The organism is Spirosoma lituiforme (assembly GCF_054776635.1).
Window position 1 is genome coordinate 288,358 of sequence record NZ_BAAHBO010000003.1, and the last position, 230,686, is coordinate 519,043.

Below are 230,686 nucleotides of genomic sequence, written 5' to 3' on the forward strand. Positions count from 1 at the left end.
GTCTATCGGACCAACGGTTACGCTGTACGAAATTATTCCGGCCAAGGGAGTCAGAATTTCCAAGATCAAGAGCCTGGAAGATGATATAGCCCTGAGTTTATCGGCCCTCGGCATCCGGATTATTGCTCCCATGCCCGGTATGGGAACGATCGGGATCGAGGTACCGAACAAAAACCGCGAAATGGTTTCCATGCGGTCGGTCATTACGAGCGACGTGTTCGACAACAGCAAGTTCGACCTGCCCATTGTGCTGGGAAAAACGATCTCGAATGAGATATACGTAGCTGACTTGGCCAAAATGCCGCACTTGCTCATGGCTGGTGCTACCGGTCAGGGGAAATCCGTTGGTCTGAACGTGCTGCTTACCTCGCTGATTTACAAGAAGCACCCATCGCAGCTCAAACTTGTGCTGGTTGATCCCAAAAAAGTGGAGCTTACGTTGTTTAATAAGCTGGAAAGGCATTTTCTGGCCAAGTTACCCGACTCCGACGAGCCCATTATTACCGATACCAAGAAGGTGGTCAATACGCTCAACTCACTTTGTATCGAGATGGATAACCGGTACAACTTGCTTAAAGACGCTGGTTGCCGGAATCTGAAAGAGTACAACGCCAAGTTTGTCAAACGGCGGCTCAATCCGGAAAAAGGCCATCGCTTCCTGCCGTACATTGTCCTGATCATTGATGAGCTGGCCGACTTGATGATGACGGCCGGCAAGGAAGTTGAGCAGCCCATTGCCCGACTGGCTCAGTTGGCCCGGGCCATTGGCATTCACCTGGTTGTGGCTACCCAGCGCCCGTCGGTCAATGTCATTACGGGCTTGATCAAAGCTAACTTCCCGGCCCGTTTATCCTTCAAAGTGACATCCAAAATTGACTCACGGACCATTCTGGATGCGGGTGGTGCCGAGCAACTGGTGGGTATGGGCGATATGCTGCTTTCGTCTAACTCCGACATCATTCGTTTGCAGTGCCCCTTTGTCGATACCAACGAAATCGAAGACATCTGCGAATTCGTCGGGAATCAGCGTGGTTACGATGATGCCTACGCTCTCCCTGAATTTGTCGGCGACGATGGCGGTCAGGGCGAGGATAAGGATGTGGACATGGCCAATCGTGACCCCATGTTCGACGAGGCAGCCCGCCTTATTGTTCTTCATCAGCAGGGTAGTACATCCTTGATTCAGCGCAAACTCAAGCTGGGCTATAATCGCGCCGGTCGCCTGGTCGATCAGTTGGAAGCCGCTCGAATTGTGGGTGCCTTTGAAGGAAGCAAAGCCCGGGATGTACTCGTTCAAGATTTGCAAACCCTGGAGGAGATTCTGAAACGCCTGAAAGGTGAGTAATCGGTGACAGGTAAATAGATTAAACTTTTCCCCTTGTTTACCCGTCTAAGAATAAAACGCCCGGTTTATCGAATCAATCGGGCAGACTAAACAAGACGGTACGATCAATGAACATGAAGAAAATAGCTTGGATGCTAAGTTTGGCGTTCGTGATGACGCTCCCTGCTTTTGCTCAGAAAGACAAACGGGCGCAGGGCATTTTGGACGCGATGAGTAACAAATACAAGGCGCTGAAATCATATCAGGCAAATTTCACCGTGGGTGGTTCAGCAAAAGACGCCTACAAAGGAGACCTGACGGTGAAAAACGAGAAATTCCGGCTCTCCCTGGGTGGTCAGGAAGTGTTCACCGATGGCAAAACAATGTCTACGTACATCAAAGAATCGAACGAAGTAAACGTGCAGGATTACGATGCCAGTGGTAACAGTGAGTTCAATCCGGCTCAGATTTACACCATCTATAAGCGCGGCTTCGACTACCGCTTTCTGAAAGAGCAGAAACGGGCTGGGCGCACGCTGGAAGTAATCGAACTGACATCCAATCGACCCAAGAGCGCCATCAAAACCGTGCAGATGTCGGTCGATAAAGCGGACAAGTCGATTCGTAGCTGGATGATTACCAACAAGGACGGCAAACAGACGTCTTATACGATCACCAAGTTTACACCCAATGTAAACGTACCGGACACCTTCTTTGCCTTCGATAAGGCAAAGTATCCAGGCGTGGAGGTAGTCGATCTTCGGTAATTAGTTGGCACAAACAACGGGCTCCTCTGTCAGCAAGGGAGCCCGTTATTTGTGTCTGAGATTTTGGTCACCCCGACTTATACTTTCCCCCCGTACGACAGATCACCGGAATCGCCCAGGCCAGGTATTATGTACGAATGCTCGTTTAGGTGATCGTCTACGGCGCCGAGCCACAAGTGGCATTGCGGCAATTGCTGCTGCACATGACGGACGCCCTCCGGACTGGCAATGACGGCGGCAATGTGGGTTTGCGCCGGAATTCCATATCGCAACAGAGCATGGTAAACTTTTTCGAGCGAACGGCCCGTGGCCAGCATCGGATCGCAGAGGATAAGCGTTTTTCCACTTAAGTCAGGGCTCACGATGTAGTCCATGGCAATTTCAAATTCATCATTTTCCTCAGCGCTGTAGCCCCGATAAGCACCCGCGAAGGCATTCTCCGCCTGATCGAAGTAATTGACAAATCCCTGATGAAAGGGCAAACCGGCCCGCATAATAGTCGCTAATACCGGCTGTTTACGAAGAACCTGCGTGTGGGCAGTACCCAGAGGAGTTTTTACAGCTATGGTTTGATACGACAACGTCTTTGAGATTTCGTAGGCCATCAACTCACCAAGTCGTTCCAGATTTCGCCGAAAGCGCATCCGATCCTGTTGAATGGCCACATCACGAAGTTCGGCTATGTAGTGGTTCGCTAATGAGGGTTGCTGCGTCAGAACAAACATAGTATAAAGGCTTCTTTCGGTGTAATTTAGCCGCAAGGTTGGCGTATATCCAAACCAATTCCCTAATTTAACCGGCCTATAGCCTGCACCGATCCACCAGAATAAGCCTAATAACACCGCCAGTCAGTAAGTTACATGCGCCTAAACGTTTATCTTTTCTGTTCGCTTTTCCTTTCGTTTTCGGTTCGGGCACAAAGCCCATTTGTGCCGCTCAACGCAGATTATTACCATATAATTGACCGGCTCGAGATTCGCCAGAACAAGTGGGCCGAAGGGTTTCACAGCTCCGTGAAACCATACAACCGGCAGAGTATCATTCAACTCACCGACAGCGCAGCCGCTCACCCTACCCGCGACTTTTCGGATACGGATTACTTCAATTTTGATTACCTGCGTAATGACAGTTGGGAATGGGTAGCCCCCCGCGACTCCCTAAAGCCCGATCCATTTACGCGCCACCTGAGGCCTGAAGCCGGCCCCGGCGACAGCAAAAAACCATTTCTAACCCATTTTTATCGGAAGAAGGCTGATTTTTACAACCTGCAAACGCCCGATGTTGACCTTCACGTTAACCCGGTTCTGTATTTTGGTTTTGGCGCCGAAAACATCTCTGGCTCAACCACAACGTTGAATACCGGCAGTCAGGCGCAGTTCGTCAATACAAGAGGACTCGAAATTCGGGGTACTATTGGTCGTAAACTCGGGTTTTATACGTACTTCGCCGACAATCAGGCTATTTACCCGGAGTATATTCAGCAATATGGCCTGACGTATGGTCAAGACAGAAATGTATCCGGTACAGCACAGCCCACAGCGCCGGGCGAAGGATTTGTGAAGCCCTATCGGACAACGGGTGCCGATTTCCTGACGGCTCGGGGCTACATTACGTTCAATACGCTCAAGGTCATCAATGTGCAGTTTGGCCACGACCGGAATTTCCTCGGCAATGGGTTCAGGTCGTTATTCCTGTCAGACAACAGCCCGGCTTATCTATTTCTGAAACTATCCACCAAACTGGGTCGTCGGATTCAGTACACAAACCTCTTTACGTCTCTCCAAAACACGCAGGCTCCCCGACCACAGGACGACAAGTTTATTCCGCCCAAGTTTGCCGCCATGCACCACCTGAGCATCAACCTAAACGACCACATGAATCTGGGCGTATTTGAAGCTGAGGTGTTTAGCCGGGACCGCCTTGATTTAAGCTACCTGAACCCGATTATTCTGTATCGCTACGTTGAGTCCAGCCTGGGCAGCAGCGACAACGCATTCATCGGCATTGACTTCAAGGCTAACTTCCTGTCTCATTTTCTGGTGTACACCCAGTTTATGCTGGACGAATTCCGACTAAAGCCCTTAATGGCGGGTAAAGGCGACTGGACCAATAAGTTTGCATTTCAGTTGGGAGCGAAATACATTGACGCGTTTTCGGTACCCAATCTTGATATTCAGACGGAGCTTAACCTAGCTCGTCCGTACACCTACTCTCACGAAGCCTCCCCTTCCGTAACTTCCGGCCAGACCAATTATGCCCACTACAGCCAGCCATTGGCTCACCCGCTGGGCGGCAATTTTGTGGAAGGGCTCGGGATTGTACGATACCAGCGTAAACGCCTGTCGGCCAATGGCATTTTTGGTCTGATGATGTATGGAACGGATCCAGACGCCAGCATCAACTACGGGGGAAATATTCTAAAAGATTACACCTCCCGCTTTCGCGACGAGGGCAACTTCATTGGTCAGGGTCGCAAAACGGTGGTTACTTACGCCGACCTCCGGGCATCGTACATGATTCGACACAACGTATTTCTGGAAGGGCGTTATCTGTATCGCTATCAGGATAGCCAGTACAAACCCGATAGCTACACCGATCAGGTGGCTAGTTTTGCCATACGCTGGAATCTCGCCTACCGCAACTGGGTCTTTTAATAAATTCTGCGTCATAAAGTCGTAAGCTGGCCGTATGTTTACGTCGTTCTGCCCCCCGGCAAACGACTTCACTACTTACTTCTTTATCCCATGCTCGATATTATTCGCCAGGAACTAACCGAAGCCCAGTCTGTTTTAGACGCGTTTCTGAGCAATCCCGCTCATCTGTCGGCTATTGAACAAGCGGCTGCTCTCATGGCCGACGCGCTCAAAAACGGCCGTAAAATCATATCCTGCGGCAACGGCGGTTCTCATTGCGATGCCATGCATTTTGCCGAGGAGCTATCGGGACGGTATCGTGACAATCGGCGGTCGCTGGCAGCCATCGCCATTTCGGATGTCAGCCACATTTCCTGCGTGAGCAATGACTATGGCTATGAGTTTGTTTTTTCCCGCTTTGTTGAAGGCCTGGGCAACGAGGGCGATGTCTTGCTGGGATTAAGCACAAGCGGCAATTCGGGCAACATCATCCGGGCGGTTGAGGCTGCTCGCCAGAAAGGCATGAAAGTGATACTGCTCACCGGCAAAGACGGCGGTAAGCTCGCCGGTCAGGCCGACGTTGAAGTTCGGGTTCCTCATTTTGGGTACGCTGACCGGATTCAGGAGATTCACATCAAGGTGATCCACCTGTTTATTCTGCTCATCGAAAAACAGGTCATCTAAACCAAACAAGCTACTAGTAGGCTCTAAAACTGCTTCAGGTACGATAGTTTGCCAATAATATGCTGTTCCTGCTGCCGGTCTGTTGTTCGAACAGATCCGGCGTAGGTTCCGCGATTGTAAACGATATACAGGAAAGAAAGTGGCTGAAACTCCCACGCAAGCCGGATATTCCAGGCGTTTCGTTCATTGTAGGTATTCCGTTGAAAGAAGCTGATTAACTGCAAACGCGGATTTACCGCCATTCGGCTCTCGACACTGTAGAGCGATACCGTTCCTGTATAACCACCTACCTGCCGGAAATCGTTGGCTTCGGCATTGAACGTAAACGCTGCGTGGGGAATTGGGGCCAAAATGAGCGACGCCCGGGCGTAATTCAGTTTACCGTCATAATACCCGCCCGTCTCACCATTGAACTGAAACGACACCTTCTTCGATGGATCCGTACCGAACATGACACTGTAGCGAACATACCGGTATTTGTTCGAAACAATAGCCAGATCCAGCGGGCGGTAGTCGCCATCATCCAGACGCTGGTAAGTTGGATTCAGGAAGAAACCCAGGTTCCCGCCATTCTGAAACGTTAGCCAGATGGGGTTAAGCGTGTATTGTGCTTCCTGTAGGTAACCCGTCGATGCTTTATGGTACAGCTCGACAAAAGCGCCCGGCTCGAAATTGCGCACCCACTTAGGCAGCCATTTCCCCCGATTAACCAGGTATAACCCCGGTGTGGTCGCAATAACGTCTCCCCGCGATACAAACCCCATTTCCGGGTTGAATCCTTTAGTTACCAGCGATTGTGTCCACCAGCCCACCAGTTGATTGGTCCGGTAAATAAGCTGACTGTAGGCCGACACACCCTGATCGGTACCACCCGAACTGGCCGAGCCAATAAGCATGGCATTGTAGGTCCACTTTTGGTTCAGGCGAAAGAAACCGTCCACCGCGAATGTTCCATTCTGATGGCTTCCGGTACTATCGGTACCATGAACATTTTTCAGGGTGAACAAAGCACCAATCCGGTTCTGGCTACCAATGTTCTCGACGTACCGACCAACAATAAAGTCGGTTGCAGGGCTACCGGTAATACCCCGCTGCCGAATGACCATGCCGCCATAGTTACGCTTGAGTGAGCGATACACCAGCCGCGCCCCGGCGTCGATGGGTACGGGAGCACTGGTGCCGTCCGGAAGCGTAGCCAGGCCAATTGTCCGGCTGAAGAAGGGTTTAATAATCATGCTTCCTCCCTCACCTGTATTGTTGTTACCTGGCAAGCCAGCGCCAAACAGGCTGGCATTTTCCAGAAAAAACGCCCGGCGCTCAGGAAACAACACCGAGAAGCGTGTCAGGTTATTGACCTGACGATCTACATCGGCCTGGGCAAAATCCGTATTTAACGTAAGGTCAAGTACCGTATTGGGGTTAATGGCCCACTTAAGATCACCACCGAGTTTGAGCTTGGCGCTCTGCCCGTAGCCGATTTCCGTTCCATTGGCCCGGTCATCGCTGATCAATACATAAGGCTGAACACGAATATTGGGCGATGGCGGGGGCGGTTTCAGGCCCGTAATCAACCCGGCGTACTCCATTCGGCTCGACGTAAACGCTCTTGGATACGGCGACCAGGCCGACAGCTCGTTGGAGTACCGACGGTTACGGAAAAAGTTAACTCCCCAAACCTGCGTCGAGTCGGCCGAGCGGGCATACCGAAGGGTTTGCCAGGGTATCTGTATTTCGGCAACCCAGCCCGAGTCAGTCCGGCTGGTGCGTACTTTCCAGAAACCGTCCCAATCCTCGTCGTACAATAAATCGTCGAAGGAAAGTAAATCGCGCTGGGTACCGTGCGGGTTGGAAACGAACGTCATGGCGTTGCGCCGGTCGTTGAACCCATCAATGGACAAACCGAATAAATCGTGCGACCGACTGCTAAAATCACGCTTGAAGTTGGGAACACGAAGGGCTTTTCGACCGAGTGTATCGTGATTAAAAGCCGCGATGTACAAGAACTGGCGATTGAAGAGTACCCGTACATCGGTGCCGAATGTGGCCGGACGACCCTGCTGCGGGTCAACCTGAACAAATCGCCGAACAAGCTTACTCTGCTTCCAGTCAGCTTCGTCCAACCGACCGTCTATTTTTAATTTGTCCTTAATCTCAACGGCCCGAATGGTTCTGCGCTTTGCCGACGGGGTAAAGATAACCGACTGGCCGGTAGCCATTGGCTCAACCACATCCTCTTCAGTAGCACTACTGCGTAGTGAGTCCGGCTGAACAACATCCGACTCAGCCGTATTGGGCGCGACCGGATTTGTTTGCGCTAAGGCAAGCAAGGGGAACAGCAGAAAAGGCAGCGTGTAACGACAAACAACGAAAAGCATACAGGGAGATAGCTGAACCAACAAAAATAGGCACAGCCATTGATCTGTAAGTCAAATTTTCGTTGAACGGCACAGACAATGTACTCACTGGCAAACTGTAACGGCTGATAGACAATAAACTAGTTAGTAATCGCCCCCAGCACCACCCCCACCGAAGCTACCACCGCCAAAGCCACCGAAGCCGCCACCGCTGCTTCCGCCACCGCCCCAACTGCTCCCGCCACCAGAACCACCCCAACCTGAATAGGTCGATGTTGGAAAGAAAATGGGCCCACCGAAGCCACCACCGCGACTGTTGTTATTACCCCCGCCCCGGTTTTTCCGGACAATAATGAAGACAATGACGATACCAATGAGTATAATGAAAATAAACGCGCCCGGCCCCTCATCGCTATTCAATTCCGGATCTGCCTTGTATTCCCCGCTGGCACGCCGGATGATTTCCGTGGTGGCCGCATCAAGGCCCTGGTAGTACTGCTCCTGTTTGAAAGCAGGCACTATTGTGTTGGTAATGATCCGTTTGGCAATAGCATCCGGAATAGCACCTTCCAGGCCGTAGCCTGGTGCAATGAAGATCTTTCGGGTCTGGGTGGCCCAAGCTAATATAAGCCCATTATTTTTACCCGACTGCCCTACGCCCCACTTACGTCCCACCTGAAAAGCGAAGTCGCCAATAGGATAAGGTTCGGTGGTTTTTACGATAACAAGCGTAATCTGGGTGGATGTCGAGTCGTTATAAGCCCGGAGTTTCTGCTCCAGTTGTGCTTTTTCGGTACTATTCAGAATACCCACAAAATCATTGACCAAACGGGGAGGGTTTGGTTTGTCAGGAATAGCCGTGCCAGTGGATGTTCCATTGTCGGTAGCCGTGTCCTGTGCCTGTAACGTGGCGGGCCAGACAACGACGAGTAAGAAAATAAACCCGAGCCGTAGCAGTCGGGTGGTATTAACAAGAAAAGAGAGTACGTTCACGGCAGTGTCAGTCAAACGAAATATCGTCGGCGAGTTCGTTGGTATCATCGCTGGCGTAAGGAAAGTACTGTTTCAGCTGTTGCCCGGCCCGCTCAATGCCCTGCCTCAGGCCTACAGCGTAATTTCCGGCGGAAAAATGATTACGGAGCAGGTCTTTGGTGCTTGCCCAGAAATTGTCCGGCACTTTGGCGTTGATCCCTTTATCGCCTAAGATGGCAAACTTTCGGTCGGTATAGGCAAGGTAAAACAATACCCCGTTCTGTTCTTTAGTCTGGTTCATACCCAGATGTGCGAACACCTCAATGGCCCGTTGCATGGGATCAACACTGGCGCAGTGTGGCTCAACGTGCACCCGGATTTCACCCGAAGTAGCCTTTTCGGCTTGCCGAATGGCTTCCACAATGCGCTTTTGTTCGTCGGGCGAGAAAGGGTTAGTTTGCATAAGGCATGAAGCGCGGAGCACAAAACCTGGTACAGGACATTGGTTCCTTTTCCAAACTCCGTACTCCGCGTTAAGCTAATTAGAATTGAACTGTTGGCGCATTCTGGGCAGCCTGCGACGCTTCGAAGAAGCCTTTCACGGGGAAGCCGAAGATACCGGCAAAGATATTGTTCGGGAACGACCGCACCGATTGGTTATACGTCTTTACCGCTCCATTAAAGTCATTCCGGGAAACAGCGATCCGATTCTCCGTACCCTCCAGTTGAGCCTGCAATTCCGAGAAGTTCTGGTTGGCTTTCAGGTTTGGGTAACTTTCAGCTACCGCCAGCAGGCGTGATAAAGAACCACTCAACTGATCCTGAGCCGCCTGGAATTTCTGAACGTTTTCGGGCGTCAGCTGGTCAGCCGTAAATTTGACCTGGGTTGCACTGGCCCGGGCCTGAATAACCGCCGTCAGGGTACTTTTCTCAAAATTAGCGGCTCCCTGTACTGTGCGTACCAGGTTCGGAATCAGATCAGCCCGGCGCTGGTATTGGGTCTGCACAAGCGCCCACTTTTCCTGAACGTTCGTATCTGTCTGAACCAACCCGTTATAAGAACTACAGCCGTACATACCCAAAGCGAGGGCAATAACCACTACGATAATTAATGTCTTTGACATGGTCTGTTTAAATGCAAATGGTTGATGTTGGGGGCAAAGTTGCCCAAAACTAATACTTTGTAAACGCAAAACTACGCCAGAGGTTTTTTTAGCTATTTTGGCCGTAGTTTGTCCTGATGATCGGTAGGATCGAAAACGCTCTTCTGTTATGAATCTAATATTAACCGGAAAAACGGCTCTCGTTTGCGGCAGCACACAGGGCATTGGTCGGGCTGCGGCCATTGAATTAGCGCTGCTGGGTGCGACTATTGTGTTGATAGCTCGAAATAAAGAAACGCTCAGCGCCACGCTGGCGGAGCTGGATACAACACAGAACCAGATACACCGGTATCTGGTGGCCGATTTTAGCCGTCCAGGTGCTGTCATAACGGCCATCACGCAGCATCTGGCGCAATTCCCCGAGGTACATATTCTGATCAACAATACGGGAGGCCCCGCCGGTGGTCCTCTGATCGAGGCAAAAGCGGATGAATTTGTGCAAACGTTCCATAATCACCTGCTAACGAATCAGGCACTGGTGCAAGCCGTTTTCCCAGCCATGAAGAAGGCTGGTTTTGGCCGGATTGTCAACGTCATTTCCACCTCAGTCAAGCAACCGATTGTCGGATTAGGCGTATCGAATACCATTCGGGGAGCGGTGGCGCAATGGGCCAAAACACTTTCGCTGGAGGTTGCTCAATTTGGTATTACGGTCAATAATGTGCTGCCGGGCTACACGCAAACGGCCCGCCTGGCTTCTGTCCTAGCCATGCGAGCGAAATCATCCGGCAAGACGGAAGAAGAAATAGCAAAGCAACTGGAAGCTGAAATTCCGACCGGGCGCTTCGTCACGGCGGAGGAAGTTGGTGCAGCCATTGCGTTTTTGTGTACGCCCGTAGCTGCGTCCATCAACGGCATTAACCTTCCGGTAGATGGCGGGAGAACAGGGAGTCTTTAATAGCTTAGTGTGATCGTGACGTCGGTTATAAGCAACCGACATCACAGTGCACAACCCCTCAAACAAGGCCGTTTTTAAACGCATAAGCCACCATACCCGCCGTATTTTTAGTTCCGGTTTTTTCGAGGATGCGTAACCGATGGCCTTCAACCGTGCGGGGACTTAGAAATATTTTTTCGCTGATTTCTATCGTTGACAGGCCTTCGCAGATGAGCGTCAACACTTCTTTTTCGCGCTCGGAAAGAAGAATTTTGCTGTTGTAAAACGAATTGACTGGCCTGGCTACCGTTGTTTTGTTGGTCATTTTACGAAGCATCGCCTTCGACACAAATTCGTTCAGATAAACCCCCTCGTCCATTACCTTCCGAACAGCTTTTTCCACTTCACCAGCTTCGGCGTCTTTCAGCAAATAGCCACTAACGCCTTTTTCGAGTAAGTGAAGTACCATCCGATCTTCATCATGCATGGTTAAGACGACGATTTTAATAAGGGGAAAATTGTCCCGCAGATAGTCGGCCGTAGCGGTACCATCCATCACCGGCATCTGTAGATCGAGCAGGACCACATCCGGTAGTTTGCGGGCAATTTTATCGATCAGTTCCTGCCCGTTGGCGGCTTCCATAACCAGTTCGAAATCATGAATCTGCCCAAGTATTGTCGACATACCAATTCTGAACAAGGTATGATCGTCGCAGAGGGCCAGTTTAATTTTCCGCATAGCGGAGGATGTGTTAAGGGTAGTAACCATGTTTTTGAGGAAGGACTGTATAAACAAAAAGTTAAACCAGTAAATCAACGGGTTGCGCATCGTGCAACCGAACCTGTACGTGAATCTGCGATCCGCGACCTGGTGCGACATCAAACGTTACGTGTCCATTAACAACACTCAGCCGGCTCTCGATATTTCGCAGGCCCAGGCCACCCTGCTTATTTTCCGTAACAGCGTCAAAGTCGAAGCCCACCCCATCGTCAATCACCGACAAACGCACTTCATTATCGATACTAAATAATTGAATGATAACATTCCGGGCGCGGGCGTGCCGGATGGCATTGTTGACCAGTTCCTGCGCAATCCGGTAAAGCATTAGATCCAAAGCGGGTGGAAACGGAACTTCGGACTCCGTATAGGCTAGCTGAATGTCGGTGTCAGTATCGGTAGCGCGGTCGGCCAGTTCTTCGAGAGCTGCCAGTAAGCCAAATCGCTCGAGAGTTGTCGGAACCAGATTACGACTGATTCGCCGAACGTTGGTCATGGTTTCATCGATCATGGAGCGGGTTTTCTGAAACTGAAAACTCAGCTGCACATCACACCCAACCTGCCGTTCCAGCTGATTGAGGCTCATTTTGGTCACCGACAGCATGGTGCCAATACCATCGTGCATGTCTTCGGCCAAGCGTTTTCGTTCTTCTTCCTGCCCCCGAAACGTAGCCGCCATCAGGTCACGCCGGTGCTGCGCCTGCAATTCTTTGTAGGCCAGTTGTTGTTTTGCCTGTTTCTGCTGGTAATAGGCCACGAAGATGATAATGAACACGGCCATTATCAGCAACACGGCCGTACCAACGGCAATAACGAACCCGGAATCTATAGACATTATGGTTACCTGCAGGAAAGCTGCATCAGTAAAGATTGACAATATTCAACTGAATATCAATGAGTAGCGTACAGAATTGAGCAAATGGTAGAAAGAAAAGGGTCATTTTACAACGACCCTTTGACCAGTAGCGAATAATTTACTGAATAAAATTTTCTCTATCGTATTTACTAAACCATAAACCTAAAGCTGAGAAACAGCAGAAAATAATAAATAGTATTTGACTCGCATTCCAATATTTATCAAATACTTCAGCCGGAACCTTGTTGATATCCTTGTACCAATATTCACTAAAAAGAACAATAAAAAAAGTACCAGAAGAGAAAATGAGTAAGCCAGCGCTGAACCAAAACAAGGTATGCCTTAGTACATTTCTGATACGCATATCAACCAAAATTTTATTAAAGTATGCCAGTGATAAAAAGATAGATAGCAATCTGAATGACAGTAGCGCTGTAACAGAAACGTTAATTTCTTCGTAAGAGACTATAATAATAACAGCACATAGTAAGGTTATGACTGCTATGACTTGTTTTGTTAAGCGCTTATCAAAACAATAGTAGTAAGTAACACCAGTCAATAACGATTGAAAAAGTGTTTCTATATTCTGAATAAACGTTGTATTAAGGGCATGTAAAACGTACCAAAGCGCGTATGTGTCTTTAACAAAACAGAAGATGAAAAATAATAATATAAAAGCAGCAGGTTTAGTTAATTGCTTGATTCTAATTAAGCCTGCTGCTATAGGGATAAGACTACTTATATAAGAAAGTAAATCAATAGGATATTTAGAACTTAACTGAAGTAATTTATCCCACATAATTTAATTATTACCTCCGCAATGTTGAGGGCAAGTCCATCCTTCGCCAATCGCCATTTCTCCGTTATTTCCATTTGCCATATCTTTCATCCCTGCTTTATCTGCATGAATTGGCATATCCTTTCCTTTATCGTCGACGCCCGTCAACAGCACACGCGGCACTAGCTGGCCTTTCCCGGGTTCAGTAGGTTTACCATCGGCATCTTCCCACCGCTTGGCATGGTGAATGCGTAGACCCATACAACCGGGTTGATCGAGAAGGTGTTGTACTTGGTTTATGCCAAAATATTCCGAACGAATGTATTCGTCTTTAGCCAAACCTGCTTTCAGCTTGCGCTCCTGGTAAGCGCCAGTCATGGCTTTTGTCTCTTGAGGGTCGAGGATGCGCCCTGCATTTTTCGTAAAAACGCTCATAAAAAAGAAGTCCGAAATAGAACTGGTTAGTGGTGTGTGAATAAAACCGGAAAGCGGGTCTAAAATACGATAGCCGCTCTTTTATGCAAGCGTAAAGCCTGATTCGTCAAACACCTTCTTTTTCTGAAAGTCAATTAGTTATACCGTATAAAAATTTACCAATGCGTAGTTCTACGTATTAAAGTGCGGACTTCTGCCTGTTTAATCTCCTAAACCCAAAATCAGTGTTTCTGCGCTCATCCAATCAACAGCTTCAAACTACTTTTGTATCGTAGCATTTGGCGTACATCGCCATAAGCCAAGACATTTCTCATAGGTTAGGTTTACAAAAAAACGCCGAAGCAGTTTGCTACGGCGTTTTTTGTGTTTGCTATTTGTACACTGGTCTACTCCTAAAGCTGCATTCTATTTCAGCAGATTTAACAGATAAGCACCATACCCGCTTTTAACCAGCGGCTTGGCAATGGTGGCGAGTTGCTCGGCGTCAATGAACTTCATTCGGTAGGCGATCTCTTCGATACAACCGATCTTTAGCCCCTGCCGCTCTTCGATGACGTGAACAAACTGACCGGCCTGAATTAACGATTCAAACGTGCCGGTATCGAGCCAGGCCGTTCCGCGGTCCAGAACGCCTACTTTAAGCTTACCCTTCTCCAGATAGACGCGGTTGATGTCCGTGATCTCCAACTCACCCCTGGGCGATGGTTTGATATTTTTGGCAATTTCGACAACGTCGTTATCGTAAAAGTACAGACCCGGCACTGCATAATTCGACTTAGGCTTTTCGGGCTTTTCTTCGATAGACAGGACGTTGAAATGATCATCGAACTCAACAACGCCATACCGCTCAGGATCATGTACCTGATAGGCATAAACGACGCCACCATCCGGATCGTTGTTGGCCTGAAGCAGCTTCGACAGACCTGATCCGTAAAATATGTTATCGCCCAGAACAAGGGCTACTTTATCGTCGCCGATAAACTCTTCGCCGATGATAAACGCCTGCGCCAGACCATCGGGGCTGGGTTGAACGGCATAGGTGAATGTACAGCCGATACGTGTGCCGTCGCCAAGCAGTTTTTCGAAATGCGGCAGATCGTGGGGCGTCGAAATAATGAGAATATCCCGAATGCCCGCCAGCATTAGAATAGACAGCGGGTAATAAATCATGGGCTTGTCGTATACGGGCATCAATTGCTTGGATACGGCCAGCGTAAGCGGATGAAGACGTGTGCCGGAGCCCCCGGCGAGTATGATTCCTTTCATGGTTTCAATGGGTGAATGGTGAAAGAGCGAAAGAATGAATGAGCGAAAGAGTATCTAGCGCGTTATTTTTCGCTCATTCATTCTTTCGCCTTTATTAACGGTTCGCGTACATCCCCTGGTAGTAACTCTGGTACGCGCCGGACGTGACGTTATCCAGCCAGGTTTGGTTGGCCAGAAACCAGTCGACGGTTTTTTCGAGACCTTCCGCAAATTGGAGGGATGGCTGCCAGCCCAGTTCGTTCATGATCTTGTTCGCGTCGATGGCGTAGCGCAGGTCATGGCCGGCGCGGTCGGTAACGTACGTGATGAGTTGAGCCGAGGTGCCTTCCGGACGGCCCAGTTTGCGATCCATGATCTGGCAAAGCAGGTTCACGATATCAATGTTTTTCCACTCATTAAACCCGCCGATGTTGTAGGTTTCACCTGCTGCCCCCTTGTGGAAAACGGCGTCGATAGCCCGGGCATGATCAACGACATACAACCAGTCGCGCACGTTTTCGCCTTTGCCGTATACGGGCAGGGGCTTGTTGCTCTGGATGTTGTGAATCATCAGCGGAATCAGCTTCTCGGGAAAGTGATTCGGGCCGTAGTTGTTCGAACAGTTCGACAGGACAACCGGCAATTTGTAGGTGTTACCGTACGCCCGAACGAAATGGTCGGAAGCTGCTTTTGATGCCGAATAAGGCGACTGTGGATCGTAAGGCGTCTGTTCGGTGAAAAAGTCTTCGGGGTTGTGGAGTGATCCGTACACCTCGTCGGTGGATACGTGGTAAAACCGTTTCCCGTCAAAACCCGATTCACTGGCAGCCCAGCTGTTTTTAGCGGCATTGAGCAGATTGACCGTACCAACCACGTTGGTCAAGACGAACGACATAGGATCGGTAATGGACCGGTCAACGTGCGACTCAGCCGCCAGGTGAATAACGCCATCCAGCGACAGTTCGGCGAACATATCTTCCAGAAACTTAGCGTCGGTGATGTCACCTTTGATGAACGTGTAGTTTGGGGCGTGCTCAATGTCCGACAGGTTGGCCAGGTTACCGGCATAGGTCAGCGCATCGAGATTATAGATCTGGTACTCCGGGTATTTGGTAACGAACAGCCGAACAACGTGCGAGCCAATAAATCCGGCACCACCAGTAATGAGAAGTTTCATTTTTATAATTATCTATTTTACAGTCAGTACCCTTACGGCATTACAAGCGTCAACACATTCCTGCGTTATTGCCTGGCACTCAGTTTTTGCTGCCACTGCCAGGCATCGCGCAGTGACTCAGCCAGCGTGCGCTTAGCCTGCCACTCCAATACCTGATTGGCTTTGCTAACATCGGCATAAACCTGCTCCACATCGCCCGCCCGGCGAGGCCCAACGCTATAGTTCACAGTAACACCAGTTGCTTTTTCAAACGTTTTTATCACGTTCAGAACGGTTTCGCCCCGGCCTGTACCAATATTGATAACATCGTAGGAAGACGTGTCCTGAGCCTCAATGAGTTTTTTCAGCGCCTGTACGTGGGCATCGGCCAGATCCATCACATCAATATAATCCCGCACGCAGGTTCCATCGGGTGTATTGTAATCGTCACCGTACACGGTCAGGCTGGACCGGATACCGGCCGCAGTTTGCGTAATAAAGGGGACCAGGTTAGCCGGTACACCTAGCGGTAATTCGCCAATTTCTGCCGACGGATGGGCTCCGATGGGGTTAAAATACCGAAGCGCCAGCGCCTTGACGGGTATCTTGGCATGTACGGCATCCCGAATAATGTCCTCGCCAATTGCTTTTGTGTTGCCATAAGGCGACTGCGCCGGTAAACGGGGCGTTTCTTCCGTTACGGGTAACTGTTCCGGCTGGCCGTAGACCGTACAGGACGACGAAAAGACAAAGTTCGTCACGTTGTAAGTAGGCATCAACTCCAGCAACAGCAACAGCGAATCCAGATTGTTCCGGTAATATTTCAGCGGTTGAGCCACCGACTCACCCACGGCTTTGTAAGCCGCGAAATGAATCACACCGGTTGGGCTTTCTTTGCGAAAAATATCTTCCAGGGCACCGGCATCGTTGCAATCGACCGGATAGCATGTCACCTCACGACCAAGAATAGTGCGTAATCCGTCCAGTGCGGAGCGTTCGGAATTGGAAAAATCGTCAACAATAACCGGCTCAAAACCGGCGTTGACCAGCGATACAACCGTGTGCGAGCCTATAAATCCGGCGCCACCGGTTACCAGAATTTTGGGAGAATTGCCTGAAAGAGCCAAACCGTTTTTTATAAAATTTTTGTTGCTATTTTAGCATAGCAACTCCTGTTAAAGCACAAAAGTAGTATATTCAGGAGGTTTCGAAAACAGTTTTTATTCTAGGGTACTCTGTTAAAGCGACACAAACGAATGAACGACAACGAATTGAAAGCTCTTATCTCGCTCCTGGACGACGAAGATCGGGAAGTTGTTGAACACGTTGAACAGCGGATTCGACAAATGGGCGGTCAGATGATTCCTTTTCTGGAATCGGAGTGGGAAGGGAGCTTTAACCCTGATCTGCAAAAACGAATCGAAGAGATTATTCATGACCTTCAGTACGAATCCGTTCTCGACCGGATGCGCGACTGGAAAAATGGAGGTGCCATGGATCTTCTGGAAGGCCTCTGGATCGTAGCCACCTATCAATATCCCGACCTCTCACTCGACCGGTTGAAACAGGACGTCGAGCAGTTGTACTACGATGTCTGGGTGGATTTCAAACCAGATATGCATCCCGACGAGCAGGTTAAGGCCATGAACAGCGCTTTTTTCTCGAAACTGAAATTTGCTCCAAACACCAAGCATTTTCACTCCCCTGCCAACTCAATGATCAATCAGGTACTCGAATCGCGTCGGGGTAACCCCATCACGCTTTGCGTACTTTATATGCTCATTGCCAAACGGTTAAACCTACCCGTTTATGGCGTTAACCTGCCGAACCTGTTCGTGCTGACGTATAAAAACAGTACCGGGGTTCAGTTTTACATCAATGTGTTCAACCGGGGCCTTGTTTTTACAACGAAGGATATTGACCAATACATCGACCAATTGAATATCAAGCGTTTAGATACTTTTTATCAGCCCTGTACGAATGCTGACATTATTCGGCGTGTGCTTCGAAACCTGACGCTGGCGTTTGAGAAAAACGGCGATACGGAACGGGTTCGGGAAGTGGAACAAATCTTAAACACGGTTCGGGATGATGGCGACGGGCTTCCGCTTTCCGATTATACCCAGCGGTAAGTTTATTTATTGAACACAGAGGACACAACAACCAAAGAATAGCTATTTACTTCTGTGTCCTCTGTGTTCAATAAATTTGCAGAACTATCTGTATCATTAACCGATCAGTAAGCCACGGCCAGCAGGCCAGGACCGGCCTGAAAACACTGAATAATCAGCTGTTCTTTGTGGTTTGGCAAACGCACATGGCCCACTAAATGGGAGGCTCCGTCGGTGAAGGGTTCAATGTGTAAATGCTCCCGAAACGTAAGCTGTCGCTTTCCGTACAGTTTATACAGGGCTTCTTTGGCGCACCAGTAAACCGCCAGCCTACTGGGATTGCCCCCGGCATGAACAATCTCACTTTCCGACAATACCCGCGGTACGACACGCGTAAACTGCTCCCGAATCGGCTCAATATCAATACCAACCGGCCGTGACCGGTGTAATACCGCAGCCGCCCAGCCACTCGTATGCGACAGGGAAATATGCCAGGGCGAGTCAATCAGGTGCGGCTTTCCAAACTCATCTTTGTGCAAACCCCGGTAAGGCATTCCCTGCGACTCGGTCAGTTGTCTGATGGCTACCCGACACGCCAGCCACTCAACACGCTGAGACGGATGACTGATACCCGCCAACTCTTCCTGCTCTGACATCGTTAACAGCAGACCCGCCCGTAATGTCGGTTCATTTTCGGTGATGGCCTGAAGCCGGGCTACACAGTCGCTGTTGATGTCTATCTGAAAAGTCACCACCAAAAGTCGGAAGTCGTTCGAGAAAAAGAAAGGATTAACGACCTTTGATCATCAACTTGTCTGATCAATTTGTGCTAGTAGAAAAAATAGATACGTTCGGTGGGCACCGCGACCCCGTTTACACGCTCGAGCGCGGCCCCCTGGCCGAACAGTTTTTTTCGGCGGGTGGCGATGGCCAGGTGGTTCAATGGCAGCTGAACCGACCTGATCTGGGTCAACTCATGGCCAAAGTGCCTACCTCCATTTACGCCCTGGCCCTGCATCCCGCAAGCGGACTTTTGTGGGTCGGGCAGAACCACGAAGGCATTCACCTTATTGATCCGATCAGAAAGCAGGAAACCGCTTCGTTGAAGCTGACATCGGCCGCTATCTTTGACATTAAGTTTCACCGGAACGATGCATTTCTGGCTCTGTCGGATGGTGTTGTGGCCGTTGTGACAACAGACCCGCTCGTGGTCAGAAAACATATTAAAGCGTCGGATCAATCGGCTCGCTGTCTGGCCGTTAATCCGGTCGAACGGGAATTGGCCGTTGGCTACAGCGATAACGTTGTGCGTATTTTCGATCTGACAACGTACGAACTCAAACGGGTTATTCAGGCGCACAGCAATTCCATTTTTACGCTTGCTTACTCGCCCGATTTCCAGCATTTGATTACAGCCGGGCGCGATGCGCATATGAAAGTGTGGGATGTAGAACAGGGATACGCGCTGCACCAGGATATTGTCGCCCATATGTTTTCGATCAACCATCTGTCGTTCAATCCTTCCGGCAATTTGCTGGCTACGGCCAGTATGGATAAATCCATTAAAATCTGGGATGCCGATTCGTATAAGCTCCTGAAAGTCGTTGATCGGTCCCGGCACGCGGGTCATGGAACATCGGTCAATAAGGTGCTGTGGACGGACTATAACGAATTACTACTCTCGGCCAGCGACGATCGAACCATTTCGGTGTGGAAACTGCGTTGAATTAAATAGGATTCCCCTCTTTTTCAGCCCGTTTTTTGTAAAATAGGTATTAAGGCCGTTAATTCACCTTTATATGGTTACTAGTAGTACACAAAACCCTTAGCGCACCGATGAAAATTACGCCCATAGAAATCCGGCAACACACGTTTGAAAAAGGGTTGCGCGGTTACAAAACTGATGATGTTGACGCATTTCTGGTTTCGCTCTCTCAGGAATGGGAACGCTTGACCGGCGAATATAAAATGTTGAAGATGCAGCTTGAAATAGCGGAGAAAGAGCTGGGAAAACTGAAAGAGGTAGAGATGACGCTGTTCCGCACGCTCAAAACAGCCGAAGATACAAGCACCCAGATTACCGAACAGGCCAATAAGGCTGGCGAGAAATACGTTGATGATGCCAAGCAGCAAGCCGACGAGATAGTGGCCGATGCCCGCAAGCGTTCGGCGCTGATGGTACAGGATGCCGAGAACCAGTCCCGTTATCTGAAAGATAACATTCTGAATGATATTAAGTCGCTGGAGCACGATTTCAAGGCCCTGGAAAGTTACAAAGAGAATCTGGCCATTCAGATTCGGACATTGGCCAGCAATGCCGTTGACAGTGTCGATCGATTCGAGAAGAAGTTTGCCCGGCAGGATCTAAAAGGCAAGATTGATGAAGTTACCGCTCAGATACAGGTCGATACAAAAGAGCCTGAGCCGCAGGCCGAAACCTCATCCGAATCCTTATCCGAATTGGCTGAACAGACTTCCCCGGTTGCTGAACTCCCCGATTTGATTGAGCGCGAAGCTTCCATTCCAGAGGCAATTCCGGTTAATGAACTGGTAACCGAAAAGCCCGACGATGCGCCCCAGACGGATAAACCTCAAGCATCTGACAAGGAAGAGGACAAATTCGTTGCTGAGGGACAAGCCCCAGACGATGAAACAACGGCTGAGCCAGTGCTGGCAGAAGCCCATACCGACGAATCAGCCCCGACAGTAGAGCAAACGAACGAAGAGACTACGACCCGGAAGAGCGGTTCATTTTTTGATCAGATCTAACCGCGTAGCGGTTCAGTAAAGTCAGTTTTTTAGTCTGGCCTTGCCAGCTATATAGTTAATGTAAAGAAGCAGCCCGACTTGGCCCGGCGAATCCAGCAGGGGCCAAGTCGGGCTGCTTCATCAGCAAACGACCTATGGGAACAATTGCCTTGGAAGGCCTTGAGTTTTTCTCGTACCACGGTTTTTACGACGAGGAACAGAAAATCGGGAATAAATATTCGGTAGATATTATCGTGACAGCCGACTTCTCGGAGGCTGCCCGGCGCGATCGCCTGAGCGCTACAGTCAACTATGAAGATCTTTACCGGATCACGGCCGCTGTTATGAAACAGCCTGCCCGGCTACTGGAGCACATTGCTCATCAGATTATCCAGGAGATTCGAACCACCTACAGTGATCTGGAAGCCGTAGAAGTGAGCGTGTCCAAGTTCAACCCACCCATTGGGGGGGTCTGCCACCGGGCAAGAATAACACTGAAGGAATAAACGTAACGCGGACCAGAAGTCCGCGTTACGTTTGTATTACACCGCCTGCTGAATGCCAGCGAAAGAGATTCCCATGTGCGACGCATCATAGATGCACGCGCCATTTCGAATGACCAACACCTGAGGGGATTCGTGTTCCACGCCAAAATCGTGCTCAATCTTGGCAGAAATGGGCCGATTCGCCAGCAAGTCGAGGTAGTAAGGTTTTACCCCAAGTTGCTCATTCCAATTTCGCTCCATGCGGCTAAGCGCCATGGCGCTGATCGAACAAGTCGTGCTGTGTTTGAATATTAACACAGGCTGTTTTGCCGACTCTTCTTTAATCGCGTCCAATTGAGCGTCACTTGTCAGTTTATTCCAGTTCATTGCATAAACATACTTTCTACTGACAGTAAATCCATTTCGGTCAGTAAAAGTTCGTCAATTTTCGGGCGTGTATTTCAGTTTCTTAGCCATCTCGGTAGAGATTGACTCTGAATAGGCTCCATAGGCATCAACGAGTACGCCCTTGTTACCGTTCTTGGCTTCAATGGCGTACAAAACGGACTCATCGCCGGGGTCGGTCATCCCTTCAAAGCGGTAAACATCAACCACGTCGAAGTCGGCGGGGCGCAGCTCAATGTTGTCGGGCTGGCAGTGCAGATGGTCAGGCTTCAGGTTGTAGTCCTGCGTAAATCCTTGCTGGCGCAGGCCTTCAATGGCTTCGGTGAGTGTTTCGTACGATTGCATAATGAGTTTGGTTTAAAATGAGTGCGTAGCTTTGTCGTATAACCAACCTTTTCTGCGCTTGTTTTCGGGATTCTATAACACAGGTATTGTTGCATACCAAACCCTGCTGCGGCTGGTGGCTCCTTTTATTCCGAAAGCCCGGCTGTGGGTTGACGGCCGGCACGACTGGGCTCAAAAACTTGAGCAGCAACTCGCGGGTAATACCAGACCGATTATCTGGTTCCACGCGGCATCCCTGGGTGAATTTGAGCAGGGCCGCCCCGTTATGGAAGCCTTCCGGACTCAGTATCCTGATTACGCTATCCTGCTGACGTTTTTTTCGCCATCGGGCTACGAAGTCCGCAAAGATTACGACGGTGCAGATTACATTCTGTACCTGCCTGCGGATACGCCCACCAACGCTCGGCTGTTTGTCAAGCTGGTAAAGCCTCGGATTGCTTTATTCATCAAGTATGAGTTCTGGTACAATTACCTCCGCGCCCTGAAGGCGGATCAGATTCCGGTCGTGTCGTTCTCGGCGATTTTCCGTCCCGATCAGCTTTTCTTTAAGCCCTGGGGCCGGTTCTATCGAGATATGCTTCGTTATTTTGATCATATTCTGGTGCAGAACCAAGCGTCCGTTTCTTTGTTGACCAGCGTCGACATCTCAAACGTAACGCTCGCGGGCGATACACGCTTTGATCGGGTAGCGCAGGTTGTTACGGCCAGGAAAGTCATTCCGGTGGCGGAAGCGTTTAAGAGCAATAGTCCACTGCTGGTTGTCGGCAGCGCCTGGCCCGAAGACATGGCCGTTCTGATTCCTTTTCTAAATGCGTTCAGCAAGCCATTGAAGGTTATTATTGCCCCACACGAAATTCATAGCGACGAAATTGACCGTTGGCGCAATCAGTTGACCAAACGCTCCATTCGCTTTTCGGAAGTATCGAAGCTGGACGAGAGTGCAGCTGACATTCTTATCATCGACAACATAGGTATGCTTTCATCGCTCTACCAATATGGCGAGTTCGCCTACATTGGCGGGGCCTTCAGGCAGGGGCTGCATAATATTCTGGAAGCAGCTACATTCGGAATGCCGTTGTTTTTCGGACCGGAATACGCCAAATTTCAGGAAGCCATCGACTTAGTAAATGAGGGTGCCGCTTTTCCGGTCAGTAACGTTGCCGAGCTGACCTCCGCCTTTACCAAACAGTATGAAGATGCCGGAGCCGCCAGCCAGATTAGCCGCCAGTACGTACAGCGGAACATTGGCGCAACGACTAAGGTTATGAAGGTTGTACGGAAATTATTAAGCGAAATCGGACCGCAGCCGCGGACGGTCTCCGATGCGGAGTGAATGAGTGAAAGAGCAGCTAGACTGTCGAGAACCTATTTACTCCGTGAACCTTTCATCGTTTGACGTTCACTCTTTCGCTCATTCACTCTTTCACTCTTTTCAACATTGCAGAACGGCTTAGTTTTACGATCCACCGGCTCCTGGTACGAAATTCGTAACGCAGACGGACATATTTATCGGGGTCGACTAAAAGGAAAATTCAAACTAAAAGGCCTGAAGGTCACGAATCCGATTGCCGTAGGCGACCGGGTGGTTTTTGACGTTGAGGATGAGGCCGAGAACACGGCCATCATCACCGACATTACCCCCCGCGATAATTACATCATTCGGCAGTCGGTTCATAAAACGGCACATGGGCACATGCTGGCGGCCAATATCGATCAGGCCGTGCTGCTGGCTACCCTGGCCATGCCCCGTACGTCTGCGGGCTTCATTGACCGGTTTCTGGTTTCGGCCGAGTCGTTCCGCATTCCTACCACGATTGTCTTCAATAAAATCGACATCCTGAACGAGGAAGGGCTGGCGTTCCAGCAGGAAATTATTGATTTATACGAGCGTATCGGCTATAACTGTCTGTCGACATCGGCGACGGAAAACGAAGGTGTCGACGAATTTCGGGCCTTGCTCGATCAGAAAGTAACGCTGGTAGCGGGTCATTCGGGGGTGGGAAAATCGTCGCTTGTGAACGCGATTGCTCCCGATTTAAACCTGCGCACAAACGAGGTATCGACCTTTGCCAACAAGGGCGTCCACACGACAACCTTCGCCGAAATGTTCGAACTGGCACCAGATACCTACATTATCGATACACCGGGCATTAAAGAACTCGGGCTAATGGACACGTCGAAAACCGAAATCGGCCATTACTTCCCCGAAATGCGCGACCGACTCAACAAGTGCCGGTTCAACAACTGCCTGCACATCAACGAACCCGGCTGCGCCATAAAAGAAGCCGTTGGCGAGGGCGACATTGCCGAAAGCCGTTACATGAGTTACCTGAGCATGATGGAAGGAGGAGATAATCGGCGTTAACCACGTAGAGACGCATCCTTGCGTCTCCTCTTATGCGTCAGCAAAACCATCCGGTTAGGAGGAGACGCAAGGATGCGTCTCTACAGGTTAATTCGTCATGGCAGCCAGCAAATCGGCTTGCGTGATGATGTGTACCTGCTCCCGCTCGTCGCGCACCAGCAGGGCTTTGTTGTCCCGGTCAATTAAGGACGATAGAGCGTCGATGGTGTTATCGAGACCGACAAACTTAAAGGGTTTGTCCATGACTTCACTAACTGGATGGTCCTTTACGGCGGGATCTTCGATGAGCCGGTTCAGTACAGTCGAGTCGGTCAGGCTACCAACGATGTGGCCGTGTTCATCCGTAACTGGAATCTGCGAAATACCATACCGGTTCAGTACCTGAATGGCCTGACTAACCGAAACACCTGCCCCGATCGTTGTCAGTTGCGACTGGCCAGCTTTGTGGTGAATGATGTCGCGGGCGGTTTTGAACGCGCGATCCTCCAGAAAGCCGTGGTCTTTCATCCAGGTGTCGTTATAAATCTTGGCGAGGTAACGGGTCCCGTGATCGGGTAGCAGAATCACCATCACGTCATCATCAGTGAAGTGCTCTTTGGCCCACTCCAGCGCGCCATGCACCGCCGTTCCGCACGACCAGCCCACGAACAAGCCTTCCTCGCGAGAAAGCCGACGGGCCATGATGGCGGCATCTTTGTCGGTTACCTTTTCGAAATGGTCAATAACGCTGAAATCAACGTTTTGCGGCAGGATGTCTTCCCCGATACCTTCCGTCAGGTACGGGTAGATTTCGCCTTCGTCGAACTGGCCGGTTTCCTTATATTTTTTGAACACCGAGCCGTAAGTGTCCAGTCCGAGGGAAACAAGGTTCGGGTTCTGTTCTTTCAGGAATTTCGACGTTCCACAAATGGTGCCCCCCGTACCGACACCGGCGGCAAAATGGGTGATTTTCCCATCCGTATCACGCCATATTTCAGGACCAGTCGTTTCGTAGTGAGCAGCCGTGTTGGCTGGATTGTCGTACTGATTCGGGTAGAGCGAATTGGGTATATCGCGATTAAGTTTTCTAGCTACCGAATAATACGAACGTGGATCATCGGGAGCAACGTTTGTTGGGCACACCACAACCTCTGCGCCCACCGCCCGCAAAATGTCGATCTTCTCCTGCGACTGTTTATCGGCCATCGTGAAAATGCATTTGTAGCCTTTTCCAATGGCTGCCAGGGCCAGCCCCATGCCCGTATTGCCACTGGTACCTTCGATGATGGTACCGCCAGGCTTTAGCACACCCCGTGCTTCGGCATCTTCGATCATTCGGATGGCGATCCGGTCTTTTACTGAGTTGCCAGGATTGAAGTATTCGACCTTCGCCAGAATCGTCCCTCGAATACCTTTGGTGACTTTATTTAGTTTCACCAGGGGCGTATTGCCGATGGTATCGATTATCGAATTATAATAGTTCATGGTCGTTGAGTTTTGTTATACTGGTAATTACATAGTCTTATACTTCGCCAGGAAGTCCATCACCTGTTTGTGGAAATGCCGAAAGCTCTCCGAGCGTGACTCCAACCAGGAAACATCAAAATCGGCTAAAATGTCATTGGCTATAAGAATTTGCTTATCGACGAGATTGGTGTCTCCATAAACTGATCGCTTAGCTTCTGAGCGTGGATATGATTCCAACGGAGTGTTTTTCCCGGTCTCTTCTTTGTGGCGTTTAATGTACCATAGCCAATACTCGATACACTGCACTGGTAGCATCAACACAACGGGATGGCTTACGCACTTAGTTATATATACTTCCTGCCTTGCCTTTATTGTTGGTTTGTGCTCAGTATCAATGTCACGACTAACAAACAATATATCCAATCCTAACAAAGCTCGTTGTCTTAAAGCGTCTGGTAGCAGTTTGTCCACTTGAGTACCATTTGTCGCTTTGAATCGCCAGCGTTCGGCTTCGTCCTCAATGAACGTTTCAGGATATTGCTGATGAAGGTATTTTTCGAGAAAATTACGCTGGGCCTTATCTTCTCCGAAAAAACCATACGTGATAATCCGACTCATTTTGGTACTCCTCCCAAGAAGCCAACTGTCCAGGCATCACCTAGCGAATCCGTATAATGCGGAGGCTCAATTCCTAACTCTTTACTCTTAATTATCTCTGGCTCTATTACATCATGCTGTAAGTTCTTGACATGGGTAGCCCCTTCCTCGTCTTTGTCAAAAATGAAGACGGACTCTGGCATGTCTTTAAACATATCAACCACAATTGGACTGTACGTCGTCATTATGACCTGGACATCCTTTTCCTCCGCCAGTCTAAAAATAAATTGTATGACCTCGAATATTCGACGTGGGTGAATACCCTTTTCTGGCTCTTCTAGGAGCAAAAGTTTAGGTGGATTGGGTTGGTTGATAATGCAGAGAAGTGCTACAAAATAGATAGTACCCTCAGAGAGTTCGTCAGCCCAGTAGATCGTCTTTTGCTTACCATTTGTTAAGCCAATCCGCTTGAAGGTTTTATCGCCAAACTGTTTTACAAGTTCTTCAGTAGAGGGAACATTCTGGAAATTGATCTCCGTAAACTCTGGAACACATTTAGATAAATCCGCTTTTATCTGCGCAAACGATTCTGGATACTCATCTCTAATCCGATCGAAAAAAGCGATCAAGTTAGACGCATCGGCATTTACTGAATCATCTCCTAATCCAACTGGAGCTGGTTTATCTAGTTTGTTTGGATCGGGCTTATATATTTTTATATCGTTGAAAGGATAATAATTATCCTTAATCCACGACTTTTTGAAGCTCAATTGACGAGTAAATGAATGCAATAATTGACCCCTTTCCACAGGCGTAATTGCCTTTAGATCATCTTTATGCTTTGATATATGAAATAGAGCCGAATTAGATATCAATGTTGAATTCTCTTCTGCGTAATCTCCGTAGGCACCAAAAGAGCTAAAGGAATCATCACTGACATTAAGCTCAAAAGAATTAAAGTCAGTGTTTAATTTCTCTATATCCCAAACCTCAGCTTTCTCAATATCCGTATTTGTGAATCCCCAAAATTCAGTATAACCCTCTCCATAATTCCCCGATATTTCTAAGGTATAAAATCCGTATGATTCTTTACCTTCTGAAACTACAAATTTTAGTCCTAATCGAAAAAAAGGTAATCCGTCCTTCGTGGAATATATTGACCTTCCCAAATTTTCAATCGGCCCTTTATATGCTTGAAAATTTAAAAACTCCAGCGCCTTCAAGAAATTCGTCTTGCCTGAGTTGTTTGGCCCGATAAGCAAATTGACTTTCTGAAGGTCGAGCGTGACGTCTTTCAGGCTCTTGAAGTTCTGGATCGAAACGCGCTTGAGCATGGTTTGTCGTAGTTGTACCAAACAGCTTCCGGCTGTTTGTGAATAGCAATAGATCGGATACGCAACCAGCCACAGGCTGTCTGGTACGTAGACGTATAAGCAAGGTAAGCATTTACTTACCCATTTCGACGGAGCGCATCAGGACGGTATTGTCCGGGTCGATGACGACCGCAGCCGGCCTGGTAGCGAGTGGGACAGTAAACGTTTGGTTTTGCTGCGTCATCGTCAGGCGGGCGGTACGGCTGGTTTCGCGGCCATTAGCCCCCCGGATGCTGAACGTGAGCGGTATAACAAATAGCGAGCCACTACGCTGCGCCTGCCGAACGTCGATCACGAGTGCTTTTTTGGCGGCATCATAACTCGATCCCCAAACGATTTCGGGGTAGCCCGGCTGGTGGAGCCATTGCTGGAAAAACTGCCCTAATTTCTTGCCCGAAACGCTTTCCATAACCGCCTGTAAATCGCTGGTCTGGGCATTGGCATTGCGAAACTTCTCGTAGTAGGCCCGAATGCCTTTCCAGAACACCTCATCGCCCAGTTCGTGCCGCAGCATGTGCAACACCCAGCCGCCTTTCTGATACGAATTGGGATTGAGCAGATCCATCAGGTTGGCAGCGGTCGAGTCGACAATGGTGCCCTTGGGCTTGAGCGCCGAATAGCGAAAAATCTGACCTTTGTTCTGGTTAAGCACCGCATTGAGTGTGTCTTTGCCGTAGGCGTGTTCGAGGTAAAGCGCCGAGAAATAGGTAGCAAACCCCTCGCTCAGCCACAGCTGCGACCAGTCCGCTTCGGTAGCCGAGTTGCCAAACCACTGGTGGGCGATTTCGTGCGCCAGTAAGGCTTCAACGTCGGAGTCTTTCTTGCCAACAATTACTTTTTCGCTGTAAAAAATGCAGCTGGCATTCTCCATCCCCCCAAAAATCGTCGTTGATTCAACATTGGCCAGCTTCTCGTACGAGTACGGTCCAACCTTATCGATGAAGTATTGTAGAATCTCCTTGGCCGGACGATAATCCACGAATCCTTTCTGACTGTCTCTGGGGTAAAGCCAGCTTTGCACAGGTACATTTCCAACCGAGCCAACCTCTTCGACGGCAAAATGAGCCGCGCCAATCACCATTACTTTGGTTGGAATGGGCGTGTTTTCCTGCCAGCGGGTCAGTTTGCGTCCGTTGGGCAGCGCGCTTTCATTGACCAGTTTACCGTTCGCAATGACGCGGTACGTTGCGGGTGCGTTAACGGCAAAGGAACAGGTGGCCTTATCGGAGGGGTGGTCGACGACGGGGAGGTAGTTGCGGGCGTTGTTGGGCCAATTGTCGCCGAAAAATGTGCGTTCGCCGAACTTATTCTGACTGATAATCAGGCCCCGTACCGGTATGCCGCCGTACCGGATCACTACTTCGGTAGGCTGGTTAGGGGAAGCCGCCAGGTTTATGAATACCCGGTCGTTGCGCTGACTGAATGGAACCGCTTTTCCGTCGGGCAGGCTAACCGATCGAACACGCATTCCGGTTTCTGATGAATCGCGGGGACTGATCAGGTCGAACCAAACGGTTTGCCGGTCATCCGCACGGGTAAAGCGGATGGTCGTTTCCCCCTGAATCTGGTTGGTGGAATCGCTAATGGTGAGCGAGAATGCATAATGCTGAACATCAACGCCGGGCTGGGTATAGCGGGCGGTGTAGCCCGGTAGTTGCGCATAAGACAGGCTGGTTAACAGCACCAGCAGAGTCACTAAAAATTCTTTTTTCCGTTTATTCATTCGTTATTACGCCTTTATCGCTTGGCACAGTTCGATCAACACCCCATTTGTGCCCTTCGGATGCAGGAAACAGACTAGTTTATTATCAGCGCCCCGTTTAGGCACTTCATTTAATACGGTGAATCCCTCGCTTTTCAACCGGTCAATCTCTGCCAGAATATCGTCTACGTCAAAGGCGATGTGATGGATTCCTTCTCCTTTTTTCTCCAGAAATTTCGCAATCGGACTGTCGGGGTTGGTGGCTTCGAGCAGTTCAATTTTCGTTTGCTTCCCGAGCGATTCGGCATTTACCTGAAAAAACGACGTTGTTACACCTTCCGAGGGCACCGTTTCCGTTTTATAAGGCTGAACATTCAGCAGTTTAGCAAACAGGTCGTTGGAGACCGCCAGATCACGGACAGCAATGCCGATGTGTTCAACGTTGGTTAGCATACGATGGCCCGAACAGGCTCCGGCTGCTCAATTAGTAAACGAAACGAACAGCCGGAGCCTGTTCGGGCCACAGAAAGAACTTTTCCGTTTAGCCGAAAGTTATAGAGAAAGCATTGATATGCCTCAATTTTGACCTAATTACAACTATGGTTACGGTTTCAGATATCGCCAGAAACAAGATTGTTGAACTCCGTCAGAAAGACGGTCTTGCCGAAGATACGGCCATCCGCGTAGCTGTAGAAGGCGGTGGATGCTCAGGGTTGATGTACGATCTTCAGTTTGATGCCACGCAACAACCTACCGACCATCTTGTTGAAGACAAAGGCATTAAGATTCTGGTGGATCGAAAAAGTCTACTCTACCTGGCCGGTACAGAGCTTGATTTTTCGGACGGCTTGAACGGAAAAGGTTTCCAGTTTAGAAACCCCAACGCAACGCGTACGTGTGGCTGCGGTGAGAGTTTTGCCGTCTAAAACCGCATCGGTAGCCCGGCAGAATTTTTGTGATTCAGTTGACTTTTATGATTTTGAAAAGCCGCCATGTAGCGGCTTTTTTAGTTACCCGAAGCATCTGAAGATTGTTAGATTGCGCAATAGAATGCAATTATAGTTTATCTCTTACATCCTAAAAACCCCACCGGGTTGCCGGTGCCATTCAGATGACAGCTAAACCCGTCAATTATTCGCGCACAACGCTTACCGAGTTAATGATTCCATCGTACGCCAATTTTGGTGGCCACGTGCACGGCGGCATATTGACGTCACTGATGGATAAAGTCGCCTACGCCTGCGCAACCAAGCACGCGGGCCAGTACTGCGTAACGGTATCCGTTGACGGGGTTAACTTTCGGCAGCCGGTCGATGTGGGCGAACTGGTTTCCTTACTGGCATCGGTCAATTATGTCGGTCGTACATCGTTGGTCGTTGGGATTAAAGTTATTGCCGAGAACGTGAAAACGGGAACGGTTAAACACACGAACACCTCCTATTTCACGATGGTGGCCAAAAATGATGAAGACCGCCCCACCGAAGTTCCTCCCCTCCTGCTCGAATCACCCGATGATGTCCGCCGTTTTCTGGAGGCCATGAAACGCAAAGAACTCCGGACTTCTTACAGCCAAAATTTCGACAATGCCAGAACCCGGATGCTGGTTAAAGAAAACATTGGCAATCTGGCAACGGAGCGCTGTACGCTCTCCGACAAGTTAAACCAGGATTTGTTCGATTTGATGAATTCATCGAAGTGATGAAGCTATTGATTATTGGATATAGTTTTTTAGCATGTCATGCCGAACCGCTCGGGCGGTTCGGCATGACATGCTAAGTTAAGCCGCTTTGCTAATAAGATTTTTACATATTAATCTCCCACCACAGCATATTTTCAATCTGATCGAACAATCTAAACCCGTTTTTTTCCAGCACTTTCTGGGAAGCCACATTTTCTGCTTCCGTATCCGCCACTACCCGCTGGACGCCGGGCTGCTGCCCCGCCCACTTAACCATTCCCCCAACCATTTCCGTCATGTATCCCTTTCGATGAAGACCCAGATACGTTCCATAGCCAATCTCAATGGTTCCGGTTTCGTCAGGTTCACCTTTGAACTTGGCTTCGGCTACAAACTGTTTTTTCTCCCGATCAATGGCCAGCCACAACGTGTGAAAAAGTGGGTCGAGTGACGGATCCTGCAAACGGGGTATGGTAAAATAAGCGACAATACTCCGCACGGGCTCAACGGCTTGCCGGTATCCTTTCTGCAAACCCAGGGTTTGCTCCAGTTCATACTTGTTGGCAATATGAAGGCGAAGCTGATCCAGCGTGAGCGGAACAATGGTCAAACGGGGCGTTTCAATCATAGTACAGTACCTATTCGTCTGACTTACGCCACACAGCCATTTTTTCAGACGCTAACTGCATCAACGTATCAGTGAATTTTAGTGTGCAAGAAACAAATTTGACGGTTGGCGCGCAACAGTTGGCTCTCGTTATAATCACGCCAGATTAAGCCCTTTTCAGAGTGGCAGTTTCGAGAAACGGACACCACAGCAAGGCTTTAGTCTAACCACTGTAGTAGCCTACCATCCTATGTTGTCCTGACGCTACCGATCAGCCCTTGTTAAACCAGATCCCGCTCAATGATCTTTCCGCTGGCTTTCTCTTTCAAAATTACTTTATTCCGTCCGTCGTGCGTCATTTCCTGTTTGATGAGGTAGTGGTCGGCGTCATATTCAATAAGCGTGGATTCGGGTTTTAGCCCCTCTTGCCCGCGCCAGACCGGTAAGTTTACTTTTTCCCACTGCTTGGTTTCCGCCGATTTATAGGCCGCATCGAGAACGGCATTCACCACATAGCCATCGTAAAACGTTTCAATGGGTTGACGACCTTCTTCTTTTGACTTGAACATATCCGTAAACATGTGATTATAACCCAGGTCGTTTACCTCGTCGCCAACCGGGAACAGCCAGCCCGTGTTGGATTCGGCTTTTTCGGCCACGTAATCAGCGCCTTTTCCCTCGGAGTGTCGACCAGTCGTAAACATTTCGAAACCCGTTCGCAAAAAATTGTTGATCCAGATGGTGCCTTCGGTGCCCATTACTTCGTCGCGGAGATCCATGCCGCCCCGAAAAGTCCAGCTTACTTCGAACTGCCCAATGGCCCCATTTTCGTATTTCACCAAGGCAATGGCGTGGTCTTCGGCATCAATGGGTTTTACCTGCGTAGCGGCCCAGCACATAACCTCTACGGGCTTCACATCTTTCCCGATAAAGCTCCGGGCAATTTCGACACAATGGCAGCCCAGATCGAGCATACAGCCGCCCCCCGCCTGTTCTTTATCCCAAAACCAATCCGAGTGCGGCCCCGGATGTGTCTCGCGGGACTTAGCCCAGAGAATTCGACCCAGGGCGCCGTTTTTAACGCTTTCGAGCGCTTTCAGAAACTTGGGCGTGTAACACAAGTCTTCCAGATAACCGGCGAAAATACCCGCTTCCTCAACCGTCTGCATCATTCGGAACGCTTCATCGGCATTCCGGCCAAGCGGCTTTGTACACACCACCGATTTCTTGTGCTTGGCGCAGAGGTTGACCGCCATTTCGTGAATGTTGTTGGGCAGCGCAATGCAGACCATATCCACATCCGGGTGCGCAATGACGTCTTCCATATTGGTCGAGGCAAAGTCACAGCCGTAATCCGTCGCGAATTTTTGGGCCGTTTCTTCCCGGCGCGCATAAATGGCCACAACTTTATCCCGGCTGCGCTGACCGTGAATGGATTCAGCGTAGAAGCGGCCAATGAAGCCGCCCCCAAGCATAGCAATACGTTGCATAGGTAAGGGGTTAGATAAATGGTTAATCCGTACTTTCGTACCATTAAACTAGAGGGTACCCACCGTATTTTTTACTCATGGTCGAGTTTTTCGATATCCATTCCGTTTTCTTTACGCTGTGGGATTACCCCATGAGTTACCTCGAATTTTTTGGAGTCCTGTCGGGGTCAGTAGCCACCTGGCTTGCCGCACGTGCCAACGTCTGGAGTTGGCCAATCGGAGCTGCCAGTGTGCTTCTGTTCTTCTTTTTGTTCTTTCAGATCCAGCTTTATCCCGACATGTTTCTGCAGGTTTTCTTTTTCATCACGAATCTGCACGGCTGGTGGCGTTGGACTCATCCTGCCTCTCAGGAGGCCGATCAGCATAACGAACTCCGCATCACCCGGCTTATCGGACGACCGCTGGTAATTGTTTTATTTGGTGGGGTGGTGGCTACCAGTGTTCTGGGCGCTTTTGCGAAAAATCTGCATATCTGGTTTCCCGTCCTGTTCAGTCAGCCCAGTGCATTTCCGTATCTCGACTCGTTTACGACCGTAATGAGCATCATCGGCACGTTCATGATGATTCACAAGAAACTGGAATGCTGGTGGATCTGGCTACTCGTTGACCTTATCAGTACCTTCATGTACTTCACCAAGGGCGTCAAACTGGTTGGGGTCGAATACGCCATTTTTTGCCTGATTGCTTTTCAGGGAGCCTGGCACTGGACCCGTGAATATCGGTCATATTCGACTCCATCCTCATTATAGTCCAGTGTACGACTAACAGAAGCCGAAATGCCCGCCCAGGTTACATCCGGATCGCTTACCCCGGTGTAATGACAATCAATTATTCGCGTTTTTTACGTAACAACTACTATAAAATAGTACGTTTCTTAGACACTCAATTATAAGACAAGGCATATTAACTATGACTATGTAAAGAATATTTATTCTTAACCTACTGATAACTATTATATTACCCTATTTGTATTATAACTTTGCATTGAAAACCAAACAGTGAACCCCTATGGCAGTTGCCAAACAATTCCTCAAAAGCAAGCCCCTTGCGAAAGTAACCTTTGAATTGTCGGCCGAAGCCGTCAATGGTGCCAAAACGGTCGCTCTGGCCGGTGAATTCAATGGCTGGGATGCCCAGGCCCTGAAAAAACAGAAAGATGGTTCTTACAAAACTACGGTTGAATTGCCCGTTGGTGGCGAATACCAGTTCCGTTACGTTTTGGATGGCACAACCTGGACAAATGACTCGGCCGCTGACAAGTACGTTCCAAGCGGAGTTTCGTTTGAAGAAAACTCGGTTGTTGTTCTCTAGGAAAGAAAGTAAACCAATAATGGGTGACTGGGCTTGTTGACGAGCCTGATCACCCATTATTGGTTTACTCCGGTACTTTTATACGGTAAAGCTGTCAGACTCGACGTAGGCTTTGATGAGGGCAATTTCTCCTTCTTTCCCCTTCTGCGACTTGCCGTGCTCCATACCGAAGATAAAATCTTTACCCTCGGCCTTTTGCTTCTTGTATAAATACTTGAATATGTTTTTGTAATTGATTTCGCCCGTTGTTGGCTCGTTACGACCGGGATTGTCACCAATCTGAAAGTAGCCAATCTCGCTCCAGCACCAGTCAATGTGCGGGATGATATGGCCCTCGTTTTTCTGCATGTGGTAAATGTCGAACAGAATCTTGCAAGAAGGGCTGTTTACGGCGCGGCAAATTTCATAGGTCTGATCGGATGTTCGCAGAAATAGGTTTGGCGAATCGCTCAGGGGTTCGAGCACCATAGTCAGGCCCGCCGGAGCCAGAATGTCGGCACCCCGGCGCAGGGCATCTATGACGTTACCGGTTTGAATACCAATGGGCAGATTACGCTCAAAATCGCCGGGAACAACCGTTGTAAATTTGGTATTGCAACGCTTGGCAGTTTCCACGGCTTTGCGGCAGCCGTTCAGAAAGATGTCGATAAATTCGGGCTTTCCGGCCGCCAGGGTATTTTGCGAGTTACCGCCCTTTTCGAGAACGAACACCCCCATCGTCATGCCCAGCCGAGCCATTTCTTCCCCGATTTTGGTCTGCATGGCTGGTTCACGGGCCATCATGCCATTGTCTTCCAGCGCCGTAAAACCCATATCGGCCATAAACTTAAGCTGGTCAATGAGGTCTTTACCGGCGCTGTTTTCAAACATGCCGAAGTGCGGAGCGTACTTGAGCTTGAAGGTGTTCTTCGCTACTGAATCCGGCTGCGAATATCGGCTACCCACTACTGATTCACCGGTTACGGCGGCACCTGCCAGGCCAACTGTTGATTTTACGAAATTGCGTCGTTGCATGAGTAAGGATGTGTGAACCCGGATTTGCGTGATTTCTCTGACTGACGATGCTTATCAATGGAAAGCGAACGGCAGAATCAATCAGGAAAATTATACCAATTCCGGTTCTATTTCTTTTTTAAACTTGATAAGTAATCCACTAAATCGACCAGTTCCTGCGTGCTCATGGCCTCCTGTATACCCGATGGCATCATGGAGCTATCCAGTTGCTTCATCGAAACGACGTCCGACATTTTGTAATTCTGCGCTACGCCCCCCGGAAACTTCATCTGTAAATCCGTTTCGGTTTTGCTGGAGACAATACCCGTCATGGCGCTACCATCTTTGAATTTTACCTCCCAGCCTTCGTATCCAAAGCTGATACCGGCATCGGGGTGCAAAATTGCCAGATACTGACCTTCTTTGGGCAGTTTGGATCCAATCTCGGATAGCTTTGGCCCAAAATCCATTCCTTCGCCGTTCACCTGGTGGCAGATGCTACAGTTGTTTTTAAACACCGAAACACCACGGGTAGCATCGCCATTCATTGCGAGTAATTCGTTCAGGGTGGGCAGTTTCTTTCCTTCGGCGCTTTGTCCGCCATCCAAGAAGTTAGCCGCCTGCTGACGAACATTTTTACGCCAGTCGTTGCTGACGCCCTGTACAGCAGCTTTTTTGTAATCGCCCTTTATGTCGCCGGATTTGAGTAAAGCCACGACCATATCGGCCCCTTCCATACTGCCACCCAGCGAGCGAGTCGCTTCTTTACGCAGCGCTACAGACCGTTTGTCGTCCAACGCCACCGTTTTCAGCATATCGATGGACTCTTTATTACCCACCCGACGCAGAGCGACCAGCATATTGGCCGCAGCTTCGGGATCGTTACCGTTCAGCACATCCCAGACCAGCGCGCTGCCCTGCTGCTTGAGCAACTGCCGGGCGGCATCCCGACCCACACCCTCCAGTGGCTTCTGAACCGCCAGTTTGGCCAGACGGGCATTTTCGGATACAGGTTCAAACCGCATGACCAGTTCAACGTATTCGGGGGTTCCGTAAACGTCGTTCATGAGCTTATTCAGTGCAGTTGTCGCCACGGGCGAATTTTTCACAAAAGCCGGATCGAGGTGGCGCAGCGCCAGTTTGGTTACTTCTGTGGAGCCACTGTTTGCCTGCAAAATACCCAGCAACGCATTCGACTTTTCGGTGGCACCCGGATTGAAATCAAACGCCCGGAAATAGCGCAACCGCTGATCGATAGCAACGGCTGGATCGCCCGCCAGTTTGGCCAGCATCGGTACCGACTCCTTCGTACGGGCACGCCAAACAATGTCACGGCCACCCGCATTAGCTAAGGCCGGGGCGTCGTTACGCTCGGTATTCATCTGTTTCACCCAGGCAGTGTAGTATGTATCCCAGTTGGCATCCGCGCCAATACCCAGCGCTTCCAGGTACCAGCGGTCTTTACCATCATACTGACTGGCGAGTTGTGCCCACAGCGCTGGTGCTTCGGGGCTCTGGTTTCGGCGGAGGGCAATGGCACACTCCCGGCGCACCTGCGGATCAGGGTCGTTAACGAGTTGCTTAACGTAAGGAATGATATCGGTTTTGAGCTCGCGGGCGGCACGGAGCGCCGTAATACGAAGATCGGAATTGTTATTTTTCAGCGCCGTTTCCAGGTATTTGGGGCCCTTTTCCAGTTTGCTCAGTAACCAGAGCGCCCGCGCCTGCATTCGGGGATTAGGGGATGTTCGATAGAGGTTGGCCAATGATTTTTCCGCTTTTTTACCCAGACCAGCCAGTTGCTGCCAGCCCGCATAGCGAATCGACATGTTCGGACTCTGTAAAGCCTCAATGGCCCCTTCGGTCGTTGTCAAATCGACTTTGGGCATTTTGTACGGCGAGTTCGGTGGGGCTACCCGGTACACGCGCCCCTTGCTCTGATCGCCCGCCTGGTGGCCACCCACGCCAGGATCGTACCAATCGGCAATAATTAATGATCCATCGGGGGCCACACACACATCGGCCGGCCGGAACCACTGATCGCGAGCCCCTTCCAGCACATTAACAATTTCGGCTTTATAGCCCGCGCCGTCTTTCTGTACGGGATAGGACCGGACCACGTTCGGACCGGCATCACAGTGAATCATTTGATTCCGGAAAACTTCGGGCAATAAATTACCCTCATACACGATCATGCCCGTTGGCGAACCAGCTCCCGTTTGCAGCAGATTAGGAACTACGCCGGGATCATTGAGGTGCCAGTGACGTTTGGGGGTTTCGGACTCAATATTCTCCCGATTGGCCTGCCAGCCTGCCCCCGTCATTTCGTCTGTGTACCCGTAGTTACCGTATTCCATGACGTAGTTAATCCGAACGCTCTTGTTGCCGTCGTCGTCGTTGTCCGACTGCCAGAGTGTGCCATATGAATCGACAGCCACTTCGTAGTTGTTCCGAAAGTTCTGGCCCAGCACCTCCACGTTCTTGCCGTCTGGGTCGCAGCGGAAGACCATGCCCATCTTAAAATTCTGCTTATCGATCGGCTTACCGGTGGCTATATCGATAACGGGCTTACCGTCTTTATCCTTGAGTTGCCCGCCCTCGTTGCCAAAGTTGAAATACCACTTGCCATCTGGTCCGAAGACAAACGTGTGCATGCCATGATCGTGCTGCTCACCGCCAATACCTGTAAAGAGCAGTTCTTTTTTGTCGGCTTTATCGTCGCCGTTTTCGTCGGTAAAGACCCAGACATTCGGGCTATCCGACACGATCACTTTATTGCCCTGTACCCAGATGCCAAGCGGGGATTCGATATCGGCTCCCTGGTAAAATACCTTCGATACATCGGCTTTCCCATCGCCGTTCTGATCTTCCAGAATCACAATGCGGTCGCCTTCTTTACGGGTTGGATTACCGTTAACGGCGGGCCGATAATTATAGGCTTCGCACACCCATACCCGACCACGGGCATCCACGTCAATATCGGTGGGATTCGCCAGCATCGGTTCGGCGGCAAACAGGGTTGCCTCCAGACCAGGGGCTACGTTCAGACTACCAACGGCATATTTGGGATCGTGTTTGTCATCGTCGCTGAGTTGAGTGAACAAGCTTGTCAGATACCGATTGGAAGCCGCGTTAAGGTTCCGGTTCTGATAGGCCCCCATAAAAGCACCGCCTATCACTAAACCGGCGGCTGATAGCGCAATGGCCCGGCGTGCCAAGGCCGAGCGTTTCGGTAATGAAAAATGAGTCATATAGTTGGCCTGATCCGGGAGAACGTTAGCAGTTAACTAACCAGGGAGAAGGCTACCCTTTAAAGTGACGGATCTGGTTATTTATACCCATTTGTACTCAGTTTCTTTCTCGTAAATCCGATAAAATCAGTACCTAAACGATTTTACACTCCTCGACCAATGCAGGCCAATCACGTGATCGGTCCAGATGACTCACAATAACTGCCGTTACTCAAAACGTTACCACGCGTTCGTATGCCTTCTTTGGCTGACCGTTCTGATCAAACAGCAAGGGATAATCCTTCCGGCCAGGAACGGGAAAATTGTCAAGCCAGGAGTATTTGTCAGTCAGGTTCCAGAATGTCACCCCCGTAATCTTGTCGCGGTGTTTGCGAAATACATCGAACACCATTTTGTATTGAGCGGCCTGTTTGTCGTTCATGTCGGAGGTGAACTCGCTTTTGTCAGTGTCCCGGTGAGCGCGTCGTTCATGCTCTTTCGGGTACACTGACATATCGACTTCCGTGAACTGAATCTTGAGGCCCAGACTGGCAAATTTGTTGATAGACTCTTCCAGCTCCTGCGCGCTGGGCTCGTAAATGGACCAGTGCGCCTGTAAACCAACGCCGTTAATGGGTACTCCTTTGTCTTTCAGCTTTTTCAACAACTGATAAATGCGGTCCCGCTTGGATGACGTTTCCGTGTTGTAATCGTTGTAGAACAGTTGAGCCGACGGATCGGCCTCGTGAGCGTACTGGAACGCTTTCTCGATATAATCCTCTCCGATAATTTCGTAAAACTTCGATTTGCGGTAGATGCTTTTACCCGTGTCAGGAACGGCCTCATTGACGACATCCCAGGCGTAAATTCTGCCTTTATACCGACCCACTACGTCGGTAATATGCCGTTTCAGGCGGGCCAGCAATACCTCCCGGCTCACGGTTTTACCCGTTGAATCGGTAAAAAACCAGCGGGGTGTCTGGTTATGCCAGCACAGGGTATGCCCCCGCAGTTTGATGTTGTTTTGTCTGGCAAAGTCGGCGATGGCGTCGGCATCTTTCCAGTAATAGCGGTTCTCTTCGGGATGGATGGGCCCCATTTTCATCGCATTTTCGGGTGTCATACTGCTGAACTGGGCTTTGATCAAGTCAGCATCCGGACCGGGTTGCACCATGCGCGGATTAACGGCCACCCCAATGGGAAAGTAATTTTTGTAGTAATCTTTCAGTCCTTTTTCGGGAGCTACGAACGCAACCGATAAAGCAATAAGGAAGTAAGGAAGTAGTTTTTTCATGAGATTGAGTGTTTTGGGGACAGGATTAACAGGATTTGCAGGATTTTCCAGAATGGTTCTCTGGCAGGATTCCCGTGGTTTTATCCGTAAGAAATCATGGGAATCCTGTTAATCTTGTCGGGAAAAGAACCCTATTTGTACGCGTCAATCGGCTTGATCGTGCCGTCTGGATTATAGATCAGCTCGGTTACTTTTACATTCCGGAGGTGGGTCTTTCCGGAGAGTTGAGTATCGTGGTAGAACAGGTACCATTTTGAGCCCACCTGCACAATGGAATGGTGATTGGTCCAGCCTAGAACGGGTTTCAGCACAATGCCTTTGTAGGTAAACGGACCGTATGGACTGTCGCTGATGGCATAACACAGGTTGTGCGTATCGCCGGTCGAATACGAGAGGTAGTACTTCCCCTTGTAGGTATGCATCCAGGCACCTTCAAAAAACCGTTTATCGTTATCTTTCTCCAGAAATGGTTTACCATTTTCGTCCAGAAGCTGTACCTCCCGAACTGGCTCGGCCAACGATTTCATGTCGGCGCTCAGGCGAGCAACCCGGGGTAGATACGCCACCTCGTCTTTCTGTTTCAACGCCCCTTTCGGGTCGTACTGATTACCGCTCCAGCGCTGCAACTGACCACCCCAGATACCGCCGAAATAGAGGTACGCTTTGCCATCGCTATCCTGAAACACGGTCGGGTCAATGCTGTAGCTTCCCTTCATCGGCTCGGGTTCCGCTTTGAAGGGGCCCGTTGGACTTTTACTGGTTGCGACACCGATGCGGAAAATATCCTGCTTGTCTTTAACCGGAAAATAGAGGTAGTACGTCCCATTTTTGAGGGCTACGTCAGGAGCCCACAACTGCCGACCGGCCCAGGGAATGTCGTTAATGTCGAGCGCTACGCCGTTGTCTTTCACCGGACCACCAATTTTATCCATCGATAGAACGTGATAATCACGCATGGCAAAATGCCCTCCGTCGTCATCCTCTTTCACATCCTTCGCGTCAATATCGTGCGAAGGGTAGATGTAGATTTTCCCGTTGAAGACGTGGGCCGATGGGTCGGCGGTGTAAATATGCGACACCAATGGCTGCGAAATAGGAGTTTTGCCCCCGCTGTTTTGTGCGAAGGCAGGTAGTGCGCAACCCGTTAAGGCGGCCAGGGCAAGAGTTTTGTAGGCGCGTTGCATGTATGGTTGATTCAGTTAAATTAATTAAGCAGGTCGGCTGGTGAGCCATGATGTTGTTACTTGAAAAGCACTTGCGAGAATCCGAACAGATCGTGCCGCCAAACCGGCCAGCTATGCCCGCCCGCGTATTCACTATACTGGTATTTTACGCCCATCTCGTCAAACTTTTTCAGCATAGTCTGGCAATTCTGATAGGCAATATCCTCCTTGCCACCCATCGAAATCCAGAGGTTTTTCAGATTACCGTTGATTACACTGGCGTTCTCTTTCATAAACGCGTATTGGGGGTCCGACAGCTTGGGATTGTTGGCGAACCAGCCCGAACTGAATACGCCCAACGACGAGAAGAGATCGGTGTTTTTGATACCGGCATAGAGCGTCTGTAAACCGCCCATCGACAACCCGGCGAGTGCCCGATTTTTGGCGTCGGTTGCGACCCGGAAATTGCCTTCAACGAAGGGGATCGCACCTTGTTTTAATTCGTTTTCGAAGGCCCGCAGCACAGTTTCGTTAAAGCCCGCCAACCCACCGGAATTACCCATGTTTCCGTCGAGCATGACAATGACCATGGGTTTCGCCTTTTTATCGGCAATCAGGTTATCCAGAATCAGGTTCGTTCGGCCCTGCATGGCCCATCCGCGCTGGTCCTCGCCACCACCATGTAAAATATACAGGACCGGATAGTCTACGCTCGACTGATCGTAACCCGGCGGGGTGTAAACGGACATCTCGCGCCAGGTATTCGACGCTTTGGAGAGGTACCGTTCCGTTCGAATAGCTCCGTGGGGCACATCTTTCAGGGCGTAGTAGCTACCGTCTCTGTCCGGAATTTCAATGCCGCTTGCCGTCCGTCCCATACCGTAAAAGGCTTCGCTGGCCGGGTCAACCACGGGCAGACCGTCAATTAAAAGCGAATAATAATGGAATCCCCGGCTGACGGAATCGGTGGTGACGTTCCAGAACCCGGCCGTATCTTTCGCCATCTCGTATTTTTTACCCAGATCAACCTGCACCTTCTGCGCTTCCGGCGCTTTCACCCGAAATACGACCCGGTTGTCGGGTAAAATCTGAGGGTACTGGGCCGAACGGATATTGGTCGATGCCGGCGAACCCAATACCGTGTATTTACTGAGCGATGCGACGTTGACTGGCTTGAACAGGAACTGCGAAAACATGTACAGGCCGTTTTTCCAGACCTTGAAATCATGCCCGCCCGGCTCAATGTAGTAAACGTGTGGAACGTTGTTCTGGTAGAGATACTCATGCGTTCGCTTGCTGAACGAAATCAGCCCATCCTGATCTCCACACGAAATCCAGAGCAGTTTCAGCTTCTTTTTAGCTTCGTCGGGATTGGGCACCAGCTCTTCGGGGCGTTTAGTGTTGGGCGCTGACGAAAAGCCGCCCACCCAGGCAAACGTATCCAGATTGCCCAACCCAAAATTCAGCGACTGCCCGCCACCCATCGAGAGCCCGGCAATGGCCCGGTGTTCGCGGTCGGTCAGGGCCGGGTACTTCTTCTCGACAAACGGAATCAGGTCGTTGAGCAGATCTTTTTCGAAGGTCGCGAAGGCGTCTACTTTGTCTTTGTCGAAAACGTTACCCACAGCGCGGTCGTCTTTCATGGCCCGGCCGTTGGGCATCACCACGATCATCGGCTCCAGTTTTTTGTCCGCATACAGGTTATCCAGAATGAATTGCGGATTTCCTCCTTTGAGCCACTCCTTCTCATCGCCCCCAATGCCGTGCAGCAGATACAAGACCGGATATTTTTTCTTTTTAGAAAAACCCGGCGGGGTATAGACCAGGGCTTTCCGGGTGGTGCCAACGGTTTTTGACGGATACGATATGCTGTCAATTTTTCCAGCAGCGATCCCCGCGCGCACCTGATCATAGCCTTTCGGCATTTCTTTATCGGCTGGTTGTTGGGCATGGGTCGCTGCCCCCAGCATCACAGCCAGCGCGGCATACAACCATTTTAGAAATAAATTTTTTTTCATATTAAAAGGAAATTTTGACAGGATTGACAGGATGGGTTGGAATTGAAAAATCATATTAATCCCGTCAATCCTGTCGAAAAAATTATTTAAACAGCAATGGAGCTAGTTCATGCAGACTACGACGCCAGGTCTGAAATTCATGACCTGTGTTTTCAGAAACGTACGAAACGGCATTGTATCCGTCCCCTTTCAGATTCATTACCGCCTGTTTTACCCCATCTGGCTTTTCCCGACTGCCGCAGCTAATGAACACAAGTTTTGGTTTTGCCTTGTCTTTCAGATCATCTGGATTGTAGAGACCACCGCTCAGTAATCCGTAGTAGCCAAACACATCCGGCTTATTAAGCGTGATCGTTTTGGTTTCCATGCCGCCCATCGAAAGGCCAGCCATCGCCCGGTTCGACCGGTCGGTGAGGGTGCGAAAATTAGCATCGACGTATGGAATCAGTTCGCCGGTCAGCACCGTCTGGAAGGGCTCAATCTTGAAATCCCTTATTTTACCCCATTTCACTTCGTTGGTCATGCCATAGGTCATCACGATGATAAACGGCTTGCTTTTTCCCTCTGCAATCAGGTTATCCATGATCAGGTTAGCATGCCCCTGGTTGCTCCAGGCCGTTTCGTCTTCGCCCCAGCCATGTTGCAGGTACAATACCGGGTATTTTTTCGACTTGTCTTTCTCGTAGCCCGGTGGTGTATACACGAAAGCCCGGCGCGCTGTGCCGGTACTTTTAGACGGAAAAAGAACCTGCTGCACATGACCGTGGGGTACGTCTTTCAGGGCGTAGAAATCCTGATCATGAGCCGGTATCTCAATGCCACTCTCCCACCGAACGGAGCCGTAAAAATTCAGAGCACCGGGATCGTTGAACTTTCCGCCATCAATCGTCACGTTGTAATAGTGAAAGCCCTCATCCATTGGCCCCTCGGTGGTCCCTGTCCAGAATCCGTCAGCTCCTTTGGTGAGTCGGGTTCCTCCCCGGCCACCCAGACCCAAACTTACCTTCACGCTATCGGCCCTGGGTGCGTTTATCCTGAATCGGGCGTAGCCCTGGGAGTTTACCTGCGGGTATTCCTGGCCCGGCTGGTTCAGAGTGGATGGTTTAAAGTCGTCCACGAGCGCCGACTGGCCAGCCTGTGCAAAACAGTCGGCACTTAATAAAGCGGCTGCAAACAATACAGCGATAGTCTTCCGATTCATTTGTGTATTGGTTTAGGAAATAAGGGGTAACGATAGTCTATCACTGGTCTTACCGGGTAATAACATCAACCTCCGCATAGCCCGGTGCCGAGCCCTCCTGTGTGTTTTTCAGCGCGCGTAATTTAATGTATCGGGCCTTGATGGGTGCGAAGGTTTTGGTTTGCCAGACCGGGCTGTTTTTGATGTTTGAAAACTCGCCTTCACTAACCTGTTTCCAGCTTACGTTATCGGTAGAAACCTCAAATTGGTACTGGGTAATGATGCTGGCATCGGACCACCAGTTCTGGTCGGGCAAGTACCGGAAACCAGCCAGATTTTCTTCTTTCCCCAAGTCAATAACTAAGTCTACCGGCATCTTCAGACTTTTATCCTGATGCCATGAGGTACCGGGGTTACCGTCCAGAACCTGATAGGCCGATTTGGTATCGGTACTCACAATTTTCCAGGCCGCGCGGGCGATATCGAATTTTTCTTCGCTGACGACACTGCTTTGTTTCGTGAATGGATTGTAGGCGATCGCTTTTACGTCAACTTTCCCGTCAGCGGTTTTGGTGGCAGCCGTGTAGCGGGTAGCGGCTGCGGTTGGCGTGCTTCCGTCGAGAGTATAGTACAGTTCTGATTCTGTATCACCAGGCTTGATGTGTATTTCGCCCGCCTGGTCGCGGATAATCTGAGGGGGCGTCAGAATCAGCGGGGCTTTGTAAACGGCAAGATTTGAAATCAACGGGCTGCCTTTGGCATCCAGAATCGTCAGGCGCAGTTGCGTGGCTTCGACGGTCGGGAATCGAAGGATACGTTTATACCCGATGGTCGTTTCTTTGGCTATTTCTTTCCAGCTACCCTTAACGAATGCCTCTACCGTAAACGCTTTGACCCGTTGACCCAGCCGAATCGGCTCCTGCACCAGAAAACGATTGAACGCCGTGGGCTTGCTAAACCGGAGCGTCAGCGATGCCTGACGAACGGCATCGTCTGTGGCCCAGTAGCTCTCCAGATCGGCATCAATGGCTTTGCTGGCCCCGTAGACCGAGCTTTTTCCCCGTACCTGTGAGGAGGTAGCCTGAGCATCGTTTGCCAGATTAAGCGCGAATGCTTCGTTGGTAGCTTTAGCAAAGGCCTGTACGGCTTTTTCGTCTTTCTCGTGAATCAGGCCGTTGGGCATAACCGGGAAATTGAGCAACAGCGTAGCGTTTCGACCAATGGAGTTATAGTAAATATCCATCAACTGGGGCAGCGTTTTTACCAGCCTATCTTCGCGCTCATGGTAGAACCACTCGGGCCGAATAGAGGTATTTACTTCGCCAGGCACCCACGCGTTGCCGTTTTCTACGCCGTGGCGCAGCATTTGCTCCGGTACGTCGCCGGTCGCATTCAGTAGACTCCAGTTGGTTTCCCCTACATACCCGGCTTCGGTGCCCACCCAGCGAAGGTCGGCCCGATCGCCACCGTCGTTCCAGATAACGATTTTGGGTTGGAGTTTACGAACCAGTTTGTACGTATTTGGCCAGTCGTAATACGTTTTCGAATCAATCTTGCGCGTCTCGTTGGCTCCGCCATAATAGCCTGACCCGCCATTGGCTCCGTCAAACCAGACTTCAAAAATGTCACCGTAGTTCGTCAGCAATTCCTGCAACTGGTTACGGAAGTAAGTGATGTATTCGGGCTTGCCATAGTCCGGATGGTTTCTGTCCCAGGGCGATAAATACACGCCGAACTTCAATCCATATTCTTTGCAGGCATTGGCCATTTCGCGTACGATATCGCCTTTCCCGTTTCGCCAGGGCGCGTTCTTTACGGAATATTCGGTGTACTTCGACGGCCAGAGACAGAAGCCACTATGGTGTTTAGCGGTAAAAATGATCCCCTTCATCCCGGCCTCTTTACAGATACGGGCCCATTGCCGACAATCCAGTTTGGTTGGATTGAATAGTTTGGGGTCTTCATTCCCGAGCCCCCAGGCCATGTCGGTGTACGTATTTATCGAGAAATGGATGAACGCGTAGTATTCCATTTTTTGCCAACGCAATTGATTGGCGCTGGGCAAAGGGCCAACCGGTTGAGGGGGCAATGTCTGCGAAAAACCAGCAAGGCCGGTTAGCAGGGAAAACGCGAGCGGAACAAAAAAAGAGTTAAGCATAAGGAGTAGTACGCGGGCCTTATCCGATTAATGAAACAGAAATTGACCCTGCCGGAGCAGGTCAGAGGGAACGGCATTATTCCGTCTTAGCGGGTGTATAGCCCAATATCGACAGCATCTCAGCAGCATAGCGTTTGCCTAATTTCCGGTATCCGGCCGCGTCAAAATGCAGGTTGTCGGCCGAGTCGGTACAGCCCGCCGATGAAATGATGTGCGCGTTTTTGATGGTTTGCGGCAGCGTGGCAATAATGTTGTTCATGCTGGCACAAATGCCACCCTGATCTGCATTCACCGTCTCGCCAGCCAGCAGCGGCACTTTTCTGGGTTTCAGATTCAGGTCGTTCATCAGGTTATCGTAAACTACTTTAACCTTTCTGGTCCACAGCGTATCGTTGGTATTTGATTCGCCCTGGTGCAGCAGAATACCTTTGATGACGCCGTCCTTCTGCGCCAGTTTCGCCATCTCGACCAGCCGGGCGTACGGGTTCCCGTCATAGTCTTTCAGCATACCCTTCATCCAGTCGGGCACATTGGTGGTATAGGACTGGTACTGGTCTTTGTCGAATAGTTCTATTTTACAACCCCCCACGGCCACATTGATAACGCCTATCCTGACCTTTTCAGGAAGAGTGGCGACCATTTCGCGACCAAAATAATCGGCGGGCGTAAGGCCCGTCCGGCAACGGCATAACGGTGGAACGGCGGTGTACCAATGCCCTTTCGTCCGGTTGAGGGTTGGGCAATTGACGGCTTCCATTACCTGAAACCGGCTGTTTACGTTGACCGTATCCTGCGGTTCGAATTTGGCGTTCCCTTCCATGTTCGACTGCCCGAAACAAAGAAAAATGTAAAAATTCTTGTCCTGCGCCGAAGCGCTCAGGCTCCAGAAAAGTAAGAGAAGTGTAGCAACCGAAAAACTCTTTTTCATGAAAGGTAAGGTTATTGTGACCATCGAAGAGATTAGTTTGCTGAAGGCGAAATCGTGTTGGTAATTCGGAAATAATCGAAGTCGGCGAAACCGCCCGCTTGCTGAGTCGCATACGTGAACAGGCCAAACCGGTATCCCATAAAATGCGGGATGGTGTACGGCATAGACAATGGTTCGCCAATAGCTGTCCAGGCTTTCCCATCAAGGCTATAGAAGAAATGAGCGACATCCTTCCGATCCCGGAAATTACATTCCGCTTTCAGGTAGACTGTTTTCTGGCTCACCGGAACCCGCTGCACCTCAACCGGCTTCCCCGACCCGGCGCTGACCATAACAATCGACCGGCTTCCCTTTTCGACCTTCACGCCCACCAGGCCGTAATTCTTTTGCAGGAGACTCAGCCCCGCAAAATCGCCCTCGTTTAGGTTCGACACATCAAGCGCCGTAACACCGGTACACTCGGGGCCAATGGTTCGCTGGGTCAGGGTGTTGCGGGCCAGCACAAACGACGTATCGGTCCGGCCGGTTTTCAGACGCAGATACCCTTTCCGCTCCGTCACCGACCAGCTTTTGTTATCGGGATTGTGGTTCCATTGCCAAACCAGCGGCAGGGCAGCCTCCCCTTTTTTGCGGGTAAATTCGTCGGAGGCCACAAGGCCGGGAATCAATCCTTTGCTGGGAGGCAGATCGAGTGTTTCGGGTGCCTTCCCATTTTCGCCCAACACGGGCCAGCCATCTTCCCACTTAACCGGAATCAGATACGGTATGCGTCCGACACCGCCAGCATCCCGAAAAAGATAAGCATACCATTTTCCATCGGGCGTATCGATCAGGCCGCCCTGCGCCACGCCCAAATCCTGAAAAGCGACTCTTCCTTCCCAGGGACCCGTCAATTTAGCCGCACGGTGTAGTACAACGGTACGCATCCCCCCTTTAGGCCAGGTGATGTTGAAGAGATAATAGTTCCCCTTCACCTTGAACACCTGCGATCCTTCGGCGGGTAAGCCGCCACCGGTACCCGAGGGGGTGCTGGCATTTTCGATGATGACCTGTTCGGTAGTGCCTGGCTTTACGCCCGAGGCATCGGCCAGTAGTTCAACTAACCGAAGTTTGCCTGCTCCGTATAGCAGGTATGTTCGTCCATCATCGTCAAAAAACAACGAGTGGTCGTGGTAGGCAGGAGCAAACGAGGTCGCTTTCCAGGGTCCTCTTTCAATATCTTTTGTCGTGTAAACATACGTTTTCCCCGTGGTCTGGGCAAACGTGGTTACGTAGTAGGTGCCCCGATGAAAGCGAAGACTACTCGCCCACGAACCCCGGCCGTAGGTGCTTTTGCCGTTGGTCAGGGTCAGCGCATCGACACTGGCCAACGTATCGTAGGCATACCCAACCAGTTGCCAGTTCACCAGGTCTTTCGACTTCATGATGGGCAATCCCGGACTCATATGCATAGTCGTACTGCTCATGTAGTAGGTATTGCCCACGCGAATCATGGACAGGTCGGGGACATCGGCAAACACAATGGGGTTATGGGCTTTTTGCGCCACCATCGCGAATGGCAGCAGCAGCCCAACGGCCACCAGGCAGTATCGAAACGCCCTGTTTTTCATAAACGTGAGACTATTTTACTTTTTGTACATCGGATCGTCTCCGGCGTATTTCAGAAACTGGAACGACGCCGAATTGGTCGTGGCCTCCCCCGACGAGGTTGCGTACATACCGTACAGGCATCCGATAAAACCACCCGCTACTTTAGTACTCAGGAACTTACCATCTACCTTGTTCTTTAGTGACATCCAGTTTTTCGAGTCGATGGAGTAGTCGAAGGCATAGCTATCTCCGTTCGAGGAAATACGCAGGCCAACGTTGCCCGTTTTTGTTTCCAGCGGAGCTTCGGTCAGCAACTCCATGTCTTTCGATTTGGGTTTACTTTTATAAAGTTGCAGCACATCTGTACCCTGCGCCTTCGATTTACACAGGAAATAAAAGTGGTCTTCATCCTGTAAGATCATTAACCCGGCTTTTTCGTTGTCTGATGCTGGCGCAAACGTCAGTTCGGTTTCGGCTACGCTGTTGAGGTGTTGCTGGCGCTTTCCGATGAACGACGGATTCCCCATCTCCATTACGGTTTCGGGCTTCAGTTTTAGCGTGAGCCCCTCCTTCTTCGACAGCGAGTACGCGTTTTTATCGTGGGTGCGCATAAACAGAAGCGCCGGATCGAGAGTCTTGTCGAAGGTGAGCGTATACGCAAAATTGCCCGACTGTGGCAGTGCTCCCTTCTGCTTAATCTCTTTGTAGTTGACCGGGTAACTGTACGATATAGCCTTTTCACCATGCTCGATCATGGGCCATTCGTCCTTCCAGCTTACAGGTGCAATGAACGTTTCGCGACCCGTATTGTAGTAGTCGCTTTCGTAGGGTCTGACGGCCAGAAAAATGCAGTACATCTTGCCATCCGGCCCGTCCACGAACTGTGCATGCCCCGCCGATGTGATGGCGTCTTTCCGGTCGGCAGGTAGCCCGCGCTGGGTCAGGATCGGGTTACCGGAGAAAGGTACATAAGGGCCCCAGACATCTTTACTGCGCAATATTACTTCGGAATGATTGACCGATGTACCGCCCTCGGCCGCGTAGAGGTAATACCAGCCATTTCGTCTCATAATGTGCGGGGCCTCGATCCAGACCGGCTTTTTGGAGAGGTCCACACCCCCGTTAACGAGTTGCTTTTCTTCGCCGATTACGGTTAGTTTCACCGGATCGAATTCATACATCCGAATGGTCCGGTGGCCTGGGTATAACGGCTTGCGGTCGGGAGCATCGCTGTTGTAAAGAATGTACGCTTTGCCCGCTTCCTCATCGAAATAGATAGATGGGTCGATGCCATGTACCGCCGGAAGTTTAACGGGCTTGCTCCACGGCCCGGCGGGGTTTTTGGCCGTAACAACGAAGTTTCCGTCATGATCGATGTCAGTGCAGGTCACGTAATAAGTACCCTTGTAATAGCTGATGGCTGGTGCAAAAAGGCCGCGTGTCAGGCGTTCGCCCATGAAATCCATTTGTTCGGGGCGATCAATGACGTTACCGATCTGTTTCCAGTTTTTCAGGTCTTTGCTGTGCATGACCGGAATCCCCGGAAAATAAGAAAAGGTCGAACTGACCAGGTAATAGTCAGGACCTACCTTCACGATGCTGGGATCAGGGTAAAAGCCGGTCAGGATGGGATTGACCAACGAGGTCTGGGCAACGAGTAAATGACTTCCAAACAGGCTAAGCGCTATAAGAAGGGCCTTGTAAAGGCGATTTTTCATAAGGGTTTGCGTTGATTCGTTTTGCTTGTTCTCTTTTTCATAATCCTTCATTTTTGTCAGGCCACCGGTGCGGCAGAAATGATCTCCAGCAAATACTAAAATGCTTGCTATCGAAGATCCCTCCTGTCATCGGGATGACAACAAAAGCAATGACAAGATATACTATTGCGCCACCAGCGTATAGACGTTACCAGCTCGCGTCGGCAGGTCGTACACCAGCGTTTCTTTCAGTGATGGAGCCGCTACATTGGCCTTCGGCGAGACAATGGCCGATGGTGTTTCTTCGACGGAGTAAAACAGGTTGCTGTTCGTACCGGATGCTCTCGTCAACGCTCCTCCATTGATTTTCATCGCATTGGGTACCCGTAGACGAAGGTTACCACCCAGGTTTGATTTGACGGCTACTTTGGTCAGCTTGCCGCCGTTCCATTCCATATTCACAACCTCGAAACCACCCCGCGCCCGCAGTCCGCTAAGGCTGCCGGTCGGCCAGACATCGGGCAGCGCGGGCAGCAAATGAAGGCTACCGTCACTGCTTTGCAGGAGCATTTCGGTGATACCCGACGTGCAGCCGAAATTACCATCAATCTGGAATGGGGGGTGCGCATCGAACAGGTTGTTGTACGTACCACCGCCATCTTTGTTGACCCCCAGGGGCGTCAGTTGGTTCTGAATGAGCGTGTAGGCATGATTACCGTCCTGAAGTTTGGCCCACCAGTTCACCTTCCAGCCCATGCTCCAGCCCGTCGACACGTCGCCCCGCTGAATCAGGCTGGTGCGGGCCGCATTGAACAGGTCAGGGGTGCGGTAAGCTGAAATCTGATTGGACGGAAACAGGCCGTACAAGTGTGAAATATGCCGATGCTTGTCGTCAGGATCGTCTACATCGTCCAGCCATTCCTGCAACTGACCGTACTGGCCAATGTGCATGGGCGGAAGTTTGGCGCGCTTCTGTTTCAGGATAGCCACAAAATCAGCGTCTTTTCCCAGTCTCTCGGCGGCCCGGATCGCCGTACTGAACACGTCGAATACAATCTGGTTGTCCATCGTTGTCCCCGCATCCAGCGATGAGCCGCCATGAGCTTTCGGCGCGTTTTCAGGCGATGTACCGGGGTTCACGACCAGCCAGTGATACGTTGGATGTTCAACCAGAAAATCGACGTAGAACTGAGCGGCCCCTTTCAGAATCGGGTAGACCGACGCCAGGTATGCCTTGTCGCCGTTGTAGAGGTAATGTTCCCAGAGATGCTGACTGGTCCAGCCGCCCCCAGCCGTCCACATACCCCAGAAAGCCCCGTCTACCGGCCCGTTGATCCGCCAGATGTCGGTGTTGTGGTGGGCCATCCAGCCACCGGCTCCGTACATGACTTTTGCCGTTTCCTGGCCCGTTTCCGCCAACTCTTTCACCATTCGTAGAAAGGGTTCGTGCAGTTCGGCCAGATTGGTCCGCTCGGCGGGCCAGTAGTTCATCTGGGCATTGATGTTAATGGTATACTTGCTGTCCCAGGGCGGGCGCATTTTGTTATTCCAGATACCCTGCAAATTAGCCGGTTGACTGCCGGGTTGGGAAGAGGAAATCAGCAGGTAGCGTCCATATTGATAGTACAGCGTAACCAGTTGCGGATCATTTACCGACCGAAACTGGCTCAGGCGTTCGTCGGTAGGCAGTTTAGCCGCATCTGACAGGCCACGCTCAGTTGGACTCAGGTCAAACCTGACCCGGTTGAAATAGCGCTGATAGGCAGCCACGTGCGGATTTAGGATTGCCGCAAACGATTTGGGATATGCGTTAGTCATATACCCAGCCGCCCGGTCACGCTCGTTTCCGCTGAGGTCCTTGTAGCTGATAAAGTTGGTCGCTATAGCTATGTAAATGGTGGCCGCAGTAGCCTCTTTGACGACAAGCGACGTATCATTCGCCGAGAGCGTACCGCCGGTCGTTTTGATGCGGGCAATCCCGTTGAACTTCACCATGCCTTTTACCCCTTCGTGGTCTGATGTAGTACCGGCGATGGTGAGTTCAACGGGGTTTGCTTTGGTAATCGAATTAGGTTGTGGAGTAGAAAAGGAAGCGGAAAACGACAGCTTGCCAGGTTTACTAGCGGTTAATTGCATCACTATAACATTGTCCGGTAATGAGGCCAGTACCTCCCGCGTATACGTCACATCGCCGACGGTATACGACGTCTTGGCAACGGCTCGCTCAATATCCAGTTCGCGGTAATAATTGGTGTAGGCATCATGACCATTGAAAACAAGATTCAGGTTGCCAACGGGTTGAAACATCTGCCCGTGCGACTTTTTGGTAAGAATCGACTTGTTGGCCAGTTGCTCCGCTTCTTTTTGTTTGCCCTCAAAAATCAATTGTCGGACTTCGGGCAGGGCGGCCAGTGCATTCGGGTTGTCATTGCGATTGGGGCCACCCGACCATACGGTATGTTCGTTAAGCTGAACGGTTTCTTTTCCCACATTACCATAGACCATGGCCCCCAGTCTGCCATTCCCGATAGGTAGCGCATTTTCCCAGACGATACCGGACGGCTTGTTGTACCAAAGTCTCAGCGCAGACTTGGTTTGCGAAAAACCGGACAGGGATTGAACCAGGAAAACGAGGCAGATGAGTAGTCTCATAGAGGTACTGGAATAGTATACCGACAGTATACCGTACAGAAGCAGTAAGAGGGCCGATTTCTAACCCTCTTACTACCTATATTATATTAAATTTTCATCATCAATAACCGGGGTTTTGCGAAAATTTAGGCCCATCCACAACCCGGTCGATCTGCGATTGTGGAATCGGCCGTAGCATATGGAAATCCTGGATATAAGGGGCTGCTTCTGGATTCCAGGCTTTCACACGGCGCACCAGCGAACGAGTACGGACCAGATCGTGCCACCGCTGCCATTCACCGAAGAATTCACGGCTGCGTTCATCCAGGATAAAGTCCAGCGTAACGTCCGATGGCTGCATCGTCATAGCCGTTACAGCAGCCGCATTCTGAGCCGCCGTATTCGTTTTGCGGTAGGCCGCCCGCTGCCGTACAACATTGATCAGGGCAGCCGCTTTGGTAGCATCTCCCGCTTTAAAGTAGGCTTCGGCTCCGATCAGGTACACATCCGAGAAGCGGTACAAGACACAGGGGCGGGTCGATGGGTCATTGAAGTTGGCGCCCCGGCTAGGGTCCATGAACTTTTTCAGCGCCGGGAAAATACCATTGTTCCACAGGCTTGGTGGCACGACAATCCCTTTGAAGGGCCGGGTCCCGACAAACTGGGGCGCCCCCGTCACTTCGTAATCAGGCAGCCAAACGGCGGTATCGGCACCGGCAACCGTCGTATACCCAATACCCCGCTGATTGTTGGTGGCATTGGCGGTATTGGTAACCGATGTATTGGCGATATAAACGGTATAGAACGAGTTCATAAACCGGGAATCGACATCGCGCGTAGTAAAGGCCTGGTCCAGAAAATAGCTCTTGCCGACATTATCGCCACTCTTCTGTTTATCGCTATTGGGCCGCATCCGCACGTACGGACGACCGTATTGCGAATCCCGGATCATCAGCGATGTTCCGTTGTTTACATAGGTCCCCGACGCATTTTTGTAGGAATTGATCCCACTATTATTCGGATAATTCCAGTTGGTTAACCAGGGAGTCAGATTCTGAGCAGCCCCACCACCAGCAGCCCCACCTACCGTATAATAGCCATATTTTGGGTCGAGCACGTGATCGCTGACAAACATGGTTTCCTTACCATAATCGTTGGCTGGCAAAAATGCGTCGCCGTAATCCTGCCATAAGTCAAGCCCATAGGTCGATTTATTGGCAATAACGTCGGCGCAGATAGTAGCCGCCTGCGTAAAATCAGAAGCCGTATTATTCAGCCAGCCACGGGTTAGATACGCCTTGGCCAGCAGCAGCTGAGCCACGGGTTTGGTAGCCGCTTTGCCCAGAAACGGCGCGGTTGGCGTGTTCGGCAAGTCAGCAGCGGCTTCGGTCAGGTCTTTGATAATCTGCTCGTATACCTGCGCTACCGGCTGGCGGGAGGCCGCCTGTGAGGGAACTGTAATAAACGTCGTATTGAGTGGTACATCACCCCAGGTCTGTACCAGATAAAAGTACCAGAAACCCCGCAGAAACTTGGCTTGGGCTAGATACTGTTTCCGGGTAGCATCGGGCAAATCAACCGTTTGCCCGTACTGAAGCACCCCGTTTAGCGTATTAATATCCTGAAAAGCAATTCCCCAGGCCGAGCCAAAGTTACTTCCGTTCAGGCCATTGTAATCGTAAGATGTCGAGGACCCTGCGCTGGCCCCCCGGAGAAATTCATCCGTACCAACCTGCATCTCAGCAGTGAATCCCTCCGTCCCCCACTGGGAACGAATGTCATTATACACCCCAGCAATGCCACCCAATACCCCGGACGAACTATTGAAATACGTTGGAACAATCTGGGATTGCGGGTTTTCGTCTAATATTTTTTCGCAGCTGGTATTAAAAAGAGCGAGGCACGCGACAAGCAGCGATATAGTCAATTTTTTCATCGTCACTACGAATTAAAATTTAAGATTGACACCGAACGTAAATTGGCGAACGGGTGGGTTATTGAGGTTTATGGCGATCTGACGCGTTGGTGTTGCGGTATCCGCTCCCTGAGCACTCACGGTCGAACCGGCATAGCCATTGCCTTCCGGATCGACGGCCAGTTTATCATGCACCAGGGGCGAATACAGAATCAGCGGATTGGTGACGTTCAGGTAAAGCCGGGCCGAACTCATACCCACTTTTTTGAGGAACGTTCCGGCCACCGTGTAGCCCAGGTTGATGCTTCGGATTTTAATGAACGAGCCGTCATAATAGCCTAGCGTCGAGGCATAGTACTGAACAGCATTACCGGCGTCGGGCGCCGGGAACGCGTTGGTTGGGTTGGTTTCGGTCCAGTAGTCGACTTTTACCTGATTGGAGCGAGCCTGGTTGAAGAAGGCAAAACCGCCCCCCCCACCCGAGTTACCAGTCAGGTACGGCACCACCACGTTCATACCCATCCGGGCAAACGTAACAATCGACAGGTCAACGTTTTTGTAGTTGAACCGGTTGGTCAGACCCGCTTCGAATTTAGGCTGGAAATTGCCCAGAATCTGCCGGTCGGAGGGATCTATCTTTCCATCGCCGTTGACATCCTCGACCCGGATTTGACCCGGCTGCTGAGCCGGAGAGGTTTGCTTGGCCAGCGTACCGTTTTCCTTGTCGGCGGTTTGCCAGATGCCAATCTTTTTGTAGTCGTAGATTACCGTAAGAGGTTGCCCAACGAACCAGCCAGCCCCAACGTTAGACTGTTCGGTTGGCGTGGTCAGCTGCGTAATTTTTTCGCGGTTGAAATAATAAATGGCATCCACACTCCAGTTGAATCCTTTCGGATTTCTGAAGATATCGACGGTCAGGGATGTTTCCAGACCCTTGCCTTCGGTTGCCCCCAGGTTTTTTAGCGTCGAACCGGCCCCGTTACTGGCTGGCAGTGGAACGGACAGCAGAATGTCTTTGGTTTTTTGATGGTAATAATCCACCGAACCCGTAATGCGGTTGTTCAGGAAGCCAAAATCAATACCAAGATCCACCTGTGCGGTCGACTGCCAGCCCAGGCCCGTGGCGGGTAGACTCGTAACCGTATAGGCTAATTGCTGTCCGGCGGTTCCAGTACCAAAATTGTAATAACCCGCCGACAGCGATCCCAGCGTTGAATAGGCCCCTACATTTCGGTTACCCGCCAAGCCCCAGCTCCCCCGCAGTTTCAGATTTGAAATAGCCGGCACGTTTTTCATGAAAGGCTCCTCGATGATATTCCAGCCCGCACCAATAGCCGGGTAGTTGAAGTACCGGTTGGCAGGCGACAGGGTTGACGAACCATCCCGGCGCAGGGTCAGGGTCAGCAGGTAGCGGTCGTTATAGCTGTAATTGACTCGTCCCATATACGACAGCAAACCCGTTTCGGTGAAGGAGTTACCGTAGTCGGTAGCCGCCACCGGCGTACCGGATGCCAGCGCAAAATTTGACGTTTTAATGTAGTCTGCCGGAACCCCTGTGACCGTAAAGCGGCTGCCCAGCGAGTGGTTCTTGGTGTATTCATACAGCACCGTTGCGCCTAGTTTATGTTTGCCAAACGTTTTATCATAGTATAGCAAATGCTGGAGGTTGACATCCCAATACTCGGTGTTGCTCACTTCAGCGTTAGACGATGACTGAACCGTGGCACTGTTAAAATAAGTCAGCGGGCCATTGTATCCGTTGAAGTTCGACTGGCTGAAATTCAAACCCGCGTTGAAACGATAGCGCAACCCGGGCAGCAGGTTTACTTCGGCATACAGGCTGTTGAACGTCCGTAACGAACGGGTCCGGTTGAAATACGAATCCTTTTTGGTGATAATCGTTAGCGGACTGATCCGGGCCGCATCGATAGAGCCTTCTGCCGGGAACAGATTTACCGACCCGTCGGCATTATAAGGCGATGCCAATGGCGTTAAACTGACCAGACCACCCGGAACGCCATCCCCACCGGGCGTACTGGTGTAGGTTAGCGTATTGAGCGTGTTCAATCCTACCTTAATCCGATTGCCAATGCGTTGGTCGACGGTAGCCCGGATATTGACCCGGGTAAAGCTTTGACCGGGAATGACGCCTGTTTCGTTAAAATAACCCAGACCCAGCGAATACTGCGTGTTCTCGACGCCACCCACCATACCCAGTTGGTGGTTAGTCATAAAGCCGGACTTATAAATCAAATCCTGCCAATCGGTCGAAACACCGGAAGCCAGTGCTGCCTGCTCTTTGATGGTTAGCGGGTAAGCTGACGTACCGGGAGTTGCCCGATTGTACTTGGCAGCATCGGCTTTAAACTGGGCATACTCGGAGCCATTAAAGACATTGTATTTGCCCATGATGCTGGTTACGCCATGATAGCCGTCGTAGCTGAAAACGGGTTTGCCCACTTTCCCCCGTTTGGTGGTTACGAGAATAACCCCACCTGACCCCCGCGATCCGTAGATAGCCGTAGCCGAGGCATCTTTCAGAATCTCCAGGTTAACGATGTCATCGGGGTTAATGTCGTTCAGCCCACCGTAGGGAATACCATCAACAACAACCAGCGGACCGTCCAGCCCGTCGCCCCCCTGCTGGCTGGTCGTCAGGGTCCGGTTGCCACGAATACGAATCTGCCCCTGCGAACCGGGTGTCGAGCCATTGCTGACGATAGAAACCCCAGCCGCCCGACCTTTCAACTGGTTGACCAGGTTAGGAGCGGGTACTTCTTTGAGGGTCGTTTCGTTGACGGAGGCTACAGACCCCGTAATATCGCGTTTACGTTGTACGCCATAGCCCACAACGACTACTTCATTCAGCGTTTTGTCATCGTTCGCCAGGGTGACATTAATTGTCGATTGCGAACCGACGGCTACTTCCTTACTCAGATAGCCGATGAACGAATACACAAGCACTGCATTCCGGTCCGGTACACTGATCCGGTACGTACCGTTTCCGTCGGTGGTTGTACCGCGCTGGGTCGACTTGATCTGGATGTTGACGCCTGGCAACGCTTCGCCATTTTCGGCTGTAACCCGGCCTGTTACCTGGATGTCTTGCGCCTGCTCGGTGTTGATCTCGTCGGATGTCTTGTCCTGCTGACTGGCAGCGGAAATGCCTTCTCTGCGGATAACAATTTGCTGACCCACTACCTCATAACTAAGATTAAGCGGAGCCAGAATGCGCTCCAGCACTTGCGAAAGCTGCTCATTTTTAGCCTGATAGGTTACTTTCCGCTTCGATTGAATGATTTCCCGACTAAACAGAAACTGAACATTCGTCTGTTTTTCGATACGCCGGATCGTCACTTCGACGTCCTCATTTTGAGCGGAGATTGTGATCCGCCGATTCAGAAGTTCCTGGGCTTTACCATCAAGGGCGAAGCCTATGTTTGTTAGCGTAAGGGCAAGTAAGAGTTGCAGGGTAGAAATTCTCATAATCCTGATCCAAACATTGCGATCGGTGAAACGGTAATGCATACATTTATGCGTTTTTGTTGGTTTTAGGAAAGCGACAAAACAAGTCCCCTCTTTAGCCGAGAACTTAATGTGTACATATGACACATTTGGGGACACTTGAGCGATAGTGTTGGTAGCACTATCGCTTTTCTGTTAAAAAGAGATAGTTTTTATTCCATAAAAAGCAGGTTAGTTAAGGCGTTAAGAAACAATTAGTCACAACCATGACCCTGAATAATTACCTGATTGTCAACGATTTTAAAATCGGCTTCGGTCGTCAGGCAGATAAGCCGGATTTTCTCCAGAAAAGGAACGTCGTTGAGTTGGCCGGTGAAGGTGCAATTGGCAAGCTGCTGGCGATCATAGCGAATTGGCATATGATAGCTGGACTCCAATTGCGTGAATATGTCTGCTACAGGTGTGAATTCGAACGTAAACTGCTGATCGACAATAGCTGAGGAATATTCTTTAGAAGGCAAGACCGCTTGCTTGACAACCTTGTCCGTTCTCGTTTCGAGGCTAAGCTGCTCATTTTTCGTCAACAATACCGACTGGTCTGGCGCATCGACTGGAGTAACCGAAACGTTGCCCGTCTTTACCTTTACGTAGGCGGCTGTTTCCTTGTCAAAAGACCGTACCTGAAAACTGGTACCCAGTACTTTAGTAGTCAGGTTGGTCGTATAAACGATGAAGGGTCTGGCGGGATTTTTACTCACTTCAAAGAAACCCTCCCCCTGAAGATACACTTCCCGAAGCTTATGCGTGTTGCGTTTATGGAAGCGCAGCTGACTTCCCGAAGATAGTAGTACGGAGGATTCGTCGGGGAGTAACACGACCAACGGCTGTCCGGTCACGTTTTTTACACTTTTCCAGTCGGTAACCTGCTCTGACGGCTCTGTTTGTTTATCAACTCCCACGATCTGGCGAACGACGGGGCTGTCCAGTTGCCACCAGACGATCAGACTGATTACCGCAGCTGCGGCTGCCCACCGCCCCCAGTGCCAACCCAGCAAAGGCTTTATAACAGTTTCCGTTGGGGTAAGCTGGTCTAATATTTTCTCGGTGTTTTCTCGTACATGCTGGTCTGAAAACTCAGCCTGTTTTCCTTGAACGACCAGCAAGGTGGCAACGGCCTGCTCGTAGAGGGGTCTTTTTTCGGGGTATTGGGCCAGCCATTGTTGCCAGTATGCCCGATCTTCCGGCCGTCTTTCCCGAACCCAGGTCCGAAAAGCGTCATTTTGCAGGAAATCTTCGACGGTATAAAAATTCTCGAAAGGAAAGCTCATTGGTACTTTTCTGCGATTTTCATTGATAGTATGAAGAACCGCCCCAACGATACCCTTCTTAAAGGAAAGTTTTTTGAAAAAAAATGCAACTACTCAGAATGGTGTGCACAAGCCACTGATTACGAAGCTTGTTAAGTGCTTTTTGTAGAAAGTTGGAAACGGATTGCCGATTTACGTTCATCACTTCGGCAATCTCGGGTATGGTCAAGCTTTCGTAATAGCGCAGGTAAAGTGCTTCCCGTTCACGATCTGGCAGAGACGCCAGTTGAGCCTGTATGGTGTTGGTCAGAGAGGTTAGAGATTCCCGCTGAATCAATAATGTTTCTGAGTCGGCTTCCTCCGCAATCGAGCTATCCCAATCGAGTTCCTCCTGATTCAAACGCTTCTGATTTCGTAAATACTGGAGAACATGATGCCTTAGTGCTTTTAACAGATAGTGTTTGACCGAAGTTGTCTCGTTAATACGTAAGCGATTTTGCCAGAGTTGCAGGAATAGTTCCTGAATACAGTCTTCAACTACCTCTTCGTCGACCACAAATTTCAGACCATAGCGTTTAAGCGTGCGATAATAGCGTTCAGCCAATCGACCGAATGCCTGCTTATCGCCCTCACGGTATAATTGCCATAACACGTGGTCTTCGGGAGTCATGAAATTTGAGAATGTATACGTACGGACAAATAAGAAAAGAGATAAATATACTCAAAATTATACAATACTTAAACTGTATGTATCAAATTTATAAATCCGTATTTATTCGCTGCTGCCCCAATAGTTGATAGAGGCAGTACGCTATTTTCAAGAATAGCTCCACCGGATTCCGATGGAGCTTTGCTGACTACTAACCTATGATAACGTATAAATTGCTTGTGTCCAGACGCTGATACCAGCTTTCTAAATTTCGTTCCGCTTAATCGCGTCAGACTACTCTACGCTGGATGGCGATCAGGTCTAGATGTACTGATTGATAATACCTTCCAGCCATTCTTGTTTGCCACTGCGCAATTGCGGTTCGCCATTTTCGAACGTATAGCTCCGCAGATCTTCCAGGGTCAGGGTACCGTTTTCAAAGGCTTTTCCCTGGCCATTATCGAACGAAGCATACCGCTCCTGACGGAATTTGAGGTAGTCAGAATCCTGTAAAATGGCATCGGCTACAATGAACGACCGGGCAAAAGCATCCATCCCGCCAATGTGAGCAACGAACAGATCCTCCAGATCGGTTGAGTTTCGTCGCACTTTCGCATCGAAATTGATCCCGCCGGGTTTGATACCACCCGCCTGGTGAATGACCAGCGCGGCTTCGACCAGTTCGTACAGGTTAATCGGGAATTGATCCGTATCCCAGCCATTCTGGTTATCGCCCCGGTTTGCATCAATGCTACCCAGCATACCCGCATCGGCAGCTACCTGCAATTCATGGTCGAACGTATGACCCGCCAGCGTGGCGTGGTTAACTTCAATGTTCAACTGAAAATCCTTGTCCAGACCGTACTGACGCAGGAAGCCGATCACCGTAGCCGCATCGTAGTCGTACTGGTGCTTGGTGGGTTCCATCGGTTTTGGCTCGATAAAGAACGTTCCTTTGAACCCCTGCTTGCGGGCGTAATCTTTAGCCATGGTCAGAAATTTGGCCAGGTGCTCAACTTCGCGCTTCATGTTGGTGTTCAGCAGCGACATATACCCTTCCCGGCCACCCCAGAACACGTAGTTTTCGCCCCCCAAGGCAATCGTCGCGTCGATGGCATTTTTCACCTGCGTACCGGCGTAAGCGAGCACGGCAAAATCCGGATTGGTCGATGCTCCGTTCATGTAGCGCGGGTTCGAGAATACGTTGGCCGTACCCCAGAGCAGCTTAACTCCACTTTCCTGTTGTTTTTGCCTGGCGTATTCAACAATCTTCTGCAACCGGCCTTCGTACTCACCTGCCGATGATCCTTCATCAACCAGGTCGATGTCGTGAAAGCAATAGTAGGGCGCCCCAATTTTGGTAAAGAATTCGAAAGCCGCATCCATTTTCAGGCGGGCCCGCACGTTGGCATCGTTGTCCTGATCCCAGGCGAACACGCGGGTGCCCGGACCGAAGGGATCGCCACCAGCTCCGCAGAAGGTATGCCAGTAGCTGATCGCAAAACGCAATTGCTCGCGCAGGGTTTTTCCGCCGATAACTAAGTCGGGGTTGTACCATTTGAAGGCTAACGGATTTTTGGATTTAGGGCCTTCGTAGCCAATGGCACCAATGCCTTTGAAGTACTCCTGATCGCCCAATGTGATCGTTGACATGATTTGATAAGTGGTTTGTACGGGATTATACGCTGATTAATTCTGTCCACTGCAAGCAACCTTCCACTGCACGAATACAATCTGGAACGGTTAGCCCGGGCACGTAGACGAGCAGAATTTATGCACACTATTTATTAGTGTAAAAATGACACTTATTTTTTAAATGTCAAATCGACACCTATTATTTTATTGAATAAGTTGGCAACAAGCTGTCCGGGAGACGAAGAGCCGTGTAGATGATAAAACGCAGGTTACAGGCCTGATCAGGAAGGAATGAAATTCAGGAAGGAATCGGAGTTTTGCTGGTACTTGGCCATATCGACCCGGTAGAAATAAGCACCCCGCTTCGAAAACCCTTTTTGTTTCTCATCCAGCTTGATGAGCAGGTTCGTAGACAGGATTTTTCGGCTGAAGTTACGCTTATCGAAATCGGTGTTGTAAATCGCGTCGTACAGCTTCTTTAACTGGGGAATCGTAAATTTCTCGGGCAGTAATTCAAAGCCAATGGGGTGCTGGGCGGCCTTGTAACGAAGTCGTTTGATGGCCAGCTCCACCATATCGCCATGATCGAAAAGTAAGGGGGGCAAGTCGTAAATTGAAAACCAGCGCGCCTGAAACGTCTCTGAAATTTTCGACTCATAATCCGCAACTTTAACCAGGGAAAAGTACGCTACGGAGATGGTGCGAACAATCGGGTCACGGTGTGGCTCACCAAAAGCAGACAACTGTTCGAGGTATACATTGGTCAGGCCAGTGAGTTCGAACAGAATACGGGCTGCGGCTTGTTCGAGGCCCTCATCCGGTTGCAGCCAGCCACCCATCAGCGACCAGGTCTGTTCCTCTACCCCACGTTTCACCAACAAAACTTTTAAACTTTCGCCATCGAAACCAAAAATAATGGAGTCCAAAGCCAGCAGATAGGGCTGCTGTTGTTTGTATTGATCTAACATGGAGGAGATTGACGGGACGGAATCTTATTGATCACAAAAATAGACGACAGCCCGAATTAAAACTAGGTAGCTTCATGAGTGTGTCAGCGCAACAGTAGTCATTCGTTGTCCTGCTTCAATTTTCTGAACACGAAGGGCATAGTAGCCGCATCCAATGACTCCATATCTACCAGCTTCAATGATTTAACCATCTTGAGTGTAGTCGTTTTGTACTTCTGGAAATGGCTGGTTTTCAGATGCTGCTCGTACGCGGCTTTACTGGCATACATTTCCAGAATCCTGACCGATGTAGGGCTATCCTTCCGATACATCGGGAAGATGGCAATCACACCCGGCTCCAGTTTTACGGATGCCGCCGACTCTTCTTTGAGAATGGTTTTGTACTCTTCCAGATAAGCCGGATCGATTTCGATTTCAGTAAGACGTACCATTCTGTCCTGCTGCTGCGCAAAAACCGTATGGCAGCCAAAGATCACTAACACAAGGCTTGAGAGCGTAAAGAGTGCATTTTGTCTGTTCATGAGTGACAATTGAGGTCATTATAACTATTTTATCGTCAGTTTATAAGTACGCTCTATTCGTGCATACTGCCCAACAAAGTTCCTGCTATTTCTTTTTATAGTGTGTACACACATCACGGTATTACCTACCATAATTACGGATTCGGGTTTATTACATTGGGTCATTAGACCTGTTAACTTCCGTTCATTCTCCTTAGATCCGACCTACAAAAAAAGCGGCCCCATGCGGGGCCACCAGTTGCCGAACGGATAGTTCAGCAATAAAAGGACGTGTTTTTACAGCGGCTGCAATTTCAGGTTCTTCCAGCGAACTTTGATGCCACCTCCGTCGTGAATCTGTAACGCGATGCCCCCTTCTCCTTTACCAATTTTTTCGTCGGTCAGATCCACCATTTGCGTACCATTGAGGAAGGTCTGAACATGATCGCCCTCTACCCGGATGCGAAGTTTGTTCCATTCGCCGGGTTTCAGGATCGTTTCTTTCTCGTCGGGAATCTGTACCAGCCAGTTCCGGCCGTACGATTCGTAAATACCGCCCGTATCGTGGTTGGGCGGGGCCACTTCTACCTGCCAGCCACTCACTTTCGTTCCGTCAACGGTAGACCGGAAAAATACTCCACTGTTTCCGTTGGCTTCCTGCTTGAACTCCAGAGATAAGTCGAAGTTCTTATAGAATTTCTCGGTTGCCAGGTAGCCATATTTCTTGTCCGGGCCGCTCTCGCAGATGAGTTCACCGTTTTCGACGTACCATTTTTCGGTACCGTAAATTTTCCAGCCAGTCAGGTCTTTGCCATTGAACAGCTTAATGGTTTTGGTCGGCGCTGTGAAGGCAAACGCGGCCACAATTAGGCAAAGGGCAATACAGTATTTCATGGAGTATTGGGTTTTTCGACTTGTTAATATATTACAGTTTCTACGACAGGCAAATTAGTGAGTTAATTGGTACAGTTACCAGGCTAGTTGCCCGCCATGAGCACGCATACGGGAGCTGGTACCTTCACCGACTGACCCGTATAGGTCAGTTTGCCCGTTTTCTGGTCACGTTTGAAGATCGTAATGTTATCCGTATCCTGATTGGCCACGAAAACAAACTCGCCCTTTGGATCGACCAGGAAGTTGCGGGGTGTCTTGCCCTCCGTTGGCTGATCGCCAACTTTCGTTAGGCGCCCATCCGTACCGATGGCAAAAATAGCCAGCGTATTCGCACCCCGATTGGAGTAGTATAGAAATTTACCGGATGAATCAATATGAATGTCAGCACTCGTATTTTGCCCGGTGAAACCCTCAGGCAAAGTCTTTACGTGGTCGTCAATCAAGGTCAGGGCACCTGTTTTCGCATTTCTCGAGAACACCGCTACGGTTGAGGTCAACTCCTCAACCAGGTAGGCGTACTTGCCATTCGGATGAAAGGTGAAATGGCGTGGTCCTGAACCTGGCTTTACGGCTGCGTAAGGCGTCGAAGCTGGCTTTACGGTGCTTGTTTTAGTATCTATCTCGAAGATATTGACCCTATCAGTTGTCAGGTTAGCGACGTACACGAAGCGATTATCGGGCGCGAGCGTCGCCGAGTGTACATGGGATTTATCCTGACGCTGCGTGTTGGGTCCGGTCCCGACATCCTGAACACTATCGGAGGGTGCCGCCAGATGGCCATTCGCCTGAACGGGCAACACAGTCAGACTCCCTCCACCATAGTTGGAAACAAACACGGTTTTCCCCGTCTGGTCGACACTTATATGACACGGGCCCGCGCCTAGTGAAGACTGTCCATTCATGAACGTTAGTTTCCCTGTTGGTTTATCGACCGCATATGAACTTACCCCACCCCGTTTATCCGCGCCTTCGTTTACGGAATACAGGTAGTTACCGGATGGGTGGATAGCGAGAAAAGAAGGACTTTTTGCGTTTGAAACAGCCTGTACGGGCTGCATAGCACCCGTTTTCCGATCAAACTCAAATACGTAGATGCCCTCGCTACCCCGTAGGGAATACGTGCCGACATACATAATCTCTTTACCCGACTGAGCCTGTGCCGCCAGACTAATCCCCGTTAAAACACCCATTATTAGTTTGTTCATAGTTTACAATTGAGTTCATTTAATAAGCAGGCAGGTGTGCTAAACTACCGATTTTGCCTAAGAGAGTACAGGCTGTAAACGGCAGTTCTTAAAAAAATAATCAATGGATGGAGAAATTATACGGCGAGAATCGTTTAGAGTAAAATGTTGTAAAGACGATTAATCAGAATGCGTTACTTTTGTGTAACGATTAGTGCCGTTCATTCTCAGCATTTATCATTTTAAACCTAACTTTTCGTTAACTCCTCCAGTACCATGAAACGAGTATTGATTCTTTTTGCGGCAATAGCAATGCTAGCCTCTTGTAATAGCAAGAAGCGTATGGCCGAAATTAAAGCGTTACAGGAAGCCCGTGATAAGGCTGTTGCCTCCCTTAACGATTGCGATCAACGTACCGCTACCCTTCGTACGCAGTTATCGGCTAAGGACACCGACTTGCAGGGTAAAGATAAGCAAATGAGCGACTTACAAAGCCAAGTTGATTACCTCAAAAAGACAAACACGAACCTCCTCGATCGGATGTCGGATTTGTCGATTGTGAGCAAGTCGGGGGCTGAGAGCATAAAAAAATCGCTCGAAACGTTGAACGAGCAAACGAAGTACACCAATAATCTGAACTCAACCATCCAGCGGAAAGATTCCCTGAACCTGGCGTTGGTTATGAGCCTGAAACGGTCGCTGGACGATATTAATGACCAGGATGTTCAGGTTGAAGTGAAGAAAGGCGTTGTTTATGTCTCTATCTCGGATAAACTGCTGTTCAAATCGGGTAGCTACGACATTACGCCCAAAGCCGAAACGGTGTTGGGTAAAGTAGCGAAAGTAGTAAACGACCACAAAGATCTGGATATCCTGGTGGAAGGTCACACGGACGCTGTCCCCATCTCGACGGCTGCCATCAAAGACAACTGGGACTTGAGCGCCTTGCGGGCTACCTCCGTTGTTCGGACGCTGCAATCTAAATTTTCCGTTGCGCCTGAGCGCCTGACGGCTGGTGGCCGATCGGAATTTGCGCCCAAAGATGACAACACCACAGCGGTAGGACGTCAGCAGAATCGCCGTACGGAAATCATCATTACGCCAAAACTGGATCAGTTCTTCAACCTATTATCGAGCGGTCAGGCAGGCGGAAGCAAATAACAAACGAGACGTCTCGATACATTCGGGAATGCCTTTTGCAATCAAAAAGCCCGTACCGGATTCTGGTACGGGTTTTTTGTTGTGTACTATATCGGGTAATTAAACGAACGGAGAACGGTTAAATTAATGCCCCTAACAACGATTTCCCGATCATGTAATGAATAGGCTGTTCAGCTACTCGGAACGCTTGGGTTCTTCAGGCCAAATAGATTCAGGTGCTGGCCGATGACTATCGTCGGTTGGCGTTTCATTGTCTTCACTGGCGGGCTTTATCACCGGCTTGTCATCGACCAGTTCCGAAGCGGGTAACACGGACGCTTGAGTTGCATCTGGCCCCGTAACCGGCAGAAGGCTATCCTCAATGGGCGGTTCGCCGAAAAACCGGCGCTGAAAGAATAGAATGATACAGACACCGACAAAAATGCAGGAGTCAGCCACGTTAAAGATAGGGGTCGAATAGTACTGACCGCCCCAAACGGGCACCCATTCGGGAATGAATCCCTCCCAGACATCCACAAAAATCATGTCAATTACCTGACCATGAAACCAGGGGGTGGGCGATCCATAAGGCGCGTTATTCAGAAAAACACCGTAAAACGTACTGTCTATAACATTACCGACAGCCCCGGCCAAAATCATGGACATGGCCCATAGCAATCCATTCGGCGCGCCCCGATGCGCCAGATTGACCAGGTAATACCCGATACCGACCATCGCAAACAATCGGAAGATACTAAGCAGGAGTTTTCCGTATTCATGGCCCAGTTGCATGCCAAAGGCCATTCCGGGGTTGAGAACATAATGAAGTTTGAGCCACTCACCAGCCACTTTAATCTGACCCGCAAAACCGGGTGCCATGTAGTAATGAACCGCCAGCTTTACGCCCTGATCGAGCGCAATCAGCAGGAATGTCAGCAGGAAAAACTTGTAGGGGCTTTTCTGAATCATCTTAAAAAATACAGCAAGGTACCGATCAATCAACCGGGACCTTGCTGCGTATGTATACTCAATTATTTACAGCCCTTACGGCGCTTCAATTCATTACTGACCAAATTAAACTCCCGGCTGCTTTGGCCGGCAATTGACTTGTTCTCATCAGCCCGACGAAACAAATAAGGCATAACGGCTTCAACCGGGCCATAAGGCACGTATTTGGCTACGTTGTAGCCGGCATTGGCAAGATTATACGAGATATTATCGCTCATACCCAGCAACTGCGCGAAGTAGATGTGCATGTCTGCGGGCTCAATACCCATTTGGGTCATGTGCTGAACGCAATACTGGCAGCTTTCTTCATTGTGCGTGCCCAGGCAAATGGAAATGGTTTCCCGGTTCTGAAGGCAGAAATCAATGGCTTCGTTGAACGCATTATCAGTATCCTCTTTAGTCGCCTGAATGGGATCCTGATACTCCTCTTCGTGAGCCCGAAGGCGCTCTTTCTCCAGGTAAGCTCCCCGTACCAGCTTAACGCCCAGATAGTACCCTTTAGCTTTTGCTTCGGCGGTATCCCGACGGAGGTGTGCCATGCTTTCCCAGCGATACATCTGGTACGTATTGTAAACGATGGGCCGCTCATGATTATAGCGATCCATCATCTCATAGGCCAGCGTATCAATCGTGTCCTGTATCCAGCTTTCTTCAGCGTCGATAAAGACCCGCACATTACGTTCGTGAGCCCGCTGACAGATGGTGTCTACGCGCTTAATGACACGGTCAAATTCCGCTTTCTGTTCTTTCTTCAGTGAATCACCAATCTGGATGGCCTCCAGCAGATTGGTAGCGGCAATGCCCGTCACTTTGAACACAGAAAAAGGAATGTCGCTGGATTCACTGGCGCGCTCGATGGTCCGAAGAACTTCGAGCGTTGTCTCGTCGAAACTTTTTTCAGTTTCCTCACCCTCAACAGAATAGTCGAGGATCGTTCCAACATGAACCTTGTGCAGAGTCTGAATGGTTTTTTCAGAATCCTGGATGCTTTCTCCTCCACAAAATTGTTCGAAAATTGTGTTTTTAATGAGGAATTTGATGGGGAGACGTAAACGTAGGGCGATCTTTATAAAAAAAGTCCCTAAATTTACCAGCCATCCCTTATTCATCAACGCAAATAACCAGTAGGTCTTTCGGAGTTTGAAATCCGACTGGGACGAAAAAGCAATCGAAGTGTCCTCAAATGATAAGGGGCGTGTGTTCGGCTTCAAGTCTGTAAGGCCCTGGACAGTCTCCGGCATTAAATTACTTCGGTTTGACATATCAGTGCTCCGTTTGAGCGGTGCTACTAGCATAGCTTAAGTGCGTGTCGGCTAACACGACCGAAATATATAACGAAATTTCGGTCAATCAGTTAAAACGCCAACACGGCTTGGTTCGACAAACTAAAAACGGTTGTAGACAAATGAAGGAACCGACTTGAAAAACAGCCAATTCCTCTACAAATATACCATAAAATTAAATTGAAAGTTCCCCATAGAGTGGCAGTGTTGCTCTTAGATTAAGCGTTTAGTATGAAAGTAGAATTAGCCGTAGAGCCGCTTGGATCCTGGATTGATACCAACGGCAAACCTCTGATCATTGCAGGCCCCTGTAGTGCAGAGACCGAAGATCAATTAGTTGAAACCGCTCGCCAGCTGAAAGAGCTAAATGCGGTTCACGTTATCCGTGCGGGCGTGTGGAAACCCCGTACCCGGCCGGGTAGTTTTGAAGGGATGGGCGAAGCTGCTTTGCCCTGGATTCAGCGCGCCAAAGCCGAAACGGGTCTGCCCTTTGCTGTTGAAGTAGCCACCCCCGAGCACATCGAGCTGGCCTTGAAGTACGGTGTTGATATTTTGTGGGTTGGTGCCCGGACCACGGTTAATCCATTTAATGTACAGGAAATTGCAGACGCTCTGCGCGGTGTCGATGTGCCTGTACTGGTTAAAAACCCGGTTAACCCTGACCTGGCCCTTTGGGTTGGCGCATTCGAGCGTCTGGCTGGCGCTGGCATCAGCAAATTGGGCGCTATTCACCGGGGCTTTGCCACGGGTGAAGCCAGCAAGTACCGCAACGTACCGATGTGGCAGATGGCTATTGAGTTGAAGTCGATCTTCCCCCAGTTACCAATTATCGGTGATCCTAGTCACATGGCAGGAAAACGCGCTTATCTAAACGAATTAGCGCAGATGGCCATGGATCTTAACTACGATGGGCTGATCGTTGAATCGCACATTGATCCGGATAAAGCCTGGAGTGATGCAGCTCAGCAATTGACACCAGCCGCTTTCGGTGACATGCTCGATCACCTGCAAATTCGCCAGGTTGAATCGCAGAACCTGGAGTTCCAGAGTTTTGTGGAGCAGTCGCGTCGGAACATCGATAACGTAGATCGGCAGATCGTCGAGATGCTTGGGGCGCGCATGGCGCTTGTTGAACGGCTGGCCGAATACAAACGGGATAACAACGTAACGCTGTTTCAACCAGACCGCTGGAAGGAGATTCTGAAAACCCGTACTGAACTGGGCAAAAAACTGAACCTGTATCCTGAACTGGTGGAAGAAATCTACAAGATCATCCACATGGAGTCAATTCGGAAACAAACCGAAATTATTCACAGCGCAGCGCAGGACGTATAGCCTATAAACCGGCTTTAAAGCCTTGTTGAACAGCCCCGACTTCTTTTAGAATCGGGGCTGTTTTATTTTAACCGCAACGTGATGGTCGAATTGTTGTAGCCGGCGAAGCAGCCCAGACCACCCTGAATGTTGCTCGGAATCAGAACAGGTTCGGCAAAAGGGTTGTTACGCACGCGTCGTTGCCGGATCGCTGCCGTCTGAAACTGGTAATACGCCTGATCGACACTCATCAGATTGACGGTTACGGAAGCGGCCCTGTACTGATCATAAAAATTAGTCGATTCATTGGCCGCAAACGTAGTTGATGTGACGAAGGAGCGCCCCGAAACCATCGTTGTGCCATCCAGTCCCTCATCGGAAAAAAGACCCCGGTTGTCGTCATCAATGGTCAAGGGAAAGTTGCCCGGTTGATTCAACCGGCTTTGGTAGCGGAAATAACCGGCTATCTGGTAGTAGTTGGCCTGCCCGGCGGGGTCCGGCCAGAAGGCTTTGACAAAATACCGGCGAGACAGCGAACGACCCTGGTTTTGTGTCAATGAATCGAACGTGATAGCCGTTGGTTTAACCGGGACCGGTATGGTGCAGGTGCTACTCGCCCGCTGGCCATTGGCCGTCAGCACGGAAAGGGTATAGGTTCGGCCAGTGACGATGGGTAATAGCCGGGCACTGGCGCTGTAATAGGATTGCTCCGTCGAGTCGGTGGGGTGCACAGTAATGTATGTCAGCTTAACGGACTTGCTGCCATCCGACAACGTAACGGTCGCATCGGTAATGTCGTTGTTGGTCTGTAACAGGCTGATGCTGTCGCCCACGACGGTGTTCGAGCGGGTTAGCTTGATCGCCAGAACCGTATCCTGAGGAGACAGGTACCCACTGACAACCAGCTTAGGCGAAGCCAAACCCAACTGACTGGGGTCAACTTCATTCCGTAGGCTACTGCAGCCACCAAACAACCCGACAACGATGAGACCGTTGATCAGCGTACTGACAGCCGAAGGGATTCGCTTAAATAAGGGCATCAGAATTTAACGTTATAGCTAATGGCCGGGACGATAGGGAAAACCGAGTATCGGAACAGAGCCGTTCTGGCGGGCACTGTTGCGGTAGCGGCCACGGATTCGAGCCGGTAGAAAAACGGATTTCGACGGTTGTAGAGGTTATAAAAACTAACCTCCCAGGTCCGTTCGTGGTGCTTTTTCTGTTTGTGAAACTGGATACCTACATCGAAGCGGTGGTAAGGTTCGGCCCGAAAGCTGTTCTTCTGCATACCATAATCGTCTGACGTACGGACGTTCTGAAAGTACGATTGCGCTATGCCGGCATTCCCGCCGTACACTACTGTATTGCTGGCCCGATACGTACCAAAACGCCCTACCGGCACGGTCAGGGCATTGCCTGTGCCGTACACCCAGGTGGCCGACAACGTAATGCGCTTGTTTAGTTCGTAAATACCGACCAGCGAAATATCATGCCGCCGGTCGTAACGGGGGTAGTAGGGCCGCCCGCCGTTCAACTCGGCAAATTGCCACTGCGTCCAGGAAAGTGTATAGCCTACCCAGCCGGAGAATCGACCAACTTTTTTCTGTAACAAGATTTCGGCACCGTACGACCAGCCCCGACCCGCAGTCACGTTATCTTCCCAGCGAACACTATTGGCCGAGGTAGGATCATTGATAAGCAGAAAGCTGGCTCCTTCTTTGTAATTGATGATGTTGCTCATCGCTTTGTAATAACCTTCTACAGTGAGCGTGACACCCCTGACGAACGCGCCCCCGGTCGAAAAATCTTTGGCAACACCGACGGCTACTTGCTGCGACTGCTGCGGCTTGACAACATCGGTCGTGGGCACCCATAAATCGGTGGGCAGGCCAATACCCGTATTGGACAACAGGTGAACATACTGGTTCATCAGGGCATAGGAGGCCTTGATCGAAAAATCTGGTCTGACGGTCAGAGCCGCCGACAAACGTGGTTCCGGCCGAACGTACTGCGCCTTCTGTTGCAGAAAGTAGCTCAGGCGCAGCCCGCCATTTACGCGCAGCCGACTCGATGGGCGCCAGGTATCTTCGGCGTAGATGCCCGACTCCAGCACATCAATATTATCGACGTTATTGATCGACTGGTTGATACCCGCGTTTTGCAGTACGACGGCGCTGGGCGTGAATCGGTGGTAGGTGCTTTGCGCGCCCATACGAATCGAATGTTGGGGCGTAGGGTAATAATCGACATCGTACTTCAGTGAGAAATCCCGGATACCCGAATTGTAGAAAAGGGAGTAGGTATCCGTGCCCTGCGTACTCTTCTCGACCGATGAGATCTGAAACTTATAATCACTGAAAATCAGGGATAGATTTGAAAATAGCTTCTGATTGAACAGGTGATTCCAGCGGAGTGTACCCGTTGCATTACCCCAGCTCAATCCGGTATCGGTACTTTCTGCGTTGTCGGTCACATAAAATCGGTCACGACCGAAATAGGTACTTAAATACAACTTGTTTTTTGGGCCGAAGTCGTAATTGGCTTTGGCATTAAGGTCATAAAAATAGTACCCTGCCGTCAGCGTTCCGCCCGACTGGGCCCGGATCAGAGGAGCCGCCAGGATATCCAGGTACGTCCGTCGGCCGGATACCAGAAAAGATGCTTTTTTATTTTTGGTTAGCGGCCCTTCGAGCAGCAGCCGGGAGGCAATCAGGCCAATGCCCCCTTCGCCGTGCAGCTTCTCGCGGTTTCCCTCTTTCATGTTTAGGTCGATAACCGACGAAAGTCGCCCGCCATACCGCGCCGGAAAACCGCCTTTGATCAACTCAACGCTCTTGATGGCGTCGCCGTTAAACACGGAGAAGAAACCGAACAGGTGATTGGCGTTGTACACAACAGCATCGTCCAGAATGATCAGGTTCTGGTCGGGGCCACCCCCGCGCACATAAATACCCGTTTGCCCCTCCGATCCTTTTTGTACACCCGGCATGAGTTGAAGCACTTTCAGTACGTCTTTTTCTCCCAGAAAAGCCGGTATCTTTTTGATCTGACTCACCGGTATATCAATTGAACTCATCTGGGCACTTTCACTGACTTTGTTGGTCAGACTGCCGGCTTTCACATCAACCTCCGTCAAGGATCGTCCGGGCGTCAGTGATATGTTAATTGTCTGGTTGGCCCGCAGGCTAACGGTTCGGCTCACGATGTCATAACCCACGAAGGAGTAAGCCAGTTGCAGACTGTCCTGCGCCGGGATCGTTAGCGAATAAAACCCGTACGTATTGGTGGTTGTGCCGGTGGTTGTACCGGGTAAATAGACATTCACCCCGATCAGTGCTTCCTGGCTACCCGTTTCCTGCACGTAGCCACTGATGGTGAAGCGACCGGCGGGCGTTTGGGCTTTTAATAGACTGATTGACAGAATCGTAATCAAAAAACTAGCTAAATAGGTTGGCATAACGGAGGTTAACACGGAGAACCAAATCGCGAATTAAGCGAAAAATAAACCTTGTTAACTGGGCCAGTCGCCCGATTAACAGCGCTAAAGAAGGGAATCCTATAACGAAACGATGGGGATGGTCATCCATTGCTCAATTTATGGGTAGCCATCAAAACAAAACCGCTGATTGTAAGGTACTATAGTCGAAAAAGACCGGTGTGTAAAACACCTTACCCCTATGCTTCAATTCGACAAGCTTTCGCTCAATATACCTGCTACGAACAAACCCCGCGTTGTGATTATTGGTGGTGGATTTGGCGGAATGAATTTAGCCAAAAGTCTGCGCAACACCGATGTACAGGTGGTGCTCTTCGATAAGCAAAATTACAACGGCTTCTGGCCCTTGCTCTATCAGGTTGCTACGGCAGGCCTGGAACCCGACGCCATTGCCGAACCGTTTCGCAAAATGTTCGATGGGTTTGAGGATTTCCATTACCGAATGGTACGAGTCAGCAAGATTGACCCCACAGCCAAAACGGTCACAACCCTGATTGGCGATCTGCCCTACGATTACCTGATTATTGCCAGCGGCACCAAGTCCAATTTTTTTGGCAATGATCAGATCAAAAAGTACTCGTTTCCGCTGAAAACCATCCCTGAAGCACTTAACGTCCGAAGTCAGTTCTTGCAGTGTTTTGAGCAGGCCAGCGTCACGACCGATCCCGCCGAACGGGAAAGCCTGCTCACCTTCGTGATTGCCGGGGCGGGCCCAACGGGCGTGGAAATGGCGGGCTCGCTGGCCGAGATGCGAAAGCACGTACTCCCCAGCGATTATCCGGGTCTGGATTTCAGCCAGATGCGTATCTACGTCGTTGAAGGGCTTGGCAAGGTGTTGCCGCCAATGTCGGATGAGGCCGGACAAAAAGCAAAGCGATACCTCGAAGAACTGGGCGTAATCATCAAGTTGAATACGCTGGTGGAAAATTATGATGGAGAGACCGTTACCTTCAAAGGGGGCGAACAGATCAGAACCCAGACGCTGGTCTGGGGCGCTGGCGTAACCGGCGCGATGATTGATGGCGTGCCAACTGAATCGACGGAGCGTGGTCGGATTTTAGTCGATCCCATCAACCGGGTTCAGGGTTTGACGAATGTATTCGCCATTGGCGATATTGCCTTTATGAAACTGGAGGATTACCCGAAAGGTCATCCGGGCGTTGCCCAGCCAGCCATTCAGCAAGGCGAGCATTTAGCCAAAAACCTGCGTCGGTTGATCAAAAACGAACCGACCGAACCCTTCAAATACTTCGACAAAGGCTCGCTGGCTATTGTGGGCCGTAGCCGGGCCGTAGCTGATCTGCCTGGCAACATTCATCTGGGTGGATTTATTGCCTGGATTGCCTGGCTGTTCGTCCACATCTGGTATCTGGTTGGCTTCCGCAGTAAACTGGTTGTATTCAGTAACTGGGTCTACCGGCTGTTCACGTACGAGCGCGGCACCCGGATTATCATTCGCCCGTTTGTTCGTAAAGACGACAAAGTCGGACAGGAAATTTTGGCCCAGAATGAAATGAGTTGATAGGTAGATTGTCGATTTGTATAAACAAGGAAAGCGCTTACTATCTCGTTTAGTAAGCGCTTTCCCTGTTTATGTCCCCCCTTACCAGCCGGGTCGGCCATAGTAGCCATAGCCTCTATTCCCGTTATAAGGTCGTGGAGGTGGACCGTAATGACGGCGGCCATAATAAGCCCCGTTTCGATTCGTGTAGTATGTAGGGCCGCAACTAGCCACCGATAGGACAAGCAGCAGGGCAGCCAGGAATCCAATCAATTTTGTCGTTTTCATAAGGTTAGAACTGTTTTTTTTTCAATTCATACGTTAGATACATTCCTCGCTCTATCGATTAACGTCCGCTGGTTAAGCTTCCATTAAAGTGTCAATAGGCAGCGCCCTCACTTGGATTCAGATCGAAACAGCCGAAACGTTTACTGCAAATTCATGTTTTAGGACGTAGTACCGATTCAACCAATGACATATATGAAATTTCGTTCTGCTCAGTTGGCCATGCTGGGTTTCGCCCTGCTGGCTGGTTCTGCGTTAGCCCAAAATACGCCCATTATCGGAGCCGATACCAGCAAAGGCGGCCCGTTAGACCTGGGCAAAATGTGGACGTTCGATAATCCACCTGCTGAGTTTTTCAAAAAAACATACAAGTTCACCGCTGATGAGAAGTGGTTTGACGAAGCCCGGCTGGCCTCCCTCCGGTTTGCCGATTACTGTTCCGCTTCATTCGTGTCAGCCAATGGTCTGGTCATGACCAACCACCACTGCGCCCGCGAGTCGGGAACGGGCGTGACCCGCAAAGGCGAAGATTTAAACGCCACTGGTTTTTTCGCCAAAACGCCCGCCGAGGAGCGTAAGGTTGATGGTTTGTTCGTGGATCAACTAGTGAAGATTGATGATATTACCAAACGCATACAGGATGCGATGAGCGGTGTTAACTCGGAACAGGCCCAGTTGCAGGCTCGTGAACAGGCATTTGCCGCGGTAAAACAGGAATACGGTACCAAAGAGGATTGGAAGGGGCTGGAACTACAGACCATCACGTTCTACAACGGTGGCCGCTACGCGCTTTATGGATTCAAGCGGTATACCGATGTTCGCCTGGTGTTCATGCCCGAGTTGCAGCTGGGCTTCTTTGGCGGTGATTACGACAACTTTACCTACCCACGTTACGCGCTGGACTGTTCGTTCTTCCGGGTGTATGATGCCGGTAAACCTCTTAAGACCACGCACTTCTTTAAGTTCAACACAAACGGCGTTCGGGATGGCGAACCGATTTTCGTCATCGGCAATCCAGGGCATACAGAACGCTTGAAAACCGTTGCCGAACTTGAGTTTGATCGCGATCTGCAAACGCCGGCCACCATCCAGCTTCTCCGCAATCGCTCTGCGGCTTTGCAGGCCTACAACGAAACAGCCAAAAGCGACAGCGTTCTGAACGAGATTTTCAGCTACGAAAACAGCCTGAAAGCCTACGGTGGCCAACTCGACGGACTACGTGATGCGGGATTGATGGCCCGCAAGTCGGTCTTTGAAGAGCAGTTTAAAGCAGCCGCCAAAGCAAAGAACTTACCTGCCGATCAGCTCAAAACCTGGGATGATATTGCTGCGAACACGGCTCAACTGCGGGCCATCTTCAAAGACGCCAATTACCTCGCTCCTAGCGAACGAACCATGGGCGAGCTACTAACTTTCGCCAACGTGGTGAGCCAGTACAGTGAACTATTGGCTACCCGCCCGCAGGATGCTGAACGCGCGCGGTCGTTAATGGAACCGCCGGTCGTTAAGAACAGGGCGCTGGAAGAAGCTTATCTAACCGCCCATCTTACTGAAGCACAGGTAGCTCTGGGCAATGATGATCCTTACGTAAAGGCCGCCCTGACAGGGCCTGACGGCAAGCCCCGAACCCCCAAAGAGGCAGCGGCTTACCTGGTAAAAAATACCAAATTGACCGATCCTGCCCTGGTGAGTGAGCTGGCTACACGCCCCAACGCGGCTGCCGGTTCGAAAGACCCGATGCTGGCACTGGCGCGTATTGGCTTCCCCCGGTACATAGCCGCTGGCCGTCAGGCCCGCCAGATCACGCAAAAACAGGAAGTGCTGCGTGGTCAGTTGGGGCGGATGTTATACGATGTATATGGCACAGCCGTTCCGCCCGATGCGACCTTCTCCCTGCGTATCAACGATGGCGTGGTGAAATCTTACAACTACAACGGCACCAAGGCCCCCATTCTGACTACGTTTGCCGGGCTATATGACCGCAATTATTCATTTGCCGATAAAGCTCCCTGGAATTTACCCGCCCGGTGGAAAAATCCGCCGATGGAGTTGCTGAAACAGCCCATGTGCTTTATCTCAACCAACGACATTATCGGTGGTAACTCCGGCAGTCCGATGATCAACAAAAACCTGGAAGCCGTTGGCCTGGCTTTCGATGGCAACATGGAGAGTTTACCCGGCGAGTTCATTTTTGTACCCGATGCCAACCGGACCATTTCGGTGCATACAGGTGGTATCATTGCGGCCATGCGGTACATTTATAAAGCCGACCGGCTGGTTAGTGAACTAACGGGCACAGCTGGCACGACACCGGAAGCCAGGCCCAGGTCGGCAAAAAAATAGGCTATTGTCAGTACCTCAACGGTGTATGGCGCGCAAACTCCCCGAAAGTTCAGTACTTTCGGGGAGTTTGTTTTTCACTCTATACAACCTGACTATGACTAAATCTGACATTCCGGTGCTGCCGAAATTCTTCGACCGGTATATCAATCTGGCCGGCAATGACTGGCTACTGCTTGATGCCCTTACGCAAGGCGCTTCTTTCGGAGACCTCATCCCGGCCGAAACACTCGAACAACTCGGCGACCTCCAGTACGCGCCCGGTAAGTGGACGGTAAAAGATATTCTGCAACACATCATCGATACGGAGCGGATCATGAGCTATCGGGCGTTGCGTTTATCCCGGAATGACCAGACGCCCCTACCCAGTTTTGACCATGATCAATTCAGCGAATTTGCGAATGCCTCCCATCGTACTATTCCTGACCTGTACGACGAGTATGCTGTGGTTAGAAAAGCCAGCATAGCCTTGTTCAGCAGTTTCAGTGAGGAGATGCTTCTGCGAAGCGGGACCTGTTCGGATCAGCGAATTTCAGTATTGGCCCTGGGGTTCGTGCTGGTTGGTCATGTTACCCATCACGTCAACGTGATCAATGAACGCTATCTCCCTCTCCTCGCTTAATCAACACCCCATGAAAGTATCATTTTTAGTCCTTCTTGCCTTTACGGCTCAGGTGGTTTGTGCCCAGCCAAAAACAAAGGTTACCGCTACCGACCTGACCCGCATCAAGCAGGTAGGCGGCATCGAACTGGCACCCGATGGGCAGCGGGCTATATACACGCTCGCCACCATCGAGCCCAATCCCGATCAGAAAGAAGAGTACGAGTACAAAACGCACATCTACCTGACCAGCCTCAAACCCGGCGATGGCAAAGCCCTGACTCGGGGTGTCGAATCGGCCCGGCAGGCAGTCTGGTCGCCGGATGGGCAGCGGATCGCGTTTGTGCGCTCGGTGAAGGGCAAAGGGCAGATTTTCATTATGCCGCTGGATGGTGGTGAAGCCTGGCAATTAACGAATGGCCCGTACGGAGCTTCTTCGCCACTTTGGTCGCCCGATGGCAAGCGAATCGCGTTTACGGCTGGCCTGACGATGACCCAACTGCTGACCGACTCGCTGGTTAATCCCGGCAAGAACGGACCACTCTGGTCCCTCGAAAAGCCGGGCTTTGCCACGAATGATTTCGTTAAAAAAGACAAGAAAGTAAAGCCCAACCCCGACGGATCGCTGGCTGAAATACGGGCTTATCTGGAAAAAGATGTCGAAGACAAAAAAGCAAAAGTCATCAATCGGCTGAATTTCCAGGGTGAATCAACGACAGAACCCGAACTGAATTTCTCCCATGTGTACGTCGTGGACGCGGTGGAAGGCGCAACGCCGAAACCCCTCACCCGCGGCTTCTCTTCCTACCAGGGCGGTAACTGGGTACCCAATGGCCAGGGATTGCTGGTTGTTACGGACCGGGATTCGCTGAAACACCCGGATCGGGAGCAGGACAATGCGATTGTGTATATTCCCGCCGATGGCTCCGGTACGCGGAAAGTTATCCTGTCCGAAGCGGGCAAGAGTTACCGCTCTCCCGAACTATCGCCCGATGGCAAGCAACTGGCGTTTCTGGTCAGCCCATCCGAAGGCGTCAACTTCGCTCAGATTGGGTTGGTAACCTTATCGGGCACCAGTGTCTCGGGTATTGAACTCGTCACCTTCGATCGGGCGGCCAACGGGTTGACCTGGACCACCGCACCTACTTCGGCAAAAGGCAAAAAAGGCACTGCAGGTTACGTCATCTACTTCACCGCTTCGGCCAATGGCGGGTCGCCCCTCTACCGGCTCGATCCTGGTACGCGGCAGGTTACCCAGCTGACGGATTTTACGCAGGGCGTGACCAGTTTCGACGCGAACAGCAACCGGGTTGTGCTGGCTAGAACGGAAGTTGCCAATCCATCCGAACTGTATGTAACGGACGCGTCGGCTAAAAATCAGACGAAGCTGAGCGACCATAATGACTGGGTGGCACAGCGTCAATTGAGTACGCCCGAAAAGCGTACCTATAAAAACTCGCTGGGCCAAACGGTCGATTACTGGATTATGAAACCTGCCTTTTTTGATGCTGCCAAAAATTATCCGCTTCTGCTGAATATGCACGGTGGCCCGACGGCCATGTGGGGACCCGGCGAGCCGTCCATGTGGCACGAGTTTCAGTACATGTGTTCGCAGGGATATGGTGTCGTGTATGCAAACCCCCGTGGGTCGGGCGGATACGGGCTAAATTTCCAGCGGGCAAACATCAAGGACTGGGGAACTGGGCCCGCCGAAGATGTGCTGGCCGCCGTTACGGACGCGGCCAAGGAGAAATGGGTCGATACCAGCCGGCAGGTCATTACGGGTGGTTCCTATGCGGGCTACCTCACCGCCTGGATTGTTGGGCACGACAATCGGTTTAAAGCGGCTTTTGCGCAGCGGGGCGTTTATGATCTGACTACCTTTCTGGGCGAGGGCAATGCCTGGCGGCTTGTCCCCAATTATTTTGCTTATCCCTGGTCGGCCGATGCGAAGGTGCTTGATGCCAATTCGCCATATACCTTTGTTCAGAACATCAAAACGCCGTTGTTGATCAAGCACGGGGAAAATGATCTTCGGACGGGTCCGATTCAAAGCGAGATGATGTACAAAAGCCTTAAGATTCTGGGTCGGCCGGTTGAGTATGTCCGGATGCCCGGTGCCACGCACGAACTGAGCCGGACGGGGAACGTTCGGCAACGGATTGACCGCATTCTGCGCATTTACGAATTTTTTGAGCGATACGTAGGTCCTGATGCTCAAGCCTTAACCCAAAAATAAAATATATAGCGGGCGTATCTGAAAAATTGCCGCAAACTAAAAGAAGCGCTTTGCCGATTCGTGGATTGGGTTACTTTGTTCGTCATTAAATCAGGTAACTCAATCCAATGAATAGACATCACCTCTTACTCACTTTATGCCTGGTCTCAACCGCCACCTTCGGGCAACTTGCCAATAGTAACACACTAAAAGCGCAGATCGACGGCAAGGAATTTACAGCGCAGCCCCGCCGAATCAGAATTGGTAACTTCTGGTGGGTAACTGCCAACACCATTAAGCCTGACAAATCGCTGCGAATATGGCTGAGCGCTTATAACAAAGGGGATATGCTGGAAACCGGTACGTACCTGGTTGTTGATGCCGACAAACCCGATACCAAGGAGAACCGGAAAAAAGTGGAGGATCTGACCAAGTACAAAGGGCTGGCTGCCATAAAATACGTGGAGGAAACGCGGGAACCCCGCATGGAATACCACACGGGGAAGTCGCAGAATGCCGATGAAACCATTGAGGTAAAGATGGGAGCCGATGGGTTTCTCGAAGCCACATTCAGCACTACACTCGTGGGCAACTACTGGAAAGAAAAAGCCTCGGCAACTGTATTTGGCGGTGTGGGTCGACTCGTCAGCAAGCTGGAAGACAAGGCCATCACGAAATCCTCCGGTTACGATTCGGCCATTGATCCGGAAGGAAATGGATACAAAAAGCAGGACAAGCAAGACCAGATCAGCATCACCAACGGTAGCTTTAGGCTGAAAATGAATTAGAAAAGCCCGTAACTATCCCGGCAAGTGCCTCGTTACGTCTTTAACCTGATCTTTTTTGTCGGGCTAAAGACGTATTTTTTTTATACTTGATTTGTATGAGCAACCACAACGAACCCCTCGAAGAAGCACCCAAGTTTCGATACTGGAAAAGTCAGGCGGAGGCCAACGGCCTGAAAATTAATGCCGTAAACGATTTTTACATTCGGCGTCGGCAAAATGGTGAGGTATTGTTTGCCATGCTCGAAATAGACGCCGACACCCCCGAAGGTGATAAAATTCCACCCGCGCTCTTTCTGAAAGGTCACGCGGTTTGTATGCTGGTTTGCCTGATCGAAAAAGAGACACGGCAGAAATTTGTGGTGCTGGTAAAGCAACGGCGTATTGCCGATGGTTCACAAACCTACGAACACCCGGCGGGGATGGTCGATGCCAGTGACGCTGCCGACGAAGTAGCGGCCCGCGAGTTGGAAGAAGAGATCGGCCTGACTGTTGCGGCCGCCGAACTGACCAGGCTAAATTCCCGGGTGTGGCACCCCAGCACCGGCACCAGCGATGAGGGCATGCATTTCTTCTGCATCGAAAAAGAAATGACCCGTGATGAGATTATGGATTTTCACCTCAAAAATATGGGCAATCAATCCGAGCACGAGCGCATTACCAGCGTCGTGGCCACGTTGCCCGAAGCTCATAAGCTGATTACAAACGTCAACGGGCTGCTGCTACATTTCTTGTACCTACAGCACGTGGGCGATTACGAAACAATGAAATTATTATAGGTTACGGTTTTAGCATTCGGTGTACTGATCACAATGATACTTTACTGTCAGCCATTTCGTGCGTAAATTCAACTATTGAATACCCTATTTTATCAACCAAAAACACATGGATGAATTTATGCAGGAGGCCATCAACCAGGCCCAAAAAAGTTTAAGCGAAGGCGGTATTCCCATTGGGTCGGCGCTTATCAAAAACGGCGAACTGGTAGCGTCGGGGCATAACAAGCGCGTGCAGGAGAACAACCCAATTTTGCACGGTGAGATGGATTGCCTGAACAATGCCGGGCGCGTGGGCTCCTTTCGTAACACCGTAATTTATTCCACGCTCATGCCCTGCTATATGTGCGCCGGTACTATTGTGCAGTTCAAAATTCCGAAAGTGATCGTTGGCGAGTCGCGGACGTTTCCGGGTGCCCGCGAATTTATGGAACAGCATGGGGTAGAAGTCATTGATCTTGATCTGCCCGAATGCGTCGATATGATGAATCGGTTCATTGCAGAAAAGCCAGCGCTCTGGCACGAAGATATCGGCGAATTATAACCAAAAACGCTCGTTACCTTCACACAAATAATGCGTCACAGAGCCTGATCGTACCCAATTGATTCGGTGAGGCTTCTGTGGCGTTTTTTCCTTCTGATAGTCTGCTTCGGCTATTTTTCGACTTGCCTGGCTCAGCGCTCGGTATTCTGGCGGGAAAAACCGGGTAACTGGCTCATGAACGTCGGGGTAGGCACGACTTATTACCTGGGCGATTTGACCGAGGCCGGTAATGTAGGGCATTTACGACTTGGGGTAGCCATGAGTGCAGCGGTGGCTTACCGATACTCACCCCATTTGACGTTTCGGGCCGAAGGACAGGTTTACTACATTCGGGGAAGCCAGAAAAACACGCACCTTACCTACAATAACCTGTCGTTTTTCAGTATAAATCCAGACGTTTGGGCTGGTGTGCAATGGGATTTCTGGCCCGAAGACGACCGCAATCATGTTATTATTCCCTACGCATTGGCCGGTTTGGGCTTAACGTACATGACCCCTAAGGCTACCTATGGCGGTCGGGCAGTTAGTTTGGCTCCCTTGCATACCGAAGCAATAGCCTACAACCGTCTGCCAATTATTGTTCGCTACGGGCTGGGTGTACCCGTTGTTATTGGGGAGCGGTTCAAGTGGAACCTGGAGGCTACCTATACACACGTGTTGAGCGATTATCTGGATGACGTAAGTACCGTATATCCCGATCAGAAAAACAGGACTGCCCTTGAGGTTGCCCTGTCGGACCGGCGTCTTGAGCTGGGTCAGTCACTTAATCCGCCGGGTGCGCAGCGGGGCAACAGTACTCGGCGGGATGGTTATTTAATCGTGTCAGCACGGCTTGTTTATATTCTCGCAACACCCTCTCACCAGAATTATCGCCGTACGTTCCATCGTTAGGCTTTTGGGGGCTTTTGCCGTATTTTTGGCGTAAAACCCTCGCTTTGTCGAATGAGTCCAGCTATTTTTATTGATGCCCTTCAAAACGAACTTCAGTCTATTCAATACGGACAGAATCCGCCCGAACTCTACGACCCGATCAAGTACATTATGAGCTTGGGTGGTAAGCGGATGCGCCCCCTGCTGACGTTGATGGGCGCTTACCTGTTTACCGACGACTGGCAAAAGGCCATCCGGCCCGCGCTTGGGGTTGAGGTCTTTCACAATTTCACGCTCATGCACGATGACATCATGGACCAGGCTCCCCTCCGCCGGGGCCAGCTAACGGTGCATGAAAAATGGAACGGCAATGTGGCCATCCTGTCGGGCGATGTTATGCTTGTTAATGCGTACCAGCTTTTGCTCAATGTAGAAGCAACGAAACTGGCGCCCGCCATGGCCCGCTTTAGCCGTACGGCGGCTGAGGTCTGCGAAGGGCAACAACTAGATATGAATTTTGAGACGCGCTGGGACGTTTCGGAAACGGAATACATCGACATGATTCGCCTTAAAACGTCGGTTCTGCTTGGCTATGCGCTTGAGTTGGGTGGACTAATTGGTGGAGCCGATGATGAAACGACCCGGCATTTGTACAATGGTGGTGTAAACATCGGTATTGGGTTTCAGTTAAAAGATGACTTGCTCGATGTATATGGCGATCCGGCTAAATTTGGCAAACAGGTTGGTGGAGACATCATCGCCAACAAAAAAACGTTTCTGCTGATCGAAGCACTGGCGCAGGCCAAAGGAGCCGTTCGGGACGAGTTGACCGACTGGCTAACCCGAACCGAGTTCAGTAAACCCGAAAAGGTACAGGCCGTTACCGCCATTTATGATCAGTTGGGTATCCGGGAGCTGACCGAATCCCGGATCAATGACTACTTCGCCCTTGGATTTGCTAACTTCGACCAGGTTAATGCGGATCCCAATCGCAAAACGATACTAACCCAATTCGCCCGGCAACTGGTTGAACGGGAAAGCTAGGGGAAACAGGTGTATAGTGCATGGTACAGGATGTATCCGCATTCAGAACCATACATCTTATATCATACATAAAATACCATGCCATGAGTGTTACACTTATCATTATAGTTGTTACGGTTATTATCAGTGTAGCCGCCTGGAATAATTACGGCCTGATGGACAGGTGGATTATGAACCCCTATCAGGTAGCCAGCCGCGGGCAGTATTATCGGCTCATAACCTCGGGCTTTTTGCATGCCGACTGGGGGCATCTGTTTTTCAATATGCTCAGTCTGTACTTTTTCGGGGGCTACATTGAACAGGTGTTCGATATGCTTTTCGGTAACAATGCGCCAATTTTCCTGATTGGTTTCTATTTGGTTGCTATTCTGGTGTCCGATATTCCCAGCTTTCTGAAACACCGCAATGATCCGGGCTATAACTCACTGGGAGCCTCGGGGGGGGTATCGGCCATTATTTTTGCCGCTATTCTTTTTCGTCCCCTAACGCCCATCTACTTCTACTTTATTCCGATCGGTATACCCGGGTTCATTTTTGGGGCGTTGTATCTGGCTTATTCATATTACGAATCCAAGAGGGGTGGAAGTCATATCAATCACGATGCCCACTTTTACGGTGCCTTGTTTGGCGTGGTGCTTATGATTTTGATTTACCCAGCCGTTATTCCCAGCTTTATTGAGCAGATAGCCGGATGGCGGTTGTTCTAATGCTGGCGTAAAGAACCATGTTCGAGCTTCTAAACCAACCCTACCCTCTGGATGACTCATCCTTTCGGCAGCTTCGCAAGGCGGCTCTGATCGGCCTGTTCGTGGGTCTGTTTTTACTAATCTTTCAACCGTTCGGCCTGGCTGGTTGGGATACCGACAACAAGGCCGTTAAGATTCTGGGCTTCGGACTGGTTACATTTGTCATAACAGCCATCAACTGCGTTGCTCTGCCGAGATTACTACCTAAGTTATTTAGTGAGAATCGCTGGACTGTTGGCCGAGAAATGGCCCTGATTATGGCCAATATTCTGGCGATTGCGCTGGGAAATCGATTATATATAGCCTGGCTTCTACAGGTAAAAGAAATAAGTTCGGTCAGTTGGGGAGGTATGGTTCTGGCTACCTTTCTTATCGGCTTTTTTCCCGTTGTCGGGTTAGTTTTGGTAAGCTACATCACGCAACTCAAAAAATACCGCGATGCGGCTGCTACCCTGCCCATTCATGAACAGGCGGTGCCCAACGTACCATCGGACGAAGTAACTGCTGCCCCATCCGCGCCATCTACTCAAAAAATGGTAACGCTCGTTGCCGAAAACGAAAAAGATGCGTTGACGATACCGTCGGACGATCTACTCTACATCGAATCCAGCGACAACTACTGTACAATTTTTTACCTCAGAAACGCACAGCCTGTAAAGCCACTTTTGCGCAGTAGCCTCAGCCGGCTGGAAAAACAGATCAACAATCCGCACATCGTTCGTTGCCATCGCTCATTTATTGTCAACCTTGACCGGGTTGAGCGAGTAACGGGCAATGCTCAAGGCTATAAACTTCACTTGTGTGCCGGACAGTTTGTGGTACCCGTAGCCCGTCAGTATAATGAAACCCTTATTGCCGAATTAAAAGCGTTGTAAAACAGCCCACCGTTTGCCCCAATGGCTGATTTTAGCTGCTAAACGTCCCAAACAGTACCATCCGGCCCTTTTGACAGCTATGTTATTGCTTGTTGCCTTAGGTTTGTCTCAACGAAAACAAGCCTGACAACAGCCATGAAAACAATTATTAACGCCCTCCTCATCTTACATATTGCCGTTGGCACGATCGCGCTGTTCATCGGACTGGTGCCTATGTTCTCCAAAAAAGGCAGCGCACTTCATAACCGCACGGGTCTGGTGTACGTGTGGTGTATGATTATCATAGCCATTACGGCTTTATTGCTGTGCGGGCTGCAACCGTTCAAGATGATGCGGGTATTTCTGACGGGCATTGCTGTTTTCAGTTTCTATCTCTGCCTAACGGGCTGGCGGGCCACGAAGCAAAAAATAACGGGTCCTACCCCAGCTGACAAGTTGCTTACTTACCTGACGTTGGTCGTTGGTATGGCCATGATGGGTTTTGGCGCTTACTTGCTGACCAACGGCTTTTCTGCGTTTGCTATCCTGTTCCCTCTCTTTGGCTTTGCCACATTCCGAAACGCCTTGTATGATTTCAGATCATTCGGAAAGAAACCCGAAAAATTACATTGGTTTTATCACCACATCATCCGGATGGGTGGATCATACATTGCTACGTTTACCGCTTTTCTGGTCAACAACGTATACCGGGCCCTTCCAGACAATGCGCCCTCATGGCTTGGCATGCTACCTTGGATTTTACCAGGTCTTATTGGTGGACTAATCATTGGGCGGACGGTGCGGTATTACAAACAGAAGCACAGTGGCTCAAAAGCACTTTCTGTGGCGTAGGTTACTCTTTTAGCAACGCCTGGGCAACGGGCAGTGCCTTCTCAGCCCATTGTTTCATCTGCTTGCCCGAATAATGCAGACCGTCCGATGCGAACTGGCTGTTGTCGCCAGCCGCCGACCGGCTAAGGGGTGTAATATCGACATAGGCGATGCCCGCTTTCTGACACTCCTCCTGAGCAATGGCATTGAATTGATCAATTTCGCGAGACACTCGGGTTTTATCCTCACCAGCCGCGAAGGGTGAAACGCCCCAGTCGGGGATAGAGAGGACAAAAACACGGCTGGCTTTTCCGCCCGCAAACTTGGTCGCGGTTTGGAGTAACTCCCGAAATTCGGTTCGGTACTGATCCTGAGACTGCCCTCTGTACTGGTTATTTACACCAATGAGCAATGAAACCAGACTGTATGTTTTCTGATTTCCACTGGTTTTAATGGCCTGCTGCAATTCGGCGGTTGTCCAACCTGTACGGGCAATAATGTCGGGGTTTCCAACCTCTACGCTGGCCTGCCGCAGCATCCCGGCCAGTTGAACGCTCCAGCGGTCGGTCTCGGAAACCCGTTCCCCAATTGTGTATGAATCGCCGAGCGACAAAAAGCTGTACGCGAACGAAGATGCGTCAGGGTTTACGATCATATCCGGCTCGGTTGAGCGTGACGTGCAGGCTAGTGAAAGTGTCAGAATCGCCACGGCGACCCGGCAGGATTTTATGAGGAGTGCGATTACCATGATTTTTACCAACCCGATGGTCGTTTATTGACAATGAAATAAACGAGAGTAAGGTAAGATCAGATTTTATTGAACCATGGTCAGGCATAAAAAAACACAAAAACCGGTTGGGGCGCCGTGGCAATATAACCTTACTCCTGCTCCAGCAGAAAAGCTTTAATAAAGGGATCAATATCACCATCCAGCACCGCTTCGGTATTGGATGTTTGATAACCCGTTCTGTGGTCTTTTACGCGTCGGTCGTCGAGAACGTAGGATCGAATTTGAGATCCCCACTCGATTTTCTGCTTGCTGGCTTCTACTTCCGCACGGGCTGCGTTCCGTTTCTGAACCTCAATTTCGTAGAGTTTCGATTTCAGAAGCCGAATAGCTACTTCCTTATTTTGTAGCTGGCTACGCTCCTGCTGGCATTCAATGATCAGACCCGATGGCTTGTGTTTCAACCGAACCGCCGTTTCAACCTTGTTCACATTCTGACCACCCGCTCCCCCGGACCGGAATGTATCCCAATCAATATCAGCTGGATTCACTTCAATCTCAATGGTATCGTCGACCAGTGGATAGGCGTACACGGAAGCAAACGATGTATGTCGCCGGGCATTCGAATCGAATGGAGAAATACGCACCAGCCGGTGAACGCCGTTCTCGGATTTCAGAAAGCCATACGCCAACGGACCATCTACTTCAATCGTCGCCGATTTGATACCCGCCGTATCGCCATCCTGGTAATCGACCTGTTTCAGACCGTAGCCATGCTTTTCGGCCCAGCGCATGTACATCCGATAGAGCATATCAGCCCAGTCCTGACTTTCGGTGCCACCCGCGCCGGCATTGATTTCGAGAACCGCACTAAGCTGATCCTCCTCATTACCAAGCATCTTTTTGAGCTCCAGATCTTCGAGCGTCGCAGCCACGTTGCGTCCTTCCTGATCAACTTCTTCCTCGGATACGTCGCCTGCTTCGTAGAATTCAAAAAGCGTTTCGAGATCCCCGAACTGACTATTCAGTTTTTCATAGCTTGTGGTCCAGCCTTTGAGCGTTCGAACCTGCTTCATAACGCCCTCGGCACGGGCCGCGTCGTTCCAGAATTCGGGCTGGAAGGTCTGCTGTTCCAGCTCGGCTAACTGTTCTTTCTTAGTATCGTAGTCAAAGATACCCCCTCAGGGCCTCTACTCTGGCCCTCAAGTCGGTCAACTGGTCGGTTGTCATGAACTTGTCGTACTGGTTAATTTATACAATGACAGAAGGCTTTGTTGTGGACCTTCTATAAACAACAAAGATAGAACAAAACAAGGCGAGGTACAGGTTTACTTCGGGTATCAACTTTTCAGCCTACCTTTGCGTTCTCCTCCTAAGGAGCGTTTATTTTATTCATTCTACAAATTCATTCATTAACTAATGGCTTCACAGTACGATGTAATCGTTGTGGGTAGCGGACCGGGCGGCTATGTAGCTGCTATCCGGGCGTCGCAGTTGGGTATGAAAACAGCCGTTATCGAGCGCGAAAGCCTGGGCGGTATCTGTTTGAACTGGGGCTGTATCCCAACCAAAGCCCTGCTGAAATCGGCGCAGGTTTTTGACTATATAAAGCACTCTGCCGACTACGGTATCACCGTTTCGGGCGAATCGAAGGCCGATTTCGGCGCCGTTATCAAACGGAGTCGGGGTGTTGCCGATAGCATGAGCAAGGGTGTTCAGTTTCTGATGAAAAAGAACAAAATCGACGTTATCAACGGCGTCGGTAAAGTAATACCCGGCAAAAAAGTAGCCGTAACGGCGGCCGATGGCAAGGTTACGGAGTACGAAGCTAAACACATTATCATTGCCACGGGAAGTCGCGCCCGCCAGTTGCCGAGTGTCCCCATTGATGGCAACAAAGTAATTGAATACCGCAAAGCAATGACTCTCGAAAAGCGACCCGATAGCCTGCTGGTGATTGGTTCCGGTGCCATTGGCGTCGAGTTTGCTTACGTATATGCCAGCATGGGCACCAAGGTGACCATCGTTGAATTTTTACCGACTATTGTGCCCATTGAAGATGAAGACATCTCCAAGGAACTGGCAAAACAGTACAAAAAACTGGGCGTCGATATTTTCACCAAGTCGGAAGTAACGAAAGTAGATACCAGCGGTAATGGCTGTAAAGTATTCGTAAAAACACCGGACGGGGAGAAAACCTTCGACGTGGACATTGTTCTGTCGGCAGCCGGTATCGTGGCTAATGTCGAAAACATTGGCCTGGAAGAGCTGGGCATCGCCGTTGATCGAGGTAAAATTGTAACCGACGATTACTATCGTACCAACGTTGAAGGGTACTACGCCATTGGCGACGTAACGAAAGGACAGGCACTGGCACACGTAGCCTCGGCCGAAGCGATCATTTGCATCGAGAAAATTGCCGGTTTACCGCACGTTGAGCCGCTGAACTACAACAACATTCCGGGCTGTACGTATTGCACACCCGAAATTGCGTCGGTGGGCTATACCGAAAAAGCGGCCCGCGAAGCAGGGTACGAACTCAAAGTAGGTAAGTTTCCTTTCTCGGCGTCGGGTAAAGCAAAAGCAGCGGGTGCACCTGAGGGCTTTGTGAAAGTTATCTTTGATGCCAAGTATGGCGAGTTCCTGGGTGCTCACTTTATTGGTGCGAACGTAACCGAGATGATTGCGGAGGTTGTAGCGGCTCGTAAATTAGAAACAACGGGCGAAGAGATCCTGAAAACGGTTCACCCCCACCCAACCATGTCGGAGGCTATTAAAGATGCTACCGAAGCCGCTTACGGCGAAGCGATTCACCTGTAGGTTTCAGCTAGAAAAGAAGACAAAAACGGTCCGCCCCCGATGGAATTTCATCGGGGGCGGACCGTTTTTGTCTAAATCGCAGATGTTTACTTTTTCAGCACGTTCCAGTTAGCCAGCCCAATTTTGGTCAGGAAGTAAAGCAGTGAGGTTCGCAAAACGCCGAGACCGTAAATCGAACTTCGTTTAAAGTTGATGGATGACGCTTCTTCAAAGTATTTGGTGGGGCAGGTGACTTCGCCAATCTCATACCCTTTAAAGAAAATCTGAGCGACCATTTCGTTATCGAAAATGAAGTCATCAGAGTTGTGTGTAAAGTCCAGACTACGCAATACCTCACCCGAAAATGCCCGATAACCCGTATGATATTCAGAGAGTTTCTGGTTCATCAGCAGATTTTGCGTAAATGTCAGGAAGCGGTTGGCAATGTATTTGTACATAGGCATTCCCCCTTTCAATGCGCCTTTGCCGAGAATTCGTGACGCAAAAACGACGGGATACAGGCCATTACCAATGATGGTTATGATAGCAGGCAGCAGCAACGGTGTATACTGGTAATCAGGGTGAAGCATCACAACGATATCAGCACCCAGTTCCATGGCTTTCGCGTAACATGTTTTCTGATTACCGCCATATCCTTTGTTCCTGTCATGCCGGATAACATGACGAATGCCCAATTGCCTGGCTACTTCAACCGTATTATCGGGACTGGCATCATCTACAAGAATAACATCATCTACAAGATCGAAGGGAATTTCCTTATACGTACGCTCCAGTGTTAGAGCTGCCCGATACGCGGGCATTACTACAATAACTTTTTTGCCATTAAACATAGGCCAAAACTAATGGGTTGTTATGAATATGCCAATTATTTACCACAAGAAGCCCACAGCTTCAGTGGATTGGGCGTAGATTTGTAAAATTTTCTCATCTTTCCGAGCGATAGATCATCCATTTTCTATCCGCCGTTTTTGTATGCTTTCCAACGAAACTTTGTTTTTCCTGGCGTTTGCTGCGTTCGTCCTGGTCATCATGGCGTTTGATTTAGGGATATTTTCCAAGCAAAAAAGTCACGTCGTCGAGTTTAAAGAAGCAGCTATCTGGAGTGCCATCTGGGTTGCCTTATCCGTTGCCTTCTACTTTTTTCTGCAACACTTCGGATACCTTGTTCACGGAATAACCAACATGGCCCGGCTCGAAGAAGTACGCAATAAATACGCCGAACATGTTAAGCTCGTTCCGGGCAACTTTGAGGCCAGTCTGGCCAAGTTTCAGGCTAATATGTCTTTGGAGTACATCACCGGGTATTTGGTTGAATACTCGCTATCAGCCGATAATATTTTTGTCTTTATCCTGATATTCAACTCGTTCGGCGTTCGGCAACGGTATTACAAGAAGATTCTTGTCTGGGGAATTCTGGGAGCCATTGTCCTGCGCTTTATTTTCATCTTCCTGGGCTCGGCTCTTATTCAGCGGTTCGAGTGGATCATGTATTTTTTCGGCGCGTTTCTGGTGTATACGGGTATTCAACTTTTTTTCCAGAAAGAAGAGGACGAGCAAATCGATCCATCCACGCATCCGGTGGTGCGGTTTGCCAGCAAATACCTGAACGTATACAACCGCAACGTTTCCGATAATTTCTTCATCCGCCGGAAATCAGACCAAAAGCTGTTCGTAACGCCCCTGTTCCTGATTGTAATCGTTATCTCGTTCACGGATCTTGTCTTCGCGGTTGATTCCATTCCGGCTATTTTCTCGATCACGAAAGATCCGTACATCGTCTTCTTCTCGAACGTTTTTGCCATTATGGGGCTTCGTTCCATGTTCTTTTTCCTGTCCAGTATCATGAGCCAGTTCCGCTTTCTGAAGGTGGGCCTGGCCGTATTGCTCACCTTTATCGGTGCCAAAATGCTGGCGGAGCACTGGCTGGCAGACCACGGATTCAAACCCGTTTATTCGTTGTATATCATCGTCGGTATCCTAACGGTCAGCGTTCTGGCATCCTGGCTGATACCCGAAAAGAAAACAGCGGAGGAATAAGCATTCAAGCGAGCAGCAGCAGCAAAAAGGCCACTGAAGAACCTACTTCGGTGGCCTTTTTGCTGGGTCATGTCTGGTCGTTCGTGCTAGCAGAACATAGTCCGCAGAGACAACGAATACTTTCCGCCCGATAAACGTTACTGTTGCGTAAGACACTTCGCTCATCAGATGACGTTTGCGCACACTGCCATACTCAAAACCTTTCGCCGACGCTTAACGAACCTTAGCAGTCGTAATCGATCTCTGTTATTAACTACCCTGCCCGCCGGTCAATTTCTGGATTTACACGAAACAGACTTTCTACTCAATAAATCGTCTTTCACCATCATTGCGGAGTTGATTGGTCGTAAAGCGTCAGTATCGCTCTGCGAAGTGATCGACCCCCGTCAGGAACGCAGCAATGAAGTCAGTCGTACACTCCGGCGCATTGCCCGAACGGCCCGCTTTATTGAGGAAGAGCGAGGTACAGACGATTTATATGTTGGCTGGCCCTTCGTGAAAGGCAAGTTTCTGGATGAATCAGTTGTTCACGGCCCTCTTCTGTTTTTTCCGGTAAAAATTGAGCAACAGGGAAAATACTGGAAACTGGTCCGGCGGAGTGATGAACTGGCTTTTCTGAATCCGGCCTTCGCTTTGGCGTATCAGCATTTCAATCAGGTAAAACTACCGGATGAACTTATTGAAAAAACAGTCGATGAGTTTGACCGAGATTCCCTTGTTTTTCGGACACAGCTTTATGAATGGCTCAAAGCCAGTCAATTAGATATTAATTTTAATCAGAATTTATTTACCAACGAGCTTCATTTCTTTACTAAACAGTCAGCCAAAGACCTTACTCAACTCGAACGGACAGGAGAATTGAAACTCTATCCGGAGGCTGTACTGGGCATCTTTCCACAGGCCGGTTCGTTTTTAGTGCCGGATTATGACAGGTTGATAGAAAGAAGTGAGCGACCGGCGCTCCGGGAACCAGAAGCGGGGGGCGAAGAGCCATCCGAAAGTGACAATTTCGCTGATTCATTTTCCTCGTTTTCACCGCCAGATAGTTCTTTTCCCCGCACTCTTCACTCCTCGCTTCCCGAAAAGCACATTCATACACCGTTACCCATGGATGCGTCGCAGGAAGCGGCTGTTCGGGCGGTAAGAGCGAGACAATCGCTGGTTGTGCAGGGACCTCCAGGAACAGGTAAGTCCCAGTTAATTGCCAACCTAATGGCCGATGCAGCTGCGTCGGGAAAGCGGGTTCTACTGGTTTGCCAGAAACGGGCCGCTCTTGATGTGGTTCAGGAACGCCTGCAAGGAGTAGGCATGACGCCTTTTTTAGCCCTCATTCACGATTTTCAGCAGGATCGACGGGGGCTATACACCCAGATTGCCGCCCAGATTGACCAGATTGAAGCGTATAAACAGCAAAATAACAGTTTGAACGCCGTATTGCTCGAGCGTAATTTTGACGTCGAAAGCAGCCGGATCGATGAGACCGCTGCGGCCTTACAACTCGTTAAAAATGCCCTGTTCGATACGACTGAGAGCGGTGTATCGGCGAAAGAGTTATATCTGACGGTAGAGCCCATAAGGAGCGATAGACCAACGCTTGTACTGGCAGACGTTTATCAACAGTTTCGTCTGGATCGTGTAGACAACTTCCTCCACCGCCTAACCAGCTTTACGGCTTATCGACAGGCTCTGGGGCAGCAACATATGTGGGCAGACCGGGTCAGTTTTTCGGCTTTTACCAATGCCGATTTACGTAAAGCCAATCAAGCAATTGCCAGCTGGCATCAGCTTCGTCAAATAACTGATGAACAAACCACGGCACTGGTTGACCGCCCTCTTTCACTCGCTGAGCTACAGACCTGGCAGACGCTTGCCTGGGATTTATCCGCGCTGATTGCCCTGCTCGACGTACCCGATGCGTCAATTCTCTGGGAAGTTGTTATTCCGTTGCGCGGTATAAGTACCCATCCAGCCTTAACGACCAATGAATCCCGTCTGGACGAATTGGCTGCCCGTTGGGATGAGGCTCTGGTAGCACCCGGTCCGGAATTATCAGTAGCAACCACCGATCTGCGTGCCTTCCGGGACTTATTAACCGACGCCCTGGCCGCTCGTTCATCCTGGATAAGCTGGAACTGGTGGCAGTTGACAAATGCAGGCAAAACGCAATTACAGGCAGTCGCGGCAGCCAACAAACTGAGCTTGTCCGAGCCAGACTTACAAACACTGGTAACGAGGGTCAATCAGCGAATTCGGTTGGAAGCCATCCGCCATGAAGTAGCTCCTGTCTTTGAGGGTCTACCTCTCTCTACGTCACCGGAAAGCTTGCGGCTCATTCGGAGAGCACGATATTTAGTAGAACGCCTGGCAAAAATCGACTTGATCCATCATTTACCCTTTTCTGCCTGGCAAACGTATATGTCGTTCACGGCTCAGGTGAAAAAAATTACACACTTGGCGAATACCGTCGCTCAGCAACAAACCGAATCCCTTACTTATTTAACAGCGAATCAACTAGCGAAGGTTTGGGCTGATTCCACGTATGCTGCTCAGCTTCGCCAGGTCCTGCAAAACGATTTTGACTTACTTGTCGAGTCCGACCATCTTCAGGAAGAATTTTCTGGTGTAGAAAAGATCGTTGTAGAGCGACTGGCGGATTTTGATACAGCCGTGTGGGTCAATACAGTACGAAACAGTCTTCAAGCTGCCTGGCTGGAACATATTGAGCAAAAGTACCCGGAACTCCGAAGTGTATCATCGCTTAAAATGACTCAGCTGGAACAGGCACTCCAGGAGAGTATTCAGCGTAAACAGGCGCTAAGCCGGGATATTCTGCTCGTAAAACTACGCGAACGCACCTATAGAAATCTAACGTTCAACCGGCTGAACAACGTTGTAAGCTACCGTGATTTACAGCATCAGGTAACCAAAAAGCGGAATGTCTGGCCCGTCAGAAAGCTGATGGAGTCGTTTGCTGATGAAGTATTCAAGCTGGTGCCTTGCTGGCTGGCATCACCCGAGTCGGTTTCCGCGATGTTTCCACTACGGGAAGACTTGTTTGATCTTGTAATTTTTGACGAGGCTTCACAATGTTTTGCCGAGAATGGCGTACCGGCTATGGCCCGGGGTAAACAGGTTGTTATTACAGGCGACAACCAGCAACTGCGCCCCAGTGATTTGTATCGAACCCGTTTAGAGGAAACTGAACCATATGAGGAAGTACCAGCCGCCATTGAGGTCGAATCCCTGCTTGAACTGGCCGCTCAGGAATTACCGCAATTGTCGCTTACGGAACATTACCGTAGCCGATCACTCGATTTGATTACCTTTTCAAACGAGCATTTCTATCAGAACAAACTGTCGCTCCTGCCACATTTTGACGAGATAAATCAGCAGGAACCAGCCATTCGGTACACGAATGTGAAAGGCACCTGGCAACACCAGACGAACCCTGTCGAAGCTGCGGCTGTTATACACCTTCTCGATCAGTTAATGACTGAGTTACCGGGCCGTTCAGTAGGCATTGTGACCTTCAATTTTCCGCAGCAGCAATTGATTCAGGACATGCTGGAAAGTAAGGAGGATGGTTTATTGGCTTTGTCCCCCGAGAGAATGATGGCCTCGCACGTATTCGTCAAAAATATCGAAAACGTACAGGGAGATGAACGCGACATTATCATTTTCTCAATAGGGTACGCGCCTGATGAGTATGGTCGTCTGGCCATGCAATTTGGTAGCTTAAATACAAAAGGGGGTGAAAATCGATTAAACGTAGCCGTTACGCGCGCCAGGGAACGGGTACATGTCATCACGAGTCTATGGCCTGATCAACTCATCATAGCTGACACCGCTAACGAAGGGCCGAAGTTACTGAAGGCTTACTTGACCTATGCCTTGCATGTAGCCCAGAAACGGTTTTGCCCTACACCAGCACCGCAACAGGCGCACCCATCAGGCGTCTTGCTAAGCGACAGACTGGCTACGCAGAATCCCACCTGGCAAGTAGAACTACCCTTCGCCGACTTAACCGTAAAGGCCGTAGATGGTACGTACCAGTCACTCATTTTAACCGATGACGAGGCTTATTATCAACAGACAATCAAGCAGGCTCATGCCTATCTTCCGATGGCGTTACAAGCCCGTGATTGGCCCTTCGGACGTATGTGGAGCCGTGAATTCTGGCGTAAAGAAGGTAACTAAAAAAGCCTGGCTTTCACCAGGCTTTCCTTTATTCTTTCATCATACCGATGAACTGATCGAACAGGTAATGGGAGTCATGCGGGCCAGGCGAGGATTCCGGGTGATACTGCACCGAGAAAGCTGGCTTGTCTTTCCGACGGATCCCTTCAATAGTCTTATCATTCAGGTTGATGTGTGTTAGCTCAACGTTAGCGTGATCCATCACTTCTTCAGCCTGAACCGCGAATCCATGATTTTGCGACGTCACTTCACAATGGCCTGTGATCAGGTTCTTAACTGGATGATTCAAACCACGATGGCCGTTGTGCATTTTGTATGTTGAAATACCACTGGCCAGCGATAAAATCTGGTGGCCAAGGCAAATGCCGAATAGTGGCTTTTCCGTTTCCAGAGCTTCTTTAACAGTCTCAACCGCATAAGGCATAGCTGCTGGGTCACCAGGCCCGTTCGCGATGAAGTAACCGTTCGGTTTCCAGGCAGCTAATTCCGCGTGAGACGTCCGGGCGGGAAATACCTTGCAGAATACACCCCGTTCGTTAAAGTTGCTGAGAATGCTTCGTTTAACACCTAAATCCAGTACAGCTACGCGCAGAGCAGATTCCGGATCGCCCTGTTCGTAAGCTTCCTTAGTAGATACTTCGGAAGAAAGCTCCAGCCCATCCATATCGGGTACTTTGTTCAATTCGGCAAGCAGCACGACCGGATCAAGTATCTCGGAAGAGATAATGCAATTCATGACCCCTTTCGAGCGGATGTAACGAACAAGCTGCCGGGTATCGACACCATGAATGCCAACGATGTTTGCCTTCTCGAAGTAGTCCTGTAACGAACCATCTGCCGTATAGCGGGAATGGATATTCGAGAAAAAATTGCAGACCATGGCCCGAATTTTCACCCCACCCGACTCTTGCTCGGCATTATTCAGGACACCGTAGTTGCCGATATGTGATGTCGTGTTGATGATGACCTGGCCGTAATAAGAGGGATCGGTGTATATCTCCTGGTAACCGGTCATGCCCGTATTGAAGCATATTTCACCTCCAGCGGTACCTATTTTACCGAGAGCCAAACCTCTATAAACGGTCCCGTCTTGTAAAACCAGCAGGGCTTCAGGCTGTTGCGTATGTTTCATGTATGCGTTTTGACTTTTAAGACTAAAAAAAAGGGCTAACCGCCGAACGGTTAACCCATTTCTATATGATGTGTGTGTAAGTCACTTTCTTTTTGATTACCACCAATAAAGCGATTCGGTAACTTTTTCGATCCGACTATCGTCGTCATCCAAAGTTGCTTTCTCGTTTCAGGTAGCCCTTTTTTGAACATTGACTGTAAAATTCCCCCTGTTGAACGTGTTGGCGAAAGGCTTTCCCTTCGTTCAGCTTTACAAAAGTAATCATCTCAGCTTTGCTCTGCAACTTAACACAAACTGACTTATGCCTTAGGCTCAGTCGAGTCATCTTCAGCAGTTGGAGCAGAAGCTGCAGGCGCTTCTTCCGTTGAGGTCGTTTCAGCCACTGGAGTTACTGGCGTTTCGTCTTCAACGACTTCAGCAGAAGGTTCTTCAGTAGCTGCTACTGCGGCTGTTCCAGCAACGGGGGCAGCGTCGTTGGTTGAACGTGCTCCTGTTCCACGACGGCTACGACGGGTTTTTGTCGTCGTTGCGGCTTCTTTCTCCGAAGCCGCGGCTAATAGCAGCTCGTTGAAATCCACCAGTTCGATCAAACAAGTTTCAGCGTTATCACCCAGGCGATTGCCCAACTTGATAATACGCGTGTAACCGCCTGGACGGCTGGCGATCTTATCCGCCACTATTCCAAACAGTTCTTTCATCGTATCCTTATCATTCAGAGCCCGGAATGCTTCACGACGATTCACAAACGTATCGTCTTTAGCCCGTGTCAGGATAGGTTCAACAAACTTGCGGAGTTCTTTCGCCTTAGCAAGCGTGGTTTCAATACGCTTGTGCAGGATGAGCGACGACGCCATATTCTGCAACATCGCTTCGCGGTGCGAATGTGTCCGACTTAGGTGGTTATTTTTTTTACCGTGTCTCATTATAGTAAGTGTGTGGTTTGTAGTTTGTAGTCTGTAGCTACTAACTACAAACTACAAATCACAAACTAGCTTAATCTTCGTCTAATCTGTACTTTGCAACGTCCATTCCGAACGTCAGATTCTTCTCTGCCACAAGTTGCTCAAGTTCCGTCAGCGACTTTTTACCGAAGTTGCGGAACTTCATCATGTCGGAAATTTCTAACCGAACAAGATCACCCAATGTCCGAACGTCAGCTGATTTGAGGCAGTTGTAAGCTCGCACTGACAGATCGAGATCAGCCAGTGATGTCTTCAGAAGTTTCCGCATGTGCAGTACTTCTTCGTCAACTACATTCTCCTCTTCTGGTTTCGCCGTTTCAAACGTCATCGTCTGATCCGAGAATAGCATAAAGTGCTGAATCAGAATATAGGCAGCACCTTTCAACGCTTCTTCAGGGTGAATCGATCCATCCGTCTCAATATCGAGTAGCAACCGTTCATAGTCAGTTTTCTGCTCAACCCGAGTATTCTCGACACTGTATTTCACGTTTTTAATAGGCGTGTAAATAGCGTCGATGGGAATGTGCCCGAAGGATAACTCATTGGCCCGTGGTTCGTCGGCAGGTACATATCCCCGGCCTTTTTCCACGAAAATTTCCATTTCCAGATCCCGTGTATCATCGATGTGGCAGATTTCCAATTCTGGATTCAGCACTTCAAACGATGGCGAGAATTTGGATATATCACCGGCTTTTAAAACCGATTGTTTCTTAATATTGACGGTGATCTTGTTGTCGACCATGTCATTGATCTTCTTAAAACGAACCATTTTCAGGTTCAGAATGATCTCTGTCACGTCTTCAACGACGCCCTCGATTGATGAAAACTCGTGTAGCACACCTGGAAACTTAACGCTCGTGATAGCGTATCCTTCCAAGGATGACAGCAGAATACGCCGTAGCGCATTGCCGATTGTTACACCGTATCCTTTTTCAAGGGGTTTGAATTCAAACACCCCGTGAAAGTCGTCAGCTTTCTCCACTACGACTTTGTCGGGCATTTGGAACGCTAAAATTGACATACGTTTCGTATTTTAAAGCAGTTCTCTGCCTTGGCGTGAAGACTGAAATAGTGTCCACGATCTTCAGAATTCCGATTGTTGCTTTTTCACAGCTTAAGGGCTAAGCCCTCCAAAACAATCTGTTCATGAATCGCAAACTATAGAAAGAAGGCAAAAACTCGAAAGAGCAATTGCCATCCCTGGATTATTTCGAATACAATTCGACGATTGCCTGCTCGTTGAAGTTCTCTGGAATCTGGTCACGCTCTGGGTAGCTGATAAATTTACCAACTAACTCTTGGCCATCCCACTCAACCCAGTTGTACCGCTTGGTATTACGGGCTGATAAGCTAGAGGCAACAGCTTCCAGCGATTTCGACTTCTCACGAACACCGATCAATTGACCTGGCTTAAGCGAATAAGACGGAATGTTGACCACCTCACCATCCACAATAATGTGTTTGTGAGAAACTAACTGACGAGCAGCCCGACGAGATGAAGCGATGCCCATGCGATAAACGGTGTTATCCAGACGGGCTTCACATAGTTTGAGGAGGTTCTCACCCGTAATTCCTTCCCGAACCTGTGCCCGGTGGAATAAGGCGCGGAACTGGCGTTCCAAGATACCGTACGTATATTTTACCTTTTGCTTTTCGAGCAACTGAAGTGCATATTCGGATTGTTTCCGCTTGCGACCCCGACCGTGCATACCCGGTCCGTAGTTCTTTTTCTGAAGCGCTTTGCTCGGACCCATGATGGGCTCACCGAACTTGCGCGAAATCTTGGCCTTAGGGCCTGTGTAACGTGCCATTCTTCAATGAATGAATAAGAGTGAAACATTGGACAGACACAACCAAATGTCGCCTGTCCCTATTCATGCCATCCGTACTATACGCGACGACGTTTTGGGGGCCGACAACCGTTGTGCGGCAGCGGGGTAATATCACGGATTGTCGTTACTTCGATACCCGAGTTTTGAATGGTACGGATCGCCGATTCACGACCTGATCCAGGACCTTTCACAAATACTTCTGCTTTTCGCATACCCAAATCGTGGGCAACGGCAGCACAGTTAGAAGCGGCAGTCTGAGCAGCGTACGGCGTGTTTTTCTTTGAGCCACGGAAGCCCATTTTACCAGCCGATGCCCAGGAAATAACCTGACCGTTCATGTTAGTAATCGAAATGATAATGTTGTTGAACGTAGCCCGGATATGCACCTGACCAACGGGTTCAACAATTACCACCCGCTTTTTCGCTTTGTCTTTGCGTTTTGCTTGAGCCATTGTTTGTAGGTAATCGTCAATGTGTCACCGATTTTCATTACTTGTCAGCTAACGATGTTCATTAACTGACCACAAATGAGCCGTATGACGATGAGCGACCGATTAATTATTTCGTTACTTTCTTTTTGTTAGCAACAGTCTTCCGCTTACCCTTTCGAGTACGAGAGTTATTTTTCGTATGCTGACCACGAACAGGTAATCCTTTACGGTGCCGCAAACCCCGATAGCAACCAATATCCATTAGCCGTTTGATGCTCAACTGCACTTCTGAACGCAATTGACCTTCAACTTTGTACTCGTTCGAGATCGCGTTACGAACGGCGCTCGCTTCATCGTCGGTCCATTCGCTTGCCTTCTTATCTACGCTGATACCAGCATCGGTCAGAATTTTCTTGGCCCGGCTCCGGCCAATGCCGAAAATGTACGTTAGCGCAATTTCGCCACGTTTTTTGTCTGGAATATCAACACCTGCAATACGTGCCATGCTTAGCCTTGTCTTTGTTTATAACGGGGATTCTTTTTGTTGATCACGTACAGTTTCCCTTTCCGACGGATCACGACGCAGTCTTCACTACGTTTCTTGATTGACGCTTTAACTTTCATGATTCTACAGTTTTCGATTTAACATTTACGGCAACGGTGCTAGTCATACACACCGAAAACTGTAAATCATAAACCTTTATTTGTACCGATACACAATCCGCGCCTTGCTCAAATCGTAAGGCGACATTTCCAATTTTACGCGATCCCCTGGCAAAATCTTGATGTAATTCATCCTCATTTTGCCGGAGATGTGAGCAATTACCTCATGCTTGTTGGCCAACTCGACCCGAAACATTGCATTTGATAATGCTTCCAAAATCACACCATCCTGTTCTATAGAATTCTGCTTTGCCATCTGTGCTCTAAGCCGCTGTTAATTCCTGAGTGTCAACCATCAGGCTTGTATTGGCGGTAACTGCTTCTATGTATTCAAAGGTTGTCAGGATTTCAGGCTTTCCCTTCCGTACAGCTACCGTATGCTCGAAGTGAGCGGAAGGCTTCCGATCAACAGTTCGAATTGTCCAGCCATCACGCTCCTGAACAACACCTTTTTTGCCGAAATTGATCATTGGTTCAATAGCCAGAATCATACCTTCACGCAATTTGGGTCCCTGCCCACGTTTACCATAATTAGGAACCTCTGGCGCTTCGTGCAGATCCTGACCAACACCGTGGCCAACTAATTCGCGAACCACGGAATAACCAAATTTCTCCGCATACGTTTGGACGGCATACCCTATATCTCCAACCCGATTTCCTTCTATTGCTTTTTCAAGCCCCAGGTAAAGAGATTCCTTTGTGCGGGTTAGCAGCCGACGAACAGCTGGACTAACTTCTCCGACAGGATAAGTATAGGCGCTGTCACTATGGTACCCGTTCAGTTTGACTCCGCAGTCGATGGAGATAATATCGCCATCCCGAAGTTCATACTTGCTCGGAAATCCATGTACGACGACATCATTGACGGAAATACAGAGTGAAGCTGGAAATTTGTTGTATCCCAAGAATGATGGAACACCGCCATTGTCCTTTATGAACGCTTCTGCAACCTTATCAAGTTCCTTCGTGGCTATTCCAGGACGGATAAGCTTAGCTACTTCAGCATGGGCTTTTCCAAGTACCTGTGCGCTGATTTTTATCAAATTGATTTCATCGTCGCTTCGATAAAAAATCATCTTATCCTTTTTGTCGGAACTGCTCATAATACTTAGGCGGCTACAGTCTCACTATTAGCACGTCCCTGTACTCGACCTGACTTCATCAGACCCTCGTAGCGACGCATTAATAGATAACTCTCAACTTGTTGCAATGTATCGAGCACAACACCAACCATGATCAATAGCGACGTCCCACCGAAAAACTGTGCAAAACCACTTGTCATACCTAGCAAGTTGGCAATAGCAGGCAAGATTGCCACGATGGCTAACATAACAGCGCCTGGCAAGGTGATACGGTCGAGTACAGTCCCGATGTATTCTGATGTCTGGATACCTGGCTTAACACCTGGAATAAATCCACCACTGCGCTTCATATCGTCAGCGATCTGAACGGGATTAACCGAGATTGCTGTATAGAAGAACGTGAAGATGATAATCAGCAGAGAGAACAACAGGTTGTACTGCCAAGTAGTATAGCTTTGAAATGCATTTTGCACGCTAGCGGCAAAATCACTCTTCTCAGCAAATAATCCTGCAACGTACGTTGGGATGAACATTAACGCCTGAGCAAAAATGATCGGCATAACACCAGCTGCATTTAATTTCAGGGGTAGATATTGACGTTGACCACCCACCACTTTATTACCAATTACCTGTTTTGCATATTGAATTGGAATACGACGGACAGCCTGTGTCAGAACGACCGCACCCATAATCACGAAGAACAGGCCAACTAGTTCCAGAACGAAGATCAAACTACCACCTGTACCACGTGAAAGAGCTTCACCATAGATAGCACCTGGTAGCCGTGAGACAATCCCGATCATGATGATCATCGAGATACCATTGCCAATACCTTTATCTGTAATTCGTTCGCCCAGCCACATACAAAAAATGGTGCCGGCCGTCAGAATAAACAAAGAAGAAATCGTAAACAATCCCCGATCAATCAATAACGCTTCCTGAGGAATCGTTGTCCGAATGTAGGTAATTGCCTGTACTGCCGTTACACCAATCGTAAGCACCCGAGTAATTTGATTCAATCGCTTGCGACCTGATTCGCCTTCCTTCTGCATTTTCTGGAAGTAAGGCAAGGCTAGTGTAAGCAACTGGATAGCAATCGACGCCGAAATGTACGGCATGATTCCCAATGCAAAAATTGACGCTTTGCTGAACGCTCCACCCAAAAAGGTGTCCAACAAACCAAGTAATCCCTGTGGATTAAGGTTTAATTTGTTGGGGTCAACGCCAGGCAATACAATAGCCGAACCAAGACGAAACGCCGTTATAAATAACAGCGTGTTCAGGATACGACCCCGCAGCTCGTCAATTGCAAAAATGTTTTTAAACGTGGTGATGAGTCGATTCATAAAAGTATGTCGGCCGTTACGGTGCTCACAACTTAGTTAGCTGCTTCCTCTTTTGCTTGTTTGGTAGGCACAATAGCCTTACCACCTGCTTTTTCAATCGCTTCTTTCGCGCTGCTTGAGAAAGCATGAGCATGAATTTCAACTGCTGTAGTCAATTCACCCCGGCTAAGTACTTTAACCAGATCTTTCTTGCTGGCCAAGCCGTGCTGAAGCAGGAACTCCATGTCAACTAAAGTAACGTTGGTCTCATCGACCAGTGCCTGAATGGAATCCAGGTTGAGAGGCTTATACTCGACGCGGTTGATATTTTTGAAGCCGAATTTAGGAACACGACGTTGAAGCGGCATCTGACCACCTTCAAAGTGTGTTTTACGACTGTAACCTGAACGCGATTGCGCTCCTTTGTGACCACGCGTGGACGTTCCGCCCATGCCTGATCCTTGTCCGCGTCCGACTCGCTTGCGCTCTCTGACGGAACCTTTTGCCGGTCTAAGGTTGCTTAAATTCATTGGTATATTAATAAAAAGATGATTCTTTTGGCTCTTCGATGCCAAGGTAACCAACGGTCACTGTGGCCTAAAAACCAAAAGAATCGCAAAGATAATTAAATTTCTTCAACCTTTACCAGGTGCTGCACCTTATTGATTGCCCCTTTCAACGCGTCGTTGTATTCTAACTCGACACTACGGTTGATTTTACCCAAGCCTAATGACTTGATTGCGTTTTTCTGAGATAGCGGTCGTTTAATGGTGCTGCTGACCTGCGTGATGCGTACTCGTGCCATGTCTATTGCTCCTTTATATTAACCGTTAAATACTTTCGCTAAACTGATCTGGCGCTGGAAAGCCACTTGGTGAGGTAGCCGCATCTTCAACAATGCATCAAGCGTAGCTTTTACCACGTTGTGAGGATTCGACGATCCTTTCGATTTCGCCAGAATGTCATGAATACCAGCCGACTCAAGAACAGCCCGCATAGCACCACCGGCAATCACACCTGTACCCGGAGCAGCTGGCTTCAGCAGGACAAAGCCACCGCTGAATTTACCTTCCATCTCGTGAGGAACCGTACGCTTTAGGAGAGGAATTTGTACCAGATTTTTCTTGGCATCTTCTACTCCTTTCGCAATGGCATCAGTTACTTCATTGGCTTTGCCTAATCCGTAACCAACGACACCGTTACCGTCTCCAACCACGACAATTGCCGAGAAGCTGAACCGGCGACCACCTTTTACCACCTTCGCTACGCGGTTGATGGCTACGACCTTTTCTTTAAGGTCGGCTTCGTTAAATTTTGTCGGTCTTGCTGAATTGATGTTCATCGCTTAGAACTTAAGGCCTCCCTCGCGGGCTGCATCGGCCAATGCTTTTACTTTACCGTGATATAAGTAGCCATTGCGGTCGAACACAGCTGCGCTGATATTCTTGGCAACTGCTTTCTCGGCCAACCGCTGGCCTACTTTCTTCGCCGTGTCGACGGTATTTCCTTCGACTTCGCTTTTCAGTTCAACCGATGATGCAGCCGCCAGTGTATGACCCGTGACATCATCAATCAATTGTGCGTAAATCGCTTTGTTAGAACGGAAAACCGATAGACGGGGACGTTCGGCAGTGCCAGAAACTTTCGCCCGGATACCAAACTTGATCCGCTGTCTTCTTTCTTGTTTATTCGTTGCCATGTTATTTGATTCCGACCAAATAGGCGTTTAAAAGTTTTCTGTTTTCTATTTGCGGCCTGCTGACTTGTAAACAAACCGCAAATAGAAAACCACAAACATTATTTCTTCGAAGAAGATTTACCAGCTTTCCGGCGAACTTGTTCACCGATGAAGCGGATACCTTTGCCTTTGTAAGGCTCAACTTTACGCAGGGAACGGATTTTAGCAGCTACATCACCTAAAAGCTGTTTATCTGAACCTTCCAGATATACTTTTGGATTTTGCCCTTTCTCCGTTACAGCCGTAACTTTGATCTCGGTCGGAACAGCTAAAAACACGTTGTGTGAATAGCCAAGTTGCAGTTCGAGAATATTGTTAGCAACCGACGCCTTATACCCTACCCCGATTACTTCGAGATCCAGTTTAAAACCTTCGCTTACTCCTGTTACCATATTGTTGACAAGCGACCGGTACAGACCATGCAGCGCTTTGTGACGCTTCTGTTCAGTTGGGCGGCTCACCTGAATGTGACCATCTTCAATAGCTACCGAAATATCCGGATCAACTGATTGAGTCAGGGTTCCTTTTGGCCCTTTAACCGTTACCACGTTCTGATCATCGACAGACAGTGTAACGTTGCTAGGGAGGGTGATTGGTTTCTTACCTATGCGTGACATCGTTCAGTTCGGATTAATATACGTAACACAATACTTCTCCACCAACGTTCAGCGTCTTCGCTTCTTTATCTGTCATCACACCTTTGGAGGTAGAAATGATTGCTACACCCAGACCATTCAGGATACGTGGCAGGCTATCGGCTCCCCGATACTGACGCAGACCTGGACGGCTGATGCGTTGTATGTCAACGATAGCAGGCTGCTTCGTCGTTGGATTGTACTTCAGGGCAATTTTGATAGAGCCTTGGGGGGTGCTGTCATCGAACTTGTAGTTCTGGATGTACCCTTTTTCGTACAAAACCTTGGTGATCTCTTTTTTTATGTTCGAAGCAGGGATCTCTACAACCCGGTGCTTAGCCCGGATGGCGTTTCTGACTCGTGTCAGAAAGTCTGCTATTGGATCTGTATTCATTCTTAGCGTTGCGTTACTTGCAAACCCCTCTTTTTGAGAAAGTTCGCAAAATTACGGAAACTGAATTACAAATAGAAATGGAATCTGGAATTACCAGCTTGCTTTAGTTACACCTGGAATTTTACCGGCTGATGCCATTTCCCGGAATGTTACCCGTGAAATACCAAACTTGCGCATGTAGCCCCGAGGACGGCCCGTTAATTTGCACCGATTGTGCAAACGAACAGCGGACGAATTCTTAGGCAGTTTATCCAGACCGATGTAGTCGCCAGCCGCTTTCAAAGCAGCCCGCTTTACAGCGTACTTAGCTACCAGTGCTTCACGTTTCCGTTCCCGTGCTTTTATTGATTCTTTTGCCATTGTCTTAACCTTTTTGTCGGTTGTTATTTATCACTTTTAGCAAACGGCATGCCCATGGCTTTCAGCAACTCGTAACTCTCATTGTCGGTATTGGCGGTCGTCACAAACGTGATGTCCATCCCCGAAATGCGGGCTACTTTATCAATGCTGATTTCGGGGAAGATGATTTGCTCCTGCACACCGAATGTGTAGTTACCACGGCCATCAAACCCTTTATCACTGATGCCTTTGAAGTCACGAACACGGGGTAGCGATACAGCTGTTAACCGGTCCAGAAACTCGTACATCTTCACACCACGTAGCGTAACTTTCGCACCGATGGGCATTTTTTCCCGTAGTTTGAAGTTCGAGACAGCTTTCTTCGACAGAGTCGGAACAGCTTTCTGGCCCGTGATGGTCGTCAATTCTTCGACGCCCACGTCTACCAATTTTTTATCGGCGACAGCGGCTCCTATACCTTTGTTGATAACAATTTTAGTAAGACGGGGCACTTGCATGACCGACTTGTACTGAAATTTGTCCTTCAACTGAGGTACGATTTCGCTTAAATATTTTTCTTTCAGTCTTGGCGTTGCCATTTTCTTAGACCTGCTTAAGGTTATTTGCGACCTGCTTCGGCGGACCGATCAGGAATAAAGTTGCCCGTTTTCTTAGAGAAACGCTGCAGCTTTCCCTTTTCGTTTGCTTTACGACCCGTACGGGTAGGTTCGCCAGTGGCGGGATCAACCAGTTTCAGATTACTGATGTGAACTGATCCTTCCGTTTTTTCCAGGCTCCCCTGCGGATTAGAAGCCGTTGGCTTCAAGTGTTTAGTAATCATAGCAACGCCCTCAACACGAGCACGATCTTTCTCTACGATTATTTCTTTCACCACACCGCGCTGACCTTTTGAGTTACCACCAATCACCAGAACTGTATCGCCTGATTTGATGTGGAATTTGTGCTTCGGTAGCGTTATTTTCTTCTCCATTGCCTTACAATACTTCTGGGGCTAATGATACGATTTTCATAAACTGCTTCTCGCGCAATTCACGAGCCACTGGCCCAAAAATCCGGGTACCCCGTGGTTCATCGTTGTTATTGAGCAATACGGCTGCGTTGTCTTCAAAGCGGATGTATGATCCGTCTTTACGACGTACTTCCTTCTTGGTCCGAACAACGACGGCTTTAGATACCGTACCTTTTTTCATGCTACTGGACGACAGAGCCTGTTTCACCGTCACGACAATCTTGTCACCGACTGATGCATACCGCTTGCCTGTACCGCCCAGGACGCGGATAACCAGCACTTCTTTCGCGCCACTGTTATCGGCTACTCCTAATCTTGATTCTTGCTGTACCATGGCTTACTTCGCTTTTTCGATGATTTCGACTAAACGCCAACGTTTATTCTTGCTCATTGGGCGGGTTTCCATAACACGAACCGTGTCACCGATACCACACTCATTCTTCTCGTCATGAACAGTCAGTTTTTTCGTCTTGTTCATAAACTTACCGTACATCGGGTGTTTCACTTTACGATCAATCGCAACAGTGATGGTCTTCTGCATTTTATTGCTGGTTACCCGTCCGATACGCTCTTTACGAGCGTTGCGCTCCGAAGCCGTTTCTGCGGTGCTCGTTGTTGGAGCGGCTGCTGTCGGCTGTTCTGTTGCTGCTGCCGCTGGAGCTTGTTCTTCTACCTGCGGTGCTGGTGCTTGTTGCTCTTCCATTGTCGTGTCTTGTTAGGCTTGCCGCGATTTAACCGTCAGTTCTGTATTCAGACGAGTAATCCGTTTCCGGCTCTCGCGGATGCGCATTGGGTTCTCAATTGGAGATACCGCATGAGCGAACCTTAGCTTCAACAGTCGGTCTTGTTCAGCACCTAATTCGGTACGTAACTCGTCGGCCGACAATCCTTTTAAATCTTCTTTTTTCATTTTGCTCGTCGCTTAGGGGTACTATTCTTCGCCTTGCTCCTGATAATCACGCCGGACAACGAATTTCGTCCGAACTGGCAATTTCTGAGCGGCCAGGCGCAGGGCTTCCATACCCGTTGCCAAATCAACGCCCGTCGTCTCGAACATAATCGTACCGGGCTTTACTACGGCTACCCAGTATTCTGGGGCACCTTTACCTTTACCCATCCGAACTTCGGCTGGCTTCTTGGTAATTGGTTTATCGGGGAAAATGCGAATCCAAACCTGACCTTCGCGTTTCATGGCCCGCGTTACTGAAATACGAGCGGCTTCAATCTGACGGGCGGTGATCCGACCCGGCTCCAGTGATTTGATGCCGAATGTACCGAAGGCAATTTCATGACCGCGCGAAGCGATACCTGGAATTCTGCCTTTATGCTGCTTACGGAATTTAGTTCTTTTTGGCTGTAACATAGCTCTAAAAGTTAGCGTCGATAGTGGTTAGTTGTTGATCAGGAGTAAGGAACTACTGACTGTGGACTGACGACTGAGGACTGAATTTATCGTCTTGGGCCACCACCGCCACCACGGTTTCCACCCTGACCACCACCGCCACCGCGGTTTCCACCTTGGCCGCCACCGGCATTACCACCACGGTTTCCACCCTGGCCGCCACCAGCAGCATTACCACCACGACCACCGCGATCATTACCGCCACGGTTACGACCACCCCGGTCATTACCATCACGATCACCACGAGGGCCACGACGATCACCCCGATCATTTGCCGCAGCCGTACGCTCACCGGCTTGCGCCTGGCTCATCATAGCCGCTGGGGACAGATCGCGCTTACCGTATACTTCACCCTTGAAAATCCACACCTTGATGCCGATTTTTCCGTAAACGGTTTGAGCTTCAGAGATAGCATAGTCAATATCGGCACGCAACGTATGAAGTGGTACACGACCTTCCTTATACTGTTCTGAGCGGGCAATTTCAGCTCCACCCAAACGACCTGATACTTTTACTTTGATGCCTTGTGCACCTACCCGAATCGCCGATTGGATAGCCTGCTTCATAGCACGACGGAACGAAATACGAGCCTGTAATTGCTGAGCGATTGCTTCACCAACTAGTTTGGCATCAATTTCAGGGCGTTTGATTTCGAAGATATTGATCTGGACATCTTTGCCCGTGATCTTTTTCAGCTCTTCTTTGATCTTATCAACCTCACCACCACCTTTACCGATAACGATACCCGGACGAGCCGTATGGATGGTTAGTGTAACGCGCTTCAGAGTACGTTCGATGACGACCCGTGCAATGGCGCCCTTGGGAATACGAGCAGCGATGTATTTCCGGATTTTTTCGTCTTCTACGAGTTTTTCCGCAAATTCTTTACCGCCGTACCAGCTTGACTCCCAGCCCCGAACAATACCAAGTCGCAGGCCAATTGGATTTATTTTTTGTCCCATTTCTGTCTATTGTTCGTTTTCAGGGGTAGAAACTTCAGCCTGAGTCAATACCGTATCAGCTGCGCTGTCAACCACAAGTGTAATGTGGTTTGACCGCTTACGGATCCGGTGACCGCGACCTTGTGGTGCTGGACGCAGACGCTTTAGCATCGGACCTCCATCAACAAAGACCGTCTTTATATAAAGATCAGCATCTTCGATGCGGGCATCTTCATTTTTTTGCTGCCAGTTGGCAACGGCCGACAAAAGCACTTTTTGCAATACGTCGGCACCAGCTTGTGGCTGGTATTTTAATAGACCCAACGCCCGGCTAACGCGCTGACCACGAATGAGGTCAGCAATTAACCGCATCTTGCGGGGAGACGTGGGCACATCTTTAAGTTTTGCTACTGCTTCCATTTGTTTGGTTTTTGGTTTTCGGTTCACGGTTTACAGCTAATCAAAACCGTAAACTGAATACCGTAAACTGCTTATCGTTTGCCCTTGTCTTTCTTGGCGGTGTGTCCCCGGAAGTTACGTGTCGGTGAAAATTCACCAAGCTTGTGACCTACCATGTTCTCCGTTACATAAACCGGGATGAACTTGTTGCCGTTGTGCACAGCGAAGGTGTGGCCTACGAAATCCGGCGAAATCATCGAACGACGCGACCAGGTTTTGATGACCGATTTCTTGCCCGAATCGTTCTGCGTCTGGACTTTATTGTCTAAACGAAAATCAATATAGGGGCCTTTTTTGAGTGAACGTGCCATTGTTATCTGTTACTTTTTGCGTCGGCTAATAATCATGCTTTCAGATGCCTTGTTCTTGTTACGGGTCTTTTGACCTTTGGCGAACTGGCCATTACGTGAACGTGGGTGACCACCGGATGCCCGGCCTTCACCACCACCCATTGGGTGATCGACTGGGTTCATCACGACAGCACGAACGCGGGGGCGACGACCTAACCAACGGCTACGGCCAGCTTTACCCATGACAACGTTCATATGGTCGGGGTTCGATACCGAACCAACCGTTGCCATACCGGCGCTCAAAACCCGGCGTGTTTCACCCGAAGGCAAACGCAGGATAGCGTATTTATCTTCACGACCTACTAACTGAGCGTACGTGCCAGCCGAACGGGCCATTGCACCACCTTTACCAGGTGTCAGCTCGATGTTATGAACAATCGTACCGATTGGCATCAGCGCCAGCGGCAGTGCATTACCAACGTCTGGTGTTGACCCTTCGCCCGACCGGATGGTCTGGCCAACGGTAATACCTTGTGGTGCGATGATGTAGCGTTTTTCGCCGTCAGGATATTGCACCAGCGAGATGCGGGCCGAACGGTTTGGATCGTATTCTACAGTCAAAACTTCGGCAGGTTGGCCGACTTTGTCGCGCTTGAAGTCAATAATCCGGTATTGCCGTTTGTGACCTCCTCCAATGTAGCGCATAGTGCGGTGACCTTCGTTATTACGGCCACCGGTTCTCTTAATGGGCTCCAGCAGACTCTTCTCTGGCTTGGAGGCTGTTATTTCCGCAAAGTCGGGTGCCACGCGAAAACGTGTACTCGGCGTTATTGGTCTTAGTTTTTTAACTCCCATGACTGATTAATTGGTAGAGCAATGCTCGGTTTATAAGTCAGCGTAGATATCAATTACTTCGCCTTCGGCAACCGTAACAATTGCTTTCTTGGTGGTTGGGGTCTTACCCGATACAACACGTCCGTTGATGTTCTTGCTGCGTTTCTTTCCGAAAACCCGGAATGTATTAACAGCTTCAACGTTTACGCCATACATCTTCTCGATGGCTTTGCCGATTTCGAGTTTGTTGGCTTTTAGTTCAACCTCAAAAGCATACTTCCCTTGCTTGTTAAGGCCCGTCATTTTTTCGGTGACGATTGGTCGTTTTAGTACGCTCATGATTATTTGTCGAACAACGTTTGGATGGTTGACAGGGCTTCTTCGCTGATGAGCAGTTGATCGGCGTTCATTAGATCGTAGGTATTAACCTGCGAAGCTGTCGTAACTTTCGTCTTCTGTACGTTCCGGCTCGATAAAACAACGTTTGTGTTTACGTCGGGCAGGATAAGCAGCGTTTTCTTACCCGTTACATTCAGATCGGTCAGGAACTGGATGTAATCTTTGGTACGGGGAGCTTCCAGCGAGATTCTGTCAATAACTGAAATCCGTTCAGCTTTAGCTTTTACCGCGTAAGCCGACTGGCGAGCCAGTGATTTCACTTTTTTGTTCAGTTTGAAGCTATAGTCGCGGGGACGTGGACCGAAAATGGTACCACCACCAATAAACACAGGTGATTTAGCACTACCTGCACGGGCACCACCTGTCCCTTTTTGCTTCTTTAATTTACGCGTTGAGTGGGCGTTTTCAGCACGCTCTTTCACTTTATGCGTTCCTTGCCGTTGGTTGGCTAAGTATTGTTTCACGTCGAGGTAAATCGCGTGTTGGTTCGGCTCGATACCGAAGACCTCTTCCGGAAGCGTGACCTTTTTGCCTGTGTCCTCGCCCTTGCTGTTATATACGATTACTTCCATGACCTACTTCTCGATAATAACGTATGAATTTTTGGCTCCTGGAATAGAACCGCTAACAACGAGCAGATTTTGCTCAGGCAGAACGCGCAATACGCGAAGGTTTTGAACCTTCACACGGTTACCGCCCGTACGGCCGGCCATCCGAAGACCTTTGAACACACGCGATGGGAACGAACAGGCACCAATCGAACCTGGGTGACGACCCCGGTTATGCTGACCGTGCGTCTGACCGCCAACCCCAGCGAATCCGTGACGTTTCACAACGCCCTGGAAACCACGACCTTTTGCGGTACCAACGACGTCAACGAAGTCAGTTTCTGCAAATACGTCGGCTACCGTAAGTGTTGTACCTAAATCAAGTGTCTGCTCGAATTCTTTGAATTCAACCAGCTTGCGTTTAGGTGTGGTGCCCGCTTTTTTGAAGTGGCCCAACTCCGGCTTGTTGCTGTGCTTTTCTTTCTTGTCGCCATAACCCAGTTGCACAGCCGTGTAGCCATCTTTCTCGACGCTACGGACTTGAGTTACGACACAGGGACCCGTCTCAATCACTGTACATGCCAGAGCCTGCCCGTCCGCATTGTACACGCTGGTCATCCCGATTTTCTTGCCAATTAAACCAGACATTTGTGTTTGTTTAAAGTAAGCAGGTAAAAAATAGGTAATCTTTTTCCGTTCGGACCTTCCGAATCGGGCCGCAAAGGTAGGCAAATATTCGAATGAATCCTATATCTGCTTAACAATCAGGCCCCGAAACAACAAAAAAGAGGTCGGGCGCACCGCACCTGACCTCAAATGGCGGACAAAACAATGCAGTGCAAGGTTTGTTTGCCGAAAAAGTCAGATGTGGTTTCTACTAAATCGTATAGATTTTAGCGGACCTTCACCCTCGTATGTCGTTATCTCGATATTCCGAGTTTGGGAGTGCAAAAGTATGAAATAGTTTGGAGAAATAGAAAATTTATTTTAAAGAAAGTTTTTTAAAGCCCACTCGTCTGGGGTAATCCAACTGCAAAATGGCATCTACCGAGTAGGTTTGCGTATTTTATACGTTTACTGTACGATTCATAAAACGCGCGCTTTCTCTTCATGTCTCAATTCATAACTCGTCGTCAAACGCTGGCTACCCTGACGGCCTCAGCAGGGGCCTCACTCATGTCTTCGCTGGAAGCTAAAGCTATGGCAACACCGAATGCTCAATCTCCATTTACACTTTGCCTCAACATGAGCACCATTCGGGGGCAAAAGCTTGGATTCGTAAAAGAGCTGGAGGCTGCTTCGAAAGGTGGTTTTCGGTCGGTTGAGGTGTGGATTGAAACCTTACAGACGTACCTGAAGTCTGGAGGAACAACGGCCGAGGCTCGTAAGATCCTGGCTGATTTGGGCATAAAAATTGAAAACGCCATCGGGTTCGCCCCCTGGATTATTGACGACGACGTGGCTCGTGCTAAGGGAGTTGCCCAGCTCAAAAGTGAAATGGAAATGCTGGCTGAAGTAGGCTGCAAACGCGTAGCCACACCACCAATCGGCGCACAGTCTCCGGGTAGTCCTAAAGTTGATCTGTATAAGGCCGCCGAACGGTATCGCACCATACTGGAATTAGGCGATAAAACGGGAGTTGTCCCCCAGCTGGAGTTATGGGGGTTCTCGCCCAACCTAAGTCGGCTAAGCGAAGTTATGTTCGTGGCCATTGAGAGTGGACACCCATCAGCCAGAGTGTTGCTGGATATTTATCACCTCTATAAGGGCGGTTCAGGCAATGTGAGCTTGCCGCTGGTTGGCAAACCGGCTATTGAGGTTTTTCATGTGAATGATTACACCGCTAACTTCACTCGGGAAAAGATTGTCGATGCTGATCGGGTATTTCCGGGCGATGGTGTTGCTCCGATTCGAGAGACGTTGAAGCTAATCAAGCGCACCGACCAACCCATTGTTGTATCGCTGGAAGTATTCAACAAAGAGTATTACGCACAGGACGCCCTGACTGTAACGAAAACGGCCATGACGAAGATGAAAGCCATGGTAGCCGGACTCTAGTAGGCCCAGGCCATGAGGCCGCCATCTGCCGAGATTGTCTGTCCCGTTACATAACCAGACGCGGGCATGCACAGGAACGAAACGACAGATGCTACTTCCTCCGGCTCCCCAACACGGTTCATGGGTGTTCGTTTAAGGATACCCGCTAATTTTTCGGGGTTGGTGAGTACGGGGGTTGCCAGTGGCGTTTTGATGTACCAGGGTGCTACGGCGTTTACGCGGATGCCGTCAGATGCCCATTCAACCGCCAGGTTTCGGGTAAGCTGGAGCATGGCTGCTTTGGTCATACCATATAGCGAGCCGCTGCTGGTATGTGCCAGGCCTGATACAGACGAAACCATCACTACTCGGCCCCCGGCTGGATGGCCCCCGACTGGATAGTCCCCGGCTGGACTGTTTCCACGTGCATCTCCCTTTAGGAGTGGATAGGCCGCCTGGGTCAGTTCATACGCCGAACGCAGATTGGTATTCAGCACATGGTTGTAGTCATCAGAGCTGTAGTCGGCTGTAGCCTTACGAATGTTCGTGCCCGCATTGTTAACCAGAATATCGAGGTTATCCCACACTTGCTTCACGGCCTCAATAACCTGAGTAGCTACTCCCGGCTGACTCACATCAACGGCCAAGCCTTCAACGGTATGCCCCTGCTGTCGGTACTCGGTTAGTTGTTGCTGAAGCAGTGTGTTGTCGCGGGCGATGATAAATACGGACGCGCCGAGGTCCAGAAATTGACGGACAATAGCTTCGCCGATGCCTTTGGTTCCGCCCGTTACGAGGGCACGTTGGCCGTCAAGCGACCAGAGCGATTGGTTCATGCGCTAAAGGTCACTAATTTTAGCTTTTCTCCAAACTAAAACCACTCACATGAACAAACGAATGGGGTTTTCGGCCGTCTTGATACTCTCGGCGAGTATCGTGCTGGCACAAAGTAAGCCCAAGCCGGAGGACGTACAAACGTTCACCCTGAAGAACGGCATGAAATTCATGGTTCTTGAAGACCACTCTATTCCCAACGCCAACTTTTATTCGTTCTGGAAAGTCGGCTCCCGCAATGAGGTCCACGGCATCACGGGCCTGTCGCACTTTTTTGAGCACATGATGTTCAACGGGGCCAAGAAATACGGTCCCAAACAATTCGACCGGGTGATGGAAGCCAACGGCGGCTCGAACAATGCCTACACGACCGAAAATACGACCGTATACACCGACTGGTTTCAAAGTGGTGCGCTCGAAACGATTTTCGACCTAGAAGCCGACCGGATCCGGGATCTGGCAATTGATCCGAAAATGGTAGAAAGCGAGCGGGGCGTGGTCTTATCCGAGCGCAGTACGGGTCTGGAGAACAGCAACTACCGGGTCATTAGCGAACTGGTTCAGTCGGTAGCGTTTGTCGAACACCCGTATATGTTTCCCGTAATTGGCTTTGAGTCGGATATTAAAAAGTGGACACAGGCTGATCTGGAGAAATACTTCAAAACTTATTATTCGCCAAATAATGCTATAGCGGTTGTCGTGGGCGATGTTACAACGGCTCAGGTAAAAAAACTGGCGGAGCAGTACATCGGCTCGATTCCGGCCCAGAAACTACCGGATAGTTTACGTACGGTGGAGCCGCCCCAAAACGGCGAACGGCGGGCAACAACGTACAAGGATGTGGCAACGCCAAATATTCTGCTTGCCTACCATGTTCCGGCCACGCGTCACCCCGATTATTATGCGCTGGATTTACTCAGCGGGGTGTTGAGTTCCGGCAATTCGTCGCGGCTGGTTAAATCGCTGGTGCTGGACTCAACGGTAGCGTCTCGGGTATTTACCAACGTAGAAATGTCATTTGACCCCAGCCTGTTCTCCGTCTATGCCATTGCCGGTAGTGGTATCTCGGCAGACCAACTGGAGCGGTCGGTCTTGTATCAAATCGACAAGGTCATTAACGAAGGAATTACTGATGCGGAGTTACAGAAGCTGAAGAACCAGAAACTCATGGAGTTTTACCGAACGATGGAATCGATCAACGGAAAAGCGAACTCACTTGGCACATATGAACTGTTCTTTGGTGATTACAAAAAGCTCTACGAAGCCCCGGCGCTTTATGAAAAGGTGACTAAAGAAGACGTTCAGCGAGTAGCGAAAACGTACCTGACAAGCCGCAACCGCACGGTTGGTTACCTCTTGCCGGAACCGAACGTAAATTCTGCCAAAAACAATTGATTCTACCGCAATGGCCTGGCGGCATGGGCAGTTGCCTATAAACGCTTTATGTCACTGATATCACCAGAAACGTTTACAATGAAACATATAATTACCTTACTCCTTGCCCTTATTGCCACGGGAGCGTCGCTGGCGCAAACGTTCAGGGTGCCCCCCTACCAGAAGTTCAAGCTCCGGAACGGTCTGACGATTTATTTGATGGAGCAACATGAGGTACCGCTCATCAATGTCTCGGCCGTTTTCGATGCGGGCGCTGTGCAGGATGGTAGCCGGTATGGTTTAGCTAACATGACGGCGGAGGCTCTGTTGTTCGGCAGTTCGAAGTATACGAAAGCCCAACTGGAAGAAAAGATTGAATACGTAGGAGCCAGTGTGGATACCTACGCTGGAAAAGAAGTAGCCAAACTGACCTCGTCGTTTGCGGTAAAAGACCAGGATCTACTGTTCAATATCATCCAGGATGTACTGACGAAGCCTACCTTCGACCAGGGTGAGTTTGATAAGTACAAGCAGCGCCAGTTGCTTCAGTTGACCCAGCAAAAAGAAAGTCCAAGGGGCGTAGTCGGCTCCTACTTCAATAAGTTTGTCTTCGAAGGTCATCCGTATGCCAATCCCATTACGGGTACACCAGCGTCGGTTTCAGCGGTTTCGGCTAATGATGCCCGGCAGTTCTATCAGAAGAACTTTACTACCGATCGGGGTGCGATTGCCATTGTGGGTGATTTCAATACGGCGGCTATGAAAAAGCGAATTACTGATTTATTCGGTAGCTGGAAAACAGCGCCAGCGACGTCGCCCGCCCTGACGGACCCGACGGTTGCTTTCGAGAAAAGCCGAGTGTTACTGGTTAACAAAGACGACGCCCGCGAAACTACGTTCCTGATTGGGGGAAAGGGCATTACACAGAATAACCCCGATTTTATTCCCGTCACGGTTGTCAATACAATTCTGGGCGGGCGCTTTACATCCTGGCTGAATGACGCTCTGCGAGTAAACTCGGGTTTGACCTATGGGGCAAGCAGTCGATTCAGTACGTTTCGTAAAAGTGGCACGTTCGCCGTTTCGACCTTCACCAAAGTTAGTACCACCACCCAGGCAATCGATATGGCTATTCAGGTTCTCGATAGCTTACACCGGACGGGTATCGACGAAAAAACACTGTCATCGGCCAAAAACTACGTTAAAGCTGATTTCCCGCCGAGGTATGAGTCGGCCAGCGAGTTGGCCAATTTGCTGACTGATATGTTCAGCCTTGGGTTCGATGAATCCTTCATTAACAACTTCCAGAAAAACGTCGACGGGCTGACAGTCGCCAAAACACGCCAGATCATCGACCAATATTTTCCGAAAGATAAACTCCAGTTTGTACTGATCGGCAAAGCCGAAACGATTCGGGATAATGTGAAAAAGTACGGTACCATTACCGAGAAAGAAATAAAAGCTGAAGGTTTTTAATAAGTGGGGCGGACAGGATATCCTGTCCGCCCCACTTGGTAAATAAAAATACCCTACCTTTGTCCTTGAGTTTTCGGTGCCTCATGCTGCTTCGTGGCAGCTTGCAAGGCTTAAAAGGGAAGTTGGTGCGAAACCAATGCTGTCCCCGCAACTGTAAGTCTTTAAAAAAATCGGTTCAATCTACGTGACCACTGCGCTGATTTTCAGCGTGGGAAGGTAAGACCCGACGAGACGAGCCAGGAGACCTGCCGTAAATCATCCGTTGTTCTGGCGTTCGGAGGAAACGCCCCAATCGCGTGCTGTGGGCCAGCTATTTGTTGGTCCGACGTTTTCGAGCACTCATTCTTAGTATACCGTTGAAACAAAGCACCCTTCGCTGGTGGGTTATTGCTCTATTGGTCGGCTTACTGGCTGGTCATCAAAGCACCGCGCAATCCGATTCGTCGGCGCGGTCGGCTGCTGTTGTGTCCTTATCGGCCGTAACCGTACGGGCTATCGCACCCGAGCGATTTTTGGCGGGCCAGAAACTTCAGCGTATAGACTCGGCAACCCTATTACAATTTCGCTTTGGTTCGTTAACGGACTTGCTGGCATTGACTACGCCGTTGGCGTTTAAGAGTTATGGATCCGGCCAACTGGCGACGGTATCGTTTCGGGGAACGTCGGCCAACCACACGGCTGTCCTGTGGAATGGCATTAACATCAACCAGCCTAATCTTGGCCAGACTGATTTCTCCACGCTGCCCGTAGCGGGTTTCGACCGGTTGGCGGTTCAATATGGTTCGTCGGCCAGCGTTGTGGGTTCGGATGCGGTGGGCGGCAGTATCTTATTGGGAAGCAGCCCTGTCTGGCAGCCGGGCATACGCATAACATTTGGCCATCAATTGGCTAGCTTTCAGAACAACCAGACTCAACTGGGCGCCCGCTATAGCGCAGGACTGGGTAACGCCTGGAACGTATCAGGCAAGACGTTTGCTTATCGAAACCAGTTCAATAACGCGTACCCATCGACCGAACGCCGGAATTACTTTCTGGAACAGTCAACGACCGCGCAACGGGGTCTCGTTCAGGATTTGTACTTTATGCACAAGAGTGGTCGGCAGGTATCCGTCAATGTCTGGCTAACGGACAACGATCTGGTTCTGGCTCCTCAGGATACCATTGCCCGTGAACGCACCCGCACCCAATCGGCACGCTTCCTAACGACCTACGAAACCAACCAGTTAACCCTTCGTCTTGGCTGGATTCATGACGTTCTGGACTACGCCAAGGGAAATTTTGCTTCGCCCAGCCATACCCAGACCGACCGTTTTATCAGCCGTGTCGAGCGGGAGTTTACGCTGATTCCCGCCAAAGCCAGTCGATCGCTGAGCCTTCGCGTCGGTGGTGAGTGGTCCCATTACAATACCCGGACAGATGGCTACGTAAGTACATTAATTAACGAAAATCGGGGCGATCTGTATGCGCTGTTTCGCCTGCAGACTATACGCTGGCTGGTATCGGCTAATGTACGGCAGGCGTTTGTTACCCGATTTAATCCACCCATCACGCCATCACTCGGCGCTGAATTCCGAATTGTGCAGCGCCCGGCCTTTGGTTTAACGGCTAAAGGATCCGTAAGCCGAAGCTACCGGGTACCAACGCTTAACGAACGCTACTGGGCTGACCTGGGCAATCCCAATCTGTTGCCCGAAAGCGGATTTAATCTTGAAGCCGGACTCGCGTCCAGCCTCGTTTTCAACGAACACCTCCAACTGACGACCGAAGCAACGGTGTATCGCAACCGGGTAGACAACTGGACATACTGGAATCCGGCGACCAATTATCACGTCGAGAATTTGCAGCTGGTTGTGGCTCGGGGTGGCGAATTGATTACTTCCCTGGCTTATGCTCATAACGGCTGGCGGGCGAGTTTACGGGTAGGCTATGCGCTGACGCGCTCATCGCAGGAGCGGGTGTATGACACGTATTCAGCGGATGTGATCGGGAAACAGCTGGTCTACGTGCCCATCCATACCGAAACGCTCAATGCTTATGTGCAACGTGGTCAGACACGGCTATCCATCCAAACGCAGGCTACTTCACGCCGGTACATCACCTTCGACAATAGCCAGTTTTTTAAGGGTGTTGCCCTAACGAATGTTATTCTCGAGACCACGACCAAAATCGGTCCGGTACCTGTTCGGTTACAGGGGCAGGTCAACAATGTATTTGATGCCCTTTCCTTCAGTGTCAAGCGCAATGCATTGCCCGGGCGGAACTGGGCGCTTAATTTGATTATCAATTTTCCATCTACTAAATCATGAAGTACCAAGTAACAAAAGGTCTTGCCCTCAGCTTGCTGGCCTTAAGCGTCTGGAACTGTAAAACCTCCGACCCTGAACCAACGCCCTATGAGTCGGGCGTGCTTATCATAAATGAAGGAAATTTCTCTGATAACAACGGGACAATTTCCTTTTTGTCACGCACTGGCAATACGGTCGCTACTAATATTTTGCAGGCAGCTAACCCATCTTTTTTGCCTAGTGGTTTAGTAGAGGGTTATACGGAAGTAAATGGTAAAGGATTAATTTTGATTGATAACACAGCACCCAATCAAGATAAGGTTGAAATCGTTGATACAGGGACGTTTAAATCACGTACTACGCTGAAAACACCAGACATTGAAAATCCACGTCAGGTTATTTCGGCAGGCCCGAATAAGGCTTATGTCAGTTGTTGGGACATTTCCGGCTCCGGTAACGCATTCTACAAAGATCCCGGTTATGTTGCTGTCGTGGATCTGAACACAGGTACACTCGTCAAGAAAATTCCGGCTGTTAAAGGTGTCGAAAAAATGGTCGTTGCCGGTACCGAAGCGTTTGTGGGAAGTAACGCCTACAGTGGTAACCAGACGCTGTTGATCATTGATCTGAATACGGATACAGAAAAGCAACGTATTGCTTTTGGCTCGACACCCGAACCTATTGCACTGGATGCCAACGGAAAGCTATGGATACAGGCCGGTAACGATCTCGTTCAGTTTAACCCCTCGGATCGGACAGTTGCCAAGCGACTGACGTTTGCTGCAGCACCCGGCTCCGTTACAATCAGCCCCGACAAGCGGACGTTTTATTACACCTTGAGCGGCAGAACATACCGGATCGGTATCGATGCCACAACAGCATCAGGCAGTCAGGTTATCGCCCGCTCGTTCAATTCCCTTGGTGTTGATCCGCAAACCAATCGCATTTATGGTAGCGTAATTCCATCTTACAAGCAGGCAGGTTACGTGCTGCGTTACGAGTCGAGCGGGGCCTTGGTTGATTCCGTGAGAGCGGAAATTGCTCCCTCCGGATTTTATTTCCGATAAACCGACGGCAGGCTGTTTCACAATCAGATCGATTGGCGCAACAGGCAACTACGTTCCAGAATCATAACTTGGTTATTACCGAGTTACGGTTGCTTACTTAAATTCCTAAAGTCAACAGGCGCGTTCTGGTTTCAAAACCGGGGGGCGCCTGTTGACTTTGGGTTAAACTCGGATTAATCCTTCACATTGTGGCTTTATTTTCATATTATTAGAGGAAATTTTACCAACCCAGGCCTTATACAGCCAAAACAGTATTCATCCTTTTATGAAACGTAGAGAAGCCATACAACAAGCGGCCTTGCTGATGGGTGGAATTTTATCGGCACCGACGCTGGCAGGCGCTATGGGTCGCGTGACCAACCTGGGGCCAAGTGTAGCCGTCTCGCCCGACCAAGAAGCGCTTTTGGCCGAAGTTGCCGACGTCATCATCCCGACCACGACCACACCCGGTGCTAAAGCGGCTGGTGCCGAAAAGTTCATTGTTCGGGTTATGCGCGATTGCTACCCCAAACCCGATCAGGAGAAATTTTACGCTGGCCTGGCCAAGCTCGATGCAGATAGTAAGACCAAGTTCAGCAAAGGGTTTGCGGCTCTCGACACGGCTCAGAAAAACGAGATGGTCAAGCAAATCATGACCGAAGACAAGCCGTTTTTTCTACGCATGAAGGAGTTAACGACTACCGGCTATTTCACGTCTGAAATCGGGGCTACCAAAGCCCTAGAATACCTGCCCGTTCCCGGTCAGTTCAACGGCTGTATGCTCCTCAAACCCGGTCAGAAAACCTGGGCCATTTAATCTAGTAATCCGGAGCGAGTAGCCGATGTGAGAAAGGCTGGCGTATGCTTCATAACGCCGAATGGCTCCTCACTCCTATTCCTCACTTCTTACTCCTCAAAAATTATGTATCTCAATATTGATTCCATAAAAGATCAGACGTACGACGCCATCGTGATTGGGTCAGGCATATCAGGCGGCTGGGCGTCGAAAGAACTGACCGAGAAAGGGTTGCGGGTGCTGATGCTCGAAAAAGGGCACAAACTCGAACACGTTACGGATTACGAGTATGCCCTGAAAGATCCCTGGCAGACCAAATACAACGGTCGGCTCACGGAAGCGCAGAAAGAATCGCACCCCAAACTGGCCCGCGATTATCCGTATAACGAGATGACCCAGAACTACTGGATGAACGACTCCGATTCGCTTTACAAAGAAGTGAAGCGGTTCGACTGGTACCGACCCAATATTGTGGGCGGAAAATCCATCATGTGGGGTCGGCAAACGTATCGACTGAGTGATATTGATTTCGGCGCGAACGAGAAAGATGGCATTGCGGTCGACTGGCCGATCCGCTACAAAGACGTTGCTCCCTGGTATAGCTATGTGGAGAAATTCGTCGGTATTTCAGGCGAAAAGCTGAACTTGCCTCAGCTACCCGACAGCGAGTTTTTGCCGCCCATGGAGATGTACTGCGTGGAAAAAGAAGTCCGGAAACGGATCGAAAAAAATTTCCCCGGCCGTACCATGACCATTGGCCGGGTAGCTAACCTCTCCAAAGCGGGTCAGGCCCAGCTGGGCGTGGGCCGGGCACCGTGTCAGTACCGAAACAAATGTTCGTTAGGTTGTCCCTACGGCGCGTATTTCAGCACGCAATCCTGTACGCTTCCCCCCGCGGCCAAAACGGGCCGTTTAACGCTCCGGCCGGATTCGGTTGTTACCGAAATTCTGTACGATGAAAACAAGAAACGGGCAACGGGCGTCCGGATTGTCGACGCCGTGACGATGCAAAGCAAAGAGTATTATGCTAACATCGTTTTCGTTTGCGGCAGCACGCTGGGGTCTACGTCGGTCTTGCTGAATTCAACGTCGAACCGTTTTCCGAATGGCCTTGGCAACGATTCGGGTGAACTGGGCCATAACCTGATGGATCACCACTTCCGCACGGGGGCATCGGGCGAATGGGAAGGTGATCTGGATAAATACTACATCGGCCGCCGGGCCAACGGCATTTACGTACCCCGTTACCGGAATATTGGTACCGACAAACGCGATTACATCCGTGGGTTCGGGTACCAGGGGGGGGGCAGTCGGCAGGGCTGGCAGCGCAACATTGCCGAAATGAGCTTTGGGGCTGACTACAAAGAAGAACTAACTAAGCCCGGTCCCTGGACTATGGGCCTGGGCGGCTTTGGTGAAACGTTACCCTACCACGAGAACCGGATGTACCTCGACAAAAACGAAAAAGACAAATGGGGTATGCCACTCGCTGTATTCGACGCTGAGCTGAAAGAGAACGAGAAGAAGATGCGGATTGACATGATGAACGATGCCAAAGAAATGCTGGAATCGGCGGGTGTCAAGAACGTCAAAGGGTACGACCGGGGCTCTTATTTGGGCATGGCCATTCACGAAATGGGAACCGCCCGGATGGGCCGCGATCCGAAAACATCCGTCGTGAACGCCAATAACCAGCTTCATGCGGTCAAAAATGTATTCGTAACCGATGGCGCGTGTATGACGTCGGCCTCCTGCGTAAACCCATCGTTAACGTACATGGCACTGACTGCACGGGCCGCTGATTTTGCCGTGAAAGAGATGAAACGCAAGAGTATTTAGTGAGCAAGGATAAAGCTTCTTCATACTGGGAGGCTGTCTAGAAATCGTAGGTCATCAGATAATAAGGCCCGTCGTCCGATGGGCCTTCATTTTTTATGCACCAGCCTTGTGCCTGATAAAAGGATAATGCGTTCGTGTTTTGCTGTAAACATTTAAGCGTAGCCGGCCGCCCTAGTTCTGCCAGACACTGATTTAAAAGTGCTTTACCAATTCCCTGGTGTAAAAAGCGCGAATCGACATATACATTGTGGATGAAGTTATCGGGTTCCCACCACGATATAAACCCAACTGGCTTCTCACCGGCAACTGCCACCAATACAGTTTCACCCAGCGTTGCTGAGTCAAAATCATCCAGCGAAAACCTGGACGCATTCAGCCATGTGAAGGCATGAAGACGCGACGCTAGGTATAGCCTTTTCAGGTCTTCACGATACTCTATTTGCATACGTTCAATTCGCCAATTCATACAAAATTCTATCGCCGGTAATAAAATAAACGACTTCATCACAAAGCGAACCCCTCTGCTTAGCGAACCCGATTGAAGACAAACAAGTCAGCGAATGCCCATTTACCGTCTTTCTGCTGCCCGCGCTGAATAGCCAACTGGTCTTTTCCCCGTTTCTCATAGATAATGCGAATCGAGCCGTCCTCTTTCTCGAACAGGGCTTTCTCCTTACCAGCCTCGATGAATCTGTAACGATCCGATTTCTCTTTCTCCTCCTGCCCGATCAAACCCGGCTTAAAATGCTTGACCAGAACGACGGGGCCCTCTTCAGTCTGCTCGAAAATCAGCATCTCGTACATACTGACTTTATTGTCTTTCATCATCCGCATAAATCCGGTCAGGTTATCGCCCACGGGTGCTATCCAGGCAGCCTCGATGGGTCCACCATTGAACGTTCCCCGCCAGCGCCCTTCCATGAAACTGACGTCGGCAAGCGACCCTTTACCCGTTTGGGCCCGGCTGTTGATCGCAATCAATGAACAAAAGAAGACAAGAATGAGCAGAAAGTTGTTTTTCATTGGATTCATGAGGTTGATTTCGTACGATAAAAACAACAGCTTCGTTCATATCTACCCACCCAATCAACAGTTCATTTGCGCTATATTCTGACAACCTTCCCCCCTGATTGCTTGTTTATAGAAGCAGTTCATAACGATTATTCATCCGTATACACCCGCCCCTGCACAACATGGACTTTATCGATTATTACAGCGTTCTGGGCGTACCGAAAACAGCCTCGGACGAAGACATAAAAAAGGCCTACCGCAAACTGGCCCGGAAACACCATCCCGACCTGAACCCGAACGATGCGGAGGCCAACAAAAAATTCCAGCAAATCAACGAAGCGAACGAGGTGCTGAGCGATCCCGAGAAGCGCAAAAAATACGATCAGTACGGTAAGGACTGGCAGCATGCCGATCAGTTTGAGCAGGCCCGGCGTGGCGACACCCGCCAGCAACAACAGCGCTCAGGACCGCAATACGCGCAGGGCGATACCGGGGGGTACGATTTCTCCGATGGCTTTGGTGGGGCCGATTTTTCGGACTTTTTTTCGTCGATGTTTGGGCAGGATGCAGGCCCGCGCGGTAATCGTCAACAGGCTAAATTTCGGGGTCAGGATTACCAGGCCGAGTTGCATCTGAACCTGAGAGATGCCTACACGACCCACAAGCAGACAATGACCGTTGATGGGAAGAACATTCGGATTACGGTACCGGCGGGCATTGAAAACGGCCAGAAAATAAAGCTGGCTGGTTATGGCGCACCAGGTACAAACGGCGGCCCGGCGGGTGATCTGTACATCACCTTCGTTATTGCCGACGATAGTCGATACAAGCGCAAAGGGAATGACTTGTACGTTGATGAAGAAATTGACCTGTACACGGCGTTGCTGGGTGGCGAAAAAATAATTGAAACGCTGGACGGTAAAGTAAAGCTAACCGTTCCCGCCGAGACCCAAAGTGGCCGGAAGGTAAGGCTGAAAGGCAAAGGATTTCCGGTCTACAAACAGGATGGTGCATTTGGCGACCTATACGTGCAGTGGCAGGTAACGCTACCAACCAACCTGACCGACGAGCAAAAAGACCTCTTCCGAAAACTGGCCAGTATGTAAACGACCGTCTTCAACACGCGGTACTCTGCCGAAAACCGTACATCGAAACCGAAAAACCCTCTCCCATGCAACCCAACCACCTTATCCCCGTTCGTGAATTTTGTGTTCACCACCATGTCGAAATTACCTTTGTTCAACTTCTGGCGCAGCAGGGCCTTGTTGATACGGTGGCCATCGAACAGGCTATTTATGTCGAACCCGAGCAATTGCCCCGCCTGGAAAAATTTGTTCGGTTACACCAGGATTTAGCGATTCACCCCGATGACCTCGATGTCGTAAACGACCTCCTGGATCGGTTGGAGGGGCTTCAGCACGAAGTAGCGCGCTTGCAAAACCGACTGGTTTTCTACGAGCGCTAACCTGTACCTATCATCATGCTACCTCCATTCCGCCTGTTTTTGTTGGCGACCCTATTTCTGCTTACAGCTCAGTCGGCTATGGCTCAAACTCCCAAACGCCCCCGCGATTATGGCATCCGATTTGGCGTATTGCCGACGGGACCGCTCAATGCGGTTACCGATGTACCGGGGGTTCTCGTAGGACAGGTGACCCTTCAGCAGGGTCAGACCATTCGTACGGGTGTTACGGCCATTCTTCCTCACAGCGGCAATCAGTTTCAGCAGAAAAACCCGGCGGCTATTTACATCGGAAATGGATTTGGCAAATTAATGGGCTACAGCCAGGTTGAGGAGCTGGGTACGCTCGAAACGCCTATCGTTTTGACCAATACGCTGAGTGTGCCAACCGCGGCCGATGCGTTAATTGATTATACGCTGGCCCAGAAGGGCAATGAACAGGTACGGTCAGTAAATGCCGTGGTGGGCGAGACTAACGGTGGTTATTTGAACGACATTCGTGGTCGGCACGTGATAAAACAGCACGTACTGGATGCTCTCGAACAGGCCAAAACAGGCGCTGTTGCCGAAGGAAATGTGGGTGCCGGAACGGGTACGGTTTGCTTTGGCTTCAAAGGTGGCATCGGTACATCGTCGCGCAAGCTACCGGCATCGCTGGGGGGCTACACGGTCGGGGCGTTGGTACAAACAAATTTTGGCGGTGTTTTGCAAATTGCCGGTGTACCGATTGGCGTAGCCCTGGGCCGGTATGATTTCAAAAAAAACCTGGACGGATCGTGCATGATGGTTGTTCTGACCGATGCCCCGTTAGACGCCCGTAACCTTAAACGATTGGCCAAACGGGCCTTTATGGGTCTGGCCAGAACCGGTGGTATTGCCTCGAATGGCAGTGGAGATTATGTCATTGCGGTATCGACTGCCTACCAGATTCCGCACGAGGCAACCCGTTCGTTTGACGAGCAGAAAGTCCTGCGAAATGACAACGTTTCTCCGCTTTTTATGGCTGCGATCGAAGCAACCGAAGAAGCCATCATCAATTCGTTGTTTGCCGCCCAAACACTCACCGGCGATCAGGGTCACCATGTGGAGTCGTTGCCCGTAGATAAAGTAGTGGACTTGATCAGGAAAGCAGGCCAGTTACGGTGAGTCATTCCGACTAGCCATGCCTCAGTTTTTTTTGACTACTCCGTATAGCCCATTTTACCAGCCCGTAAAGTATCAGACCAATAACAATTGTTGTTACTGTCCATTTCAGATTGGTCAGTAGTGAGCAAAACGCAGTGACGACGGGCGAAGTGACGGGGTACGTTTTGAGCAGATAAACGATACAGGCATTTTCAAGTAAGTCGAAAACCAGGATACCAACGGGTAGCACATTGACCAGCCGAAATGAGGTGTATTTCCTGTGCCTGAAGAGCAAGGTTAATGAAATACTTAATGCGAGCGTGTAGATAAATGGGTAAATGATATCGAGCGTCAGTTCATCCCGGATATAGATAGCCCGTCCCTCGGCCCCGTACTCACCGATCATTTCGGCAATTCTCGCCGGGTCATTTCCTACCAATGCATCGATCAATCCGATAGGCTGGCCGGCCTGTTCGTTAATGTTTGCTTCAAAATTCCGTAAGAAATACGTTGAAAAAGGAATATTGATGACGATTGCCAGTAACAGCGTTTTCCAGGAGGAGATGCGGTAAAAAAGAGTAGATAGAGCGGCAAGCATAGAGGAGATGCAGAGGCTGAACGTACAATCCTCCAATAAACTACTAATTCCTCAATGCTTACTACCCTATACGGCTTGGTTTACTGAGCGGTGGGTATTTACCCTTCCTGCCTACCCTCTGCCACGCGCCACAAGATGGTAGCCAGACCCGCAAAAGCCAATGCCCCCAGCAACATATAGCCCCCTTCGCCTAGAAGTACGCTCAGGAATGGCTCCAGTGTAAGCTTACCTAGCCCATTATAAATCGATTCATTGACCGATAACAGCGCTACGGCAACCCCCGCTAAGGCCCCCCCTGCCACAAGCCCGGTTGCAAACAGACTTCCTTTTCCTAGATCAGCATCCTCTTCAACCGTTCCTTTCCGTTTGGCATTCCAGTCGACAATGGCTTTAACAAGACCACCAGCAAAAATGGGCAACGTTGTTGATAAGGGCAAGTACAGCCCTACCGCAAAGGCCAACGCACTGACCCCGCACAGCTCGAACACAAAAGCAATAAATACGCCGACCAGCACAAACTGCCAATCGAGGTTAAACGATAATAAACCTTTGATAAGCGTAGCCATTAGTGTTCCCTGTGGAGCCGGAAATTTGTCGGAGCCGATGGCATGGGTAATGCCCTGGGCCAGCAGGTCAGGCGTGGGCGTATCCAGAATTTTCACGGTAGCGCCAACTACCAGCGAGGAGACAATGACGCCAATAAATAAAGCCATCTGCTGGTACTTCGGCGTAGCGCCAACGATATAACCGGTTTTAAGATCCTGCGAAGTGGCTCCGGCGTTGGCAGCCGCTACGCAAATCATACTCCCAACGACCAGCACCGCCGGTTCGAATGCTTTTCCGGTTAAGCCGAAGCCGATAAAGATGAGCGCGGTACCCATGATGGTGGCAATGGTCATGCCGGATACGGGCGATGAACTTGACCCAATCAGCCCTACAATTCGGCTGGCGACGGTTACGAAAAAGAACCCAAAGACAATGACCAGTACCGCAATCAGCAGCTTGGTTAAAATCGAATCGCCCGGAATCTGGGGCAACACAACCATCAGTATCGCCAGTACGATACTACCCACGATAACAATTCGAACATTTAAATCCTGTTCGGTACGGGCAATAGTGCTCTTGCCGCTCAACGCGTCTTCTGTTTCGATAGCCCCCATGGACGCTTTGCTGAAGCTCTGCCGGAACGAAGACACAATGGTTGGAATGGTTTTGATAAGCGTCATGAACCCACCAGCCGTAACCGCTCCGGCGCCAATCTGCCGGATATAAGCCCGGTAAACGGCAGCGGCTGTATCCGTAAACGTGTGCGTAGCAGGATTCCAGCCGCCGGGTCCGCCCGCTGTTTGGAGATTAGTCAAATAACCAAGTTTTTGCAGTTGCAGAGCAATGGTATCGCCCGGCACGACAGATGCCAGCAAGGGAATGAGGCCCAGCCACGCCAGGATACCGCCCCCAACCAAAACCGCTGATATACGAAAGCCAATGATGTAGCCTACCCCCAAATACTCGGGCGTTATCTCCCCCGACACCTGGGCCGACGGAAAATAGCGGTTGGCCTGCTTCGTGGCCCAAACGGGCACCTCGGCAATAACGTGCAGCACTTTTTGCAATAGCGCGTACAGCAACGCTGTTCCCAGGCCCAGATAAGCCGTTTTGGCAAAGTCGCCCCCTTTTTCACCCGCAATCAAAACCGATGCACAGGCCGTTCCTTCGGGATAGGGAAGGGTGCCGTGCTCCTGCACAATAAGCGATCGCCGAAGCGGAATCATCATTAACGTGCCAATGAGTCCGCCCAGAATGGCCAGCGTCAGGATTGTCCAGTAATTGAAAAAATCAGCGCCGACGCCGTTTGTCAGAAACAGGAACCCCGGCATCGTAAAAACAACGCCCGATGCAATACTCTCCCCCGCCGACCCAGTCGTCTGGATTATGTTATTTTCAAGAATCGTCGTATTGAGAAATCGCCGGCCAAGCGAGATAGCCAATACCGCTATGGGAATGGAAGCCGAGACGGAAAGACCCGCTTTCAGAGAGAGATAGACGGTGGCGGCCCCAAACAAAACGCCAAATACCGAACCGGTTATAATTGCTTTTAGGGTAAACTCAGCGGGCGATTCCGTTGCCGGAACAAAGGGTTTATGGGCAGGCGTCGTGGGTAAAGACATGGCTTACGTTTTGTTGAGCATTCGATCTGAACCCAACAAAGTAAGCCATTCTTCAAACATACCGAACGATACTCACTAACTTTATTGAAGCACCCGCGTCGTATACTGGTCCATTACATCGCTGGGATGAATATCAAGCACGTGAGCCAGAACGAGTAACACCAATGTCCGGGAAGCGATACGACGTGAAATTCCGGCGATGGAAGCAAACAGATCAACCGTAATGCTATTGTGTTCGCCAAGGTGCTGCATCAGCATGCGCTCTTTCTCGCCGTAGTGAAAGCGAATGTCACGCTCCGCCTGTTCGCCTTTCAATATCTCACGCACTTCGCGGCTGGCCTGAACGGACTTGTCGCCCACGCGTACGTACGCTTTTTTGTTATCGGGTTCGGCCGGGTCGGGAATAATGTAATGCGGACGGGTTGGGCTACGTGGCACACGAATGACCAGTACTTCGCGTTCATCGTAAAGCTGCACCCGTTCAATGGTGTAGGAAATGCGCGGAAAACAGAATTTGTTGATAGCCCGGACGAGCAGGTATTCGTCTTCGTCGGCGTATTTCAGTCCCGGAATTTTCTTGTCGTCTCCGACGCCGATAAGCATAACCCCTCCGTTTGTATTGGCGAAGGCAACTACGCCCCGAATGATTTTCTCGGGATGATTTGTTTTCAGCTTGAACTCTAGATTGCTACCCTCCCCCCGCTTGACCAGGTTCTTGAGTGCTTGATAGTCCATAACCGATGGGTTCATCTGGTTGACAACTGACTCCCTATAAAGATACGGCTTTTCCACAAACTTGCAATTATTTGGCTCGTATCTCTACTTTGCAAAAAATCCTGGTTTATTGGTGTCAACTTTTTGATGCCGCAAACCGTTAGCGAAGTAGATAATCTGACAAATAAGACAGGATTGGCGAAACGCCGGAACCGCTGTCATTTTCTTATCTGTACTACTAAAGAAACACAAAAATGCTGGTAAATGTTGCTTTGGTCATTGGGACTTTCCTGTTCATGGAAGGTGTGGCGTGGTTCACGCACAAATACATTATGCACGGCTTTTTATGGAGTTGGCACCGCGATCATCACAATCATCACAATGGTTTTTTTGAAATAAACGATTTGTTCGCGGTCGTTTTTAGTATAACCGCCATTGGCCTGTTTCTTGCAGGTGTTATTAGGCCGGAGTTGGGCTACCTGACATGGATCGGCGCCGGTGTTACCCTCTATGGGTTATTCTACTTTATCTTTCACGATGTCATCGTTCACCGGCGCGTAAAAATGAAAGTTGACACCAGTGGCCGGTATATGCAACGAATTATGCGGGCGCACTACATCCATCACAAAGTTCATACGCGCGAGGGGGCCGAAGCCTTTGGCTTTCTTTACGCACCCAAAAAATACGACCGCCCGGTAAAGAGTGTCAAAACAGAAACAGAGTCGAAATCGACTCCAGCCTGATCGGGACTTGTGTGTGGTAGTACATCTTAATGCCAACTCATTAAAAAAGGCGTATCCGTGGTCTGGAATACGCCTTTTTTATGATGGTGCCCGAACGATTAATACTCGTCTTCGTTGAAAAAGAAGTCATCTTTGGTTGGATAATCCGGCCAGATCTCTTCGATACTCTCGTAAGGTTGCCCATCATCTTCGAGTTCCTGAAGGTTCTCAACGACTTCAAGTGGGGCTCCGGAGCGAATTGAGTAATCAATTAGTTCGTCTTTGGTGGCAGGCCAGGGGGCATCTTCCAGATAGGATGCCAGTTCGAGTGTCCAGTACATAGTGTGTTCGATATTTGAATGACTATTTTTTCAATGGGTGCAAAAGTAAAAAAACCGTTAATATCCAAGCTCTTTTTAGCAAAAATGTTCGCGCTTGGTCTCTTGAAGGGATTTAGGCGATTAACGTGAAAAACAGATGATTGTTTTTCCTACCTATAAGAAAGGTACTAATTAACATTTCGGACAGCGAAGTAAAGCGCACCTGATTTACTTTTTTTCCTGTGTTCGGATTCATTACCCGCCTGTTAACACGTTCTACTATAATCATAACCGGGTAATTTGCCAACTTGCATTTGCCCTCCTAGCTTACTTTATTTCATGCAGATTGAAGTATGTTCCTTTTCGCTTAATTCCTGCCTTGTTGCTCAGCGAGCCGGGGCCAGCCGAATTGAACTGTGCGGTGGCCTGGCCGAGGGCGGCACCACCCCCAGCGCAGGCCTTATTCAATTGGTACGCCAACAGTTAACCATTCCTTTCTATGTAATGATTCGTCCACGGGGAGGAGATTTTCTGTACTTCGAAACGGAGTTTGTCGTCATGAAGGCGGACATCCAGCTGGCGAAAGCACTGGGTGCCGATGGTCTGGTGTTTGGTCTGTTAAATCCTGATGGATCCGTTGATGAAGAACGAACCAAACAACTGGTCGATTTAGCGAATCCGCTTCCTGTTACGTTTCATCGGGCTTTCGACATGGCCCGCGATCCGCTCGAAGCACTCGAAGCGGTTATTCGGACAGGTGCCGTCCGAATTCTGACGTCTGGTCAGCAACAAACGGCAGAAGCGGGCCTGTCTGTGCTTCGTCAGCTAAGCCAGACAGCCGCCGGACGGATTGAGATTATGGCGGGGGCGGGTGTGAATGCCCGGAATGCGCAATTATTTATTGATGCAGGCGTCGATGCCCTACATCTAAGTGGCAGTCAGAAAGAGGACAGCGGCATGATTTTCCGGCAACCCTCGGTTTCCATGGCGTCCTCGTTGCCCGGCGAGTATGAATATGTTGAAGCCAGCGAAGACAAAATCCGGGCCATTGTTTTGTAACGCGGCCGGAACGTTCGCGTTACAAAACAATGGCCCGATTTCCTGATATAAATACGCGATCGTTGAACACCAGTTTCAGCGCCTGCGACAAGACAATTTTCTCGACGTCTTTTCCTTCGGTCGCCATATCGGCTGCGGTATGGCGGTGATTTACTTCTTTCACATTCTGGGCAATAATTGGCCCCTCATCCAGGTCGTTGTTAACAAAGTGGGCCGTTGCCCCAATGATTTTAACCCCCCGTTCGTAGGCTTGCCGGTAGGGATTAGCCCCCACAAACGCGGGTAAAAACGAGTGATGTATATTGATAATGCGGTTTGGATAGTGATTGACAAACCCGGCGGTCAGCACACGCATGTACTTGGCCAGCACGACGTATTCGGGCTCGTAAATGGCCATTGTCCGCAGAATGGCCTCTTCGTGTTCTTCCCGCGTTTTGTCTTCGTGCGAAACGAAATGGAACGGAATCCCAAACTTGCCAACCAGCGACTGCAAGCTGTTGTAATTGCTCACAACGGCCAGAATAGTAGCGTCCAGTTCATCGAACGCGTATCGAATTAACAAATCGCCTAGGCAATGATGTTCCTTCGTTACCATTACAACAATATTCTTTTTACGCTTGGGATTCAGGCGAAATGTAATGCCTGACTGACTGGCAGGGCCATCCGCCTGATTAGCATAGCCGGGGATGGTCGTCTGTAATTCATTCAGCAGGGCGGCACTGTCAAACGAATCATAACTTCCTTCAGACTGGCGCGAGCCAGCTTCAAACTCCGTCCGCATAAAAAAACGGCCCGACGGACTCACGTATTCATCGTTGTGAATGATATTCAGACCATGTCGGAACAACACGCCCGTCACGTGATAAATCAAGCCCTTGCTATCCGGGCCGTCCATGAGCAATATGTGTTTATCGGGAACCGCCATACGTCGTTTTGAATAAATCGCTTAAAAGTAGTAAATGACAGCCGTTTATTCCTTTAATTTGAGCCGTAAGCCCTATATCAATGGTAAATCGACGCCGTTTCTTAACTCTTAGCTCGCTGGCCGGACTTGTCCCCTCGCTGTCATTCAGCAACTCAAAATTAATGCACATAGACTCATCAATTCGTTCGTCTGCGGATGATTCGTCTACTTCCGGCCCGGTTGAAGCCGGGCTAACTCCACTAGTTATATCAACCTGGAAACAACCGAAAGCCAACGCAGCTGCCCAGGCCGTACTTGATCGGGGTGGGCGCGCGCTGGATGCCGTCGAAGCCGGTGTTCGTGTGCCCGAAGCCGATCCTGACGACATGAGCGTTGGGTACGGCGGTCGCCCCGATCGGGATGGTCACGTCACGCTTGATGCCTGCATTATGGACGAAAAAGGAAACGCGGGCTCTGTTACCTTTCTGGAAAACATTATGCACGCCATTTCGGTAGCACGAGCCGTCATGGAAAAAACACCTCACGTCATGCTTTCCGGCGAAGGAGCTTTAAACTTCGCCCTTTCTCAGGGATTCAAGAAAGAAAATCTTCTTACGAAAAAAGCCGAAAAAGAATGGCGTGAATGGCTGAAAACGGCCCATTATAAGCCTATCGCCAACATCGAGCGCCACGACACCATTGGTATGTTAGCCATCGACAGTAAAGGAGATATTTCGGGTGCTTGTACCACTAGTGGACTAGCTTATAAAATGCGCGGCCGGGTGGGCGATTCACCCATTATTGGTGCGGGTCTGTTCGTCGATAATGAAATTGGCGGGGCTTGTGCCACCGGACTTGGTGAGTTAGTGATGCGTACCTGCGGCTCATTTTTAGTTGTGGAACTGATGCGGCAGGGACGTACTCCACAACAGGCTTGCGAAGAAGCCGCTCTACGTATCGTTAATAAGCAGGAGTTCAAAGACATACAAGTCGGTTTTCTAGCCGTCAACAAGAAGGGAGAGCACGGTGCTTTTAGTATTCAGCCAGGGTTCAACTTCACATTATCCCAGAATAATCAGACGCAGGTAACCGACGCCAAGTCCTATTTAAAATAAACAAATTTATCTCGCATTGTTTATATTGTTTATTTGCAAGCAAAACAGCCTGGAAGTCATCGTAACTAGCCATTGCGCCAAAACAACTAACTAACTTGGAAGCGGTATTCTCAACATCAAAGCGTAAGTTACTACTGGAAATCGCCTGGGAGGTGTGTAATCAAGTAGGCGGTATTTATACGGTTATCCGGTCGAAGGTACCGGCAATGGTTGAAAAGTGGGACGATAACTACGTTGCGTTAGGGCCTTATTTTCCGCAGCGGGCAGCGGCCGAATTTGAACCCATCACCGACTCTGACGAAACTGAAATTGGGCAGACGGTTCGCAAGATGCGTCAGTTAGGGTATCGCGTTGAGTACGGTTACTGGCTTGTTACGGGTCGTCCGCGGGTTGTGCTGTTCGATATCAGCAGCATCACCCCCGATCAGCTTAATCAAATCAAGACCAATCTCTGGATCAACTACCAGCTCTCTACCCTCAACGTTGAGGATCTTGTTAACCAGACGATTGCTTTCGGTGAGATGGTGCGTCTGTTCATCACGCTGCTGGCCGAAGACCACGCCCGGCGCGTTGATTTCGTCGCGCATTTCCACGAGTGGATGGCCAGCACCGGCTTGCCCGATCTTCGTCGTGATAATGTGAAAGTGGCTACCGTTTTCACAACACATGCTACCATGCTTGGCCGTTATCTGGCGCAGAACGAACCCGGTTTTTACGGTAAACTGCCGTTCTTCGACTGGAAACGGGAAGCCCAGCACTATGGCATTGACTGTCAGGCTTCCATCGAGCGACTTTCTGCATTGCAGGCGCACGTTTTCACAACGGTAAGCGATGTGACAGCCCGCGAGTGCGAAGTTTTCCTGGGGCGAAATCCTGATCTGGTTCTACCCAATGGCCTTAACGTAACGCGTTTTGCGGCTGTCCACGAGTTTCAGAACCTACACGTTCGCTACAAGCAGAAAATTCACGAATTTGTGATGGGGCACTTCTTCCAGAGTTACTCATTTGATCTGGAAAAAACGTTGTACTTCTTTACATCCGGTCGTTTCGAATTTACGAACAAAGGATACGATCTTACGTTGGAAGCATTGGCCCGTCTGAACTACCGGATGCGCGAGGCTGGTATGGATATGACGGTGGTGATGTTTATGGTTACGAAGCAACCATACACGTCTATTAATCCCGAAGTGCTTCACTCGCGGGCTTTGCTCGACGAAATTCAGGAAACCTGCGAAAGCATCGAGAAGCAGGTAGGCGAACGGTTGTTTCAGGCAGCGGCTTCCGATCCACAGGGTACCGCATTGCCCGACCTGAACAATTTTGTCGATGAATACTGGCGGCTCCGGCTTCGGCGCACGGTACAAAGCTGGAAAACTAAGCATTTGCCGCCTTTCGTGACGCACAATCTGGTGCAGGAGGACGACATGACGCGCTTTATTCAGAAAGCAAACCTGGTCAATAATGAATACGACCGGGTGAAAATCGTCTATCACCCCGACTTTATTGCCTCGACAAATCCGCTTTTCGGTTTGGACTACAGTCAGTTTGTGCGCGGGTGCCACCTAGGTGTCTTCCCGAGCTACTATGAGCCGTGGGGATACACACCTTTGGAGTGCGTCGTTCGGGGAATCCCGACCGTTACCAGTGACCAGTCGGGATTTGGTGACTTCATCATGCAAATTATGCGTGACTACGAAAACCGGGGCATTTACGTGATCAATCGCCGAACGCAGTCGTTCGAAGAAGCGGCTGATCAACTGGCCGACGTTCTCTACCGCTTTGTGAGGATATCTCAGCGCGACCGGATTCAGCAACGGAATCGCGTCGAGAGCATTGCTGATGTATTTGACTGGAGCAGCCTTCGCTCCTATTACGATACTGCCCACGATCTGGCACTAAAACGGCGGAAGCCGTAGAGTAATGTATGATGTTTGATATAGTATTATAGGCTAGTACATACATCATACATTCCATATCATACATCATATATGATTTATATTGGCATTATTAACGTTTCTGATCGGGCTAGTGCAGGTGTGTATGAAGACATTCCGGGGAAAGCCGTTGTCGGCTTGTTGACGGACTGGCTGAGTTGTGACTGGCAACCGGTATACCGCATCATTCCTGATGAACAGGACCAATTGGAAGCCGCACTGATTGAACTGGCCGACACAGAAGGCTGCTGCCTGGTCGTAACAACGGGTGGTACTGGTCCTGCCCTTCGCGATGTTACTCCCGAAGCAACGGAAGCCGTTTGCCAGAAGATGATGCCCGGCTTTGGCGAACTGATGCGCCAGGAAAGCCTCAACTACGTGCCCACGGCTATCTTGTCGCGCCAGACGGCGGGTATTCGCAATCAGACGCTTATTCTTAATTTGCCAGGCAAGCCCAAAGCGATTGGTCAATGTTTATCCGTCGTTTTCCCGGCGATCCCTTACTGTATTGACCTCATTGGTGGGCCCTTTCTGACCACTCACGAAGACAAAATGGCTGTTTTCAGGCCAAAAAGTTAAATTTTTCACTACGAAAGCTATTTAAGTCTCTATTCAGACCTGCTTTAACTAGGTGGTTCGTCATGCTGAAACAAGTTCGGCATGACGAACCAGGAAAATACTTTCGTAAGTTTAAACAGATTCAGCGTAAACCTGCATTGTGTAACCTGGCTACGCTCTAGTTGACAATGTAAACCCTCATTTTGGGAAGCTAATCTTTCCCATCGAAACCGTGGGAACGCCCTGTCTGTCACCAAACGAAGTACTTCCGCCTGCCAAGCTCTCGTTGGCCAGAACCGCAAACAAGACCGCTTCCTTCGCATCCCCATTGATTCCCAGGCTGTCTGTATTGTCGAACTGGCAATCGGGAAAGGCGTCGTAAAGCCGTTTTGTAAGTTGCGGATTATGCGCTCCTCCGCCACTCACGTATATTCGGAACACCTCATTTTCTTTTCCAGGAAAGGCATTGGGCTGGGGAATAATCCGCCTTATGGCATCAGCGATGGTATCGGCGCTGAACTGCACGAGGGTAGCCATCAGATCGGCAACGGGTAAATCAAGTGTCTGACTACGAGATTGAGCTTTCTCAACGTAAGGTACATTGAAGACTTCCGGGCCCGTAGTTTTTGGGAAAGGTGCGTCGAAAAACGGATTCTTTGTCAAGGCTTGCAATAGGCTGGCACTAACTCGTCCCTGAGCCGCTAACTGACCATCCTCATCGTAAGGTTTGTTCAAAAATTGCCGGGCGTAGGCATCCAGAAGGGTATTCCCCGGCCCGGTATCGGTGGTAAAGACCTGACTCGCATCTCCATCGGCGGGCAAATACGTGAAATTGGCAATTCCGCCCATATTGAGCAAAATCCGGTTCTCGCCAGGCTGCGAAAACATAAAATAATCGCCATATACGGCTAGCGGGGCTCCCTCTCCGCCGTGAGCGACGTGTTTTTGCCGAAAATCGCTGACGGTTAGAATCCCTGTTACAGCCGCAATATGATCACCATCGCCAATCTGGAGTGTGGCATTTGGGAACTTATCCCGCCGGTGCTGACTTTTGGGGGCGTGATACACCGTTTGGCCGTGGCTCGCAATGGCGTCAATCTCACCGGGGGCTATTTCCCAGTTGTGCAGACAATCGAGGACGCATTGACCATGAAGCCGGCCAATATATGGATTTAGCAGACAAAGCTGTTCGAAGTCAATAGTCTGTTTGGCAAAAATAGTCCGAATGTCGGCTTTGAATTCTTCAGCGAAAGGAACCGTCGCAAAACGTTCGAGCGTAACGGATGTATTGGGGCCGCTACCGGCAATACGGCACAGGGCTACGTCGAGCCCATCGAGCGAGGTACCCGACATAAGCCCAATAATTCGACGGTCCGTTTTTCGGGCTATATCATAGAGGTGCTGAATTTGTACATTCATAAACAATCAGGTAAATAGAACGGGGCTGCTAAAGAAGGTAATTTGACTAGTAGCCGACACACAAATAACGCATGGATTTTTGGGGCGACGAGCAATTTTCTTTTTTCGAAAGCATTCTGTTTTCAGCCCTGGGCCAATCGGTCGAGGTGATTGAAATGCAGTTCATATCGGGCGGAAATATCAACACATCGGCCCAGGTTTTTTCGTCAGAGGGCGTTTTTTTCGTCAAATGGAATCAATTGGAGCCAGCCGCGGATGGCCAACCTGACTTGTTTGCTGCCGAAGCAAAAGGGCTCGATCTGCTTCGCCAGACCGACACCCTGCACATTCCGAACGTTATTGGGCATGGGCGGCATCTGGAGAAATCCTACCTCATTCTCGATTATGTCGATCCCGGCACACCCGATAAAGCCTACTGGGAAACCCTCGGGCATTCGCTGGCCGTTTTGCACTCGCATACGCAACCTACGTTTGGCTTGACTTTCGAAAACTACATTGGTACACTAGCGCAAACCAATACACCCACCGCCAATGGCTACGACTTCTTTTTCGAACACCGGCTGCTTCCACAGGCTGGCTTAGCCCTGTACAAGGGACTACTGAGTAAATCGACGTACGACGCTCTATTCCGGCTCCGCGGCCGCTTGCCCGATTTGCTGCCCAACGAACGGCCTGCTTTACTTCACGGCGACTTATGGTCGGGCAATGTGCTTGTCAATGAAGCGGGGCAACCGGCATTGATTGACCCGGCCGTTTATTACGGATTTCGCGAAGCCGAACTCGCCTTCACCAAGCTGTTCGCCGGTTTTGATGATCGTTTTTACGAGGCCTACCACGAAACATTCCCCCTTCAGGACGGCTTCAGCGAGCGAATTGCCATCTATAACTTATACCCACTTCTTGTTCACGTGAATCTGTTTGGCTCCGGCTATGTTAGTGGCGTAGAACGGATACTAAAGCAGTTCTAACAACTAGGCTAATCGGGAGATTATCCGCGCATTATTCAAACGGTCTATTCAGGAAATCAGACCAGCTATTTATGGAAATTACTTCGTTCGAACAATTCGAGCTGAACCGGCAGTTATTAAATGCCGTTGCTGAACTTGGTTACACAGAACCGACTCCTATTCAACAGCAAACGATTCCGCTGAGCCTGGGCAACCACGATGTGCTCGGTATTGCGCAAACCGGAACGGGCAAAACGGCGGCCTACCTGCTTCCCATTCTAATGAAAGTAAAGTACGCGCAGGGCCACAATCCGCGTGCGTTGATCCTGGCCCCTACGCGCGAGTTGGTTATGCAGATCAACCAGGCGGTTAGCGAACTGGGCAAATTCACCGATTTGCGCCACGTGGCTCTCTACGGCGGCCTTGGCCCAAAAACCCAGATTGAAGCCCTTCGGAACGGGATTGATATTATTGTGGCCACTCCCGGCCGGTTCATGGATTTGTACCGCACCGGCGAAATCGTGACGAAGGAGATCCGCACAATGGTTCTTGACGAAGCGGATAAAATGATGGACATGGGTTTTATGCCCCAGATCCGGTCAATTCTGGAAATCATCCCCCGGAAACGCCAGAACCTCCTGTTCTCGGCCACATTCGGAGGGAGGGTCGAACGGTTATCAGCTGAATTTCTGGAAGCCCCCATCAAAGTTGAGGTCTCTCCACAGGCGTCGACCGCCGACATGGTGAATCAGGTGATTTACGAAGCACCAAACTTCCGCACCAAGATCAACATGCTGGATCACCTGATAACGAAGGAAGCTTTTCAGCGGGTCATCATATTCGCCCGGACCAAAGGCACCGCCGAAAACATCTACAAATTTCTGTCACGCAAAGTGTTAGATCCGGAGAAGGTGCGGGTAATTCACGCCAACAAGGGGCAAAACACGCGCATCAACGCCATGGAGGCTTTCAAAGAAGGTAACATTCAGGTGCTGGTAGCAACCGACGTAGCCGCCCGCGGCATCGACGTGGCCGAAGTAAGTCACGTAATCAATTTTGACTTGCCCCTGATTTACGAAGATTATGTTCACCGAATCGGGCGAACAGGTCGGGCAAACCGCTCGGGCGAAGCCATAACGTTTCTGACCAAAGCCGAGGATTACCACGTGCAAAAGATCGAACGGATCATCCGCATGACAATTCCCCGCGAACCGCTGCCTGCTGATGTAGAGGTCACGGAAACGCCTTTTGATGAGGAACAGGCCATGCTGCGGGAGATCGATGAACAACGCCGGAAGGAAGATCCGACTTTTCTGGGTGCTTTTCACGAAAAAAAGACGGTGAATACCCCCGCCGATAAGGCCCGCCTGAAAGCAAAGGCCAAACGGATGGGTGTTCCGCAAGCATCGTTATCGAGTGCCAGTTCCCGGTCGGGCGGCTTTAAGGGCAAACCCGGCAGTAAAGGCGGTAGCAAATCAGGAGCTGCGAAGAAATCGGGGCCACGCGGGGGACGCCGGTAATCGATCGAAAATGTACTAACTTGGATTCCCATTTCGTTCTATCGAAACAAAACTCCACCGGTATAGTATTTTCTATGAACGTTCGGATGACTCTGATACAATGGGCTTTTGTTGCGCTACCTATCTTAACGGTGGCACAGCCAAAGCAATTTGTTATATCAGCCCGTTCGGGCGATTCGGCACGGCAACTCCAACCCACCCAGCGCACCGCCGAACCGATAGCCCAGCCGCCTGTTGAATCTGTTTCGACCGATGTCGCTGAATCAACCAGTAATTCGTTGAATAGCCTGCCTCTTTTCGGTGAACGGCCTAAAACAGCGGATCAGATCGACGCCGAAATTCATTTTCTGAACGACTGCGACCGCAACTTCGCCAGCCGCCCCGAAGCCAGTGATTTTTTCGCGGCCCGTGGCTGGGACTACGTTACCGATGGGCAACTGGACACAGCGGCCTATCGATTTAACCTGTCGTGGCTACTTAACGACCAGAACGCCGACGCTTTTTGGGGACTGGGTGTTGTTTATTACCAGAAGAATCAGCTGCCAACGGCGATCCGAATGCTGAAAAAAGGCATCACCATCGCGGATAGCAATGTGGCGTTGATGACCGATCTGGCTACCGTAGAGATAAAGCAATACCAGGTTAAGCCCGAACCCGAACTGCTCACCGAAGCAGAAGGCTATTTACAGCGGGCCGTTGCGTTAAGCCCAACCAGTGCTTCTTCGTACCAGAAGCTATCCATTGTGTACTTTCTAAAGGCCGACTATTCGAAAGCGTGGGATTATTTCCACCAGACACATAGCCTGGATATGTCTGTGCTCGATCTGGGCTACCTGAATGAACTGCTGGCCAAACAGCCTGATCCGAAGAAAATATTCAAATAAAGAAGCCGTCGCCAATGCATTGGCGACGGCTTCTTTATTTGACGCAGATTCGACGCGTAGCAAATAGGCATGACACGCAACCCGCTGAATTCATACGTATACCAGAACACGTAGGCGACTCTCGTTCCTAATTTTCCGTTTCTTCGTCCTGAACGACTTTTTCTTTAGCTCGTTCAAAGGTTAGTTTGCCTTTTTCGTCCCACTCGCTGATGACGTAAGGCTCAAAGTCAGTTTCCCACTGGTTGCTGGCGTATTGTGTGAGTTTCCGGCGCATGCGTCGGCCGTTGGGATTAACCGGATAGTATTCTGTCCATCGGCCCACTTTTACCCCGTTCTCGTATTTACCTTCCTCCAGTAACAACCCGTTCTCGTAAAAAGCCATGTATGTTCCTTTTACTTTACCGTATTCTACCGGAATAATCTCCTTGATCTTGTGATGGGTTGAGTCGTAAAACACCAGACGCGACTCGGCGGGTACCCCCCGGTGCCAGCGGACTTTGTCTGTAAGCATAAACTTACTGTCGTATTTTTCCCACCGACCGTCTTTCATTCCGGCATAATAGTATCCTTCTTCAACGAGGTCACCGTTCTGGTAGCGTTTATACGGGCCATGTAGCAGCAAACCCGTTCCCTCATCGCGCACAATAGAACTGGTTACCCGAGCCGATTTCTGGTAGTAACGATAGACATCGCGGATGTGGGCGTGTGGCTTTGCCGCATCATTGTCGCGGAGTATGTAAAACTCCTCCACCACGGTTCGGTCGCCACTACCAAACTTTGTATAGGCCTTAACCATTGACAGGCCTTCGTATTCCGTCCGGGATAGTTTGCTTTTACTTTTCCGGTCTTCTCTCAGCTTTTTGAGCTGTTTCACCTTCAATCCCAGATCAGGCATAACGCCCGCCAGATAAGCATCTTTCTGATCTTTCAGCGAAGACATCGTTGGCAAACCCAGCGTGGTAAGCGACGAAGGAACGGACGAAAAGCCCGAGAAAGGTGACGGAGCCGCCCCGGATGGAGCGATTACCGGCTTCGACGCTGTTGTGAGCGAAGCCGGGGCCGTTTGTGCCTGAGCGGTAAGCGCCAGGAGACCACTTGATAATAAGATTGGGATCAGTCGTTTCAAGTTTGGGGCAAACATGGCATAGACAAACGATTGGTGCCTTAAGTTTGTTAGTTTTGCAACGCTGTAAAAAGCTTTATTATTTTATCCACTGTGCAGACTACCTTCCAGACAGTCAATTTAATACACTAATCTTGTGGAAAAACACGCTCGCATTTACGTTGCCGGACATCGGGGTATGGTTGGCTCGGCTTTAGTCCGTAAGCTCCAGGCCGAAGGCTTTTCTAATATCATTACCCGCACTTCTTCAGAACTTGATTTACGGAATCAGGCTGCCGTTGCTGATTTTTTTGAGCAGGAACGTCCTGACTACGTCTTTCTGGCTGCGGCTAAAGTAGGTGGTATTCTGGCTAACAACATCTATCGTGCCGAATTTCTTTACGACAATCTGCTGATTGAGGCTAACATCATCCATAGTGCTTACCAGACGGCAGTCAAGAAATTGTTGTTTCTTGGCTCATCGTGTATCTACCCAAAGTTAGCTCCTCAGCCGCTCAAAGAAGAGTACTTGCTGAGTGGTTTTCTGGAAGAAACGAACGAGCCCTATGCCATTGCCAAGATCACGGGTATCAAGCTTTGCGAAGCGTACCGGAGCCAGTATGGCTGTAATTTCATCTCGGCCATGCCAACGAACTTATACGGTCCTAACGATAATTACGACCTACAAGGTTCGCACGTGCTCCCGGCCCTGATCCGTAAGTTTCACGAAGCGAAGATCAACGATCAGCCCACGGTTGAGGTTTGGGGAACCGGATCGCCAAAACGCGAATTCCTACATGCCGATGACCTGGCAGCGGCCTGTTTCTTCCTGATGGAGAATTATGACGACGCCTTGTTCGTCAACATTGGTACGGGCGAGGACGTTACGATTCGTGAGGTAGCCGAGTTGATCAAAGAAACGGTTGGCTTCACGGGCGAGTTGCGCTGGAATACGGATAAACCAGATGGTACACCGCGCAAACTGATGGATGTGTCGAGATTACACGACATGGGCTGGAAACACTCTACCGATCTGAAAGACGGCCTTCAGCGCACCTACCAGGATTTCTTGGCCAACGAAGTCCTTTACGTTGAATAAATAATGTAGGACGCAATCCCTTGCGTCTCCTGTGCATCAGCAATATTCAGTTTGCTAATTGCTGACGCGAGAGAGAGACGCAAGGGATTGCGTCTCTACATTTTTTTGGCTGGGTTACCAAACACGGTTGTCCCGGCTTCTACATTTTCTACCACAACGGAACCTGCCCCAATACGGGCATTTTTGCCGATGGTGATACCTGCCACAATCGTTGCGCCGGTACCAATAAAAGCTCCTTCTTCAAGAACAGCTCCACTGTTGATGATGCACCCCGTGCCAACATGGACGAAATCACCGAGTCTGGCTTTGGGATCAATGAGTACTCCCGTCTGAATGATGCAATGCTGTCCTATTTCGGCAAAGGGGTTCACCACAACACGGGCCGCGATCAGATTACCGTGACCCAGGGTAGCCAGGGTTGATACCGTTGCCGTATCATGAATGGCATTAACCGGTTGCACCTTGCGCCGTTCGTTCAGCATCTTAACGAGTCGTTTGCGAACACGGCTGTCGGCAATAGCCACAAAAGCTTCGCACTTCTGCCCAATGAGCTTCAGGTAGCCATCATCATCCGTCTCCCCAAGTACGGATACGTCACTGAACTCCTTGCCGTGCAACTCTTTATCATCATCCAGCAAGCCATACACAACGACATTGTTCCGCTGAAACAGGTCGAGGGCGGTCAGGCCAAGGCTTCCTGCTCCTAAAATAAGCACTGGATTCTCCATTTATCTGATTTTGTTAAGTCAATATTAATTACTTATCCAGTAACCTTCTAAATGTGTCAATTTGGTAACACTGCGGTAAATCGTAGATAACGTCTGGGAATTAGTTTCGTTCATGAAATCAATCACCCAGTTTCGTACGATCGTTTTGTCAGATATCCACCTTGGCACTACCGGATCGAAGGCTAAAGAAGCTACTGAGTTTCTGCGAAATTATTCGTGTCAGAAACTTATCCTCAATGGCGATATTATTGATGGATGGCAACTGAAGCAGTACGGAGCCTGGAAAAAGAAACATACCGCCTTTTTTAAAACGGTTTTAAAGCAAATCGTTCATTACGATACTAAAGTTATCTATCTACGGGGTAATCACGATGATTTCCTGGATCAGATCATGCCCCTCAAGGTGGGCAAAAACTTCTCGATACAAAAAGACTACACCCTCATTTCGGGCACGAAAAAGTTCTACGTTACCCACGGCGATGTGTTTGATTCCATCACGTCGCACATGAAGTGGCTGGCCTACCTGGGCGATATAGGGTACACCTTTCTGCTATGGATCAACAAGTTCTACAACCAGTATCGTACCTGGCGTGGCCTGCCCTATTATTCCCTCTCTCAACTGGTAAAATCCCGCATCAAGCAGGCCGTCAGTTACATTTCCGATTACGAGCAGAAACTAACCGAACTAGCCCGTGCCCGTAACTGCGACGGCGTCATTTGCGGTCATATTCACCAGCCCGCCATTCACGAATACGAAGGCATCATCTACATGAACTCCGGCGACTGGGTCGAGTCGCTCAGTGCACTGGTCGAAGATCACGATGGCGACTGGAGCTTGCTGTACTACACGTCCGACTCCGACGATGAGGCAGAGAAAAAGCCAGTAGACGATCTGACCAAACAAGCCGTACGTGCTGACTTATCCATTCCAACCCTATAACTCTTCCCTATCATGCGTGTTTTGTTCTTAGTACAGGGCGAAGGCCGGGGTCACTTAACGCAAGCCTTATCGCTGGCGCAGATGCTACAGATGGCCGGTCACGAGGTAACGGGGGCCATCGTGGGTGTAACGGCTGAACGAACCGTTCCGGCCTTTTTTAGCGAAACATTCACCGCCCCCATTACGCCAGTATTTAGTCCCGGCCTGGTATATAATGCCGGCACAAACGCCCTGGAGCCCTTTAAGACTACCGTGCAGGCCATTCGGACTATGCGCCCTTTCTGGCGAAGTTTAAAGCAGGTACGAGACCAGATTGATGCGCAGCGCCCTGACGTAGTTGTCAATTTTTATGAGATGTTGGGCGGTATGACGTACGCTCTGATGCGACCATCTGTCCCGATGATCTGTATTGCGCACCAATACATGGCCTATCATACAAATTTCCAGCGACCAAAAGGCCAGTGGTTCTATCGGCAGGCCTTCAAATTCAATACCCTGCTGACGTGTTTCGGCGCTCACGAGCTGCTTGCCCTGTCGTTCGACAAACAGCCCAATGAACCCGGAAAACGACTCCGCATCGTCCCCCCTTTACTTCGCTGGGAAGTAACTGAACTGAAACCAAAAGCCGTTTCGGCCGACTCCTCCACCGATTTTGTGTTAGCCTACGTTACACAACCGGGTCTGAAAATCGAACTGGAAAAAGCACACCGGCAACGGCCGGATATTCGGATGGATGCCTTTCACGCCGACGCAACTGGCCCCGATCAGCTCATCGACGATACGTTGACCTACCACGCTATCGACGGGAAACGGTTTCTGGACTTTATGGCTCGCTGCAAAGCAATCGTAACGACAGCGGGGTTTGAATCTGTATGCGAAGCGCTGTATCTGGGAAAACCGGCTCTGATGATTCCCCAACCGAACCATTACGAACAGGCGTGCAACGCGATCGATAGCCAGCGGGCCGGAGTTGGCATCGCGTCGGATCGGTTTGACCTGAATCAATTGGTGGCCTACCTGCCCCAACACAAGCCTGAAGTGAGCGAGCGATTTCGGGCCTGGCATGCGCAGGGGTATTTCATGTTTCTGGCTGCCCTGAACCGAGCCGTTACGCCAACCAGTAAGCCATCGTCGGGTGGATTCCTGTCAACGCGCGTCCGGCATTTACTTCGGTCATAGCTGGTACAGGAATTGGAGCGGGTCAGGATAAAGGAACGGGTACGTTGTTGCCTGCGTCAGCTTTTCTACCGAAATGGTCTTATAGGGAACCCGTTCGCTAGGCGTAGTAAACGTAGGCAGTTGATAGCCGAAATCAGCGCAGCTTTTCCGATAGATGGCTTCGCGGGTTGGGTGTTCAGGCGCAACGGCGTTATAGGTTCCGGTTAATTCCAGATCAATTATAGCTGCCAGCAGGCCAACGGCGTCATCCTGATGAAGGTAATTGACTGGTACGGCACCACTATCAACGGTTCGCCCGGCAACGTACTTACCCGGAATGCGGTCGTACCCCATTAAGCCACCACAGCGCAAAATGGTTGTCTGGCACATGGGCGTAAGCTGCTGAACGTAGTGCTCGGCCTGCACCAGGGCGGGTGCGGCTGATTCGTCGGGCGTTTTGACATCCTGTTCAACCATTATCCGGCTGTATTCAGGGTATACAGACGTTGAGCTTACGTAGATGACGTGCTCTACTGACGATTGACGCAACGCATCGGTCAGGTACCGAATCTGCTCCGGATGAAAGTCATCCCCCATTTTCCCCGCTTTGGGCGGAATATTAATAACGACGACATCGGCTTGCAACAGAGCGTCGAGATTACCAATCGGCTCGGGGTTTAGGCTTAGTTCGTGTGCATCAATGCCCTTTTGAAGCAATGTTGGCAACTTGTCGGCCGATGTGGTACTGCCTTTTACGATGTACCCGGCGGCAAGAAGCTTTTCGGCCAGGGGTGTTCCCAACCAGCCACAACCAACGATAGAAACGGTTTTTTGAGTCATAGATTAGAAACCAATACCAAAGGTAAGGGTTCTAACATCGGGGCCTTTACCTGTTTCAAACAACGGGTTCAGATCGTACTTGGCGAAGAAATCAAAACTACGAAGGCCCAGATGCGCAACCAGACCATACCGGGCACTATTCAGGTAAAAGTCTGAGTGCCGTCGGTCTTTATTACCATCGGCTTCTTTAATTTTCCGGTAACTGTCGAGCCGGTAGTTGACGTAACCCCCGAAGCCAAGGTGACAGATTTTCCGACCGTCGCCGTCGTAGAACGTTAGCCGTGGTACTACCGGAATGCCGATGGTGCAAACCGTCAACTTACTTTTCTGTAGATCTCTGCCCGCATCTACGAAGGCAACACCCGTCGGATCCTTCTGGGCAATTCTGTTGCCTTCAAACATAAAATTGTTCCAGGCTACTTCAACGCCGTAATAGAGCTTTAACGAAGCGTGTTTTCCCCGGATGAGCGTTGGCATGGCCCCCGCCGATAAGGCGAAATAGCGTGACCCTACAGGTCTCAACGCATAAATATCCTCCGGATAATTCGGATTAGTACTCTGCTGAATCAATGTATTCAGACCGATACTAACAGTGTAGTCGAAATTACTCCCGTCGTTTCGCTTCCTTCGTCTGGCCCGGTCATAATTCCGGTCAATATCATCGCTCCTTCTTGAAGTGGTTTTCGTCGTATCTCCGTCGCCATTGACGACAATCGTCACCCCGTTTTTTTGTTTGGTTACAACCAGTACCGTGTCTTTCAGGAAGCGGCCTCCATCCTGGGAAATAGCTGTTTGGCCACCCGGTACTGAGTCCAGTTTCATACCCATTTCCCGCACGATTTTATTCAGGTCGTAGTTCGACAGGGCTTGTATTCCTGCTTTATCGGGCGCATAGATAACCAGGCGTGTACGATTGGCAAATCGAATTACCAACGAGTCGGTTGGATGCACTGAGTTAGCCTGAGCCTGTACAGCGACAAACAAGCCAGTTAGTACAGCTAGTGTACGTAGCAGTTGGTTCATTGTTTTGATGGTTTATCCTTCTCCAAACTATGTTTCAAGCCACTGTATGCGCGACCCAGTAGCCCACCTTCGTCGTTGTTCGCATTGTCCTGACGGGCAAATACCTCGCCTTCTTTTATTCGTTTTACTTTTTGCCACAACCCGTCGGTTTTCACTTCCTTTGCTGCCTTTTCCTGTTGGGCTAAAGCCACTTTTTCATTAACAGCCGCTTTGGCTGCTTGCCGGGCAGCAACCAAGGCTTCTGGCTCAGCGATGGTAACGACCAAGACACGCTCAGTTACGGGGTTTGGCTGGGCTGTTGGCTTAACTGCTACCTGTTCAGTTGATACCGGAGCGATGGGAGCCACGAAAACGGGTGACGCTACATCAACTTTCGGTTTACTATTAACTGATTTTTCCTGAGCCAGGGCAGGCGCTATGGGTAACGATGGGTATGACTGATTAGGAACTTGCTGACCAACAACACGGCTGGTTTTACCATTCTTACCACTGCCGACTCTGTCCGCCTTGCCCGCCACTGCCACCTGGTTGATATTAACTGGAGGAATTGACTCTCCTTTACGCTCCGTACCCGTTGGCTGCTCACGTTGCGGCTGACGGCTTCCTACTTTGTCTTGTTTCTCCAGAGCTGGCGTTGCAGGCTGGTTTGTAGCCACCTGAGCACCCTTCTGCTCTGTAGTTCCGCTTGATGGCCAGTAACGCCACCCGATTAGGCAAACCAGCAGCAGACAGGCTGCGGCAGCCATAGCGCGCTGTACGTCGGGATTGCGCCAGAACACCAGCCGGGGCTCGGGCTTGTGCTGTCCCATACGGGCCTGTAGCCGGGCAAAGCTGTCGGGCCCAGGCCTTAAAGAAGCATTGCCAAGCTTCCGAGCAAACAACTCATCAATTGGCAGCTTTTCGGTATGTTTTTTCATAGGATACGGTTCTGAAATCCTGTTCCATTTTTTTTAAACTCGTCTGTAGTATCATCCGGGCGCGGCTCAGTTGCGACTTTGACGTTCCTTCCGAAATACCCAGCATTTCCGCTATTTCAGCGTGTGCGTACCCTTCAATGGCGTACAGGTTGAATATGGTTCGATACCCATCCGGCAACTGGTTAACCAGCCGCATCAAATCACTCTCGTTCACCGCCGTATCAGCCCATTCATAATCTGGCTCAACCGTAACTTCATCAATGGGTACTTCCTGCCGCCACTGTTTTGCTTTACGCAGAAACATCAACGACTCTGTAACCATGATACGCCTGATCCAGCCTTCAAAACTCCCCTCTTCCCGAAACTGCTCAATTTTCTCGAACGCACGCATGAATCCATCGAGCATTACCTCCTCCGCATCATCCTTGTTGGCACAGTAACGCGTACATACCGCCAGCATTTTACCCGCGAACCGCTCATATACGATTTTGTGCGCGCGACTTTCACCCCGCTTCAGCGCAACAATCAGTTGTGCCTCTGTCGTAAAAAACGGTATAAGTCGCAGCATAGTTGTCTAGGTTCACCTACCAGATGCACAATAAAGAGGGCAGGTTGCATGGCAAGAAAATAAATTTCTTTATATTTTCTTTTCTGTTAAGGCATAAAAAAAGAGCCTTTACAGCCCTTTTACATACTTGATTCCGGCTACGTAGTGGAGCCATATAACCCGCGATATTCGAAAATTAACCGGTGCTATAATGATCATGACAGGAGCCACAATACTGGCATACACCCACCCGTCGGGATCGTTGCCCAGGTAGAAGATCAAAAATCCAAGTACTAAAGCAACTCCACCCGATATGGCATAGCTAACGTACATAGCACCAATGAAATACCCCGGTTCAACTTCGTAGCGTAATCCACAATGCGGACAATACTCATACATCTCGTCAAAGCCACGGGGCGAGTAAAAAGGCTTTTTAAATATCTTGCCCTGCCGACATCTAGGACATAGCCCTTTTGACGCGGCCTGCAATTTCGAGACGTCTTCCATACTCACGTTTACTATTCCGATACCACAGATAAGCGATTGATGCTACAATGAGGTAAGGGATCATTAATAAATAGACAATACCGATGTTTAGATCGGACGCGACTACACTGCGGCCGTTGCTTATTGTGCTTTCGACCGTTCCCCGGCACATGGCACACTGCGCCATCAAATCTGACGTACTACCAATCAGGGTTATAACCAGCAACCACACTTTCCAACTTCTCATGATTTCTCCTGCGTTAATGAATATAATACGGCTTAATCAGCAAATACACAACGACGCCTGTAACACTTACATACAACCAAATAGGAAACGCATACTTAACGGTTTGCCTATGCCGCTCAATCTGTCCGCTCAGAGCATAATAAACGGCTCTTAGGACAAACCATACGACCACTACGGAAAGAACAATATGCGATACCAACAGAAAGTAGTAAACAGGACGTATCCAGCCTTGTCCACCAAACGACGTTGACTCATTGGTTAAATGATACAAAACGTAGCTAACCAAAAACAACGAGCCAAAGGCAAAAGCCGCCAGCATAGTACGCTTGTGGGCTGCAATATTTTTTTGACGGATAAAATAGAGACCAGTTACCAATAAGATGGACGTAACCGAATTAATGATTCCGTTCAGATGAGGCAAGTATGTTGTCCACACGCCTAAGTCTACTTTTTGCCGTACGCCTAATAAAATGGCGACAGCGAGAGGAATCACAAGCGAGAGGATGTTGATAACCCGATTCGCTTTTTGCTCTTTAACGGGTTGTAAGGATTCCATAGTAGTGGGTTATTCTTTGCTGTAAATATCCAGCAACACGCGAATTTCGAGGACAAGCCGGTCTACATCTTCTTTGTCGGTGCCGTCGTAAAAACCCCTGACAATACCTTCCTTGTCTACTAATACCAACTTTTCGCTGTGAATAAAAGTTTCGTCGGGCTTGCCCTCTTTCACACCGGCATCAACCGTTGGCAGGTAATAGCCATGCATGGCCAGATCATAGATGTCAGCCTTATTTCCAGTTAGAAAATACCACTTTCCTGGTATAGCCTCGTACTTCTTCGCATAAGCTTTTAGTTGCTTCGGACGATCATGTTCAGGGTCTACCGAGTGGGATAAAAACACGATGGACGGATTGTTACGAAAAATATCCTGTACGCGGGTTAACTGAGAAGAAATTCGGGGACAAACCGTACCGCAACGAGTAAAGAAGAAAGAAGCAACGTAGATCTTATTCTTTACAATTGACTCATCTACTGTCTTCCCATCCTGATCAATGAGCCTGAAGGCGGGAATATGGTTAAAAATGGTATCCGTTGCTTCACTACCGTCAGCAAGGGTAACCTTTCCCATCAATGGCTCACCTTTGGTAGAGTCGATCTTAGGTAGATAGCGGGGCAGCACAAAGTGATTTTGTGTAGCAAACCGCAGAAAAATATACAGCAAAGCCGGGACCAGCAATGTTACGAGCAGGATCCCGGCTTTTCGATTAACCGTCATGGATTATCTTAATTGAAAAATCGAACCGCCTTCCATCAAGAGCGCTGTTAGCAACCAGAATATAAAGACGACTGGAATAACAATAGCCCAGATCAGGCTCTTTACTTCGTGCTTAAGGTGCATAAATTCACCAACGATGTAAAAAGCTTTTACCAAGGTCATGATTACGAATATGGACGTCCTGAATCCGCCAGCTTTCATAAAGTAAGCCAATGTAAATTCGAAGGCTGTAATAACCGAAAGAATAACAAACGTGCGCCAGATTAGCCCGGTATTCGCTGGTGGAATCTCACCAACTTCGTGTGTTCCGTGTGTGTGATCAGACATAGTAGTAGGTACTTAAACCAGGTAGAAGAATGTGAATACAAATACCCAAACGAGATCGACAAAGTGCCAGTACAGACCTACTTTCTCAACCATCTCGTAATGACCGCGTTTTTCGTAAAGACCGGTAGCAGCCCGATAGAAAATCAAAATGTTTAGCACAACACCACTGAATACGTGCGTTCCGTGAAAGCCTGTGATAAAAAAGAACAGGTCAGCAAAGGCAGGCGGTCCGTATTGGTTCTCAACCAGATTAGCACCAAAAATTGTACGCTGTATCGTTTGGCCGTTTATAAGTTCACTGATAGTCGTACCCGTTTCTGTCCCGTGAATAAAGTGACTCCACTCCCACGCCTGGCTTCCCAGGAACGTAAAACCACCCAGAATTGTCCACAGCATATACTTCTCAACATCTTTGCGGTCCATCCGGTGTCCGGCCTCTACAGCCAGTACCATTGTTACGCTGCTAAAAATGAGAATGAATGTCATGATACCGACGAAGATCAGCGGTAAATCGACCCCGTGTAGGAAGGGTACCGAGTTATACACTGCCTCTGGCGTTGGCCAGTACATGTTTGAGAATTTAAATACTTCGCCGTAAATGGCTGGATCCCAAGCGGGATAGCTGTAACGGATCAAACCGTACGTTACCAGCAGTGCTGAGAAGGTGAACGTATCCGAAATCAGGAAGAACCACATCATCAGCTTGCCGTAGCTCACTTTCATCGGTTCGACACCACCCATCCATGTCTTTTTGTCGAACACTTGCTCCGAGTCGGTTGTCAGGGTATCGTGCGTTACAGTAGCCGCCATGCGTCTAAAAGGATTATCAATGAAAATAGACTAAAAAGAAAAACAAATACAACCACAAAATGTCTAAAAAGTGCCAGTAAGTCGCGGCTATCTCAAGCTGATTCAGGTTCTTACCATGGATACGAAATCTGAACGCAGCCACTAACGCAAAGATTAGTACAATTAAACCGGAGATTAGGTGAAACCCATGCAAACCAGTAAAAATGTACATAAATGACCCTGCCGGATTGCCCACAAAAAAGACATTCTCGTTAACGAGCTCGACCCAACCCTGGAATTGCATATACAGAAAAGTCATTCCAAGTGCAAAAGTAATAGTTATCGCTGTTTTAAGACTGCCAAAGTTGTCTTTTTTTGCAGCCACGTAAGCCCAGTGCATTGTAATACTACTAATAGCCAACACAACGGAGCTATACGAGAAGACAGCCGGAATATCGTACTCAAGCCAGTTACCTTCTGCCCGACGCACAAGATAGGCGCTTGTCATGGCCGCGAAGAGCATGATGATGCTAACAATGAATAACCACATGATAAACTTGCGTGGATTCATTGAGAGCGTTTCCTGGGGCTCTTCGGCAATAGAAATATCGTTTACTAATTCACTCATAATTTGTTGTTACACTTTATCTAGTAGGTAAACAATCTGTACAACGGGCAGATAAAGCAATGATCCAAACATCATTTGCAAAGCTGCTTTGTCTGTACAGGTTCTCATTAAGTGAAACGTTTGTGCTAGGAACAAGATTCCGCCGATCATGGCAACTAAAGCCGAGTTTATTCCGGTCATACCCAATAGGTAAGGTAACCAACCAACAGGAATCAGGAATAACGTGTAAAGCATAATACGGAATGCCGTTTCGGTTGTTTTTCCGTCGCCGGGCATCATCTGTATACCAGCCTTCTTATACTCATCGAACGCCAGCCAGCCAATAGCCCAGAAATGAGGGAACTGCCAGAAAAACTGAATAGCAAACAATATACCTGGTGTCCAGCCAAAATGATTGGTCGCTGCGACCCAGCCAATCATGGGGGGAAATGCCCCCGGTAACGCGCCGACAAAGACAGCAATCTGCCCTTTCCGTTTCAGTGGCGTGTAAACAAATCCATACAATAGAAGCGACAGAACTGCCAATGCTGCGGCCCTTATGTTAAAGAACTCAACAAATAGAAAACAGCCTAGTCCAAACAGAATGAATGCAAAAGCGGCAGCCTCATTGACAGATAAACGACCCGTTGGCAGGGGACGTACAGCCGTACGCTTCATTACTTTATCCGACTCTTTCTCAATAATTTGGTTGATGATGTTGGCTGCTCCGGTAATGCTGATTGAGGCAACGCTTAAAATAATTATCTTCCACCAGCTAACCTGGTCAATAGCTAGACAATAACCAAACACGCCAGAGAATACGACAGCCAGGGTAAGTTTGAGTTTTATTAATTCAATGTATGCTTTTACTTTTTCGTTAATGATGGTCCAATCCAGTACTTTTTCCATATTAAGCTTTTACAAGTCGACTTGTTGGGTTTACGCTATTTGTCTCCATTAGATTAGGTGTCAAGAGCAGACTAATCGAAAACTGAAGACCAATCATTAATATAGCCAGAACCAGATGTATAGGTTGAGCAAAGGCAGGTACACCTAAGTAGGCCATGATAACTCCTGTACTAATCTCTGCTACAACAAGACTGACCAATATACCTGTCAGTCTTGTCAAATGACCTTTTTTGTTAAGCTTACGGAGTTGATAGATAACACCGAGGTGAAAAGCAAGAATCACTATCGAGAATGAGCGATGTACATAGAACCGCCAATCCAATTGGCTAATCCAGGTATCTCGTTCCCCGTACCCTACCCGCTTAACTACGCTATCTAACACATCCCTGACCTGTGCACCCAGCACAATCTGACCTAACGTCAGGAACAACGTAATAACCAGCAATAAACGAAGTTTACCGGTTCCCACGCTCTCTATTCTCCAATCGTGATACCTCGATCTTACCCATACAAACAGCAGGGCAAACACGACTAATATAGCTAACAACAGATGTAGAGTGATAACGTATTGAGCTAATTCGCTAGCAACAACACGAGAACCCAACCAACCGTTTAGACCAATCAAGAGAAAGGCAGCAAAGCTACCGAGAACAATGATCCGGTCTTTTCGTAAATAAGAAAGCGAAGCAATTAAAGTAGCAAAAACAAGAAAACCCGATAAAACACCCAGTAAACGGTTGGTGTATTCTATCCAGGTTTTTACGGGGTTAAATAAGACTTCACCCTTCAGTTTGGTTCCATAAATCTCCTGGTAATTAGCTGGTAGCTGCGAGATCTCGGTCGGAGGTACCCAACGGCCAAAGCATTTTGGCCAGTCAGGGCAGCCCATTCCGGAACCTGTACCTCTAACAACACCGCCTGCCAGGATAAGCAGATAAATAACGACTATTGTTAAAGATACAAGGTTTCGGAAGCGCCGTTCTTTTTTATCAATGAGGCTGTTTGAACTGATCATTCAGATTCTGTGCCTCGATTTCTTTTTCTAATCCGATCAACTCGTTCTCATGCGGAAGATTAGATTCCAGTGTTTGAGAATAGGGTACGTTTTGAGGAATGAAATCGTCCTTCGCCCCTGGCTTGCTGTAGTCGTACGGCCAGCGATAAACAGCAGGGATCTCACCGGGCCAGTTACCATGACCAGGTACAATCGGAGTAGTCCACTCCAATGTATTCGACTGCCATGGGTTCATAGTTGCCTTACGACCTTTGAACAGGCTGTACACGAAGTTATATACAAAAATCCACTGGGCGGTGAACGTGAAAATAGCAGCCAAGCTTATAAACGAGTTCATATCGGCGAAGATATTCTTCGTGAAATCATAACTCGTGAACGCATAGTACCGACGTGGGAATCCAGCAATACCGACGTAGTGCATTGGGAAGAAGACCAGATATATTCCGATAAACGTCAGCCAGAAGTGAATATAGCCTAACTTCTCGTTCATCATCCGTCCGAACATCTTGGGGAACCAATGATATACACCAGCCAACAAACCAAAGGCCGATGCAGCACCCATTACCAAGTGGAAGTGAGCAACAACGAAATACGTGTCGTGCAACTGAATATCCAAAGCCGAATTTCCTAAGATCAATCCAGTGATACCACCAGAAATAAAGAAGGATACAAGACCAATAGAGAACAGCATTGCTGGAGTAAATCGAATATTACCACGCCACAATGTCGTTATGTAGTTGAATGCCTTTACAGCCGACGGAACCGCAATGATCAGCGTAAGAAACATGAAGATTGACCCAAGGAAAGGGTTCATACCCGTTACAAACATATGGTGAGCCCATACGATGAAAGCCAAGAAGGCAATGCCCATCATTGACGCGATCATGGCACGATAACCAAAGATTGGCTTACGAGCATTAGTTGCGATAATTTCCGAAGTCATGCCAAGGGCTGGCAGCAGCACGATGTATACCTCCGGGTGACCAAGGAACCAGAACAAGTGCTGGAACAGGATCGGACTACCTCCAACGTTCGGAAGTGCTTCTCCTTTAATGTAGATCTCAGACAGATAGAAACTGGTACCAAAGCTGCGATCAAAAATCAACAGTAAAGCAGCTGATAAAAGAACTGGGAAGGAAATAAGACCTAGAATAGCTGTCAGAAGAAACGCCCAAATTGTCAAGGGAAGTTTGCTGAATGACATACCTCGTGTACGCAGGTTAATTACCGTGGTGATGTAGTTTATACCACCTAATAACTGCGATACAATGAACAATGCCATACTGGTCAACCAAAGGGTCATACCCAACTCAGAACCTTTGTGTGCCTGAGGTAGTGCACTCAACGGCGGGTAAATCACCCATCCACCTGCAGCGGGTCCTGTCTGAATAAACATCGACGAAAACATGATAACGCTGGCCAGAAAGAAGAACCAGTAAGATAACATGTTCAGGAAACCTGAGGCCATATCACGGGCACCGATCTGCAAAGGAATCAGGAAGTTCGAAAATGTACCACTCAAACCTGCAGTTAGTACAAAGAACACCATGATGGTGCCATGCATAGTAACCAAAGCCAGATAAAAATCTGGATCTAGTTTACCCGTTTCATTAATCCAACTACCTAAGATAGGGCGCAGAAACTCAAGCTTCATAGCCGGAAAACCTAGCTGAAGCCGGAACATTACAGATAAACTGATGCCAATGATCGACCAAATAATACCCGAAATCAGATACTGTTTAGCAATGGTTTTGTGGTCTTCAGAAAAAATGTATGTGCGCCAGAAACTTTGCGGTTCATGATGGTCATGCTCTGTTGCATGTGCCACAACCGCCGAATTAGCTGCTACAGTCGCCATAGTATTTGGTTTGTTGTAAGGTTAGATTTAACGAAGTTTTGCAACAGCTGTTGTTACTCCACCTGTTTTCGGTAATGACGCAGTTGAACTATCCGCCGGGGCGGCCGTAGCATCGGCTGGCAAGTATTTTGCCGCTTTCGCTTTCAGGTTAGCAGGAATCCGAGTTGCCAGTTCCGGAGTAGAGGTCAGCAAAGGTTTTTGTTGCTTGCACCAAGCAGCCCATGATGCTTCATCTTCAACGATCAGGCGAATACGCATGGAAAAGTGACCCTGTCCGCAAACTTCAGTACAAGCAATCTCGTAACCGAAATTAGGGTTGCCTGTAATGTTCCGCATTTCATCCGTTGTCTTGTCAGCGATGAACCAAAACCTTGTTGGCATACCTGGAACAGCATCCATCTTAACACGCAAGTGGGGAATGAAAACGCTGTGTAGTACATCACGGGCACGGATCTTTAACAAGACTGGCTTGTTAGCCGGGATGTGCAGTTCCGATGTAGATATGAAATCATCAAAGGATGCTTCGTCTGTATAATCAATACCCGTTTCGTTGTTGTTGTCAATCAACTTGTAGTTATACGATCCAAGCTTGTTATTATCCACACCTGGATAGCGGGCAATCCAGTTGAATTGTTTTCCTACAATTTCAAAGACCTGCGCATTAGCAGGCGCTTCTGCCATAATATCACGCCATGCACGCCATCCCGTAAATACCATGACAGCCATGATCACAGCTGGAACGATCGTCCAGATCAACTCTAATTTATGGTTCTCAGGATAGTAGGCTGCTTTCCGGCCTTCCTTATGCTGGTACTTCCAGGCGAAGAAAAACAACAGCGCATTGGTAATAACAAATGCTACTGTAATCATGGCCATAGAAATCCAGAAAAGGTTATCCGTACGCCGGCCATGAGGAGATGAAGCCTCAGGAAGAAAGAACTGACGAGCGTACATGAACGACCAAACAGCTCCTATCAAACCAACAACGAAGAAGATCATGAACATGGCACCGTTAATACGATTGCTCATGCCTATTTGACCCTCAACTGTAGGGCCGTTTGCGTTTTTCACAACAGCACCCATTTTGGAAACGACCATGGCCGCTAAACCCAAAAAGATTACTGACAATAAAGCGATTATATAAACCATCTCGATACGGATTATTAATTAAATATCATGGTGTATTGCTTCTTCTAACATCGGGTGATTCTTGGGAATCAAGTTTGCCTTCGTCAGCTGCGAAGAGATTGTCCAGATAAAACCACACGCAAAAATCAGAATCATCCCGAATTCAACCGGTCCAAAACCGCCGTGCTCCCCTACCGTCCCAGGCATGATATTGACGTAGAAATCAAAATAGTGACCAATGATAATACACCATGCCGCTAGCTTCAAAATGACGTATGTCCGCTTCGAATCCCTTGTCATTAAAATGAGAAATGGGCAAACAAAGTTCAGAAATAAGTTAATAAAGAAGGGTGCTTTGTAGATACCGCCAAACCCGCTAAAACGCTCTCTATAATAGATCGTTTCTTCAGGTAAATTGGCGTAATAGATCAGCATAAACTGCGCAAACCAAACATAAGTCCAGAAGATACTGAAGGCAAACATAAACTTACCTAGGTCCTGTAAGTGGCTATCGTTAACAATTTTCAGATAACCCCTTTCTTTCAGCGTAACAACAGTTAGCGTAATGATTGCCAGGCCCGTTACGTGCCAACTCGCCAGTGTGTACCAGCCAAACATGGTGCTGAACCAGTGTGTATCAATCGACATCACAAAATCCCAGGCGGAAGTAGATGACGTAACACCAAACACCAGCAGGAAGGCGGTACCCAGTTTGATACTCTTGTCGTAATACGCTGTCCCACCCTCTAAATCTTCCTGTAGAGAGTAATTACGGATCATACGCCACATGAAGTACCATAATCCGAAATAAGCAACGATACGACCCAAGTAGAAGGGAGTATTCAGAAATCCTTTTTTACCGTTTATAATAGGATCGAACTCTGGACTGTTAACATCGTACAAAGCTGGATTGGTCCAGTGGAATAAATCATGCCCAGCAAGAAAGAAAACAGCGATTATAGCAATCCCCGTGAACGGTAAGAAGGCAGGTAACGCTTCAGGAATCCGCTTAAAAGCCGATGACCAGCCAGCCTGCGCCAAGTAATTATAAGAGATGAAAAACATCCCGATAACCGATGCGCCCGTGAAATAAATGGCGTTCAGCCAGACGTTGGCCCATAAACGATTTGTCCACTTGTACGCATGATGGCCAGCGCCATGTGCTTCGTGTCCTCCAGCGCTGTGCGCTACTGCATGAGTCTCGTGCGAACCAGCACCAGATGCTAACAGATAGGCGCCAATTGCTACTAACGCGACTCCGGCTCCGATGCCAATCATCAACCGACGTTTGGAGTCCGCAGTAAATTCAAATTCTTCGTCTAAGGACGGTATTGCGTGAGCCGATGCCATTCTTATTGGTTTGTCAATTAATTGAAACACGATAGGTTTAAGAATCTACAAATTGATCACTGCCAATTCATACCTTACACCTTCGTTAAATTATCCTTGCTGGAGTTTGTGAACGTATTGTACTATTTTCCACCGATCTTCCGGCGTTACCTGAGAACCATGGGGCCACATACGGCCTTTTCCATGTGTGATAACGTGGAAAATGTGACCATCATTCATGGTTTTGTAAGCATCCGTCGAGTAGTTTGGTACACCCTTGTATTGTGCTGCTACCGGGCCGTCTCCTTTTCCTGTCGCACCATGGCAATGACTGCAATAGCGAGTGTATAAAACTTGTCCCTCTGCTTGTGTCTTCTCGGAATCTGCAATTGGATTCGTCAACACTCGCTCAGCTATCCCGATACTGTCAGCAGGAATGTTGTACATCATCAGGTCAGTTGTCTTATTAGCACCTTCACCAAATGTTGTATGATAATTTGGCCGAGCTACTGTTCCCTGCGCTGGCAGACGCATATTCAATCCATGATCTTTTACATTGATCGGATTAGATTGCGTTTGCTTATACGGCTCATAACCAACTGGCTCGTACATCTGGGGGGCATACACGACCCCAGTGTCATTGTGATTATCCTTGCAAGACGTTCCTACGAATAACAGTCCAATAACAGCCAGTGTTGCTACACTTGTATGTTTAGTAATCATTCTTATTCTGAACATTAGAACTGCTTAACATTAACTTCAGCAGCGCCTGATTTTTTCAGAATCTGCTCAATATCACCTTCAACAAGGTTGTTTTTGCTCAAGTCGATAGCCATGGCAAATTTGTTGTCGGTTGTTCTTAGATCGTACATCAATGGTTTCACCGTCGGACCCAGCCCATTCGATACAAGGAAGGTGCCGACCATGCCCAGAGCACAGAAAAGAACCGTTAACTCAAATATGATCGGTACGTATATCACAGGTGAGTAAGAATCTTTACCACCAACGATCATTGGCCAGTCAAATCCTTCCGTGTAATAAGTTAGCGCTAAGGCGGTTAACGTACCACTCAGGCCGAACAGGAAGGCTGCGATGCCGAGACGACTGCGAGGATGGCCAAGCGCAATGTCTAATCCGTGAATCGGAAATGGAGAATATACTTCATGAATCCGAACACCTGCCCCCTTAACATCTTTAACGGCTTTCAGTACAACATCGTCATCATCATAGATGCCGACTAAGAATTTACCGTTACCATTTACGTCTGACATACTTTTATTAATCTATTTCAAGTTTCCGATTTCAAGTTTTAGATCAAGGTAGTTACACCCTCGACCCAAAACTTGGAATAGTTTTATTCTACGTCTTTATTAAATGTTGGGTTTGTAACGCGCTCACCTTTAGCAACACCCGATACAGATACAGGCAATCTCTCCGAAGATGACTTGATTACCGTTTTCACTTCGGCCATATTCACTACTGGCAAAAACTTCGAGAACAAAAGAAACAGCGTGAAGAAAAACCCGAACGAGAATATGTAATCGCTGATGTCAAATAGAGTTGGGTGGAACATTGCCCAGCTGGACGGCAGGTAATCACGGTGAAGAGACGTCACGATAATTACAAATCGCTCAAACCACATCCCGATGTTCACGATAACCGATAGAACAAACGTCCAGACAATGCTACGACGAATAGCCCGCGACCAGAACAACTGGGGCGTAATTACGTTACAGGTCATCATGGCCCAGTATGCCCACCAATATGGACCAGTTGCCCGGTTAATAAAGGCATAACTCTCAAACTCGACACCCGAGTACCAAGCGATAAAGAACTCTGTCAAATAGGCTACCCCTACGATCGATCCAGTCAAGGTGATGACCTTGTTCATCGACTCAATGTGTTCAAGCGTAATGTAGTCTTCCAGCTTAAACACTACCCGAATGATCAAGACCAGGTTTTGTACCATGGCAAAACCCGAGAAGATAGCACCAGCAACGAAATAAGGAGGGAATATAGTTGTGTGCCAGCCCGGAATCACCGAAGTAGCAAAGTCCATACTTACGATCGTGTGTACAGATAATACAAGAGGAGTAGACAAACCTGCCAGAATCAAACTCATGTATTCATAACGGGCCCAGGTTTTTGCAGAGCCATTCCATCCCAGAGCAAAAGCACCATAGATGTACCGTGACACTTTACTACGAGCACGGTCACGGATCGTAGCCAAATCAGGCACGAGACCCATATACCAGAATACCAGCGATACCGTAAAGTACGTACTGATCGCGAACACGTCCCAGACAAGTGGAGACTTGAAGTTTACCCACAACGAGCCGAATGTGTTGGGTAATGGTAAGGCCCAATAAGCCAACCAGGGACGTCCCATGTGCATTAGGATAAAACTGGCTGCACATAATACGGCAAAGATGGTCATGGCTTCGGCAGCCCGGTTTACCGCTGTCCGCCATTTTTGACGGAAAAGAAGCAGGATGGCGGAGATTAGTGTACCAGCGTGACCGATACCTACCCACCAAACGAAGTTTGTAATATCCCACGCCCAGCCTACGGTTTTATTCAGACCCCAAACGCCCAATCCTTCCCACCACGTCCAGAATACGCAGGCGGCCCCGTATATCAGCACAACCACCGAGATGGTGAAGGCGATAGTCCACTCACGGGTAGGAGCTCCTTCAACCTGTCTGCTGATATCCTCCGTCACGTCGGCATATGTCTTGCCACCGGTGACGAGGGGAGTTCTAACGGCTGATGTTACATGCGACATATATCTTACTGATTTACAATGTATGATTTATGATACACGAGTTACGATTTGTGGTAATGGATTGTTCTAAATTCAGTGGCCACAAATCGTAACTCGCATTTACTTTAAGCGTGTGATTCTTGAGTAGCGTTCTTGTTTTGCTTAACCTCTTCGTCTTTGTTCCGGATTTTTGTCAGGTATGAGATTTGTGGTCTCACGTTGATCTCTTCCAGTACGTGGAAAGCCCGGCCTTCCTCTTCGACTTCAAGTATTTTGGAAATCGTACTTTCGGGATTATTCATATCCCCAAAAACGATGGCATTGGTTGGGCAAGACTGAGCACAAGCTGTCTGAACTTCGTCAGGTGTTAACCGACGGCGTTCTTTCTTAGCGGTCAATTTTGTTTCCTGAATCCGTTGTACACAGAAAGAACATTTCTCAATTACCCCACGTGAGCGAACTGTTACATCAGGATTGATGACCATTTTGCCAAGGTCGTTATTGAAATGATAATCGTAATTATCATTGTCAAAATACTTGAACCAATTGAATCTACGCACTTTATACGGACAGTTATTCGCGCAATAGCGTGTACCAACACAACGGTTATACGTCATTTGGTTCAATCCCTCGGTACTGTGTGTTGTGGCCAGAACTGGACAAACCGTTTCACAGGGAGCATTGCTACAATGCTGGCAAAGCATTGGTTGGAATGTTACTTCGGGATTAGCCGAAGCTACCTCCAGAGCCGAGTAGTCTTCAGCTTCGGCATCGCTGCTATAATAACGGTCAATCCGCATCCAGTGCATTTCACGCCGGTTCAGTACCTCCTGGCGACCAACAACCTGAATGTTGTTTTCTGCATTACACGCCACGATACAAGTACTGCATCCGATACATGAGTTAAGGTCAATGACCATACCCCATGAGTGGTTTGGCTTACCGTATCCGTTCCACAGTGTAATGTCTGTTGGATCAGTTGGCCCTACCGATGTCTGCACTTTTGGCTTATACCGACCAGCTTGCGAGTCTTTCTGATAAGCAGCTAATCTTGCTTCCTGCAACACAGCCCGACGACCCATAACCGTATCGTGGGTTTGTGTCTGGGCAATCTCATGACGACCACTCGCCTTATCAACTTTAGCACTTGTCGAGCCGTACGTGATGTAGCCATTCGTCAGGGTTACAAACGGGAACGCATTTTTTCCGACACCGTTGGCAGCCCGTCCGGCTTTCTCACGACCGTACCCGACGGCAATAGAAACTGTGTTATCAGCTTGACCTGGTTGAATCAATACGGGTAATTCAATCGATTTACCGTTTGACGAAACCGTCACCAGATCATTCTGCACCACACCCATATCCTTAGCTGTTTTCTGAGAAACAGCCGCGAAATTATCCCAGCAAGCTTTCGAAACTGGATCGGGTAATTCCTGCAACCAGGGATTGTTGGCCATCGATCCGGTACCGATTGCAAAGCTCTCATATAAGGAGAGTTCCATACCAGTTGTTGGCTTGTACCGTTGTGCAATGCCAGCAGCTGCCTGCGCTACATTTCCGGCGAAGGATACACCACCCGCCATGGCCTGCCCCTTGTTTGGTTCAAACACACCGTCATTCAACGACTGTACCCAGAAAGCATCGAATGAACTAAAGCCCGACGTTTTTGGAAAATGTGTGGCGCGCCAATAGTTTTTCAGATAAACCTGGTAGTCACTTGGTTTTCCAGCCCACGTCAACAAGCTCGTCTGAAACTGACGGGTTTTGTAGATTAGTGTGATGGCTGGCTGCATAAGGCTGTAAAAACCTTGTTTTGGCTCAGCATCATTCCAGGATTCCAGGAAATGCGGAGTAGGCGTAACATACTTAACTAGTGAAGCTGTTTCATCAGCCCGGTCTGCGAACGAGATAGACAGGGCTATTTTCGGTAAGGCTTCAGCAAGTTCCGCACCACGTGGGTGATCATACACTGGGTTTGCGCCGTAAAATAAGACAGCCCCAACCTGACCAGCTTTTGTTTCATTGATGAAAGCATTCATTTGCTGATCATTACCCTGACGGTAGTTAACGGGGGTATTTATGTCTATCGTCGTTCCGTAGCTACCCAACAGGCTGTTTAAGGCGTTAACGACAATTTGTACGTTCGGGTCATTGGAACCCGAAAGCACTACAGCTTTACCACGTGATTTAGCTAAATCATTAGCGGCTTTGTCAAGGTTATCGACCGTTATAGATGGTGCGCTGATTGCAGTACCCCCCAATTTAGCCGCAACCTTACTGTAAAGGGCTGCTACAACCAAGCCTTCCTGCGAAGGTTTGATAGCTGTACGGTAGTCAGCGTTAGCACCTGACATTGACAGTCCAGTTTCGAACTGGTAGTGTCGTGACATCGCTTTTTTACCACCACCGATAGCACCAATCTTACGAGTCGAAGCATAGTTACCCATGAACTCAAGGGGTGCTATCCAGGTACCCAGAAAATCAGCTCCGATGCTGACAATCGTTTCCGCTTTGCTTAAATCGTAAGAAGGAACAACCGCTTTACCGAATGAGGCCTGATTAGCCTGCATGATACCAAACGCAGAGTTAGCATCGTACGTAATGTGACGGGCTGTTGGGTATTTAGCCGCAAAATCAGCAATAACCGCCTTGGTAGCGGGGCTGAGAATGGTTGACGAGACAATACGGATAGCGCCACCTTTACCAGCAACTGAATTCAGTTGGTTGATAATTTCACGGTCGGCGGTAGCCCAGTCGATGTCTGCTTCACCTCGTTTTGCACCTTTCAGTTTGTCAATGTCATAAAGTGACAGTAGAGAAGCCTGAACGCGAGCGGTAGTACCCCCCTTCGTGATGCTTGACTGTGGGTTGCCTTCTATTTTAATTGGCCGCCCTTCCCGTGTTTCTACTAGTATAGCAGCATAATCGCCCCCCTCAACATAGGTGGACGCGTAATAATCAGAGATTGTAGGAAATGTAAACTCTGGTTTGTTGAGATAGGGAACGGCTTTGTGTACCGGTGTTTCGCAGGCAGCCAATGAAACAGCGGCCATACCAAAGCCCATTACTTTCAAAAAGTCACGGCGTTGGGTGTTTGAACCGCCGAGTAGACCGTCAAGATCGTTCGATGATTCACTCAGATCGGGGTTAGCAAATTCGCTGTTGGCGTTCTTGACAAACGTCGCGTCATTGCGTAACTCCTCAACCCCTTTCCAATACCGTTTAGATGTATTTTCCATGCGTGTTGTATGCGGCAATGGTTAAAATGAGTAATGTATTCAGTGAGAGTAGCCAGAAATAAGTATTTCTTCCTGGCCTTCGCAATACATTATATTAATAGTGACATTTAGAACATTCCAGACCACCGATGTTCGCTACTTTGAGTGGTTCCTTGCTTTCCTTGCGGTGTAAAGCAACGAGTTTATCGTAGTAAGCGTTGTCTTTGGTATTAACTTCCGTACGACGGTGACAGTCGATACACCAGCCCATCGTCAATGACGAACGTTGCTCAACTACTTCCATTTGCTCGATAGCACCGTGGCACGTCTGGCATTGTACGTTACCCACGTTTACGTGTTGTGCGTGGTTGAAGTAAGCCAGATCAGGTAAGTTATGGACCCGAACCCACTCAATGGGTTGGTTGTTCTCGATCGCTGCGTAGATCTTTTGAATCTCCGGTGACTCTTTCTTGATGACACCGTGGCAGTTCATACAGATGTTAGCTGATGGTATCGTAGCGCTCTTACCCTTGTTTACACCCGTGTGGCAATAGTTACAATCAATTTTGTACTGGCCAGCGTGTAATTTGTGTGAGTAAGCGATGGGCTGCTTTGGTGCATAGCCCTGTTGAATACCTACACCGTAAGCACCATCAATGGTAGCTTTCGTAACGACCAGAAGAAATAGCCAGATGACGATCGAACGGAGCGTCGGGTTATTAAATGCATCGGAAAGACCCGTCTTCATCCGTTGACCTAACGAAGCAGCAGGCTGTGTCCCGTCTACCGTTGCAGGCGTTACAGCTTTGGACAAGATCGTCACGATTGCCAACAATACACCAAGCACCAGCAACATAACAATCAGGAGTGCAACCAGAACAAATGTGAATAATTCTGACGGGCCACCGATCGATGAACCTGAACCGCCATCACCGCCCGCACCACCTGCGTTTTTAGTATCACCGGCTCCAGCTACTGCAGCAGTTGCGGCAGGCTTACTTGCCTGATCAATGTAAGCAAGAATACCGTCGATGTCTGCATCCGATAAGTTCGGGAAGCTGGACATCTGTACTTTGCCGTTAGCGTTGAACACTTGGTTTGCATACGCATCACCCGATGCAATCACTGCCGACGAATTTCTGATCCACTTGTGTAACCAGTCTTTGCTGGGTGCGCGTCCTTCAATTCCTTTCAACCCAGGACCAACCACTTTCTCATCAGTTACCGCGTGACATTGTGCACAGTTGTTTGTAAACAACGCCTTCCCTTGTTCGGCATCACCACCGCCCCCAGCAGGGGCTGCCGCACCTGCAGCTGGAGCACCACCGGCTGCCGCTGTATCCTGCGCTTCCACCTGATTATTAGAAATCAGTAGTGTCAGCGATAGAACAGTAGCAACGCAAAGCTTATAGAAGCGACTCATTTTATAAACTATATTTATCGAGTTGATTGACATAATCACCACTGCCATTTTAATAGCGCCCAAAAGTACGACACGATTGCTGTATAGTCAAAACTTGCTCTTTAGTTATTTGATTGCCCATTTTATTTATATTGTTTCTAATTAACAGGATTCAAAAAGCCTGGTTCCAGGCTTAGATTTTGTTCTTTTGGCAACAAAAAAAAGTGCCATTCGACCAGTTCTTTGTTAAGAAACTTAGTCAAATGGCACTTTGTGTAAAGAGAGGTTCCGAGCGGATTCGAACCGCTGTACGAGGTTTTGCAGACCACTGCCTAGCCACTCGGCCACGGAACCTTATGAGACCGAATTGATGACGGGTCACGAATTCGGGAGTGCAAACATACGCTTTTATCTGGTATAAGGAAACCCTTGTCTAAAAAAATGCCCCCAATCCAAAAAGGTCGGGGGCATTTCATCTAATCAGAGTAAGCGAGATCAGCCTAGTTCCGGCCTTCCAGTTGCTCTTTCAGAGCCGCCAGAGCGTCCAGATCACCTAGCGTAGCACCACGTTCAGCCTGGGCGGGTGCCGAAGCGGTCTTTGGCGTAGCTGCTTTCGGAGCTTTTGCTTCTTTTACGGGTTCGTTTTTCTCCTGCCACGTCTTTGTGTGCGACAGCATGATCCGTTTCTCTTCTTTCGAGAACTCCGTCACTTTGAAGTCGAGGGTTTCACCAACTTCAGCGAAGGTACCATCTTCCTTGCCCAGATTCTTAAGCGACGAGAAGCCTTCGATACCGTAGGGTAGTTCGAGCGTGGCCATTTTGTCGTTCTTGTTCAGAATCGTGCAGCGGTGAATTGTACCAACGGCGAATACGGTTTCGAACGTATCCCATGGGTTCTCTTCGAGTTGTTTGTGACCCAGGGCCAGACGACGGTTGTCGACGTCCAGTTCCAGTACAATTACTTCGAGTTCGTCGCCCACTTTAATGAAGTCCGAAGGGTGTTTCACCTTCTTCGTCCAGGATAGATCCGATACGTGTACCAGACCATCAATGCCTTCTTCCAACTCAAGGAATAGACCGAAGTTGGTCAGGTTACGTACCATGCCTTTGTGCTTCGTACCAACAGCGTATTTTGCACGCAGTTCAGGACGAGTCCAGGGATCTTCCGTTAGTTGTTTGATACCCAACGACATTTTACGGTCGTTACGATCCAGCGTCAGCACCTGTGCTTCTACTTCATCACCAACTTTCAGGAATTCCTGCGGGTTACGCAGGTGCTGCGACCACGACATCTCCGATACGTGGATCAGACCTTCTACACCTGGTTGGATTTCAAGGAACGCGCCGTAATCGGCTACGTTCACGATTTTACCTTTCACTTTCGAGCCAAGCTGAATGTCTTCAGCCAGTGCATCCCATGGGTGAGCCTGAAGCTGCTTCATGCCCAGCGAGATACGCTTCTTGTCTTCGTCGAAGTCGAGAACAACCACGTTAACTTTCTGGTCGAGGTGCAGTACTTCTGATGGGTGACTGATGCGGCCCCACGAAATATCCGTGATGTGCAACAGACCATCTACGCCACCAAGATCGATAAACACACCGAAGTTGGTCATGTTCTTGATAACGCCTTCCAGTACCTGACCTTTTTCGAGGTTGTTCAGGATTTGAGCACGTTGTGCTTCGAGGTCTTTCTCGATCAGGACTTTATGCGAAACAACGACGTTGTCATTAGCATAATTGATCTTGACGACTTTAACCTCCATTTTCTTACCAACGAATACATCGAAGTCACGAATTGGCTTCACGTCGATCTGCGAGCCAGGTAAGAACGCTTCGATGCTGAAAATATCAACAATCAGTCCACCTTTCGTCCGGCGCTTAACGAAACCATCGATGACGAGGTCTTCGTCCAGCGCACGCTGGATTTTCTGCCAGGCAGTGATCACTTTCGCTTTCTTGCGCGACAGAACCAGCTGACCGTTCGGGTCTTCCTGATTTTCTACGTAAACTTCAATTTCATCACCCATCTTCAGGTCCGGCATATCCCGGAATTCAGAAGCTGGCACTAAGCCATCCGACTTGAAGCCGATGTTGAGCAGTACTTCCCGGTCCGTTATCCCAACGACGGTTCCCATTACTACTTCTTTCTCTTTTACTTCCGACAGTGTATTGTCGTAAAGTTCCAACATCCGGTTGTGTTCTTCAACCGAATAGCCGCTTCCAAACCCTTTGTTGTCTGCCCGGTCCCAATCAAATGCCGGCAGTTCGCGTTGCTGCGTTTTGCTCATAAAAAAATGTTTCCTGACCCCCTCAGTACATCAGTCCGTGGGTCAATGGCGGGCTGACTTTAGTTATGAATTTTTTCCTTTCGAAAAAGGATTGCAAAGATAGCAATTGCTTTCCATAAAAAGTTTCGTTAGAATCAAAACTCTTTGAGGTTGAGGGCAAAAGGCCGTAAAAGTCGAGGGTGTGGCCCAGGAAACCGACGATTTACGCTGATTTCCTGAACCGCACCCTCGGCTTCGCCTTTTCAGACTAACGCACTTATTTAAACGCTTTCTCTTTTTTGGCCAGAAAGGGCATCCAGCTTTGCTCAAGGGAGCCCGAAAACTCACGCAGGAAAACCAGGAAGGTTGGCTTGAAAGGGCGTTGCCGCAATTTGAGATTGGCTTCTTCCGGCGTATCGTCACCTTTTCGGGAGTTACACCGTTTGCAGGCCGTGGTCAGGTTGTCCCAGCTGGTTTTGCCGCCCCGCGACTTGGGTAACACGTGATCAAGGGTCAAATCATCCGTCGTACCGCAGTACTGGCAATGATGCCCATCCCGCTTGAAAATGTTTTGCCGAGTGAGCATTACGCCTTTGTAGGGTAGACTCACGTACCGATGTAGACGAATGACCGATGGCATTGGGTATTCTGCCGAAACAGTACGGAGCATGAACTGCTCCGATTCAGCAACGAGTTCGGCTTTATCTAGATAAACCAGCAAAAATGCTTTGGGAACGGAGCAGATGCTGAAGGCACTGTAATCTTGATTTAAGACTAATACTTTCCTACCCATATTGCGTTTGGAACCTCTGTACGGTAGCAAGTTACAGAGTTATCCACATATCGGCAATACTTATGAAAAATATATCAGGCCATACTCAGCAGAAGGTTAACAAAGGTAATATGGGCGAAAAGCCCGCATAAGCTGTTTTACCCTATATAATTACTAGCTTTTTCAATAAACAGGCTTAATACCGTTCTCGCTGCATCTCCCGTTCTACGTCACGCTCTTTGATACTATCGCGTTTATCGAACAGTTTTTTCCCCTTTGCCAGCGCAATATCGATCTTCGCAAAACCACGTTCGTTCGTGAACATACGAATCGGTACCATGGTCAGGCCCTGGTCTTTCAATTTCTCGGCAAGCCGTCTGATCTCCCGCTTCGTCAGCAGCAGTTTACGATCCCGGAGCGGCTCGTGGTTATAGTGAGTTCCTTCTGTGTATACGGCAATGCTCATTTGGCGAATGAACAGTTCTTCGCCATGAATCAGGCAATAAGCGTCCTGCAAATTCACTTTCCCCTGCCGAACCGACTTTATTTCGGTACCCGTCAGAACAATACCAGCGGTATACGTCTCCAGAAACGAATACTCGAACGAAGCCCGACGATTTCGAATATCAACTTGTTTAACAATAGATGCAGAGGCCATGTAATAATGTAAAATGGATGGTGTTGGATTAATGGTACACTAATTTACTTCCAACGGGCGAACTAATGAACAATCGGACTGATCAGGCAATCCGGTAAGAGCAGGAACACCTGAAAAGTAAGAGAGGTTTTCCAGCGCAGAAAAAATGATGAGCTTAGTCACGTTAATCAAGCTATCAACGACTGACTTCACCTGTAGCTTACCATTCCGTAAAGAACGCTTTTGTTAAAACGATTCGCTATACCTATCCGAAACGAATCCGGCTACCAAACGCGTGTCTGGTAGCCGGATCAACAGCTAATCGTCAGGAGTAATTAGACTTTATTTTTTTGTCTGTTTCGCCTGGTATTCTTTGTTCAGGCCAGCCAGAATTTTGCTGGTCTGATCGCCGGATTGATCCGCGAATAGAATACCACCGCCTTTTGTATAACCCAGAACGAATTCGTACTTGTTTTGGGCGTTTTCCTTTTTCAGATAATCAAAGATCTGATCGTAAAGCTGTTTGTTTTTTGCCTGCTCTTCCGCAGCCAGATTCTGGGCAGCCCGTTCACGGTAAGCCAGAATATCCTGTTGCTCCTTTTGTAGCGATGCTTCGGTAGCACGGCCCTGCTCCTGGGTCATAGTAGCCGCCCGTTGCTGGAAGAAAGCAACTTTGTTCTGCAAATTGCGGCCTTTGGCGGCCAGATCATTCTCCAATTGAAACCGTTTGCTTTCGAGGACTTTCTGAGTGTCTTTGAAGTATTCGTATTTCGTTAACAGCGAGTCAACGTTTACGTAAACGATGGCTTTGCCTTTTGCTTCGGTGGGTGCTTTGACGGCAGAAACAGCTTCGGGCTGGTGATCTTTAAAGTGCAGGTAGTACAGGACGGCTACGGCAATCGTCAGGACGACGTTTAGAATTAACGAGGCATTCTTCACAGGAAACGAATCAGTTAGTTAGCAGTTTATACTACAAAGGTATAGGGATTTATGGAATTATGAGCGGAGACCGCCAGCGGTGCGGTTTTCGTGTGGGTTTCTGACGGCCTGCCTAACGAAATAGCCAGACAACCCGGCCAGTCCACCCACCAAACCGCCAACCAGCGCGGTAACCAGCAAGGGCAACGCACTCGTATTCGTCTTAAAGAGCAGTTCGCTCATTCGGCCGATAAAAACACCATCAGTGCGGGAGTGAACAACGAAGGCATAAACGAGCCATACTAAAGCAATACCGACAAAACCCGATAGAAAAGCTTGACCAGCCGTCGGACTGCGGAAGAAACAGATAAGGAAGGCCACTACGGCCAGGCTCCACCAGGGCAGAACAAGTTGAGCCAACAGGCTTATTACAGCAATAAGAATGAGTTCGATCATAGTGCATAAGCGGCTGGGGAGCCACTTTTTTACGTATTATCCGGTTAACTGAGTAACAAGATAACTGTCTCTTATTTCAAGATCATTTTTCGTTTGATACGAGGGCTTTTGTCCTGCGCTGACTGTAAATAGAGTAGTTCGTTTAATTGACCAGTACGCCAGGTTTCGAGCATATTCAGGTAGTAGGGGCTGCCAGGATTGCCCGACTGACCGCCCGGATAAACCCCGTACGCTTTAGGCGTGGGCCCCAGGGCAACTACCATTCGCCACGATGGGCCGGTTCGCTCCGTGGTCGCGTTTACAATATCGCGCCCTCCACCAATCTGTACGTTCAGGGCACTCAGCGCATCCAGTCGGGCCAAATGACTGATTCGGGTTGCTTTGTGCCTTCCCCACTGCCAAGCCGTACCAATGGGGCCATGCTGGCGGGTAAGCGAATCAACCGCCAGTCGAAAACTTTGGGTTAATACATTACCGATTGTTTCACGGGTAGGCGTGGTACCGTCGTCAAACCAGCGGGCATTGGGCTCTTTCTCGGCGAGTTGAAGTGTTCGATCAAAGCTTGGGTATCGTAATGTGGTTGTGTCGTTGCTCGGGAAATCGTCTTTCCAGACCCCGTCCATGTACTGACGCATCCATTCCGTAAAGATGGTTGGAGCCATTTCCATCACGTCGTGGTTATACCGCCACGCTTTCATAACAGCCAGCGCCTTAGCCTGTTCTCCCGACAACTCGTTCTCCTGCACATAAGGCAGAAATACCGGCAAGGCATGAGCCGCTCGCAGGTTTATATTATCGTTCTGCAACAGCCGCAAACTATCGGGCGTAACCCGTTGCATGGCCGCAAGGCGCTGGTTGATGCGGGTACCTCGCTCGGCGGGGGCAAATTGCCAGTTTATATAATACGGATAGGTCGGGTCGGTAGATGATTGGTTAGCCGAACTGACAAATCCTCTGGGCGGATTTTTGACGTGTGGATTCTGACTGGCGGGGATCCAGCCCTGCCAGTCGTGAGCGGGATTTGTTCCATCCAGCAAAAACTTGCCCTGGTCGTTCCACTTAAGTGGAAACCGCCCGTTTGGCGATATGGCAATATCTCTGGCTACATCGGCAAAGACAAAATTCTGAGCTGGAGCCCCATAATACGCTAATGCTTTTCGGTAATCGTCGTGGTTTTTAGCGCGATCAAGCAAATAGTACGTCAGGAAATCGTTGGAGGCTTCGTGTGCGATCCAGCGGGCCGCGTAGCCAACGGGCACATTTTTGGCGAACGGCTTCTGGCCAGCCTCATACATGACGGGGCCATGATGGGTATACAACACCGTATCGACAACATCTGGCTTTCCCTTCACTTTAATGACCTCCAGCCGACGCCGAACCGGTTTCCAGCGGTTGTCGTGCCAATACGCCCGGCGGGATGCGTCTTTAAACCGAATCTGGTAGAAATCGAGTACGTCCGCGCCTACGTTCGTAACGCCCCAGGCCACTTGCTTGTTAAAGCCGATAATGACACCCGGCGAGCCAGGCATGGTGGCCCCGTATACGTTCATCGTGGGGGTTACTAACTGCATCTGATACCAGATCGATGGTAGACTTAACGACAAGTGTGGGTCATTCGCCAGAATAGGATAGCCCGTTGCTGACTTTTGGCCCCCAACCGCCCAATTGTTGCTGCCGATGCCGGAATCATGCTCCTGCCAGTTCAGGGCAATGGGTTTTGTATCCGGCAGGCTACTGGCGGGCACGGCCGGGACCTTGACAGGGGTAAAATTCCACGTTGTTCCTACCGGAATGATTGGATCTTCCCGAGATGGGTAATCCGGAAAAAGATCAGCGGTAACGACGGGACCAACTTTTTTCAGCACATTACTCATGTTCAGGTCATCGGCACCCAGGGCCAGCACCCCCGACATGTATTTCAGAAAGTAAGCGCATTTGATGGGTTGCCACGGCTCGGGAGCGTATCCCAGTAACTTATACTCCAGGGGATACTGCGACGGTTTTAGCTGGCTGATCCAGGCATTTACGCCAGCCGTATACGCTTCAACCGATTCTTTTGACCGGGGGTCCGTCAGCATTTCTTTCACGGCCCTTTCGGCTGCAAACCCCATGCCGAGGTGACGATTGTATTGATCCAGTTCCAGCGCCTTATCGCCAACCAGTTCAGAAACCCGACCGGCAGCCGCGTGCGTCTGAAATTCCATTTGCCAGAGCCGGTCGCGGGCCGTCAGGTACCCCTGCGCAAAGTAGGCGTCGTGATCGTTTTGGGCAAATACATGCGGAATAGCCAGTTCATCGAAGACAACCGTAACCGGCGATGTAGTCCCGTTAAGGGTGATTTCTTCATCGGTATTGTCAATGGATTCCGCATTTTTCCAGAATCCAACAAACGGGCTTAATAAGGGACCAAAGGCTGGGATACTGCCCCAAGGGCGATTCAATGCCCAGACAAAGGCTACGGTAAACAGCGAAAGAATAATCGCTTTTGTATAACGCATCATAAAAACAAGCAACAACGGTTAAATGTATGTCTGTTATTGCACATAGCAAATAAAAAATATTCTTTTCCTGATTAGTCTAATCTTTTTTAAATTTGTCCATAAAGCTGATTCAAAAATCTAATTTTGAATGCAGTTCCTGAATAAGTTCTTTCAGAAAAGCGATATGGAACTGACAGACATGGAAGTAATGCTTCGTTTGATGCAGCACGACGAAGCAGCGTTCGAAACATTGTTTCGGCGATATTACCATTATCTGTACAGTATTGCTATTCAATACGTGAAAGATCCTGATTTGGCCGAGGATGCGCTTCAGGAGGTTTTCCTCAAGTTATGGACGCACCGGTCTCAATTAGACGAGCGCCAATCCCTCAGAAACTACCTGGGCACCGCCATGCGGCACCAGGTTCTGAACGTCATTCGTGACGAGAAACGGACTATCCTTCGCCACCTGAGCCATAAGGCAACTCAGTCTGAAGTTGATACAACTACGGAAGAAACCCTTATACTCAATGAATATGGGTCTGTTTTTCAGGATGGTCTTCGTCTGCTTCCAGCTCAGCGAAAACTAGTGTTCATGCTCCGTTCCGAGCAGGGGCTATCCAATGAGGAAGTAGCTTCTCAACTCCACATTTCTACAAATACGGTTAAGGTGCACTATTATCAGGCCTGCCAGTTTCTTCGGAAGTACTTACGCCAGCACGCGGGCATTGAAGCTCTGCTGCTGCTTGCGGCTAATTTTTGGAATTAATCCATAATTATTTTTCTCTTTCCAATAATACTTTCCCCGCTGGCTGGTGTATAGGTAAGTAGCAAGACTTTCTATACAATGACCGAACAGCTACTACAGCGCTACTTCGCCAACCAGATTACCGCCAACGAAGCCCAACAGGTGCTGGATTGGCTGGCTACGGACGAAGGCCAGGCGTATCTGACCCATCGGCTCGATACGCAGTTCGGGAAGGCCAACTGGCATGCTCCACCGAATGTTCCGGCACCCGATGCAGATTACCTGCTGTCCACCATTCGTCAGCGAATGATTCCGTCGGTCTCACCGGCTAGGGAGACATCTATCCGGCCATTAACCTGGTGGCATCAACCCATGCGCTGGGCGGCTGTGCTTGTCGGGGCTCTGTTACTGGCAACGGGTGCTTTTTACGGCTATCAGGCAATCTATCCGAAAGACCTGACCCGCCAAACGGCTTTCGGAAAAATGGCGACCATCACCTTGCCCGACGGCTCGGTGGTTACCCTGAATGGCAACAGTCGGCTGCGTTACGCTCCCCGCTGGGCAGATCACCAGACCCGCGACGTATGGCTCGATGGGGAAGGCTTTTTCCGGGTAACACACCAGCAAAACCATGAACGCTTTGTGGTCCACCTACCCAACAGGCTGAACATTGAAGTACTCGGGACTCAGTTCAACGTGATGGCTCGAAAGAACCGATCGAAGGTGGTACTGAACAATGGCAGGATTCGACTCGATGTCGGTGAGCAGGTCAAAGAAAAGCTGGTTATGCAACCCGGCGACCTGTTTTATGCGGATGTGAAGGCCAAAGTATACTACCGCAAGCGGGTTGATGCGGCTGCTCAGGCGGCCTGGCAAACCGGCAAACTAAGTTTCGATGGCAGCACGCTACAGGAGGTAGCACAAATGCTGGAAGATACGTACGGAGTAACCGTCGTTATTGCCGATCCTGATTTACGCCAGCAAACCTTGTCCGGTACCATCCCCAATCAATCGATGCAAACCATTCTAAGTGGTCTCTCCACCCTGTTCGATCTTCATATTACTCAGCAATCAAATCGGATTACTATCCAATAACCCGTTCTTCCAAAACTATGACTAAACAACTAATTGCGCTTGGTTTGCTTTTTCTGACCGGTAGCATATCCGTTCAGGCTCAGCTTCTGGCTTCCAGCAATCGATACGCCCCCTATCAGAGTCGGTCAACCGACACCCGAACTATTTCGCTCAAAAGTGCTCTGGGTGAACTCGAAAAGCACTACGGTGTGTCATTTATTTATCCCACTAACCTGGTCAACACCAAAGTGATCATAGCCAATCGCCATGATCAGAATCTGGAATCCGAATTAACTAGCCTATTGAGTGCTACCGGGTTGATGTTCCGGAAAGTTCAGCCGAATTTCTACGCCATCGTATCGACGAAAGACAAAAGCAATCGGCTTTTTCGTAAAATCGAGCATGTCGGCCCGACTACCCATGCAGACCAATCGAATGAGGCTGCGGTATTACCAACCCAGACCATTGATAAACTCGAACGTATTGGCTGGTCAATGACGTCGACCCAACCGCTGGCCGATATTAACGGGAAGGTATTGGACAAAAATGGGCAGGGTATTCCCGGCGTCAGCGTTATCGTTAAAGGTACCAATCGGGGTACAACGACCAGCGCTACCGGCGACTACAGCCTGAATGCACCGAATAATGCCACGCTGGTTTTTAGTTTTGTAGGCTACGTGTCTCAGGAAATACCGGTATCGAGCCGGAGCCGCATCAATGTTACTTTACTAGACGACGTAAAAGCCCTCAGCGAAGTCGTCGTTGTCGGGTATGGCACGCAGAAACGGGCGTCGGTAACGGGGGCTATATCGTCCATATCAGCGCAGGAGGTAACTCAGTTACCAGTACCCAGCGTGGAGCAGGCTATTCAGGGCCGGGTGCCTGGCGTGACCGTCGTGGGCAATGGATCGCCCGGCGAAACGCCAATTGTACGCATCCGGGGTATCGGCTCGATCAACTATGCCGCCAACCCCCTGTACGTTATCGACGGATTTCCAACCAGTGATCTGAACAACTTCGATACCCGGGATATTGAGTCGGTCGATGTATTGAAAGATGCCTCCTCGGCGGCTATTTATGGATCACGGGCAGCCAATGGCGTTATCATCGTTACGACGAAAAAAGGCACGGGCGACGGTAAATTACACGTCAGTTATGACGGGTACGTGGGCACCCAAACGGCCTGGCGTCAGCTTGACCTCCTCAATCGGGATGAGTACATTCAGTACGGAACGGCCCTGCGTACCAATGCCGGTCAGCCGGTACCAACCCGTTTCGCGAATTTGAATCAACCCATCTATTCCGGGGCTACGCAAACCTACGCCCAAACGGACACGGACTGGCAGAAAGCCGTATTTCGGAGCGCCCCCATTACCCAGCACAGCGTTCAGCTATCGGGCGGTAACGAGAAGTCACGTTTTTATTCGTCGGTTGGCTATTTCAACCAGCAGGGTATTATGCTTGGTACGGGCTACAAGCGCGGCAACTTCCGCATCAACTCCGACCATGCCATCAGCAAGCGGTTTTCGTTTGGTCAAACACTGACCATCTCATACGATGACAAGCTCAACGAAGTAAGCGCCGGTGGCCGGACCCAGGTGCAGAACATGATCCGGATGACGCCCTACATGCCCATCGAAGACCCTACGTTACCCGGTGGTTATCGGGGCCCTGATGGGTCAGACGGCTCCGATCCGCAGAACCCGGTACGGGCTGCACTACAGGACCAGAGCAATACCCAACGCATGAAGATTCTGGGTAGCGCTTACGTCGACGTCAAAATCATCGACGGACTGACGTACCGGCTGCGGGGTGGTATTGATTATGTATCGGCGCGCACGTTTTCATTCCTGCCAATTTACAGCGAGAGTTTTAACGCGCGGGCGCTGGCCAATATATCCGATGACCGATATACGTATGCTTCTCCTCTGATTTCAAATCAGCTAACGTACGAGAAGACTTTCGGCAAACATTCGCTGAATGTCGTGGCCGTTGCGGAACGGCAGGCAGGCAACACGCTGCAAATAACGGGTACGGGACAGGCAGCCTCCAATACCATTCGTGAGCTAAGTGCCGTTATCAGCACCAGTGCAGGCTTAACGGGCACCCGATCGCAAAACGTATTACTCTCCTACCTGGGTCGTGTCAATTATGAATATGCCGGGAAGTATTTACTGGGGGCTTCGTTCCGTCGGGATGGTTCATCGCGGTTTGCCCCTGGTCGGAAGTGGGGTAACTTCCCATCGGTATCGGCGGGCTGGCGGGTTAGCGAAGAAGCCTTTCTAAAGAATGTTCCGGCCATTTCGGAACTGAAATTACGGGCCAGCTATGGTACGATGGGCTTCAACGGAATTGGGGATTACTCCTGGCAGGTGGCCGTCGCTCAAAACACCAATGCTATCCTGGGCGATGCCCGGGCGCAAGGCACCTACTTCGACCGGCTGGGCAACACGGACCTGAGCTGGGAGGTAACCAAAATGAGCAACTTCGGCGTGGATTTAGGCTTGTTCAGCAATAGCATTACCCTGTCGGCGGAGGTTTACCAGCGCAACACCGATGGCCTGATTCTGAACCAGCCCATTGCGCCATCCATCGGCTACTCGCAGTCGCCGATTGTGAACGTAGGCAGCATGCGCAATGATGGCGTGGAAGTGCAACTGGGTTATAACAAAACGAAGGGGGCTTTTCGCTTCAACGCATCGGGTAACATTAGTTTTATCAGCAACAAAGTGCTGAGCCTCGGGCCAACGGTCTCTCCCCTACTCAACGGTGCCAATGCCGATTACGGCGGGGGCGATATTACCCGTACCGAAGCTGGCCAGTCGATCCAGTACTTCTATGGCTATAAGGTGGCGGGTATTTTCCAGAACACCGACGAGATTAAGGCCGCTGCCACGCAGGACAATGCTAAACCCGGCGACATTCGCTTTGTGGATACCAACGGCGATGGTAAAATCGATGCCAGCGACCGCGTTAATCTGGGTAGTTTCCTGCCTAAATTCACCTATGGCCTCAACCTGTCCGCAAACTACAGAGGCTTTGATATGGCGCTGTTTTTCCAGGGCGTTCAGGGCAACAAAATCTATAATGGTGTAAAAGTTCTGGAGCAGGGGATGCTACGCCTGTTCAACGCGGGAACGGATGTGCTACGGGCCTGGACGCCTACCAATACCAATACCGACGTGCCCCGGGCCGTGGATGGTGACCCGAATGGAAATACCCGTACGTCTGATCGGTTTATTGAAGATGGGTCATATCTGCGGCTGAAGAATCTGAGCATCGGCTATTCCATACCGGTGGGCGTTCTGCAATCGTTCTCCCGAGGAACCCTGGGCCGGGCGCGGGTGTATGTTGCCTCGACGAACCTGCTTACGTTCACCAAATACACCGGTTACGACCCGGAAGTTGGCTCACGCACCAGCAACACCAACCCGACATTGACCAACGGAATTGATTACGGCCAGTTCCCCCAGGCACGTACGTTTATGGTGGGCTTACAACTTGGTTTTTAAGAAAGTAGACATAACTAACGTCATAATGAAATCGACATACTGGACAACGGGTATAGTGGCGATGGGGCTGTTCTTCGGATGCAGCACCAGCAGCCTCGACAAAGTGAATCCGAATCAGGTTACTACGGATAATTATTATAAAACCGCCGACGAGCTGCTCAAGGGCGTCAACTCGGTTTATGCCGTCTGGCAAAGCGCGAACCTGACTGGCCGGGAATGGTTCTTCCTGCATGACCTGCGCTCGGACGACGTAGCGACGGGTGGTGGCCAGTTAGAAGCTCCCCGCAGCCAGATTCTGATCGGTGCTCAAAACCCGACGAATGCTGTAGCGTTCTCTGTCTGGAATGGCTTTTACCGGACCATTCACCGGGCAAACGTGGTGATCGATAACGGCGCCAAAGTGACTGATAACACAACACTGGCTAAGCGCGTGGTGGCCGAAGCCAAATTCCTCCGGTCCCTGGCTTATTTCGATCTGGTTACGTTCTGGGGCGCGGTGCCTTTGTACACCGACTACGTGACGGAAGTTAACGGGACAAAAACCAAATCGTCCGTCAATGATATTTACACGCAGTTAACCACTGACCTGCTGGCTATTCAGACCGACTTACCGGCTAGTTTTAGTGGAGGAGATCTCGGTCGGGCCACGAAAGGAGCTGCTCAGGCGCTGCTAGCGCGGGTATATATGCAGAAGGGCGATTACACCAATGCCAAAACCCAGCTCCAGGCAATTATCAGCTCGGGACTGTACAAGCTGACCGATGAATACACCGACAACTTCATCGAAGAAACGGAGTTTAACTCGGAATCAATTTTTGAGATTGGCTTTTCGCTGATCGGTGGGTTCAACTGGGATGCCGACGGCAACGACAACGGGGCCAACGAAAACATGACCCGTAGTCAGGAGTATTCAGCTATCGGCTGGCGCAACCTGATTCCGTCGGATGGGTTACTGGCCGAGTACGAACACACGGCCAAAGGCGACGCCAAAACGGACCCTCGCCTGAAATACAATTTCTATTTCATTGGCGATACCTACAACAATGGGCTCAACACGCTGATGGATTCGCAGGTACAGGGCAATACATCGACCTTTAATGGAACGGCTCAGAAAATCAGCTGGCGCAAGTACACCGCGATGTATAAGAACAACGAAACGTTCTATACCTCGGGCATCAACATGCGCCTGATCCGCTACGCGGAAGTGTTACTGATGATGGCCGAAGCCGAGAATGAAACCGGCAATAGCGCCAACGCCATAGCGCTCCTCAACCAGATCAGAAACCGGAAAAGCGTAGCCATGCCAGCCTATCCAACGGCTAAATATCCGGTAAACAGCAAAGATGAAGTGGTTCGCGCCATTATTCACGAAAAACGGGTCGAACAGGCTGGCGAACAGATTCGCAACCGCGACATCCTGCGCTGGCGGGCGCAAAGCAAGTTCAAAACTGAACCCATAGCCTATTTTGTGAAAGGCAAACAGGAATTATTGCCCATTCCGCAACAGGAGCTGGATAACAACAGCAAGTTGACGCAACAGGATCAGAATCCGGGTTATTAAGACTGTTGTTTGGGCCGGAATACCGCTTGGCTCCATCCGATAAACGCTAATTGGATCCCCGGCTGGCTCTGTTGCCAGGCCGGGGATTCTGTCTATATTTCCACTATGCATTATGTAGTCAGGCTGACTGGATTATGGTTGCTCACGCTGGTGGGCTGTACCCAGACGCACACACGCTTCGAACGGCTGTCCGCTAGCCACACCGGTATTGACTTTGCCAACACCATTACCGAAAGCGACTCGCTAAATGTACTGGACTTCGAGTACCTCTACAACGGTGGGGGCGTCGGCGTTGGTGATTTCAACGGCGACGGCCTGTCCGACGTGTTTTTTGCCGGGAACCAGGTATCGAGCCGATTGTATCTCAACAAAGGAGAGTTCGCGTTTAATGATATTACCGATTCGGCGGGTGTGCGTACAACATACTGGTGTACGGGCGTGGCGGTTGCCGACATCAACCAGGATGGCCGACAGGATATCTACGTGTCAACGATTCATCCCGACCGCCGGAAGGCCGTCCCCAACCTGCTGTTCATTAACCAGGGAAACGACATGAACGGCATTCCGCATTTTCAGGAGCTGGCACAATCGGCTGGTCTGGCGGATTCAAGTTACTCAACACAGGCGACCTTTCTGGATTATGACCGCGATGGTGATTTGGACGTTTTTCTGCTGACCAACGCGCTGGAAACCTTCAACCGGAATAATGTGATCGGCCCCCGCAATGACGGCTCCGCCCGCAGCCGGGATAAACTGTTCCGGAATGACGCCACCTCACCTGGCTCTACTACGCTGCACTTTATAGATGTTTCCGAACAGGCCGGGTTAGTACATGAAGGCTGGGGACTGGGGGTTCTTGTCAACGATGTCAACCAGGATGGCTGGCCGGATATTTACGTCGCCAACGACTTTCAGTCCAATGACGTCTGGCTGGTGAACAACCAGAACAAAACATTCAGCAATCGAATTGCCGAAACGCTCAAACACCAGAGTCACAACAGCATGGGGATGGATATGGCCGATATCAACAACGACGGACTGAACGATCTGGCCGTTGTGGATATGCTGCCGGATGATAACCTGCGGCAGAAAACGATGTTCGCATCGGTTCCCTACGACCGCTTCCAAATGGCCCGACGGCTGGGTTATCAGCCGCAATACATCCGAAACATGCTGCAGTTAAATCGGGGTTTCTGGCCGGGTGCAACGGCCTCCCCTTCTCCGGCTTTGCCGCTGTTTTCTGACATTGGTTATCTGGCGGGTACAGCCGCAACAGACTGGAGCTGGAGTGCCCTCTTCTCCGATTTGGACAATGACGGGCACCGGGATTTACTGATTACAAACGGCTACCGAAAAGACATCACCGATCTAGACTTCACGAGCTATAACCGCGAGTCGGGCACCTTTGGCAGCGATGCTGACCGCCGTACGCAGCTACTGAACCGCATCAGCGATTTAGAGCCTGTTTACAAGCCCAACTTTCTCTTCCACAACTCGGGCGATCTGCACTTTACCGACGTTGCCCACGAATGGGGCCTCACAGAATCGTCCTTCACGAACGGCACGGCCTATGCTGATTTCGATAATGATGGAGACATGGATCTAGTCATGAACAACATCAACGACCCGGCATTTATGTATCAGAACAGAACCATCGACAACGCGACCGACTCATCGGCAACTCATTTCCTAAAAATAAGTCTGTTGGGTAAGCCGGGCAATCGGGAAGGGCTGGGCGCTAAAGTAGCCGTCTGGGCTGAAGGGAAATTGTATTATAGTGAATACACGCGCCAGCGCGGCTACCAATCGACAATGGCATCGGGTATTCATCTGGGCCTGGGTACCGCTAAACGTATCGACTCGCTCCGCGTTCTGTGGCCAACGGGCGACGGGCAGGTACTGCGCAATCTGGTCACGAATCAAACGGTGGTTCTGGATGAGCGAAAGGCCGTTCGCCAGTTGCCTTCGTTTATGCAGTTGCAGCAACCGGTCAAGCCTTTGCTAACGGAAATAACGACGTCAACTGGCCTTGACTATCAGCACCAGGAAGACGACTTCGTTGATTATAAAGCGCAACAGACCCTCCTCTCGCACAAGCATTCGCAGATTGGGCCGGGGCTGGCGATTGGTGATGTGGATGGCAACGGGTTAGATGACATATACATCGCAGGAAGTGCTTATAGAGGGGGCACATTTCTGCTCCAGCAGAAAAACCCGGCTAACGGAAAGCCGATGTTTCAGCAACGAATTCGGGCGGCCAAAAAGCCTGAGGAAACCGGCGTTTTGTTATTTGATGCTGATACCGACGGCGACCTTGATCTGTACACGGTTCACGGCAGTACGGAATTTGGCCGCGACGAAGCCAGTTGTCAGGACAGCCTTTATCTGAATGATGGGAAAGGAAACTTTCGGGCGTCGCTAAAGGCGCTTCCCAACACCATGTCCAGCGGCTCGTGCGTTGTGGCTACCGATTTCGACCACGATGGCGATCTGGACTTATTTATTGGTGGCCGAATTGTGCCGCAGCGCTACCCCGAAGCCGCCCGCAGCTATTTGCTACGCAATGAGAACGAAAAAGGGAAAGACGTTCACTTTACGGACGTAACCGACCAATTGGCTCCGGGGTTGGGCCGGGCTGGGCTCGTCTGCTCGGCGCTCTGGACCGATGTGGATAACGATGGCTGGCAAGACCTTATGGTGGCGGGTGAATTTATGCCTGTCAGCGTGTTTAAAAATCAGTCGGGCCGCGGCCTCGCGCCGAAACCAATGCCTGAACTGGCCAAAGCTGTTGGTTTCTGGAACAGCCTGACCGCCGGGGATTTCGATAACGATGGTGATATGGATTACATCGCCGGAAACTTTGGCCTGAACAGTCGATGGCAGGCATCAGCCAATCAGCCGGTATCCGTTTATGCCGCTGACTACGATAAAAATGGCACGCTGGACCCCATTCTGAGTTTCTTTACCGGTGGTATTGAATATCCATTCCATCCCCGCGATGTGCTCACCGACCAGATTCCGTCATTTAAAAAGAAAATGACGTCTTATTCCGCTTACGGTAATACAACGATGAGCAGTCTGCTATCGGCCGATGACCAAAAGCAGGCATTCATTAAGCGGGCTACTTACTTAACATCAGCCTACATCGAGAACCGGGCAGGCCTTTTACTTCCGCACGAACTACCCATTGAGGCACAGTTTTCGCCTGTCTTCGGCAGTTTGGCTACCGACCTCAACCAGGATGGAAATTTGGATATTCTGCTGGTAGGCAATGATTACGCAACCGAAGTACTGTCGGGCTTACAGGACGCTGGCCTGGGCTTGTGTTTGCTGGGCAACGGGCGAGGAAAGTTCACGGCACTGACACCCGCAAAGTCTGGTTTTATTGTTGACCGAGACGCGAAAGCACTAGCCTGTCTTGCGGTGGGCAACGGTCAGCTGTATTACATAGCTACGCAGAACAACGGCCCTCTGAGGGTGTACAGCGTAGCGAACGATCAGGCTATGTATACACGCGTAGGATCGGGCACGTTTTCGCTTTTAGAACCGATCAGGCCTGGTCAAAAAAGAAAAGTAGAGTTCAATTACGGAAGTGGCTATCTGTCGCAGTCTTCGCGGGTGATTCCGTTAGGGATTTCAGAAAAATAACCTGAAAGTAGTTTACACGCATGAAAAATAGTTTCCTGTTACGTCATGCCCAACCGCTCGGGCGGCCCCGTTGTTTCGGCATCTCCAACTTACCTTACAGGAGACTTTGGGATACCGAACTTGTTTCGGCATGACGCGCAACCTAGTGAAGTCATTCTCAAGTAGAACATTGAACTGCTTCATGGCTAAAAAAGAATCTGTACTTTTGACAGCCATCCTTTATGTTTTATGCGCGTTTCAGCCATCCTGTTTTTCATGATTTATGTTGCTCTTACTCAGTCCGATTCTCCTTCCTTCGATCTGGAAGGGCACCGGGGGTGCCGGGGGTTGATGCCTGAAAACACGATCCCCGCGTTCAGGAAAGCCCTCGATCTGGGCGTAACCACCCTGGAAATGGATGTCGTCATCAGTAAAGACCGGCAGGTAGTTGTTTCACACGAGCCTTACTTCAATTCAGCATTCAGCATTGCCCCGGACGGAGTACCAGTCGATAAGAAAAACCAGAAAAAGCTGCTGCTCTATGAGATGGATTATGCCGATATCAAGCGGTATGATGTTGGCTCGAACGGTAACCCGGCTTATCCGGAACAACAAAAAATGAAGGCGTATAAACCCCTGCTAAGCGAGGTTATCGAGCAGGCCGAAGCCTACCGGAAAACAAAGAATCTTCCCGTATTTTCGTATAACATCGAAATCAAAAGTGAGCGATCCGAATACAATAGAAGCCAGCCGGAGCCGGCCGTTTTTTGTGAACTGGTACAGGCGGTGTTGAAAAAACAACTTTTGGCAGAAAACGTCAAGACAGACCGTATCGTTATCCAAAGCTTTGACTTTGCCATATTAAATCAATGGAAAAAGGGGATGCAGGAAGGTAAGTATCCTACAGTGCGACTGTCGGCCCTAGTTGAAAACTTGCGGAGCCCAGAAAAAAACCTGAGTGAACTTGATGTCAGGCCCGACATATACAGCCCTCATTTCCGCCTGCTCAGCCAGGAAAAAATTGCCCGATTGCACCAGCAAGGAATTAAAGTGATTCCCTGGACGGTCAATCAGCGTGCCGACATGGAACGACTGAAGAAATGGGGCGTCGATGGCCTGATTACCGATTACCCGGACCGGGCAAGCGGATTATAAACCCTACTGACCGGTTTTACGTTTTCATCACTAACCTCCTCAATTTGGTTGGTTTATGTTACTTTAGCTTCATGACTGTTCTAAATACCACGCTCAAATGGCTCTTGCAAAGGCGATTGCCACGCATCGAAGCCATGATGCAACACCCCGGTGCGGTGCAACAGAAAGTCTTCACGCAACTTATTCGGGCGGGACGCCGAACCGAATGGGGGCAAAAGCACGGGTACACATCCATTCAAACCATTCGTGACTTTCAGCAACAGGTTCCTGTTTCGAGTTACGAAGATCTATTTCCCTATATAGAACGGGTCATGAAGGGCGAGAGCAAGGTTCTATGGCCCTCGCCGGTACGCTGGTTTGCCAAATCGTCGGGTACGACAAACGCCCGTAGCAAGTTTATTCCTGTCACCACAGAATCGCTGGATGAAAGCCATTTCAAAGGTGGTAAGGATATGATGGCGCTGTATATAGCCAACAACCCCGACAGCCGGGCCTTCGAGGGTAAGGGATTATCCATTGGGGGTAGCCTTCACCCCAACGCGCTGGCTACGAACAGCGCGGTTGGTGATGTGTCGGCGGTGGTCATGGCCAATCTGCCCAGCTGGGCGCAGTACATTCGTACGCCGTCGATTCAGGTTGCCCTGATGGACGAGTGGGAGTCTAAGCTGGAACGGATGGCCGAGATTACCTCACAGGAAAACGTAACCAGTATGCTTGGTACGCCTACCTGGGGCATGGTTCTGATCGATAAAATTCTGGCCTTGACGGGCAAAACCAACATTCTGGAGGTGTGGCCGAACTTCGAGGTACTGATGCACGGAGCGGTTAATTTTCAGCCTTACCGGGAGTTATTCCAGCATCACGTTTTCCCATCAAAGGCCGTTCGCTATCAGGAAGTTTACAATGCATCGGAAGGTTTTTTCGCTATTCAGGACGACCTGTCCCGCGTGGGTGAAATGCTTCTGATGCTCGATTACGGCATATTCTATGAGTTTGTACCGCTTCAGGAAGCCGATCAGCTGTATCCAAAAGCGCTCACAATCGACGAGGTTGAACTGGACAAAAACTACGCGCTGATCGTCTCGACCAACGGCGGTTTGTGGCGTTACAAGGTGGGCGATACGGTTCGGTTTACATCGCTGTACCCGCACCGGTTAAAAGTAAGTGGTCGTACCAAACATTTTATTAATGCCTTTGGCGAAGAGGTCATTGTCGAAAATGCGGAGACGGCTATTACGCAGGCCTGCGAAGCGACGGGAGCCGTTATAGCGGACTACACTGCCGGGCCGAATTACATGAGGAACGGGGCTAATGGTTGCCATGAATGGGTGATCGAGTTTACGCAGGAGCCCGATAATCAGCAGCGATTCAATCAGATCCTGGACGAAACCCTTCGAAAAATCAACTCTGATTACGATGCCAAACGGTACAACGATATGGTGCTCAAACGGCCTCGGGTGCATGTTGTACCTGTGGGTACGTTCTACGCCTGGATGAAGCATCGGGGTAAAATCGGTGGCCAGCACAAAGTACCCCGACTAGCTAATTCCCGTGAGTATCTGGACGACATTCTGAAAGTGATGATGAATTACGAATGATGAGGGACCGGCTTCTTTTTCGGCCATACCATGCATCAGCCCCGGATAAGCTTTCTGGCTTTCAGGAAGGCGTTGGTCATTACCTCTTTGTCCGGATTGAGCACAACTTGCCTGACCACTTCACAGATAAACAACTCGTGATCTCCGGCGTCGGTGCTGTGGCTGACGCGGCATTGCACATACCCAATGGCTTCGGTCAGATACGGACACCCCCGTTCGTCCAGTGCATAATGCAACTTGTTGAACTTGTCTTTGTCGCGCCCCGACTGCTGACCAAGTTTGCGAATCAGCGATGTCTGATCAATGGCTAGTAAGTTCACATTCAGGATACCGCTCTCCCGCACCAGCTCAATGGTGTAATCGGCTTTGTACAGCGCCACGGCCAGCACCTTACTCCCCATATCGGTTTGCGTAAGCCAGGTAACGATGTTCGCGTTTCGTTTTCCATTCGATACGGTTGTCACGCTATGAACATCATAGTCTTTGTATTTCAGCAATCGTCTGGGCATAAAGGTATTTTCCTGTCTAGCTCCGGGGTTCGTGTCTTCACGAACCACACTCGCGTCAGCAAAACCATCCGGTCCTGTGGTCTGTGTCCTCACGGACTATAGGCTACTGAACTTTTCAGTCTACAGTCAATTTAGGTACTACCGATTTGCTTCCGATAGCCAATGAAACTGTCGTTCGGCCAGCTGAAAATGACGATTTTGCCGCTTGAGTCCGATAACCACCGAATCAGTCCGAATTTTGCCCCGCAGCAAAATCTGGTTGGTATCCGGCATGGTGTAGGCCATAGTGAACAACGCCGTTGTATCCGAAGCAAACCGCTTAAACGCTATCGTATGCGCTGCTGAATCGAGCTTGTAGCTGAAATAAGCCCGGTGATAACGCTGCCGGAATAAAGTATCTGCCGTTAGAATACTACCCGAATTATTGGCTTCGAAAACAACGTCCTTCCAGCGTAAACTATCGACGGGAATACCCTGAAACTGATCGACGGTGAAGAAGCCGGTAGCCAGCTTTTTCGGAGCAGGTCCCTGGTCGGAAGAAGAAGACGAGAATTGGATGAGAGGAAGCACCAGAAACAGGATAAAAAAAACGATTTTTAACGCAAGCTGGCTTCTTTTCATCCACTTTTTAGGCAGTACGAACCGGGCGGTCGCCTGGGTCGGTCGGTTAAAGACGAAGAAGTTTAGTAGACGCCTGACATCGCCGATCAGCAGAAAATTGCTGAACAGGAACAAATGAATGGAGAATATCTTGACGGGTATGTCGTAGCAGAGATTCATCATCATCACATTCAGAAACACGCTAGCTGCGATAAACGCTCCCAGGGTGCTCGTGCGACGGAACAACAGCAGCACGCCAGCAACTACTTCGACCGCCCCGGAAAAGAACTGGTACGGCGCTGAATACCCGATAAAATACCAGGCAAAGCGCATCGGCAGGTAATCACCCAGCGGGGTAGCCAGGGCACTCAATGACGGGAAGACCATCTGAAAACCAAACAGTTTAATAATTCCGTACCGTAAGGCAACCATGGCAACATAATAGCGAACCAACACCAGCAACCAATAATACGCGGTATCGTAATTTGTACGCCGGTCAACAAGTGTCCAGATAATAGTGCCCACCAGCGCCACTAATAGAAAGAAGCACAATTGAGCATAGCCATAGGATGTATCACCACTGCCATTCAGGGGCACCAGCACGTCCTTAACATGGAAAAGGTGCGTATTCCCCATATTGACCAGCCAGTCTTCCGCCCTGCTGTAATACTCGCCGAGCAGATTTATACCGGGAATATCGCTCAGCCAGTTTAGGGGCGATATATAGAGAAGAATATAGATACAACTAAAGCGAAAAAGGATTTTACGCCATCCGGTCCAGGCGTCAACTAATTGGGTAGACGAAGTTATCATTTGATGCTTTACGTATAGTTGAAGGTGAGTGTGCTGTAACTGTCAAATATAGCAAAAGCCAGCTCTGAGTCAACTACGGGATAGTATGGTTCGCTACCTTTGCATCGAACGAAGGGGTCTGCTCGGCTGTTCTCTATAGGACAGGACTTTCATCGAGATTCAGACATGCGTGGCTCAGTTGGTGGATTGTTATTAAGAACCGTGGCACGCATGTCTGAATCTCGGCGAAAATCCTGTATTAATGAATCTCACTCATTCGCTCTTTGCGTCAATGAAATCGTTCAACATCCCCGATTATTACCGCAGCAACATTATCACTCCCCTGAAAGAATTTCGGCGGAAACACGATAAGCTGAAACGGGACTTTACCCCTACCCTACTCGATTTCGGCCCGATCCGGTTGTTGATCGCCCGTCATTTCGGCTTTTGCTATGGCGTTGAAAACGCGGTCGAAATTGCCTACAAAGCCATTGCTGAAAATCCAGGAAAGCGTATTTTTCTGCTCAGCGAAATGATTCATAATCCTGACGTCAATGCTGATTTGCAGGACCGGGGGGTTCGTTTTATCATGGATACCAGCGGGAAACAGCTCATTCCGTGGTCGGAATTAGCCCCGGAGGATGTTGTGATCATTCCTGCTTTCGGAACAACGCTGGAAACGCAAAGTCAGTTATCGGCGCTGGGGCTCAACATCGAGAAATACGACACGACCTGCCCGTTTGTTGAGAAAGTGTGGAACAAGGCAAGCCAGATTGGCCAGAAAAACTACACCGTTGTGGTCCACGGCAAGCCAAGTCACGAAGAAACCCGGGCTACGTTTTCTCATAGTAAAGAAGCGGCTCCGACGGTTGTGGTGAAAGACATGGCGCAAACGCAGCGGCTGGCGAAATACATAACGGGTGAGTTGCCCACCGAGCAATTTTACACCGAATTTTCGGGTCAATTTTCCGTCGGTTTCGATCCAACACGCAACCTGGAACGCATCGGTGTTGTGAACCAGACAACCATGCTGGCTTCTGACACACAAAGCATAGCCGATTACCTAAAGCAGGTGATGATGCAAAGATATTCATTAACGCCTGAGACCGTTGATGCTCATTTTGCCAATACGCGCGATACGCTTTGTTACGCTACCAACGACAATCAGGACGCTACCTATACCCTGTTGGATTACCCGGCTGATTTTGCCATCGTGGCCGGTGGCTACAACTCGTCCAATACATCGCACATCGTTGAACTCTGCGAAGAGAAACTACCGACTTACTTTATTGAATCGGAACAGAAAATCTTGTCAAGCACATTGATCAGGCATTTCAACGGGCACACGAAGCAAGAAGTCGTAACCGAAAACTTCATTCCCCGACTGGATAGTCCCCGACTGGATAGTCCTCAACTGGAGAATGACTTGTCTTCTGAACCAGTTACCGTGTTGCTGACTTGTGGAGCCTCCTGCCCCGACGCCGTTGTTGAAGGTATTCTGCTCAAACTCGTCAGCTTCTTTCCCACGGCACGCCCTGTAGATGACGTAGCGAGAGCGTTTACGGCACTTTAATGGCTACCTCCCGGCTTTCATTCTGGAGCCGATCAAGCGCCGTAATCACATACGTGTATTTCTTCTTGGGATCGGCGGTTCTGTCCAGAAATCGGGTGGATGATTCTCCGGTGCATCGCGCCAGTATGTACCGGGGGTCGTTGGTGAGTAAGCGTGGTCGCCGACCTTCAAAGCGGTAAATGAGGTAGGCACTGGCGTCATCTCCGTCGCTGGCTTCGGCCGATTGTTCCCAATGCAGCTCAACCCCATCTGTAGTCGTGGCTACTTTCAACTCCCGGGGCGGTAAGGGCGGAATGCTGTCCAGCCATTTCATCGTTGGTACCAGCGCTGGATGCCGATAGAAATTTGTTTGCAGCGAATCCCGAATGGCCAGCGGATTAATCTGCAGATTGCGCGCACTGAAAAACACACTGCCTTTTACTACCTGCTGCTGCCGGTTGTAGCGCATCTGGTCCGGGAACTCCGTTGGTCGCCACCAGCCGGGGTCTCGTTCGGACCCTCGGCCGACCCGATAAGCACCATGTCCGATGTAAAGATGACAATTACCGGGGCAGTTTCGTGACCACCACTCGACCAGCGTTTTGTAAGGTGCTTTGTTGAATTCTGAGCTGAAGTAAACCTGAGGGACAATGTAGTCGATGAGTCCTTCACGAACCCATTTCCGGGTATCGGCGTAGATTTCGTAATAGGATTGCCCGCCGTTGGTAGCTGACCCCTCCGGGTCGTGGCTTTGATTTTTCCAGATTCCGAACGGGCTGATGCCAAACTTGATCCAGGGTTTATTGGCGCGAATGGAATCCCGCAGCTCCTTAACGAGTTTTGTCACGTTATCCCGTCGCCAGTCGGCTTTGGTCATACCGTTGAAATTTGCTTTATAGGTGCTGTCATCGCGCAAAACCTGCCCCGGTTCGGCGTAAGGATAAAAATAGTCGTCGAAATGAATGCCGTCTACGTCGTATTCGCGCACAACGTTAGCCACAATACCCGCTATGTAGGAGCGAACGGCGGGCAGGCCGAGATTAAACAGTTTTTTACCCCCGTAATTCAGCATCCACTCCGGCTTGCGGTAAATGATATTGGTGGGGGCAAGGCTGGCCGTTTTGCTGTATGATGCCCGATCGAGATTAAACCAGGCATGAAACTCAAGTCCGCGCTGATGGGCCTGCTCAATCATGAATTCCAGCGGGTCATAAAAAGGCTCGGGAGCCAGTCCCTGCTGCCCCGTCAGCCACTCCGACCAGGGCTCTGAACTTCGGGCGTAGAACGCATCGGCGGCCGACCGGACCTGCACCACAACGGCGTTGAGGCCCATTTGCTGATGCTGATCGAACAGGGATATAATTTCGCGCTGCTGATCGGCAACAGGCAATCCTTTTTTGGTGGGCCAGTCAATGTTCGTGACCGTTGCGATCCACACCGCTCGGAATTCCCGTTTGGGGGGCGCGGGCGTCAGGTCTGTCACTTCATCGAACGGAAGGGTATCAGCGGGAGCAACTACAACCTTGGGAACGACAGGCTTAGGCGCGGGAGGTTTTACGGCAACGGGTTTGGCAGGGGCTGGCACAACAACAACCGGACGCGCGGGCCTGGGGGCCGGCTTCCTGGCAACAGCAACGGGCTTGGCATGCCGACAGCTGTTGACAAGTAGGATTAAAATCAATAAACGGCTGTAGGTAATCAGACGCATCGGGCAGTGTAGGTTAACTGCCAAAATTAACGATAGTAGAGCACACCTTAGCCTACTTTTTGGCCAATTCTGCCTTTTCCAATCGCCCGGCACGCATCGCTACAGTATACGACATTTTCCCAGTCACGCTCCCACTTTTTTCGCCAGGCAAAAGGCCGGTTACATACCGGGCATATTTTCGTCGGCAAATCCGCCTTTTTACGCATTTTCATTAAGTAGTAACATTTACCCGTCGCAACAAGTTTGCGAGTACATGCCTGTCCTGAAACCGGTTGGTTAATTTCAGCATCGAGCCTGGCACTACAGCAATTGTCTTGCTGTTACTTTACCCTTACTATCATGAAATCATTAACAACAAACACACCCCTTACCGAAGCCGACGTTGACCGCGTTGTTGAAATGGCCTGGGAAGATCGAACGCCTTTTGATGCCATTGAAGCGCAGTTCGGTCTGGCCGAACAGGAAGTTATTGCCCTGATGCGCCGGGAGTTAAAACAATCTTCCTGGCGGAGGTGGCGCGCGCGCGTGCAGGGGCGTTCAACCAAACACGCAACGTTGTCGGCGGTTAAAAATGCCCGGTTTAAATCGGCTCAGCAGCGCGTTATTTCCCTAAACAAGATTAGTAAACGGTAATTTTCCTGATTTGGTGTCTGGCTTAATGTAGTTACTTTTGTGCCGATTTAAAACCTTATTGGCACTGTTTGTTCTGTGATTTGAACCAATCCAATAAGTTTTAAGAATTTTCTATTTCAAAAGGTGGTAGCTTTACGCCATCCTGTAACCCAGTATCAATAGACTGCATTATTTATGTCGAGCCAGAAACTAGATCAGATAGATCGGAACGTATTGGAAATCCTCCAGGCCAATGCTAAAATTACGAATGCGCAACTTTCCAAAGAAATAGGCCTTTCGCCCGCACCAACGCTCGAACGAGTTAAGAAACTTGAAACATCGGGAATTATCCAGAGCTATCACGCCCAGTTAAACCGCGAAAAAATCGGGCTTGGTGTAACAACGTTTGTGATGGTTACGCTGGTTGGCCACAAGAAGGAAACCACCATGTCGTTTGTTGAAAAAGTTAATGAGATCGCCGAAATCATCGAGTGTCACCACATTACGGGCTCGGGCGATTTTTTACTTAAAGTAATTGCAAAGGACATCTCATCTTACCAGGGATTAATGCTCGATGTCATCAACGAAATTGATGAGGTTGCCAGCACCCAGACGATGGTGATCATGTCGACGTTCAAGGAAAGTAAAGTGCTGCCAATTCCGTGATAGGCGGATATGTGATATATGATGTATGCTGTATGATACGATCAGCACCGTCATATATATACCATACATCATATATCATACTCCCCTATTCTTTCCGTTTCCTTCGCTCTTCCCTCCGCGATTTTTTGGCGTCATCCAATGCCTTTTTAGCCTCTTTGTACTGGCTTGATTTCCGCTCAGCTTTGTCGAGCACTTCCTTAAAGTAAGTCTGCGCCAAGTCATAATTCTTCTCTTCGTTGGCAATCTTGGCCAGCCCCACTACCGACGACAGATAATAGCCCGCATTTGTTGAATTTGTCTGCTTGGCGTACTCAACTGCCTTCTGGTAATTGATTTTTGCCTCCGGAAGATTCTTGTAGAACAAATGGTTGACATAAGCCAGAATATAAGCCGCCGTCCGCCCGCTTACGCCCTCGTAGCCCGCCTGGGTCCGGCCTACTTTCTCCAGAATATCTTTGGAAATTCGTTCTGCTTCAGCCAGACGACCCGTTACGAAAGCTGACCGGGCAAAGTATCGCTCAAAAAACGGGTTGTCGGGGTACTGTTCATACATGTACTTCGACATTTCGTACGCCTTGTCGTACTGGTTTTCCATGCTGTAAATCTGAACCAGAAAATACCGGGCTTCCACACGCGTATAGAAAGCCGTATTAGCTGTTTTCTCCAGCTCTTTAATCCCATTGGCTTTATTACCCTTTGGAAAAAACATCAAAATTGGCTTCAGAAGCGGATAATTTTCCGGAATCCATTGGGCATAGTAATCGTACATTCCATCCCCGAACAACAGTTCAGGGCTAAAATCAGCATTGCCTTTACACTTCTCGAAATATTTGAGCGCATTCTTGCCCGCAAACGTTGCCTTCGTCCACTTTTTGCGTTCAGAATATAGTCGTCCCTTAAACGCATAAGCCGCAGCCAGAAAAAACGAAGGTTCCAGCTTGTTTTCGCTGTCGTCGTAGAGTTTCTCGGCCAGCGCAATTGTGGTATCCATGTAGGCAATGCATCGGTTATCGTAGTCGGTTATGTCCGTATTCGGTACAATCTTCCACCACTCGGCCAGCCCCATCAAAAAATACGGCATCGGATGCTTGGGGTAACGGATCTGCAACCAGCGAAACTCTTTATCTGCCTCGTAAAATTTGTAGTTGTACATCAGATTGATGGCTTCCGCCGACTCAATCTGAACGCCGGGATGTTTCAGCAATCCATCGTATTTTTTGTCAAATGCCGACGGATCGTAGAGTTGAGCATAGCCCACAGCGGTCAGACCAAGTAGCCATACCGTCAACAATAGCTTGTTCATTCGTTAAATTTAGCGTTAGTAGTATATGAACGTAATCTGCTGTCAGTCCGTTTGCCTGCGCTTATTTTTCAGTAAATTTTTGCCCACCAGACCAGCATCGGCGTATCTTTGAGAACCCAAGACGCCGATATGCTAACGATTAAAGACAAAACGTTTGTCCCGTTTATTCCCGCCGATGCCATTCAGGACCGCATTCAGGAATTAGCCAAACAAATCAATCAGGAATATGCCGACAAGCAGCCACTCATTGTGGTCGTTTTGAATGGTGCTTTTTTGTTCGCGGCCGATCTGACCAAACACCTTACAATACCCTGCGAAATCACGTTTATTCGGGTAGCTTCTTACCAGGCCACCGAATCCAGTGGTGAACTGAAGGAGATTCTGGGGTTAAGTGAATCCATCGAAGGGCGCGACCTGATTGTTATCGAAGACATTGTCGACACTGGCCTGACCCTTCATCAGGTATGTGGCCAACTTCGGGAGAAAGCGCCGGCATCCATTTCCATCGCTACGCTATTGTTCAAGCCAACCGCTCTGAAAGAAAAGCTTGATTTACGGTACATCGGTTTTGAGATCGAAAATCGGTTCGTACTGGGTTACGGTCTGGACTACGATGGCCTGGGCCGGAATACGCAGGATATTTTTGTGTTGGCTTAATCATCGTTCTGGTTAGGTTCTGGCTGGGCCAAGCGTACGCTGCCCTACCGGTCTACCTCACCCATCACAACATCAATGGAGCCGATAATAGCGACCAAATCGGCCAGCATGGCTCCTTTACTGATCTCGCTGATGACAGACAAGTTGTGAAAACAGCATGACCGGGCCTTACAGCGTACCGGTACATCCGACTTTCCGTCGGTACGAAAAAAGAAGCCCAACTCTCCTTTTGCGCTTTCGGCGCGGGCGTAGAAATCCATCGCTTTGGGCCGGATTTTCTTCGGCACCACGGCTTGTGGATCATATTCCCGGGTGCGCTTGTGATCGCCAAGGAGCTGATCGAGACATTGCTCCACGATTCGAATGGACTCGTGGCATTCCAGAACGCGAACATTATTACGGTCCCAGCAATCGCCAACGGTTCCCATCTTACCCTCGCCAATAGGAATAGCAAAGTCAAGGTCGGGATAGACCGAGTAGCCATCTACCCGACGAAGATCGTAGCGCAGGCCGGACCCTCGCAGCATTGGTCCCGTACAACCATAGTCGATCGCGACCGAAAGCGGCAACACACCCACGTTAGCGGTTCGTTTTACGAATATTTCGTTTTCGATAACCAATTGCTGCAACTCAACCAGCTTGGGTTTCAGGTAGGCAATAAATTCCCGGCACCGTTCCTCAAAACCAACGGGCAAGTCGTAAAACAGCCCACCCACCCAAATGTAGTTGTAAAGCATCCGGGCTCCACTCACCCATTCGAGCAGCCGCTGAATGTGCTCCCGGTCGCGCATGAGCCACAGAAAAGGCGTATAGGCCCCAATATCGAGCGCGTACGTACCAATCCCGACAAAATGAGCGGCAATACGGTTCAGCTCGGCTACCAGCACCCGAATGTATTCCGTTCGTTTCGGGATATCGTTTTGAATACCAAGCATTTTTTCCACGCCCATGACAAATGCATGTTCGGAGTTCATAGCCGCCAGGTAATCGAGCCGATCAACGAACGGAATCGTCTGATTAAAGGGCAAGGACTGTGCATGCTTTTCGAAGCAACGGTGCAGGTATCCCAAATGTGGCACGACATCGACGATGATTTCGCCATTGGTAACGACTTCGAAGCGCAGCACACCGTGCGTCGATGGGTGCTGTGGACCCATATTCAGGATCATTTCACCCTCATCGAGCATCTCGGGCTTGTATACACTAGGCGCCGATGCCTTAAAATGACCCGGAGCGTACTCATATTGTATCGATTGCGTATTCATTTTCATAATCAAACAGGCTGGGCCACACTGGCCATGCGATCGGGCCTGTTTACGTCAATTGTCTCCCAAAGGTCGAACGTGTGTCCCCGAAAGCCAAACGGAAGCTGGGTTTTCTCGACTCATTCATGATAAATCAATAGTTTTTTTCTAACAAGCTCTTTGTCAAGTAAAAGACATTGCGTACCTTTGCGCTCCTTATCGAGAAAACGAACTTTAGCAATGGCAAAGAAAGGCGCCAATAGAATCCAGGTTATTCTGGAATGCACCGAGCAGAAAGACAGCGGTGTTCCCGGCATGTCCCGGTACATTACTACGAAAAACCGGAAGAACACGCCGGCTCGTATCGAACGGAAAAAGTACAATCCGTTCCTCAAAAAAGTAACGCTGCACAAAGAAATTAAATAGGTTTCTGGTTTATAGTATTCCGTTTACGGTAGGTAGAGCTAATCTGCTACCGCATCCGAAAACTGATAATCATAAACCGTAAACTAAACAATCGACATGGCAAAAAAGGTAGTTGCAACCCTGAAAACGAAGGACAACGGCAAGGCATTCGCCAAAATCATCAAAGCCGTAAAGTCGCCTAAAACCGGCGCTTACACCTTCAAAGAAGAAATGGTCCCGGTTGACGAAGTACAGTCTGCGCTGAAAAGCTAGGCATTGAACAGTCAGCTTTCCGCACGAAGATCTTTGTCCCACAGCCCTAACCGGTCCTGTGGGACTTTTTTTTATTAAAAAATAGTTAGGTCAGGTAGCGGCCCCACCAGTTATTGATTACCTCAAAAAAGCTGTTCTGACTGACTAAACATTGACCAACTCACTGACGCTACCTTATGGCCCTATTTGGTTTATTCTCAAAGGAAAAGAAAGAAACGCTCGACAAAGGTTTAGAGAAAACAAAGGACAGTTTTTTTTCTAAACTTGGTCGCGCCGTTGTCGGAAAATCCACTGTTGATGAAGAGGTTCTGGACGAAGTTGAAAATGTGCTCATCTCTTCCGATGTAGGTGTTGAAACAACGGTTAAAATTATCCGCCGGATCGAAGAGCGCGTTGCTCGTGACAAATATGTGGGAACCGAAGAGCTGGATCGTATACTTCGGGAAGAAATTGCCGCTTTGTTATCCACTAATAATACCGCCGACGGACCCGGATCACCGAACCGCGACGATTTTTCTTTACCAGCCGACAAAAAACCTTACGTCATTATGGTTGTGGGCGTTAATGGAGTCGGAAAAACAACAACGATTGGCAAGCTGGCCGCTCAGTTTCACAAACGCGGCAAAAAGGTAGTACTGGGCGCAGGCGATACGTTTCGGGCGGCTGCCGTTGATCAGCTCAAACTTTGGGGCGATCGGGTCGGCGTTCCGGTTATTTCGCACGGGATGAACACCGACCCGTCGGCTGTTGCTTTCGACGCGGTGAAAAAGGCAACAGAAATTGGTGCCGATGTTGTCATCATCGACACGGCCGGACGGCTGCACACAAAAGTCAACCTCATGAACGAGCTGACCAAAATAAAACGGGTGATGCAAAAATTTACACCCGACGCCCCGCATGAAGTGCTACTGGTTCTGGACGGATCTACCGGGCAGAATGCGTTTATTCAGGCAACCGAGTTCACCAAAGCGACCGAAGTAACCGCTCTGGCCATTACCAAGCTGGATGGTACGGCGAAAGGTGGCGTTGTGATTGGTATCTCGGATCAGTTTAAGATTCCGGTCAAATACATTGGTGTAGGTGAAAAAATTGATGATCTCCAGACGTTTAACAAGATGGAGTTTGTGGATTCGTTCTTCAAGAAATGAGTTGAACAATGGCAGTCGTAGAGGATTTAGACGGTGTAAATCAGGAAGTGACCGACATTATGGAACGGCACTATGGTGATCGTTTGGACAAGATTTTTCTATTTGGCTCTTATGCCCGTGGCGATTTTCAAGAAGAATCCGACGTAGATTATCTGGTCGTTCTGAACGATGAAACGGTTTCTCCCTTCAAGGAAGTAGCTACAACTATTACTGCCCGAAACGACTATTATCTTAAAACGTTCATCGCCATTTCAGCAGTGGTAGTTTCAAAAAATCAATTTCTGACGTCGAATCGTATTTTTTACAGAGAGGTTAGAAAAGACGGTAAATGTATCTATGAGCGAAGACCTGAGCGACTGCATCAAAAAAGCAGAAGCGTATTTAGCTAACGCCAAAACGATTGCGGCTACGGAGTTTCCTAATGGTGCCATCACATCTAGTTACTACTGTTTCTTTTGGCTTGTCCGTGGATTATTAGCAGATAAGGATATTATCACAAAGCGACACTCTTCTGCACGTGAGATGTTTTCACTGCATTATATAAAATCTGGTGAAATACCCGAAAAGTATAAAGATGATTTCGCCATGCTATCCGAGCGTAGACAAATAGCCGATTATGATGTAGACGGCGACTTTTCCCTCGACGATACTAATCATTTGATCGGACTATCCGAAAACTTTCTTGTTTTTGTGAGAGAAGAATATGCGTAGTTACTTGCTACTTTTCATTGTTTTTCATGGCCTGTTTATAACCGTTTCAGCCCAGAAAAAGCCCCACCGAAAAGCAACCCAAGCCGTGGTAAAACAGGGTATTTGTGGCGTGGTTCGGGTGAAACGCGGTAACTACATGCCAAGCCCCGACTCACCCCAACAGAACCCCAGCGGAACACCGGTTGAACGTGAGGTACTGATTTTTCCCCTGTTAAACAGAAGTCAGGTAGAGGCCGGTGAGCATGGTTTTATCAATTCTGTCGGCGATGTAAAGCCCGTAAAAGTTGTCAGGTCCAGAAACGATGGGACGTTCTGCGTAAGTCTCCCCGTCGGTCGATACACCGTGATGGTACAGGAAGAAAAGGGTCTGTACGCCAATCTATCCGATAGCAGGAACAACTTATTCCCGGTTAACGTCCAGAAAAATAAGTCCATTACGGTAACCATAGATATTACCCACCAGGCTGTATTTTGAGTAACGCGGGCAGGATGTCCGCAGTAGTATTTATTAAAGCGGACAGGATGTTCGCGTTACGCAATGAAAACCAAAGGAATACGTACCAATAAAATCAATATCGTTACGCTCGGTTGTTCGAAAAACCTGGTCGACTCGGAGGTGCTTTTTACGCAACTCAAGGGCAACGGCATGAACGTAACCCACGAATCGAAAAAAGACGACGCCAATATCGTTGTCATCAATACGTGCGGCTTTATTGACAATGCCAAAGAGGAATCGATCAATACCATTCTGCGGTATGTTGATGCAAAAGACGCGGGTATCGTCGACAAGGTTTACGTAACGGGTTGTTTATCACACCGATATAAGGATGAACTCGAAATAGAGATGCCAACGGTTGACGCCTGGTTCGGTACGAACGAGTTACCACGCATGCTGAAAACGCTCCGTGCTGACTATAAGCATGAACTCGTTGGCGAACGGTTACTCACAACCCCGGCTCATTTTGCATACCTGAAAATTGCCGAAGGCTGCGACCGTCCCTGCTCATTCTGCGCCATTCCGCTTATGCGGGGCGGTCATGTATCTCGCCCGTTCGAAGAACTATTGACTGAAGCACGATCCCTGGCCCGCCGTGGTACAAAAGAACTGATCCTCATTGCGCAGGACCTGACCTATTACGGGCTCGATCTGTACAAAAAGCGTAATCTGGCCGAGCTGGTCGACAAGCTGGCCGAGGTTGACGGCATTGACTGGATTCGGCTACAGTACGCTTATCCGTCAGGGTTTCCGCTGGAAGTGCTGGATGTTATGCGGGAGCGGTCAAACGTGTGTAATTACCTGGACATGCCGCTGCAAACCGGCTCTACGGAGTTGCTGAAGATCATGCGACGGGGAATTACCCGGGAGAAAACCGAAAGTTTGATTCATACCATCCGCGAACGGGTGCCGGGCATTACGCTCCGAACCACGCTTATTGCCGGGCACCCCGGAGAAACGGACGCGATGTTTCAGGAAACCTACGACTTCGTTGAACGGATGCGCTTCGATCGGCTGGGCGTATTTGCCTATTCGCACGAAGACGATACCCACTCTTTCTCCATGCCCGACGATATTCCGGACGAGATCAAGCAGGAACGCGTGGAAGAACTGATGGAAGTCCAGCAGAACATTTCGCAGGAACTGAATCAGCAGAAAATCGGGAAAACCTATAAAGTGCTGTTCGACCGGAAAGAGGGTGGTTATTTTATTGGCCGTACCGAAGCCGACTCACCTGAAGTTGACAACGAGGTACTGGTTTCTGCGGCTCAATACGTTCGGTTAGGCGATTTTGCTACTGTTCGTATTGACCGCGCGGAAGAGTTCGACCTGTACGGCGAAGTAGTTGGTGCACAGTAACGTTTATACAGCTTTTCAGCGGCAAAGACGGCTAGTAGCCAACGTGTGTGTTGCCATCGCAGCGGAAAATACACGCGTCTTTGCGGTTGAGAACGAGTTAACCTAAAGACCAGGGATTAATCCACTTGTTCCCTGTCGAACCTTGCCGGATTTTTCGTTGTTAGAACCCGGTAAACGCAACCCCCACCCACTGCATGGACTGTCAGTACCTGCCGCTTGCCTCAACCGGCCAGTTTTCTTCTCTATTCCTCGATTACATTTCCCATAAAGACAGTCTGACCCCTTTTTATGGCCGTTTTCCTGACGTAGCCGCTTTTGAGCAACAGATTGACGAAAAGACGTTTGACGAAGCGAACCGGCAGGTTTTGGTTGATGCACTGCAACGGCAGTACCAGTCTATTGAGCATAAACCGGATTTTTCGGTCCTATTGCAGCCCAACACATTTACGGTGACGACGGGGCACCAGCTCAATATTTTTACCGGGCCGCTCTACATCGTCTACAAACTCATCACGACAATTAATCTGGCCAGAAAGCTCAAGACCGCTTATCCCAGCTACAATTTCGTGCCGGTTTACTGGATGGCGACCGAAGATCACGACTTTGCCGAGATCAATCACTTCTCGTTGATGGGCAAGAATTACGCCTGGCAGACCGAGCAGCGTGGCGCGGTTGGTCGCATGAATCCACAGGAGTTAAAAGCACTATTTAGCCAAATTCCCGAGAAGCTTACGCTGTTTGAGACGGCTTACCTGCAAAACGATACCCTGGCGGATGCTGCTCGCTGTTACATACATGAGCTTTTCGGAGCTGAGGGTCTAGTCTGTTTAGATGCCGATGATGCGGCCCTGAAACGCGTGTTTGCTCCTGTTATGCGGGATGAGCTTACCCAGCAGAAATCGGGAGAATTAGTGCAGGCAAGAACTAAAGAACTAGAGAAACTCGGGTACAAAACGGTCATTGCCCCCCGCGACATCAACCTGTTTTATCTGGACGACCAGGTACGCGAACGCATTGAGCGTATGGACGATGGCACCTACCGGATCCTGCACACGAAAGTAAAGTTTTCGGAGAGTGAATTGCTTGCTTTGCTGGATGAGCATCCTGAGAAGTTTAGTCCAAATGTGGTGTTGCGACCCCTGTATCAGGAAACGATTTTACCCAATCTGGCTTACATTGGCGGCCCATCGGAGGTACCCTACTGGTTACAGTTGAAAAGCGTGTTCGAGCAGTACAAAACAGCGTTCCCGATTCTGATGCCCCGGAATTTCGCCATGTATGTTTCGTCCGTAAGTGCCAGACGTATCCGCAAACTGGGCCTCACGCCCGAGCAGCTGTTTCAGGATACGCTCGTCCTCAAACGGGAGTTCATCGAGACCCACACCCGCCACGTTCTTAAATTCGATAACGAGAATCGAACCATCAACAAATCGCTTGATGCCATCCTGCACAAAGCGCAAATGGTTGACCCGTCACTCGAAAAGGCGGTTTTAGCCGAAACAAAACGGTTTGCCGACGCAGTAGCCCGGCTCGAAAAGAAAATGCGACGGGCCGAAGAACGCAATCAGGAAACGGGCGTTCGTCAACTATTGGCGGTCAAAAATGATCTCTTTCCGAACGGGAGCTTGCAGGAACGCAGCGAAAATTTCCTGACATTTTACCTGAATGACCATCAGTTCCTGCAGAAAATGTTATCTGCTTTTGACCCGTTCAACTATCAGATGCAGCTTTGCCTGGAATAGTTGTTCAATCAAGTAGCATCTACTTAACTTTATGACTAAAGCTGAGTTACGCCGGGCGTTTCTGACTAAACGCAAAGCCCTGACAGCCGATGAGGTTAGCCGAGATAGCCAACGCATAACCAGTAATTTCTTCGCCTATCTCGAGCAGAACGATCTTGGTAGTAGCCAGACAATCTTGCATACGTTTCTGCCCATCAACCGACAGAATGAAGTAGATACCTGGCCTATTATTCATCAGATCTGGACAAATTATGCCCACATCCAGATTAGTGTTCCGGTTACCGATGAGTACACCAGTCAACTGATCAGCTATACGTTGTTTCCATCTACGGCGCTGGTAGCGAACAGACTGGGTATTCCCGAACCCACCATCGGCAACCGGTATGAAACAGATAACACCCAAATAAGCATTGTCGTAGTGCCCTTGTTGGTCGTTGATCAATCTGGCCACCGGGTAGGCTATGGTGGGGGTTATTACGATCGTTTTCTGGCGAATGAGGTACCACATAGCCGCAAGATTGGCGTGTCACTTTTCGGACCCATTGAGCCCATTGCTGATTTTGACCATACCGATATAAAGCTGGACGTTTGTGTTTTCCCCGACCAGACAATCATCTTCAATTAAGTCTATTTAATAAGGGTTTATTTAATTTTTAATGCTGCCAGTTGTCGATTCTTCCTATCTTCCTTAAACGAATCGACAAACATGAAAACGCTACAGCTTCTACTCTTACTTTGCCCATATTATGTGTGGGCGCAACACGTTACGCTTCCGCCCCCGATCTCGGCTAAGAATCTAAAACCTATCGAAACCGACCTGGTCCCCTCCAATGGTCGCTATGGGCAGCAGGTAAAAACACAATACATGTACGATGGTCTCGATGTTCGACATGCCAAAGATTTGGGTCAGTACATCTATGCATCGGGCAACCCTGACGCCATCCGCGAATTTGATCGCTATATCGGTAGTCGAAAAACGGGTGGCTGGCTCATTGCCGGTGGCGTTACAACGGCCATTATTGGAGCAATCATCATGGGGTCGAATGGGCCGGGAAGCGATGGGAAGTTCACCATGCAACAGCCTTTTGTTTGTCCAATGGGCTACGCTTGTGGTGGAATCGGAATCAGCGGTACAGTGTATGGTGGAGGTATTGTCGGGTACCAGACGGTAACAGATACCCAGCGGCAAAACTCCTACGCCAAGGGAGGAGTTTTTTTGATAGGTGGGGCTATACTGGCCGGAATTGGCTGGGGATTGAATATGCCTGGCTCGCATTTGCGTCGTTCGGTGCAGTACTATAACCGAGCCTTAAAGCAACAGACTGGCTCCTGGCGGCTCACCCCCTATTCTGCCTGGTCCAGTACAGGCGTGGTTCTGGTTGGACGTTTCTAACTTTTTCGAGTAATAATTCCTGTCCGTCAAAGTTTTACCCTATTTTTGCAGGCCAAATATTACGCGGGCGTCTGTTCATCATCGACGACCCGTTTCCATTAACTTAAAAAGTGGATTTTCACGGCAACAGCCCGCAGGGGCGAACCGGGACATTCACATCAAAACAATGAAAATCGCAGTCGTTGGGGCTACTGGCTTGGTCGGTAGCGAAATCCTGAAGGTGCTTGCCGAGCGCAACTTCCCCGTGTCAGAACTTATTCCTGTCGCTTCCGAGCGGTCGGTTGGTAAACAGGTGGAATTCAAAGGCAAAGCCTACACGGTAGTTAGCTTCGAAGATGCCATTGCCGCCAAACCCGCTATTGCAATATTTTCAGCGGGGGGGGGGACATCCCTTTCCCTGGCCCCGAAATTCGCCGAAGCGGGTATTACAGTCGTTGATAATTCGTCGGCCTGGCGCATGGACCCAACCAAAAAACTGGTCGTTCCCGAAATTAACGCCAATACGCTAACACCCGAAGACAAGATCATAGCCAACCCAAACTGCTCAACCATTCAGATGGTTGTCGCCTTGAAACCACTGCATGATCGGTACAAAGTCAAGCGGGTTGTAGTATCTACCTACCAGTCTGTTACGGGAACGGGTAAAGCCGCCGTCGATCAGCTTTTTGCCGAACGTACGGGGCAGCAAAGCGTAGAAAAAGTATACCCGCATCCCATCGATCTGAACGTGCTTCCCCACATCGACGTCTTCCTCGACAATGGGTATACCAAAGAGGAGATGAAAATGGTCAACGAAACCAAGAAGATCATGGGCGATGACTCTATTCAGGTAACGGCCACTACCGTTCGTATTCCAACCATTGGCGGCCACTCAGAAGCCGTCAATATTGAATTTGAGAACGAGTTTGAACTAAGCGAAGTAGTTGAGCTACTGACAAACGCCGAAGGTATTATTGTACAGGACGATCCGGCGAACAAAATTTATCCGATGCCGCTGACGGCTCATGGTAAAGATGAGGTATTTGTAGGTCGCATCCGTCGTGACGAGAGCCAGCCCAAAACGCTGAATATGTGGATTGTGGCCGATAACCTTCGTAAAGGAGCTGCGACTAATGCCGTACAGATTGCCGAATATCTGGTGAAGCATAATCTGGTTGAAAGCGATGCGGTAACCGCGTAACCGTTCTTCCTGCTTTCTTACCGAAAGTCCCGTTTGGCTAGTTGCCAGGCGGGACTTTTTGCGTAGCTTTAATTCAGCTTTCCTCATCCGGAAATTCATTTTCTATTGCATCAATGTCCGTCATCCAGCTTCAGAATATTTATAAATCCTACGAGTCAACGCCCGTCCTGAAAGGCATTGATCTTCAGGTATCGGCCGGGCAAATTGTGGGATACATCGGTCCCAACGGCGCGGGAAAATCGACCACCATAAAAATTCTGATTGGAATGCTTCCCGATTTCACCGGAGAAGCGACGGTATTGGGCATGGACGTAAAAACCCAGTCGCTCGACATCAAACGACGCATCGGGTACGTTCCCGAAAATGCGGCTTTGTATGACACCCTGACTCCGTTGGAATACCTTCAGTTCATTGGCCAACTGTACACGCTGGACTCAATCCACATCGAACGAAAAGCCCTGGAGCTACTTCGGCTCTTTCGGCTCAGCGACCACGCCAACGCCCGTATGACAACCTTCTCGAAGGGAATGCGTCAGAAAGTATTGCTCATTTCGGGCTTACTACACAACCCGGACGTCATTTTTCTGGATGAGCCCCTCTCGGGTCTGGATGCTAACGCTGTTGTGCTGATCAAGGAAATCATGAGGCAGTTGGTCAACGATGGCAAAACCATTTTCTACAGCTCGCACATTATGGATGTGGTCGAGAAGATTTCGGATCGGATCATTATTATCAACCAGGGACAGATTATTGCCGACGGCACATTTGCTGAGTTACAGCACCAGCGCCCCGAATCGCTCGAACAATTGTTTGCTCAATTGACGGGCAGCGACGGGCAGACGGGCATTGCCGAAGAGTTCGTTCATACGCTCAAAAATTAGTTGGTATGACAAGCCTTATTCTCTGGCTCCTCGACTGGATGAAACCGTTGGTTCAACTGATGGGGGCTGATTATGGTCAGTTGCGGGCCATTGTGCAGGTGAAACTGATCATGGATAACCGTCGGAGCTTTGTCAGCCTGGGTCGATATGGCAAGCCAACCACCGAAAGCAACAGCAATTTTAGCCGCATCCTGCTCGTATACGCCGTTGTTGGTAGCCTGATCAGCGCAACCATACTGATTATACCAGAACCGGAAGCGCTTTTCCTTCCACTTACGCTGCAGTTTTCCTACATCATGGCTCTGTGCGCCATGACGCTCATCACCGACTTCTCGTCGGTGATCATGGACTCATCTGACAATCAGATTATTCTCCCCCGCCCCGTTGGTAGCCGAACCCTGTGGCTGGCCCGGATCGTTCACATAACCAGTTATCTGTTTGCCATTGCGTTGTCTTTATCAGTCGGTGGTATTTTGTTGATGGCGTATCGGTTTGGCCCGGTAGTAGGCCTGACGTTTCTGGTCATGAGTCTGTTATCGGCGGTGTTGATGGTGTTTTTAACCAACGTATTTTACCTGGCACTGATGCGGTTCATCAGCGAAGAAAAACTGCGTGAGGTGATCAACTATTTCCAGATCGTGATGGCCATTCTGTTCTACGGCGGTTACCAATTGTTACCCCGCCTGATCGACTCCCGGAATCTAATTACCCAAACGATGGACCACCAATGGTGGCATTACCTGATTCCGCCTATGTGGATGGCCGGCACCGTCGATATGCTGATCCAGCCCATACTGGATAAAGAGCATCTGATTTATGGAGCGCTGGCGCTGCTGGCGCCGTTTGGGGGCCTGTGGTTTATGAACCAGTTTCTAACCGTAAATTTTGCTCAAAAGCTGGGTAGTCTGGACAGCGAAAGCCGTACTGAAACCTCGCCGGTTTTAGTAAACCAATCAACGATACCAGGTAAAAAGCAATGGCTTGGTCTGCTATCCGGCTGGTTTACAACGAATCCGCTTGAGCGAGCCGCCTTTACCTTTACCTGGCGAATAACGGGCCGCGACCGTAAATTTAAGCTTAAGACCTATCCTCAACTGGGCTTTGGATTTGCCTACGTCGTTGCGATGTCCTTCCAGCAGGGCAGTTTGGGGTCAAAGGGCTTTTTCTACATTTTCGCCCTCTATTTTGCCGGACTTTATGTTATGGTCGCTCAGTATCAATTGGGTATTTCAGATAATTACCGGGCAGCCTGGATATACGGCAGCGTTCCCATCGAAACACCTGGCCATGTTCTCTCCGGCTCGGTAAAAGCCCTGATTATTAAACTTCTGCTGCCGTTTTACACGCTGTTATCAACCTACATTCTATACCGTTACGGCCTTGATAAACTAAGCGATGTGTTGCTGGCATTCAGCAATTCGCTGGTTATGCTCCTGATTACAGCCCTGATGTCTATACGACTCATGCCGTTTTCGGTCGCGCCCGATGCGATAAAGCAGAGCAACACCGTTCGGGGGTTACTCACCAGCCTGACGCTGGGTATTATCGGACTATCGCACTACGGACTGACAATGTTGCCCTATGGAACCTGGGTAGCCCTGCCCTTTTCGGCAACTCTTTTCTGGTTTCTGCTTCAACAATACAAAAAAACAGCCTGGAGTAAGATCCAGATGGGCTAGGAATCACGAAGCCAGCTGCCCATTTGCGTGGGCAAATTGCTGTAAGGTAACCTGTTCGTAAACGGCTAGATTGGCATCCCGTACCCGTACCATAAGGGGTCGGATAACACAGGTTTCTTCGTCGGCGCAATCATCGCAGCGTACGTAAAAATTCTTCGACACACAGGGCGTTGGCGCAATTGGCCCGTCAATAATCCGTAAAACCTGCGCCAGATTTACCTGCTGGGGATCCAGTCGCAACATATAGCCGCCCCCTTTCCCTTTCTGGCTTTGCAACAAGCCATGATTGCGGAGATCCAGCAGAATAGCTTCCAGAAATTTTTGAGGAATATTCTCTTTTGCTGAAATGCTGGCAATCAGGATTGGCCCCTTTCCGTATTCCTCGGTCAGTACTTTTAAGGCCTTAAAGGCATATTTTGCTTTCTTAGAAATCATATGGACGTTTATTTTTTTACACGGTTTAAGTCACAACGGTACGCTTAGTATTCGTTTACTACCCACCAGCAGCCTGAAAATAGACCTGTTCAGTAGTGTGCATCAGGCATTTAGATGAACTATTACTTTTATTAATCCTATAGATTAAATAGAATAATAAAGGCGAAAGTCTCTTATTATTGCGCAAAGTTGTTAACAGTAAGGAGAACTACAAAAATCCGCAGGCTTTTTATGGCCGTTTTAATGCGTCAGTAAGGCGGGAAAGTTACGCGTCAGAACGGGACCGTGGCGTTTAGTCCCATTAGGCCCAGAAGCCAGCCATCATTGATAAAGCAAGATGAATTGCAACTCGGTAAAACAGTCCTTATATTCAGTCAGTGGCGGCTAGTTCTGTTTAGAAATCAACAACAAAAGGAGGAATTTTTTCATTCATGACAATAAAGCAGTCGTTTATGCCATAAACTCGCTGGGATTATTACCTGTCAATAATTTAGCGATTCATTAAACCAAGTAAACACCATATATGAATATTAACGATTTGACCAACCCTCATAAAGATTCAGTTAAAGATACTTTCAATAAAGCCACTCCCGAATTTTACACACTCAACGTCGATAAGGCGTCGAAACAGATCGATACAGGTTCTGTCGAGTTATCAGAATTTAACTGTCTATTGGCTCATTATAAAGCAAAAGTGCTTGAACGATACGCTTCTCTATATAAGTTCTGACAGACTGGTGATACCATTCCCGTTTTTGCGTCGCAGATTTATTCAGCTTATAGCCAGACTAATTCATTGAATGCAGGGCTTTATTCGAATTACGTCACGGATAAGGAGTAGCCCGCTATGCCTCATTGGTGTCAAATACCGACAATAGTTCGCTCAGACCGGGTCGAAATGAGCGGCCGATGGGGAGTTTTGTCTGGTTTAGCCAAATGTGATTTCGGTCGTAACCGGTTATTCTTGCCAGGTGTATCAGGTACGACTTATGGATACGTTTAAACAAATGAGCGGGTAGCCTGTCGGCCACAGAAGCAAATCGCTCGCTAGCCACAAACATCCGGTCCCCGGTATAGATTTTAGAGCAGACTCCGAATGCCTCTACATAATCAATTAGCTGACTATCAACGTGCTGAATACTGCGATTTATTTTTAAGGTAATCGTGTTTGTTCGCACACTCTTTATCTGGTTCGGCCACTGAAATGCTCGACCCAGGGCAATGCTCAGCCGCTCGGCGGTGTAGGGCTTTAACAGGTAGTCGGCGGCCTTTCCTATTTCATAGCTTTCCAGAGCGTAATCAGCATACGCACTGGTTATAATAACGGGTGGTAAAGCTACCCCCGTTTTAAGTAATGACAGTCCCAGTTGCCCATTGAGTTTAATGTCAAGAAAGACCAGATCAATAGGCTGAGTGTCAATAAGCCGGAGAGCATCCTCAACTGTCGGTACTATTCCAGCCAGCTCGAAAGGAGATAATTTACTCAGGAGACCTTTCAGATACTGAGCATCCGATTCTGTGTCATCAATAATAAGATATTGTTGTACATCCATGAGTATACTTGATTCGTTGAGTAACAAACCTGACTAGCAAAGTCCCCCCTTTCACAAGGTAGTTTAAAAAGCCTTTATTACTGGATGTATGCAGTAACATTTAAAGCACCGTGACCAAGTTCAGCTTGTCTAAATGATTACTAGTTTCAATTAAATAATAGCCTTCGTTGACGTTTATCAAGTGCAGCTAACCGAGTTGTGCGGTTGCCCAATTAATACAGGTTCTCGGCAACGACCGATTCAGTAGGATAGATTTTCCTGACTTTTTAATACAAACGTCCCGCTCAGCGAAAGCTAAGCGGGACGTTTGTATTAGGCGTATTTTTATCTTAATAACGCTCGTTACCTTCGTCTTCCTCCTCGGCGAGTTCTATGATTTCAGCGTCCAGTTCGTCGTCCGATAAATCGTCGTTTGCGTTGTCTACAAATTCATCAGGTTCGGCTTCATTCGAAAGTTCATCCGTAGCGTGACGCGCCGTAGCCGTGTCTGTGTATAACAGCGTGTCGGCGGCTTCTTCATTTCCCGGATTCAGGACATCAGGCTCGTTATTGACGCCTAACCCGGCGTAAACGACAGCATCCTGCTCGGCATCGTTTTCGGGCAGGTTAATGTTCTGGGGCGACATGCCCTCCAGGGGACCGCCCGTAGTGGAATCGACTGGTTGCTGATCGGAGTTATTGTTGGTTTCCATAGTGGTTTAGTCGCGGATAAATAACGGAACTAGCTGCATACCCGTTTTCAGTTACCGGGTGTTCATGTCTAACTACACGGGCTAAAAAGAGTTTTCGGAAAAGCCGGCGTTATTTCCAGACCACTACTTTCTGGATCTGAATGGGGCGGTTATCCGGCACAAGCCGCAATAGATACGTGCCATCGGCCAGACTACCCAAATCGAGAATCGTTTCAACGTCGGTCTTAACGGCCTGTATCGGCAACATGGACTGCCCCGACAAGGATACCAATTCGATGCGGCCATCGTAGTGCGGACGAACCGTCAGGTAGCGATCCGTTGGATTCGGAAATACCCAGGGGCTGGTCAGCTCCTCTTCAATGACGCCCGTTACGACTACTTTCTGTGAGGTATTTTTGAGGTACCGCAAACCACCGGCAGAACTCCCCAGCATTAAATCGGGAAGCTGATCGCCATCGAGGTCGGCCACAGCGGCAATCAGCCCTTTGCCGGGCAACCCCACCGACGCCAGCGAGTCGATTAGCGTAAATGACTGGTCGGGTCGATCCGGAAACTGATACACCCGAACGGTACCATTATCGGCGGCAGCAATCAGTTCATTTTTCTGATCGCCATTGAGATCTGCAACAACCAGGGAACGTGCTTTTGCGTAGACAAAATCGTCGGTAGTAAATCCGCCAAAGGTTTGGTTCTGTAATTGAAAAACCGGGACTGTAGCCGTTCCGGCATTGCGGTAATACAGAATCGTACCGAAATTATACCGGCCAATCAACACATCGGGTTTGCCGTCTTTGTCAACATCCGTTACGGTTAACAGATCGAGAAGCCCCATCAGATCGGGTTTGGGCCAGCGGATAGCCCCGGCCAGATTATACTGAGCAGCCGCCCCTTTGGCCGCCGAATTGATCAGAACGCGAATCTCAACATTCGTTGCCGACGCGCTGGTAATCACCAGGTCCATACTACCGTTATTGTCTACATCGGCGAAGGACGGTACGGTGTTTGTCAACGCCAGCGACTGCGCCATACCCAGGTAGTCCGTTGTTATGAGCGCAAAAGCCGGGTTCTGCGTAGTACCCTTGTTCTCAAAATGCCAGATGCCCGCGCGGTAACTGGAGCCCAGCCCCACCCCACCGTACCCAACCAGCAAATCCATATCGCCATCGCCATCCAGGTCGGCCAGTGCGGGGGCAGCCCGTTCACCCAGATCAAGCATATCGCTTTGCAGGAAATCTTTTTGGATAAGTTGAAACGCTGGCTTCTGGGTTGTACCCGTATTCTTGTAAAACCAGCCCGACGCCCGAAAATCGAAGGCGTACCCATCGTTAAAGTTGACGTTCGGTGAGGCTAGTAAATCTTTCTGCCCGTCGCCGTCGACATCTTCCCAGTACGTAGCCGGGAAGGCAGGAAACAGAATCGGGTTGGCAGCCGGGAACAAACTATCGTAGCTTACGAAATTAGCTTTATCATTGTTAGGACCAGTATTACGCAATCGGGCAATGTTCTCGCAACTCACAAACCCGAACAGTAGGTCTTTGTGACCATCCCCATCGGTATCAACAACGGTCAGGGTGTTACCTGTATGAAGGGGGCGGGCCCCGCCTGGATTGGCCCGGCTTGGATTGGCCCGGCCTAGACTGACCCCGCCTGTATTGGCAGCATTGGTTTTAGCCACCATTCGCCCCGAACCAGCAGTACACTGGATACCAAACGTAAAATCGTTGCAGTATTCTTTATGAAAATGGCCCCAGCACTGGTCGCCGGTCCGCATGAAATCGAGCCCTCCTTTTGTTCCGGTTTTCTCAACGCTCATGTTTTGCTGATAGGAAATGATGTTGCCATCGGCATCGAACGTAATGATATCGATATCCCCATCGTCATCGTAATCCGTAATGGCCGGCAAATCGACGGTGGTCACGTAAAGCGTCTGAAAACCGCCGAAGCCAACAGTTTTCAGCGGGTCTACGGCCACCTTAAAAGACACGGTTCCGCCCTGCGATTCATTGTGGTAAACGGCTACTCCCCTCGCGCTATTGGTAAATATATCTTTCCGGCCGTCGAGGTCATAATCCACCAGGAGCATCCAGCTGTACATGACGGCTGGAAAAGCGGTTTCATACTCGGGCGCGTATTGCCAGGCAATGCCGTTACCAATTGGATTATCGACGGCAATAAAGGTACTGACCTTATTGGTTGTCCGATCAAACACGGCCAGGTCATCGCGTGAGTCATTATTCAGCCGGATGGTTGAGTACTGGGTGGTGTTGAGGCCACCGGCCCAGGGGTTGAGCAACGACCGCCCATTCAGGCTTACCGTCGGGCTTTGCTCATACCGAAATGAAATCTTTCCGGCCGACTGCGCGAACGGGAAGAGGGGAATTACTAAAAAACAAAGCGTAAACAGCTTTTTCATCTAATTTTGGGTATCTCTCGACTACATAGTAGCCGTAAGGTTGAATTTCACGCTTATCACATCCGTTGCGTTTAGAAAACGTTGAAACCGACCCGAATATGATGGTCACCACCGAACAACTCTACCATAAATTTCAGGAATGCACGGGCGTATCAACTGATACCCGCCGAATAACGCCCGATTGTCTGTTTGTTGCTCTTAAAGGCGATACCTTCGATGGGAATAAATTTGCCGAACAGGCCCTGGCATCGGGTGCCCGGTATGCCGTTGTCGATGATCCTGACGTGGCCAGCCGCGTTTCGGGTTGTCTGCTGGTAACCGATGGGCTGACGGCCCTTCAGGATTTGGCCCGCCATCACCGCCAAACGTTTTCCTTTCCGGTTATTGCCCTGACTGGCTCGAATGGCAAGACAACGACCAAAGAGTTGATTGCGGCTGTCTTGTCAAAGAATTATCAGGTGTATGCTACCGTTGGCAACCTCAACAACCACATCGGTGTACCCCTTACCCTGTTGGCGCTCAACGAACAGCACGAATTGGCCATCGTCGAAATGGGGGCCAATCACCAGAAAGAAATCGAGTTACTGTGTTCCATTGCCCAGCCCACCCACGGCCTGATTACCAACGTTGGCAAAGCGCACCTGGAGGGATTTGGTGGTGTGGAAGGCGTCAGAAAAGGGAAGGGTGAATTGTATGACTACCTCGCCCAAAACGCGAAAACGGTCTTCATCAACTCCCTGGACAAAACCCTGACGGCCATGTATCGGGAGCGGCTAAAAGCTATCCGTTCCGAGACGACTTTCGCCGAAGCGATCTTTTATCCGGGCGTAGATTCAACCCAGGAACCGATCACCCTGCTCAGCGAATCGCCGGTGGTTGTTTACCGGGACAGTATGAGCCAGAATGTGACAACCCACCTGCCGGGTCGCTACAATTTCGAAAATATGCTGGCGGCCCTGGCCATAGGAGATTATTTCGGCGTCTCGCCGGAAGAGGCCAACCGGGCCATAGCGGATTACAATCCAACGAACAATCGGTCACAGCACATCGTGAAGGGCACAAACACGGTGTTGCTCGATGCCTACAATGCCAACCCAAGTTCGATGGCTGCGGCTGTTCAGCAGTTTGCCGCTACACCCGCCAGACGAAAAGTGGTCATTCTGGGCGATATGTATGAACTCGGCCCGGAAAGTGAAGCCGAACACGCGGCTTTGGGAAAACTCATTGCCGAAAGCAAATTCGATCTGGTCATTCTGGCGGGAAAAGACATGCACTATGCGCTGGGCTATCTCCCGAAGGCGTACTATTTCCCCGACAAATTTTCGTTGCATAACTGGCTGATGGACAACCCCATGACTGACACCCACATTCTGGTGAAGGGATCGCGGGGCATGAGTTTGGAATCGGTGGTGCCTTTCTTGTAAAACCGTTCAATTTACTGTACTCGACCACATGAAAATCAATTGGTTTATAGGCTTGTTTTTCGTCAGCACATGGGTAATGGGGCAAGCGCAGCCCGTAGCCACAAACCACCCGTTCGACGCCGAAATCCGGGCGTTTGAAGCGATGGATAAAGCGACGCCCCCACCTCAGAACGCCATTGTTTTTACGGGTAGCTCGTCCATTCGTTTGTGGGAAAACCTGGCCACTTATTTTCCTGACAAAAAGATACTCCAACGCGGTTTCGGCGGATCGGAGTTGAGCGACGTCATTCGCTACGCCGATCGCATTATTGTTCCTTATCACCCGAAACAGGTTGTGGTATACGCCGGTGAAAATGATATTGCTTCGGGCAAACAAACCGGCAGGCAAACCTTCGATCGGTTGGTGACCCTGTTCGAGCACGTTCGGCAGAAACTACCGAACGCTACCTTTACCTTTATTTCCATTAAGCCAAGTCCCTCACGGCGGTCGTACTTTTCCGAAAATGCGGCTGCGAACCAGCTCATCAAACAGTACCTGAGCAAGCAGAAAAACACGCAGTTTGTGGACATCCGGCCCGTTATGCTTGGTCAAAATAACCAACCCATTCCCGCTCTGTTCAAGCCTGACAGTCTACACATGCTCCCGGCGGGTTACGAGCGCTGGGCCACTGTATTGAGTCCTTATCTGAAGTAGATCACAAGCCCTTGACTACTTTTAAGTAAGTATCGGATTTTACCCAGTCAGCTCCATTCATGAAAAACGTTTTTCTCTGTGCAGTCACGCTGCTGGTTTCAGTTCAGCTTGTGGCAGCACAAACAGCAACCTATGCCATTCTGCCAAAGCCCACTCAACTGGAAGCTGGCAAGGGAAGTTATACGTTACCCAACACGATACCCATTGGCGTCCAGTCGGCAAATTCCGAAGTAAGTCGAATTGCGCAGGTGCTGGCCAACCAGCTAGCGAAGGCCACCGGATTCAGCCCGGTTATTACCGCAGGAAGCGCACCAAAGGGCATTTCCTGCGTGGAGGCCAAGGGAAAGAATGTGGGGGCTGAAGGCTATACACTGTCGGTGTCGCCCCGGCAGATCGTCATTACGGCCGAGCAGCCACAGGGCTTTTTTTATGGTGTTCAATCGCTTTTGCAATTGATGCCGGCCGCTGTGTTCAGTCCAACGAAAGTAACGGGTGTTACCTGGACGGTACCGGCCTGTACCATTGTTGACAAGCCCCGCTACGGCTATCGCGGCTCAATGCTCGATGTTGGTCGCTACTTCTACCCCGTACCGTTTATCAAGAAGTACATCGATCTGCTGGCGCTGCACAAAATGAATACCTTTCACTGGCACTTAACCGAAGATCAGGGATGGCGGATTGAGATTAAAAAATACCCGAAGCTAACTTCGGTTAGCTCAACCCGTAAAAAGACGATGGCTGGTCATTACCGGGATCATGCCTATGACAACAAACCTTACGGTGGTTTTTATACCCAGGATGAGGTTCGGGATGTGGTTAAGTACGCGCAGGATCGTTACATCACGGTCATCCCCGAAATCGAAATGCCCGGCCACTCGGTAGCTGTGCTGGCTGCTTACCCCGAATTGGAAAGTAACGCGGATAAAATTCTGGATGTATCCTACACGTGGGGCGTTCACGACGATGTGCTGTTTCCTCGCGAAGAAACGTTTACTTTCCTGGAAAATGTGCTGACCGAAGTTATGGGATTATTCCCGAGTCAATACATCCATATCGGTGGCGACGAGTGCCCCAAAACGCAGTGGAAACAAAGCCGTTTCTGCCAGGCGCTGATGAAAGAAAAAGGGCTAAAGGACGAGCATGAATTACAGAGCTATTTTATTCAGCGCATCGACAAATTCGTTAGCTCGAAAGGCCGCCGGATTATCGGCTGGGACGAGATTCTGGAAGGGGGCCTCTCTCCAAATGCCACGGTAATGAGCTGGCGGGGCATTGATGGTGGTATTGCTGCAGCCCGACAAAATCATGATGTTGTAATGAGTCCTACCACGTATTGTTACCTCGACTATTACCAGGCCGATCCCAAAACGCAACCCGTGACCATTGGCGGTTTACTACCCCTCGAAAAAGTGTACAGCTTTAACCCATCCGTATCCGATAGTTTGACCACCGAGCAATCGAAACACATATTGGGCGTACAGGCCAATGTCTGGTCCGAGTACCTGCCCACTACCCACTCCGTTGAATACATGGCTTATCCGCGCCTTATCGCCCTAGCCGAAACAGGCTGGACTCCGCAGGCAAGTCGCAATATCGACGATTTTAAACAGCGATTAGACATCCACAAGAAACGGCTGGACTACCTGAACGTCAATTATTTCGGCGCTCCTATCAATAATACGTTCCAGTATGTTTGGCCAAAGGAAACGGCGAAAAAGTAACGGCTGTCCAAACCAGCGATGGCTCTTTAGTCAGCACTGGTTTGGACAACCATAAACCATCACAGCGTCATTTCCATTCGAATATCAGCACGCGAATAAGGCGTTGGCACACGTGGTACTTCACGAAAACCAACGCTGGCATACATGGTCAGGGCAGGTATGAGTTTTCGATTGGATTCCAGCCAGATGGTCTTAACGCCCAATTGCCGGGCGTAATCAATAGCCGCCACGCACAGCTTTTTGCCAATTCCTTTACCTTGCGCTGCTGGCGAAACGGCCATCTTGGCTAGTTCGAATTCCGTGAACGCCTGAGGGGGTGTACTTGTATTGACCACCGCCACGCAGCCTACGATCTCGTTGCCTATTCTGAAAAAAAACACCTGGCCGTTATTTGGAAGAACATGCGTTTCGGGATGATCTAGTTGCTCCAGATCATGCGGTTCAACGGCAAAAAAGCGTGAAATCCACTCGATGTTCAGCCGTTTAAAGTCGGACTGGTAAACTGCTTGATAGGGTATAATGGAGACGTCGTTCATAAAAGATCAAGAAGTACGATGTTGATTTAATTGGTCCTGAATTCGATCGAAGAAACTTCGTTCGGCTAATTGCCCCTCCATATCCTCAAGCGACAGCAACAGGTTGTGCATCTGCTGGCCCAGCATGCTTTTGTTGACAGTAATGATTGCCTCCCAGAGTGGCTGAAGCTTCGGCAGCATAGCCTGTCCGGACTCGCTTAAACTCAGTAGCCGTTTGCGGCCATCCTGCTCAGACTTGGCAGACGTAACGAGTCCGTGCTTTTCAAGCTCATTAATGACCTGAATTACGGCGGGGTGGGTAATGCCCAGTCGTTCAGCAATTTCCATAACGGCAACCGGCCCCTGCCGGGCAATAAGCACGAAAATGGTCGCCCAACGCACATCGAAATCGACCCCCGATTGCCGGTAAACAGCCGTTACCGCTTGCCAGTACGCATCGCTTAGTCGCCTGAGTCGGCTGGCAAGTGCCAACTCAGCCATATCAGCCATAAAATCCATAGTATGTAAGAACTTACGTAAGTTCTTACATAGATAAAGGGGTTAAACGGTAAAGTCAACTAAATCACCATATTTTTTTGCTGGGCATCACTTTTCCGCAGACTAAAGTCTTTCCATTCGCATAGGGATTCTCCTTATACATTCTTATTTTTGCACTTTCCTAAGAAATCAATCAGCGTGGGGCGATCGACTATATTAACGTAGCATCGTTCCGATACTTCTATCAAGTCAATTATGGAAACATCAACCTACGTCCCCTATAAGGTTAAGGACATTGCGCTGGCCGAGTGGGGCCGCAAGGAAATTAAACTTGCCGAAGCCGAAATGCCGGGACTGATTGCGCTTCGTGCCGAGTACGGTCCGTCGAAGCCATTGCAAGGCGCACGCGTTGCCGGCTGTTTACACATGACCATTCAAACCGCCGTATTGATCGAAACGCTGGTTGAATTGGGTGCCGATGTTACCTGGTCGTCCTGCAATATTTTCTCGACACAGGACCATGCCGCTGCGGCTATTGCGGCTGCCGGCATCCCGGTGTATGCCTGGAAAGGAATGAATGAAGAAGAGTTTAACTGGTGTATCGAGCAGACGCTGTTTTTCGGCGAAGATCGTCAGCCATTGAACATGATTCTTGACGATGGTGGTGACTTGACCAACATGGTTTTTGACGACTACCCGGAGCTGATCCAGGGCATCAAAGGCCTGTCGGAAGAAACCACGACCGGTGTTCACCGCCTGTATGAGCGCATGAAAAACGGGACGCTTCACTTGCCTGCCATCAACGTAAATGACTCGGTAACCAAGTCGAAGTTTGATAACAAATACGGCTGCCGCGAGTCGCTGGTCGACGCCATCCGGCGGGCTACCGATTTAATGCTGGCGGGTAAAGTAGCAGTTGTGGCGGGTTACGGCGACGTTGGTAAAGGATCGGCTGAATCGCTTCGGGGTGCCGGTTGCCGCGTACTGGTAACCGAAATCGATCCGATCTGCGCGCTTCAGGCGGCTATGGACGGTTTCGAAGTGTTGCCAATGGACGAAGCCGTTCACCGGGCGCAAATCTTCGTTACCGCAACGGGTAACGTAGGCATCATCAAAGATCGCCATTTCGAAGCCATGCGCGACAAAGCCATTGTCTGTAACATCGGCCACTTCGATAACGAGATTGATATGGCGTGGCTAAACGGAACATACGGTCAGACGAAGAGCCAGATCAAACCACAGGTGGACATGTACGAAATAAACGGCAAAGAAATTATCATTCTGGCCGAAGGCCGTCTGGTAAACCTTGGCTGTGCGATGGGTCACCCCTCCTTCGTGATGTCGTGTTCGTTCTCGAACCAGACACTGGCGCAACTAGAACTGTGGGCGAACTCGGATAAATACGAGAACAAAGTATACGTGCTGCCCAAGATTCTTGACGAGAAAGTAGCTGCACTTCACCTGGCTCACGTAGGAGCTAAACTTGAGCCGTTGGCACAAGATCAGGCCGACTACATCGGCGTATCGGTTCAGGGACCCTTTAAGTCAGAAATGTACCGGTACTAAATGATGTACGATATATAGTCTACATCCTATATTGTACATCACTAGGCGCGACTCTGGAACCAGGGTCGCGCTTTTTTGCATTAAATTCGTTAGTATTGACCCAGGGAAATACTACTTTTTATGAACCGTCTGCTCCTTCTGCTGCTGTTGTCACCCCTGCTCGGTTCAGCGCAGGCGACAATCGATACGCTACACTGGAGCGCCACCCGACGACTGCAACTCACTGATTTTCACTCCCCCACGCAGCCAGGGTTGGGAGGCTCGGATTTCCACTATCAGATCGGCTACGAGGTTCGCCCAACATCGGTATGGAGCCAACCCGCGATTGACGCCTTCTGCCTTATGTTCCGCAACCTGTCGTGGGTATCCGAAACGGCCCGTAATGAGCGTACACTCGCCTACAACCAGGTTTTGTTCGACTTGGTTGAGGTACACACCCGGCTGATGAAAGCGAAATTAATTGCCCTGCGTGCTGATCGTCGTTTTAAGCAGCAGGCCACCCAGATCGAATACCTGACCAATGCCGAACTGGGTGCCGAAGTCAACCGGTTTCGGGCCGAAACGGGTGGGGGCGACGATTTGCCGGTTCTGAAACAGTGGCAACTAAAAGTGGCTCAGCGCCTGTATGACACCCCCGATCTGGAAACAACCTTTCTTTCGTCAACAGTCGGCTTTGGCATGTTTCTGGGCGTAGGTGGTTTTTTACCGACTGGCTCCCTAATCCAAAACATAAACCCGGCAGCAGGCGTCGTTTTTGGCCTGGACGTTACCCTTCGACGGACCGTAATTCTGCTTCATCCAACCTTGTATAATGGCACCCTTCGATCGGGCTTCTCCCACGGCAACCAAACCTGGGCAGATGATATGAAGGTTACGTCAAGCCTGTTCGAAGTAGGACTAGGTCGTGTCCTCTCCAATTCGACCCATCACCGATTAATTCCTTATATCGGCTATCGGCTGCTCGATCTATCCCCCCGCGATCAGAACGACGAACGGTACAAAGGCTTATCACTGCTCAATCATGCGCCCACAGCCGGCCTTATCCTGGACTTTAAACTGGGCAATAATACGCCCAGGGCCGACCGTTCGGAAGATAATTTCTGGTTTGTGCGCGCCAAAGTTTCGTACAGTCCTCTGCTGTCCAGCGACACATTTTCGGGCGGGTTGATTAATCTGCAAATTGGGCTCGGCGGCTTTAGCCGTGTTCGTAAGGTAACGTATAAAGTCGAGCACACGCTGATTCCGCGGCAACGTACCAACCTCAACTAGAGCGATGGCTCGGTGTATTCAACTAGGCGGTAGGCAGTGCTTTCTAATGATTCGTTAACACAGGATTGCTTAGAGTTTCCGAACTTGCCTGCTATATGAAAAAACACATTCTGATACTGGCTCTGGCTACCCTGTCAGCCTGTAATCCCAGTTATCACCTGACTAACCGAACGGCCAACCGAATTGGCGTTGATTCGGTAACGGCGTCGCCAGATAGCAGCGTCGCCAGTTTTCTATACCCTTACCGTCAGGGCCTGGAAAAGACCATGAACGAGGTACTGGCACACTCTAGCGGGCGCATTGAAAAAGGCCAGCCAGAAGCTCCGCTCAACGACTTATTGACCGATGCGCTCCTCAAACAGGCTATACAGCGGTATGGCAAACCCATTGACTGTTCGCACCTTAACTTTGGTGGTATTCGGAGTAACTTACCGGAAGGCAACATCACAACCGGTTCCATTTTCGAGGTGATGCCGTTCGACAACCAGTTGATGGTACTGACCGTTAACGGAGCCACGCTCAAGCAAATGCTGAATCATTTTGCCAAAGGAAATAAACTGGTCGTGGGGGGCCTTCGGGCTGTACTCCACAACGAACAGGTACAGTCAGTTACGTTCACGAATGGCCGGACTCTACAACCCGACGATACCTATACGGTTGTGATGAGTGACTACGTGGCCAATGGGGGCGACGACGCTGGTTTTCTGAAGAATCCCATCAAAAGCGAAAATATCAACTACCTCATGCGGGATGCCCTGCTCGATTACTTTCGGGAACAGGGCAAAACCGGACAACTCATTAATCCCGTTTCTGATGGACGCATTCGCATCGAATAGACGCCAGTTTCTGAAATTGCTGGGTACGGCCGCCGTTGTTGGTTCCGTTACGCCAGATCTGCTCGCTCAACCGGTTCGAAGCAGCCCGTCAACGTCGCTGACCATCCTGCACACCAACGATGTACACAGTCGTCTGGACCCGTTTCCGATGGATGGCGGGCGGAATGCGGGCAAGGGTGGGGTTGCGCGACGGGCGACACTTATCCATAACATTCGAAGTGAACAGGTGAATGGCCGCTCCCGGAACGTGCTGCTGTTCGACGCTGGCGACATCTTTCAGGGAACACCCTACTTCAACGTATACAAAGGCGAACCCGAAATTCTGGCCATGAACCGGCTTGGCTACGATGCGGGTACTATCGGCAATCACGATTTCGATGGTGGTATCGACAACATGGTCACGCAGTTTAGCAAGGCAACTTTCCCCATGCTGGTTGCGAACTACGATTTCAAAAATACCGTCATGGATGGCCATACAACACCTTATAAACTATTTGAGAAAGACGGGGTTCGGATTGGGGTATTCGGCCTGGGTATTGAACCCAAAGGCCTGATCCCCCGCGATGCGTATAAGGAAACGAAATACCTCGACCCTATTGACGTGGGCAATGAAACGGCGGCTAAATTACGTACCGACAAAAAGTGCGATTACGTCGTTTGCCTGTCGCATCTGGGCTATAAATATGATAACGAGCCAACGGTGTCCGATCGGATACTGGCAGCTAAAACGCAGAACATCGACCTTATCATTGGCGGACACACCCATACGTTTCTGGATGCGCCCGTTACGGTCGATAACCTCAACGGGCAACCCGTCTGGATCAACCAGGTTGGCTTTGCCGGCATCAATCTTGGTCGAATCGATCTAGTGTTTGAAAAAGGCAAAGCCGTTGCCAGCGCCGGGCAATCCGTAGAAGTAAAGTAGTTGGCCCTTATGGCATCGCTGCCCGAGTAAGGAGAAACGACCGTTGATTTTCTTTTAATTTACCTAATACCTCAATTCCTATTTTCATGTCTGAACTCAAACTAACACTCGGCGAGAAGACCTATTTTCCATCCATAGACAAGCCCATTGCTTACGAAGGCCGCGAGTCCGATAACCCGATGGCGTTCAAGTTTTACGATGCCAATCGGCTTATTTTAGGCAAACCCATGAAGGATATTTTCCGGTTCGCAACTGCTTACTGGCATACCTTCTGCGGAACGGGTGCCGATCCCTTCGGTCCTGGCGTCAAACACTTCCCCTGGGATGCCAACCCCGATCCGCTGGCTGCGGCCCATGATAAAATGGATGCAGCCTTCGAGTTCATCACGAAAATCGGTATGGAATTTTACTGTTTTCACGATGTCGATGTGGCACCGGAAGGAAACTCTAACGCCGAATTCGAAAAAAACTTCCGCGCCATTGTCGACTATGCCAAGCAGAAGCAAGCGGCCAGTGGTGTAAAACTGCTGTGGGGAACGGCTAATTTGTTTTCGCATGAGCGCTACATGAACGGCGCATCCACCAACCCTGATTTCCACGTACTGGCCCACGGCGGCTGGCAGGTAAAAAATGCCATCGACGCAACGATTGAGCTGGGTGGCGCTGGCTATACATTCTGGGGAGGCCGCGAAGGGTACATGTCGCTGCTGAACACCAACATGAAGCGCGAACAGGAACACCTGGGTAAGTTCTTGCAAATCAGTCGTGATTACGCTCGTAAGCAGGGTTTCAAGGGGGCGTTCTATATTGAACCCAAGCCAATGGAGCCGACCAAACACCAGTACGATTTCGACGCGGCTACCGTTGTTGGTTTCCTGAATCGGTTTGGCCTGCAGGACGATTTCGAACTGAACATCGAAACAAACCACGCAACGCTGGCCAACCACACCTTCGCGCATGAACTGCAAGTGGCCGCCGATAACAACATGCTCGGCAGCCTCGACGCCAACCGGGGCGACTACCAGAACGGCTGGGACACGGACCAGTTCCCGGTAGATGTGTACGAACTGACCGAAGCCATGCTGGTTATTCTGGAAGCGGGTGGTCTGAAATCAGGCGGGGTTAACTTCGATGCCAAAACCCGTCGGAACTCAACCGATCTGGACGATATTTTCATTGCCCACATCGGTGGTATGGACACCTTCGCCCGAGCTGCCATTGCTGCCGAAGCCATTCTGGCTAAATCGCAATACAAGAAACTGCGTTCCGAGCGCTATGCCAGTTATGATTCGGGCGAGGGAGCACGCTTCGAGAAAGGCGAATTAACACTCGAAGATCTGCGCCAGTTTGCCCTGACCAATGGCGAACCCAAACAACTGAGCGGCAAACAGGAATTGTACGAAATGATTGTTAATCAGTATATTTAGCTTGTCATGGAACGCCGATTTTTATGATTGTTACGATGAGGTATGATCTTATCAGCGTGAATCTTACTAATCATAAAAATCGGCGTTCCATCCGTTTCATGAAAACGCTCCTTCTTTTACTGGCCAGCCTTCCGGCTTTCGCACAAACGTCTACCGACGAAGCTGCCGTGCGCACAACCATTCAATTGATGTTCGATGGCATGCGGAAGGGCAATTCAACGCAGATTAAAAATACGTTTCTACCCGGCGGTTCCCTACAGACCATTGCCAAAAATAAGGAAGGAGACGTATCTGTACGGACGGATGACTTGGGTAAGTTTGCGGCTTCGGTCACGAAGTATCCAGCCTTTACGCTCGACGAGCGCCTGTCGGGAATGGACATCAAAATTGATGCAGAACTGGCTACGGCCTGGACTCCCTATGTCTTTTACCTGAAAGGGCAGAAAAGCCACTGCGGTGTAAATGCCTTCACGCTGGTGAAAGTAAGTGGAAACTGGAAGATCCAATCCATCATCGACACGCGCCGGAAAGACAACTGCCCGGATTTACCAAAATCCTGATCAATTCCCCGACCATTTCGGCGGGCGTTTCTCCAGAAAAGCCACCATACCTTCTTGAGCATCAGTCGTTTGTTGAAGTTTAGTAAATTGATCATACAAAAAGGCCTGCTGTTCACTGGATGGCAGGTCTTTTACTTGCTGAAAGGCTCGAAGGCCAAACTGCATGGCGGTCGGCGAAAATTGTTTAAGTTCGTCAAGTAAGCTGTTCACCGTATCGCTCACCGCATCGGCGGGCACCCTATCGGTCACCAGGCCGAGCGCCAATGCATCTGATGCCGAGAGCGTTTTGGCCCGCAAGCACAGATCGAGAGCCGTTCGAACGGGCATGATATTCAGCAGAACGGCCATCACCTGAAACGGAAACAAGCCCCGTTTTACTTCCGGTAAGCTAAATGTTGCCGAATCAGCCGCCACAACGTACGTGCTTGTCGCTACCAGTAAAAAACCACCGGCGTAGACAGGTCCCTGCACGCAGGCAATGGATGGTTTATGCAAACCGGCCATCAGCTCGCCCAGCCGAACCGGACCGGCGGGTTCAGGAACCGACGCTGTTTCGTTATCGCCCGCCGACAGGCTTTTTAAATCCATCCCTGCACAAAACGTGTTGCCCGCTGCGGCCAGTACCACCAGCCAGACATCGCTTGTATGGTGCGCATACGACAGAACGAAAGCTAATTCAGCCAGCATCGGCGGATTGAGCGCATTCTTTTTATCGGGCCGATTCAGCGTGATGGTCAGCACATGATCGTTGAGTGACGTGAGCAGATACCGAAATCCTTCAGCAGGCAGTTGAGCCGTTTGGTCGGGCGTGTAGAGCATAGCTTGATTGCGTTCTCAGGCTTTAGTTGGGGTCAGCCATTTTCCGACGAGGGGAGCCTGATACGCAGCCATCCGGGCTAATAGATCATCAATGGTGTCGCTTACCAGCATCATCTCCCGGTTGACCGGCTTAAGCAGTCCGCTAGCAACCATTGTCTTCGCTAACGTAAGCAAACCATCGTAGAAGCCATTAACGTTTAACAAGGCCACCGGTTTTTTGTGCAGGCCAAGTTGCGCCCAGGTCAGCATTTCGAAATACTCTTCCAGTGTTCCGTACCCGCCCGGTAAGGCAATAGCGCCGTCTGATAGCTCGTGCATTTTCAGCTTGCGCTCGTGCATCGACTCAGTCAGAACTAACTCGGTCAGGCCCTCATGAGCAATCTCTTTGGTCTGTAAAAATACCGGCAAAACCCCGATAACCCGCCCCTTGCTCGATAACGCGCCATCGGCAACGGCTCCCATTAGCCCAACTCTGGCGCCACCATATACCAGATCGATTCCGTTCATGGCTAATTGCTGACCGAGTTTATAGGCCGTTTCCATCAACAGGGGGTCATTACCGGGGCTGGACCCACAAAATACCGTAATCGTTTTCATTCTCAATTCCCATCTTAATAACGGCGAATGTAACTAGATTAAGTGGCTTTTAGTACTGGTCTATCGCGGGCGATCACGCGCTTCCTGTGGCATTACTGCCGGACTCAACCCCTAAGCTTATGGTCCAAAAACAGTCAGTTTCGCTAAACGAATACGTTACACATTGGTTCCGTAAAGGGTACCCTCGCGTTTGTGATCGCTTATGAAAAATACCATTATCCACTGGTTTCGCAATGACCTGCGACTGCACGACAATTCCGCCTTATATCAAGCCTGTCAGGATGCTCAACTTGTGCTGCCGGTCTATATTCTCGACCCTCGTTCGATAGAGACCTTACCGGCTATTAATGTACCCAGGGCCGGGGGACACCGAGTGCGGTTTCTGCTCGAAAGTCTGGCCGACTTACGCCGTAATCTGCGAAACAAAGGCTCCGACCTGCTGATTCGTGTGGGTAATCCGGCTGAGGTATTGGCCGAACTGGTTAGTCAGCATCAGGCCAGCGCCGTCTATGCTGGTCAGGAAGCCACTACCGAAGAAATGCAGGTAGACGCGCAGGTTCAACACGCTCTTGAATCCGGGAAAGCGCAGCTGAAGCTGTTCTGGATGCTTTCGCTTTACCATCCGGACGATTTACCTTTCGTCCTATCCGATATGCCAGATGCTTATCGGACTTTCCGGAAAGGCTGTGAAAAGCAGTCGGCGGTACGCGAGGAGGTACCCGTGCCCACATTACCTGCTCTACCCGACATTGAGGCTGGTGAGCTGCCTACGCTGGAGAACCTGGGTCTGGAAACGCCCGAAATTGACGACCGGGCCGCCATCCACTTTGTCGGCGGAGAAACGGAGGCTCTGCAACGGCTGGAGACCTATTTCTGGGAACATGACCAGCTTCGTAACTACAAATACACCCGTAATCAGCTGTTGGGCGCAGACTATTCGAGTAAGTTTTCGGCCTGGCTAGCCAATGGCTGCCTGTCTCCCCGCCGAATCTATTGGGAAGTCAAGCGGTACGAGCGGGAACGCAAAAAAAACGTATCGACCTACTGGCTGATCTTCGAACTGATCTGGCGGGATTATTTTCGGTTCCAGGCCGTCCGGCAGGGGCACCGTATTTTTCTGGCAGGTGGTCCTCGAAACGTATCGACGGATGGCTGGAAAAAAAACGCTGACCTGTTCGCCAGATGGGCCGCTGGTCAGACCGGCATTCCGTTCGTCGACGCCAACATGCGGGAG

At 49.7% G+C, this 230,686-nt stretch carries 218 protein-coding genes, 1 tRNA gene and 1 riboswitch (2 of these 220 running past the window's edge); of the genes, 87 read left to right on the forward strand and 132 right to left on the reverse strand.

Annotated elements, in window-relative coordinates; translation table 11 throughout:
- On the forward strand, positions 1 to 1,345 hold the 3' portion of the coding sequence (locus tag ACYU87_RS13430; protein WP_461134598.1) for an FtsK/SpoIIIE family DNA translocase. It extends 1,259 nt beyond the left edge of the window; only the last 1,345 of its 2,604 coding nucleotides appear in the window; its start codon lies off the left edge, out of view; it ends in the stop codon at positions 1,343 to 1,345.
- Between the two features lie 113 nt (positions 1,346 to 1,458).
- Positions 1,459 to 2,091 (forward strand): LolA family protein, encoded by a 633-nt coding sequence (locus ACYU87_RS13435; protein WP_461134599.1) that lies wholly within the window; start codon positions 1,459 to 1,461, stop codon positions 2,089 to 2,091.
- Positions 2,092 to 2,168: 77 nt separating this feature from the next.
- On the opposite strand, the gene upp is transcribed toward ACYU87_RS13435, so the two are convergent.
- Positions 2,169 to 2,816, reverse strand: a complete 648-nt coding sequence (gene upp / locus ACYU87_RS13440) for a uracil phosphoribosyltransferase (RefSeq protein ID WP_461134600.1) — start codon at positions 2,814 to 2,816, stop codon at positions 2,169 to 2,171.
- A gap of 135 nt (positions 2,817 to 2,951) precedes the next feature.
- Between upp and ACYU87_RS13445 the strand changes: the two genes are divergently transcribed.
- Both ACYU87_RS13445 and lpcA read left to right on the forward strand, forming a co-directional pair.
- Positions 2,952 to 4,745 carry a hypothetical protein gene (locus tag ACYU87_RS13445; protein WP_461134601.1) on the forward strand — a complete coding sequence of 598 codons (1,794 nt, stop codon included), beginning with the start codon at positions 2,952 to 2,954 and terminating at the stop codon, positions 4,743 to 4,745.
- 90 nt (positions 4,746 to 4,835) lie between these two features.
- Positions 4,836 to 5,408, forward strand: a complete 573-nt coding sequence (gene lpcA, locus ACYU87_RS13450; RefSeq protein ID WP_461134602.1) for a D-sedoheptulose 7-phosphate isomerase — start codon at positions 4,836 to 4,838, stop codon at positions 5,406 to 5,408.
- A 23-nt stretch (positions 5,409 to 5,431) separates the two neighbouring features.
- On the opposite strand, the gene ACYU87_RS13455 is transcribed toward lpcA, so the two are convergent.
- The 4 genes from ACYU87_RS13455 to ACYU87_RS13470 form a co-directional block, all read right to left on the reverse strand.
- Positions 5,432 to 7,783, reverse strand: a complete 2,352-nt coding sequence (locus tag ACYU87_RS13455; RefSeq protein ID WP_461134603.1) for a carbohydrate binding family 9 domain-containing protein — start codon at positions 7,781 to 7,783, stop codon at positions 5,432 to 5,434.
- A gap of 123 nt (positions 7,784 to 7,906) precedes the next feature.
- On the reverse strand, positions 7,907 to 8,770 hold the full coding sequence (locus ACYU87_RS13460; protein WP_461134604.1) for a TPM domain-containing protein: 864 nt from the start codon (positions 8,768 to 8,770) through the stop codon (positions 7,907 to 7,909).
- Positions 8,763 to 9,197: a TPM domain-containing protein gene (locus ACYU87_RS13465; RefSeq protein WP_461134605.1), complete on the reverse strand. Its 435-nt coding sequence runs from the start codon at positions 9,195 to 9,197 to the stop codon at positions 8,763 to 8,765. The genes ACYU87_RS13460 and ACYU87_RS13465 overlap by 8 nt, the downstream gene beginning before the upstream one ends.
- Before the next feature lie 79 nt (positions 9,198 to 9,276).
- Positions 9,277 to 9,858, reverse strand: a complete 582-nt coding sequence (locus ACYU87_RS13470; RefSeq protein ID WP_461134606.1) for a LemA family protein — start codon at positions 9,856 to 9,858, stop codon at positions 9,277 to 9,279.
- 148 nt (positions 9,859 to 10,006) lie between these two features.
- Between ACYU87_RS13470 and ACYU87_RS13475 the strand changes: the two genes are divergently transcribed.
- On the forward strand, positions 10,007 to 10,795 hold the full coding sequence (locus ACYU87_RS13475) for an SDR family oxidoreductase (RefSeq protein WP_461134607.1): 789 nt from the start codon (positions 10,007 to 10,009) through the stop codon (positions 10,793 to 10,795).
- Positions 10,796 to 10,853: 58 nt separating this feature from the next.
- Here the strand turns inward: ACYU87_RS13475 and ACYU87_RS13480 are convergent, their stop codons facing one another.
- The 7 genes from ACYU87_RS13480 to galE all read right to left on the reverse strand — a co-directional run bounded on the left by ACYU87_RS13480 (position 10,854) and on the right by galE (position 17,149).
- On the reverse strand, positions 10,854 to 11,513 hold the full coding sequence (locus ACYU87_RS13480) for a response regulator transcription factor (RefSeq protein WP_461134608.1): 660 nt from the start codon (positions 11,511 to 11,513) through the stop codon (positions 10,854 to 10,856).
- 61 nt (positions 11,514 to 11,574) lie between these two features.
- Positions 11,575 to 12,387, reverse strand: coding sequence for a sensor histidine kinase (locus ACYU87_RS13485; protein ID WP_461134609.1), 813 nt, complete (start codon positions 12,385 to 12,387; stop codon positions 11,575 to 11,577).
- Between the two features lie 139 nt (positions 12,388 to 12,526).
- Positions 12,527 to 13,207 carry a hypothetical protein gene (locus tag ACYU87_RS13490; protein WP_461134610.1) on the reverse strand — a complete coding sequence of 227 codons (681 nt, stop codon included), beginning with the start codon at positions 13,205 to 13,207 and terminating at the stop codon, positions 12,527 to 12,529.
- 3 nt (positions 13,208 to 13,210) lie between these two features.
- Entirely contained in the window at positions 13,211 to 13,621 is a 411-nt protein-coding gene (locus ACYU87_RS13495; RefSeq protein WP_461134611.1) for a hypothetical protein, read from the reverse strand.
- A gap of 405 nt (positions 13,622 to 14,026) precedes the next feature.
- The gene (rfbA, locus tag ACYU87_RS13500) at positions 14,027 to 14,887 is read right to left on the reverse strand and encodes a glucose-1-phosphate thymidylyltransferase RfbA (RefSeq protein WP_461134612.1); all 861 of its coding nucleotides are present in this window, start codon (positions 14,885 to 14,887) and stop codon (positions 14,027 to 14,029) included.
- Positions 14,888 to 14,981: 94 nt separating this feature from the next.
- Positions 14,982 to 16,043, reverse strand: coding sequence for a dTDP-glucose 4,6-dehydratase (rfbB, locus tag ACYU87_RS13505; protein ID WP_461134613.1), 1,062 nt, complete (start codon positions 16,041 to 16,043; stop codon positions 14,982 to 14,984).
- Between the two features lie 65 nt (positions 16,044 to 16,108).
- Positions 16,109 to 17,149 carry a UDP-glucose 4-epimerase GalE gene (galE, locus tag ACYU87_RS13510; RefSeq protein WP_461134614.1) on the reverse strand — a complete coding sequence of 347 codons (1,041 nt, stop codon included), beginning with the start codon at positions 17,147 to 17,149 and terminating at the stop codon, positions 16,109 to 16,111.
- Between the two features lie 129 nt (positions 17,150 to 17,278).
- Here galE and ACYU87_RS13515 point away from each other — a divergent pair, with 129 nt between their 5' ends.
- Positions 17,279 to 18,154, forward strand: coding sequence for a transglutaminase-like domain-containing protein (locus tag ACYU87_RS13515; protein WP_461134615.1), 876 nt, complete (start codon positions 17,279 to 17,281; stop codon positions 18,152 to 18,154).
- Positions 18,155 to 18,258: 104 nt separating this feature from the next.
- Here ACYU87_RS13515 and ACYU87_RS13520 read toward each other — a convergent pair whose 3' ends face one another.
- Entirely contained in the window at positions 18,259 to 18,888 is a 630-nt protein-coding gene (locus ACYU87_RS13520) for a 4'-phosphopantetheinyl transferase family protein (protein WP_461134616.1), read from the reverse strand.
- Between the two features lie 71 nt (positions 18,889 to 18,959).
- On the opposite strand from ACYU87_RS13520, the gene ACYU87_RS13525 reads away from it, so the two are divergent.
- The 3 genes from ACYU87_RS13525 (at position 18,960) to folB (ending at position 21,387) form a co-directional block, all read left to right on the forward strand.
- On the forward strand, positions 18,960 to 19,859 hold the full coding sequence (locus ACYU87_RS13525) for a WD40 repeat domain-containing protein (RefSeq protein ID WP_461134977.1): 900 nt from the start codon (positions 18,960 to 18,962) through the stop codon (positions 19,857 to 19,859).
- A gap of 110 nt (positions 19,860 to 19,969) precedes the next feature.
- Positions 19,970 to 20,902 (forward strand): DivIVA domain-containing protein, encoded by a 933-nt coding sequence (locus ACYU87_RS13530; RefSeq protein ID WP_461134617.1) that lies wholly within the window; start codon positions 19,970 to 19,972, stop codon positions 20,900 to 20,902.
- 134 nt (positions 20,903 to 21,036) lie between these two features.
- The gene (gene folB / locus ACYU87_RS13535) at positions 21,037 to 21,387 is read left to right on the forward strand and encodes a dihydroneopterin aldolase (protein WP_461134618.1); all 351 of its coding nucleotides are present in this window, start codon (positions 21,037 to 21,039) and stop codon (positions 21,385 to 21,387) included.
- 36 nt (positions 21,388 to 21,423) lie between these two features.
- Here the strand turns inward: folB and ytxJ are convergent, their stop codons facing one another.
- Positions 21,424 to 21,753, reverse strand: a complete 330-nt coding sequence (ytxJ, locus tag ACYU87_RS13540; protein WP_461134619.1) for a bacillithiol system redox-active protein YtxJ — start codon at positions 21,751 to 21,753, stop codon at positions 21,424 to 21,426.
- A gap of 54 nt (positions 21,754 to 21,807) precedes the next feature.
- Entirely contained in the window at positions 21,808 to 22,116 is a 309-nt protein-coding gene (locus ACYU87_RS13545) for a phosphoribosylpyrophosphate synthetase (protein WP_461134620.1), read from the reverse strand.
- 58 nt (positions 22,117 to 22,174) lie between these two features.
- Between ACYU87_RS13545 and ACYU87_RS13550 the strand changes: the two genes are divergently transcribed.
- Both ACYU87_RS13550 and rsgA read left to right on the forward strand, forming a co-directional pair.
- On the forward strand, positions 22,175 to 23,449 hold the full coding sequence (locus tag ACYU87_RS13550; protein WP_461134978.1) for a 3-deoxy-D-manno-octulosonic acid transferase: 1,275 nt from the start codon (positions 22,175 to 22,177) through the stop codon (positions 23,447 to 23,449).
- 105 nt (positions 23,450 to 23,554) lie between these two features.
- Complete coding sequence (rsgA, locus tag ACYU87_RS13555; protein ID WP_461134621.1) at positions 23,555 to 24,481, forward strand: ribosome small subunit-dependent GTPase A; 927 nt, start codon at positions 23,555 to 23,557, stop codon at positions 24,479 to 24,481.
- An 87-nt stretch (positions 24,482 to 24,568) separates the two neighbouring features.
- Here rsgA and ACYU87_RS13560 read toward each other — a convergent pair whose 3' ends face one another.
- The 5 genes from ACYU87_RS13560 to mce form a co-directional block, all read right to left on the reverse strand.
- On the reverse strand, positions 24,569 to 25,945 hold the full coding sequence (locus ACYU87_RS13560) for a cystathionine beta-synthase (RefSeq protein ID WP_461134622.1): 1,377 nt from the start codon (positions 25,943 to 25,945) through the stop codon (positions 24,569 to 24,571).
- A gap of 27 nt (positions 25,946 to 25,972) precedes the next feature.
- Positions 25,973 to 26,545: a hypothetical protein gene (locus ACYU87_RS13565; protein WP_461134623.1), complete on the reverse strand. Its 573-nt coding sequence runs from the start codon at positions 26,543 to 26,545 to the stop codon at positions 25,973 to 25,975.
- Complete coding sequence (locus ACYU87_RS13570) at positions 26,542 to 27,858, reverse strand: AAA family ATPase (RefSeq protein WP_461134624.1); 1,317 nt, start codon at positions 27,856 to 27,858, stop codon at positions 26,542 to 26,544. Before ACYU87_RS13570 ends, ACYU87_RS13565 begins: the two co-directional genes overlap by 4 nt.
- 112 nt (positions 27,859 to 27,970) lie before the next feature.
- Entirely contained in the window at positions 27,971 to 29,620 is a 1,650-nt protein-coding gene (locus tag ACYU87_RS13575; protein WP_461134625.1) for a M1 family metallopeptidase, read from the reverse strand.
- 6 nt (positions 29,621 to 29,626) lie between these two features.
- Positions 29,627 to 30,052, reverse strand: a complete 426-nt coding sequence (mce, locus tag ACYU87_RS13580; RefSeq protein WP_461134626.1) for a methylmalonyl-CoA epimerase — start codon at positions 30,050 to 30,052, stop codon at positions 29,627 to 29,629.
- 146 nt (positions 30,053 to 30,198) lie between these two features.
- Here mce and ACYU87_RS13585 point away from each other — a divergent pair, with 146 nt between their 5' ends.
- Together ACYU87_RS13585 and ACYU87_RS13590 are read left to right on the forward strand one after the other, a co-directional pair.
- A complete protein-coding gene (locus tag ACYU87_RS13585; protein WP_461134627.1) occupies positions 30,199 to 30,525 on the forward strand; it encodes a HesB/IscA family protein in 327 nt (108 codons plus the stop codon).
- Between the two features lie 185 nt (positions 30,526 to 30,710).
- The gene (locus ACYU87_RS13590) at positions 30,711 to 31,298 is read left to right on the forward strand and encodes an acyl-CoA thioesterase (RefSeq protein WP_461134628.1); all 588 of its coding nucleotides are present in this window, start codon (positions 30,711 to 30,713) and stop codon (positions 31,296 to 31,298) included.
- A gap of 103 nt (positions 31,299 to 31,401) precedes the next feature.
- Here ACYU87_RS13590 and ACYU87_RS13595 read toward each other — a convergent pair whose 3' ends face one another.
- Positions 31,402 to 31,905: a GNAT family N-acetyltransferase gene (locus tag ACYU87_RS13595; RefSeq protein ID WP_461134629.1), complete on the reverse strand. Its 504-nt coding sequence runs from the start codon at positions 31,903 to 31,905 to the stop codon at positions 31,402 to 31,404.
- A gap of 260 nt (positions 31,906 to 32,165) precedes the next feature.
- Positions 32,166 to 33,374, reverse strand: coding sequence for a Gfo/Idh/MocA family protein (locus tag ACYU87_RS13600; protein ID WP_461134630.1), 1,209 nt, complete (start codon positions 33,372 to 33,374; stop codon positions 32,166 to 32,168).
- A gap of 77 nt (positions 33,375 to 33,451) precedes the next feature.
- Between ACYU87_RS13600 and pnuC the strand changes: the two genes are divergently transcribed.
- Both pnuC and ACYU87_RS13610 read left to right on the forward strand, forming a co-directional pair.
- The gene (gene pnuC / locus ACYU87_RS13605) at positions 33,452 to 34,123 is read left to right on the forward strand and encodes a nicotinamide riboside transporter PnuC (RefSeq protein ID WP_461134631.1); all 672 of its coding nucleotides are present in this window, start codon (positions 33,452 to 33,454) and stop codon (positions 34,121 to 34,123) included.
- 259 nt (positions 34,124 to 34,382) lie between these two features.
- Positions 34,383 to 34,685 carry an isoamylase early set domain-containing protein gene (locus ACYU87_RS13610; RefSeq protein WP_460936821.1) on the forward strand — a complete coding sequence of 101 codons (303 nt, stop codon included), beginning with the start codon at positions 34,383 to 34,385 and terminating at the stop codon, positions 34,683 to 34,685.
- A gap of 78 nt (positions 34,686 to 34,763) precedes the next feature.
- Here ACYU87_RS13610 and ACYU87_RS13615 read toward each other — a convergent pair whose 3' ends face one another.
- The 20 genes from ACYU87_RS13615 to ACYU87_RS13710 form a co-directional block, all read right to left on the reverse strand.
- Positions 34,764 to 35,699 (reverse strand): hydroxypyruvate isomerase family protein, encoded by a 936-nt coding sequence (locus ACYU87_RS13615; protein ID WP_461134632.1) that lies wholly within the window; start codon positions 35,697 to 35,699, stop codon positions 34,764 to 34,766.
- Positions 35,700 to 35,806: 107 nt separating this feature from the next.
- The gene (locus ACYU87_RS13620) at positions 35,807 to 38,929 is read right to left on the reverse strand and encodes a PVC-type heme-binding CxxCH protein (protein ID WP_461134633.1); all 3,123 of its coding nucleotides are present in this window, start codon (positions 38,927 to 38,929) and stop codon (positions 35,807 to 35,809) included.
- 211 nt (positions 38,930 to 39,140) lie between these two features.
- Positions 39,141 to 40,202 carry an endo-1,4-beta-xylanase gene (locus ACYU87_RS13625; RefSeq protein ID WP_461134634.1) on the reverse strand — a complete coding sequence of 354 codons (1,062 nt, stop codon included), beginning with the start codon at positions 40,200 to 40,202 and terminating at the stop codon, positions 39,141 to 39,143.
- 131 nt (positions 40,203 to 40,333) lie between these two features.
- Positions 40,334 to 41,386: a glycoside hydrolase family 43 protein gene (locus ACYU87_RS13630; RefSeq protein ID WP_461134635.1), complete on the reverse strand. Its 1,053-nt coding sequence runs from the start codon at positions 41,384 to 41,386 to the stop codon at positions 40,334 to 40,336.
- Between the two features lie 56 nt (positions 41,387 to 41,442).
- Positions 41,443 to 43,335, reverse strand: coding sequence for an alpha/beta hydrolase-fold protein (locus tag ACYU87_RS13635; protein WP_461134979.1), 1,893 nt, complete (start codon positions 43,333 to 43,335; stop codon positions 41,443 to 41,445).
- A 130-nt stretch (positions 43,336 to 43,465) separates the two neighbouring features.
- Positions 43,466 to 44,584, reverse strand: a complete 1,119-nt coding sequence (locus tag ACYU87_RS13640) for an alpha/beta hydrolase-fold protein (RefSeq protein ID WP_461134636.1) — start codon at positions 44,582 to 44,584, stop codon at positions 43,466 to 43,468.
- Positions 44,585 to 44,633: 49 nt separating this feature from the next.
- Complete coding sequence (locus ACYU87_RS13645) at positions 44,634 to 46,721, reverse strand: alpha-L-fucosidase (RefSeq protein WP_461134637.1); 2,088 nt, start codon at positions 46,719 to 46,721, stop codon at positions 44,634 to 44,636.
- Between the two features lie 76 nt (positions 46,722 to 46,797).
- The gene (locus tag ACYU87_RS13650; protein WP_461134638.1) at positions 46,798 to 47,649 is read right to left on the reverse strand and encodes a sialate O-acetylesterase; all 852 of its coding nucleotides are present in this window, start codon (positions 47,647 to 47,649) and stop codon (positions 46,798 to 46,800) included.
- Between the two features lie 32 nt (positions 47,650 to 47,681).
- Positions 47,682 to 49,259: a glycoside hydrolase family 43 protein gene (locus ACYU87_RS13655; protein ID WP_461134639.1), complete on the reverse strand. Its 1,578-nt coding sequence runs from the start codon at positions 49,257 to 49,259 to the stop codon at positions 47,682 to 47,684.
- Between the two features lie 15 nt (positions 49,260 to 49,274).
- Complete coding sequence (locus ACYU87_RS13660; RefSeq protein WP_461134640.1) at positions 49,275 to 50,957, reverse strand: glycoside hydrolase family 43 protein; 1,683 nt, start codon at positions 50,955 to 50,957, stop codon at positions 49,275 to 49,277.
- Positions 50,958 to 51,119: 162 nt separating this feature from the next.
- Positions 51,120 to 53,588, reverse strand: a complete 2,469-nt coding sequence (locus ACYU87_RS13665) for a glycoside hydrolase family 95 protein (protein WP_461134641.1) — start codon at positions 53,586 to 53,588, stop codon at positions 51,120 to 51,122.
- 100 nt (positions 53,589 to 53,688) lie between these two features.
- A complete protein-coding gene (locus ACYU87_RS13670) occupies positions 53,689 to 55,503 on the reverse strand; it encodes a RagB/SusD family nutrient uptake outer membrane protein (RefSeq protein ID WP_461134642.1) in 1,815 nt (604 codons plus the stop codon).
- Positions 55,504 to 55,515: 12 nt separating this feature from the next.
- On the reverse strand, positions 55,516 to 58,968 hold the full coding sequence (locus ACYU87_RS13675; protein ID WP_461134643.1) for a TonB-dependent receptor: 3,453 nt from the start codon (positions 58,966 to 58,968) through the stop codon (positions 55,516 to 55,518).
- A 233-nt stretch (positions 58,969 to 59,201) separates the two neighbouring features.
- Complete coding sequence (locus ACYU87_RS13680; RefSeq protein WP_461134644.1) at positions 59,202 to 60,275, reverse strand: FecR family protein; 1,074 nt, start codon at positions 60,273 to 60,275, stop codon at positions 59,202 to 59,204.
- Positions 60,276 to 60,333: 58 nt separating this feature from the next.
- Entirely contained in the window at positions 60,334 to 60,924 is a 591-nt protein-coding gene (locus tag ACYU87_RS13685) for an RNA polymerase sigma factor (RefSeq protein ID WP_461134645.1), read from the reverse strand.
- A gap of 300 nt (positions 60,925 to 61,224) precedes the next feature.
- Complete coding sequence (xylA, locus tag ACYU87_RS13690) at positions 61,225 to 62,556, reverse strand: xylose isomerase (RefSeq protein WP_461134646.1); 1,332 nt, start codon at positions 62,554 to 62,556, stop codon at positions 61,225 to 61,227.
- A gap of 263 nt (positions 62,557 to 62,819) precedes the next feature.
- A complete protein-coding gene (locus ACYU87_RS13695) occupies positions 62,820 to 63,506 on the reverse strand; it encodes an NUDIX hydrolase (RefSeq protein ID WP_461134647.1) in 687 nt (228 codons plus the stop codon).
- A gap of 98 nt (positions 63,507 to 63,604) precedes the next feature.
- Positions 63,605 to 64,027 carry a putative quinol monooxygenase gene (locus ACYU87_RS13700; RefSeq protein ID WP_461134648.1) on the reverse strand — a complete coding sequence of 141 codons (423 nt, stop codon included), beginning with the start codon at positions 64,025 to 64,027 and terminating at the stop codon, positions 63,605 to 63,607.
- A gap of 276 nt (positions 64,028 to 64,303) precedes the next feature.
- A complete protein-coding gene (locus ACYU87_RS13705) occupies positions 64,304 to 64,900 on the reverse strand; it encodes a 3-keto-disaccharide hydrolase (RefSeq protein WP_461134649.1) in 597 nt (198 codons plus the stop codon).
- 83 nt (positions 64,901 to 64,983) lie between these two features.
- Positions 64,984 to 66,105: a lactonase family protein gene (locus ACYU87_RS13710; RefSeq protein WP_461134650.1), complete on the reverse strand. Its 1,122-nt coding sequence runs from the start codon at positions 66,103 to 66,105 to the stop codon at positions 64,984 to 64,986.
- A 255-nt stretch (positions 66,106 to 66,360) separates the two neighbouring features.
- Here ACYU87_RS13710 and ACYU87_RS13715 point away from each other — a divergent pair, with 255 nt between their 5' ends.
- Positions 66,361 to 67,245, forward strand: coding sequence for an OmpA/MotB family protein (locus ACYU87_RS13715; protein ID WP_461134651.1), 885 nt, complete (start codon positions 66,361 to 66,363; stop codon positions 67,243 to 67,245).
- A 174-nt stretch (positions 67,246 to 67,419) separates the two neighbouring features.
- Here ACYU87_RS13715 and ACYU87_RS13720 read toward each other — a convergent pair whose 3' ends face one another.
- Both ACYU87_RS13720 and ACYU87_RS13725 read right to left on the reverse strand, forming a co-directional pair.
- A complete protein-coding gene (locus ACYU87_RS13720; RefSeq protein WP_461134652.1) occupies positions 67,420 to 68,193 on the reverse strand; it encodes a lipoprotein signal peptidase in 774 nt (257 codons plus the stop codon).
- A gap of 62 nt (positions 68,194 to 68,255) precedes the next feature.
- The gene (locus ACYU87_RS13725; RefSeq protein ID WP_461134653.1) at positions 68,256 to 69,473 is read right to left on the reverse strand and encodes a proline dehydrogenase family protein; all 1,218 of its coding nucleotides are present in this window, start codon (positions 69,471 to 69,473) and stop codon (positions 68,256 to 68,258) included.
- A 273-nt stretch (positions 69,474 to 69,746) separates the two neighbouring features.
- On the opposite strand from ACYU87_RS13725, the gene ACYU87_RS13730 reads away from it, so the two are divergent.
- On the forward strand, positions 69,747 to 70,850 hold the full coding sequence (locus ACYU87_RS13730) for a chorismate mutase (RefSeq protein ID WP_461134654.1): 1,104 nt from the start codon (positions 69,747 to 69,749) through the stop codon (positions 70,848 to 70,850).
- Between the two features lie 62 nt (positions 70,851 to 70,912).
- Here ACYU87_RS13730 and ACYU87_RS13735 read toward each other — a convergent pair whose 3' ends face one another.
- Entirely contained in the window at positions 70,913 to 71,869 is a 957-nt protein-coding gene (locus ACYU87_RS13735; RefSeq protein WP_461134655.1) for a DUF4249 domain-containing protein, read from the reverse strand.
- Positions 71,869 to 74,286: a TonB-dependent receptor gene (locus tag ACYU87_RS13740; RefSeq protein WP_461134656.1), complete on the reverse strand. Its 2,418-nt coding sequence runs from the start codon at positions 74,284 to 74,286 to the stop codon at positions 71,869 to 71,871. Before ACYU87_RS13740 ends, ACYU87_RS13735 begins: the two co-directional genes overlap by 1 nt.
- 220 nt (positions 74,287 to 74,506) lie before the next feature.
- Between ACYU87_RS13740 and ACYU87_RS13745 the strand changes: the two genes are divergently transcribed.
- Positions 74,507 to 75,847 (forward strand): NAD(P)/FAD-dependent oxidoreductase, encoded by a 1,341-nt coding sequence (locus tag ACYU87_RS13745; protein WP_461134657.1) that lies wholly within the window; start codon positions 74,507 to 74,509, stop codon positions 75,845 to 75,847.
- Positions 75,848 to 75,928: 81 nt separating this feature from the next.
- Here ACYU87_RS13745 and ACYU87_RS13750 read toward each other — a convergent pair whose 3' ends face one another.
- Positions 75,929 to 76,114, reverse strand: coding sequence for a hypothetical protein (locus tag ACYU87_RS13750; RefSeq protein ID WP_461134658.1), 186 nt, complete (start codon positions 76,112 to 76,114; stop codon positions 75,929 to 75,931).
- Positions 76,115 to 76,297: 183 nt separating this feature from the next.
- Here ACYU87_RS13750 and ACYU87_RS13755 point away from each other — a divergent pair, with 183 nt between their 5' ends.
- The 11 genes from ACYU87_RS13755 (at position 76,298) to ACYU87_RS13805 (ending at position 87,741) form a co-directional block, all read left to right on the forward strand.
- The gene (locus tag ACYU87_RS13755) at positions 76,298 to 78,454 is read left to right on the forward strand and encodes a S46 family peptidase (protein WP_461134659.1); all 2,157 of its coding nucleotides are present in this window, start codon (positions 76,298 to 76,300) and stop codon (positions 78,452 to 78,454) included.
- 94 nt (positions 78,455 to 78,548) lie between these two features.
- A complete protein-coding gene (locus tag ACYU87_RS13760) occupies positions 78,549 to 79,073 on the forward strand; it encodes a DinB family protein (RefSeq protein ID WP_461134660.1) in 525 nt (174 codons plus the stop codon).
- Positions 79,074 to 79,083: 10 nt separating this feature from the next.
- Positions 79,084 to 81,291, forward strand: coding sequence for a S9 family peptidase (locus ACYU87_RS13765; protein WP_461134661.1), 2,208 nt, complete (start codon positions 79,084 to 79,086; stop codon positions 81,289 to 81,291).
- Positions 81,292 to 81,398: 107 nt separating this feature from the next.
- Positions 81,399 to 82,058, forward strand: coding sequence for a hypothetical protein (locus tag ACYU87_RS13770; protein ID WP_461134662.1), 660 nt, complete (start codon positions 81,399 to 81,401; stop codon positions 82,056 to 82,058).
- A 95-nt stretch (positions 82,059 to 82,153) separates the two neighbouring features.
- Positions 82,154 to 82,834 carry an NUDIX hydrolase gene (locus tag ACYU87_RS13775; RefSeq protein WP_461134663.1) on the forward strand — a complete coding sequence of 227 codons (681 nt, stop codon included), beginning with the start codon at positions 82,154 to 82,156 and terminating at the stop codon, positions 82,832 to 82,834.
- A 106-nt stretch (positions 82,835 to 82,940) separates the two neighbouring features.
- Entirely contained in the window at positions 82,941 to 83,375 is a 435-nt protein-coding gene (locus tag ACYU87_RS13780) for a nucleoside deaminase (protein WP_461134664.1), read from the forward strand.
- 174 nt (positions 83,376 to 83,549) lie between these two features.
- Positions 83,550 to 84,266: a hypothetical protein gene (locus ACYU87_RS13785; RefSeq protein ID WP_461134665.1), complete on the forward strand. Its 717-nt coding sequence runs from the start codon at positions 83,550 to 83,552 to the stop codon at positions 84,264 to 84,266.
- Positions 84,267 to 84,317: 51 nt separating this feature from the next.
- Positions 84,318 to 85,289, forward strand: a complete 972-nt coding sequence (locus tag ACYU87_RS13790; protein ID WP_461134666.1) for a polyprenyl synthetase family protein — start codon at positions 84,318 to 84,320, stop codon at positions 85,287 to 85,289.
- Between the two features lie 83 nt (positions 85,290 to 85,372).
- Positions 85,373 to 85,996, forward strand: a complete 624-nt coding sequence (locus ACYU87_RS13795; RefSeq protein ID WP_461134667.1) for a rhomboid family intramembrane serine protease — start codon at positions 85,373 to 85,375, stop codon at positions 85,994 to 85,996.
- A 17-nt stretch (positions 85,997 to 86,013) separates the two neighbouring features.
- On the forward strand, positions 86,014 to 86,910 hold the full coding sequence (locus ACYU87_RS13800; protein WP_461134668.1) for a LytR/AlgR family response regulator transcription factor: 897 nt from the start codon (positions 86,014 to 86,016) through the stop codon (positions 86,908 to 86,910).
- Between the two features lie 135 nt (positions 86,911 to 87,045).
- Complete coding sequence (locus tag ACYU87_RS13805; RefSeq protein ID WP_461134669.1) at positions 87,046 to 87,741, forward strand: DUF2306 domain-containing protein; 696 nt, start codon at positions 87,046 to 87,048, stop codon at positions 87,739 to 87,741.
- A 1-nt stretch (position 87,742) separates the two neighbouring features.
- Here the strand turns inward: ACYU87_RS13805 and ACYU87_RS13810 are convergent, their stop codons facing one another.
- Together ACYU87_RS13810 and prfB are read right to left on the reverse strand one after the other, a co-directional pair.
- Positions 87,743 to 88,375 carry an SGNH/GDSL hydrolase family protein gene (locus tag ACYU87_RS13810; protein ID WP_461134980.1) on the reverse strand — a complete coding sequence of 211 codons (633 nt, stop codon included), beginning with the start codon at positions 88,373 to 88,375 and terminating at the stop codon, positions 87,743 to 87,745.
- Positions 88,376 to 88,599: 224 nt separating this feature from the next.
- Positions 88,600 to 89,677 (reverse strand): peptide chain release factor 2 gene (gene prfB / locus ACYU87_RS13815; protein WP_461134670.1). Its coding sequence is split into 2 segments (ribosomal slippage): positions 88,600 to 89,616 and positions 89,618 to 89,677, totalling 1,077 coding nucleotides; the frame shifts between segments, so codons are not numbered across the junction.
- A gap of 189 nt (positions 89,678 to 89,866) precedes the next feature.
- Between prfB and lpdA the strand changes: the two genes are divergently transcribed.
- Positions 89,867 to 91,267: a dihydrolipoyl dehydrogenase gene (gene lpdA, locus ACYU87_RS13820; protein WP_461134671.1), complete on the forward strand. Its 1,401-nt coding sequence runs from the start codon at positions 89,867 to 89,869 to the stop codon at positions 91,265 to 91,267.
- Between the two features lie 86 nt (positions 91,268 to 91,353).
- Here lpdA and ACYU87_RS13825 read toward each other — a convergent pair whose 3' ends face one another.
- Positions 91,354 to 92,097, reverse strand: a complete 744-nt coding sequence (locus tag ACYU87_RS13825) for a glycosyltransferase family 2 protein (RefSeq protein WP_461134672.1) — start codon at positions 92,095 to 92,097, stop codon at positions 91,354 to 91,356.
- Between the two features lie 142 nt (positions 92,098 to 92,239).
- Between ACYU87_RS13825 and ACYU87_RS13830 the strand changes: the two genes are divergently transcribed.
- Both ACYU87_RS13830 and ACYU87_RS13835 read left to right on the forward strand, forming a co-directional pair.
- Positions 92,240 to 93,304: a TerC/Alx family metal homeostasis membrane protein gene (locus tag ACYU87_RS13830; protein ID WP_461134673.1), complete on the forward strand. Its 1,065-nt coding sequence runs from the start codon at positions 92,240 to 92,242 to the stop codon at positions 93,302 to 93,304.
- Positions 93,305 to 93,472: 168 nt separating this feature from the next.
- Complete coding sequence (locus tag ACYU87_RS13835) at positions 93,473 to 97,501, forward strand: AAA domain-containing protein (RefSeq protein ID WP_461134674.1); 4,029 nt, start codon at positions 93,473 to 93,475, stop codon at positions 97,499 to 97,501.
- Between the two features lie 28 nt (positions 97,502 to 97,529).
- Here the strand turns inward: ACYU87_RS13835 and carA are convergent, their stop codons facing one another.
- The 30 genes from carA to rplC all read right to left on the reverse strand — a co-directional run bounded on the left by carA (position 97,530) and on the right by rplC (position 114,585).
- Positions 97,530 to 98,633, reverse strand: coding sequence for a glutamine-hydrolyzing carbamoyl-phosphate synthase small subunit (carA, locus tag ACYU87_RS13840; RefSeq protein ID WP_461134675.1), 1,104 nt, complete (start codon positions 98,631 to 98,633; stop codon positions 97,530 to 97,532).
- A 299-nt stretch (positions 98,634 to 98,932) separates the two neighbouring features.
- Entirely contained in the window at positions 98,933 to 99,556 is a 624-nt protein-coding gene (gene rplQ, locus ACYU87_RS13845; protein ID WP_461134676.1) for a 50S ribosomal protein L17, read from the reverse strand.
- Between the two features lie 70 nt (positions 99,557 to 99,626).
- The gene (locus ACYU87_RS13850; protein WP_461134677.1) at positions 99,627 to 100,616 is read right to left on the reverse strand and encodes a DNA-directed RNA polymerase subunit alpha; all 990 of its coding nucleotides are present in this window, start codon (positions 100,614 to 100,616) and stop codon (positions 99,627 to 99,629) included.
- Between the two features lie 184 nt (positions 100,617 to 100,800).
- Entirely contained in the window at positions 100,801 to 101,406 is a 606-nt protein-coding gene (gene rpsD, locus ACYU87_RS13855; protein ID WP_461067787.1) for a 30S ribosomal protein S4, read from the reverse strand.
- A 77-nt stretch (positions 101,407 to 101,483) separates the two neighbouring features.
- Entirely contained in the window at positions 101,484 to 101,879 is a 396-nt protein-coding gene (rpsK, locus tag ACYU87_RS13860) for a 30S ribosomal protein S11 (protein WP_012930219.1), read from the reverse strand.
- Positions 101,880 to 101,985: 106 nt separating this feature from the next.
- On the reverse strand, positions 101,986 to 102,363 hold the full coding sequence (gene rpsM, locus ACYU87_RS13865; RefSeq protein WP_046577849.1) for a 30S ribosomal protein S13: 378 nt from the start codon (positions 102,361 to 102,363) through the stop codon (positions 101,986 to 101,988).
- A 2-nt stretch (positions 102,364 to 102,365) separates the two neighbouring features.
- Entirely contained in the window at positions 102,366 to 102,482 is a 117-nt protein-coding gene (gene rpmJ, locus ACYU87_RS13870) for a 50S ribosomal protein L36 (protein WP_046577847.1), read from the reverse strand.
- 76 nt (positions 102,483 to 102,558) lie between these two features.
- Complete coding sequence (infA, locus tag ACYU87_RS13875; RefSeq protein WP_009284801.1) at positions 102,559 to 102,777, reverse strand: translation initiation factor IF-1; 219 nt, start codon at positions 102,775 to 102,777, stop codon at positions 102,559 to 102,561.
- Between the two features lie 7 nt (positions 102,778 to 102,784).
- Entirely contained in the window at positions 102,785 to 103,597 is an 813-nt protein-coding gene (gene map, locus ACYU87_RS13880) for a type I methionyl aminopeptidase (RefSeq protein WP_461134981.1), read from the reverse strand.
- Between the two features lie 32 nt (positions 103,598 to 103,629).
- Positions 103,630 to 104,949, reverse strand: a complete 1,320-nt coding sequence (gene secY / locus ACYU87_RS13885; RefSeq protein WP_461134678.1) for a preprotein translocase subunit SecY — start codon at positions 104,947 to 104,949, stop codon at positions 103,630 to 103,632.
- Between the two features lie 32 nt (positions 104,950 to 104,981).
- Positions 104,982 to 105,458, reverse strand: coding sequence for a 50S ribosomal protein L15 (gene rplO / locus ACYU87_RS13890; protein WP_461134679.1), 477 nt, complete (start codon positions 105,456 to 105,458; stop codon positions 104,982 to 104,984).
- A gap of 95 nt (positions 105,459 to 105,553) precedes the next feature.
- Complete coding sequence (rpmD, locus tag ACYU87_RS13895) at positions 105,554 to 105,733, reverse strand: 50S ribosomal protein L30 (protein ID WP_046577840.1); 180 nt, start codon at positions 105,731 to 105,733, stop codon at positions 105,554 to 105,556.
- Between the two features lie 18 nt (positions 105,734 to 105,751).
- The gene (gene rpsE, locus ACYU87_RS13900; protein ID WP_012930225.1) at positions 105,752 to 106,270 is read right to left on the reverse strand and encodes a 30S ribosomal protein S5; all 519 of its coding nucleotides are present in this window, start codon (positions 106,268 to 106,270) and stop codon (positions 105,752 to 105,754) included.
- A 3-nt stretch (positions 106,271 to 106,273) separates the two neighbouring features.
- Positions 106,274 to 106,627, reverse strand: coding sequence for a 50S ribosomal protein L18 (rplR, locus tag ACYU87_RS13905; protein ID WP_461134680.1), 354 nt, complete (start codon positions 106,625 to 106,627; stop codon positions 106,274 to 106,276).
- 98 nt (positions 106,628 to 106,725) lie between these two features.
- The gene (gene rplF / locus ACYU87_RS13910) at positions 106,726 to 107,283 is read right to left on the reverse strand and encodes a 50S ribosomal protein L6 (protein WP_461134681.1); all 558 of its coding nucleotides are present in this window, start codon (positions 107,281 to 107,283) and stop codon (positions 106,726 to 106,728) included.
- A 13-nt stretch (positions 107,284 to 107,296) separates the two neighbouring features.
- Positions 107,297 to 107,695, reverse strand: a complete 399-nt coding sequence (gene rpsH / locus ACYU87_RS13915; RefSeq protein WP_461134682.1) for a 30S ribosomal protein S8 — start codon at positions 107,693 to 107,695, stop codon at positions 107,297 to 107,299.
- Between the two features lie 90 nt (positions 107,696 to 107,785).
- Positions 107,786 to 108,055 (reverse strand): 30S ribosomal protein S14, encoded by a 270-nt coding sequence (rpsN, locus tag ACYU87_RS13920; RefSeq protein WP_100989112.1) that lies wholly within the window; start codon positions 108,053 to 108,055, stop codon positions 107,786 to 107,788.
- 23 nt (positions 108,056 to 108,078) lie between these two features.
- Positions 108,079 to 108,633, reverse strand: a complete 555-nt coding sequence (gene rplE / locus ACYU87_RS13925; protein ID WP_460936774.1) for a 50S ribosomal protein L5 — start codon at positions 108,631 to 108,633, stop codon at positions 108,079 to 108,081.
- 20 nt (positions 108,634 to 108,653) lie between these two features.
- Positions 108,654 to 109,025 (reverse strand): 50S ribosomal protein L24, encoded by a 372-nt coding sequence (rplX, locus tag ACYU87_RS13930; protein ID WP_461134683.1) that lies wholly within the window; start codon positions 109,023 to 109,025, stop codon positions 108,654 to 108,656.
- A gap of 4 nt (positions 109,026 to 109,029) precedes the next feature.
- Positions 109,030 to 109,398, reverse strand: coding sequence for a 50S ribosomal protein L14 (rplN, locus tag ACYU87_RS13935; protein WP_018618706.1), 369 nt, complete (start codon positions 109,396 to 109,398; stop codon positions 109,030 to 109,032).
- Between the two features lie 3 nt (positions 109,399 to 109,401).
- Positions 109,402 to 109,767 carry a 30S ribosomal protein S17 gene (gene rpsQ / locus ACYU87_RS13940; protein WP_461134684.1) on the reverse strand — a complete coding sequence of 122 codons (366 nt, stop codon included), beginning with the start codon at positions 109,765 to 109,767 and terminating at the stop codon, positions 109,402 to 109,404.
- A 12-nt stretch (positions 109,768 to 109,779) separates the two neighbouring features.
- Positions 109,780 to 109,974: a 50S ribosomal protein L29 gene (gene rpmC, locus ACYU87_RS13945; protein WP_046577826.1), complete on the reverse strand. Its 195-nt coding sequence runs from the start codon at positions 109,972 to 109,974 to the stop codon at positions 109,780 to 109,782.
- 21 nt (positions 109,975 to 109,995) lie between these two features.
- On the reverse strand, positions 109,996 to 110,427 hold the full coding sequence (gene rplP, locus ACYU87_RS13950) for a 50S ribosomal protein L16 (protein ID WP_046577824.1): 432 nt from the start codon (positions 110,425 to 110,427) through the stop codon (positions 109,996 to 109,998).
- A gap of 86 nt (positions 110,428 to 110,513) precedes the next feature.
- Positions 110,514 to 111,428 carry a 30S ribosomal protein S3 gene (gene rpsC, locus ACYU87_RS13955; protein ID WP_461134685.1) on the reverse strand — a complete coding sequence of 305 codons (915 nt, stop codon included), beginning with the start codon at positions 111,426 to 111,428 and terminating at the stop codon, positions 110,514 to 110,516.
- Positions 111,429 to 111,434: 6 nt separating this feature from the next.
- Positions 111,435 to 111,827, reverse strand: coding sequence for a 50S ribosomal protein L22 (gene rplV / locus ACYU87_RS13960; RefSeq protein WP_461134686.1), 393 nt, complete (start codon positions 111,825 to 111,827; stop codon positions 111,435 to 111,437).
- A 71-nt stretch (positions 111,828 to 111,898) separates the two neighbouring features.
- The gene (rpsS, locus tag ACYU87_RS13965; protein WP_018618700.1) at positions 111,899 to 112,177 is read right to left on the reverse strand and encodes a 30S ribosomal protein S19; all 279 of its coding nucleotides are present in this window, start codon (positions 112,175 to 112,177) and stop codon (positions 111,899 to 111,901) included.
- A gap of 9 nt (positions 112,178 to 112,186) precedes the next feature.
- Positions 112,187 to 113,011, reverse strand: coding sequence for a 50S ribosomal protein L2 (gene rplB, locus ACYU87_RS13970; protein WP_461067774.1), 825 nt, complete (start codon positions 113,009 to 113,011; stop codon positions 112,187 to 112,189).
- A gap of 30 nt (positions 113,012 to 113,041) precedes the next feature.
- Positions 113,042 to 113,329, reverse strand: a complete 288-nt coding sequence (gene rplW, locus ACYU87_RS13975; RefSeq protein ID WP_182459897.1) for a 50S ribosomal protein L23 — start codon at positions 113,327 to 113,329, stop codon at positions 113,042 to 113,044.
- Between the two features lie 2 nt (positions 113,330 to 113,331).
- Entirely contained in the window at positions 113,332 to 113,961 is a 630-nt protein-coding gene (rplD, locus tag ACYU87_RS13980) for a 50S ribosomal protein L4 (protein WP_461134687.1), read from the reverse strand.
- A 3-nt stretch (positions 113,962 to 113,964) separates the two neighbouring features.
- A complete protein-coding gene (rplC, locus tag ACYU87_RS13985; RefSeq protein WP_461134688.1) occupies positions 113,965 to 114,585 on the reverse strand; it encodes a 50S ribosomal protein L3 in 621 nt (206 codons plus the stop codon).
- A 462-nt stretch (positions 114,586 to 115,047) separates the two neighbouring features.
- Here rplC and ACYU87_RS13990 point away from each other — a divergent pair, with 462 nt between their 5' ends.
- The gene (locus ACYU87_RS13990; RefSeq protein WP_461134689.1) at positions 115,048 to 115,995 is read left to right on the forward strand and encodes a sugar phosphate isomerase/epimerase family protein; all 948 of its coding nucleotides are present in this window, start codon (positions 115,048 to 115,050) and stop codon (positions 115,993 to 115,995) included.
- Here the strand turns inward: ACYU87_RS13990 and ACYU87_RS13995 are convergent.
- Complete coding sequence (locus ACYU87_RS13995) at positions 115,992 to 116,810, reverse strand: SDR family oxidoreductase (protein ID WP_461134690.1); 819 nt, start codon at positions 116,808 to 116,810, stop codon at positions 115,992 to 115,994. The genes ACYU87_RS13990 and ACYU87_RS13995 overlap by 4 nt on opposite strands.
- A gap of 49 nt (positions 116,811 to 116,859) precedes the next feature.
- Here ACYU87_RS13995 and ACYU87_RS14000 point away from each other — a divergent pair, with 49 nt between their 5' ends.
- The 6 genes from ACYU87_RS14000 (at position 116,860) to ACYU87_RS14025 (ending at position 125,624) form a co-directional block, all read left to right on the forward strand.
- Positions 116,860 to 118,203 (forward strand): M16 family metallopeptidase, encoded by a 1,344-nt coding sequence (locus ACYU87_RS14000; RefSeq protein ID WP_461134691.1) that lies wholly within the window; start codon positions 116,860 to 116,862, stop codon positions 118,201 to 118,203.
- Between the two features lie 78 nt (positions 118,204 to 118,281).
- A complete protein-coding gene (locus ACYU87_RS14005) occupies positions 118,282 to 119,658 on the forward strand; it encodes a M16 family metallopeptidase (RefSeq protein ID WP_461134692.1) in 1,377 nt (458 codons plus the stop codon).
- Positions 119,659 to 119,715: 57 nt separating this feature from the next.
- Positions 119,716 to 119,925: riboswitch (cobalamin riboswitch) on the forward strand.
- 89 nt (positions 119,926 to 120,014) lie between these two features.
- Positions 120,015 to 121,964 carry a TonB-dependent receptor plug domain-containing protein gene (locus tag ACYU87_RS14010; RefSeq protein WP_461134693.1) on the forward strand — a complete coding sequence of 650 codons (1,950 nt, stop codon included), beginning with the start codon at positions 120,015 to 120,017 and terminating at the stop codon, positions 121,962 to 121,964.
- Positions 121,961 to 123,010, forward strand: a complete 1,050-nt coding sequence (locus tag ACYU87_RS14015; protein WP_461134694.1) for a YncE family protein — start codon at positions 121,961 to 121,963, stop codon at positions 123,008 to 123,010. The genes ACYU87_RS14010 and ACYU87_RS14015 overlap by 4 nt, the downstream gene beginning before the upstream one ends.
- 265 nt (positions 123,011 to 123,275) lie before the next feature.
- Positions 123,276 to 123,806 (forward strand): gluconate 2-dehydrogenase subunit 3 family protein, encoded by a 531-nt coding sequence (locus tag ACYU87_RS14020; RefSeq protein WP_461134695.1) that lies wholly within the window; start codon positions 123,276 to 123,278, stop codon positions 123,804 to 123,806.
- Between the two features lie 105 nt (positions 123,807 to 123,911).
- Positions 123,912 to 125,624 carry a GMC oxidoreductase gene (locus ACYU87_RS14025; RefSeq protein WP_461134696.1) on the forward strand — a complete coding sequence of 571 codons (1,713 nt, stop codon included), beginning with the start codon at positions 123,912 to 123,914 and terminating at the stop codon, positions 125,622 to 125,624.
- 37 nt (positions 125,625 to 125,661) lie between these two features.
- Here ACYU87_RS14025 and ACYU87_RS14030 read toward each other — a convergent pair whose 3' ends face one another.
- On the reverse strand, positions 125,662 to 126,069 hold the full coding sequence (locus tag ACYU87_RS14030; protein WP_461134697.1) for a GNAT family N-acetyltransferase: 408 nt from the start codon (positions 126,067 to 126,069) through the stop codon (positions 125,662 to 125,664).
- Positions 126,070 to 126,149: 80 nt separating this feature from the next.
- Complete coding sequence (locus tag ACYU87_RS14035) at positions 126,150 to 126,647, reverse strand: DUF6265 family protein (RefSeq protein ID WP_461134698.1); 498 nt, start codon at positions 126,645 to 126,647, stop codon at positions 126,150 to 126,152.
- A gap of 170 nt (positions 126,648 to 126,817) precedes the next feature.
- Between ACYU87_RS14035 and ACYU87_RS14040 the strand changes: the two genes are divergently transcribed.
- From ACYU87_RS14040 to ACYU87_RS14050, 3 genes are all read left to right on the forward strand, one after another.
- Positions 126,818 to 127,741 (forward strand): DnaJ C-terminal domain-containing protein, encoded by a 924-nt coding sequence (locus ACYU87_RS14040; RefSeq protein ID WP_461134699.1) that lies wholly within the window; start codon positions 126,818 to 126,820, stop codon positions 127,739 to 127,741.
- A gap of 65 nt (positions 127,742 to 127,806) precedes the next feature.
- On the forward strand, positions 127,807 to 128,100 hold the full coding sequence (locus tag ACYU87_RS14045; protein WP_461134700.1) for a chaperone modulator CbpM: 294 nt from the start codon (positions 127,807 to 127,809) through the stop codon (positions 128,098 to 128,100).
- 15 nt (positions 128,101 to 128,115) lie between these two features.
- Entirely contained in the window at positions 128,116 to 129,243 is a 1,128-nt protein-coding gene (locus ACYU87_RS14050) for a DmpA family aminopeptidase (protein ID WP_461134701.1), read from the forward strand.
- Between the two features lie 10 nt (positions 129,244 to 129,253).
- Here the strand turns inward: ACYU87_RS14050 and ACYU87_RS14055 are convergent, their stop codons facing one another.
- From ACYU87_RS14055 to ACYU87_RS14065, 3 genes are all read right to left on the reverse strand, one after another.
- Entirely contained in the window at positions 129,254 to 129,820 is a 567-nt protein-coding gene (locus tag ACYU87_RS14055; RefSeq protein WP_461134702.1) for a hypothetical protein, read from the reverse strand.
- Between the two features lie 98 nt (positions 129,821 to 129,918).
- Positions 129,919 to 131,988, reverse strand: coding sequence for an OPT family oligopeptide transporter (locus tag ACYU87_RS14060; RefSeq protein ID WP_461134703.1), 2,070 nt, complete (start codon positions 131,986 to 131,988; stop codon positions 129,919 to 129,921).
- 81 nt (positions 131,989 to 132,069) lie between these two features.
- A complete protein-coding gene (locus ACYU87_RS14065; RefSeq protein ID WP_461134982.1) occupies positions 132,070 to 132,738 on the reverse strand; it encodes an AlbA family DNA-binding domain-containing protein in 669 nt (222 codons plus the stop codon).
- A gap of 218 nt (positions 132,739 to 132,956) precedes the next feature.
- On the opposite strand from ACYU87_RS14065, the gene ACYU87_RS14070 reads away from it, so the two are divergent.
- On the forward strand, positions 132,957 to 133,445 hold the full coding sequence (locus ACYU87_RS14070; protein ID WP_461134704.1) for a sterol desaturase family protein: 489 nt from the start codon (positions 132,957 to 132,959) through the stop codon (positions 133,443 to 133,445).
- Positions 133,446 to 133,543: 98 nt separating this feature from the next.
- Here the strand turns inward: ACYU87_RS14070 and ACYU87_RS14075 are convergent, their stop codons facing one another.
- Positions 133,544 to 133,765 (reverse strand): DUF2795 domain-containing protein, encoded by a 222-nt coding sequence (locus ACYU87_RS14075; protein WP_009284883.1) that lies wholly within the window; start codon positions 133,763 to 133,765, stop codon positions 133,544 to 133,546.
- 318 nt (positions 133,766 to 134,083) lie between these two features.
- Here ACYU87_RS14075 and ACYU87_RS14080 point away from each other — a divergent pair, with 318 nt between their 5' ends.
- Complete coding sequence (locus ACYU87_RS14080) at positions 134,084 to 134,803, forward strand: copper homeostasis protein CutC (RefSeq protein ID WP_461134705.1); 720 nt, start codon at positions 134,084 to 134,086, stop codon at positions 134,801 to 134,803.
- A 19-nt stretch (positions 134,804 to 134,822) separates the two neighbouring features.
- Here ACYU87_RS14080 and purU read toward each other — a convergent pair whose 3' ends face one another.
- On the reverse strand, positions 134,823 to 135,728 hold the full coding sequence (purU, locus tag ACYU87_RS14085; protein WP_461134706.1) for a formyltetrahydrofolate deformylase: 906 nt from the start codon (positions 135,726 to 135,728) through the stop codon (positions 134,823 to 134,825).
- An 80-nt stretch (positions 135,729 to 135,808) separates the two neighbouring features.
- Between purU and ACYU87_RS14090 the strand changes: the two genes are divergently transcribed.
- From ACYU87_RS14090 to mog, 3 genes are all read left to right on the forward strand, one after another.
- Positions 135,809 to 136,822, forward strand: a complete 1,014-nt coding sequence (locus tag ACYU87_RS14090) for an isoaspartyl peptidase/L-asparaginase family protein (protein ID WP_461134707.1) — start codon at positions 135,809 to 135,811, stop codon at positions 136,820 to 136,822.
- 95 nt (positions 136,823 to 136,917) lie between these two features.
- Complete coding sequence (locus tag ACYU87_RS14095; protein WP_461134708.1) at positions 136,918 to 138,738, forward strand: glycosyltransferase; 1,821 nt, start codon at positions 136,918 to 136,920, stop codon at positions 138,736 to 138,738.
- Between the two features lie 72 nt (positions 138,739 to 138,810).
- The gene (gene mog / locus ACYU87_RS14100) at positions 138,811 to 139,335 is read left to right on the forward strand and encodes a molybdopterin adenylyltransferase (protein WP_461134709.1); all 525 of its coding nucleotides are present in this window, start codon (positions 138,811 to 138,813) and stop codon (positions 139,333 to 139,335) included.
- 177 nt (positions 139,336 to 139,512) lie between these two features.
- On the opposite strand, the gene ACYU87_RS14105 is transcribed toward mog, so the two are convergent.
- The gene (locus tag ACYU87_RS14105) at positions 139,513 to 140,733 is read right to left on the reverse strand and encodes an anhydro-N-acetylmuramic acid kinase (protein ID WP_461134710.1); all 1,221 of its coding nucleotides are present in this window, start codon (positions 140,731 to 140,733) and stop codon (positions 139,513 to 139,515) included.
- A gap of 71 nt (positions 140,734 to 140,804) precedes the next feature.
- Here ACYU87_RS14105 and ACYU87_RS14110 point away from each other — a divergent pair, with 71 nt between their 5' ends.
- The 3 genes from ACYU87_RS14110 (at position 140,805) to ACYU87_RS14120 (ending at position 144,084) form a co-directional block, all read left to right on the forward strand.
- Positions 140,805 to 141,701 carry a fructosamine kinase family protein gene (locus tag ACYU87_RS14110; protein WP_461134711.1) on the forward strand — a complete coding sequence of 299 codons (897 nt, stop codon included), beginning with the start codon at positions 140,805 to 140,807 and terminating at the stop codon, positions 141,699 to 141,701.
- A 71-nt stretch (positions 141,702 to 141,772) separates the two neighbouring features.
- Positions 141,773 to 143,200, forward strand: coding sequence for a DEAD/DEAH box helicase (locus ACYU87_RS14115; protein ID WP_461134712.1), 1,428 nt, complete (start codon positions 141,773 to 141,775; stop codon positions 143,198 to 143,200).
- A 74-nt stretch (positions 143,201 to 143,274) separates the two neighbouring features.
- Positions 143,275 to 144,084 carry a tetratricopeptide repeat protein gene (locus tag ACYU87_RS14120; protein WP_461134713.1) on the forward strand — a complete coding sequence of 270 codons (810 nt, stop codon included), beginning with the start codon at positions 143,275 to 143,277 and terminating at the stop codon, positions 144,082 to 144,084.
- Positions 144,085 to 144,211: 127 nt separating this feature from the next.
- Here the strand turns inward: ACYU87_RS14120 and ACYU87_RS14125 are convergent, their stop codons facing one another.
- Positions 144,212 to 145,210, reverse strand: a complete 999-nt coding sequence (locus ACYU87_RS14125; RefSeq protein ID WP_461134714.1) for a toxin-antitoxin system YwqK family antitoxin — start codon at positions 145,208 to 145,210, stop codon at positions 144,212 to 144,214.
- Positions 145,211 to 145,343: 133 nt separating this feature from the next.
- Between ACYU87_RS14125 and fcl the strand changes: the two genes are divergently transcribed.
- Positions 145,344 to 146,285 carry a GDP-L-fucose synthase gene (fcl, locus tag ACYU87_RS14130; protein WP_461134715.1) on the forward strand — a complete coding sequence of 314 codons (942 nt, stop codon included), beginning with the start codon at positions 145,344 to 145,346 and terminating at the stop codon, positions 146,283 to 146,285.
- 95 nt (positions 146,286 to 146,380) lie between these two features.
- Here the strand turns inward: fcl and ACYU87_RS14135 are convergent, their stop codons facing one another.
- Complete coding sequence (locus ACYU87_RS14135; protein WP_461134716.1) at positions 146,381 to 147,013, reverse strand: acetyltransferase; 633 nt, start codon at positions 147,011 to 147,013, stop codon at positions 146,381 to 146,383.
- Between the two features lie 112 nt (positions 147,014 to 147,125).
- Between ACYU87_RS14135 and ACYU87_RS14140 the strand changes: the two genes are divergently transcribed.
- Together ACYU87_RS14140 and ACYU87_RS14145 are read left to right on the forward strand one after the other, a co-directional pair.
- Positions 147,126 to 147,953 carry a UDP-2,3-diacylglucosamine diphosphatase gene (locus ACYU87_RS14140; RefSeq protein ID WP_461134717.1) on the forward strand — a complete coding sequence of 276 codons (828 nt, stop codon included), beginning with the start codon at positions 147,126 to 147,128 and terminating at the stop codon, positions 147,951 to 147,953.
- A 12-nt stretch (positions 147,954 to 147,965) separates the two neighbouring features.
- Positions 147,966 to 149,132 (forward strand): glycosyltransferase family protein, encoded by a 1,167-nt coding sequence (locus ACYU87_RS14145; protein ID WP_461134718.1) that lies wholly within the window; start codon positions 147,966 to 147,968, stop codon positions 149,130 to 149,132.
- On the opposite strand, the gene ACYU87_RS14150 is transcribed toward ACYU87_RS14145, so the two are convergent.
- The 27 genes from ACYU87_RS14150 to ACYU87_RS14280 form a co-directional block, all read right to left on the reverse strand.
- Positions 149,127 to 149,951: an NAD(P)H-binding protein gene (locus ACYU87_RS14150; RefSeq protein WP_461134719.1), complete on the reverse strand. Its 825-nt coding sequence runs from the start codon at positions 149,949 to 149,951 to the stop codon at positions 149,127 to 149,129. The two genes, ACYU87_RS14145 and ACYU87_RS14150, sit on opposite strands and share 6 nt — an antisense overlap.
- Before the next feature lie 3 nt (positions 149,952 to 149,954).
- Complete coding sequence (locus ACYU87_RS14155; RefSeq protein WP_461134720.1) at positions 149,955 to 150,974, reverse strand: outer membrane beta-barrel protein; 1,020 nt, start codon at positions 150,972 to 150,974, stop codon at positions 149,955 to 149,957.
- Entirely contained in the window at positions 150,971 to 151,891 is a 921-nt protein-coding gene (locus tag ACYU87_RS14160; RefSeq protein WP_461134721.1) for a hypothetical protein, read from the reverse strand. Before ACYU87_RS14160 ends, ACYU87_RS14155 begins: the two co-directional genes overlap by 4 nt.
- Entirely contained in the window at positions 151,860 to 152,459 is a 600-nt protein-coding gene (locus ACYU87_RS14165) for an RNA polymerase sigma factor (RefSeq protein WP_461134722.1), read from the reverse strand. The genes ACYU87_RS14160 and ACYU87_RS14165 overlap by 32 nt, the downstream gene beginning before the upstream one ends.
- Positions 152,460 to 152,567: 108 nt before the next feature.
- Entirely contained in the window at positions 152,568 to 152,945 is a 378-nt protein-coding gene (locus tag ACYU87_RS14170; protein ID WP_461134723.1) for a DUF983 domain-containing protein, read from the reverse strand.
- Between the two features lie 239 nt (positions 152,946 to 153,184).
- A complete protein-coding gene (locus tag ACYU87_RS14175) occupies positions 153,185 to 153,727 on the reverse strand; it encodes a DUF420 domain-containing protein (RefSeq protein ID WP_461134724.1) in 543 nt (180 codons plus the stop codon).
- 9 nt (positions 153,728 to 153,736) lie between these two features.
- Positions 153,737 to 154,447, reverse strand: a complete 711-nt coding sequence (locus ACYU87_RS14180; protein WP_461134725.1) for an SCO family protein — start codon at positions 154,445 to 154,447, stop codon at positions 153,737 to 153,739.
- A gap of 3 nt (positions 154,448 to 154,450) precedes the next feature.
- Positions 154,451 to 154,774, reverse strand: coding sequence for a cytochrome C oxidase subunit IV family protein (locus ACYU87_RS14185; protein WP_461134726.1), 324 nt, complete (start codon positions 154,772 to 154,774; stop codon positions 154,451 to 154,453).
- Between the two features lie 12 nt (positions 154,775 to 154,786).
- On the reverse strand, positions 154,787 to 155,584 hold the full coding sequence (locus ACYU87_RS14190) for a cytochrome c oxidase subunit 3 (protein ID WP_461134727.1): 798 nt from the start codon (positions 155,582 to 155,584) through the stop codon (positions 154,787 to 154,789).
- Positions 155,585 to 155,600: 16 nt separating this feature from the next.
- Entirely contained in the window at positions 155,601 to 156,191 is a 591-nt protein-coding gene (locus ACYU87_RS14195; protein WP_461134728.1) for a cytochrome c oxidase subunit 3, read from the reverse strand.
- Positions 156,192 to 156,200: 9 nt separating this feature from the next.
- Positions 156,201 to 157,079, reverse strand: coding sequence for a heme o synthase (cyoE, locus tag ACYU87_RS14200; protein ID WP_461134729.1), 879 nt, complete (start codon positions 157,077 to 157,079; stop codon positions 156,201 to 156,203).
- A 1-nt stretch (position 157,080) separates the two neighbouring features.
- Positions 157,081 to 158,094 carry a COX15/CtaA family protein gene (locus ACYU87_RS14205; RefSeq protein ID WP_461134730.1) on the reverse strand — a complete coding sequence of 338 codons (1,014 nt, stop codon included), beginning with the start codon at positions 158,092 to 158,094 and terminating at the stop codon, positions 157,081 to 157,083.
- Positions 158,069 to 159,952 carry a cytochrome c oxidase subunit I gene (locus tag ACYU87_RS14210; RefSeq protein ID WP_461134731.1) on the reverse strand — a complete coding sequence of 628 codons (1,884 nt, stop codon included), beginning with the start codon at positions 159,950 to 159,952 and terminating at the stop codon, positions 158,069 to 158,071. Before ACYU87_RS14210 ends, ACYU87_RS14205 begins: the two co-directional genes overlap by 26 nt.
- Positions 159,953 to 159,979: 27 nt before the next feature.
- Positions 159,980 to 161,101 (reverse strand): cytochrome c oxidase subunit II, encoded by a 1,122-nt coding sequence (locus ACYU87_RS14215; protein ID WP_461134732.1) that lies wholly within the window; start codon positions 161,099 to 161,101, stop codon positions 159,980 to 159,982.
- Between the two features lie 18 nt (positions 161,102 to 161,119).
- On the reverse strand, positions 161,120 to 162,430 hold the full coding sequence (locus tag ACYU87_RS14220; protein ID WP_461134733.1) for a quinol:cytochrome C oxidoreductase: 1,311 nt from the start codon (positions 162,428 to 162,430) through the stop codon (positions 161,120 to 161,122).
- Positions 162,431 to 162,520: 90 nt separating this feature from the next.
- Positions 162,521 to 163,132 (reverse strand): c-type cytochrome, encoded by a 612-nt coding sequence (locus ACYU87_RS14225; protein WP_461134734.1) that lies wholly within the window; start codon positions 163,130 to 163,132, stop codon positions 162,521 to 162,523.
- Positions 163,133 to 163,146: 14 nt separating this feature from the next.
- A complete protein-coding gene (locus ACYU87_RS14230; RefSeq protein ID WP_461134735.1) occupies positions 163,147 to 163,680 on the reverse strand; it encodes a DUF3341 domain-containing protein in 534 nt (177 codons plus the stop codon).
- 83 nt (positions 163,681 to 163,763) lie between these two features.
- A complete protein-coding gene (gene nrfD, locus ACYU87_RS14235; protein ID WP_461134736.1) occupies positions 163,764 to 165,194 on the reverse strand; it encodes an NrfD/PsrC family molybdoenzyme membrane anchor subunit in 1,431 nt (476 codons plus the stop codon).
- A 104-nt stretch (positions 165,195 to 165,298) separates the two neighbouring features.
- Positions 165,299 to 168,412: a TAT-variant-translocated molybdopterin oxidoreductase gene (locus tag ACYU87_RS14240; RefSeq protein WP_461134737.1), complete on the reverse strand. Its 3,114-nt coding sequence runs from the start codon at positions 168,410 to 168,412 to the stop codon at positions 165,299 to 165,301.
- A 94-nt stretch (positions 168,413 to 168,506) separates the two neighbouring features.
- Positions 168,507 to 169,847, reverse strand: a complete 1,341-nt coding sequence (locus ACYU87_RS14245) for a c-type cytochrome (protein WP_461134738.1) — start codon at positions 169,845 to 169,847, stop codon at positions 168,507 to 168,509.
- 229 nt (positions 169,848 to 170,076) lie between these two features.
- Positions 170,077 to 170,147 (reverse strand) — tRNA-Cys (locus ACYU87_RS14250).
- A gap of 146 nt (positions 170,148 to 170,293) precedes the next feature.
- Positions 170,294 to 172,081: a 30S ribosomal protein S1 gene (rpsA, locus tag ACYU87_RS14255; protein ID WP_461134739.1), complete on the reverse strand. Its 1,788-nt coding sequence runs from the start codon at positions 172,079 to 172,081 to the stop codon at positions 170,294 to 170,296.
- 256 nt (positions 172,082 to 172,337) lie between these two features.
- Entirely contained in the window at positions 172,338 to 172,853 is a 516-nt protein-coding gene (locus ACYU87_RS14260; RefSeq protein WP_461134740.1) for an HNH endonuclease, read from the reverse strand.
- 175 nt (positions 172,854 to 173,028) lie between these two features.
- On the reverse strand, positions 173,029 to 173,490 hold the full coding sequence (gene smpB / locus ACYU87_RS14265) for an SsrA-binding protein SmpB (protein ID WP_461134741.1): 462 nt from the start codon (positions 173,488 to 173,490) through the stop codon (positions 173,029 to 173,031).
- A gap of 321 nt (positions 173,491 to 173,811) precedes the next feature.
- Entirely contained in the window at positions 173,812 to 174,408 is a 597-nt protein-coding gene (locus tag ACYU87_RS14270) for an OmpH/Skp family outer membrane protein (protein WP_461134742.1), read from the reverse strand.
- A gap of 57 nt (positions 174,409 to 174,465) precedes the next feature.
- Complete coding sequence (locus ACYU87_RS14275) at positions 174,466 to 174,843, reverse strand: hypothetical protein (protein ID WP_461134743.1); 378 nt, start codon at positions 174,841 to 174,843, stop codon at positions 174,466 to 174,468.
- Positions 174,844 to 174,914: 71 nt separating this feature from the next.
- On the reverse strand, positions 174,915 to 177,341 hold the full coding sequence (locus ACYU87_RS14280; protein ID WP_461134983.1) for a penicillin acylase family protein: 2,427 nt from the start codon (positions 177,339 to 177,341) through the stop codon (positions 174,915 to 174,917).
- 130 nt (positions 177,342 to 177,471) lie between these two features.
- Here ACYU87_RS14280 and ACYU87_RS14285 point away from each other — a divergent pair, with 130 nt between their 5' ends.
- From ACYU87_RS14285 to ACYU87_RS14315, 7 genes are all read left to right on the forward strand, one after another.
- Entirely contained in the window at positions 177,472 to 178,092 is a 621-nt protein-coding gene (locus ACYU87_RS14285; protein ID WP_461134744.1) for an RNA polymerase sigma-70 factor, read from the forward strand.
- A 78-nt stretch (positions 178,093 to 178,170) separates the two neighbouring features.
- Entirely contained in the window at positions 178,171 to 179,166 is a 996-nt protein-coding gene (locus ACYU87_RS14290; protein ID WP_461134745.1) for a FecR family protein, read from the forward strand.
- A gap of 17 nt (positions 179,167 to 179,183) precedes the next feature.
- Positions 179,184 to 182,657 carry a SusC/RagA family TonB-linked outer membrane protein gene (locus tag ACYU87_RS14295; RefSeq protein ID WP_461134746.1) on the forward strand — a complete coding sequence of 1,158 codons (3,474 nt, stop codon included), beginning with the start codon at positions 179,184 to 179,186 and terminating at the stop codon, positions 182,655 to 182,657.
- A gap of 25 nt (positions 182,658 to 182,682) precedes the next feature.
- Entirely contained in the window at positions 182,683 to 184,218 is a 1,536-nt protein-coding gene (locus tag ACYU87_RS14300) for a RagB/SusD family nutrient uptake outer membrane protein (RefSeq protein WP_461134747.1), read from the forward strand.
- 105 nt (positions 184,219 to 184,323) lie between these two features.
- The gene (locus ACYU87_RS14305; RefSeq protein ID WP_461134748.1) at positions 184,324 to 187,866 is read left to right on the forward strand and encodes a VCBS repeat-containing protein; all 3,543 of its coding nucleotides are present in this window, start codon (positions 184,324 to 184,326) and stop codon (positions 187,864 to 187,866) included.
- 255 nt (positions 187,867 to 188,121) lie between these two features.
- Entirely contained in the window at positions 188,122 to 189,000 is an 879-nt protein-coding gene (locus ACYU87_RS14310) for a glycerophosphodiester phosphodiesterase family protein (RefSeq protein ID WP_461134984.1), read from the forward strand.
- A gap of 71 nt (positions 189,001 to 189,071) precedes the next feature.
- Positions 189,072 to 190,598, forward strand: a complete 1,527-nt coding sequence (locus ACYU87_RS14315) for a GH3 auxin-responsive promoter family protein (RefSeq protein WP_461134749.1) — start codon at positions 189,072 to 189,074, stop codon at positions 190,596 to 190,598.
- Positions 190,599 to 190,633: 35 nt separating this feature from the next.
- Here ACYU87_RS14315 and ACYU87_RS14320 read toward each other — a convergent pair whose 3' ends face one another.
- A complete protein-coding gene (locus ACYU87_RS14320; protein WP_461134985.1) occupies positions 190,634 to 191,107 on the reverse strand; it encodes a flavin reductase family protein in 474 nt (157 codons plus the stop codon).
- 138 nt (positions 191,108 to 191,245) lie between these two features.
- Positions 191,246 to 192,520 carry a hypothetical protein gene (locus ACYU87_RS14325; protein ID WP_461134750.1) on the reverse strand — a complete coding sequence of 425 codons (1,275 nt, stop codon included), beginning with the start codon at positions 192,518 to 192,520 and terminating at the stop codon, positions 191,246 to 191,248.
- Positions 192,521 to 192,791: 271 nt separating this feature from the next.
- Here ACYU87_RS14325 and ACYU87_RS14330 point away from each other — a divergent pair, with 271 nt between their 5' ends.
- Positions 192,792 to 194,072, forward strand: a complete 1,281-nt coding sequence (locus ACYU87_RS14330) for a 4-hydroxy-3-methylbut-2-enyl diphosphate reductase (protein WP_461134751.1) — start codon at positions 192,792 to 192,794, stop codon at positions 194,070 to 194,072.
- On the opposite strand, the gene ACYU87_RS14335 is transcribed toward ACYU87_RS14330, so the two are convergent.
- Together ACYU87_RS14335 and ACYU87_RS14340 are read right to left on the reverse strand one after the other, a co-directional pair.
- Positions 194,059 to 195,759 carry a glycoside hydrolase family 10 protein gene (locus ACYU87_RS14335; protein ID WP_461134752.1) on the reverse strand — a complete coding sequence of 567 codons (1,701 nt, stop codon included), beginning with the start codon at positions 195,757 to 195,759 and terminating at the stop codon, positions 194,059 to 194,061. The two genes, ACYU87_RS14330 and ACYU87_RS14335, sit on opposite strands and share 14 nt — an antisense overlap.
- A gap of 47 nt (positions 195,760 to 195,806) precedes the next feature.
- Entirely contained in the window at positions 195,807 to 195,971 is a 165-nt protein-coding gene (locus tag ACYU87_RS14340) for a DUF2256 domain-containing protein (protein ID WP_461134753.1), read from the reverse strand.
- A gap of 127 nt (positions 195,972 to 196,098) precedes the next feature.
- Between ACYU87_RS14340 and ACYU87_RS14345 the strand changes: the two genes are divergently transcribed.
- Together ACYU87_RS14345 and ACYU87_RS14350 are read left to right on the forward strand one after the other, a co-directional pair.
- The gene (locus tag ACYU87_RS14345; protein WP_461134754.1) at positions 196,099 to 196,392 is read left to right on the forward strand and encodes a TIGR03643 family protein; all 294 of its coding nucleotides are present in this window, start codon (positions 196,099 to 196,101) and stop codon (positions 196,390 to 196,392) included.
- 174 nt (positions 196,393 to 196,566) lie between these two features.
- On the forward strand, positions 196,567 to 197,037 hold the full coding sequence (locus ACYU87_RS14350) for an Lrp/AsnC family transcriptional regulator (RefSeq protein WP_046578019.1): 471 nt from the start codon (positions 196,567 to 196,569) through the stop codon (positions 197,035 to 197,037).
- Positions 197,038 to 197,122: 85 nt separating this feature from the next.
- On the opposite strand, the gene ACYU87_RS14355 is transcribed toward ACYU87_RS14350, so the two are convergent.
- Positions 197,123 to 198,340, reverse strand: a complete 1,218-nt coding sequence (locus ACYU87_RS14355; RefSeq protein WP_461134755.1) for a tetratricopeptide repeat protein — start codon at positions 198,338 to 198,340, stop codon at positions 197,123 to 197,125.
- Between the two features lie 129 nt (positions 198,341 to 198,469).
- Between ACYU87_RS14355 and hpt the strand changes: the two genes are divergently transcribed.
- The gene (gene hpt / locus ACYU87_RS14360; RefSeq protein WP_461134756.1) at positions 198,470 to 198,997 is read left to right on the forward strand and encodes a hypoxanthine phosphoribosyltransferase; all 528 of its coding nucleotides are present in this window, start codon (positions 198,470 to 198,472) and stop codon (positions 198,995 to 198,997) included.
- 44 nt (positions 198,998 to 199,041) lie between these two features.
- Here hpt and ACYU87_RS14365 read toward each other — a convergent pair whose 3' ends face one another.
- Positions 199,042 to 200,262 carry an NADH-quinone oxidoreductase subunit D gene (locus ACYU87_RS14365; protein WP_461134986.1) on the reverse strand — a complete coding sequence of 407 codons (1,221 nt, stop codon included), beginning with the start codon at positions 200,260 to 200,262 and terminating at the stop codon, positions 199,042 to 199,044.
- Positions 200,263 to 200,481: 219 nt separating this feature from the next.
- Here ACYU87_RS14365 and rpmG point away from each other — a divergent pair, with 219 nt between their 5' ends.
- The 13 genes from rpmG (at position 200,482) to ACYU87_RS14430 (ending at position 211,508) form a co-directional block, all read left to right on the forward strand.
- Complete coding sequence (rpmG, locus tag ACYU87_RS14370; protein WP_012929817.1) at positions 200,482 to 200,667, forward strand: 50S ribosomal protein L33; 186 nt, start codon at positions 200,482 to 200,484, stop codon at positions 200,665 to 200,667.
- Between the two features lie 96 nt (positions 200,668 to 200,763).
- On the forward strand, positions 200,764 to 200,919 hold the full coding sequence (locus ACYU87_RS14375; RefSeq protein WP_080238052.1) for a DUF4295 domain-containing protein: 156 nt from the start codon (positions 200,764 to 200,766) through the stop codon (positions 200,917 to 200,919).
- A gap of 176 nt (positions 200,920 to 201,095) precedes the next feature.
- Complete coding sequence (gene ftsY, locus ACYU87_RS14380; protein ID WP_461134757.1) at positions 201,096 to 202,067, forward strand: signal recognition particle-docking protein FtsY; 972 nt, start codon at positions 201,096 to 201,098, stop codon at positions 202,065 to 202,067.
- An 8-nt stretch (positions 202,068 to 202,075) separates the two neighbouring features.
- Positions 202,076 to 202,456, forward strand: a complete 381-nt coding sequence (locus ACYU87_RS14385; protein WP_461134758.1) for a nucleotidyltransferase domain-containing protein — start codon at positions 202,076 to 202,078, stop codon at positions 202,454 to 202,456.
- Positions 202,404 to 202,778: a HEPN domain-containing protein gene (locus ACYU87_RS14390; RefSeq protein ID WP_461134759.1), complete on the forward strand. Its 375-nt coding sequence runs from the start codon at positions 202,404 to 202,406 to the stop codon at positions 202,776 to 202,778. Before ACYU87_RS14385 ends, ACYU87_RS14390 begins: the two co-directional genes overlap by 53 nt.
- Positions 202,771 to 203,253, forward strand: a complete 483-nt coding sequence (locus tag ACYU87_RS14395) for a hypothetical protein (RefSeq protein WP_461134760.1) — start codon at positions 202,771 to 202,773, stop codon at positions 203,251 to 203,253. The genes ACYU87_RS14390 and ACYU87_RS14395 overlap by 8 nt, the downstream gene beginning before the upstream one ends.
- 63 nt (positions 203,254 to 203,316) lie before the next feature.
- Positions 203,317 to 204,633, forward strand: a complete 1,317-nt coding sequence (rimO, locus tag ACYU87_RS14400) for a 30S ribosomal protein S12 methylthiotransferase RimO (protein WP_461134761.1) — start codon at positions 203,317 to 203,319, stop codon at positions 204,631 to 204,633.
- A gap of 194 nt (positions 204,634 to 204,827) precedes the next feature.
- Positions 204,828 to 206,375 (forward strand): bacillithiol biosynthesis cysteine-adding enzyme BshC, encoded by a 1,548-nt coding sequence (bshC, locus tag ACYU87_RS14405; RefSeq protein WP_461134762.1) that lies wholly within the window; start codon positions 204,828 to 204,830, stop codon positions 206,373 to 206,375.
- A gap of 31 nt (positions 206,376 to 206,406) precedes the next feature.
- A complete protein-coding gene (locus tag ACYU87_RS14410) occupies positions 206,407 to 207,000 on the forward strand; it encodes a 5-formyltetrahydrofolate cyclo-ligase (RefSeq protein ID WP_461134763.1) in 594 nt (197 codons plus the stop codon).
- An 81-nt stretch (positions 207,001 to 207,081) separates the two neighbouring features.
- Positions 207,082 to 207,768 carry a hypothetical protein gene (locus ACYU87_RS14415; RefSeq protein ID WP_461134764.1) on the forward strand — a complete coding sequence of 229 codons (687 nt, stop codon included), beginning with the start codon at positions 207,082 to 207,084 and terminating at the stop codon, positions 207,766 to 207,768.
- Between the two features lie 166 nt (positions 207,769 to 207,934).
- Positions 207,935 to 208,948: an aspartate-semialdehyde dehydrogenase gene (locus tag ACYU87_RS14420; RefSeq protein ID WP_461134765.1), complete on the forward strand. Its 1,014-nt coding sequence runs from the start codon at positions 207,935 to 207,937 to the stop codon at positions 208,946 to 208,948.
- 113 nt (positions 208,949 to 209,061) lie between these two features.
- On the forward strand, positions 209,062 to 209,829 hold the full coding sequence (locus ACYU87_RS14425) for an ABC transporter ATP-binding protein (RefSeq protein WP_461134766.1): 768 nt from the start codon (positions 209,062 to 209,064) through the stop codon (positions 209,827 to 209,829).
- A gap of 5 nt (positions 209,830 to 209,834) precedes the next feature.
- The gene (locus ACYU87_RS14430; protein ID WP_461134767.1) at positions 209,835 to 211,508 is read left to right on the forward strand and encodes a hypothetical protein; all 1,674 of its coding nucleotides are present in this window, start codon (positions 209,835 to 209,837) and stop codon (positions 211,506 to 211,508) included.
- A gap of 3 nt (positions 211,509 to 211,511) precedes the next feature.
- On the opposite strand, the gene ACYU87_RS14435 is transcribed toward ACYU87_RS14430, so the two are convergent.
- From ACYU87_RS14435 to ACYU87_RS14450, 4 genes are all read right to left on the reverse strand, one after another.
- Positions 211,512 to 211,943 carry an RrF2 family transcriptional regulator gene (locus tag ACYU87_RS14435; protein ID WP_461134768.1) on the reverse strand — a complete coding sequence of 144 codons (432 nt, stop codon included), beginning with the start codon at positions 211,941 to 211,943 and terminating at the stop codon, positions 211,512 to 211,514.
- 845 nt (positions 211,944 to 212,788) lie between these two features.
- Positions 212,789 to 213,496, reverse strand: a complete 708-nt coding sequence (locus ACYU87_RS14440; RefSeq protein ID WP_461134769.1) for a LytR/AlgR family response regulator transcription factor — start codon at positions 213,494 to 213,496, stop codon at positions 212,789 to 212,791.
- Between the two features lie 329 nt (positions 213,497 to 213,825).
- Positions 213,826 to 214,188 carry a hypothetical protein gene (locus tag ACYU87_RS14445; RefSeq protein WP_461134770.1) on the reverse strand — a complete coding sequence of 121 codons (363 nt, stop codon included), beginning with the start codon at positions 214,186 to 214,188 and terminating at the stop codon, positions 213,826 to 213,828.
- Positions 214,189 to 214,297: 109 nt separating this feature from the next.
- Positions 214,298 to 216,601, reverse strand: a complete 2,304-nt coding sequence (locus ACYU87_RS14450; protein WP_461134771.1) for a T9SS type A sorting domain-containing protein — start codon at positions 216,599 to 216,601, stop codon at positions 214,298 to 214,300.
- A gap of 101 nt (positions 216,602 to 216,702) precedes the next feature.
- Here ACYU87_RS14450 and ACYU87_RS14455 point away from each other — a divergent pair, with 101 nt between their 5' ends.
- The 3 genes from ACYU87_RS14455 to ACYU87_RS14465 are packed head-to-tail and all read left to right on the forward strand — an operon-like array spanning position 216,703 to position 220,440.
- Entirely contained in the window at positions 216,703 to 218,025 is a 1,323-nt protein-coding gene (locus ACYU87_RS14455) for a UDP-N-acetylmuramoyl-tripeptide--D-alanyl-D-alanine ligase (RefSeq protein WP_461134987.1), read from the forward strand.
- Between the two features lie 28 nt (positions 218,026 to 218,053).
- The gene (locus ACYU87_RS14460; protein ID WP_461134772.1) at positions 218,054 to 218,719 is read left to right on the forward strand and encodes a GDSL-type esterase/lipase family protein; all 666 of its coding nucleotides are present in this window, start codon (positions 218,054 to 218,056) and stop codon (positions 218,717 to 218,719) included.
- Positions 218,720 to 218,778: 59 nt separating this feature from the next.
- Positions 218,779 to 220,440 carry a beta-N-acetylhexosaminidase gene (locus ACYU87_RS14465; protein ID WP_461134773.1) on the forward strand — a complete coding sequence of 554 codons (1,662 nt, stop codon included), beginning with the start codon at positions 218,779 to 218,781 and terminating at the stop codon, positions 220,438 to 220,440.
- Positions 220,441 to 220,499: 59 nt separating this feature from the next.
- Here the strand turns inward: ACYU87_RS14465 and ACYU87_RS14470 are convergent, their stop codons facing one another.
- Positions 220,500 to 220,976, reverse strand: a complete 477-nt coding sequence (locus tag ACYU87_RS14470; RefSeq protein WP_461134774.1) for a GNAT family N-acetyltransferase — start codon at positions 220,974 to 220,976, stop codon at positions 220,500 to 220,502.
- A gap of 6 nt (positions 220,977 to 220,982) precedes the next feature.
- Positions 220,983 to 221,474: a MarR family winged helix-turn-helix transcriptional regulator gene (locus ACYU87_RS14475; RefSeq protein WP_461134775.1), complete on the reverse strand. Its 492-nt coding sequence runs from the start codon at positions 221,472 to 221,474 to the stop codon at positions 220,983 to 220,985.
- Positions 221,475 to 221,708: 234 nt separating this feature from the next.
- Between ACYU87_RS14475 and ahcY the strand changes: the two genes are divergently transcribed.
- The 6 genes from ahcY to ACYU87_RS14505 all read left to right on the forward strand — a co-directional run bounded on the left by ahcY (position 221,709) and on the right by ACYU87_RS14505 (position 228,036).
- Positions 221,709 to 223,019 carry an adenosylhomocysteinase gene (ahcY, locus tag ACYU87_RS14480; RefSeq protein WP_461134776.1) on the forward strand — a complete coding sequence of 437 codons (1,311 nt, stop codon included), beginning with the start codon at positions 221,709 to 221,711 and terminating at the stop codon, positions 223,017 to 223,019.
- A 120-nt stretch (positions 223,020 to 223,139) separates the two neighbouring features.
- Positions 223,140 to 224,288, forward strand: a complete 1,149-nt coding sequence (locus ACYU87_RS14485; protein WP_461134777.1) for a hypothetical protein — start codon at positions 223,140 to 223,142, stop codon at positions 224,286 to 224,288.
- 95 nt (positions 224,289 to 224,383) lie between these two features.
- Positions 224,384 to 225,124: a 5'-nucleotidase C-terminal domain-containing protein gene (locus ACYU87_RS14490; protein ID WP_461134778.1), complete on the forward strand. Its 741-nt coding sequence runs from the start codon at positions 224,384 to 224,386 to the stop codon at positions 225,122 to 225,124.
- Positions 225,102 to 226,049, forward strand: coding sequence for a bifunctional metallophosphatase/5'-nucleotidase (locus ACYU87_RS14495; RefSeq protein WP_461134779.1), 948 nt, complete (start codon positions 225,102 to 225,104; stop codon positions 226,047 to 226,049). Before ACYU87_RS14490 ends, ACYU87_RS14495 begins: the two co-directional genes overlap by 23 nt.
- 86 nt (positions 226,050 to 226,135) lie before the next feature.
- Complete coding sequence (gene xylA, locus ACYU87_RS14500; RefSeq protein WP_461134780.1) at positions 226,136 to 227,476, forward strand: xylose isomerase; 1,341 nt, start codon at positions 226,136 to 226,138, stop codon at positions 227,474 to 227,476.
- A 98-nt stretch (positions 227,477 to 227,574) separates the two neighbouring features.
- Positions 227,575 to 228,036 (forward strand): nuclear transport factor 2 family protein, encoded by a 462-nt coding sequence (locus tag ACYU87_RS14505; RefSeq protein ID WP_461134781.1) that lies wholly within the window; start codon positions 227,575 to 227,577, stop codon positions 228,034 to 228,036.
- Here the strand turns inward: ACYU87_RS14505 and ACYU87_RS14510 are convergent, their stop codons facing one another.
- On the reverse strand, positions 228,037 to 228,855 hold the full coding sequence (locus ACYU87_RS14510) for an enoyl-CoA hydratase-related protein (RefSeq protein ID WP_461134782.1): 819 nt from the start codon (positions 228,853 to 228,855) through the stop codon (positions 228,037 to 228,039).
- Between the two features lie 15 nt (positions 228,856 to 228,870).
- Positions 228,871 to 229,452, reverse strand: a complete 582-nt coding sequence (locus ACYU87_RS14515) for an LOG family protein (protein ID WP_461134783.1) — start codon at positions 229,450 to 229,452, stop codon at positions 228,871 to 228,873.
- Between the two features lie 202 nt (positions 229,453 to 229,654).
- Between ACYU87_RS14515 and ACYU87_RS14520 the strand changes: the two genes are divergently transcribed.
- Positions 229,655 to 230,686, forward strand: the 5' portion of a protein-coding gene (locus ACYU87_RS14520; protein ID WP_461134784.1) for a DASH family cryptochrome. It continues 435 nt past the right edge of the window; only the first 1,032 of its 1,467 coding nucleotides appear in the window; its start codon is at positions 229,655 to 229,657; its stop codon lies beyond the right edge, outside the window.

What these genes read in the sequence shown, in the direction of transcription:
- ACYU87_RS13435 (WP_461134599.1), top strand. Translation starts at nt 1,459, where the DNA reads ATGAAGAAAATAGCTTGGATGCTAAGTTTGGCGTTCGTGATGACGCTC.
- upp (WP_461134600.1), bottom strand. Translation starts at nt 2,816, where the DNA reads ATGTTTGTTCTGACGCAGCAACCCTCATTAGCGAACCACTACATAGCC.
- ACYU87_RS13445 (WP_461134601.1), top strand. Translation starts at nt 2,952, where the DNA reads ATGCGCCTAAACGTTTATCTTTTCTGTTCGCTTTTCCTTTCGTTTTCG.
- lpcA (WP_461134602.1), top strand. Translation starts at nt 4,836, where the DNA reads ATGCTCGATATTATTCGCCAGGAACTAACCGAAGCCCAGTCTGTTTTA.
- ACYU87_RS13455 (WP_461134603.1), bottom strand. Translation starts at nt 7,783, where the DNA reads ATGCTTTTCGTTGTTTGTCGTTACACGCTGCCTTTTCTGCTGTTCCCC.
- ACYU87_RS13465 (WP_461134605.1), bottom strand. Translation starts at nt 9,197, where the DNA reads ATGCAAACTAACCCTTTCTCGCCCGACGAACAAAAGCGCATTGTGGAA.
- ACYU87_RS13470 (WP_461134606.1), bottom strand. Translation starts at nt 9,858, where the DNA reads ATGTCAAAGACATTAATTATCGTAGTGGTTATTGCCCTCGCTTTGGGT.
- ACYU87_RS13475 (WP_461134607.1), top strand. Translation starts at nt 10,007, where the DNA reads ATGAATCTAATATTAACCGGAAAAACGGCTCTCGTTTGCGGCAGCACA.
- ACYU87_RS13480 (WP_461134608.1), bottom strand. Translation starts at nt 11,513, where the DNA reads ATGCGGAAAATTAAACTGGCCCTCTGCGACGATCATACCTTGTTCAGA.
- ACYU87_RS13485 (WP_461134609.1), bottom strand. Translation starts at nt 12,387, where the DNA reads ATGTCTATAGATTCCGGGTTCGTTATTGCCGTTGGTACGGCCGTGTTG.
- ACYU87_RS13490 (WP_461134610.1), bottom strand. Translation starts at nt 13,207, where the DNA reads ATGTGGGATAAATTACTTCAGTTAAGTTCTAAATATCCTATTGATTTA.
- ACYU87_RS13495 (WP_461134611.1), bottom strand. Translation starts at nt 13,621, where the DNA reads ATGAGCGTTTTTACGAAAAATGCAGGGCGCATCCTCGACCCTCAAGAG.
- rfbA (WP_461134612.1), bottom strand. Translation starts at nt 14,887, where the DNA reads ATGAAAGGAATCATACTCGCCGGGGGCTCCGGCACACGTCTTCATCCG.
- rfbB (WP_461134613.1), bottom strand. Translation starts at nt 16,043, where the DNA reads ATGAAACTTCTCATTACTGGTGGTGCCGGATTTATTGGCTCGCACGTT.
- ACYU87_RS13515 (WP_461134615.1), top strand. Translation starts at nt 17,279, where the DNA reads ATGAACGACAACGAATTGAAAGCTCTTATCTCGCTCCTGGACGACGAA.
- ACYU87_RS13530 (WP_461134617.1), top strand. Translation starts at nt 19,970, where the DNA reads ATGAAAATTACGCCCATAGAAATCCGGCAACACACGTTTGAAAAAGGG.
- folB (WP_461134618.1), top strand. Translation starts at nt 21,037, where the DNA reads ATGGGAACAATTGCCTTGGAAGGCCTTGAGTTTTTCTCGTACCACGGT.
- ytxJ (WP_461134619.1), bottom strand. Translation starts at nt 21,753, where the DNA reads ATGAACTGGAATAAACTGACAAGTGACGCTCAATTGGACGCGATTAAA.
- ACYU87_RS13545 (WP_461134620.1), bottom strand. Translation starts at nt 22,116, where the DNA reads ATGCAATCGTACGAAACACTCACCGAAGCCATTGAAGGCCTGCGCCAG.
- ACYU87_RS13560 (WP_461134622.1), bottom strand. Translation starts at nt 25,945, where the DNA reads ATGAACTATTATAATTCGATAATCGATACCATCGGCAATACGCCCCTG.
- ACYU87_RS13565 (WP_461134623.1), bottom strand. Translation starts at nt 26,545, where the DNA reads ATGAGTCGGATTATCACGTATGGTTTTTTCGGAGAAGATAAGGCCCAG.
- ACYU87_RS13570 (WP_461134624.1), bottom strand. Translation starts at nt 27,858, where the DNA reads ATGCTCAAGCGCGTTTCGATCCAGAACTTCAAGAGCCTGAAAGACGTC.
- ACYU87_RS13575 (WP_461134625.1), bottom strand. Translation starts at nt 29,620, where the DNA reads ATGAATAAACGGAAAAAAGAATTTTTAGTGACTCTGCTGGTGCTGTTA.
- mce (WP_461134626.1), bottom strand. Translation starts at nt 30,052, where the DNA reads ATGCTAACCAACGTTGAACACATCGGCATTGCTGTCCGTGATCTGGCG.
- ACYU87_RS13585 (WP_461134627.1), top strand. Translation starts at nt 30,199, where the DNA reads ATGGTTACGGTTTCAGATATCGCCAGAAACAAGATTGTTGAACTCCGT.
- ACYU87_RS13590 (WP_461134628.1), top strand. Translation starts at nt 30,711, where the DNA reads ATGACAGCTAAACCCGTCAATTATTCGCGCACAACGCTTACCGAGTTA.
- ACYU87_RS13595 (WP_461134629.1), bottom strand. Translation starts at nt 31,905, where the DNA reads ATGATTGAAACGCCCCGTTTGACCATTGTTCCGCTCACGCTGGATCAG.
- ACYU87_RS13600 (WP_461134630.1), bottom strand. Translation starts at nt 33,374, where the DNA reads ATGCAACGTATTGCTATGCTTGGGGGCGGCTTCATTGGCCGCTTCTAC.
- pnuC (WP_461134631.1), top strand. Translation starts at nt 33,452, where the DNA reads ATGGTCGAGTTTTTCGATATCCATTCCGTTTTCTTTACGCTGTGGGAT.
- ACYU87_RS13610 (WP_460936821.1), top strand. Translation starts at nt 34,383, where the DNA reads ATGGCAGTTGCCAAACAATTCCTCAAAAGCAAGCCCCTTGCGAAAGTA.
- ACYU87_RS13615 (WP_461134632.1), bottom strand. Translation starts at nt 35,699, where the DNA reads ATGCAACGACGCAATTTCGTAAAATCAACAGTTGGCCTGGCAGGTGCC.
- ACYU87_RS13620 (WP_461134633.1), bottom strand. Translation starts at nt 38,929, where the DNA reads ATGACTCATTTTTCATTACCGAAACGCTCGGCCTTGGCACGCCGGGCC.
- ACYU87_RS13625 (WP_461134634.1), bottom strand. Translation starts at nt 40,202, where the DNA reads ATGAAAAAACTACTTCCTTACTTCCTTATTGCTTTATCGGTTGCGTTC.
- ACYU87_RS13630 (WP_461134635.1), bottom strand. Translation starts at nt 41,386, where the DNA reads ATGCAACGCGCCTACAAAACTCTTGCCCTGGCCGCCTTAACGGGTTGC.
- ACYU87_RS13635 (WP_461134979.1), bottom strand. Translation starts at nt 43,335, where the DNA reads ATGCTGGGGGCAGCGACCCATGCCCAACAACCAGCCGATAAAGAAATG.
- ACYU87_RS13640 (WP_461134636.1), bottom strand. Translation starts at nt 44,584, where the DNA reads ATGAATCGGAAGACTATCGCTGTATTGTTTGCAGCCGCTTTATTAAGT.
- ACYU87_RS13645 (WP_461134637.1), bottom strand. Translation starts at nt 46,721, where the DNA reads ATGCTTAACTCTTTTTTTGTTCCGCTCGCGTTTTCCCTGCTAACCGGC.
- ACYU87_RS13650 (WP_461134638.1), bottom strand. Translation starts at nt 47,649, where the DNA reads ATGAAAAAGAGTTTTTCGGTTGCTACACTTCTCTTACTTTTCTGGAGC.
- ACYU87_RS13655 (WP_461134639.1), bottom strand. Translation starts at nt 49,259, where the DNA reads ATGAAAAACAGGGCGTTTCGATACTGCCTGGTGGCCGTTGGGCTGCTG.
- ACYU87_RS13660 (WP_461134640.1), bottom strand. Translation starts at nt 50,957, where the DNA reads ATGAAAAATCGCCTTTACAAGGCCCTTCTTATAGCGCTTAGCCTGTTT.
- ACYU87_RS13665 (WP_461134641.1), bottom strand. Translation starts at nt 53,588, where the DNA reads ATGAGACTACTCATCTGCCTCGTTTTCCTGGTTCAATCCCTGTCCGGT.
- ACYU87_RS13670 (WP_461134642.1), bottom strand. Translation starts at nt 55,503, where the DNA reads ATGAAAAAATTGACTATATCGCTGCTTGTCGCGTGCCTCGCTCTTTTT.
- ACYU87_RS13675 (WP_461134643.1), bottom strand. Translation starts at nt 58,968, where the DNA reads ATGAGAATTTCTACCCTGCAACTCTTACTTGCCCTTACGCTAACAAAC.
- ACYU87_RS13680 (WP_461134644.1), bottom strand. Translation starts at nt 60,275, where the DNA reads ATGAGCTTTCCTTTCGAGAATTTTTATACCGTCGAAGATTTCCTGCAA.
- ACYU87_RS13685 (WP_461134645.1), bottom strand. Translation starts at nt 60,924, where the DNA reads ATGACTCCCGAAGACCACGTGTTATGGCAATTATACCGTGAGGGCGAT.
- xylA (WP_461134646.1), bottom strand. Translation starts at nt 62,556, where the DNA reads ATGTCAACGATCACATTGGGCGATCAGGAGTACTTCAAAGGCATTGGT.
- ACYU87_RS13695 (WP_461134647.1), bottom strand. Translation starts at nt 63,506, where the DNA reads ATGTTAGATCAATACAAACAACAGCAGCCCTATCTGCTGGCTTTGGAC.
- ACYU87_RS13700 (WP_461134648.1), bottom strand. Translation starts at nt 64,027, where the DNA reads ATGAACAGACAAAATGCACTCTTTACGCTCTCAAGCCTTGTGTTAGTG.
- ACYU87_RS13705 (WP_461134649.1), bottom strand. Translation starts at nt 64,900, where the DNA reads ATGAAATACTGTATTGCCCTTTGCCTAATTGTGGCCGCGTTTGCCTTC.
- ACYU87_RS13710 (WP_461134650.1), bottom strand. Translation starts at nt 66,105, where the DNA reads ATGAACAAACTAATAATGGGTGTTTTAACGGGGATTAGTCTGGCGGCA.
- ACYU87_RS13715 (WP_461134651.1), top strand. Translation starts at nt 66,361, where the DNA reads ATGAAACGAGTATTGATTCTTTTTGCGGCAATAGCAATGCTAGCCTCT.
- ACYU87_RS13720 (WP_461134652.1), bottom strand. Translation starts at nt 68,193, where the DNA reads ATGATTCAGAAAAGCCCCTACAAGTTTTTCCTGCTGACATTCCTGCTG.
- ACYU87_RS13725 (WP_461134653.1), bottom strand. Translation starts at nt 69,473, where the DNA reads ATGCCGGAGACTGTCCAGGGCCTTACAGACTTGAAGCCGAACACACGC.
- ACYU87_RS13730 (WP_461134654.1), top strand. Translation starts at nt 69,747, where the DNA reads ATGAAAGTAGAATTAGCCGTAGAGCCGCTTGGATCCTGGATTGATACC.
- ACYU87_RS13735 (WP_461134655.1), bottom strand. Translation starts at nt 71,869, where the DNA reads ATGCCCTTATTTAAGCGAATCCCTTCGGCTGTCAGTACGCTGATCAAC.
- ACYU87_RS13740 (WP_461134656.1), bottom strand. Translation starts at nt 74,286, where the DNA reads ATGCCAACCTATTTAGCTAGTTTTTTGATTACGATTCTGTCAATCAGT.
- ACYU87_RS13745 (WP_461134657.1), top strand. Translation starts at nt 74,507, where the DNA reads ATGCTTCAATTCGACAAGCTTTCGCTCAATATACCTGCTACGAACAAA.
- ACYU87_RS13750 (WP_461134658.1), bottom strand. Translation starts at nt 76,114, where the DNA reads ATGAAAACGACAAAATTGATTGGATTCCTGGCTGCCCTGCTGCTTGTC.
- ACYU87_RS13755 (WP_461134659.1), top strand. Translation starts at nt 76,298, where the DNA reads ATGACATATATGAAATTTCGTTCTGCTCAGTTGGCCATGCTGGGTTTC.
- ACYU87_RS13760 (WP_461134660.1), top strand. Translation starts at nt 78,549, where the DNA reads ATGACTAAATCTGACATTCCGGTGCTGCCGAAATTCTTCGACCGGTAT.
- ACYU87_RS13765 (WP_461134661.1), top strand. Translation starts at nt 79,084, where the DNA reads ATGAAAGTATCATTTTTAGTCCTTCTTGCCTTTACGGCTCAGGTGGTT.
- ACYU87_RS13770 (WP_461134662.1), top strand. Translation starts at nt 81,399, where the DNA reads ATGAATAGACATCACCTCTTACTCACTTTATGCCTGGTCTCAACCGCC.
- ACYU87_RS13775 (WP_461134663.1), top strand. Translation starts at nt 82,154, where the DNA reads ATGAGCAACCACAACGAACCCCTCGAAGAAGCACCCAAGTTTCGATAC.
- ACYU87_RS13780 (WP_461134664.1), top strand. Translation starts at nt 82,941, where the DNA reads ATGGATGAATTTATGCAGGAGGCCATCAACCAGGCCCAAAAAAGTTTA.
- ACYU87_RS13785 (WP_461134665.1), top strand. Translation starts at nt 83,550, where the DNA reads ATGAACGTCGGGGTAGGCACGACTTATTACCTGGGCGATTTGACCGAG.
- ACYU87_RS13790 (WP_461134666.1), top strand. Translation starts at nt 84,318, where the DNA reads ATGAGTCCAGCTATTTTTATTGATGCCCTTCAAAACGAACTTCAGTCT.
- ACYU87_RS13795 (WP_461134667.1), top strand. Translation starts at nt 85,373, where the DNA reads ATGAGTGTTACACTTATCATTATAGTTGTTACGGTTATTATCAGTGTA.
- ACYU87_RS13800 (WP_461134668.1), top strand. Translation starts at nt 86,014, where the DNA reads ATGTTCGAGCTTCTAAACCAACCCTACCCTCTGGATGACTCATCCTTT.
- ACYU87_RS13805 (WP_461134669.1), top strand. Translation starts at nt 87,046, where the DNA reads ATGAAAACAATTATTAACGCCCTCCTCATCTTACATATTGCCGTTGGC.
- ACYU87_RS13810 (WP_461134980.1), bottom strand. Translation starts at nt 88,375, where the DNA reads ATGATCGTAAACCCTGACGCATCTTCGTTCGCGTACAGCTTTTTGTCG.
- lpdA (WP_461134671.1), top strand. Translation starts at nt 89,867, where the DNA reads ATGGCTTCACAGTACGATGTAATCGTTGTGGGTAGCGGACCGGGCGGC.
- ACYU87_RS13825 (WP_461134672.1), bottom strand. Translation starts at nt 92,097, where the DNA reads ATGTTTAATGGCAAAAAAGTTATTGTAGTAATGCCCGCGTATCGGGCA.
- ACYU87_RS13830 (WP_461134673.1), top strand. Translation starts at nt 92,240, where the DNA reads ATGCTTTCCAACGAAACTTTGTTTTTCCTGGCGTTTGCTGCGTTCGTC.
- ACYU87_RS13835 (WP_461134674.1), top strand. Translation starts at nt 93,473, where the DNA reads ATGACGTTTGCGCACACTGCCATACTCAAAACCTTTCGCCGACGCTTA.
- carA (WP_461134675.1), bottom strand. Translation starts at nt 98,633, where the DNA reads ATGAAACATACGCAACAGCCTGAAGCCCTGCTGGTTTTACAAGACGGG.
- rplQ (WP_461134676.1), bottom strand. Translation starts at nt 99,556, where the DNA reads ATGAGACACGGTAAAAAAAATAACCACCTAAGTCGGACACATTCGCAC.
- ACYU87_RS13850 (WP_461134677.1), bottom strand. Translation starts at nt 100,616, where the DNA reads ATGTCAATTTTAGCGTTCCAAATGCCCGACAAAGTCGTAGTGGAGAAA.
- rpsD (WP_461067787.1), bottom strand. Translation starts at nt 101,406, where the DNA reads ATGGCACGTTACACAGGCCCTAAGGCCAAGATTTCGCGCAAGTTCGGT.
- rpsK (WP_012930219.1), bottom strand. Translation starts at nt 101,879, where the DNA reads ATGGCTCAAGCAAAACGCAAAGACAAAGCGAAAAAGCGGGTGGTAATT.
- rpsM (WP_046577849.1), bottom strand. Translation starts at nt 102,363, where the DNA reads ATGGCACGTATTGCAGGTGTTGATATTCCAGACAAAAAACGTGGCGAA.
- rpmJ (WP_046577847.1), bottom strand. Translation starts at nt 102,482, where the DNA reads ATGAAAGTTAAAGCGTCAATCAAGAAACGTAGTGAAGACTGCGTCGTG.
- infA (WP_009284801.1), bottom strand. Translation starts at nt 102,777, where the DNA reads ATGGCAAAGCAGAATTCTATAGAACAGGATGGTGTGATTTTGGAAGCA.
- map (WP_461134981.1), bottom strand. Translation starts at nt 103,597, where the DNA reads ATGATTTTTTATCGAAGCGACGATGAAATCAATTTGATAAAAATCAGC.
- secY (WP_461134678.1), bottom strand. Translation starts at nt 104,949, where the DNA reads ATGAATCGACTCATCACCACGTTTAAAAACATTTTTGCAATTGACGAG.
- rplO (WP_461134679.1), bottom strand. Translation starts at nt 105,458, where the DNA reads ATGAATTTAAGCAACCTTAGACCGGCAAAAGGTTCCGTCAGAGAGCGC.
- rpmD (WP_046577840.1), bottom strand. Translation starts at nt 105,733, where the DNA reads ATGGCACGAGTACGCATCACGCAGGTCAGCAGCACCATTAAACGACCG.
- rpsE (WP_012930225.1), bottom strand. Translation starts at nt 106,270, where the DNA reads ATGAACATCAATTCAGCAAGACCGACAAAATTTAACGAAGCCGACCTT.
- rplR (WP_461134680.1), bottom strand. Translation starts at nt 106,627, where the DNA reads ATGGCAACGAATAAACAAGAAAGAAGACAGCGGATCAAGTTTGGTATC.
- rplF (WP_461134681.1), bottom strand. Translation starts at nt 107,283, where the DNA reads ATGTCACGCATAGGTAAGAAACCAATCACCCTCCCTAGCAACGTTACA.
- rpsH (WP_461134682.1), bottom strand. Translation starts at nt 107,695, where the DNA reads ATGAATACAGATCCAATAGCAGACTTTCTGACACGAGTCAGAAACGCC.
- rpsN (WP_100989112.1), bottom strand. Translation starts at nt 108,055, where the DNA reads ATGGCAAAAGAATCAATAAAAGCACGGGAACGGAAACGTGAAGCACTG.
- rplE (WP_460936774.1), bottom strand. Translation starts at nt 108,633, where the DNA reads ATGGCAACGCCAAGACTGAAAGAAAAATATTTAAGCGAAATCGTACCT.
- rplX (WP_461134683.1), bottom strand. Translation starts at nt 109,025, where the DNA reads ATGGAGAAGAAAATAACGCTACCGAAGCACAAATTCCACATCAAATCA.
- rplN (WP_018618706.1), bottom strand. Translation starts at nt 109,398, where the DNA reads ATGGTACAGCAAGAATCAAGATTAGGAGTAGCCGATAACAGTGGCGCG.
- rpsQ (WP_461134684.1), bottom strand. Translation starts at nt 109,767, where the DNA reads ATGGAAGAGCAACAAGCACCAGCACCGCAGGTAGAAGAACAAGCTCCA.
- rpmC (WP_046577826.1), bottom strand. Translation starts at nt 109,974, where the DNA reads ATGAAAAAAGAAGATTTAAAAGGATTGTCGGCCGACGAGTTACGTACC.
- rplP (WP_046577824.1), bottom strand. Translation starts at nt 110,427, where the DNA reads ATGTTACAGCCAAAAAGAACTAAATTCCGTAAGCAGCATAAAGGCAGA.
- rpsC (WP_461134685.1), bottom strand. Translation starts at nt 111,428, where the DNA reads ATGGGACAAAAAATAAATCCAATTGGCCTGCGACTTGGTATTGTTCGG.
- rplV (WP_461134686.1), bottom strand. Translation starts at nt 111,827, where the DNA reads ATGGAAGCAGTAGCAAAACTTAAAGATGTGCCCACGTCTCCCCGCAAG.
- rpsS (WP_018618700.1), bottom strand. Translation starts at nt 112,177, where the DNA reads ATGGCACGTTCACTCAAAAAAGGCCCCTATATTGATTTTCGTTTAGAC.
- rplB (WP_461067774.1), bottom strand. Translation starts at nt 113,011, where the DNA reads ATGGGAGTTAAAAAACTAAGACCAATAACGCCGAGTACACGTTTTCGC.
- rplW (WP_182459897.1), bottom strand. Translation starts at nt 113,329, where the DNA reads ATGAGCGTACTAAAACGACCAATCGTCACCGAAAAAATGACGGGCCTT.
- rplD (WP_461134687.1), bottom strand. Translation starts at nt 113,961, where the DNA reads ATGGAAGTAATCGTATATAACAGCAAGGGCGAGGACACAGGCAAAAAG.
- rplC (WP_461134688.1), bottom strand. Translation starts at nt 114,585, where the DNA reads ATGTCTGGTTTAATTGGCAAGAAAATCGGGATGACCAGCGTGTACAAT.
- ACYU87_RS13990 (WP_461134689.1), top strand. Translation starts at nt 115,048, where the DNA reads ATGTCTCAATTCATAACTCGTCGTCAAACGCTGGCTACCCTGACGGCC.
- ACYU87_RS13995 (WP_461134690.1), bottom strand. Translation starts at nt 116,810, where the DNA reads ATGAACCAATCGCTCTGGTCGCTTGACGGCCAACGTGCCCTCGTAACG.
- ACYU87_RS14000 (WP_461134691.1), top strand. Translation starts at nt 116,860, where the DNA reads ATGAACAAACGAATGGGGTTTTCGGCCGTCTTGATACTCTCGGCGAGT.
- ACYU87_RS14005 (WP_461134692.1), top strand. Translation starts at nt 118,282, where the DNA reads ATGAAACATATAATTACCTTACTCCTTGCCCTTATTGCCACGGGAGCG.
- ACYU87_RS14015 (WP_461134694.1), top strand. Translation starts at nt 121,961, where the DNA reads ATGAAGTACCAAGTAACAAAAGGTCTTGCCCTCAGCTTGCTGGCCTTA.
- ACYU87_RS14020 (WP_461134695.1), top strand. Translation starts at nt 123,276, where the DNA reads ATGAAACGTAGAGAAGCCATACAACAAGCGGCCTTGCTGATGGGTGGA.
- ACYU87_RS14025 (WP_461134696.1), top strand. Translation starts at nt 123,912, where the DNA reads ATGTATCTCAATATTGATTCCATAAAAGATCAGACGTACGACGCCATC.
- ACYU87_RS14030 (WP_461134697.1), bottom strand. Translation starts at nt 126,069, where the DNA reads ATGCAAATAGAGTATCGTGAAGACCTGAAAAGGCTATACCTAGCGTCG.
- ACYU87_RS14035 (WP_461134698.1), bottom strand. Translation starts at nt 126,647, where the DNA reads ATGAAAAACAACTTTCTGCTCATTCTTGTCTTCTTTTGTTCATTGATT.
- ACYU87_RS14040 (WP_461134699.1), top strand. Translation starts at nt 126,818, where the DNA reads ATGGACTTTATCGATTATTACAGCGTTCTGGGCGTACCGAAAACAGCC.
- ACYU87_RS14045 (WP_461134700.1), top strand. Translation starts at nt 127,807, where the DNA reads ATGCAACCCAACCACCTTATCCCCGTTCGTGAATTTTGTGTTCACCAC.
- ACYU87_RS14050 (WP_461134701.1), top strand. Translation starts at nt 128,116, where the DNA reads ATGCTACCTCCATTCCGCCTGTTTTTGTTGGCGACCCTATTTCTGCTT.
- ACYU87_RS14055 (WP_461134702.1), bottom strand. Translation starts at nt 129,820, where the DNA reads ATGCTTGCCGCTCTATCTACTCTTTTTTACCGCATCTCCTCCTGGAAA.
- ACYU87_RS14060 (WP_461134703.1), bottom strand. Translation starts at nt 131,988, where the DNA reads ATGTCTTTACCCACGACGCCTGCCCATAAACCCTTTGTTCCGGCAACG.
- ACYU87_RS14065 (WP_461134982.1), bottom strand. Translation starts at nt 132,738, where the DNA reads ATGAACCCATCGGTTATGGACTATCAAGCACTCAAGAACCTGGTCAAG.
- ACYU87_RS14070 (WP_461134704.1), top strand. Translation starts at nt 132,957, where the DNA reads ATGCTGGTAAATGTTGCTTTGGTCATTGGGACTTTCCTGTTCATGGAA.
- ACYU87_RS14075 (WP_009284883.1), bottom strand. Translation starts at nt 133,765, where the DNA reads ATGTACTGGACACTCGAACTGGCATCCTATCTGGAAGATGCCCCCTGG.
- ACYU87_RS14080 (WP_461134705.1), top strand. Translation starts at nt 134,084, where the DNA reads ATGCAGATTGAAGTATGTTCCTTTTCGCTTAATTCCTGCCTTGTTGCT.
- purU (WP_461134706.1), bottom strand. Translation starts at nt 135,728, where the DNA reads ATGGCGGTTCCCGATAAACACATATTGCTCATGGACGGCCCGGATAGC.
- ACYU87_RS14090 (WP_461134707.1), top strand. Translation starts at nt 135,809, where the DNA reads ATGGTAAATCGACGCCGTTTCTTAACTCTTAGCTCGCTGGCCGGACTT.
- mog (WP_461134709.1), top strand. Translation starts at nt 138,811, where the DNA reads ATGATTTATATTGGCATTATTAACGTTTCTGATCGGGCTAGTGCAGGT.
- ACYU87_RS14105 (WP_461134710.1), bottom strand. Translation starts at nt 140,733, where the DNA reads ATGAATGTACAAATTCAGCACCTCTATGATATAGCCCGAAAAACGGAC.
- ACYU87_RS14110 (WP_461134711.1), top strand. Translation starts at nt 140,805, where the DNA reads ATGGATTTTTGGGGCGACGAGCAATTTTCTTTTTTCGAAAGCATTCTG.
- ACYU87_RS14115 (WP_461134712.1), top strand. Translation starts at nt 141,773, where the DNA reads ATGGAAATTACTTCGTTCGAACAATTCGAGCTGAACCGGCAGTTATTA.
- ACYU87_RS14120 (WP_461134713.1), top strand. Translation starts at nt 143,275, where the DNA reads ATGAACGTTCGGATGACTCTGATACAATGGGCTTTTGTTGCGCTACCT.
- ACYU87_RS14135 (WP_461134716.1), bottom strand. Translation starts at nt 147,013, where the DNA reads ATGGAGAATCCAGTGCTTATTTTAGGAGCAGGAAGCCTTGGCCTGACC.
- ACYU87_RS14140 (WP_461134717.1), top strand. Translation starts at nt 147,126, where the DNA reads ATGAAATCAATCACCCAGTTTCGTACGATCGTTTTGTCAGATATCCAC.
- ACYU87_RS14145 (WP_461134718.1), top strand. Translation starts at nt 147,966, where the DNA reads ATGCGTGTTTTGTTCTTAGTACAGGGCGAAGGCCGGGGTCACTTAACG.
- ACYU87_RS14150 (WP_461134719.1), bottom strand. Translation starts at nt 149,951, where the DNA reads ATGACTCAAAAAACCGTTTCTATCGTTGGTTGTGGCTGGTTGGGAACA.
- ACYU87_RS14155 (WP_461134720.1), bottom strand. Translation starts at nt 150,974, where the DNA reads ATGAACCAACTGCTACGTACACTAGCTGTACTAACTGGCTTGTTTGTC.
- ACYU87_RS14160 (WP_461134721.1), bottom strand. Translation starts at nt 151,891, where the DNA reads ATGAAAAAACATACCGAAAAGCTGCCAATTGATGAGTTGTTTGCTCGG.
- ACYU87_RS14165 (WP_461134722.1), bottom strand. Translation starts at nt 152,459, where the DNA reads ATGCTGCGACTTATACCGTTTTTTACGACAGAGGCACAACTGATTGTT.
- ACYU87_RS14170 (WP_461134723.1), bottom strand. Translation starts at nt 152,945, where the DNA reads ATGGAAGACGTCTCGAAATTGCAGGCCGCGTCAAAAGGGCTATGTCCT.
- ACYU87_RS14175 (WP_461134724.1), bottom strand. Translation starts at nt 153,727, where the DNA reads ATGGAATCCTTACAACCCGTTAAAGAGCAAAAAGCGAATCGGGTTATC.
- ACYU87_RS14180 (WP_461134725.1), bottom strand. Translation starts at nt 154,447, where the DNA reads ATGACGGTTAATCGAAAAGCCGGGATCCTGCTCGTAACATTGCTGGTC.
- ACYU87_RS14185 (WP_461134726.1), bottom strand. Translation starts at nt 154,774, where the DNA reads ATGTCTGATCACACACACGGAACACACGAAGTTGGTGAGATTCCACCA.
- ACYU87_RS14190 (WP_461134727.1), bottom strand. Translation starts at nt 155,584, where the DNA reads ATGGCGGCTACTGTAACGCACGATACCCTGACAACCGACTCGGAGCAA.
- ACYU87_RS14195 (WP_461134728.1), bottom strand. Translation starts at nt 156,191, where the DNA reads ATGAGTGAATTAGTAAACGATATTTCTATTGCCGAAGAGCCCCAGGAA.
- cyoE (WP_461134729.1), bottom strand. Translation starts at nt 157,079, where the DNA reads ATGGAAAAAGTACTGGATTGGACCATCATTAACGAAAAAGTAAAAGCA.
- ACYU87_RS14205 (WP_461134730.1), bottom strand. Translation starts at nt 158,094, where the DNA reads ATGATCAGTTCAAACAGCCTCATTGATAAAAAAGAACGGCGCTTCCGA.
- ACYU87_RS14210 (WP_461134731.1), bottom strand. Translation starts at nt 159,952, where the DNA reads ATGGCGACTGTAGCAGCTAATTCGGCGGTTGTGGCACATGCAACAGAG.
- ACYU87_RS14215 (WP_461134732.1), bottom strand. Translation starts at nt 161,101, where the DNA reads ATGGTTTATATAATCGCTTTATTGTCAGTAATCTTTTTGGGTTTAGCG.
- ACYU87_RS14220 (WP_461134733.1), bottom strand. Translation starts at nt 162,430, where the DNA reads ATGGCATCGGCTCACGCAATACCGTCCTTAGACGAAGAATTTGAATTT.
- ACYU87_RS14225 (WP_461134734.1), bottom strand. Translation starts at nt 163,132, where the DNA reads ATGATTACTAAACATACAAGTGTAGCAACACTGGCTGTTATTGGACTG.
- ACYU87_RS14230 (WP_461134735.1), bottom strand. Translation starts at nt 163,680, where the DNA reads ATGTCAGACGTAAATGGTAACGGTAAATTCTTAGTCGGCATCTATGAT.
- nrfD (WP_461134736.1), bottom strand. Translation starts at nt 165,194, where the DNA reads ATGTCGCATGTAACATCAGCCGTTAGAACTCCCCTCGTCACCGGTGGC.
- ACYU87_RS14240 (WP_461134737.1), bottom strand. Translation starts at nt 168,412, where the DNA reads ATGGAAAATACATCTAAACGGTATTGGAAAGGGGTTGAGGAGTTACGC.
- ACYU87_RS14245 (WP_461134738.1), bottom strand. Translation starts at nt 169,847, where the DNA reads ATGTCAATCAACTCGATAAATATAGTTTATAAAATGAGTCGCTTCTAT.
- rpsA (WP_461134739.1), bottom strand. Translation starts at nt 172,081, where the DNA reads ATGAGCAAAACGCAGCAACGCGAACTGCCGGCATTTGATTGGGACCGG.
- ACYU87_RS14260 (WP_461134740.1), bottom strand. Translation starts at nt 172,853, where the DNA reads ATGGGTAGGAAAGTATTAGTCTTAAATCAAGATTACAGTGCCTTCAGC.
- smpB (WP_461134741.1), bottom strand. Translation starts at nt 173,490, where the DNA reads ATGGCCTCTGCATCTATTGTTAAACAAGTTGATATTCGAAATCGTCGG.
- ACYU87_RS14275 (WP_461134743.1), bottom strand. Translation starts at nt 174,843, where the DNA reads ATGATCGAACTCATTCTTATTGCTGTAATAAGCCTGTTGGCTCAACTT.
- ACYU87_RS14280 (WP_461134983.1), bottom strand. Translation starts at nt 177,341, where the DNA reads ATGCGTTATACAAAAGCGATTATTCTTTCGCTGTTTACCGTAGCCTTT.
- ACYU87_RS14285 (WP_461134744.1), top strand. Translation starts at nt 177,472, where the DNA reads ATGCAGTTCCTGAATAAGTTCTTTCAGAAAAGCGATATGGAACTGACA.
- ACYU87_RS14290 (WP_461134745.1), top strand. Translation starts at nt 178,171, where the DNA reads ATGACCGAACAGCTACTACAGCGCTACTTCGCCAACCAGATTACCGCC.
- ACYU87_RS14295 (WP_461134746.1), top strand. Translation starts at nt 179,184, where the DNA reads ATGACTAAACAACTAATTGCGCTTGGTTTGCTTTTTCTGACCGGTAGC.
- ACYU87_RS14300 (WP_461134747.1), top strand. Translation starts at nt 182,683, where the DNA reads ATGAAATCGACATACTGGACAACGGGTATAGTGGCGATGGGGCTGTTC.
- ACYU87_RS14305 (WP_461134748.1), top strand. Translation starts at nt 184,324, where the DNA reads ATGCATTATGTAGTCAGGCTGACTGGATTATGGTTGCTCACGCTGGTG.
- ACYU87_RS14310 (WP_461134984.1), top strand. Translation starts at nt 188,122, where the DNA reads ATGATTTATGTTGCTCTTACTCAGTCCGATTCTCCTTCCTTCGATCTG.
- ACYU87_RS14315 (WP_461134749.1), top strand. Translation starts at nt 189,072, where the DNA reads ATGACTGTTCTAAATACCACGCTCAAATGGCTCTTGCAAAGGCGATTG.
- ACYU87_RS14320 (WP_461134985.1), bottom strand. Translation starts at nt 191,107, where the DNA reads ATGCCCAGACGATTGCTGAAATACAAAGACTATGATGTTCATAGCGTG.
- ACYU87_RS14325 (WP_461134750.1), bottom strand. Translation starts at nt 192,520, where the DNA reads ATGATAACTTCGTCTACCCAATTAGTTGACGCCTGGACCGGATGGCGT.
- ACYU87_RS14330 (WP_461134751.1), top strand. Translation starts at nt 192,792, where the DNA reads ATGAAATCGTTCAACATCCCCGATTATTACCGCAGCAACATTATCACT.
- ACYU87_RS14335 (WP_461134752.1), bottom strand. Translation starts at nt 195,759, where the DNA reads ATGCGTCTGATTACCTACAGCCGTTTATTGATTTTAATCCTACTTGTC.
- ACYU87_RS14340 (WP_461134753.1), bottom strand. Translation starts at nt 195,971, where the DNA reads ATGAAAATGCGTAAAAAGGCGGATTTGCCGACGAAAATATGCCCGGTA.
- ACYU87_RS14345 (WP_461134754.1), top strand. Translation starts at nt 196,099, where the DNA reads ATGAAATCATTAACAACAAACACACCCCTTACCGAAGCCGACGTTGAC.
- ACYU87_RS14350 (WP_046578019.1), top strand. Translation starts at nt 196,567, where the DNA reads ATGTCGAGCCAGAAACTAGATCAGATAGATCGGAACGTATTGGAAATC.
- ACYU87_RS14355 (WP_461134755.1), bottom strand. Translation starts at nt 198,340, where the DNA reads ATGAACAAGCTATTGTTGACGGTATGGCTACTTGGTCTGACCGCTGTG.
- hpt (WP_461134756.1), top strand. Translation starts at nt 198,470, where the DNA reads ATGCTAACGATTAAAGACAAAACGTTTGTCCCGTTTATTCCCGCCGAT.
- ACYU87_RS14365 (WP_461134986.1), bottom strand. Translation starts at nt 200,262, where the DNA reads ATGAATACGCAATCGATACAATATGAGTACGCTCCGGGTCATTTTAAG.
- rpmG (WP_012929817.1), top strand. Translation starts at nt 200,482, where the DNA reads ATGGCAAAGAAAGGCGCCAATAGAATCCAGGTTATTCTGGAATGCACC.
- ACYU87_RS14375 (WP_080238052.1), top strand. Translation starts at nt 200,764, where the DNA reads ATGGCAAAAAAGGTAGTTGCAACCCTGAAAACGAAGGACAACGGCAAG.
- ftsY (WP_461134757.1), top strand. Translation starts at nt 201,096, where the DNA reads ATGGCCCTATTTGGTTTATTCTCAAAGGAAAAGAAAGAAACGCTCGAC.
- ACYU87_RS14385 (WP_461134758.1), top strand. Translation starts at nt 202,076, where the DNA reads ATGGCAGTCGTAGAGGATTTAGACGGTGTAAATCAGGAAGTGACCGAC.
- ACYU87_RS14390 (WP_461134759.1), top strand. Translation starts at nt 202,404, where the DNA reads ATGAGCGAAGACCTGAGCGACTGCATCAAAAAAGCAGAAGCGTATTTA.
- ACYU87_RS14395 (WP_461134760.1), top strand. Translation starts at nt 202,771, where the DNA reads ATGCGTAGTTACTTGCTACTTTTCATTGTTTTTCATGGCCTGTTTATA.
- rimO (WP_461134761.1), top strand. Translation starts at nt 203,317, where the DNA reads ATGAAAACCAAAGGAATACGTACCAATAAAATCAATATCGTTACGCTC.
- bshC (WP_461134762.1), top strand. Translation starts at nt 204,828, where the DNA reads ATGGACTGTCAGTACCTGCCGCTTGCCTCAACCGGCCAGTTTTCTTCT.
- ACYU87_RS14410 (WP_461134763.1), top strand. Translation starts at nt 206,407, where the DNA reads ATGACTAAAGCTGAGTTACGCCGGGCGTTTCTGACTAAACGCAAAGCC.
- ACYU87_RS14415 (WP_461134764.1), top strand. Translation starts at nt 207,082, where the DNA reads ATGAAAACGCTACAGCTTCTACTCTTACTTTGCCCATATTATGTGTGG.
- ACYU87_RS14420 (WP_461134765.1), top strand. Translation starts at nt 207,935, where the DNA reads ATGAAAATCGCAGTCGTTGGGGCTACTGGCTTGGTCGGTAGCGAAATC.
- ACYU87_RS14425 (WP_461134766.1), top strand. Translation starts at nt 209,062, where the DNA reads ATGTCCGTCATCCAGCTTCAGAATATTTATAAATCCTACGAGTCAACG.
- ACYU87_RS14430 (WP_461134767.1), top strand. Translation starts at nt 209,835, where the DNA reads ATGACAAGCCTTATTCTCTGGCTCCTCGACTGGATGAAACCGTTGGTT.
- ACYU87_RS14435 (WP_461134768.1), bottom strand. Translation starts at nt 211,943, where the DNA reads ATGATTTCTAAGAAAGCAAAATATGCCTTTAAGGCCTTAAAAGTACTG.
- ACYU87_RS14440 (WP_461134769.1), bottom strand. Translation starts at nt 213,496, where the DNA reads ATGGATGTACAACAATATCTTATTATTGATGACACAGAATCGGATGCT.
- ACYU87_RS14445 (WP_461134770.1), bottom strand. Translation starts at nt 214,188, where the DNA reads ATGGAAACCAACAATAACTCCGATCAGCAACCAGTCGATTCCACTACG.
- ACYU87_RS14450 (WP_461134771.1), bottom strand. Translation starts at nt 216,601, where the DNA reads ATGAAAAAGCTGTTTACGCTTTGTTTTTTAGTAATTCCCCTCTTCCCG.
- ACYU87_RS14455 (WP_461134987.1), top strand. Translation starts at nt 216,703, where the DNA reads ATGGTCACCACCGAACAACTCTACCATAAATTTCAGGAATGCACGGGC.
- ACYU87_RS14460 (WP_461134772.1), top strand. Translation starts at nt 218,054, where the DNA reads ATGAAAATCAATTGGTTTATAGGCTTGTTTTTCGTCAGCACATGGGTA.
- ACYU87_RS14465 (WP_461134773.1), top strand. Translation starts at nt 218,779, where the DNA reads ATGAAAAACGTTTTTCTCTGTGCAGTCACGCTGCTGGTTTCAGTTCAG.
- ACYU87_RS14470 (WP_461134774.1), bottom strand. Translation starts at nt 220,976, where the DNA reads ATGAACGACGTCTCCATTATACCCTATCAAGCAGTTTACCAGTCCGAC.
- ACYU87_RS14475 (WP_461134775.1), bottom strand. Translation starts at nt 221,474, where the DNA reads ATGGATTTTATGGCTGATATGGCTGAGTTGGCACTTGCCAGCCGACTC.
- ahcY (WP_461134776.1), top strand. Translation starts at nt 221,709, where the DNA reads ATGGAAACATCAACCTACGTCCCCTATAAGGTTAAGGACATTGCGCTG.
- ACYU87_RS14485 (WP_461134777.1), top strand. Translation starts at nt 223,140, where the DNA reads ATGAACCGTCTGCTCCTTCTGCTGCTGTTGTCACCCCTGCTCGGTTCA.
- ACYU87_RS14490 (WP_461134778.1), top strand. Translation starts at nt 224,384, where the DNA reads ATGAAAAAACACATTCTGATACTGGCTCTGGCTACCCTGTCAGCCTGT.
- ACYU87_RS14495 (WP_461134779.1), top strand. Translation starts at nt 225,102, where the DNA reads ATGGACGCATTCGCATCGAATAGACGCCAGTTTCTGAAATTGCTGGGT.
- xylA (WP_461134780.1), top strand. Translation starts at nt 226,136, where the DNA reads ATGTCTGAACTCAAACTAACACTCGGCGAGAAGACCTATTTTCCATCC.
- ACYU87_RS14505 (WP_461134781.1), top strand. Translation starts at nt 227,575, where the DNA reads ATGAAAACGCTCCTTCTTTTACTGGCCAGCCTTCCGGCTTTCGCACAA.
- ACYU87_RS14510 (WP_461134782.1), bottom strand. Translation starts at nt 228,855, where the DNA reads ATGCTCTACACGCCCGACCAAACGGCTCAACTGCCTGCTGAAGGATTT.
- ACYU87_RS14515 (WP_461134783.1), bottom strand. Translation starts at nt 229,452, where the DNA reads ATGAAAACGATTACGGTATTTTGTGGGTCCAGCCCCGGTAATGACCCC.